Raw genomic sequence first — 230,686 nt, forward strand, 5'->3', positions numbered from 1 at the left:
ATCATGAAGCAGGTTCAAGGGATATACGAATTTTAAGTGGAATGCGTCAACTATTTCCTAAAATGAATCTAGTCATGACGATAGCGGCTCTATCTATGGCTGGAGTACCATTTTTAAATGGATTTTTAAGTAAAGAAATGTTTTTAGATGCATTAACACAAACTGGACAATTATCCCAATTTAGTTTGATTTCAATGATAGCTATCGTGTTTGTTGGTGTTATTGCTAGTATTTTTACATTCACATATGCACTTTACATGGTTAAAGAAGTATTTTGGACTAAATATGATTCTAAAGTGTTTACTAAAAAAAATATCCACGAACCATGGTTGTTTAGTTTACCCTCTCTTATATTAATGGTGCTAGTACCTGTAATCTTTTTTGTGCCAAATATATTTGGGAAGGGGATTATCGTTCCAGCATTAAGAGGTGTATCAGGTGGTAATCATCAAATTGATCCATTGGCACCACATGTTTCGCAATGGCATGGATTTAACATACCGCTTCTTTTAACCATCATCATTATTTTATTGGGTAGTGTACTAGCAATCAAAGTAGATTGGAAAAAAGTGTTCACAGGTAAAATTAGACAGATTTCAGTTTCAAAAGGGTATGAGATGGTATATCGACATTTTGAAAAGTTTGCTACGAAGCGATTTAAACGTGTTATGCAAGATCGTTTAAACCAATACATTATTATGACCTTAGGCATATTTATGATTATCATTGGATATGGTTATATTCGAATTGGACTTCCTAAAGTACATCAGTTACATGTTTCTGAATTTGGGGCATTAGAAATTATATTAGCAATCGTAACTGTCACAATTGGTATTTCTTTAATTTTTATACGTCAACGACTGACAATGGTCATTTTAAATGGAGTCATCGGATTTGTTGTGACCTTATTCTTTATAGCAATGAAAGCCCCTGATTTAGCATTGACTCAGCTAGTAGTTGAAACAATAACGACGATACTATTTATTGTCAGTTTTTCAAGATTACCAAACGTACCAAGATCTAACGCTAACAAAAAAAGAGAAATAATTAAAATTTCTGTATCACTCTTGATGGCACTTATTGTTGTATCATTAATTTTTATTACACAACAAACAGATGGTTTATCATCAATATCAGACTTTTATTTAAAAGCTGACAAACTAACAGGTGGTAAAAATATTGTAAATGCGATACTTGGTGACTTTAGAGCATTAGATACATTATTTGAAGGATTAGTGTTAATTATTACTGGGCTAGGTATTTACACATTATTAAATTATCAAGATCGGAGGGGACAAGATGAAAGAGAATGATGTCGTGTTAAGAACGGTCACGAAACTTGTTGTATTTATTTTATTGACTTTCGGATTCTATGTCTTCTTCGCAGGTCATAATAATCCTGGTGGTGGCTTTATTGGTGGTTTAATATTTAGTTCAGCGTTTATTTTAATGTTTCTGGCTTTTAATGTTGAAGAGGTTTTAGAAAGTTTACCGATTGATTTTAGAATTTTAATGATTATTGGAGCATTGGTATCATCTATTACTGCGATAATACCTATGTTTTTTGGAAAACCATTTTTGTCTCAATATGAAACAACTTGGATACTTCCAATTTTAGGGCAAATTCATGTAAGTACAATAACACTTTTTGAATTAGGTATTTTATTCTCAGTTGTTGGTGTTATTGTCACAGTGATGTTGTCGCTTAGCGGAGGTCGATCATGAATTTAATATTATTACTAGTTATAGGATTTTTAGTGTTTATAGGAACATATATGATTTTATCAATCAATTTAATTCGTATTGTAATCGGAATTTCAATATATACTCATGCTGGTAATCTCATTATTATGAGTATGGGAACGTATGGTTCTAGTAGATCAGAACCATTAATAACTGGTGGAAACCAATTGTTTGTTGATCCCTTGTTACAAGCTATTGTACTAACTGCAATAGTTATAGGGTTTGGGATGACTGCGTTTTTACTTGTACTTGTTTATAGAACTTATAAAGTAACAAAAGAAGATGAAATTGAAGGCCTAAGGGGGGGAGATGATGCTAAGTAACTTATTGATTTTACCAATGTTATTACCATTCCTTTGTGCCTTAATCCTTGTATTTTTAAAAAATAATGATCGTATTTCTAAATATTTATACTTAGGTACAATGACTATCACCACAATTATTTCATTAATGCTATTAATTTATGTTCAGCGTCACCGTCCAATTACGCTAGACTTTGGAGGATGGTCAGCGCCCTTTGGTATACAGTTTTTAGGAGATTCTTTAAGTTTGATTATGGTTACAACCGCTTCGTTTGTGATTACTTTAATTATGGCATACGGATTTGGGCGTGGCGAACATAAAGCAAATCGTTATCACTTGCCATCGTTCATATTATTTTTAAGTGTTGGCGTGATAGGCTCTTTTCTAACATCAGATTTATTTAATTTATACGTCATGTTTGAAATTATGTTACTAGCGTCATTTGTACTCATTACACTTGGACAATCTGTAGAACAATTACGTGCTGCAATTATTTATGTTGTCTTGAATATTATTGGTTCATGGCTATTCTTATTAGGTATAGGTTTACTTTATAAAACAGTAGGTACATTAAACTTTTCACATATTGCAATGCGTTTGAATGACATGGGAGATAATCGCACTGTTACAATGATTTCATTAATCTTCTTAGTCGCATTTAGTGCGAAAGCAGCGCTGGTCCTTTTTATGTGGCTACCCAAAGCCTACGCTGTGTTAAATACTGAGCTTGCAGCATTATTTGCAGCGTTAATGACCAAAGTAGGGGCCTATGCATTAATTCGATTCTTCACTTTACTATTTGATCAACATAATGATCTCATACATCCATTGCTAGCAACTATGGCTGCTATAACTATGGTCATCGGCGCTATAGGTGTCATTGCTTATAAAGATATTAAAAAGATTGCAGCTTACCAAGTCATAATCTCAATAGGATTTATCATTTTAGGTTTAGGAACAAACACGTTTGCAGGTATTAATGGTGCAATATTTTATTTGGTAAATGACATTGTTGTAAAAACATTGCTATTCTTTATTATTGGTAGTTTAGTTTACATTACAGGCTATCGACAATATCAATATTTGAATGGCTTAGCTAAAAAAGAACCTTTATTTGGAGTTGCGTTTATTATAATGATTTTTGCTATTGGCGGCGTGCCTCCATTTAGTGGCTTTCCGGGGAAAGTACTTATTTTCCAAGGTGCATTGCAAAATGGCAATTATATTGGACTAGCGTTAATGATTATTACTAGTCTAATTGCAATGTACAGTTTATTTAGGATACTTTTTTATATGTATTTTGGAGATAAAGATGGGGAGGAAGTTAATTTTAAGAAAATCCCGCTATATCGAAAAAGAATTTTAAGTATTTTAGTAGTTGTGGTTATCGCAATCGGAATTGCTGCACCTGTTGTGTTAAATGTTACAAGTGATGCAACTGAGTTGAACACGAGTGATCAATTATATCAAAAACTTGTAAATCCGCATTTGAAAGGAGAGGACTAAATGAATCAAATAGTTTTAAATATTATCATTGCATTCTTATGGGTATTATTTCAAGATGAAGATCATTTTAAATTCTCGACTTTCTTTTCTGGATATCTAATTGGTTTAATTGTCATTTATATATTACACAGGTTTTTCAGCGATGATTTTTATGTTAGAAAAATATGGGTAGCTATTAAATTTTTAGGTGTTTATTTATATCAATTAATAACATCTAGCATTAGCACGATTAATTATATTCTTTTTAAAACAAAAGATATGAACCCTGGATTACTTTCATATGAAACAAGACTAACAAGTGATTGGGCAATAACATTTTTAACAATTTTAATTATTATAACTCCAGGGTCTACAGTAATACGAATTTCTCAAGACTCTAAAAAGTTTTTTATTCATAGTATCGACGTGTCAGAAAAAGAAAAAGATAGTTTGTTAAGAAGTATTAAGCATTATGAAGACTTAATATTGGAGGTGTCGCGATGATACAAACAATAACACATATTATGATTATTAGTTCACTCATTATTTTTGGAATTGCATTAATCATCTGTTTATTTAGATTAATCAAGGGACCTACAACAGCAGATCGTGTCGTTACATTTGATACAACAAGTGCTGTCGTAATGTCAATTGTGGGTGTGTTAAGTGTACTTATGGGCACCGTTTCTTTCTTAGATTCAATCATGCTCATTGCCATTATATCTTTTGTAAGTTCTGTTTCAATATCACGCTTTATTGGTGGGGGGCATGTGTTTAATGGAAATAACAAAAGAAATCTTTAGTCTTATTGCTGCTGTGATGTTGTTGTTAGGTAGTTTTATTGCTCTTATTAGTGCAATAGGTATCGTGAAATTCCAAGATGTTTTCTTAAGAAGTCACGCTGCGACAAAAAGTTCAACTTTATCCGTGTTATTAACTTTAATCGGTGTATTAATTTATTTTATTGTGAATACAGGATTTTTCAGTGTGCGTTTATTACTGTCACTTGTTTTTATTAATTTAACTTCACCAGTCGGCATGCACTTAGTCGCTCGCGCTGCTTATCGCAACGGCGCTTATATGTATCGAAAAAATGATGCTCACACACATGCATCAATATTATTAAGTTCAAATGAACAAAACTCTACAGAAGCATTACAATTACGTGCTAAAAAACGAGAAGAGCATCGTAAGAAATGGTATCAAAACGATTGAAGTGTTGGCTAAATTGTTAAGCATAACAATGCTTTTGAAAATCTGTTTTCAAAATTAATCATTAAAAGAGTACTTTGAAATTGGTTAGTCGATTTTAAGGTGCTCATTTTTTGTATTATAAGTTAATGTTGTTATGTGAAAGCAAGTTGTTTATTTATACAAACAATTAGTGATAAAATAAAATTAAATAATTGCAAATTTAAGTACTGCAATCGTAGACATATATCTATATTAAAGTGCTTTTGTGGTCGCTAACTCAATTTATCCTCTAAAGTATAATTACAACGAGATGTGATACTTAATTTTCAATTAAACAATACTTTTTAGAGAGGTGAAAGTTTGGAAATATTTGAAACAATTCTTATATTTATAGCTGTTGTGATACTAAGTTCGTTTGTCCATACTTTCATACCTAAAGTACCCCTAGCATTTATACAAATTTTCTTGGGCATGTTACTATTTATTACCCCAATCCCTGTTCAATTTAATTTTGATTCTGAATTGTTTATGGTAACAATGATTGCGCCTTTGTTATTTGTAGAAGGTGTTAATGTTTCTAGAGTCCATTTAAGGAAATATATTAAGCCAGTGATGATGATGGCATTAGGATTAGTCATTACTACTGTGATAGGTGTAGGTTTATTTATTCATTGGATTTGGCCAGATTTACCTATTGGAGCAGCATTTGCAATTGCTGCCATTCTTTGTCCTACTGATGCAGTAGCAGTGCAAGCAATCACTAAAGGAAAGGTCTTGCCAAAAGGAGCAATGACAATTCTTGAAGGTGAGTCATTATTGAATGATGCTGCTGGTATTATTTCATTTAAAATAGCTGTTGGAGTATTAGTTACAGGTGCTTTTTCACTTGTTGATGCTGTTCAGTTGTTTTTAATTGCATCAATTGGTGGCGCAGTGGTTGGTTTACTTATAGGTATGGCATTAGTAAGGTTCCGATTAACATTGATGCGTCGAGGATATGAAAACATTAATATGTTTACAATTATTCAATTGTTAACACCATTTGTTACGTATTTAATTGCTGAATTGTTTCACGCATCAGGAATCATTGCAGCAGTAGTTGCAGGACTTGTACATGGTTTCGAACGTGACAGAATTATGCAAGTACGTACACAACTGCAAATGAGTTACAATCATACATGGAATATACTAGGTTATGTTTTAAATGGCTTTGTTTTTTCAATATTAGGATTTTTAGTACCTGAAGTTATTATTAAAATTATCAAAACAGAACCGCACAATTTAATCTTTTTAATAGGCATCACTATTGTTGTTGCTTTAGCTGTCTATCTATTTAGATTTGTTTGGGTTTATGTCTTATATCCTTATTTTTATTTAGCCATCAGTCCATTCCAAAAAATGATGACTAAAAATGATGATGATAATCCAACGACTGAGAAACCACCAAAGCGAAGTTTATACGCTTTAATTATGACGTTATGTGGTGTGCATGGAACAATTTCTTTAGCAATCGCATTAACGTTACCTTATTTTTTAGCAGGGCATCATGCTTTTACGTATAGAAACGACTTATTATTTATTGCATCTGGTATGGTTATTATTAGTTTGGTAGTTGCGCAAGTATTATTGCCATTATTAACGAAACCTGCACCTAAAACAGTAATTGGCAATATGTCGTTTAAAGTTGCTAGAATTTATATATTAGAACAAGTTATTGATTATCTAAATCAAAAATCTACTTTCGAAACAAGTTTTAAATATGGTAACGTGATTAAAGAATATCATGATAAATTAGCATTTTTAAAAACTGTAGAGAAAGATGATGAAAACTCTAAAGAATTAGAACGTCTACAAAAAATTGCTTTTAATGTAGAAACAAAAACATTAGAGTCTTTAGTAGATGAAGGACAAATAACGAATAGTGTACTTGAAAACTATATGCGTTATGCTGAAAGAACACAGGTATATAGACAAGCATCATTAATAAGAAGAATGATTGTATTATTACGAGGTGCTTTATTAAAACGAAGAGTACAAACGAGAGTGAACTCCGCATCTTCACTTAGTGTTACGGATAACTTAATGGAATTAAATAAAATTAATAAATTAGTCCATTATAATGTGGTTAGTCGTTTGTCTAAGGAAACAACAAAAGATAATACACTTGAAATTGGAATGGTTTGTGACGGTTATTTAATGCGAATTGAAAACTTAACACCATCAAATTTCTTCAACTCAGCAAGTGAAGATACGATTACTAAAATTAAATTAAATGCATTGAGAGAACAACGTCGCATTTTACGTGAGTTGATTGATACAGATGAAGTATCAGAAGGTACAGCGTTAAAACTAAGAGAAGCCATCAATTATGATGAAATGGTTATTGTAGATAGTATGACGTAGTTCCTAATTATGCTAAAAGGGATTGATGAAAAACGGTTCTCCACCAAATGTGGTGGGTATATAATTTAAAGAACTATTTTAAATTACAACTTTTAGAGTTTTTATTATTAGGCGGCCAGTCCATTATTGGGCTTGGTTGTCTTCTTTTTTTCTCCTTTGTATAAGCTGAAAATCATCATTATACGTGCTTTAAAGTTGTTGAAATTTCTGTAACCAAAAGAAATTCGCTTGATTAATTTTATCTTATTATTAATTCCTTCTATAGCACCATTATTAAATGCTGGGTAATAAATTGTATTTCTTAACATCCTTTGATGTTTTCTATAATATTTAACCACTTTCCATACACCTTTACTCACAGACTTTTTACTAACTGAATTTAAACGATTAATAAATTTAGGCCAATTACATAACCTTAGATCTTTTCTTAATCCTTGGACAAGTTCGTAGGAGCGTCGTAGTATATCGTCTTTTGAAAGCATGAATTCTACAATGTCAGATGAGCGTTTATAAGCCTTAAAAGATTTATTCCATCTGTATTTACTAAATATGGTTTTACTAGTATCCATCAATAGAACTTTCCAGTTATTCTTAAAAATTGTATAATTAGGTCCTTTTTTATTACGGTATTCATTCATAACTTGTACACGATACTTATTAAGTTCCCTATTTAAATGTTGAACGATATGGAATCTGTCAAAAATAATAGCTGCATTAGGAAATAGGTCGCGAAATAATCGGACATAGGGTTCATACATGTCAATAGTAACCGTCTTAACTTGTTGTCGATTTTTTAAATCGAATCGCTCGAAATAGGCACGCAAGAATCTTGTAGTTCTATTTTCTAAAATATCTATAACATCATGAGTATCATTATCTATAAAAATGAAACTCATTGATCCAGTTACATTTTTAACGCTTTTAAATTCATCCATAGCGATGTGTTCTGGCAAACAATTAAACGGTTTAATTCGTAATGAATTAGCCGCTTTAGTTCTAATACGACTTACAGTAGATGGAGAGATACAGTTATCTTCTGCAGTATCAATCTCTGTTTTAACTTTAGTAGCTTCTTCTATAACTTTTTGAGTAACACATCTTGAGATAAAACACGACTCATCAACAATTGACGTTTTAGCAGTAAAAGTGCCATTGCATTCTAAGCATTTAAAACGTTGTTTAGCTAAGTTGAGGTATGTGTTATACCCTTGAGTTTTAAGTAAAGTAATACGAGAAACACGCTTACCATGTTTATGAATTTGTCCTTCATTTTTAACTCCACAACAATAACAGGCCGAAGGCTTATACGTTAGTACAGCATTAACCACTGTTGCTTTTTTTCCTTTGATAATGACGTCAATTTCTTGGTTTATATATTTTATATTTTCATCTTTTATTCTTAGTAATTCTAAGGTATCATTACACATAGGCGCACTTGTCTCCTTTAGTTTGGGTTTGGTCACTTTAAATTATAGAGGCAATTGCGCTTTTTGTGTATTAAAAAAAGCAGGAAGTTTTACCTTCCCACCATAAAAGATGAAGAACCATAAAATATGAAGAACCTGAAAAACTGAAGGGCTTTTCATCAATCCCTTTTATTTTAGGGGAATTGAATAGATAGTTTTAAACTATACGAATTATTAATATTTGAGATTTAATTGAAATAAGTTTTAAAAATTGGAGGAGATAGATTAATCGAAGTCATTTAAAGATGAAGATAAGTGCATTCACAAAAAATAGCCACACTCATATGACATCGGATGAGTGTGGCTTAAGGATCTATGGGGGGAGGAAACCATAGATGTTTACTTTGATAGGCCAGATTAAATATCAAAGTATGCGATTATTTATAGCTTGATGCAAAAGTGGTATGCCTATTAAAAGTTACTGCACATAGCTTTTAATATTCCGTTCAAAGGAAAGGGGCATACAATTGAACAATCTGTAATAGTACTTTTAACCAGCTATGCTAAAAGTCTAGTAGGGAGAACAGTTGTCCAATCACATAAGAACCTCTAACTTCGTTAGTACGATTAAGAAAAGCTTTTTAGTTAGTATGTAATACAATTTATTGACGCGCGTGAATCTCTTTTATAAGAGTGTGTAGGGAATGGCGTTGTATAAATTGTATTAGAAGAACTTCTAACGCATCTCTGTGGTTAAAAGAGATGAAGGGAACGACAGTTTAATTAAAACTGCATAAGAACTTCTAGCTTTTCTCTTTCGTTCAAAGAGAAGCAGCTGTTCGCAGTTTAATCAAAACCACATAAAGCTTTTAACTTTACTCTTTGATTTAAAGAGTGACAAATGTTTACAGTTTAATTAAAACTGCATAAGAACTTCTAGCTTTTCTCTTTCGTTCAAAGAGAAGTTCTAATACCACCATATCGTGCGATCGGGAACGGTATATATATTAATAGGAGGGTAATATATATTTAACGCACGATATGGGACTATTAGCCTTCGACTTTGTTATGTTGATGTGTAGCCTAAAATATTGGAGATACCAATATTTTAGGTTGCATCAACATCAATTCATCTTACTTCATTAAAACACAGCGTGTTATTTCATGCTTCCGTGTACAGTTTCAATATTTGATTTCATCATTTTGTAATAAGAGTCACCTTTAGTGCCTTCTTTACCGATTGAATCTGTGTACACTTCACCAAAGATATCTTTCTTCGTTTCTTCAGATAAACTTTCCATTGCTTTCTTATCAACACTTGTTTCTACTAATAAGTGTTTTAATTTGTGCTTTTTAACAAACTCAATAGCTTGTCTCATTTGTTCAGGTGTACCTTGTTTTTCAGTGTTAATTTCCCAAATATAACCTGGTGTAATACCGTATTGTTTTGAGAAGTACTTGAAGGCACCTTCACTTGTAATCATGGCACGTTGTTCTTTTGGAATGTCATTAAATTTGTCTTTACTGTCATTATTTAATTTTTCCAATTGAGCAATGTATTTGTTACCTTGCTTTTCATAATCTGCTTTATGTTTTTTGTCGTTATCGATAAATGTTTGTTGAATTGTTTTTACGTATTTAATACCATTATCTAAACTTAACCATGCGTGTGGATCTTGTTTATCTTTGTTGCCTTCTTCACCGTTTAAATAGATAGGTTTAACATCTTTTGATACTGCGATAACTTTTTTATCTTTTAATGATTTACCAGCCTGTTCTAAGGCTTTTTCAAACCAACCGTTACCAGTCTCTAAATTTAATCCGTTGTATAAAATAATGTCAGCGTCAGTTAACTTTTTAATATCTTTAGGTTTAACTTCATATTCATGAGGATCTTGACCAACAGGTACAATACTATGAATATCGACGTTGTCTCCACCAACATTTTTAGCCATATCATATAAAATTGAATTCGTCGTTACTACTTTTAATTTGCCATTTGACTTATCACTGCTTTGTTTACCACCAGTACCACATGCAGCAACTAGAAGTAATAAGGCTAATAATAAAGGTACTAATTTTTTCATGTTAAACTTCCTCGTTTCTTTCTATTCGTAAATTTTGTGAAAAATAATGTGATGATATAAATTACAAACGTACAAAGTACGATTGTCGCACCACTAGGAATGTTGTAAATATAGCTGTAATAAAGTCCGACAATTGAACTTATGACACTTATTAAACTTGCTATAATCATCATTGAGTATAGTTTTTTACTAATTAAAAATGCTGTAGATGCAGGTGTAATTAATAATGCAACTACAAGAATAATACCTACCGTTTGAATACTTGCTACTGTTACTAATGAGAGTAACAACATCACAAAGTAATGTAATAACGTCGTATTTAGACCACTCATTCTACTAAACGTTGGATCGAATGTAGAAATCATTAATGGACGATAGAAAATAATGATTAGAATAAGGACGATTGAACCAATCACAATAGTTGTTAAAAATGCACTATTTGTGATTGCCAGTAAATTACCAAACAGAATATGGTACAAATCTGTCGTAGTGTTTATTAAGCTAATAATAATAATCCCCGAAGCTAAGAAAGCGGTAAAACTAATTCCAATAGCGGCGTCAGGTTTCGTTTTACTACTAGATGTGATATAACCGATAAAAATACTTGCGATCATACCAGTTATAAGTGCGCCTACAAACATTGGAATACCAAATAAGAATGATAGGGCAACACCAGGTAATACTGCGTGACTCATTGCATCTCCCATTAATGAAAGACCACGTAATACAATTAAACTACCAACTGTACCACAAACTATCCCTACAATAATTGAAGTTATCAATGCTCGATTCAAGAATTGATATGTAAATAAATGTTCGACAAACTCTAACATGTTATATTGCTCCTTTGACTAGGGTCACTACAGTCAGTGCTACTCATAAATGTTTCGTTTAAGCGAGTGACACTCATAGCCTCTTCACTATCACCAAAGTATCGTAATGTTTGATTTAATAGAATAATGCGATCAAAGTATTGCTTTGCTTTTGATAGATCATGGTGGATGATAAGAATAAGTTTTCCTTGTTGTTTTAAGTTCTCGATTTTTGTCATGATTAATTTTTCGCTACTAAAATCAATTCCGACAAACGGCTCATCTAGAAAATAAACTTCACTTTCGGACATCAATGCTCTTGCTACTAGCACACGTTGTAATTGTCCACCACTTAATTCTGAAATTTGTCGATGACGTAAAGATTCTAATTCTAAATCGCTTAATAACTGTTTGAGTTTATCCCTTGCTGATTTATTAGGTCGTCTAAACCATCCAATTTCTTTGTAGCAACCTGATAAAATCACTTGTTCCACACTTATAGGAAAATCTAAATCAATATGTGCTTTTTGTGGAATATATGTAATATGTTGCAGTTGTTGTTGTATAGGTTTGTTATATAACAATTTAGTACCGGTAGCATTAAATTCACCAATTAAAGACTTGATAAGGGAAGATTTACCAGCACCATTCGGGCCCATGATACCAATTATTTCGCCGCGTACTGGTATCGATAAGGAAATGTTTTTAAGTACATGCTTATTACCTAAAAACAGATTTAAATCTTTTGTTTCTAACAAACGTTTATACCTCCTAATTAAAAGTTTAGGCTAACCTAATTAATTGTATAATAAACTGAGAATATTTATCATGTCAAGTAAATTCGTGATATAATATAGACAATGTATGTGAGGTGAAAGTATGTTAACTGAAGAAAAAGAGGACTATTTAAAGGCAATCCTTACGAATAATGGCGATAAAAACTTTGTGACAAATAAAATCTTATCTCAATTTTTAAATATTAAGCCTCCATCTGTAAGTGAAATGGTAGGACGTCTTGAAAAAGCAGGCTATGTTGAAACAAAACCATACAAAGGTGTTAGATTAACAGAGGATGGTTTAACGCATACGCTTGATATCATTAAGAGACATCGACTATTAGAATTATTTTTAATAGAAATATTGAAATATAATTGGGAAGAAGTACATCAAGAAGCAGAAATTTTAGAACATCGAATTTCAGATTTATTTGTTGAAAGGCTGGATAGCCTGTTAAATTTCCCAGAAACTTGCCCGCACGGCGGTGTGATTCCTAGAAATAATGAATATAAAGAGAAATATATAACAACGATTTTGAATTATGAACCTGGTGATATCGTTACAATCAAACGTGTGAGAGATAAGACCGATTTGCTAATATATTTGTCTAGTAAAGATATTTCTATTGGTAATGAAGTGGAAATTGTATCGAAAGATGAAATGAATAAAGTAATTATCATTAAACGTAATGATAATGTAATTATTGTCAGTTACGAAAATGCAATGAACATGTTTGCTGAAAAATAAAATAAAGAAGCCATAAAGATATCCATGATTGAACTGATAAAGACATATGGATAATTGCTTTAGGCTTCTTTTTTATTAGTTAATTTATCAAGTGAGTATATTTGAGTAAAATATTCACTGCATAAAGATTGAAGATAATCCAGATTGTACTATAAATGAAGATAGGTACATGACTGAGTTCTTTAAGTGCACTACCATCCCACTGTGGACTCGGACGCTGGAAAGTCAATTTAGCAATCGTCCAACTAGATTGTAGAACTTCGCCTAATAATACACCTAAAATATATTGATAACTCATTGTGACAAGTAGTTGAATTTCTACTATATTTTCATCTTTTAATATAAAATACAACATGATAGAAATTAAAGTTATAACAACAATGGGTGAGCCTTTTCTAGATGTTAAAATTAAAAAATAAATAAATATCAATAAATAGGTAAATATAAAGAAACTAGGTATCTGATAATGGCTCGACGCTAAACCTATCAATAACATAATAGGTGGCATTAAATAACCACCAATCGTTGTAAGCCATTGGCCTGCTAGATGTCTAGATTGTGTAATTGCGAATCCTTGTTGTAATGTCTGTTGTCGCTCTCGTGGACTTGTTACAATGACTAAATCTTTTGCACGGCCACCAGCGAGTTTATTAAACAGTACATGACCAAATTCATGTGTTAAAACAGGGATATAGTTTAAAATGACATCTAAATAGTTCAAAACAGGCTTATGTCTATATTGATGAATAGCAATATAACAAGCTGCAACAATAACGATAATGTATATATTAAGTTGAATTGTCGTATTAAAAAAGTTTGATAAATAATTCATTGTTAACCTCATATAAGATATTAATTTAAAGTTTGCTTAGCACTTATTATAAATGATATTGGCATCAATAGCGTTAGACTTTAGACTTACCTTAGTTAAACTAATTTTAATTTTTGAAAAGGTGAATATGTGTTAAAATAAAGCAAAATCATTTCGATATAAATAGGATGAATATAAATACTGTTAATATTGATTACACTAACATAATAATGAAATAAGATAGGAGATTCCTGTTATGACTGTTGAAGAAAGATCCAATACAGCCAAAGTTGACATTTTAGGGGTCGATTTTGATAATACAACAATGTTGCAAATGGTTGAAAATATTAAAACCTTTTTTGCAAATCAATCAACGAATAATCTTTTTATAGTAACAGCCAACCCTGAAATAGTGAATTACGCGACGACACATCAAGCGTATTTAGAGTTAATAAATCAAGCGAGCTATATTGTTGCTGATGGGACAGGAGTAGTCAAAGCTTCGCATCGTTTAAAGCAACCTCTAGCGCATCGTATACCTGGTATTGAGTTGATGGATGAATGTTTGAAAATTGCTCATGTAAATCATCAAAAAGTATTTTTGCTAGGGGCAACTAATGAAGTTGTAGAAGCGGCACAATATGCATTGCAACAAAGATATCCAAACATATCGTTTGCACATCATCACGGTTATATTGATTTAGAAGATGAGACAGTAGTAAAACGAATTAAACTGTTTAAACCTGATTACATATTTGTAGGTATGGGATTCCCTAAACAAGAAGAATGGATTATGACACATGAAAACCAATTTGAATCTACAGTGATGATGGGCGTAGGTGGTTCTCTTGAAGTATTTGCTGGGGCTAAAAAGAGAGCGCCTTATATATTTAGAAAATTAAACATTGAATGGATATATAGAGCATTAATAGATTGGAAACGTATTGGTAGATTGAAGAGTATTCCAATATTTATGTATAAAATAGCCAAAGCAAAAAGAAAAATAAAAAAAGCGAAATAGTCATGATGATAAAAATAAAACCGAGGAAATCCTTAAATGGAGATTCTCGGTTTTTTCGGTTTATTTAATAACGAAGCGGGCCTCATCGAGTTTGTTTCTAAATTCTTTTTGTTCGGCTTTGGATTTCTTTTTAAAATCGTTAAGGAAAGCTTCATATTTAGGTAATACATCATCAAGTTCACCGTAATCTTTTAACTTTCCGCCTTCAATCCAAGCAATCTTAGTACAAAATTGTCTCACTTGGCCTAAGTTATGACTAACGAAAAAGATGGTTTTGTTTTGCTCTTTAAACTCGTAAATTTTATCTAAACATTTTTGTGCAAAAGTTTGGTCACCTACAGATAAAGCTTCGTCAATGACTAAGATATCTGGATTAACTGTGATATTAATTGAAAAACCAAGTTTTGCACGCATACCACTTGAATACTTTTTAACTGGTTGATAAATAAACTCACCAAGTTCACTAAATTCAATAATCTTAGGTGTCATCGCTTTAATTTCTTTTCGCTTAAAGCCCATACATAACATTTTAAATTCGATATTTTCAATCCCTGTAAGTTGTCCACTCAAGCCAGCACTAATTGCGATAACGCTGACTTCACCATTACGATCCACTTTGCCAACAGTAGGCGACAAAGAACCGCCAATGATATTGCTCAACGTTGATTTGCCGGAACCATTGATGCCAACAAGCCCTATGACGTCACCTTCATATGCTTTTAAACTAATGTCATCTAAAGCGAAAAATGTTTTGTTTTTATGTTTGGGAATGAGCGCATCTTTCATACGTTCTTTATTTGTACGATAAATACGATATTCTTTTGTTACATTTTTAATGTTTACCGAAACGTTCATTTGTAGACCTTCCTTATTCACATTTATCTAGATTATAATATACTACTCAACAGTTGTTAAATTTTAAAACCTGTTGTAAAGTGTATAGAAGATTTTGTTATTATCAGAGTTGGTGTTTTGACACAAAATGTTAATCATCAATGATAACAATGATATTTAAAAACTAAACTTATTTCAACTTACATGATTGTATACTATAATGTATTTGTAATAAACTAATATTTTAAAGAACTAGACAATAATTTTGATAGCATCCATGTATAGTGATAGTATTTACAACAATTATTATAATACTATTTAGTTAAGTAGAGAAATAGTTAAACATTTGAAAGTGTGGTTTAATGGAATGTCAGCAATAGGAACAGTTTTTAAAGAACATGTAAAGAACTTTTATTTAATTCAAAGACTGGCTCAGTTTCAAGTTAAAATTATCAATCATAGTAACTATTTAGGTGTGGCTTGGGAATTAATTAACCCTGTTATGCAAATTATGGTTTACTGGATGGTTTTTGGATTAGGAATAAGAAGTAATGCACCAATTCATGGTGTACCTTTTGTTTATTGGTTATTGGTTGGTATCAGTATGTGGTTCTTCATCAACCAAGGTATTTTAGAAGGTACTAAAGCAATTACACAAAAGTTTAATCAAGTATCGAAAATGAACTTCCCGTTATCGATAATACCGACATATATTGTGACAAGTAGATTTTATGGACATTTAGGCTTACTTTTACTTGTGATAATTGCATGTATGTTTACTGGTATTTATCCATCAATACATATCATTCAATTATTGATATATGTACCGTTTTGTTTTTTCTTAACTGCCTCGGTGACGTTATTAACATCAACACTCGGTGTGTTAGTTAGAGATACACAAATGTTAATGCAAGCAATATTAAGAATATTATTTTACTTTTCACCAATTTTGTGGCTACCAAAGAACCATGGTATCAGTGGTTTAATTCATGAAATGATGAAATATAATCCAGTTTACTTTATTGCTGAATCATACCGTGCAGCAATTTTATATCACGAATGGTATTTCATGGATCATTGGAAATTAATGTTATACAATTTCGGTATTGTTGCCATTTTCTTTGCAATTGGTGCGTACTTACACATGAAATATAGAGATCAATTTGCAGACTTCTTGTAATATATTTATATGACGAAACCCCGCTAACCATTAATAAATGGAAGTGGGGTTCATTTTTGTTTATAATTTAAGTAAATAACATATTAAGTTGGTGTATTATGAACGTTTTAATAAAGAAATTTTATCATTTGGTAGTTCGAATACTTTCTAAAATGATTACGCCTCAAGTGATTGATAAACCGCATATCGTATTTATGATGACTTTTCCAGAAGATATTAAGCCTATCATCAAAGCATTAAATAATTCGTCGTATCAGAAAACTGTTTTAACAACACCAAAACAAGCGCCTTATTTATCTGAACTTAGCGACGATGTTGATGTGATAGAAATGACTAATCGAACATTGGTAAAACAAATTAAGGCTTTGAAAAGCGCGCAGATGATTATTATCGATAATTATTACCTATTACTAGGTGGATATAATAAGACTTCTAATCAACACATTGTTCAAACGTGGCATGCAAGTGGTGCATTAAAAAACTTTGGATTAACAGATCATCAAGTCGATGTGTCTGACAAGGCAATGGTTCAGCAGTACCGTAAAGTTTATCAAGCGACGGATTTTTACTTAGTGGGTTGTGAACAAATGTCACAATGTTTTAAACAGTCTTTAGGTGCAACAGAAGAGCAAATGCTGTATTTTGGGCTTCCGAGAATTAATAAATATTACACAGCTGATAGAGCAACGGTTAAGGCAGAGTTAAAGGATAAATATGGAATTACAAATAAGTTGGTATTATATGTACCAACATATAGAGAAGATAAAGCAGATAATAGGGCTATTGATAAAGCTTATTTTGAAAAATGTTTACCAGGATATACACTGATTAATAAATTACATCCATCAATTGAAGATTCAGACATTGATGACGTATCTTCAATCGACACGTCTACATTAATGCTAATGTCAGATATAATTATTAGCGACTATAGTTCGCTGCCAATAGAAGCTAGCTTGTTAGATATTCCAACTATATTTTATGTGTATGATGAAGGAACATATGATAAAGTGAGAGGCCTGAATCAATTTTACAAAGCAATACCGGATAGCTACAAAGTGTATACTGAAGAAGATTTAATAATGACGATACAAGAAAAAGAACATCTATTAAGTCCGTTATTTAAAGATTGGCATAAGTATAATACTGATAAAAGTTTACATCAGCTCACAGAATATATAGATAAGATGGTGACAAAATGAGGCTTACGATAATCATACCTACATGTAATAATGAGGCAACAATTCGACAATTGTTAATATCTATTGAGAGTAAAGAACACTATAGAATCCTTTGTATTGATGGTGGTTCTACTGATCAAACAATTCCTATGATTGAACGGTTACAAAGAGAACTCAAGCATATTTCATTAATACAATTACAAAATGCTTCGATAGCTACGTGTATTAATAAAGGTTTGATGGATATCAAAATGACAGATCCACATGATAGTGACGCATTTATGGTCATAAATCCAACATCAATCGTATTGCCAGGTAAATTAGATAGGTTAACTGCAGCTTTCAAAAATAATGATAATATTGATATGGTAATAGGGCAGCGAGCTTACAATTACCATGGTGAATGGAAATTGAAAAGTGCTGATGAGTTTATTAAAGATAATCGAATCGTTACATTAACGGAACAACCAGATTTGTTATCAATGATGTCTTTTGACGGAAAGTTATTCAGTGCTAAATTTGCTGAATTACAGTGTGACGAAACTTTAGCTAACACATACAATCACGCAATACTTGTCAAGGCGATGCAAAAAGCTACGGATATACATTTAGTTTCACAGATGATTGTCGGAGATAACGATATAGATACACATGCTACAAGTAACGATGAAGATTTTAATAGATATATCATAGAAATTATGAAAATAAGACAACGAGTCATGGAAATGTTACTATTACCTGAACAAAGGCTATTATATAGTGATATGGTTGATCGTATTTTATTCAATAATTCATTAAAATATTATATGAATGAACACCCAGCAGTAACGCACACGACAATTCAACTCGTAAAAGACTATATTATGTCTATGCAGCATTCTGATTATGTATCGCAAAACATGTTTGACATTATAAATACAGTTGAATTTATTGGTGAGAATTGGGATAGAGAAATATACGAATTGTGGCGACAAACATTAATTCAAGTGGGCATTAATAGGCCGACTTATAAAAAATTCTTGATACAACTTAAAGGGAGAAAGTTTGCACATCGAACAAAATCAATGTTAAAACGATAACGTGTATATTGATGACCATAAACTGCAATCCTATGATGTGACAATATGAGGAGGATAACTTAATGAAACGTGTAATAACATATGGCACATATGACTTACTTCACTATGGTCATATCGAATTGCTTCGTCGTGCAAGAGAGATGGGCGATTATTTAATAGTAGCATTATCAACAGATGAATTTAATCAAATTAAACATAAAAAATCTTATTATGATTATGAACAACGAAAAATGATGCTTGAATCAATACGCTATGTCGATTTAGTCATTCCAGAAAAGGGCTGGGGACAAAAAGAAGACGATGTCGAAAAATTTGATGTAGATGTTTTTGTTATGGGACATGACTGGGAAGGTGAATTCGACTTCTTAAAGGATAAATGTGAAGTCATTTATTTAAAACGTACAGAAGGCATTTCGACGACTAAAATCAAACAAGAATTATATGGTAAAGATGCTAAATAAATTATATAGAACTATCGATACTAAACGATAAATTAACTTAGGTTATTATAAAATAAATATAAAACGGACAAGTTTCGCAGCTTTATAATGTGCAACTTGTCCGTTTTTAGTATGTTTTATTTTCTTTTTCTAAATAAACGATTGATTATCATATGAACAATAAGTGCTAATCCAGCGACAAGGCATGCACCACCAATGATAGTGAATAATGGATGTTCTTCCCACATACTTTTAGCAACAGTATTTGCCTTTTGAATAATTGGCTGATGAACTTCTACAGTTGGAGGTCCATAATCTTTATTAATAAATTCTCTTGGATAGTCCGCGTGTACTTTACCATCTTCGACTACAAGTTTATAATCTTTTTTACTAAAATCACTTGGTAAAACATCGTAAAGATCATTTTCAACATAATATTTCTTACCATTTATCCTTTGCTCACCTTTAGACAATATTTTTACATATTTATACTGATCAAATGAGCGTTCCATTAATGCATTCCCCATCATATTACGTTGCTTCTCGCCACCAAGGTTTTTATAGTCTCCTGCACCCATGATAACTTGATTAATTCTAAATTTACCTCGTTTGGTAGTAATCGTATGGTTGTAATTTGCTGTATCACTTGATCCAGTTTTTAAACCATCTGTACCAGGCAAACTCATTTTTGCACCTTCCAATGAAAAGTTGAATGTGTAATACGTAACTGCATGCGTTGTTGGTGCTAACTGCTTTGTAAAGTCTAATATTTTAGGTGTCTCTTTAATCACGTGTAAATCTAAAATGGCATAGTCTCTAGCAGTCGTTACAGTACGTTCTTGGTCTTTATACTTTGTTGGTGCAAATGAACGTAATCTTGAATTTTCAGCACCCGTTGGATTGACGAAATGTGTATTTTTCATTCCGATAGCTTTAGCTTTGTTATTCATTAAATCAACGAAATCGCTGGTGTTTTTTGATACCTTCTTAGCTAAAATTAATGCCGCGGCATTACTAGAATTAGATACTGTAATTTGTAATAGGTCTGCGATTGTCCATACTTGTCCAGGATATAGTTTCGTATTACTCAACTCAGGTAGTGTAGACATAATATATTCTTTGTTCGTCATTGTGACTGTGTCATCAAGTGAAAGCTGCCCCTTATTTACAGCTTCCAATGTTAAGTACATTGTCATTAATTTAGTCATAGACGCTGGATTCCACTTAGTATCGATATTGTATTGATACAGTAATTGTCCAGTTTGACTTACATTAACAGCACTCGTCGGTTCGTATGCAGCCGACAAACCTGCATAACCATATTGATTTGCTGCTTGTACAGGGGTTACGTCACTGTTAGTAGCTTGTGCATATGGTGTCATAATACTTAATGTTAAACATAAAATGATGATAATAGATATTAAATTTTTCATAAAGCGTTAATCTTCCCTTTTCCAATTCTTAAATATTCCCTAAAAGCAATGGTTATTCCTACTTACGGAAATCATTGCTAATTCACTTCACCTTAATTAAATTGTTGAAAATAAAGTTTTCTGCAGTTAATTTGAAAAATAATGCAAATATATTACGTGTGTAGCTAAAGGTGTTATAATGTTTGTACGAAGAGCAAACTTACTCAAAAGCGATTAATTTTCATGTTTTAATATAAAGACTTTGAGAAGTTATTACAAAAAATGCAATAGAAATATTCTATCATATAAATGTTATGAGCGGTATTTTGGGGCAACACTTTATTTGATTTTTAAAGTTTTGTTGGGAGAAAGTATATGATAGAAATGCATGTATCTATCTAAATGAATTAACTATAAATTTCAAACAGAAGAGGTAAAACTATGAAACGAGAAAATCCATTGTTTTTCTTATTTAAAAAACTATCATGGCCAGTGGGTCTTATCGTTGCAGCTATCACTATTTCATCACTAGGGAGCTTAAGTGGACTATTAGTGCCACTGTTTACTGGACGAATTGTAGATAAATTTTCCGTGAGCCATATCAATTGGAATCTAATCGCATTATTTGGTGGTATCTTTGTCATCAATGCTTTATTAAGCGGATTAGGTTTATATTTATTAAGTAAAATTGGTGAAAAGATTATTTATGCGATACGCTCAGTTTTATGGGAGCATATCATACAATTAAAAATGCCATTCTTTGACAAAAATGAAAGTGGTCAATTAATGAGTCGATTAACTGACGATACGAAAGTGATAAATGAATTTATTTCACAAAAGCTACCTAACTTATTACCATCAATCGTTACATTAGTTGGGTCACTAATCATGTTATTTATTTTAGATTGGAAAATGACATTATTAACATTTATAACGATACCGATATTCGTTTTAATTATGATTCCTCTAGGTCGTATTATGCAAAAGATATCGACAAGTACACAATCTGAAATTGCAAACTTCAGTGGTTTGTTAGGGCGTGTCCTAACTGAAATGCGTCTTGTTAAAATATCAAATACAGAGCGTCTTGAATTAGATAATGCACATAAAAATTTGAATGAAATATATAAATTAGGTTTAAAACAGGCTAAAATTGCGGCAGTTGTACAACCAATTTCAGGTATAGTTATGTTGCTAACAATTGCAATTATTTTAGGTTTTGGTGCATTAGGAATTGCGACTGGTGCAATCACTGCAGGTACATTAATTGCAATGATATTTTATGTTATTCAGTTATCTATGCCTTTAATCAATCTTTCCACGTTAGTTACAGATTATAAAAAGGCAGTCGGTGCAAGTAGTAGAATATACGAAATCATGCAAGAACCTATTGAACCGACAGAAGCTCTTGAAGATTCTGAAAATGTATTAATTGATGACGGTGTATTGTCATTTGAACATGTAGACTTTAAATATGATGTGAAGAAAATATTAGATGATGTGTCGTTCCAAATCCCACAAGGTCAAGTGAGTGCTTTTGTAGGTCCTTCTGGGTCTGGTAAAAGTACGATATTTAATCTGATAGAACGTATGTATGAAATTGAGTCAGGTGATATTAAATATGGCCTTGAAAGTGTCTATGATATCCCGTTATCTAAGTGGCGACGCAAAATTGGATATGTTATGCAATCAAATTCGATGATGAGTGGAACAATTAGAGACAATATTTTATACGGAATTAATCGTCATGTTTCAGATGAAGAACTTATTAATTATGCTAAATTAGCGAACTGTCATGATTTTATCATGCAATTTGATGAAGGATATGACACGCTTGTAGGTGAACGAGGATTGAAACTGTCTGGCGGACAACGTCAACGTATTGATATTGCTAGAAGTTTTGTTAAAAATCCTGATATTTTGTTACTTGATGAAGCAACAGCTAATCTCGATAGTGAAAGTGAATTGAAAATTCAAGAAGCTTTAGAAACATTGATGGAAGGTAGAACAACGATTGTCATTGCGCATCGTTTGTCTACAATTAAAAAAGCCGGTCAAATTATATTCTTAGACAAAGGACAGGTAACAGGTAAAGGTACGCATTCAGAACTGATGGCATCACATGCGAAGTATAAAAACTTTGTAGTGTCTCAAAAATTAACAGATTAATTTTATATATAAGTAAGCTTGGAGCAAATACACATATACCATCGAGGAAATTAAAGTGTGGCACATTGATGGATATAGATGTTAATAAATTGCTTCAAGCTTTTGTCTATTTTAAATCATTTGAGAAGTTACGACATAATAATTCTTAAATTAATAAAATCGATATTTTAAGAAAAAAATGCTCATGGTATAATACAAGTTATAAGCAAACATACATATATTAAATACTGTAGCCACGAGTCATAATTCTTCATATTTTACATAGCAATTTAACTGATTTTAGAGTCCACGGTACAGAAGTTTGATATTTCAATGTTTCTAAATTTTTAAAAAATTAAATCATAGGTGGGTGCTAAATGTTTTTATTAATCAACATTATTGGTCTAATTGTATTTCTTGGTATTGCGGTATTATTTTCAAGAGATCGCAAAAATATCCAATGGCAATCAATTGGGATCTTAGTTGTTTTAAACCTGTTTTTAGCATGGTTCTTTATTTATTTTGATTGGGGTCAAAAAGCAGTAAGAGGAGCAGCCAATGGTATCGCTTGGGTAGTTCAGTCAGCGCATGCTGGTACAGGTTTTGCATTTGCAAGTTTGACAAATGTTAAAATGATGGATATGGCTGTTGCAGCCTTATTCCCAATATTATTAATAGTGCCATTATTTGATATCTTAATGTACTTTAATATTTTACCGAAAATTATTGGAGGTATTGGTTGGTTACTAGCTAAAGTAACAAGACAACCTAAATTCGAGTCATTCTTTGGGATAGAAATGATGTTCTTAGGAAATACTGAAGCATTAGCCGTATCAAGTGAGCAACTAAAACGTATGAATGAAATGCGTGTATTAACAATCGCAATGATGTCAATGAGCTCTGTATCCGGAGCTATTGTAGGTGCGTATGTACAAATGGTACCAGGAGAACTGGTACTAACGGCAATTCCACTAAATATCGTTAACGCGATTATTGTGTCATGCTTGTTGAATCCAGTAAGTGTTGAAGAGAAAGAAGATATTATTTACAGTCTTAAAAACAATGAAGTTGAACGTCAACCATTCTTCTCATTCCTTGGAGATTCTGTATTAGCAGCAGGTAAATTAGTATTAATCATCATCGCATTTGTTATTAGTTTTGTAGCGTTAGCTGATCTATTTGATCGTTTTATCAATTTGATTACAGGATTGATAGCAGGATGGATAGGCATAAAAGGTAGTTTCGGTTTAAACCAAATTTTAGGTGTGTTTATGTATCCATTTGCGCTATTACTCGGTTTACCTTATGATGAAGCGTGGTTGGTAGCACAACAAATGGCTAAGAAAATTGTTACAAATGAATTTGTTGTTATGGGTGAAATTTCTAAAGATATTGCATCTTATACACCACACCATCGTGCGGTTATTACAACATTCTTAATTTCATTTGCAAACTTCTCAACGATTGGTATGATTATCGGTACATTGAAAGGCATTGTTGATAAAAAGACATCAGACTTTGTATCTAAATATGTACCTATGATGCTATTATCAGGTATCCTAGTTTCATTATTAACAGCAGCTTTCGTTGGTTTATTTGCATGGTAATATGTCGAAGAGTGACTATGATAATACATTTTAACTAATAAATATGTCCAGGCATGTCGTCTATTGATATAGGTGAGATGCTTGGACTTTTTTATTATTGATATAAAGGTATTTAAATATTTTTAAAGTTACCGAAATTGAAGCATTATAAAAACCAAGTGCACATGGTAATACACTTGGCTTTTATGGGAAATGAATATTATTGTACATATGACAGTAAGGACTAGGTACAGTCATAGTACTTCGAGCAAAATTTGTTTTGTTATTATAAACAACACAAAGGAGATAACTTCTCTATTGAAGAAGTTAAAAACATTATAGCAGACAATGAAATGAAAGTAAATTAAAAATTCAGAATATTTTTAATTATTATATTGTGAGTGATATTTATTAGGGAAAGCTATTCTTCATATAAATTAGTTAAATAGTAAATCTTTGTTAGAACTCTTTCCATAGAGTTGTGACAGCATTTTTGTTGTGCTACTATTTTTATAGTCTAATAAATATATAAAGGGGATGGTTTCGTGAATAAAACGGTTAAAGATTTAATACTAGTTGTCTTAGGTTCATTTATCTTTGCTGCAGGTGTAAATGCATTTATTATTTCTGGTAACTTAGGTGAAGGCGGGGTTACAGGTTTAGCAATTATTTTATATTATGCGTTTCATATTTCACCAGCCATCACTAACTTCTTGGTCAACGCAGTATTGATTGCCATAGGTTATAAATTTTTGAGTAAGAGAAGTATGTACTTAACTATTCTTGTAACAATTCTTATTTCAATATTTTTGAGTTTAACAGAATCATGGCAAGTAGAAACTGGAAACAGCATTGTGAATGCCATTTTTGGTGGTGTAAGCGTTGGACTAGGAATCGGAGTAATTATCCTTGCAGGCGGTACAACAGCAGGTACAACAATTTTGGCGAGAATTGCAACGAAATACCTCGATGTAAGCACGCCATATGCTTTGCTTTTCTTCGATATGATCGTTGTTGCAATTTCACTTACAGTTATTCCACTTGATAAAGTATTAGTAACAGTAATATCACTTTATATAGGAACAAAAGTGATGGAATATGTCATAGAAGGTTTAAACACTAAAAAAGCTATGACGATTATTTCAACTAATCCCGACAAACTTGCCAAAGCAATAGACGAGCAAATTGGAAGAGGTTTAACCATTTTAAACGGACATGGCTATTATACGCGTGAAGAAAAAGATGTCTTATACGTTGTTATTTCTAAAACACAAGTTTCAAAAGCAAAGCGATTAATTAAACAAATCGATAAAGATGCATTCCTCGTAATTCATGATGTAAGAGATGTCTATGGTAATGGCTTTCTTGCAGATGAATAAATAAATGGTATGAGCACACATACTTAAATAGAAGTCCACGGACAAGTTTTTGAACTATGAAGACTTATCTGTGGGCGTTTTTTATTTTATAAAAGTAATATACAAGACATGACAAATCGAGCTATCCAATTTAAAAAGTAATGTTAGTCAATAAGATTGAAAAATGTTATAATGATGTTCATGATAATCATTATCAATTGGGATGCCTTTGAAAATTGATAATTTAAAAATAGAAATTATTTTTTATAAACAGAAAGAATTTTATTGAAAGTAGGGAAATTATGAATCGTTTGCATGGACAACAAGTTAAAATTGGTTACGGGGATAACACGATTATAAATAAATTAGATGTTGAAATACCAGATGGCAAAGTGACGTCAATCATTGGTCCTAACGGCTGCGGGAAATCTACTTTGCTAAAGGCATTGTCACGTTTATTGGCAGTTAAAGAAGGCGAAGTATTTTTAGATGGTGAAAATATTCATACACAATCTACGAAAGAGATTGCAAAAAAAATAGCCATTTTACCTCAATCACCTGAAGTAGCAGATGGCTTAACTGTTGGGGAATTAGTTTCATATGGTCGTTTTCCACATCAAAAAGGATTTGGTAGATTAACTGCTGAGGATAAGAAAGAAATTGATTGGGCAATGGAAGTTACAGGAACTGATACATTCCGACACCGTTCAATCAATGATTTAAGTGGTGGTCAAAGACAACGTGTTTGGATTGCAATGGCATTAGCACAAAGAACTGATATTATCTTTTTAGACGAACCAACAACATATTTAGATATCTGTCATCAATTAGAAATACTAGAATTAGTTCAGAAGCTAAATCAGGAACAAGGTTGTACAATTGTCATGGTTCTTCATGATATCAACCAAGCGATTCGTTTCTCAGATCATCTTATTGCGATGAAAGAAGGGGATATCATCGCTACAGGTTCAACAGAAGACGTATTAACACAGGAAATATTAGAAAAAGTTTTTAATATTGATGTTGTTTTAAGTAAAGATCCTAAAACTGGAAAACCTTTACTGGTAACTTATGACTTATGTCGCAGAGCTTATTCTTAATTAAGTAAGTTAATATGATAAAAAGGACAATTAACATGACAAATAGAGAGAACCCAACGCCATTGAAGTTTTTATCCTATATTATAGGTTTAAGTATGATACTACTAATCACACTATTTATTTCTACATTAATAGGTGACGCCAAAATTCAAGCCTCTACAATTATAGAGGCTATTTTTAATTATAATCCTAGCAATCAACAGCAAAACATCATCAATGAGATTAGGATTCCCAGAAATATAGCAGCAGTAATTGTAGGTATGGCGCTTGCAGTTTCTGGTGCGATTATACAAGGTGTTACTCGTAATGGTCTTGCTGATCCGGCGCTCATAGGTTTAAATTCAGGTGCTTCATTTGCTTTAGCATTAACATATGCAGTTTTACCAAACACTTCATTTTTAATATTGATGTTTGCTGGATTTTTAGGTGCTATTCTAGGAGGTGCTATTGTATTAATGATAGGCCGATCTAGACGTGATGGATTTAATCCGATGCGTATTATTTTAGCGGGTGCAGCAGTAAGTGCTATGTTAACAGCGCTAAGTCAAGGTATTGCATTAGCTTTTAGACTAAATCAAACAGTAACATTTTGGACTGCTGGAGGCGTTTCAGGCACAACATGGTCACACCTTAAGTGGGCAATTCCATTAATTGGTATTGCGTTATTCATTATATTAACAATTAGTAAACAACTTACCATTTTAAATCTTGGTGAATCATTAGCTAAAGGTTTAGGTCAAAATGTAACAATGATCAGAGGCATATGTTTAATTATTGCTATGATTCTAGCAGGTATTGCAGTTGCTATCGCTGGACAAGTTGCATTTGTAGGTTTGATGGTACCTCATATAGCAAGATTTTTAATTGGAACTGATTATGCTAAAATTCTACCATTAACAGCCTTGTTAGGTGGGATACTCGTGCTTGTTGCCGATGTGATAGCACGATATTTAGGAGAAGCGCCTGTTGGTGCAATCATTTCATTTATCGGTGTTCCTTACTTTTTATATTTAGTTAAAAAAGGAGGACGCTCAATATGATTAGTTCAAATAATAAACGCAGACAATTGATAGCACTGGCTGTTTTTAGCATTCTACTATTTCTAGGTTGTACTTGGAGTATTACCTCAGGTGAATACAACATACCTGTTGAAAGATTTTTCAAAACTTTAATTGGACAAGGTGATGCCATTGATGAGTTAATCTTATTAGATTTCAGGTTACCTCGGATGATGATTACTATTTTGGCTGGCGCAGCGCTTAGTATTAGTGGTGCAATAGTGCAAAGTGTCACAAAAAATCCAATAGCTGAACCAGGTATATTAGGTATTAACGCAGGTGGCGGATTTGCAATCGCATTATTTATTGCAATTGGTAAAATTAATGCTGACAACTTTGTTTATGTACTGCCGTTAATAAGTATACTAGGTGGTATCACCACTGCATTGATTATTTTTATTTTCAGTTTTAATAAAAATGAAGGTGTTACACCTGCGAGTATGGTATTAATAGGTGTAGGTTTACAAACAGCATTATATGGTGGCTCAATTACAATTATGTCAAAATTTGATGATAAGCAATCTGATTTCATCGCTGCTTGGTTTGCAGGTAATATTTGGGGTGACGAATGGCCATTTGTCATTGCATTTTTACCGTGGGTGTTGATTATTATTCCTTACTTACTATTTAAATCGAATACACTAAATATTATTCATACGGGTGATAATATTGCACGAGGTCTAGGTGTAAGGTTAAGCAGAGAACGTTTAATATTATTCTTTATCGCAGTGATGTTATCATCTGCTGCTGTAGCAGTAGCAGGTTCAATTTCGTTTATCGGATTAATGGGTCCGCATATTGCCAAACGTATCGTTGGACCACGTCACCAGTTGTTTTTACCAATTGCCATTTTAGTAGGGGCATGTTTACTTGTTATAGCTGATACAATTGGCAAAATTGTATTACAACCAGGTGGGGTTCCAGCAGGTATTGTCGTAGCAATTATTGGTGCACCGTATTTCTTATATTTAATGTACAAAACGAAAAATGTATAGTGTCAAAGGACACAACTTATTGCTATGAAAGGCACTTTATTATAAGGCTTTTCATAGCATTTTTTATTTAATGAGCCACTCAAGACTATTTATTTTTTCAATAATGAACCATTAAGTTATCAAGAGGATCTTATCAAAAATATATTTGATAACGGTATCAGGTTAATTCTTTATGATAGCGCATTCATTTATTCTGTTTTATACTATGACTGATAATACCAAGGAGGTACAACATGATGAAAAAGTTAATCAATAAAAAAGAAACATTTTTAACTGATATGCTTGAAGGATTGTTAATTGCGCACCCAGAGTTAGATCTGATTGCTAATACAGTTATTGTAAAAAAAGCTAAGAAAGAACATGGTGTAGCAATAGTCTCTGGAGGTGGAAGCGGACATGAACCTGCGCATGCCGGTTTTGTTGCAGAAGGTATGCTAGATGCAGCGGTTTGTGGCGAAGTATTTACATCACCTACACCTGATAAAATATTAGAAGCTATTAAAGCAGTAGATACTGGTGATGGTGTATTACTAGTTGTAAAAAACTATGCAGGTGACGTGATGAATTTCGAAATGGCACAAGAGCTTGCAGAAATGGAAGGTATAAATGTTCAAACTGTTATTGTTCGTGACGACATTGCTGTGACAAACGAAGTACAACGTCGTGGTGTTGCAGGAACAGTGTTTGTTCATAAGCTTGCCGGTTATCTTGCTGAAAAAGGTTATTCATTAACAGAGATAAAATCGCGTGTAGAAGCGTTGTTACCTGAAATTAAAAGTATTGGTATGGCAATTGAGCCACCGCTTGTTCCAACTACTGGAAAATATGGCTTTGATATTGAAGACGACAAAATGGAAATCGGTATTGGTATACATGGTGAAAAAGGTATTCATAGGGAAGAAGTAAAGGATATTGATCATATTGTTGGAACATTGTTAGACGAATTGTATAAAGAAGTTACTGCCAATGATGTCATATTAATGGTAAATGGTATGGGTGGTACGCCGTTATCTGAATTAAATATCGTAACTAAATATATTCAACAAAATTTAGCTGCAAGAACGGTTAATGTTGCTAAATGGTTTGTTGGTGATTATATGACATCTTTAGACATGCAAGGTTTTTCTATAACTATCGTGCCTAATAAACCAGAATATTTGGAAGCATTTTTAGCACCAACAACAAGTCAATACTTTAAATAAGAAGTGAATATGAATAAATATACATTTATGAGGTGGCACAAATGAAAGTGAATGATATGAAAGCACGTTTATTAAATTTAGAAGAAACGTTTAAAAAACATGAATCTGAATTAACTGAATTAGATCGAGCAATTGGTGATGGTGACCACGGGGTTAACATGGTTCGTGGGTTTAGTAGTCTTAAAGACAAACTTGATGATAGCTCAATGCAATCATTGTTCAAATCGACTGGTATGGCATTGATGTCAAATGTTGGGGGTGCATCAGGACCACTGTATGGCTTTAGCTTTGTTAAAATGTCTGCAGTCACCAAAGATGATATGGATAATCAAGATTTCATTACACTAATTCAGGCATTTGCCGAAGCGGTTGAATCACGTGGTAAAGTTACTTTAAATGAAAAGACAATGTATGATGTAGTAGCGCGAGCAGCAGAGAAGCTTGAAAATGGTGAAACTTTAACATTCAATGATTTACAGCAATTAGCAGATAATACAAAAGATATGGTAGCAACGAAAGGTAGAGCTGCATATTTTGGAGAAGAATCAAAAGGTTATATTGATCCAGGTGCTCAAAGTATGGTTTATATTTTAAACGCTTTGATTGGAGATGAAGATAATGCCTAAAATTATACTTGTTAGCCACAGTAAAGAAATTGCAAGTGGTACAAAATCTTTGTTAAAGCAAATGGCAGGTGACGTTGATATTATACCAATCGGGGGATTACCAGATGGTTCAATTGGAACTTCATTTGATATCATCCAAGAAGTTTTGACTAAATTAGAGGATGATGCATTGTGTTTTTACGATATTGGATCTTCAGAAATGAATGTAGATATGGCAATTGAAATGTATGATGGTAATCATCGTGTGTTAAAAGTTGATGCACCAATTGTTGAAGGCAGTTTTATCGCAGCAGTAAAGCTATCAATCGGCGGTTCAATTGATGATGCATTAGCAGAAATCAAACAATCATTTTAGTTAAAATTTACTAATAATGAAAAATGTAAACCTTTTTCAAATGAAACTTTATAAAAAATATGATAGTATATATGTAAATGTTTAATAAAATCTGGAGAAATAGGAGGACATTGCCATGCAACACCTTATAAAAAAACATGTATTGAATGGCGAGTTTGATTTAGTACGACAATTGATGTCCGAAACAGATTTTATGGAATTTGAAGAAGCATATATTTCAAGTGCGCATGAAGTAGAAAGTATGATGTTTTATACATGTATTTTAGATATGATTAAGTACGAAGAATCATCTGAAATGCATGACTTAGCATTTTTATTGCTTGTGTATCCACTAAGTGAATATGAAGGTGCTTTGGATTCTGCTTATTATCATGCAGACGCTTCCATAAAACTTACTGACGGCAAAGAAGTTAAAAGTTTGTTACAAATGTTATTATTGCATGCGATACCAACACCTGTTATTTCAGATAAGAAGGCTTTTGATATCGCCAAGCAAATTTTAAAATTAGATCCTAATAATAATGTTGCTCGTAACGTCTTAAAAGACACTGCCAAACGTATGGACAACGTTGTTGTTGATATAAATGAATTACACCAACGTAATGCACGTTAATTACATTTCAATTATATTAGCTTAATAATAGTTTTAACATTTGGTTGGGTTGGGACATATGTTCCAGCCTTTTTTAATACTTAAAAACTAACGAAGTATACTTGTGTGCACAAATGGTTTTTATACAACATTTTATAAATTTATACATTTTAATAAAGAACATACGATATATGGTTTAAACCTTGTTAACTGAGAGATTTTGATATGTATTCTTCGAAATTTAACTAAATTTACGAAATTCAAGAAGCACAATAATTAATCAATTTTCCTATACAAAAGTTCGTATGACTGCATTATAAAAGCATAAATTTATAATTTTTTTAAATGTCATTGAACGTGATAATGTGAATGGATTGAGCAATTTTGAAAAAGTGAAAAATAACCTATGCGACTTGCAATTAATTTTCAGTACGTTATAATGCACACTGTGCAAAATTAAGGAGGTCTATTATTCACATGATGATGAATAAAGAAGCAACAAAAATTGGATTTGCCTACGTCGGCATTGTAGTGGGCGCAGGATTTTCAACTGGACAAGAAGTTATGCAATTTTTCACTAAATATGGCTTGTGGGCTTATTTAGGTGTTATTATATCTGGTTTTATTTTAGCTTTTATTGGGCGCCAAGTAGCAAAAATTGGTACTGCCTTTGAAGCGACAAACCATGAATCAACATTACAATACGTATTCGGTGAAAAGTTTAGTAAAGTCTTTGATTATATTTTAATCTTCTTCTTATTTGGTATAGCTGTAACCATGATAGCTGGTGCAGGCGCAACATTTGAAGAAAGTTATAACATACCTACATGGCTAGGTGCTTTAATTATGACATTAGCGATTTATATTACGTTGCTATTAGACTTTAATAAAATAGTACGTGCACTTGGTATCGTTACACCATTTTTAATTGTTTTAGTTGTATTAATCGCTGGCGTTTATTTATTTAAAGGTCATGTTTCACTAGCAGAAGTTAACCAAGTAGTGCCTGAAGCAAGTATTTGGAAGGGAATCTGGTTTGGTACAATATATGGTGGATTAGCTTTTTCTGTAGGTTTTAGTACCATCGTAGCAATCGGTGGGGATACAGAAAAGCGTACAGTGTCAGGTGCAGGCGCGATGTATGGTGGTATTATCTATACTGTATTACTAGCATTGATCAACTTTGCATTGCAAAGTGAATATCCAACTATTAAAAATGCCTCAATTCCAACATTGACGTTAGCAAATAATATCCATCCTTTAATAGCAACAGTGTTATCTGTTATTATGCTGGCGGTTATGTATAATACTATTCTAGGACTAATGTATTCATTTGCAGCACGTTTTACAGAACCATACAGTAAAAATTATCATATCTTTATTATTATAATGATGGTAGCAGGTTATTTATTAAGTTTCGTAGGATTTGCTGAATTAATTAATAAGTTATATACAATTATGGGATATGTAGGCTTATTTATTGTAGTAGCTGTAATTATTAAATATTTCAAACGTAAAAATGCGGATAAAAAACATATTGCTTAATATCATATGATGGATATCCGAAACTTTACAATTGAATCACTTTGTTTTAACCTTAAAAGCAATTCGTCTCTACTCTTATCGGGCGAATTGCTTTTTATATTTATTCAGTCTATTAATATGAGCGTCTAACAAATAGAGAGGTACGATGTAATGAATAAAGATAATAAATGGACGATGATAACTGCGCTTTTTATAACTGTAATCAGTGTATTGTTAGCATTTCATCTGAAACAACATTATGACCAAATTACAAATGAGAACCATGCTAATAAAGACAAAATTAATATTAAAAATAAAAATGTGCGCATTTATCAAAACCTTACATACAATAGAGTTTTCCCTAACAGTAAATTAGATATTATTACACCTGTTGATATGTCTTCTAATGCCAAACTGCCAGTTATTTTTTGGATGCACGGTGGTGGTTATATTGCGGGTGATAAGCAGTATAAAAACCCATTATTAGCGAAAATTGCTGAACAAGGGTACATTGTTGTGAATGTAAATTATGCATTGGCGCCACAATATAAATATCCCACACCATTAATTCAAATGAATCAAGCAACTCAATTCATTAAAGAAAATAAAATGAATTTACCTATTGATTTTAATCAAGTAATTATTGGCGGTGATTCTGCAGGTGCTCAATTAGCTAGCCAATTTACGGCAATACAGACGAATGATCGCTTAAGAGAAGCCATGAAATTTGATCAGTCATTCAAACCATCGCAAATTAAAGGTGCTATACTATTTGGTGGTTTTTATAATATGCAAACAGTTAGAGAAACTGAGTTTCCAAGAATACAGTTATTTATGAAAAGTTATACTGGCGAAGAAGATTGGGAAAAGAGCTTTAAAAATATTTCACAAATGTCGACAGTAAAACAATCGACAAAAAATTATCCACCAACATTTTTATCTGTTGGAGATAGCGATCCATTCGAAAGTCAAAATATAGAATTCAGTAAGAAATTACAAGAATTGAATGTACCAGTAGATACTTTGTTTTATGATGGTACGCATCATTTACATCATCAGTATCAATTTCACCTTAATAAACCTGAATCGATAGATAACATCAAAAAAGTGTTACTTTTCTTAAGTCGTAATACATCTTCTAGTGGTATTCAAACTGAAGAGAAACCACAAATGGAAAATCCGAGTAATGAATTACCGTTAAATCCTTTAAACTAATGATAAACAGTAGTAATTTATTACTTAAGCAACATTTAAGATCTTCAAATTGAAAACGAAGAATTTAAAACATGTGGGGCTAATGTGTAAGAGTCTGAGATATAATAAATTGTTAGCGGTTCTTTATCATTTCTATCTCACCCTATTATGATGTGACATTTATTTTACAAACTAATTTGTTTTGAACCTGAAAATAACTTTTTACAACTAAATTGTCGAAAAACAGTGTGTACATGATATAATAAATTTATAAATTGAAAAGAATTCAAAAGAAAAAATAAAATATAGATTGAGCACGAAGTGATTTGAAATAAGGTTGTGAAAGGGAATGACAAGGTCAGCATTAAAACCATTTAAAAATAAACGCGTTATGGTTACTGGACGTATACAACGTGTTTTGTTTAAAAATTATTTAGATAGACATAGCACATTTAAGCCGAATGTAAGGATATTATTAAAAGATGTATTTGTTTCAGGTGTATCAATAGATCATTTATGGTTATATGAGACAAATAAATACTATGCATTGGCAATGGAACTTATTCATCAACGAGTAAAATTTAGTGCGAATGTTGTACCATATTACAAAATAAATAGAAATAATAATTTATTCGTACAAGATTATGGAATTAAGCGTAAAGGTAGGTTAATTACTGAAGAAGCTTACAATCAAAACAATCAGTATCAGGATAAGATATATGAAAAATTACCGGATATAGATTTTAGACTCGAAGATTTTTATAGTAAGGAAAACTAAACAACATATATAAAGCACTACTAATCGTAGTTGATAGTTGATCAATTACACATTAGTGGTGCTTTATTTTGAATTTAAATTTGATAAATGAATAAGAGTATACGCATTCATTTAAGATTAGATGACATTGATAAGTATGAGTAATGTATTAGGTAACCATTAAATTCGTTGTTATGCGATTCTGATACAAGATTATGATAAAATAGCTTTAATTAAGAATTTTAGCCATCATATAGTCATCGTAATATTTACCATCGATAAATAACTTATCTTTTAAAACGCCTTCGATTTGAAAATCGGCACTTTTAAAAAGCTCGAGGGCAGGTTGGTTATTGAGTGGTACATTTGCTTCAATTCGGTGTATTTGATTGTTTAAACACCAAGCCATAATGGCATCAAGAAGTGCTTGGCCAATTCCACGATGTTGATATAATTTCTTTACACCTAAATCAATTTTAGCAACATGTTTAATGCGTTGAAATGGTGTCGTATTAACAAAGGCAAAGCCAACGAGTTGTTCATCACTTTCAGCAACAAAGATGACTTTATGTGGAGAAGTGATATATTCTTCTAATTGTTTACTAGCCGACGTGACGCTAGGATCATATTCTCCTGGTGTGTAGAACATATACGGAGATTCGTCGTATATTTTCGCTAACATTGAAATGAAATTTTCTACATCTTTGATACTAACTCTACGTATAATATGGGCCATAAAAAGCCTCCAGTATTTTGAAATTTTAAAACATTTGCTACTATTATAATATATATGTAACTAAAAGGTGGAGTAATATGTTTTTTGGTTACAGTTTAAAGGAGTATTTTAGATGAAACCTAAAGTTTTATTAGCAGGTGGAACAGGATATATTGGTAAGTATTTAAGTGAAGTGATTGAAAATGATGCTGAACTTTTTACTATATCAAAATATCCAGACAATAAAAAAACAGATGATGTTGAAATGACTTGGATTCAGTGTGATATATTTCATTACGAACAGGTTGTTGCAGCAATGAATCAAATAGATATTGCTGTATTCTTTATCGACCCAACAAAGAATTCTGCCAAAATAACACAATCATCAGCAAGAGATTTAACATTAATCGCAGCAGATAATTTTGGTCGAGCAGCGGCTATCAATCAAGTAAAAAAAGTAATCTACATACCTGGGAGTCGTTATGATAATGAAACAATTGAACGCCTAGGTGCATATGGCACACCTGTAGAAACAACAAATTTAGTTTTTAAACGTTCTTTAGTTAATGTAGAATTACAAGTTTCAAAGTATGATGATGTTAGATCAACGATGAAGGTAGTTTTACCAAAGGGATGGACATTAAAGAACGTTGTAAACCATTTTATTGCATGGATGGGTTACACTAAAGGAACTTTTGTGAAAACAGAAAAATCACATGATCAATTTAAGATATATATTAAGAATAAGGTGCGACCGCTCGCAGTATTTAAAATAGAAGAAACAGCTGACGGAATAATAACTTTAATTTTATTGAGTGGAAGTTTAGTGAAAAAATACACAGTTAATCAAGGGAAGTTAGAATTTAGATTAATCAAAGAGTCGGCAGTCGTTTATATACATCTATACGATTATATCCCTCGATTATTTTGGCCGATTTATTACTTTATACAAGCACCAATGCAAAAAATGATGATTCATGGCTTTGAAGTTGACTGCCGGATTAAAGATTTTCAAAGTCGATTAAAATCAGGAGAAAATATGAAATATACTAAATGATATTGGGTGATATGGATGCAAATACTACTAGTAGAAGATGACAATACTTTGTTTCAAGAATTGAAAAAAGAATTAGAACAATGGGATTTTAATGTTGCTGGTATTGAAGATTTCGGCAAAGTAATGGATACATTTGAAAGTTTTAATCCTGAAATTGTTATATTGGATGTTCAATTACCTAAATATGATGGGTTTTATTGGTGCAGAAAAATGAGAGAAGTTTCCAACGTACCAATATTATTTTTATCATCTCGTGATAATCCAATGGATCAAGTGATGAGTATGGAACTTGGCGCAGATGATTATATGCAAAAACCTTTCTATACCAATGTATTAATTGCTAAATTACAAGCGATTTATCGTCGTGTCTATGAGTTTACAGCTGAAGAAAAACGTACATTGACTTGGCAAGATGCTGTCGTTGATCTATCAAAAGATAGTATACAAAAAGGTGACGATACGATTTTTCTATCCAAAACAGAAATGATTATATTAGAAATTCTTATTACCAAAAAAAATCAAATCGTTTCGAGAGATACAATTATCACTGCATTATGGGATGATGAAGCATTTGTTAGTGATAATACGTTAACAGTAAATGTGAATCGTTTACGAAAAAAATTATCTGAAATTAGTATGGATAGTGCAATCGAAACAAAAGTAGGAAAAGGATATATGGCTCATGAATAATTTGAAATGGGTAGCTTATTTTTTGAAATCTCGCATGAACTGGATATTTTGGATATTGTTTTTAAACTTGCTTATGTTAGGCATTAGTCTAATCGATTATGATTTTCCAATAGACAGTTTATTTTATATTGTTTCTTTGAATTTAAGTTTAACAATGATTTTTCTTATATTGACATATTTTAAAGAAGTAAAATTATATAAGCATTTTGACAAAGATAAAGAAATAGAAGAAATTAAACATAAAGATTTAGCGGAAACGCCATTTCAACGTCATACAGTTGATTATTTATATCGTCAAATCTCAGCGCACAAAGAAAAGGTTGTTGAGCAACAGTTACAATTGAACATGCATGAACAAACCATTACAGAATTTGTGCACGACATAAAAACACCTGTGACAGCCATGAAATTATTAATTGATCAAGAAAAAAATCAAGAAAGAAAACAGGCATTACTATATGAATGGTCTCGTATAAACTCGATGCTGGATACACAGCTGTATATTACTAGATTAGAATCTCAACGCAAAGATATGTATTTTGATTACGTGTCACTTAAACGCATGGTCATTGATGAAATACAATTAACAAGACATATTAGTCAGGTTAAAGGTATTGGTTTTGATGTTGACTTTAAAGTGGATGATTATGTTTATACAGATACAAAATGGTGTCGTATGATTATTAGACAGATTTTGTCAAACGCATTGAAATATAGTGAGAATTTTAATATTGAAATTGGGACAGAATTAAATGATCAACATGTTTCGTTATATATTAAAGACTATGGCAGAGGTATTAGTAAAAAAGATATGCCGCGAATATTTGAACGAGGATTTACGTCAACGGCTAACAGAAATGAAACGACGTCTTCAGGTATGGGTCTATATTTAGTAAATAGTGTAAAGGATCAATTAGGTATTCACCTGCAAGTCACGTCGACTGTTGGTAAGGGGACAACTGTCAGATTGATTTTCCCATTACAAAATGAAATTGTTGAACGCATGTCGGAAGTGACAAATTTGTCATTTTAAACATGCGTTTTGTTACTTAGAATTGATACATCAATGCAGCTTCAACGTTATAATAAGATAGATGTTAGTCATATGTTAAATTGAAGATACAAGTGCCAAAGCCTAAAGGAAATGAAGTTAAGATAAATTATAGGAGTGTTAAAGTGGCAATTTTAGAAGTAAAACAATTAACAAAAATATATGGAACTAAAAAAATGGCACAAGAAGTGTTGCGAGATATCAATATGTCTATTGAAGAAGGCGAGTTTATTGCTATTATGGGTCCCTCTGGATCTGGGAAAACGACATTATTAAATGTTTTAAGTTCAATTGATTATATTTCACAAGGTTCTATTACATTAAAAGGAAAAAAATTAGAAAAGCTTTCAAACAAGGAATTATCTGATATACGCAAGCATGATATTGGTTTTATTTTTCAAGAGTATAATTTACTGCATACATTGACTGTTAAAGAAAACATAATGTTACCACTAACGGTTCAGAAGTTAGATAAAGAACATATGTTAAATCGTTATGAAAAAGTAGCAGAAGCATTAAATATATTGGATATTAGTGATAAATACCCTTCTGAATTGTCTGGTGGACAAAGACAACGAACATCTGCTGCAAGAGCGTTTATTACATTACCTTCTATTATATTTGCTGACGAACCAACAGGTGCACTGGATTCTAAAAGTACTCAAGATTTATTAAAACGATTAACAAGAATGAATGAAGCATTTAAGTCTACAATTATTATGGTAACGCATGATCCTGTTGCAGCAAGTTATGCCAATCGAGTAGTGATGCTAAAAGATGGTCAAATTTTCACTGAATTATACCAAGGGGATGACGATAAACATACCTTTTTCAAAGAAATAATACGTGTACAAAGTGTTTTAGGTGGCGTTAATTATGACCTTTAACGAGATAATATTTAAAAATTTCCGTCAAAATTTATCACATTATGCCATCTATCTTTTTTCATTAATTACGAGTGTAGTATTGTATTTTAGCTTTGTAGCATTAAAATACGCGCATAAACTAAACATGACAGAGTCATATCCAATTATTAAGGAAGGCTCACAAGTCGGAAGCTACTTTCTATTTTTCATCATAATTGCATTTTTGTTATATGCCAATGTGTTATTTATTAAACGACGAAGTTATGAGCTTGCATTATATCAAACATTAGGTTTATCTAAATTCAACATTATTTATATACTAATGCTCGAACAATTACTAATATTTATAATTACGGCAATATTAGGTATTATTATTGGTATTTTTGGTTCAAAACTGTTATTAATGATTGTCTTTACATTATTAGGAATTAAAGAAAAGGTTCCAATTATTTTTAGTTTGAGGGCGGTATTTGAAACATTAATGTTAATCGGTGTCGCTTATTTTTTAACCTCTGCTCAAAATTTTATATTAGTGTTCAAACAATCTATTTCACAGATGTCAAAGAATAACCAGGTTAAAGAAACAAATCATAATAAAATTACATTTGAAGAGGTTGTTTTAGGCATCTTAGGTATAGTATTGATTACCACAGGATACTATCTATCTTTGAACATTGTTCAATATTATGATTCTATCGGTATACTTATGTTTATTTTATTGTCAACTGTGATTGGGGCATACTTATTTTTTAAAAGCTCTGTTTCTCTAGTTTTTAAAATGGTGAAGAAGTTTAGAAAAGGTGTTATAAGTGTAAATGATGTCATGTTCTCATCATCTATTATGTATCGTATTAAGAAAAATGCTTTTTCACTTACGGTCATGGCAATCATTTCAGCGATTACTGTTTCAGTTCTTTGCTTTGCTGCTATAAGTAGAGCGTCCTTATCAAGTGAAATAAAATATACTGCACCACACGACGTTACAATTAAAGACCAACAAAAAGCTAATCAATTAGCAAGTGAATTAAACAATCAAAAAATTCCTCATTTTTATAATTATAAAGAAGTAATTCATACGAAATTGTATAAAGATAATTTATTTGATGTAAAAGCGAAAGAACCATACAATGTAACAATTACTAGTGATAAATATATCCCTAATACTGATTTGAAACGTGGACAAGCTGATTTGTTTGTAGCGGAAGGTTCTATCAAAGATTTAGTGAAACATAAGAAGCATGGTAAGGCAATTATAGGAACGAAAAAACATCATGTTAATATTAAGTTACGGAAAGATATTAATAAAATCTATTTTATGACAGATGTTGATTTAGGTGGACCAACGTTTGTCTTAAATGACAAAGACTATCAAGAAATAAGAAAGTATACAAAAGCAAAGCATATCGTCTCTCAATTTGGATTCGATTTGAAACATAAAAAAGATGCTTTAGCATTAGAAAAAGTGAAAAATAAAGTTGATAAATCTATTAAAACAAGAAGTGAAGCGATAAGCTCAATATCAAGTTTAACCGGAATATTATTATTTGTAACATCATTTTTAGGTATTACATTCTTGATTGCTGTATGTTGCATTATATACATTAAGCAAATAGATGAAACCGAAGATGAGTTAGAGAATTATAGTATATTGAGAAAGCTTGGATTTACACAAAAAGATATGGCAAGGGGACTAAAGTTTAAAATTATGTTTAATTTTGGGTTACCTTTAGTTATTGCACTATCACATGCATATTTTACATCATTAGCATATATGAAATTAATGGGTACAACGAATCAAATACCGGTTTTCATAGTAATGGGATTATACATTTGTATGTATGCTGTTTTTGCAGTGACGGCTTATAATCATTCCAAGCGAACAATTAGACATTCCATATAAAATATACAGATGGCTTTCAGTAGAGTAGTGGATTCGAATTCACGAACTATACTGGAAGCTTTTTATTATAAATGAAGAGAAGTTATATTTTTAGCATGTATAGTTGAATACTGGGTTAAAATACCATATTAATAATGAAGTAAAGGTATGAGTGATTATGAAAGTGTTTTGAATGAAATATATTTAATTGGTGATGCTTTTAATTGAAAAGATTAACAGGATTCAACTTTGTAAATTGTATTAAATGTGAGAAAATAAAAGTATATTCATTGAGATATATATGAGTCAATGATCGTTTTAAACAAGATAAGTGTATTTTAATATGTAAAAGTTATGTAATAAATATTGTATCGTTGCAAATTTCCCAACTATATCCATTTACAATTTTTAGAGTTGTATAGATAAAAAATTGCCTATAAAATAACTTTTTCAAAACAAATGCCTACTACTATTTAAATTTTATGTAAAAGTTAAGTTTCGGAATTGTTAAAAATTTGTAAATTGAATTGTGGGATTGTAAATTTTGTGCTATTTTCATATAAGGGCAAATACAGTAAATTGTTTACTGTGAGGCATTTTTGAAATTAATATCAGTACACTAAAATTATACTGACGATTGATAATAACAAATTTGTATCATTAGTTTGTAAATTCACTTGTCTTAATTTGAAACAAATTATAACTGAATGTGATTGGTGACAATCGCTTAAATGGAGGATTTTAAATGTTTAGTAAGAAAAAAGATAAGTTTATGGTTCAATTAGAAGAGATGGTTTTCAATCTGGATCGTGCTGCTATTGAATTCGGTAAAATGGATTTCAATACACATTTAGATTTAAAAGCATACTCAGACAACATTAAAACTTATGAGTCACATGGTGACGAATTAGTACATCAAGTAATTACTGATTTAAATCAAACATTTATCACACCAATTGAACGTGAAGATATTTTATCATTATGTGATGCAATTGATGATGTTTTAGATGCAATTGAAGAAACGGCAGCTATGTTTGAAATGTATTCAATCGAATACACAGATGAATATATGGCTGAGTTTGTTGATAACATTCAAAAAGCAGTTGCAGAAATGAAACTTGCTGTCGGCTTATTAGTCGATAAAAAATTATCACATATGCGTATTCATTCAATTAATATTAAAGAATTTGAAACAAACTGTGATGGTATTTTAAGACAGTCAATTAAACATATTTTCAATAGCGAAACAGATCCAATCACATTAATTAAAATAAAAGATATTTATGAAAGCATGGAAGAAATTGCTGATAAATGTCAAATCGTAGCAAATAATTTTGAAACTATTATTATGAAAAATAGCTAAGGGGAGTATATATTTATGTCATATATAATCATCGTCACTATAGCTGTAGTTATTTTCTCGCTGATATTTGACTTTATCAATGGATTCCATGATACAGCCAATGCAGTAGCTACTGCTGTATCTACTAGAGCGTTAACGCCTAAAACGGCAATTTTAATGGCAGCAGTGATGAACTTTATAGGTGCTTTAACATTTACGGGCGTTGCAGGCACCATTACTAAAGACATTGTCGATCCATTTAAATTGGAAAATGGATTAGTTGTTGTGTTAGCTGCAATACTTGCGGCTATTATTTGGAATTTAGCTACTTGGTTTTACGGAATTCCAAGTTCGTCTTCACATGCACTTATAGGTTCAATTGCGGGTGCAGCAATCGCATCTGAAGGCTCATTTGGAGTGTTACATTACCAAGGTTTCACAAAAATTATTATTGTATTAATCGTTTCACCGATAATCGCATTTTGTGTTGGTTTCTTGATGTATTCAATTTTTAAAGTTATCTTTAAAAATGCAAATTTAACAAGAGCGAATCGTAACTTTAGATTTTTCCAAATTTTCACGGCAGCGTTACAATCATTCTCTCACGGTACGAATGATGCGCAAAAATCAATGGGTATTATTACGTTGGCATTGATTGTCGCTAATGTACAGAATGATGGCAGTGTTGAACCACAGTTATGGGTAAAATTTGCCTGTGCGACAGCAATGGGGCTTGGTACTGCAATTGGTGGCTGGAAAATTATCAAAACTGTAGGTGGTAATATTATGAAAATACGTCCAGCAAATGGTGCTGCGGCCGATTTATCATCTGCATTAACAATTTTTGTTGCATCATCGCTACATTTCCCATTATCAACAACTCACGTTGTGTCATCATCAATCTTAGGTGTTGGTGCTTCTAACCGAGCTAAAGGTGTAAAATGGAGCACTGCGCAACGAATGATCATTACATGGGTGATTACATTACCTATTTCAGCATTGTTAGCAGGTTTACTATTCTATATACTTAACTTATTTTTCTAATTGAAAATAAAACTAAACTGAACTTCAGTATCACAAACATATGGTGGTATTGAAGTTCATTTTTTTATGTAAGTAGATAACATATTTTATAGAATTTACGTAGAATGACCAAGACAAAGCATTTTAATTAGGGGGCTAAGTTATAAATTTATTCCATGGAACATAAACAGTTAGGTCATTAAAATATAAGTAAGCGTAAAATAATGATTTAATAGTTTATATTCTTCAATGAAGGAATAATTAAATAGTTATCAACTTGTTTAATTAACCTAAATTGTATTGGGCTTTATTTAATATAAATTTGTATATGTAGAAGAAAAAGCGTAAAATACTGGTATAACAAATTAAATCATTATATAGTCAACTTAGTTGCATTATTTTGATTTTTAATATATTATGCATTTAATTTAATCAAATAGGTAGGTTATTATTTTTTACCTAACTACCATTCATACAAAATATAAATAAGTATGATAGGGAAGGGTGAGATAATTTTTTGTACCAAAATGAAAATTTTTTTCAAAAATAAAAAACTAGCAATCTCACATGATGTGAATTGCTAGTATATATCAGTACAATTTATTTAATTAATGGATGAATGCATAGCTAGAAACTTCTGAAGCTGGAATTGTACGGTAGTTCATATTGTATGGACCATATGTGTAATTCATTTCAGAAATCAAGATACTACCATCACCATTGACACGTTCAACATAAGCAACATGACCATATGGACCAGGTGTGCTTTGCATAATTGAACCAACTGATGGTGTGTTGTTTACTTGGTAACCATCATTAGCTGCGTTACCAGCCCAATACTTAGCGTCTGACCAATATGTGCTAATTGGACTACCAGCTTGAGCACGACGGTCAAATACGTACCATGTACATTGACCAGCAGTGTATAAATTTTGGTGATTAAAAGATGATGCATTGCCATTGCTACCTGTTGTAGCTGTTGGTGTTGTACCACCTGATCCACCATTAGGAATTTGTAATGTTTGGTTAGGCATAATTAAATAACCACGTAAGTTATTGGCTGCCATTAATTGATCAACTGAAACACCATATCTGCTAGCAATGATATTTAATGATTCACCAGCTTGTACAGTATGAGATGATGCTGAACCAGCTTGTGGAGAAGTGTTTGACGTATTTTGTGCATCACTTCCACCTACTGAGATAACTTGACCAGGGAATACCAAGTTGTTATCTAATTGGTTATTTTGTTTAATACTCTCTACTGAAGTGTTGTATTTTTGAGCAATACTCCATAATGATTCACCAGATTGTACTGTATGTTGTGTAGAAGCTTGTGCATCATGATGCGTTAAAAATGCAGCTGCACCAGATGTTGCTGTTATTGCAAATGCTAATTTTTTCAAAGGGACTCCTCCTTAAAATTAAGTTTTACTACTTTTAAAAATTATTAAGACAATTTATATAGTAAATTAAGTTTTCGTTTTATATTACGATTTCCATATTATCAAAAATAAGTAGCTTTGTGTGGTTTGTTATTATCTTGTAATATTATTAACATTTTAGGATATCGGTTCATATTTTTATAAATGCTGATTTGATAGTGTATAAAAGCGTTTTAGTGATTTTAACTAATTATAAAAAATTATATTTTGTAACATTGTAAAATGTAAAATTACTATACTTGTTAAAGGTTATTTCTTTTGATGAAGCAAAATTTACTGTAAAATTTGACGCATAAAACGACGGTAGAAGGAGGAATTATTTTGTCGCAAAATACAAATCATTCATATTATCATCAAAACCAGCATGCTCAATCAATAAGTAAAGTGTGGCTTTATTTTATGTATTATTGGATTATATTTGGCATAGGATGCTATCTAGGTCAGTTTTTACCATTAAGTTGGCGACAACCCTTGTCATTTGGATTACTGATTATTATTTTAGCAACACTTGTTTTTGAAAGAGCGAGACGGTTCGGTTTAATTATTTCACATATTTACGCTGTAGTGATTGGCTTATTGTCATACGCAACGTTTACCACGTATTTACAAAATTTAGGACCAGATATTTTCTATAAAAATATCGCATTAGCAATTTTTGCATTTATAGCATTTGGTATTATTGGTTATTTCTTCGTTGGAGATGCATCGAGTATAGGCAAATATTTATTCGTTACATTAATAACATTAATTATTGCGAGTCTAATTGGTATTTTTCTTCAAAATCCTATTTTTTACACTATTATTACCGTCGTTAGTCTGTTGTTATTTCTACTTTATACTTTGTATGATTTTAATCGTTTAAAAAGAGGTGACTATTCACCAAGAGAAATGGGATTTAATCTATTTATTAATTTGTTGAATATTATTAAGGATATACTTTACCTTGCTAATATGTTCAGAAGATAAACAGTTAAATTAATAAAGAAATTTGTATAAAGTTTTGGAATAATCAATAATGAATATCAACCTTAAATTGGAGCGATTGTCATAAATTAGAAATTTAGATAGAGATTTTACTGATAAAGCAATAAAAATTTATTACCTTAATTGTAAAGATATTATTAATCATTAAAATGATTAACTGCTATAGTTCTAAAGTAAACAAATCTTAGAAGATAAACTTTAAACAGGTGTACTTGCCTTTCTAATTACACTTTTATTAGAAAAGTAAAGTATAGCTACGTATTAATTTTAAAATCGAAATATTAATAGGAAGAAGTATAGATAATATAAACAATTTAATGTTAGTTTGAGCTCATCTCAAAAGTAGAATGTGATTTAAATAAGTGTTTATTTTTAAATTGAAAATGAATATATAACTAACAAAAGATAATAGTAATACGTTGTAGATGTGGTCATTTAAAATTATTTTGAAAATACTAAAAAGTAGTGTGTTTTCAATTGGATAGTTTAATTAAACTGACTACATCTATTTTTGTAATATTTAAATGATTGATATATAAGTTTAAAAATTAACCATTATATAGTTTTATTTATTTTTGATTTGGTATTCGTATTGTGTTAAATTTACGTTTAATTAAATAAGTTAAATATTATAGGGAATGATAAAAGTGGTACTTAAATATAGAAAGAGGTAAAGTTATGGCAAAATCATGCTTGCATATACTTACTAATAATGAATATGCGACAACGCGTTGCCAAGATGGCATAGTCTTATTTTGGCCAATTGACGGGGAAATCGAACTACAAAAATTTCGTAAAAGTAAAATAATTGAAGATGATATATATATTATTAATCATCTGGATGTATTTAGTATTAAGAATAATAAAAAAACGATCATGTTGTATTTGAGTAGCGATTGGTTTGCGGAATTAGGCTTTACTTTCTTTAATTACCACTATACAGCAAAGTTGATTAAATCATCCTATAATTTGAAATGTCTACTATTAAAATTGACTTATCGATATCTTGATAATCAACCTCTCAATGACGCTGATATTAGAAAATTACAGGATATTATTAAAATCATTGCAAAAGAAGCAAGTATGGATAAAAAGATTGCGCAAAATCAATATCGATATGCCTATTATGGTGATTTACGTGACGAGCTCGAATATATTTATCAAAATGTAAATCAACGATTGACATTAAAAAGTGTCGCTGATAAATTATTTGTCTCAAAGTCAAATTTGTCATCACAATTCCACTTACTTATGGGCATGGGTTTTAAAAAATATATTGATACTTTGAAAATTGGTAAATCGATTGAAATTCTACTTACTACTGATAGTACTATTAGCAACATAAGTGAGCATTTAGGTTTTAGTAGTAGCTCCACTTACTCTAAAATGTTTAAAAGTTATATGGATATAACACCGAATGAATATCGTAATTTATCAAAATATAATAAATGTTTAATGCTAAAGCCAGAACCACTAGTAGGCAAAATGGTGCAAGAAGTAAAAGAAATCATATTGAATTATATTGAACATTATAAAAACCACCTAACTGATGTTATACATATTGATGAAGACAAATTTGAAACACCTAAATTGTTTCAAACGGTTATTCAAATAAATACTTATACAGAAATGAAATTAGTTTTCTTAGAAGGAATCTTTAAAACCTTATTGAATAAGAACAGTCAAGTTGTCTTTTTCATCATGCCATCGATTCTAAAAAGTAAAAATACCATGTCCGAAGAAGAAAAATTCACAATCATTAAAACAATAATTGAAAGTGATCTAAAGATAGCATTTAATATAAATGATATTGAAACAACTTATTTTGTTGAAGAAGCTTTTATGAGTGTTTTCAGACAAATATCTCCAAACGAATTAAGTAATCATAATAATTACGAAGTGCATTTTGTTTTTGATTTATCATTGATGGAAATTAGAACAATTTATCGAATGATATTAAAATTACATAACATCATGTTGAATGTGAAATTAGGATTGAACATTACCTGTTTATTTGAAAAACCTTCAGTTTTTAAATCACTAGTATCACAAATAAAGCGACTTAAATTCGATTCGTTAATAATAGATAATGCAAATTTAAGTAGCCCTTATTTGATGGGGGAAAGTGATGAGTTACTATTGAAAAATATTTTGCATTTTAAAAATTTAAAACAAGTAATTAATGAATTGGATATTGAACAAGAAAAGCTTATTTTTCTAAATGTTGAAAATCATAAACTGCTTAATAATAAAGAACGAGATTTAAGTAATAGTGCTCCATTAATTTATAAGACATTAAGTGCGCTGTATCACAACTTTGATGGCTTTGGATTAAACATTTTTGATAATCATCATACATTTAATGCGATGCATCTATATGATAAAAATGGATTTAAAACAACACTAGGTCTTATATTGGAAAAATTTATCGAATATGTCTCGAAACCAAAATACGAAAACAGTTATTATTCTATTTTTGATATAGAGAATTATTATTGCCTGGTTATTTATGATTGGCGAGTGATTGAGAGCGAGACAATTATGAGCAATTTTGAGGATAGTCAAGTTTATATAAATTTCAAAAATAATGTTTTAAACGATAAATATCTAATTGTAATAGAAACATTGGACGAAAATAGTGGCAACATTAATCATTTGATTTCTAAAGAATTAAGAGATAAATATGAATGGAACCCTAGTTTACTATCTAAAATTGACAACTACCTTAAACCAGCAATCGAGATTAAAGAGCATAATTTTAGTGATAATTCCTTGAATATTAACGTTACTTTTAATGCGTTATACATAATTAAAATAGGAAAAAAATAACACCTTGATATGTATTGCAAAATTTAATTTGCATTTGTTGGTAATTTTGACAACGTATTAAAAACAAATGAGAAAGACAATGGCAAAAAAATTTAAGATAATAATGACAGAAGCATTGTCTTTATATATTTGGGGGTGCAACATTTTGAATACTGAGAAATTAGAAACATTGCTTGGCTTCTATAAACAATATAAAGCATTATCTGAATATATTGATAAAAAATATAAGTTGTCGCTAAATGATTTAGCAGTCTTAGATTTAACGATGAAGCATTGCAAAGATGAAAAAGTACTTATGCAATCATTTTTAAAAACTGCAATGGATGAGCTAGATTTAAGTAGGACAAAATTATTAGTTTCTATAAGAAGACTAATTGAAAAAGAAAGACTTAGTAAAGTTAGATCATCTAAAGATGAGCGTAAAATTTATATTTATTTAAATAATGATGATATATCTAAATTTAATGCTTTATTTGAAGATGTAGAACAATTTTTAAATATTTAATTGAAATTGAGTGTCGAAAGCATAGAATTTGCTTATCGGCACATTTTTAATTTATACATATTTTAAAACTAAGTAACAGTTTGAAGGAATCGTAGTTCAATAATGTTAATTGTGAAAATGTATATAAACATAAAAAAATCATGTATAATATATGTTGTTAATTAAACAGTTCGAAAGCGAGATGACATTATGGGACGTAAATGGAATAACATTAAAGAAAAAAAGGCCCAAAAAGATAAAAACACAAGTAGAATATATGCGAAATTTGGTAAGGAGATTTATGTTGCAGCAAAATCTGGTGAACCCAATCCAGAATCTAACCAAGCTTTAAGGTTGGTGCTTGAACGCGCTAAGACATATTCAGTGCCGAATCATATTATTGAAAAAGCAATAGATAAAGCTAAGGGTGCTGGAGACGAAAACTTTGATCACCTAAGATATGAAGGATTTGGCCCAAGCGGATCAATGCTAATTGTTGATGCGTTAACAAATAATGTAAATCGTACTGCCTCTGATGTGCGAGCTGCTTTTGGTAAAAACGGCGGTAATATGGGTGTATCTGGATCAGTTGCTTATATGTTTGATCATGTGGCAACATTTGGTATTGAAGGAAAGTCTGTTGACGAAATACTTGAAACATTAATGGAACAAGATGTAGATGTAAATGATGTGATTGACGATAATGGATTGACAATAGTCTATGCTGAACCAGATCAATTTGCAGTCGTTCAAGATGCGCTTCGTGCAGCAGGTGTTGAAGAATTTAAAGTTGCTGAATTTGAAATGTTACCTCAAACAGATATTGAACTTTCTGAAGCGGACCAAGTAACATTTGAAAAATTAATCGATGCATTAGAAGATTTAGAAGATGTACAAAACGTATTCCATAATGTGGATTTGAAATAATGAAATCAGCAGAACAATGGATTGATGAATTGCAACTTGAATCACATCCTGAAGGTGGTTTCTATAGAGAGACAATTCGAGAAGTATTGAAAGATGGACGCAGAGCGCCGTTTAGTAGTATTTATTTTTTACTTACAGATGACAATATTTCGCATTTTCATCGAATTGATGCTGATGAAGTATGGTACTATCATGCTGGTGATTCTCTAACAATTCATATGATAAATCCGGATGGGGAATATACGACTGCAACATTGGGTACTGATATCCAAAATGGAGATGTATTGCAATATGTAGTGCCTAAAGGAACAATTTTTGCTTCTTCAATCGAAATTTCAAATACTTATAGTTTAGTAGGTTGTATGTGTCAACCGGCATTTGAGTTTAAGCAGTTTGAATTGTTTAAGCAATCTGAATTAATTACACAATATCCGCATCTTAAATCAGTGATTGAAAAATATGCTTTAAAATAAAAATGATCAATGAAGTGGTTTGAAGGTTGTTAATAAACCTTTGAGTCACTTCATTTTTATATGTATTCTTGATTGAATCAGAATAGATTTGATGCTTCAGCTGTTTTTAATGAAAATAGCATTAAATGATTTTGAAAACGATAAGAGTGTGTTATTTATATTTTTGAAAAATCACTTTTATGAAGAAATGTGTGTACTATCTAATTAATATTGTCTATTTTAAGTAAATTGAAGCGAGTTGTAGTAAAATAATAATAAATATTTTCATATGATTAACAAAAACTATAAAACTGTATCATGACATGACATCATTTATGTAGTTTTATATAATAATGACAAGGAGTTGGTGACTGTGAAAGTAAAGTATATAGATAAACGTCACTGGCGTCGCCTAATTGATAGGGAATACACAGAGGTAAAAGTTAATAATAATAGGTTTAAGGGTATTATAGGCTTAGTCACGATGAAAAAGGTTCGTGATCCTTTAGAGGTGACGGTAGTTGGACAAAATATCATTGTCGCAGATGACAATTATAAATGGTTGCAAATACTACCTGAAAAGAAACGTTATAGTATAACTGTAATGTTTGATAATAAAGGCAATCCATTAGAATATTATTTTGATATAAATATCAAAAATATAACGCAAAAAGGTAATGCGCGTACAGTAGATTTATGTTTAGATGTTTTAGCATTACCAAGTGGTGAATATGAGTTGGTAGATGAAGATGATTTAATGTTTGCATTAGAAAGTGAGCAAATTACAAAAAAGCAATTTCATGAAGCATATATGATTGCACATCAAATTATGGCAGAGTTAGAAAATGATTTTAAAGGATTCCAAAAGAAAATCATGTACTGCTTTAATAAAATTAATGCAAAGGCTCAAAAAAATCATCAAAAGCCACAAAATAAAACTAATATTGAAAAAAGCAAACAAATAAAACCTAAGCAATATAATCAAACTAAAAATCACCAACAACAAAAGAAAAACTAAGTAATTCAAGCTGCAGCCATGCCAATAAAATTGGTGAAATTATTCGTTAGTAATGAACTCATGAATGCTTGTAGCCATGAAAGTTCAATAATTGAATAATTTATGGGGGGAAATTATGAAGATTGAAGACTATCGTTTACTAATAACATTAGACGAAACGAAAACGTTACGTAAAGCGGCTGAAATTTTATATATATCTCAACCTGCTGTTACACAAAGACTAAAAGCTATTGAAAATGCTTTTGGAGTAGATATTTTTATCAGAACAAAAAAACAATTGATTACAACAACTGAAGGAACAATGATTATTGAGCATGCCCGTGACATGTTGAAAAGAGAGCGATTATTTTTTGACAAAATGCAGGCACATATTGGTGAAGTGAATGGAACAATATCAATCGGGTGTTCTTCTTTGATTGGACAAACCTTACTTCCTGAAGTTTTGAGCCTATATAATGCCCAATTTCCTAATGTTGAAATACAAGTGCAAGTTGGTTCAACTGAACAAATTAAAGCAAATCATAGAGATTATCATGTTATGATAACTCGTGGAAATAAGGTAATGAATTTAGCTAACACACATTTATTTAATGATGATCATTATTTTATTTTTCCAAAAAATAGACGAGATGATGTTACAAAGTTACCATTTATAGAGTTTCAAGCTGATCCGATTTATATAAATCAAATAAAACAATGGTATAACGATAATTTAGAACAAGATTACCATGCAACTATTACAGTGGATCAAGTAGCAACTTGCAAAGAAATGTTGATTAGTGGTGTAGGTGTTACAATTTTGCCGGAAATTATGATGAAAAATATCAGCAAAGAACAATTTGAGTTTGAAAAAGTAGAAATTGATAATGAACCGCTGATTCGTTCGACATTTATGAGTTATGATCCGAGCATGTTGCAATTGCCACAAGTTGATTCTTTTGTAAATCTCATGGCGAGCTTTGTTGAACAACCAAAGGCGTAGTTTTAGACTAATTTAAGGTTTGTATTTAATTTTAAACTATTCGGTTAAATTGAACGTAGTTGTTTGCTAACGCACCAACAGCAAAAGAGCCCCTAATTAATAAATTAAAAGGGGCTCTAAGAAGCGGGGTTATGGATATGTTTGCAGCGTTATTACAAATAAAGAATTATAAACTCTTTGTTGCTAATATGTTTCTACTAGGTATGGGTATTGCGGTTACGGTCCCATATCTTGTTCTTTTTGCAACTAAAGATTTAGGTATGACAACAAATCAGTATGGATTACTTCTAGCATCTGCAGCGATTAGCCAGTTTACAGTAAATTCAATTATTGCTAGATTTTCGGATACGCATCACTTTAATAGAAAAATTATTATTATTCTCGCATTATTAATGGGTGCGCTTGGTTTTTCAATATACTTTTTTGTAGATACAATCTGGTTATTCATATTACTATATGCGATTTTCCAAGGATTATTTGCACCAGCAATGCCCCAACTTTACGCATCTGCTAGAGAATCTATCAATGTTTCAAGCTCTAAAGATAGAGCTCAATTTGCCAACACAGTATTACGTTCAATGTTCTCATTGGGCTTTTTATTTGGTCCATTTATTGGTGCCCAATTAATCGGTTTAAAAGGCTATGCTGGATTGTTTGGTGGAACAATAAGTATCATTTTATTTACTTTAGTACTTCAAGTGTTTTTCTATAAGGATTTAAACATTAAACACCCTATTAGTACGCAACAACATGTTGAAAAAATTGCTCCTAATATGTTTAAAGACAAAACGCTTTTATTACCATTTATTGCATTTATTTTATTACACATTGGACAATGGATGTATACGATGAATATGCCTTTATTTGTTACTGATTATTTAAAAGAAAATGAGCAACATGTCGGTTATTTAGCTAGTTTATGTGCTGGTTTAGAAGTGCCATTTATGATCATTCTTGGCGTTTTATCATCTAGATTACATACTCGAACATTGTTGATTTATGGAGCGATTTTTGGTGGTTTATTCTACTTCAGCATTGGGGTATTTAAAAACTTCTATATGATGTTAGCAGGACAGGTATTTTTAGCTATTTTCTTAGCGGTTCTTTTAGGAATTGGTATTAGTTATTTCCAAGATATCTTACCAGATTTTCCAGGATACGCCTCAACACTATTTTCTAATGCAATGGTTATTGGACAGTTAGGCGGTAACCTATTAGGTGGTGCTATGAGTCACTGGGTAGGTTTGGAAAATGTATTTTTTGTATCAGCAGCATCAATCATGTTAGGTATGATACTTATATTCTTTACTAAAAATCAAAAAATTACAAAAGAGGATATGATATCAACATGACAATTATTTTATGGCTACTTATCATCGCTGCCTTCATGTTAGCATTTGTTGGGTTGATTAAGCCGATTATTCCTTCTGTTTTAGTATTATGGGTTGGCTTTCTAATCTATCAATTTGGCTTTCATAATCAGCATTTATCATGGGTGTTTTATGTATCTATGGCATTGCTAACAATACTAATTTTATGTGCGGACTTTTTAGCTAATAAATATTTTGTGAATCGCTTCGGTGGTTCTAAGTTTGGAGAGTATGCAGCTTTAATTGGTGTGGTTATTGGATGTTTTGTTTTACCGCCATTTGGAATTATTATTATACCTTTTATTTTGGTATTCATAGTTGAATTAATACAAGGCTATTCATTTGAAAGAGCAGTTAAAGTAAGTATAGGTTCAATCGTAGCATTTTTAACAAGTAGTATAGCTCAAGCAATCATTATGTTTATAATGATTGTATGGTTCTTTATAGATGCTTTATTGATTAATTAATAAAAAGCTTATTGCAAAATATGTTTTTCGGTAACTGTAATTTAGTGATTTTATCATTAACAGTACCAAATTCGCATATGATGTAATAAGCTTTTTGTTTATAAAAATGTATGAGAATGTTTTTTCGAAATATTTCTTTCAATGCGTAATCCAATAGGCATAACTATAAATGAAAATATAATAAATACCCAATTGCTTACCTGAATATATGGTCCAAAGGCAAGTAATGATTGTGGAATAAAGAATACATAGAAAAATCCTACAATTAGTAGAATGATTGCTAAATAGGTGAATATCCATATCCAATTTGAATTGTTAAAACACTGCAGTTGTATTGTTTTAAAACTAAACCATATAAATAAAAAGACAATAAAGAATCCAACGACTACTGAAAACGGGAATGAAACAAAATATAAATTACTTCCATTTTTTTCCATGAAAAATCCTAAAAATCCTTTGAGAAAACTAACAATCCCAATTAATAGAACGATGTGTTGATAGATATATTTAAAAATATTTTTAAATGTTTCATTAGGCATCGCTTTTAGTTCTTTTATTGCATGTGCTTTTGGGTCGTGATTGAAAAAATCTAAGGCTAATAAACCATGTTGTTCTGCGCTTAATAATTGTTTGAGTATACGGTTAATAATTAACTCTGTATCATGAGGGTTGACGCGAAAGTCAGAGCGCATATAAGTCATATAATTCTCGAAGATTTCTCTATCAGTATTGCTTAATCTTAATGATTTAACATTATTTTCTTTTGTTAATTGCGCAGTACTTTTCATTGTTACTTAAGCGCTCCTTTAAAAATGTTTAATTCCTAATTAAAATGGAAATGATTTTATAGTATTAATAAAGTCAATCATATCATATTAAACGCATAAATATAACGATTAATATTGGAGAGGAAAATGAGGACACTTAATAAAGATGAACATAATTATATCAAGCAAATAGCTAATATACACGAGACATTATTGTCGCAAGCAGAATCCAACTATAAATGTACTAAACTGAGTATTGCTCTTAGGTACGAGATGATATGTTCAAGATTAGAACATACAAATGATAAAATTTATATATATGAAAATGAAGGTCAATTAATAGCGTTTATTTGGGGACATTTTAGTAATGAAAAAAGTATGGTTAACATTGAACTGCTATATGTTGAACCACAATTTCGCAAACTGGGAATAGCTACGCAACTGAAGATTGCGCTTGAAAAATGGGCAAAAACTATGAATGCAAAGCGAATAAGCAGTACAATTCATAAAAATAATTTGCCAATGATATCTTTGAATAAAGATTTAGGTTATCAAGTGAGTCATGTGAAAATGTATAAAGATATTGATTAGAATTAGGATTATGTTGCTAATTCATGTTAAAATTAAAAAAGATTTAATGACGTTAAGGAGTTTTATATGAAGAAATTAATCATCAGTATTATGGCGGTCATGCTATTTTTAACAGGTTGTGGTAAAAGTCAAGAGAAAGCCACTCTGGAAAAGGATATCGATAATTTACAAAAAGAAAATAAAGAATTAAAAGACAAAAAAGAAAAGCTTCAACAAGAAAAAGAAAAATTAGCAGATAAGCAAAAAGACCTTGAAAAAGAAGTGAAAGATTTAAAACCTTCAAAAGAAGATAACAAGGATGATAAAAAAGACGAAGACAAAAATAAAGACAAAGATAAAGATAAAGAGGCATCACAAGATAAGCAATCAAAAGATCAAACTAAGTCATCGGATAAAGATAATCACAAAAAGCCTACATCAACAGATAAAGATCAAAAAGCTAATGACAAACACCAATCATAATCGTATTGCTTACTTGTTATAGATGAAAGGTACAGCGTTTTAAACCTTATTTTAAGGGTATGTATTAATTAAAATGTGGTCATGATTGAAACAGAACGTAAAAATAGACAACGTAATTAATAAAGGAGAGAAACGGCATGCATGAACAAGATTTTAGAATTTTAGAGGGTCAAGATATTACTTTGCCAGAATTAGGTAGAGAATTAGAAAATATTACAGGACATACGATTGCTGATTCTACTGGCGAAATTAAGCGTGTAATTGCACATTTACCAAACTTTGAGTCCGATACAGATACTTTTGTTGCTACATATCGTTTAAACCATCAACAAGATTTTATAGATGCAACTTTTACTGCGCTGAAATCAGATAGAGCACGTTTAAAAGAAGTGCCAGTTCATGTTGAACTTATAAGTTATATTTCTAAATCAAAATAAACTGCTATCTAAAACGCAAAGTTGATCAAAATATCGATTTTGTGTTTTTTATTGAGAAATTATATAGGAGTGTCAATCGATGATTTATTGTGAAACAGAGCGTTTAATATTAAGAGACTGGCATGAAGATGATCTGTTACCTTTTCAAAAAATGAATGCGAATTATGACGTACGTAAATATTTTCCAAGTTTATTGAGTTATCGTCGTTCAGAATTAGATATGAGAACTATGGATGCGGTTATTAAAGATTATGGCATTGGATTATTTGCTGTAGAAGATAAAGAGTCCCATCAATGGATAGGCTTTATAGGTTTGAATTATATTCCAGAAACAAGCGATTATCCATTTAAAGAATTACCGCTTTATGAAATAGGTTGGCGCTTGTTGCCTGAATTTTGGGGAAAAGGATTAGCAACTGAAGGCGCAAAGGCAACGTTGAAGTTAGCAGAAGAACATCAAATATACGATGTCTATAGTTTTACAGCAGAAGCAAATAAAGCCTCACAACGTGTAATGGAAAAAATTGGCATGACAGTGTATGATCATTTCGAATTACCCAATCTAAGTAAGTATCATTTATTAAAAAGGCAAGTGCGCTATTACATTAATCTTCGAAAGTGAAAAATTTATACATAATCGTAACAAACACCCCTAACATTGTTTAGCTGATGATAACAATATTAGGGGTGTTTGTTTATTTTTTAACCTTAGAATGATTAATCGTATGAACGAGTACCCAGAGGTTTGAAATTTAATATTGATTCTATTAATGATTCCTTAGTGTCGCATAACGGTGCAAGAGCACGATACTTAGGATCAATAAAACCTTCCTCAATCATATGGTCAATCATTGTTTGTAGTGGATTGAAAAAGCCATTAATATTATAAATGGCAATAGGCTTTTCATGGATACCTATTTGAGCCCAACTATACATTTCGAAAAATTCTTCTAGTGAACCTGCGCCACCAGGAGCCATGACAAATGCATCTGCAAGTTCTGCCATTTTATTTTTACGTTCATGCATAGAATCAACTAAAATTAATTCAGTTAAACGTTGGCTTGTGATTTCATGTTCATCTAACATTTTAGGCATGACGCCAATAGCTTTGCCGCCATGATTTAATACACCATCTTGAATGGCACCCATAATGCCAATTGACCCTGCACCAAATACTAATTCATAACCTTGTTCAGCAAAATATTTACCTAAATCGTATGCTTTTTGTACATATGAAGGGTCATGACCTTTGCTTGCACCACAATAAACTGCGATTCGTTTCATGTTAATCCAGCTCCTTAATTCGATGAATGACTTTTAATAGTGATTGTTCAAACACTTTTTGATCTTGCTTTGTAAAAGGTGGGGGACCTTTGTGGCGACCACCTTGTTTTCTAATTTGTGCATTCATATATCGTTTATCTAATAGTTGTTGAATATTTTTGGAATTGTATATCTTCCCATTATGATGCATGACAATTAAGACTTTGTCGACTAATAAACTTGCGAGTCCATAATCTTGAGTGACTACGATATCATCCTTCGTTGATAATTGAACAATTTTGTAATCAACTGCATCTGGTCCATCATCAACATATAATGTTGATACATGTGGAGGATATAATTGGTTCGAAAAATGGCTGAAGCTCCGAATAATTGTCACAAAAATGCCTGTCTCAGTTGTTAAATCTATAATAGAATCAACAACAGGACAAGCATCTCCATCAATAATAATATGTGTCACAATTATGCCTCTGTATTGTTTTCTTTATTTTGTTGAGAGGCGCTTTTGGCAACATAATCTTTATATTTTTTAAATGACTTGATGCGTGCTTTATCAGCTTCTTGTTGGCGTTTTTGTTCTTCTTTGTGTCGTTTTTCAATATTTTTTTGTAACTTTTTATTCATTTTAGCGATTTCTTTGCGATTTTTTTCAGCTAGTTTATCGCCTTTTTTCTCAGTTTTCTCATCTAATTTATTAGGTGTTAAGCCTGCTTTTTCTTCGTATTTTTGTGATTTTTTCATATCTTTAATACGTTGTATTTCATTCTTTTCGCGGGCTTTTTGCTCTTCTTTATGACGCTTTTCGATATTTTTTTGAAGTATTTTATTCATTTTATCAGCGTCTTTACGATTTTGTTTAGCTAATTTTTCGCCTTTTTTCTCAATATAGGCAGGATCATGTTCTCTAGCAAACTTTTTAAGTTCACGTTTATTTTCAAAATCTTGTTTTTTATCGCCGACATATTCTTTAACATCACTCGCTGTGTTACTGATTGCTGCAGATGTTTTTGAAGCAACTTTACTTGTAGCATCTGTAACTTTTTGTACGTCCGGATGTTGTTTGATACGTTTACGTTCAACAATTAACGGTACCAATACAATTGGTAATACATTAATCATAAATTTGATGACTTTTTTCTTATCCATAGATCTTGCCTCCATAATTACTTTATTAATTTTACATACCCTATGATACATCAATATAAACGATGATAGTAGTGAATCACTATTAAGTATTTCAGATGTTTTTTAAAAGAAGACAATAAAAACTGCCAATCAAGTGGTTCCTTAATTGACAGTCTATATTTTAAAAGGAAATTAAATACCTTTACCAATGCCAAATCCGAAGTAAAGTATAGCAATAAAGATTACTAATACAATTCTGTAAATGGCAAATGGAATTAGTTTGATTTTGTTAATTAGATGCAAGAATGTTTTGATTGCAATTAGTCCAACAGTAAATGCAGCTAAAAAGCCTAAAATATAAAAAGGTATATCAGCAATCTGAATATCTTGATAATGTTTTAATAAAGATAAACCACTAGCTGCTAACATAATTGGAACAGCCATAATAAATGTGAAGTCCGATGCTGCTTTATGATTTAATTTCATTAATACCCCAGTTGAAATTGTTGAGCCTGAACGGCTGAAACCAGGCCACATAGCTACTGCTTGAGAGATACCAATTACAAACGCTTGGAAATAATTGATTTGATCCACTGTTTGTGGGTTTTTAACTTTAACTGAATACTTATCAGCAATAATCATATAGATAGCACCTACGAATAAGCCAATCATAACAGTTGGCACACTAAATAAATGTTCTTCGATGAAATCATCAAATAGTAAGCCTAAAATACCTGCTGGCACCATACCCACTAATACATGTAATAAATTTAAACGTCTTGGCTTTGAACGTCTTTGTTGATCGTTTTCTCCTTCAACATGTTTGTGTTTACCAATATGTAAAATCTCTAAGAAGCGTTCGCGGAATACCCATGCTGCTGCAAAGACGGATCCTAATTGGATGACGATTTTAAATGTAAATGCTGATTGAGAACCTAAAAATTCAGATGATTTTAACCACATATCATCAACTAGAATCATATGTCCAGTAGAGGAAACAGGTGCAAATTCTGTTAATCCTTCGACGACCCCTAAGATAATACCTTTTATTAATTCAATGATAAACATAATGTACCCACTTTCATTACTCAATTTAATTTATTTAAATATCAAAATTACCATATCATGATAGCATATTTATTTAAAGACATGCTAGTTATAGTTATAATACTAGACTAAAGATGTATATATTCATTTTCTTTTACATGTAAAACTACAATATTTTATTGAGCTATTTAATTTGATTTTAAGGAAAACCTTTTATAATAGGTTTAGGTGATATAATTGTGAAAAAATTAACAACAATACTGTTTCAATATAAAATTTTTCCGGTACTCATGTTCTTGGTCAGTACTGGTCTCGGCATACTCGTTATAACGCAAAATATTTTAATAGCAGATTTTTTAGCTAAAATTATAAGACATCAATTTCAAGGTTTATGGATTGTATTATTTATTTTATTAGGTGTTTTACTTTTAAGAGCAACTGTGCAATTTCTAAATCAATGGTTAGGTGATACATTAGCATTTAAAGTTAAGCATATGCTTAGACAGCGGGTTATTTATAAAAATAATGGTCATCCAATCGGTGAACAAATGACTATACTCACAGAAAACATTGATGGTTTAGCACCTTTTTATAAGAGTTATTTGCCTCAAGTGTTCAAATCAATGATGGTTCCGCTCATCATAATCATTGCAATGTTTTTCATCCATTTCAATACCGCATTAATTATGTTAATAACTGCACCATTTATTCCTTTGTTTTATATTATTTTCGGTTTGAAAACGCGAGATGAGTCAAAAGATCAAATGACTTATTTGAATCAATTTAGTCAACGGTTTTTAAATATTGCTAAAGGTTTAGTGACGTTAAAGCTATTTAATCGTACAGAGCAAACAGAGAAGCATTTTTACGACGATAGTACTCAGTTTAGAACTTTAACAATGCGCATTTTACGCAGTGCTTTTTTATCGGGATTAATGCTCGAATTTATAAGTATGTTAGGTATTGGATTGGTTGCATTGGAAGCAACGCTAAGCTTAGTAGTATTTCATAATATTGATTTTAAAACTGCGGCAATTGCGATTATTTTAGCGCCTGAATTTTATAATGCAATTAAGGACTTAGGGCAAGCGTTCCATACTGGAAAACAAAGTGAAGGTGCCAGTGACGTTGTGTTTGAGTTTTTAGAACAACCGAACTATAATAATGAATTTCTATTAAAGTATGAGGAAAACCAAAAGCCATTTATTCAGTTAACAGACATATCATTTCGATATGATGATTCTGATAGATTGGTATTAAATGATTTAAATTTGGAAATATTTAAAGGTGATCAAATTGCACTTGTAGGTCCAAGCGGGGCAGGTAAATCCACTTTGACACATCTTATTGCAGGTGTTTATCAGCCAACAATAGGTACTATAAGTACAAACCAGCGTGATTTAAATATAGGAATACTTAGTCAACAGCCATATATTTTCAGTGCTTCTATAAAAGAGAATATTACGATGTTTAAAGATATAGAAAATAATACTATTGAAGAAGTGCTAGACGAAGTAGGTTTATTAGACAAAGTGCAATCTTTCACAAAAGGCATTAACACAATAATAGGTGAAGGAGGCGAAATGTTATCTGGTGGACAGATGAGACGCATAGAACTTTGCCGTCTTTTAGTTATGAAGCCAGATCTCGTTATATTTGATGAGCCTGCAACTGGTTTAGATATTCAAACAGAACACATGATTCAGAACGTTCTGTTTCAACATTTTAAAGATACAACGATGATTGTCATTGCACATAGAGATAATACAATTCGCCATTTACAACGACGCTTGTATATAGAAAATGGAAGACTGATTGCTGATGATCGCAATATTTCAGTAAATATAACAGAAAATGGTGATGACTTATGAAAACACGACTAAAATTTCAAGTAGATAAGGATTTATTGTTAGCTATAGTTGTTGGTGTTTGTGGAAGTTTAGTTGCGCTCGCCATGTTTTTCTTAAGTGGTTATATGGTGACACAAAGTGCACTTGGTGCGCCACTATACGCTCTGATGATTTTAGTCGTTACAGTAAAATTGTTTGGGTTTTTAAGAGCTATTACTCGATACGTAGAGCGCCTTATTTCTCATAAAGCTACATTTACAATGCTACGTGATATTCGGGTACAGTTTTTCGGTAAATTAGTAAATGTCATTCCTAATGTTTACCGTAAACTGAGTTCTAGTGATTTAATTTCACGTATGATTAGTCGTGTTGAGGCATTACAAAATATATATTTACGTGTTTATTATCCACCAGTCGTTATCGGTTTGACAGCGCTAGTTACAGTCATAGTTTTGGCGTTCATTTCAATCGGCCATGCGCTATTGATTATGGTTAGCATGTTGTTTACTTTACTCATTGTTCCTTGGTTAAGCTCAAAAAAAGCACGTACTTTAAAGAAACATGCAGCTAATGAACAGGCCCGATTTTTAAATCATTTTTATGATTATAAAGCTGGTATGGATGAACTACGTCGATTTAATCAAATTAATCATTATCGAGATAATTTGATGGCTAAATTAAATCATTTTGATAAATTACAACTTAAAGAGCAACGCTTTTTAACGATTTATGATTTTATATTAAATATTATTGCTATGCTTTCGATTTTTGGTAGTTTAGTTCTAGGATTAATTCAAATTAATGCAGGCCAACTAAATATTATTTATATGACGAGTATAGTTTTAATGATCTTAACTTTATTTGAACAAGCTGTACCAATGACAAATGTCGCGTATTATAAAGCGGATACTGACCAAGCATTGCACGATATTAATGAAGTGATATCTGTACCTTCTACTAATGGAAAAAAACGTCTTAATGATAAGTATGATGCAACGAACATTTATGAAGTTAAGGATGCTAGTTTTAAGTATTGGAATCAGCAAACGTATGTGTTGTCGGATATTAATTTTAATGTTAATAGAGGCGAAAAGATTGCGATTGTGGGTCCTTCAGGTTCAGGAAAAAGTACATTACTACAAATTATGGCAGGGTTATATCAATTAGATAGTGGCTCTGTTCGTTTCGAAAATATGGATATGTTTGAAATAGATGACAAAGATAAGTTTGAATCGTTAAATGTCTTGCTACAATCTCAACAATTATTTGATGGTACAATACGTCAAAATTTATTTACCGATGAAAAAGATGAAGCGGTGCAAGCAATATTTAAGCAATTAGATTTAGAACATTTGGCACTAGAACGTCAAATTGACTTAGATGGTCATACATTATCTGGCGGAGAAATTCAGCGTTTAGCGATTACGAGGATGTTATTAAAAGATACTGCATCAACATGGATTTTAGATGAACCAACAACTGCATTAGATAAACAAAATAGTTTAAAAGTTATGGATTTAATTGAAGCACATGCAGAAACATTAATTGTTGCTACACACGATTTAACTTTATTGTCACGTTTTGAGACCATCATTGTGATGATAAATGGTAAAATAGTTGAAAAGGGAAACTATCAACAATTACTCGCTAATCAAGGTGCTTTATGGAATATGATTCAATATAATGCATAAAAAAACTGCTTGATAGGCTAAGAAACCTTTCAAGCAGTTTTTTAACTAACAAGCTTACGCGTGCTAATTGTTTTTCTATTCTTAATAAATTCTAAACATTACTTTAATTGTCATGACAAAAGTTAATTATTTTTCCTTTGTTTCATCAAATGCATGAATGACTTTACCTAATAAGCGATTAAGTTCTTTAACTTCATCTTGAGATAAAGAAGAAGCTGAAGCGACTTTGTCAGATGCATTACTTAATTCTGGTCTAATAGTTTCACTTTTGTCAGTCAAGTGAATAAATACTTCACGTTGATCGACTTCGGAACGTTCACGCTTAATTAAGTCTACTTGTTCCATTCGTTTTAATAATGGTGATACTGTACCAGTATCGAGTGCTAATTCAGTTACGACTTTCTTGACGTTTACAGGAGATTCATCCCATAAAATTGTTAAGACAAGAAATTGTGGGTATGTTAGATTGTACTTCTTAAAAACTTTGTTAGAGTAGTAGCGATTAACTTGTCTTTGAGCATTGTACAAACTAAAGCATAGCTGTTCTTTTAAATTATGTTGATCAGACATTAAAGTTCTCCTCCAGACATACTATCCGTTTTTTTCTCTTTTCGGATTGGTAATCATTAAAAAGTTGATTGTTTATTAATTCACAACTTTCTTTGATTCAATGCCATGCTAAAATTAAAGTATGTTTAAAGTTTAGAAGATATTTTTGATTAAATCAAGCAAAAAGATAATTTAATATATATGTTATCATTTTTAAAAATAACTGTAATAGAAAAGAGAATATAAAATGAAAAATAATAAAGATGAAAAAATAAGAATATCCATAATTAACGGATTTTTGGGTAGTGGTAAAACCACGTTACTGACACATTATATTAGTGAATTATTAAAAAATGATGAGAAAATTAAAATCATCATGAATGAATTCGGTACTTTTGATATTGATAGCAATAGTATTTCAAATGAAATTGAAGTCCATTCATTGATTAATGGTTGTGTTTGTTGCGATCTTAAACAAGAACTTGTCTATGAACTAAAAGCCATTGCTTTAAAAGGGGACGTTAATCATGTCATCATAGAAGCGACAGGCATTGCGCATCCTTTGGAATTACTAGTTGCATGTCAAGATCCGCAAATCGTTAATTTCTTTGAAAAGCCGATTATTTATGGTGTATTAGATGCGACTCGATTTTTAGAACGTCATCAATATACCGAAAATACAGTTTCGCTGATGGAAGATCAGTTGAAACTAAGTGACATGATTATTATTAATAAAATTGATCTTATAACTGATGACAGTCTTGAGAAAATTGATAAGCAATTAGGTATGATTTGTGCAAGTATTCCAACTTATAAAACAACCTATGGAAAAGTTTCGTTGGAAGAATTGGACTTAACTGTTAAAGACAGAGAGATATCGTCTCATCATCACCATCATCATGGGATTAAAAGTATGACTTACACGTTTACAGGTCCGATTGATCGTCAATTGTTTTATCAATTTATAATGAAATTACCGGAATCTGTTCTACGTTTGAAAGGTTATGTGTCATTTAGAAATCAACCAAATGCAATTTATGAATTTCAATATGCATATGGTTTACCAGACTATGGAATAATTGGCATGCAATTACCATTAACGATTGTTATTATTGGTGAAACTTTAGATACAAATCACATACGTAATCAATTGGATATGCTACAATTTACGTAAATCAGAAAATGTGTTGTTTCAATTTAACGGAAATAGCACATTAATTTCTTAATACTTTTATTGTGAATATTTTGTGACATTGAGGGATGGAGTGGATGAGATATGGAACAAATAATGATTAATCACTATGTTCATTTTTCTAGGCTTGTACAAGGTTTTTGGCGTGCAAATGAATGGAAGATGACTGCGAAAGAGTTAAATTATTTTATAAATGAATTAGTTGAACGTGGAATTACAACGATGGATCATGCTGATATTTATGGGGATTATCAATGTGAATCACTGTTTGGTAATGCTTTGGATTTATCACCCGAATTAAGAAATAAAATTCAAATTGTTACGAAATGTGGTATCATTTTGCCTTCTAAGCAATTTGATTTTACAAATGGACATCGTTATGATTTGAGTAGTAAGCACATCGTGAAATCTGTTGAACAGTCATTAATCAATTTGAATGTAGATTATTTAGATAGTCTACTCATTCATCGTCCTTCACCATTGATGGATCCAGAACAAGTTGCTGATGCATTAACTAAACTTGTTAAACAAGGTAAGTTGAAGTCATTCGGGGTGTCGAATTTTAATCATTCACAATACCAATTGTTAAATCAATATATTATGAAAGAAAGACTACATATTAGCATCAATCAATTAGAATTATCGCCATATCACGTTGATAGTTTACAAGATGGAACAATGGATTCAATGTATCAAAACCATGTTCAAATTATGGCTTGGAGTCCTTTTGCAGGCGGTAAAATTTTCGACAAGGAAGATATTAAAGCGCAACGTATTATGAAAGTTGTTCAATCAATAGCTGACAAATATGGTGTGAGTGACACAGCTGTGATGATAGCATGGTTAGTAAAAATACCGCATAGTATCATGCCGATACTTGGAACAAGTCAGTTAAAGCGTATTGATCAAGCAATCGAAGGGCTACAACTTAATTTAGATGATCAGTCGTGGTTTGACATTTACACCGCTATTATCGGACAAGATATTCCGTAAACTTATTTACTTTTAAATCATAAAGGAGCATATCATGACAAACGAAGATAAACGTTTCGAACAATTAAGATTTGAACGCAAATTTATAGTTATTCCGTATTTAATTTATGCAGTCATTGTATTACTATTAAATATTTTCTATTCTGATTTGAAAATAACAATGACATTATTCGGACTTTTCTTTGCGTATAATGTAGTCATTTTGTTCATAGCATTTATTAAACATTATAAACGCACATTGTTACTAAGTCTTATATTAACAGTGCTTAGTGGCGCGGCATTCTTTGGAATTATTTATGTTTATGGCATTAATCATTTTTAAATATTAAAAAGAGACTATCTACAATAATCTCATTTGCATTTTATCTAACTAAGTTTAACTTTTGCTTAGAAAAATGATGCTATGAGGATATTCAGTAGATAGTTTTTTTATGATCTAATATTTAAACTTAGATATCGTTTTGTAATTAACCGAGATAACTCATCACCTAGCAATATTATTTACAAAATATTTCGATAAAATTGTGTATTTTGCATAAATTAAAAATGTATGTTTTAAAAAATTGTTATAATTAAATTAAGATTAAACAAAGGGGTGACTGTTATGTCAGAAGAAAAACATGTAGTGGAACATGAACAACAAAAGAAAGAAAAGACAAAAAAGCAATACAAGCCATTTTGGATTGTCATGAGTTTTATAATACTTATAGTTGTACTATTACTCCCGGCACCTTCAAGTCTGCCGATAATGGCTAAGGCAGTACTAGCTATTTTAGCTTTTGCAGTTATTATGTGGGTAACGGAAGCTGTATCATATCCGGTGTCAGCAACTTTAATTAATGGCTTAATGATATTACTTTTAGGATTTAGCCCGGTTCAAAATTTAGGGGAGAAGCTAGGTAATCCGAAAAGTGGCAGTGCTATTTTAGCTGGAAGTGACCTTCTAGGAACTAATCATGCATTATCATTAGCGTTTAGTGGATATGCAACTTCAGCTGTAGCTCTCGTTGCAGCTGCATTATTTTTGGCTGCTGCTATGCAAGAAACGAATTTGCATAAAAGACTAGCTCTTTTAGTGTTATCAATTGTTGGTAATAAAACTAGAAATATAGTTATTGGAGCAATTATCGTTTCAATTGTACTTGCATTTTTCGTTCCTTCTGCAACAGCTAGAGCAGGGGCAGTTGTACCAATCTTGCTGGGTATGATTGCGGCATTTAAAGTTTCCAAAGATAGCAAGTTAGTGTCTTTATTAATAATTACTTCAGTACAAGCTGTGTCAATTTGGAATATTGGTATCAAAACGGCGGCAGCACAAAATATCGTAGCGATTAATTTTATAAACCATCAATTAGGATTTGATGTTTCATGGGGCGAGTGGTTCTTATATGCAGCGCCTTGGTCCATAGTTATGTCCGTAGCTTTATATTTCATCATGATTAAAGTGATGCCTCCAGAAATTAATACAATAGAAGGTGGTAAAGATTTAATAAAAGAAGAATTGCATAAACTTGGCCCCGTTAGCCCACGTGAATGGCGTTTAATTGTTATATCGATGTTATTATTACTGTTTTGGTCAACTGAAAAAGTATTACATCCGATTGACTCTGCATCCATTACTATTATTGCTTTAGGTGTTATGTTAATGCCGAAAATTGGTGTCATGACATGGAAACATGTTGAAAATAAAATACCATGGGGAACAATTATCGTGTTTGGTGTAGGTATTTCACTAGGGAACGTTCTTTTGAAAACAGGTGCAGCTCAATGGTTAAGTGATCAAACTTTTGGTGTTTTAGGTTTAAAACATTTACCTATTATCGCGACAATTGCACTTATCACGCTTTTTAATATATTGATTCATTTGGGCTTTGCGAGTGCAACAAGTTTATCATCAGCGTTAATACCTGTTTTTATTTCGCTAACCTCTACGTTACACTTAGGAGACCAGTCTATAGGATTTGTTTTAATTCAACAATTTGTTATTAGTTTTGGTTTCTTATTACCTGTTAGTGCACCTCAAAATATGTTGGCTTATGGCACTGGTACTTTTACGGTTAAAGATTTCTTGAAGGCAGGTATACCATTGACAATTGTAGGGTATATTCTAGTGATAGTTTTTAGTATGACTTATTGGAAATGGTTAGGTTTGCTTTAATTAAAAATATAAATAAGAATCTAGGTTATTTTAAAGTGACAAAAAGCTTAATAAAATAAAAAGATAATTGAAGGGTGTTTTGTTTATGGCAATTGCTGTGTTATTAAATCGAATGTTTCGAATGGAACACAATCCATTATTTGAATATATTTATCAACAAAAAGAAGACATTGATGCATGTTATTTTATCATTCCGGAAGAGGACATGTCTTCAGCTTCTGATTTGAAAGCACAGTTTTATCGCGGTACTTTGCAGCGCTTTTACCAATCGTTGCACGCAGAAAAGCTTACACCTTATGTTATGTCTTATGACGATATCATTTCATTTTGTAAAGAGAACAATATCTCTGAAGTAGTGATTGCGGGTGATATTATGAGTTATCATCTTGAAGAATATGATATTTTACATCAACGTTCTTTATTCAATGAAGCACGTATTGCCGTTACTTTAATTCGTGGGAATCATTACTTTAAAGCGAGTAAAACAATGAATCAACAAGGGGAGCCATACAAAGTTTTTACTAGTTTCTATAGAAAATGGCGACCTTACTTGAGGCATAGAGACGTATATCACTATGATTTAAAATCATTCGAAGACTTTGTCATTGCATCACCTGATGATTTAGTGTTTGATGACATAGCGTTTGGATCCTCACAAGTAATTGAACAGAATAAATGGCAACATTTTTTAGATCAAGATATACAGAATTACGAAAGCGGAAGAGACTATTTACCTGAAGTGTTAACAAGTCAGCTAAGTGTTGCTTTAGCATATGGATTATTAGATATTATTGAAATTTTTAATGATTTATTGGCGCGTTATGATGAAGATGAGGCAAACCATGAAGCATTTATACGTGAACTCATTTTTAGAGAATTTTATTATGTGTTAATGACACAGTATCCAGAAACCTCATACCAAGCTTTCAAACCTAAATATCGACAGATAAAATGGTCGCAAAATGAAGCGAATTTTAATGCATGGTGCGAAGGGCAAACAGGATTTCCAATCATTGATGCAGCAATAATGGAATTGACACAAACTGGTTTTATGCATAATCGAATGAGAATGGTTGTGTCGCAATTTTTAACCAAAGATTTATTTATAGATTGGACATGGGGAGAAAAATTCTTTAGAAAGCACCTTATTGACTATGATGCAGCATCAAATATTCATGGATGGCAATGGTCTGCTTCTACAGGTACGGATGCAGTGCCGTATTTTAGAATGTTTAATCCAATAAGACAGAGTGAACGCTTTGATGCTAAAGCTTTGTATATCAAAACATATCTTCCGATTTTTAATCAAATTGATGCAAAATATTTGCATGATACACAACGCAATGAGTCCAACCTTTTTGAACAGGGGATTGAATTAGGTAGTCATTATCCAAGACAAATGGTAGATCATCAAGAAAAACGTACACAAGTTTTAGCTACATTTAAAGCGCTAGACTAATTCGGCTCAATTGATAGATCTGGCATGAGTAAAATCTGGAGCAGAATATAAAGTTCTTAAGCAATATAAATAAGCCAATTTCTATTATTGATGTGATAGAAATTGGCTTTCCTCAAATATATAAGTTGTATTTAGTTTTCTTATTAAATTGATGTTATCTTAGTATGTCCGTAAATAAAGTGAGGTATAGTACGACATACTCTAAAAACGTAGCGAGATAAATATATTTCAATCTAACTTTTATGTTTTGAGGCACTTGCCATTTAGGATATTGTCGTTCGTAATACGACACTTGTTGTATAAATACACCTAGTCCAAATGGCAGCATCATGAGTAAGATACTTCTTAAATAACTTAAACCAATATCATGCCATATGTGTCCAATAATCAATTGAAAGACAATGATAGATACTATTAAAACGATTATATTTATTGTCACTTGTTCAAACGCACTCCTTTTCCAAATAATAGAATTGCTGCTTGCATGACAACCATAAAACATACAAACATAGCAGTTTTAAGCGTTAGACTTTCTAGAATGTGATTTAGAACATGTAAGGGCTCATTAAAGAAATAAACGGAATGTAAGCGTAAGAAACGACCAATATAAATTCCGAATCCATTTAAAAACATTAGCACGACAACAATTAATCTATTAAGCCAACGGTGAGAAGTCAATGTTAGTATTTCAAAATAGATTAAAATCATCACATAAACCGCTAAGAAGACACCAAGCAGTAAATAGGTAAAGTATTTCCACTCACTTAAATTTAGTCCTGCGTAAAAGTTGAATTGAAATTGGTTCAAATGGATTAAATCAGTTACCATATAAAATGTATTTGGTAAAAGTAACACAAATATAAAACTATATATGATAAAGAGTGGCCATTCATACTTTTTATTCGGTTTGAATAATCGTAATAATAGACTAAGCTCAAAAGGTATATATGCTAAAAACAAATTTAAAGTCATAAATTGAAAAATTTTAGTCTCAAAAAGGGAGACGATAAATAAAATTAAAAAGTAAATTCTAGCGATGTATCGAGATTGCATCAATAATAAACACTACTTTCTAATGAAAAAGTTATTCATTCAAATGTGATAGTTATAAACGCATTCAATTCCTAATTAAAAATTTAATTTAACTCGTTGAAGTATATTAATAAACGAGAATGCATTTATGATTAAGCACTTATGATAACTTGTAATAAAATTTGATTCAACTAAAAAGTAAAGTGCTATTGAGGATCAAGTAAATTTAAACCGACTGCATCTTTGAATGAACGTTGAATGTCCAAATCAGTTACAGTAAGAATGATTTCAGCAGTTGCAGAAACAATTGCTTTAGCGAGATGTCCGCTAAAAGTTTCATATGATTGAGTACCGAAAGTAGCATGCAAATGTGCAAAATGACCATTGTCTAGACGAGAAATATTACCTAATAAGCTCGTCAATTCCAGTGGCTCAGTAATATGTTTTTCTTCGTATTGTTTCGTTGTTAAATTGAAAAATTTTAATACAACGTCATCACATGCACCAATGCCGCTGACAGATGTAAATGTTAAGTCTTGGTCATCTGCAAAGGTTGTTATACATTCAACGATATCTTCTCCTTTTTCCAACACTAGTAGTATAGTATGATTACTTTTTTGCAATTTCATATGATCAATCCCCTTTATTTTAATATGTCATTAATTATACAATTAAATGGAAAATAGTGATAATTACAAAGAAAAAATATTGTCAAATGTAGCAATGTTGTAATACAATATAGAAACTTTTTACGAATATTTAGCATGAATTGCAATCTGTCGTGGAAAAGAAGAATAACAGCTTTAAGCATGACATGGAGAAAAAAGAGGTGAGCATATGAATAAACAGATTTTTGTCTTATATTTTAATATTTTCTTGATTTTTTTAGGTATCGGTTTAGTAATACCAGTCTTGCCTGTTTATTTAAAAGATTTGGGATTAACTGGTAGTGATTTAGGATTACTAGTTGCTGCTTTTGCGTTATCTCAAATGATTATATCGCCGTTTGGTGGTACGCTAGCTGACAAATTAGGGAAGAAATTAATTATATGTATAGGATTAATTTTGTTTTCAGTGTCAGAATTTATGTTTGCAGTTGGCCACAATTTTTCGGTATTGATGTTATCGAGAGTGATTGGTGGTATGAGTGCTGGTATGGTAATGCCTGGTGTGACAGGTTTAATAGCTGACATTTCACCAAGCCATCAAAAAGCAAAAAACTTTGGCTACATGTCAGCGATTATCAATTCTGGATTCATTTTAGGACCAGGGATTGGTGGATTTATGGCAGAAGTTTCACATCGTATGCCATTTTACTTTGCAGGAGCATTAGGTATTCTAGCATTTATAATGTCAATTGTATTGATTCACGATCCGAAAAAGTCTACGACAAGTGGTTTCCAAAAGTTAGAGCCACAATTGCTAACGAAAATTAACTGGAAAGTGTTTATTACACCAGTTATTTTAACACTTGTATTATCGTTTGGTTTATCTGCATTTGAAACATTGTATTCACTATACACAGCTGACAAGGTAAATTATTCACCTAAAGATATTTCGATTGCTATTACGGGTGGCGGTATATTTGGGGCACTTTTCCAAATCTATTTCTTCGATAAATTTATGAAGTATTTCTCAGAGTTAACATTTATAGCTTGGTCATTATTATATTCAGTTGTTGTCTTAATATTATTAGTTTTTGCTAATGGCTATTGGTCAATAATGTTAATCAGTTTTGTTGTCTTCATAGGTTTTGATATGATACGACCAGCCATTACAAATTATTTTTCTAATATTGCTGGAGAAAGGCAAGGCTTTGCAGGCGGATTGAACTCGACATTCACTAGTATGGGTAATTTCATAGGTCCTTTAATCGCAGGTGCGTTATTTGATGTACACATTGAAGCACCAATTTATATGGCTATAGGTGTTTCATTAGCAGGTGTTGTTATTGTTTTAATTGAAAAGCAACATAGAGCAAAATTGAAAGAACAAAATATGTAGCATAAGTATTTTGGTGTATATTGATATAAAGTAAAGCGTAATATTATGAATGATTAGCATCGTTTTTCTTATGAATTTTATTAAGAAAATTCGATGCTTTACATTTAAAAAGATTCGATTGACTAAATGTTTTACTCTTTATATTTAAATGTTATATGTAACAAAAAATGATTTTGAGTAATAAACATGTTACAAATATTACATTCTTTTTAAATTGCAATCCACATACCTAATTCATTAACGTTAATGTGTTAAGATGATAAAAAATGAGTAAGGAAATGTGGGTAAGGGGATGACAGTAAAAAATTTATTTTTAGGCTTTGTTGCTGTAATATTAACCGTTTGTTTAATTGGTTTATTAATATTAGCAACAAATGAAGATGCGCTTGCTAAGGTACATAAAACAATTAATACGCTTAACGCGATAAATGTATCAACTGAAGATACTTATAAAAAGAAAATGGATATTCTCAATATTCATACTGCTAAAGCATCTGAAGTGAATGAAAATGTGGAAAAGCAAAATCATTTTAAACATCGTGTGAATGCAAATAAATCAAATTCTTTTAACGAACAAGAGTGCCAAGTTATTGCTGATCGTTATGCAGATAAGCATATCAATGATAATTATGGTTTAGAAAGAATTTCTAAGACAAATCATGGATATAATTATGTTTATTCCAATGATAATTCAACTAGTAAGCAACATGTAAGTATTTCAAATCAAGGCATAATAACGAAATAATAGATGGAACAGTGTATTCTAATTGGATATACTGTTTTTATTTTGCAATAATTTAATTTAAAAAGGTGAAATCAACTTATAAAATGATGTAAATGTTATGTCAAAATCAACCAATCCGTAATGTATTTTAAAATGTTAATATAGTTCTGAAGAAGTATAAATGAGGTGTTGAAATGGCTAAAAATAAGAAAACGAACGCGATGCGTATGCTTGATCGTGCAAAAATTAAATACGAAGTTCATAGCTTTGAGGTACCAGAAGAACATTTATCGGGTGCAGAAGTCGCAGAACTTATACAAGCAAATGTTAAAACAGTATTTAAAACGCTTGTTCTAGAAAATACAAAACATGAACATTTTGTATTTGTTATCCCAGTAAGTGAAACTTTAGATATGAAAAAGGCAGCTGCTTTGGTTGGAGAGAAGAAATTGCAGCTTATGCCTTTAGATAATTTGAAAAATGTAACGGGATACATTCGTGGTGGGTGTTCGCCTGTTGGTATGAAAACATTGTTTCCAACAGTCGTTGACAAATCGTGTGAAAATTATAGTCATATCAGTGTGAGTGGTGGGCTTCGAACAATGCAAATCACAATAGCTGTTGAGGATTTGATTACAATAACTAAAGGCAAAATTGGAGCAGTTATCCATGAATGATTAATAACAACAAAAAGTATGGGGCAAGATTAGGAGTGTGGCAGAGATGAAATTTTTATAAAATTCATTTCTGCCACACTCCTTTTTGATTGAATTAGCATTTTACGATCATAAACAGTCATTATAATTGAGTATTTGAACATAAAAATGTAATTTTATCGTCACAATTTGGGTGTTTGTGATTGTTTTTGGTAATTTATGATTGAAAAGTGAAAGCGTACTCATTATAATACAAAGTGAGATGGGGTGATGATGATAATTACTGAAAAAAGACACGAGTTAATATTAGAAGAACTTTCGCACAAAGATTTTTTGACTTTACAAGAATTAATAGATCGAACTGGTTGCAGTGCTTCAACAATACGAAGAGATTTATCTAAACTACAACAATTAGGGAAATTGCAACGTGTGCATGGTGGTGCAATGTTAAAAGAAAATCGTATGATTGAGGCGAATTTAACTGAAAAATTAGCAACGAATCTTGATGAAAAGAAAATGATTGCTAAAATAGCAGCTAATCAAATCAACGATAATGAATGCTTATTTATCGATGCTGGTTCATCTACATTGGAGCTAATTAAATATATTCAAGCGAAAGATATCATTGTGGTAACCAATGGTTTAACACATGTAGAAGCTTTACTTAAAAAAGGTATTAAAACAATTATGCTAGGTGGTCAAGTTAAAGAAAATACACTTGCTACGATTGGTTCTAGTGCTATGGAGATATTAAGACGATATTGTTTCGATAAAGCTTTTATCGGGATGAATGGATTAGATATTGAACTTGGATTAACTACTCCCGATGAGCAAGAGGCATTAGTTAAACAAACAGCAATGTCATTAGCCAATCAATCATTTGTACTTATAGATCATTCTAAGTTTAATAAAGTATATTTTGCTCGTGTACCTTTGCTAGAAAGTACGACAATCATCACATCTGAAAAAGCATTAAATCAAGAATCGTTAAAAGAATACCAACAAAAGTATCACTTTATAGGAGGGACTTTATGATTTATACAGTGACTTTCAATCCTTCAATTGACTATGTCATTTTTACGAATGATTTTAAAATTGATGGTTTGAACAGAGCAACAGCAACATATAAATTCGCTGGGGGGAAAGGTATTAATGTCTCGCGCGTCTTAAAGACATTAGATGTTGAGTCAACTGCCTTGGGATTTGCAGGTGGATTTCCTGGGAAATTCATTATAGATACATTAAATAACAGTGCAATTCAATCGAATTTTATTGAAGTTGATGAAGATACACGTATTAATGTGAAATTAAAAACAGGACAAGAAACAGAAATCAATGCACCGGGTCCTCATATAACGTCAACACAATTTGAACAACTGTTACAACAAATTAAAAATACAACAAGCGAAGATATAGTTATTGTTGCTGGAAGTGTACCAAGTAGTATTCCAAGCGATGCGTATGCGCAAATTGCACAAATTACAGCACAGACAGGTGCTAAATTAGTAGTCGACGCTGAAAAAGAATTGGCTGAAAGCGTTTTACCATTTCATCCACTATTTATTAAACCTAATAAAGATGAATTAGAAGTGATGTTTAATACAACAGTGAACTCAGACACAGATGTTATTAAATATGGTCGTTTGTTAGTTGATAAAGGTGCGCAATCTGTTATTGTCTCGCTTGGCGGTGATGGTGCTATTTATATTGATAAAGAAATCAGTATTAAAGCAGTTAATCCACAAGGGAAAGTGGTTAATACAGTTGGCTCTGGTGATAGTACAGTTGCAGGCATGGTGGCTGGAATTGCTTCAGGTTTAACGATTGAAAAAGCATTCCAACAAGCAGTCGCATGCGGTACTGCCACGGCATTTGATGAGGACTTAGCAACACGGGACGCTATAGAAAAAATAAAATCACAAGTTACGATTAGCGTACTTGATGGGGAGTGAAAATAATGAGAGTAACAGAGTTATTAACAAAAGATACGATAGCAATGGATTTAATGGCAAATGACAAAAATGGTGTTATTGATGAGTTAGTAAATCAATTAGACAAAGCAGGTAAATTAAGTGATGTCGCGTCATTTAAGGAAGCGATTCACAATCGAGAATCACAAAGTACAACTGGTATCGGCGAAGGTATTGCTATTCCACATGCGAAAGTAGCCGCAGTTAAGTCTCCAGCTATCGCATTCGGTAAATCTAAAGAAGGTGTAGATTACCAAAGTTTAGATATGCAACCAGCTCATTTATTCTTTATGATTGCAGCGCCAGAAGGTGGCGCCCAAACACATCTAGATGCTTTAGCTAAGTTGTCTGGTATTTTAATGGATGAAAATGTACGCGAGAAATTATTACATGCTTCATCACCTGAAGAAGTACTAGCGATTATAGATGAGGCTGATGATGAAGTGACAAAAGAAGAAGAGGCAGAAGCTGAAGCACAACAAGTTGCAACTGCAGAACAATCATCTAAACAATCTAACGAGCCATATGTGTTAGCAGTAACTGCTTGTCCAACAGGTATTGCACATACGTACATGGCACGTGACGCATTGAAAAAACAAGCGGATAAGATGGGTATTAAAATTAAAGTAGAAACGAACGGTTCAAGCGGCATTAAAAACCATTTAACTGAACAAGATATTGAAAATGCAACAGGTATCATTGTTGCTGCTGATGTTCATGTTGAGACGGATCGCTTCGATGGTAAAAATGTCGTAGAAGTACCAGTAGCAGATGGTATTAAACGCCCAGAAGAATTAATTAATAAAGCATTAGATACAAGTCGTAAACCTTTTGTTGCCCGTGATGGTCAAAGAAAAGGTAACTCAAATGACAGTCAAGAAAAATTAAGCCCAGGTAAAGCATTCTATAAACACTTAATGAACGGTGTTTCTAACATGTTGCCACTTGTAATATCTGGTGGTATTTTAATGGCAATTGTATTTTTATTTGGAGCAAATTCATTTAATCCAAAAAGCTCAGAGTACAATGCGTTTGCAGAGCAGCTTTGGAACATTGGTAGTAAAAGTGCATTCGCGCTAATCATTCCAATTTTATCTGGATTCATTGCACGTAGTATTGCGGATAAACCTGGTTTCGCTTCAGGTCTTGTAGGTGGTATGTTAGCAATTTCAGGTGGTTCAGGATTTATTGGTGGTATTATTGCAGGTTTCTTAGCAGGTTACTTAACACAAGGTGTTAAAGCCATGACACGTAAGTTACCACAAGCATTAGAGGGATTAAAGCCAACATTAATTTATCCACTATTAACAGTGACAGCTACAGGCTTATTGATGATTTATGTCTTTAATCCACCAGCATCTTGGTTAAATCATTTGTTATTAGATGGATTAAACAATTTATCAGGTTCTAATATTGTATTATTAGGTTTAGTTATTGGCGCTATGATGGCGATTGATATGGGCGGTCCATTCAACAAAGCGGCATATGTTTTTGCAACAGGTGCGTTGATTGAAGGTAATGCAGCACCAATTACAGCTGCAATGATTGGTGGTATGATTCCACCGTTAGCAATTGCGACAGCGATGTTAATTTTCAGACGTAAATTTACAAAAGAACAACGTGGTTCAATTATCCCTAACTATGTGATGGGTATGTCCTTTATTACAGAAGGTGCGATTCCATTTGCAGCTGCCGATCCATTACGTGTTATTCCTTCAATGATGATTGGTTCAGGTATAGGTGGCGCAATTGCTTTAGGCTTAGGTTCTCGAATTACTGCGCCACATGGTGGTATTATTGTAATTGTTGGTACTGATGGTGCACACTTACTTCAAACTCTTATTGCACTTCTAGTTGGTACATTAGTTTCAGCATTAATTTATGGACTTATTAAACCAAAGTTAACTGAAACAGAAATCGAAGCTTCAAAATCAATGGACGAGTAGTTTTAATGATGTAAAATGATTGTTAGCAAAGAGCTTCATATTAAGTTGTAAGTTCAATGAATATATGTTAGTTTTATACATCGTGTTAACGGTAGCTTATACAAAGCTGTAAAAACACTTTCTATTAATTCAGTTTTTATGAATTGATATGAAGGTGTTTTTATTTTTAGATAAATGAATGAAGAAATAGACACCACAAATGTATAGACTTTTTTAATATTTTGCAAAAAGTTATGCCAAACGAAGCAGATATAGTAAAATATGAGTGTCTTAAAGTGAAAATTTATAAATAAAGAAGGGTTTATACGTGTCAGAATTAATTATATATAACGGCAAAGTTTATACTGAAGATGGCAAAATCGATAATGGTTACATTCATGTGAAAGATGGACAGATTGTTGCAATTGGAGAAGGGGATGATAAAGCAGCAATTGATAATGATACGACAAATAAAATTCAAGTGATTGATGCTAAAGGTCATCATGTATTACCAGGTTTTATTGATATACATATTCATGGTGGTTATGGTCAAGATGCAATGGATGGGTCATACGATGGCTTAAAATATCTATCCGAAAATTTGTTATCTGAAGGGACGACATCATACTTGGCCACTACAATGACGCAATCTACTGATAAAATAGATAAAGCACTTACAAATATTGCTAAATATGAAGCGGAGCAAGATGTTCACAATGCAGCGGAAATTGTAGGTATACATTTAGAAGGACCATTTATATCTGAAAATAAAGTTGGTGCTCAACATCCGCAATACGTTGTACGCCCATTTATCGATAAAATTAAACATTTTCAAGAGACTGCTAACAGATTAATAAAGATTATGACGTTTGCACCTGAAGTTGAAGGTGCAAAAGAAGCGCTTGAAACGTATAAAGATGACATTATTTTTTCAATTGGTCATACAGTGGCAACATACGAAGAAGCAGTCGAAGCTGTTGAGCGAGGAGCTAAACATGTCACGCATTTATATAATGCAGCGACGCCATTCCAACATAGAGAACCAGGTGTTTTTGGAGCAGCATGGTTGAATGATGCTCTACATACCGAAATGATTGTTGATGGCACACATTCTCATCCGGCATCGGTTGCAATTGCTTACCGTATGAAAGGTAATGAACGTTTTTATTTAATTACCGATGCAATGCGTGCAAAAGGTATGCCTGAAGGAGAATATGATTTGGGTGGACAAAAAGTAACTGTTCAATCGCAACAAGCACGTCTTGCAAATGGTGCGCTTGCTGGTAGTATTTTAAAAATGAATCATGGGTTACGTAACTTAATATCATTTACAGGTGATACATTAGATCATTTATGGCGAGTAACAAGTTTAAATCAAGCCATTGCATTAGGTATCGATGATAGAAAAGGTAGTATTAAAGTAAATAAGGATGCAGATCTTGTTATTCTAGATGATGATATGAATGTAAAATCTACAATAAAACAAGGCAAGGTTCACACATTTAGCTAATAAATAATCATAATTAAATGTATGCAATAGATTTAATCTGTTAACATAAGCACTTTATATTATGATAAAATAGAAGCAATAACATTTTTTTCTGGGGGTGTCTAAATGGGAAGGCGATAACATGTAGTTGTAATTTAAGTCATAGTGATAAATTTGAATGCGTGTTACCCATGAGTGACACATATAACATGGAGGTGAATCCCTAGAAATAGGGAATTAATTGGAAACTTCGACCATAATTAGTTTGATTATATTTATTCTATTAATTGCATTAACCACTGTATTTGTTGGTTCAGAATTTGCATTAGTAAAAATTAGAGCAACAAGAATTGAACAGCTAGCAGATGAAGGAAATAAACCTGCTAAAATAGTAAAAAAGATGATTGCTAATCTAGATTATTATCTTTCTGCTTGTCAGTTAGGTATAACAGTAACATCTTTAGGGTTAGGTTGGCTTGGTGAACCAACGTTTGAAAAGCTATTACACCCGATATTTGAAGCAATCAATTTACCAACTGCATTAACGACGACGATTTCGTTTGCAGTGTCATTTATAATCGTTACGTATTTGCATGTAGTACTTGGTGAATTAGCGCCTAAATCTATAGCGATTCAACATACTGAAAAGCTTGCTTTAGTATATGCAAGACCATTGTTCTATTTCGGTAACATTATGAAACCATTGATTTGGCTGATGAATGGTTCTGCACGTGTTATTATTAGAATGTTTGGTGTAAATCCTGATGCCCAAACTGATGCAATGTCAGAAGAAGAAATCAAAATTATTATTAACAATAGTTATAATGGTGGAGAAATCAACCAAACTGAATTGGCATATATGCAAAATATCTTTTCATTCGATGAAAGACATGCAAAAGATATAATGGTACCTAGAACTCAAATGATTACACTAAATGAACCTTTTAATGTAGACGAATTACTAGAAACAATAAAAGAACATCAATTTACGCGTTATCCAATTACTGATGATGGTGATAAAGACCACATTAAAGGATTTATTAACGTCAAAGAATTTTTAACTGAATACGCTTCTGGAAAAACGATTAAAATAGCAAACTATATACATGAGTTGCCAATGATTTCAGAGACAACACGTATCAGTGATGCATTAATTAGAATGCAACGTGAACATGTACATATGAGTCTTATTATAGATGAATATGGTGGAACGGCAGGTATTTTAACGATGGAAGATATTTTAGAAGAAATCGTTGGAGAAATTCGTGATGAATTTGATGATGATGAAGTGAATGATATCGTTAAAATTGATAATAAGACATTCCAAGTAAATGGCAGAGTACTATTGGATGATTTAACTGAAGAGTTCGGTATAGAATTTGATGACTCTGAGGATATTGATACGATAGGTGGATGGTTACAATCTCGTAATACCAATTTACAAAAAGATGATTACGTGGATACAACTTATGATCGCTGGGTTGTTTCAGAAATCGATAACCACCAAATTATTTGGGTGATATTAAACTATGAATTTAATGAAGCGAGACCTACTATCGGACAGTCTGATGAAGATGAAAAATCAGAATAGATATTAATATATAAACCAACTAAGAATGATTTAATTCATTTTTGGTTGGTTATTTTTTTGACTAAAATTAATGAAAAGTGAAAATAGTATTGGAACTCAATATCTTTAATGATTTAATGAATATTTTTTATTGAAAGCGATAATTCGCATTAATTGAGTTTGTTGAAAAATTTAGGGTAATGTAAAGATATAAAAGATACATAGATTGGAGAGATATAAAGATGTTGAATGAGATACAAATATTAAATAATGGATACCCGATGCCTTCAGTTGGGTTAGGTGTTTATAAAATCTCTGACGAAGATATGACTAAAGTTGTAAATGCTGCAATTGACGCAGGCTATAGAGCGTTTGATACAGCATACTTTTATGATAATGAGGCTTCACTAGGACGAGCATTAAAGGATAATGGCGTCGATAGAGAAGATTTGTTTATAACAACGAAGTTATGGAATGACTATCAAGGTTATGAGAAAACATTCGAATATTTCAACAAATCGATTGAAAATTTACAAACTGATTATCTTGATTTATTTCTAATACATTGGCCTTGTGAAGCAGATGGTCTATTTTTAGAAACATATAAAGCTATGGAAGAACTTTACGAGCAAGGTAAGGTAAAAGCAATAGGTGTATGTAATTTTAATGTTCATCATCTAGAAAAATTAATGGCTCAATCAAGTATCAAACCAATGGTGAATCAAATTGAGGTACATCCATATTTTAACCAACAAGAATTACAAGAATTTTGTGATCGTCACGATATTAAAGTGACTGCATGGATGCCTTTGATGAGAAATAGAGGACTACTAGACAACCCTGTCATTGTTAAAATTGCTGAAAAATATCATAAAACACCAGCACAAGTTGTATTACGTTGGCATTTAGCACACAATAGAATTATTATTCCAAAATCTCAGACACCTAAACGCATTCAAGAAAATATAGATATTTTAGATTTTAATTTAGAATTAACAGAAGTAGCTGAAATTGATGCTTTAGATAGAAATGCAAGACAAGGTAAAAATCCAGATGATGTGAAAATTGGGGATTTAAAATAACTGGATGTTAAATTTTACGTTTATGAATGCCTTTTAATGTGTACATTAAAATAAATGAGTTGGTTTTTACTATTTGATAAAACAATACTCAGGTACATTCAAAATCTTTTAAATAAAAAGGATGGACATAGATGAAAATTAGAGTCGTCATTCCTTGTTTTAATGAAGGGGAAGTCATTACACAAACACATCAACAATTAACTGAAATACTTTCACAAGATAGTAGTGTGAAAGGCTATGATTATAATATGCTTTTCATAGATGATGGAAGTACGGATACCACTATAGATGAAATGCAACATCTTGCCACAATAGATAGGCATGTCAGCTTTATTTCTTTTAGTAGAAATTTTGGAAAAGAAGCAGCTATGATTGCAGGTTACCAGCATAGTACTGAATTTGATGCAGTCATCATGATAGATTGTGATTTGCAACATCCACCTGAATATATTCCGAAAATGGTTGAAGGTTTTATGGAAGGCTATGATCAAGTGATTGCAAAGCGTGATAGAAGTGGTGAAAATTTTAGTCGCAAAACATTAAGCCATTTGTATTATAAGTTAGTTAATTGCTTTGTAGAAGAAGTACAATTTGATGATGGTGTTGGTGATTTTAGACTTTTAAGCCAAAGAGCTGTTAAATCCATTGCATCACTTGAAGAATATAATCGATTTTCAAAAGGGTTATTTGAATGGATAGGCTATAATACTAAAGTGTTTACGTATCAAAATGTTGAGAGACAAAAAGGGGAATCTAAGTGGTCCTTTAAAAAGTTATTTAATTATGGTATTGATGGATTGATTTCCTTTAATAGTAAACCTTTGAGAATGATGATTTATCTTGGCTTGTTTATCTTTTCAATAAGCGTGCTATATATTATCTATTTATTCATCAATATTATGATATCTGGTGTTAATATTCCAGGATATTTTTCAACGATTGCAGCTATTTTATTATTAGGCGGCATACAGTTAATTTCAATTGGTGTTGTAGGTGAATATATTGGCAGGATATATTATGAAGTTAAGGCACGTCCTAAATATATTATTCAAGCTACAAATCTTTCAAGTATTGAAAATGATGAGAAGGATACCCATAAAGTTTATTCTAAATAAACAAAAAAAGAAGCCCTCATTAATGGGAGCTTCTTTTTAGTCTTTGCATTTTATTTTATAAATAAATCGGATTATGACGTAATGTCTAATTTGTGTAATGTTACAGTCATCGTAGTTCCTACATCTATATCACTGCTTACACTGATTTTTGCGTTATTTTGTTGCGCGAGTTCATTAGCTATATATAAGCCTAATCCAGAACCACCCGTTTTTGTATTACGAGAGTTTTCTACTCTGAATGTACGTTCGAATATACGTTCTTGTAGTTCTGGTATAATGCCAATACCTTCATCGCTAATAGCAATGTCGATAGTATCTTGATCTTTGTTTTCACTAATATTAATATCAATGCGACTACCAACATTTGAAAATTTTAGCGCATTATCAAGTAAGTTTGTTAAAATACGCTCAAGTGGCGTTCGATATTGATAAAATGCATCAATTTCGCTACAGAAATTCACTTCTAATGTGCGGTTTTCATGTTTGATACGTTGCTCATATGGTTGCAATATTGATACAAGTAATTGGTCTAGTTGTATTAATTCTGGGGGATATGTTTTACCTGTATTTAAAGTGATAATATGAGTCATATCATCAAATAATGTTGATAATCTGTTTGCTTGTTTAATTAATATGTCGTATGACTCTTTAATCTCATGATCCTTTGTGATTATACCATCACGTAGTCCTTCAGAATATGAAATAATGCTTGCTAAAGGTGTTTTTAAATCATGGGCTAAGTTTTGAATCAGTTCTGTTTTTTCTTGTTGTTCGGATTTAATTTGATTCATTTGTTGCGTAATTTCAGAAGCCATTTTATTAAAAGATTGATTTAATTCATAAATTTCTTTTGGTGAATTAAACGTTTTATCATTGCTTGCGTAATTTCCGTTAGCAAATTGCTTAGTTTTTATATTAAACTGCTTAATTTTTTGTATAAGTGGATTAATAAAAATACTACATATTAATAAGGTTAAACAGCTTGTAATTATTGTCGTTAAGGTCAAAGTTAGTGTCATATGGCCGTTAAACCACATTAAAATATATGCAATTGCTAAAATAGTTGAAGTTAATAGTATACTCGATACGACGCCAATAATGATTTGACTTCTAATTGATAACACCATTATCGGCTCCTTTCAAATTTATATCCTAATCCCCATACAGTTGTGATGGTATATGTTGTAAAGCTCTCTTTTTCTAATTTTTCTCTAATACGGTGTATATGGACATTCACGGTATTAGCATCTTCGTAATAGTCATATCCCCAAACTTTTTCAAGTAATTCTGATTTAGAAATAACTTCATTTTCTCTAGAAGCTAAATACCACAATAACTCAAATTCCTTAATACGCATAGGGACTTCGTGACCATTTACAGTCACAACTTTACTTAAGTTAATAAGTGTTAATTCATCAAACGACAGTTGTTCAACTGGTTGATGATGGTATTTCTTCATTCTTGTAAGTAAATTATTAATACGTAAAACGAGTTCCCTTGGACTAAATGGTTTTTTGACATAGTCATCTGCACCTAAAGTTAAGGCGTAAATGGTATCATGTTCTTGTGTTTTGGCAGTTAAATAGATAAAGGGGATATCTAATTTTTGCCTTTTCATTTCTTTGACAATGTCGTAACCATTAACTTCTGGCATCATGATATCAAGTACCATGATATCAATATCATTTGATAGTAAAGAAATTGCTTCTTTACCGCTAGTTGTCGTTGTTACTTTGTAACCTTCATATTCAAAATAGGTTTGACAAATGTCTACAATGTCTTGTTCATCATCCACGATCAGTAAGTGGGTCATCTATTTTTTCACCTCTGTTCTTACGACCTCTAAAGTAATTAATGATTTCTTTAAGTGAAATCTGTTTTAACAATGAGTGACTCATTAGTAAAAGGATAAAGAAAGTTAATTGAAGAGGATACGTAAATATCATATCTGCTAAGATATAATTTATCATAACAAAGGCTCCAAAGAAACTAGCAGCATATGCAAAAACTCCAAAAATTAAACCTAATCCAATTGCAATCTCTCCGAGTGGGACAACAATATCAAATAATGACGTCGTATGTGCAACTATATTTGCGAAAAACCACTTATACCACTCTGGTGAATCAGTATTGTTAGCGATGACTGGTACTAAACCTTTCAGCGTAAATCCGCCCGTTAATTTTTCGTAGCCTTGCATTAACATAACAATACCTGAACCCACACGAATGATAAATGTAACGAGTAGCAATAATTTATTCATGATGTTCACATTCTTTCTATTTATTGTGTGTAATTTATATAAACATAAGATTAAGCAACATAATGCGATTTGTAGTGTTATGTGAACAGGAAGTGTTTGAGCTCATGGGTTGCTTAAGCTAAACAAACCTCAAGCTCTAAAAAAATTTTACTTATGTGCTCTACAATCTTATGGGATTTAATAGTTGTATATATATTGAAAAAAGGAAAGTATGATTTCTACAAGCTAGGGGGGCTGTGAAATCATACGCTTTCCATTGAGTAATGAGTGTAATGTATATTTTTAAAATTTGTAATGTATAGTAATAGTATGTTGTATATAAAAGTTTAACTCAGAAATTGATTATTTTAATTTAGCGCCGCCGAAGATGACGTGAGCTTTTTTACAATAGATTGTTACTTCATCATATTTGCTTAAATCTACATTTTTAAGATCAAATGTTTGTTTTTCTTTATCGTAGTCAACCATTGCGATTTCTTTACCGTTTTTAATGTCGCCATTTTTTGTTAGGTAGACGTATAAATCTGGACCTTTTGATGATTTGTAGTTAGTAAGCATTAATTTACCATTTTTAATCTCAGCTTTACCTTCAACAGTTTCACCGTTTTTAGAACTGAATGTACCTGTTAGGTGTTTTGTTTTATCAGTTTTAACATTGCTATCTTCTGACTTTGTTTTTTGTTCAGTTTTGTTACCTTGATCTTGTGAATTAGAATTACCACAAGCGCCTAAAGTTAATACAGAGGCAACAGCACCAACTGCTAAAAAATATTTTGTATTCATGCTAACTCCTCATTTCTTCAATTTGATAAGTTAAGTTTAAAATGAAGGCAAATAATATGCCATTAACTAATTCTTAACTTCGTTTAAATATCGCTTAACTAATATTGAAGAAAGAATAATTTGAAAATGAAAATAATTGTCTGATTTAAATAAATAGGAGTCAAAATAAGAGGAGGGCATTTTTTTAGGTGAGAAAATATTTATCTGAACTAGATAACACTATAAAACACTTCTGATATTTTGAACTAAGAATATCAGAAGTGTTTTATAGTTTTGGTATTAAAATTTATAAACCTTTTGCCACAATAAAAACAACAAGAAAATAAGATAGACGATTAAATACAAGTACCAATATGGTGTTAAAACCATCATAACGATAAATGAAATGTTAATAATGATAAGTCCTTTAATCATTAGTTTCTTTATTTTGTTATTATTTTCAGCAGTTTCATCTAAGCTATTAAATGTTGAAATAAACAACATAATACCACCAATGATGAAAATTGCAGGGGCTAAAAATGGAATAGACATATATATTGATTGTGTACTTGAAAAGTCGGTAACACGTTGCGTTAAACTGACAACAATCGTTAATATGATAGCAATAAATTTTTGGTCTGTAATGTATACAGGTTTTAATTTTTTATCAATGTAAAACTGTAGTATCGTCCAAATGATAAACATCGTTATAGTACACAGAGTAATAAAGTTATATTTATCAATTATGAATGTATTTATAAAGGCGTTTATCGTAATAGATAACAACATTGCACTTAATGATAAATGTTGCATTTGATGCCTATATAAATTGAATCCAGTTATAAGTACGACGATAGCAATATTAATTAATATATATAAAATCATGATGGACTCCTGTTCGTTATACTTCAATCAACTATTATATCAATTAATATATTGTTATTCATTAGATATGACTTGTAAAAAGTAAAATAAGTTATCCTTTATACACCTTTTTTATTACTCCAAAGTAATGTATGAAGTTGTGGTAACACATAAACGTGATTCATATCATTACTTTGCATAACTAAATCCACCAACTGCTCGTAGCGTTCTAACAACTTTTCGGTATGATTATCTACGCTGTCTGATAAATATGGGTTACCAACTTGTAAATAGAAGGGAATATCTGGATAACGGTGGTGTATCATTTTGGCAAAATCATAATCTTTATCGTCGAATACAACTACTTTTAAGTTTAATGAGGAAGGTACGCATTGTGTAATCACTTCATCTAACTTTTTTAAATCAGGTGTCATAGTTGAACTTGGTGGTTTTGGACTAATCGTTAAATCATCAATTTGTGTCATCCAAGGTTGGAATTTACTGCCTTGTGTCTCCAGTGCGCTGAAAATACCTTTATCTTGAAATAAGTCAACTAACTCTTGGATACCTTTAATTAATGCTGGGTTACCACCAGAAATTGTAACGTGATTAAATAAATCGCCACCAATTCGTTTTAATTCATCATAAATTTCTTCAGCGGTCATGAGTTTTATATCGCCTTTAGCACTACCATCCCAAGTAAATGCAGAATCACACCAGCTACAGCGATAATCACATCCAGCTGTTCTCACAAACATCGTTTTTCTACCGATTACTCGACCTTCACCCTGAATGGTTGGACCGAATATTTCGAGTACAGGAATTTTAGCCATTAGTTACACCTGTTCCTTTGGTCTAAATACAACATAACTTGTTGGTGTTTCTCTTACAAATACTTGAATACATTTTGGTTGGTGTTCGAGCGATGCCAAATTTTCTTTAACAATTTGATAAATTGTTTCCGCTACGATTTCAGTTGAAGGGATTTTGTTTTTAAAAGCAGGTAAGTTATTTAACAGTTGATGGTCAAATTTACCGTGTATCATCTTTTTCAAATGGCTAAAGTTCACTAAGAAGCCAGTGTCATCTAGTTTATCACCGACAATTGTTAAATTAACAAAGTAAGTATGACCATGGACATTTTGACAAATACCTGCTTCTTCACAAGGAATGTGATGTGCAGCCGAAAAATTAAAATCTTTATTTAATTCGAATTGATATGGATGCGTTGTACTAGGATAGATTTGTTGTAACATTTTAAAGCGCTCCTTTACTTTCAAGATATTGATTTAGTCCACGTTGACGTAAATGACAAGCTGGACATTCACCACAGCCATCCCCAATGATACCGTTATAGCATGTTAATGTTTTTGTACGAATATAATCTAAAACTTCGAGTTCATCACTTAATTTCCACGTTTCTGCTTTGTTTAACCACATTAAAGGAGTATGAATGACAAAATCTTTGTCCATAGCTAGGCTTAATGTTACGTTCATTGATTTTATAAAACTATCGCGACAGTCTGGGTAGCCTGAAAAGTCTGTTTCACATACGCCTGTAATAATATGCTTAGCCCCAATTTGATAAGCTAGAGCGCCTGCAAACGACAAGAAAAGTAAATTTCTAGCTGGAACAAATGTATTAGGTATACCATCTTCATTATTAGTAATTTCCATATCATGTTGTGTTAATGCGTTTGGAGTAAGTTGTGATAATAATGACATATCTAAAACGTGATGTTTCATTCCTTGATCTTGTGCAATTTGTTTTGCGACTTCAATTTCAGTATCATGTCTTTGGCCATAATTAAACGTTACGAGTTCAACTTCTTTGAAATGTTTTTTTGCATAAAAGAGACATGTTGTACTGTCTTGACCACCACTAAAGACAACGATGGCTTTTTCATTATTTAATACACTTTCCATTTTGTAATTGCTCCTATCATTAATAATATTAATAAAGAGGTTAATGGCATTGATAAGCCCGTTTTTAATTTATAAAATAAAAAAAGCCTATCTCCATAAAAGATAGACGAAAGAAATGGGTTGCTCCTATAATATATATTAAAGGTTTACCAACGAATGTTTGAAATTTCAATGTCTAGTTTTTTATAGAGGGTTTCAGCTAGAAACCTCTGATATTCATTTATGTACGATGAATAGAATATACCATATATTAGTTAAAATCAAGGTCAGGATAATGACAATGCTTTTAAAGTTTTAGCTACATCCAATACATATTATAAAAATAAAACACATTTAGAACGGAGTATACAATGATTCTAGTCATAGATAATAATGATTCATTTACATATAATTTAATAGACTATATTAAGACTCAAACGAAACTAACAGTTCAAGTTGTTGGTATTGATAATCTGCTGATAGAAGACGTCATTAATATGAAGCCAAAAGCAATTGTTATTTCGCCTGGGCCGGGTAATCCGGATGATTATCCTATCTTGAATGAAGTGTTAGAACAATTTTATCAGCGTGTACCTATACTAGGTGTATGTTTAGGATTTCAATGTATCGTGTCTTATTTTGGTGGAAATATCATTCACGGCTATCATCCTGTACACGGACATACTACACAGTTACGCCATACCAATGAAGGTATTTTTCAAGGACTGCCTCAAAATTTCAATGTAATGCGTTATCATTCATTAATTGCTGACGGAGCGACTTTTCCAAATTGCTTAAAGATTACAGCAAAAAACGATGAAGCGATTATTATGGCATTTGAGCATATTAGATTTCCGGTTTTTGGTGTGCAATATCATCCTGAATCTATTTTGAGTGAATACGGTTATCGACAAGTTGAATTATTTTTATCGAAGGTAGGTGATTACTGTGAGAATAGAATATAATTATCGCTACTATTTAACTGAAAATGAATATAAGCAATACCATATTCAATTAAAGGGATTTATAAAGAAGTATGTTGCTACTAAGTTGGCTGATGTGGGAGAAGTGATACACTTTGCACAAGCGCAGCAACGACAAGGTAGATATGTCTCGTTATATTTAAGTTACGAAGCGGCAAAGTATTTTAATCATGTTATGTGTACACATTCATTAGCTAAAGATGATATTTATGCAGTAGCTTATAGTTTTGAAAAAGCGGAAAGCATAAATTCAACATATGAACATCAAACTTCTTATGTATCAAAGCATCATTTTTCATTTGTTGAATCTTCTGAGGTTATGATGACTAATATTAAACGTGTCCAACAAGCAATTGTTGAAGGTGAAACGTATCAAGTGAACTATACGGCGCGCTTAACGGATAACATTTATTATCCTATTAGTACTTTATATGAACGATTAACTCAATTTAGTAATGGTAATTATACTGCGTTATTACAAACTGATGAAATCCAAGTAGCGTCTATCTCACCAGAATTATTTTTTCAAAAAGGACAATTTAACAATGTCGATAACGTTATCATAAGCAAACCGATGAAAGGGACAATGCCTAGAGGTAAAACGGAAGCTGAAGATCAACAGTATTATAAAACATTGCAAACTTCTTCGAAAGATCGTGCAGAAAATGTCATGATTGTTGATTTGCTAAGAAACGATATAGGGAGAATATCACAGAGTGGCTCAATTAAGGTGTATAAACTATTTTTTATTGAGGCATATAAAACTGTATTTCAAATGACTTCGATGGTAAGTGGAACTTTAAAAACTAATACAGACTTAACTCAAATTTTAACATCGTTATTTCCTTGTGGTTCGATTACAGGTGCACCGAAACTGAATACAATGAAATATATTAAACAATTTGAAAGTTCACCTCGTGGTATATACTGCGGAGCAATTGGACTATTACTTCCAACTGAAGATGATAAAATGATTTTTAATATTCCGATTCGTACTATTGAGTATAAATATGGACAAGCGATTTATGGAGTCGGAGCAGGTATTACAATTGATTCTAAGCCAAAAGATGAAGTAAATGAATTTTACGCAAAAACCAAGATTTTGGAGATGTTATAATGCAATTATTTGAAACAATGAAAATTGATAATGGACATATCCCTAGACTTACTTATCATACTAATCGCATAAAATGTTCTTCTGAGCGATTAAACTTTAAATTTGATGAACATGCATGGCGAAATGAATTAAACGATGTAACAACAAAGTATCACAGTGGTCAATATAGACTTAAAATCGTATTAAATGCTGAAAGCAAATTTGAAACGATAGTGTCACCTTTACCTGAGAAAAGTAGTTTTACAGCAAAATTTCAAGTGTTGCCCAAAGTAGTTAATCCAACTTTTATAAAAAATAAAACGACAGAACGAAAGCATTTAGCACACAATCATGAAACAGATTTAATATTGCTAACTTCAGAGGACGGCAAGGTCCTTGAATTTGATATTGGCAACATTGTCATTGAAGAGGATGGAAAATGGTACACACCAAGTTATAAAGATGATTTCTTAAAAGGATGCATGCGTGATTATTTAATAGATAGTGACAAACTTGTTGAAAAAGACTTTAATAAAAACGAATTGATTTATAAATATCATAACAATGAGATACGTTTATTTTTGATAAATAGTTTACGAGAGGTTGCCGATGTCCACCTTTGCCTTTAAAATTAGTATGATAATAAAGTAGAAAATGATGTGAAAACAAATTTAAAAATTAAATGGGGCCAAATATGATTATTGTTTATATTGTGCTGTTGTTAATTCTTGTATACGTAAATTATCGATTAGTGAATCGATTGCTATCTGAAAATAGAATATATGTTGTTCGTTTGATAGTAACAATTACTACTGTTATAAGCTTTATCCTTGTATACGCATTAATTCACGAACTTATGCCTTTTGTTGTGCGGGCAATGGATTTAATGTACCACCAGTAAATTTAGTGAGTAGGTAAAACGAACTATTCAATCGATTCTATAATTAAAAATGAAAGTAAAGTAACCAAATATTGAAGAGGTGTACAAATGAAAATATATAGTCAAGGTGACCAAGCCATTGTAGTCGCAATTGAAAAAGAAGTATCTAAAAGTTTAACCGAAGATTTATTAACACTTCGCTCATATTTAATTGAACAAAATTATCCATTTATTATAGAAATTGTGCCATCAGAATCAGACATGATGATTGTCTATGACGCAAGGGATATGATTAAACACCATAATATACAATCACCTTTTTTATACATGAAAGCACTAATAGAATCGATTCATTTAAACATAAAACATGATTTTAACCAGCAAGATTTGATTGAAATACCAATTGTGTATGGTTCGAAATATGGTCCGGATATAGAATCACTTTTAAAACATTACAAAATCAAGCTAGAAACTTTTATTGAATTACATTCTAAGACGCAATATTTTGTTTCGATGATGGGATATTCACCTGGGTTTCCTTATTTAACTGGATTAAATAAGAAATTGTATATTAATCACACGAGTAAACAGAAAAAATTCATTCCAGCTGGTTCTGTAGTACTTGAAGGGAAAAAATGCGGTATTGTAACAACGGATACAATTAATGATTGGTTAGTTATTGGTTATACACCATTATCACTTTTTAATCCGAAAGAATCAGATTTCGCACGCTTAAAGTTAGGCGATAATATTAAATTTAGACCTATCAATGAAAATGAATTAGAAGTAGGAGCGTTTAAAGATGTCAATCATAATTGAAAAAAGTGGCTTATTCAGTAGCTTTCAGGACTTTGGTAGAAGGGGATATGAACATGATGGTGTAATTCCATGTGGTGCACTTGATACTTTAGCACATGAAATTGCTAATCGATTAGTTGCTAATGACAAGAATGAAGCAACTTTGGAAATGACTAATAAAATGGCAACGATTCGTTTTACAGAACCTACGCTGATTGCATTAGCAGGGGGTAATGTCAAAGCTTACACTGAGCATATGACTATATCTCCATATAAATTGTATTTGTTAGATAAAGGCGATGTTTTAAAGTTTAGAGAAACAAGTTATACATCGCGAGTGTATTTAGCTGTGGGAGGCGGATTTGAATTAGATGCATGGTTAGGATCTAACTCAACCGACTTTAATGTAAAAATTGGTGGTTTTAAAGGTAGAACATTACAAGATGGCGATGAAATAAAGCTTAAGAGAGATTATACAGCTCGTCATCATAAGTTATTTGAAAACCTTGCTCACACGAAACAAACAGATTGGGGTATTGATGGATACGCCTTGTCATTTAATTATATGTCTGATGTATTTCATGTCGTTAAAAATAAAGGTACGGAAGATTTTAAAGAAGATGCCATTCAAAGATTTGTGAAACATGATTATAAAGTAACGAGCAAAGCAAATCGCATGGGAATGATGCTTGAAGGTGAAAAAATCAAAGCTTTTTATGAAGATATGCCGCCGTATCAGACTGTCAAAAAAGGAACGATACAAATTAAGCGTGATGGCACACCTATTATCTTATTAAATGATCATTATACGTTAGGTAGCTACCCGCAAATCGGTACAATCGCAAGTTATCATTTAACGAAATTAGCACAAAAACCGCAAGGATCACGTTTGAAATTTCAATTTATAGATATTTTAACGGCTGAAAAGAACCTTGTTAAGTATAGTAACTGGTTAAACCAATTATTCCATGGAATAGAATATAGAATGCAATTAGAAATGATGAAATAATATTTGGTACGTAGCTCATACTCGAGTCCGATGCAAATAATTTCCTCCTAATGTATAATGAAATAATACTGTGTTTTATCTGCGAAATGTATCATTTTCTAATTCGTTTCACAGTAAAATGAAAAGATAAAGTGTGTTTTTACTTGAATTTTGACTAAAATTACTCTATATTTATTAATTGAGCTATGCTTATTATTACAATTTGATTACAAATTTTAAATTTGTTAATTGAATGATAATATTAAATAAAGAAACTTACACAAGCAAATATGAGTTGTAGCCCAAAATACTTGTTAAATCAAAGTTGAAAGCTACAAGTAATGAAAATTATAAACTTGAATCTGAAAGTAATTACTATAATTATGACAATGTTAACTTTTAAACGCACTTATTAATTAACTACATAATGTTAATATCTAATTTATTCAAGTACTTTCGCAAGATTTATTATCTAAATAACGGGGGAAAGAATCATGAGTTCACAAAAAAAGAAAATTAGTCTTTTTGCGTTCTTCTTATTAACCGTAATAACGATTACCTTGAAGACGTATTTTTCTTATTATGTTGATTTTTCTTTAGGTGTTAAAGGTTTAGTACAAAACTTAATATTATTGATGAATCCTTATAGTTTAGTAGCACTGGTTTTAAGTGTGTTCCTATTCTTTAAAGGCAAAAAAGCATTTTGGTTCATGTTCATAGGCGGCTTCTTATTGACGTTCCTATTATATGCCAATGTTGTGTACTTTAGATTCTTCTCTGATTTTTTAACGTTTAGTACTTTAAACCAAGTAGGTAACGTAGAATCTATGGGTGGTGCGGTTAGTGCATCATTCAAATGGTATGACTTTGTTTATTTCATTGATACGTTAGTTTACTTATTCATTTTAATATTTAAAACAAAATGGTTAGACACAAAAGCATTTAGTAAGAAATTTGTTCCTGTCGTAATGGCAGCTTCAGTAGCATTATTCTTCTTAAACTTAGCTTTTGCTGAAACTGACAGACCAGAATTATTAACACGTACATTTGACCATAAATATTTAGTGAAATATTTAGGACCTTATAACTTTACAGTATACGATGGTGTTAAAACTATCGAAAATAATCAACAAAAAGCGTTAGCATCTGAAGATGACTTAACAAAAGTATTAAATTATACGAAACAACGTCAAACAGAGCCTAACCCAGAATATTATGGGGTGGCAAAGAAGAAAAATATTATTAAGATTCATTTAGAAAGTTTCCAAACCTTCTTAATTAATAAAAAGGTTAATGGTAAAGAAGTAACACCGTTTTTAAACAAATTATCAAGTGGGAAAGAGCAATTCACATACTTCCCTAACTTTTTCCATCAAACAGGTCAAGGTAAAACATCTGACTCTGAATTTACAATGGATAACAGTTTATACGGTTTACCGCAAGGTTCTGCCTTTTCATTAAAAGGAGATAATACGTATCAGTCATTACCAGCAATTTTAGATCAAAAGCAAGGCTACAAATCTGATGTCATGCACGGTGACTATAAAACATTCTGGAACAGAGACCAAGTATATAAACACTTTGGTATCGATAAATTCTATGATGCAACATACTATGACATGTCAGATAAAAACGTTGTAAACTTAGGCTTGAAAGACAAAATTTTCTTTAAAGATTCTGCTAATTATCAAGCTAAGATGAAATCACCATTCTATTCTCATTTAATTACATTGACTAACCACTATCCATTCACATTAGATGAAAAGGATGCGACTATTGAGAAGTCAAACACAGGTGATGCAACAGTTGATGGTTATATTCAAACAGCGCGTTATTTAGACGAAGCATTAGAAGAATATATTAATGACTTGAAGAAAAAAGGATTATATGACAATTCAGTGATTATGATTTATGGTGACCACTATGGTATCTCTGAAAACCATAACAATGCCATGGAAAAACTATTAGGTGAAAAAATCACACCAGCTAAATTTACAGATTTAAACAGAACTGGTTTCTGGATTAAAATCCCTGGTAAATCTGGTGGTATCAATAATGAATATGCTGGTCAAGTCGATGTAATGCCAACAATTTTACATTTGGCTGGTATAGATACGAAGAATTATTTAATGTTCGGTACTGATTTATTCTCTAAAGGTCATAATCAAGTAGTTCCATTCAGAAATGGTGACTTTATAACAAAAGATTATAAATATGTTAATGGTAAGATTTATTCTAATAAAAATAATGAACTCATAACTACTCAACCAGCTGATTTCGAAAAGAATAAAAAGCAAGTTGAAAAGGATCTCGAAATGAGTGACAACGTGCTTAATGGTGATTTGTTTAGATTCTACAAAAATCCAGACTTCAAAAAGGTAAATCCTTCGAAGTATAAATATGAAACAGGACCTAAAGCAAACTCTAAAAAATAATATTTAAACACGAACTCGGATTGATAAAATATCAATCCGGGTTTTATTATGTTCTTTTATATTATGTTTTACAGTATATGTGTTGATAAAAAGGTATATTATAAAAATCATTAGCATAGTCATCAAAGCCTTATCAAGTTTTATTTATAGTTGAAGCAACAATATATTAAATTATGACACTTAACGGTATCGATTTCTTTTGATTTCAAAAAGGTGTATAATGTATAGAACTGATTTAAGTACGTAGAGATTTCAACAGAAGAAGGAAGATGGGTATGGAAGCATATAAAATTGAACATTTAAATAAATCTTATGCCGATAAGACTATATTCGATAACCTAGATTTATCAATTTCAGAAGGTGAAAAAATAGGTTTGGTGGGCATAAATGGTACAGGGAAAAGTACGTTGTTAAAAGTAATTGGTGGTATTGATGATGATTTTACAGCCAATGTTATGCATCCAAATCAATATCGAATTCGATATTCGTCTCAGAAACAGGACCTTAATGAAGATATGACAGTTTTTGATGCAGTATTAAGTTCTGATACAACAACTTTACGCATCATCAAGCAATATGAGCAGGCAGTACAAGCTTATGCGGATGACCAAAGTGATAAATTGTTCAAGCGAATGATAGATGCGCAAGATGCTATGGATCAACATGATGCTTGGGACTATAACGCTGAAATTAAAACAATCCTCTCAAAACTAGGTATACATGATACTACTAAATACATTAAAGAATTATCCGGCGGACAACAAAAACGTGTTGTACTTGCTAAAACATTAATAGAACAACCAGATTTATTGTTATTAGATGAACCTACGAACCATTTAGACTTCGAATCAATCAGCTGGTTGATCAATTATGTGAAGCAATATCCTCATACAGTTTTATTCGTAACCCATGATCGATATTTTTTAAATGAAGTTTCCACTAGAATTATTGAACTAAACAGAGGTAAGTTAGCGTCATATCCTGGTAACTATGAATCTTATATTGAAATGCGCGCTGAAAGAGAAGTAACACTTCAAAAGCAACAACAAAAGCAACGAGCTTTATATAAGGAAGAACTTGCTTGGATGAGGGCTGGAGCTAAGGCTCGTACTACAAAGCAACAAGCTAGAATTAATCGATTTAATGACCTAGAAAATGAAGTTAACCAGCAATATAAAGACGATAAAGGTGAATTGAATCTTGCTTATTCAAGATTAGGTAAGCAAGTGTTCGAATTAGAAGACTTATCAAAGGCTATTAATGATAAAGTATTATTTGAACATCTGACGGAAATTATTCAAAAAGGTGAGCGTATTGGTGTTGTTGGGCCAAATGGAGCTGGTAAAACAACACTCTTAAATATTTTGAGTGGAGAAGACCAACAATTCGAAGGTAAATTGAAGACTGGGCAGACGGTTAAAGTAGCTTATTTTAAGCAAACAGATGAGACCCTGGATAGAGATATTCGTATGATTGATTATTTAAGAGAAGAAAGTGAGGTCGCAAAAGAAAAAGATGGAACCTCGGTATCTATTACACAACTTCTTGAACGATTTTTATTTCCAAGTGCAACTCATGGTAAAAAAGTTTATAAATTATCTGGTGGAGAGCAAAAGCGTTTGTATTTATTACGTCTACTCGTACACCAGCCAAATGTTCTGTTGTTAGATGAACCGACAAATGATTTAGATACTGAGACTTTAACAATACTTGAAGATTATATTCATACTTTCGGTGGTACAGTGATTACCGTAAGCCATGATCGCTACTTCTTAAATAAAGTTGCACAGTCATATTGGTTTATTCATGATGGTCAGATGGAAAAGATTATCGGAACTTTTGAAGATTATGAAAGTTATAAAAAATCATTAGATAAAAATAAATCCACATTGAAGCAACAATCTAAATCTTATACAACTGTACGTAAGAAAAATGGTTTATCATATAAAGAAAAATTAGAATATGAACAATTGATGAAACGCATAGAACAAGCGGAAGTAAGAATGGAAGAAATTGATGTGCTCATGATTGAGGCAAGTGCAGATTATGGGAAAATTAAAGAACTAAACGAAGAAAAAGAACAACTTGAAATTCAATATGATTTAGACATCACAAGATGGAGTGAGTTAGAAGAAATTAAAGAACAACAATAAGGGGTCAATTTATGATGCAACAAACATTATCGCATTACTTTGGGTATGAAACATTTCGACCAGGACAAGAAGAAATTATTAGCAAAGTATTAGACCATCGTAATGTGCTTGGTGTCTTACCAACTGGTGGAGGTAAGTCTATATGCTATCAAGTACCAGGTTTATTGTTAGGTGGTACAACAATTGTAATAAGTCCACTAATATCATTAATGAAAGATCAAGTGGATCAATTAAAAGCGATGGGAATTCAAGCTGCTTTTTTAAATAGTAGTTTGACTCAAAAAGAGCAACAACGTATTGAAAAAGCATTATCAAATGGAGAAATTCAATTTTTGTATGTTGCACCAGAACGATTTGAAAACCGATATTTTTTAAATATGCTTCAGCGTATAAAGATTCACTTAGTCGCGTTTGATGAAGCGCATTGTATTTCTAAATGGGGTCATGATTTCAGGCCGAGTTACCAAAATGTTATTTCAAAAGTATTTACGTTACCTCAAGATTTTACAATAATAGCGTTGACAGCAACTGCCACGGTTGAAGTACAGCAAGATATTAGAGAAAAGTTAAATATCGCTCAAACTGATCAAATTAAAACGAGTACTAAGCGTAGAAACTTAATTTTTAAAGTAAATCCTACTTATCAACGTCAAAAATTTATATTGGATTATATTAAAACACATGATGAAGATGCAGGTATTATTTATTGTTCTACACGTAAGCAAGTTGAAGAGCTTCAAGAAGCCTTAGAAAGTCAGAAAATTGAAAGTGTTATATATCATGCAGGTTTGAGCAATAAAGAAAGAGAAGAAGCGCAGAATGATTTCTTATTTGATCGTGTTAAAGTAGTCGTTGCTACAAATGCTTTTGGTATGGGTATTGATAAATCCAATGTACGTTTTGTTATTCATTATAATATGCCTGGAGATTTAGAATCTTATTATCAAGAAGCGGGTCGTGCAGGTCGTGACGGGTTGAAAAGTGAATGTATTTTGTTATTTAGCGAACGCGATATCAATTTACACGAGTATTTTATAACAGTCTCTCAAGCTGATGATGACTATAAAGATAAAATGGGCGAAAAGTTAACTAAAATGATTCAATATACAAAAACAAAAAAATGTCTAGAAGCAACAATTGTCCATTATTTTGAACCGAATGAAAAATTAGAAGAATGTGAACAATGTAGTAATTGTGTTCAACAAGATAAATCATATAATATGACACAAGAAGCTAAGATGATTATTAGTTGCATCGCTCGTATGAAACAACAAGAGAGTTATAGTGTTATCATTCAAGTGTTAAGAGGAGAGTCAACAGATTATATTAAGTATAAAGGTTATGACCAAATTTCAACCCATGGTTTAATGAAAGGTTACACAACATCAGAATTAAGTCACTTAATAGATGAATTAAGATTCAAAGGGTTCTTAAATGAAAATGACGAAATATTAATGTGTGATACTTCAATTAAAAAATTACTCAGTAATGAAGTAGAAGTATTCACAACACCATTTAAGCAAAAAGCGACTGAAAAAGTATTTATAAATACGGTTGAAGGGGTTGACCGAGTATTATTCAGTCAGTTGGTAGAAGTTCGTAAAAAGTTAAGTGACAAATTAACGATAGCACCTGTAAGTATATTTTCTGATTACACGTTGGAGGAATTTGCTAAACGTAAGCCTGCTTCGAAACAAGATATGATTAATATTGATGGCGTAGGTAGTTACAAATTAAAACATTATTGTCCAGCATTTTTAGAAACGATTCAAAATTATAAAGCCAAAGTATAGTGAAGGCACCTAGTAAGCATTCCTTGTTTTACTGGGTGTTTTTTTGAATTCAAGGTAAAATAACACTATTTCTTAACTGGAGATTACCTATTATTCATTATTTTGTTAAAAAAGTTCAAGGATAAATCATTTAAATTTGAAAATTGTAATAAACGTGGTTAAATAGGGAATACATACATATAATCTCGGTTTTATGCTATGAGAAAAAAAGAGGTGGCAAAGTGATTAAGTTTAAAAATGTAACTAAGCGTTATGGCAAACATGTTGCTGTCGATAACATTAGTTTCAATATTAATGAGGGTGAATTTTTTGTGCTAATTGGACCTTCAGGTTGTGGAAAAACTACGACATTAAAAATGATTAATCGACTCATTCACTTAAGTGAAGGTTATATTTATTTTAAAGATAAACCAATAAGTGATTATCCAGTATACGAAATGCGTTGGGATATTGGATACGTATTGCAGCAGATTGCATTATTCCCACATATGACGATCAAAGAAAATATTGCACAAGTGCCACAAATGAAAAAGTGGAAAGAAAAAGATATAGATAAAAGAGTAGATGAATTACTTGATATGGTTGGATTAGAACCTGAAAAATATAAAAACAGAAAACCTGATGAATTGTCAGGGGGGCAACGACAACGTGTAGGAGTTATACGTGCGTTAGCAGCTGATCCACCAGTTATTTTAATGGATGAACCGTTTAGTGCATTAGACCCAATCAGCCGAGAAAAACTTCAAGATGATTTAATTGAATTACAAACTAAAATTAAGAAGACAATCATATTTGTTACACATGATATTCAAGAGGCGATGAAACTTGGTGATAAGATTTGTCTTTTGAATGAAGGGCATATTGAACAAATTGACACACCAGAAGGATTTAAAAATAATCCTCAAAGTGAATTTGTTAAACAATTTATGGGTAGTCATTTAGAAGATGATGCGCCATGTGTTGAAGAGAACGCAATTATTCGTGACTTGGATATTATGAAACCAATCGATGAGGTTACATCTATGAGCGCTTATCCAATTGTTTATGACAATCAACCAATTGAAGTATTGTATCAACATTTATCAGAGAGCGAGCGTGTCATTGTCATGCAAGAAGATAGCGTAGGTCAATATGTTATTGATAGGAAAGATATCTTCAAATATTTGTCCCAGAAAAAGGAGGTAGCTCAACATGACTAACTTTTTCGACATATTGAGTGAACGTAAGGGGCAACTCTTTTCGACAATGATAGAACATATTCAAATATCATTTATTGCATTATTGATTGCAACTGCTATTGCGGTACCATTAGGTATTTTATTAACGAAGACTAAAACGATATCTGAAATCGTAATGAATATTGCGGCAATTCTTCAAACCATACCATCGTTGGCATTATTAGGTTTAATGATTCCTTTATTTGGTATCGGTCGTGTGCCAGCAATTATTGCACTTGTAGTGTATGCGTTGTTACCAATTTTAAGGAATACGTATACTGGAATTAAAGAAGTTGATCCATCACTCATTGAAGCGGCTAAAGGTATAGGTATGAAACCATTTAGACGTTTAACTAAAGTCGAACTTCCGATAGCAATGCCTGTTATAATGGCTGGTGTAAGAACGGCTATGGTATTAATTATAGGTACAGCGACACTAGCAGCATTAATTGGTGCAGGCGGACTAGGAGATTTAATTTTATTAGGTATAGACCGTAACAATGCGTCATTGATATTATTAGGTGCAATTCCAGCAGCCTTATTGGCAATTATATTTGATTTAATTTTAAGATTTATGGCTAAATTATCTTATAAAAAGTTATTGATGACGTTAGGTGTTATAGTGATGATTATTATACTGGCCATCGCTATTCCTATGTTTGCACAAAAAGGTGATAAAATTACGTTAGCTGGAAAGCTTGGCTCCGAGCCTTCGATTATTACAAATATGTATAAAATTTTAATAGAAGAAGAGACCAAAAATACTGTAGAAGTGAAAGATGGTATGGGGAAAACAGCATTTTTATTTAATGCTTTAAAATCTGATGATATAGATGGGTATTTAGAGTTTACTGGAACAGTTTTAGGTGAATTAACAAAAGAACCATTGAAGTCAAAAGAAGAGAAAAAAGTTTATGAACAAGCTAAGCAAAGTCTTGAAAAGAAATATCAAATGACTATGTTAAAACCAATGAAGTATAACAATACGTATGCTTTAGCTGTAAAACGTGATTTTGCTAAACAACATAATATACGTACAATTGGTGATTTAAATAAGGTTAAAGATCAACTTAAACCAGGATTTACATTGGAATTTAATGATCGTCCAGATGGTTACAAAGCTGTTCAAAAGGCTTATAATTTAAATTTAGATAACATACGTACAATGGAACCTAAGTTGAGATATCAAGCGATCAATAAAGGTAATATTAATTTAATAGATGCATATTCAACTGACGCTGAATTAAAACAATATGATATGGTTGTGTTAAAAGATGATAAGCACGTATTTCCACCATATCAAGGAGCACCATTATTTAAAGAAAGCTTTTTAAAGAAACATCCAGAAATTAAGAAACCGTTAAACAAACTAGAAAACAAAATATCTGATGAAGATATGCAAATGATGAACTATAAAGTAACAGTTAAAAATGAAGACCCATATACAGTTGCGAAAGATTATTTAAAAGCAAAAGGGTTAATCAAATAACGACCAACGCCACATAAGATGCGTAACACCAAATTATATCTTATGTGGCGTTGTTATATTTAAATCTATAATTATGTTCAATTTAAACATGCAATAATGATTAAAAAATATGACATGTTAAACACAATGTAAGCTATTATGATGTGAAAATAGTAGCATTGCATTTTAGAAACATAGAGCGATATAATGAATATAAGTTTTTTAAAATTTCAGTTAATTCTAAGGAGGTTGTTTTTATTATGAAAGAACAACTTAATCAACTATCAGCATATCAGCCTGGTTTATCTCCAAGGGCATTGAAAGAAAAGTATGGCATTGAAGGAGATTTATATAAACTTGCATCAAATGAAAATTTGTATGGACCATCGCCTAAAGTTAAAGAAGCGATATCAGCACATTTAGATGAGTTATATTATTATCCTGAAACAGGATCACCGACATTAAAAGCGGCGATTAGTAAACATTTAAATGTAGATCAATCACGCATTTTATTTGGTGCGGGATTAGATGAAGTTATATTAATGATTTCTAGAGCAGTATTAACGCCAGGGGATACTATTGTTACAAGTGAAGCGACATTCGGTCAATATTATCACAATGCGATTGTTGAATCAGCTAATGTGATACAAGTACCTTTAAAAGATGGTGGCTTCGATTTAGAAGGTATTTTAAAAGAAGTTAATGAAGATACGTCATTGGTATGGTTATGTAATCCAAATAATCCTACAGGTACATATTTTAATCATGAGAGCTTAGATTCGTTTTTATCTCAAGTACCTCCACATGTACCAGTAATTATAGATGAAGCTTATTTTGAATTTGTGACAGCAGAGGACTACCCGGATACACTTGCTTTGCAACAAAAATATGACAATGCTTTCTTATTACGTACATTTTCAAAGGCGTATGGATTAGCGGGTTTACGTGTAGGATATGTGGTAGCAAGTGAACATGCGATTGAAAAATGGAACATCATTAGACCACCATTTAATGTGACACGTATATCTGAATACGCAGCAGTTGCAGCACTTGAAGATCAACAATATTTAAAAGAGGTAACACATAAAAATAGTGTTGAACGCGAAAGATTTTATCAATTACCTCAAAGTGAGTATTTCTTGCCAAGTCAAACGAATTTTATATTTGTAAAAACAAAGCGGGTAAATGAACTTTATGAAGCACTTTTAAATGTAGGGTGTATTACGCGACCATTTCCAACTGGTGTTAGAATTACAATTGGTTTTAAAGAACAAAATGATAAAATGTTAGAAGTTTTATCAAATTTTAAATACGAATAGTAAGTGGGGAGTGTGACAGAAATGATATTTTCTCAAAATTTATTTCGTCGTCCCACCCCAACTTGCATTGCCTGTAGAATTTCTTTTCGAAATTCTCTGTGTTGGGGCCCCTGACTAGAATTGAAAAAAGCTTGTTACAAGCGCATTTTCGTTCAGTCAACTACTGCCAATATAACTTTGTAGAGCATTGAACATTGATTTATGTCTCAAGCTCAATGCAGTGTGAATGATGAGGTGAGAGTATTCAGTGTAAAAAGCAACAATAGATGATATTGTTTTGTATCAATTGCTTTTTTGCTATACTGAATCAATACTGATATTTTGAGGAGAAGATTAAAATGACCCGTAAATCAATCGCGATTGATATGGATGAAGTATTGGCAGATACATTAGGAGAAATCATTGATGCTGTCAATTTTAGAGCGGATTTAGGTATTAAAATGGAAGCTTTGAATGGTCAAAAACTTAAACATGTTATTCCTGAACATGATGGATTAATTACAGAAGTATTGAGAGAACCAGGCTTCTTCAGACATCTTAAAGTGATGCCACATGCACAAGAAGTTGTGAAAAAATTAACTGAACATTATGATGTATATATTGCTACAGCAGCAATGGATGTACCAACATCATTTAGTGATAAATATGAATGGTTACTAGAGTTCTTTCCATTTTTAGATCCTCAGCATTTTGTTTTTTGTGGTAGAAAAAACATCGTTAAAGCTGATTATTTAATAGATGACAATCCTAGACAGCTTGAAATTTTTACTGGTACACCGATTATGTTTACAGCAGTGCATAATATTAATGATGATCGATTTGAACGCGTAAATAGCTGGAAAGATGTAGAACAGTATTTTTTAGATAATATTGAGAAATAAAATATATCACTTGAAAAATTTCATGTAGAAAAGATGATGGATAGGCTATAAAGTAATTGTGACTGAGATGAACTTTTATGTCTTAGACACTACAACACTATATTGGCAGTAGTTGACTGCGGGGCCCCAACATAGAGAAATTGGATTCCCAATTTCTACAGACAATGCAAGTTGGCGGGGCCCCAACATAGAGAAATTGGAACGCCAATTTCTACAGACAATGCAAGTTGGGGTGGGCCCCAACATAAAGAAATACTTTTTCTTTAGAAATTAGTATTTCTTATGGGAGTGGGACATAAATCAATGTTCTATGCTCTACGAAGTTATATTGGCAGTAGTTGACTGAACGAAAATGCGCTTGTAACAAGCTTTTTTCAATTCTAGTCAACCTTGCCGGCGGGGCCCCAACACAGAGAAATTGGATTCCCAATTTCTACAGACAATGCAAGTTGGGGTGGGACGACGAAATAAATTTTGCGAAAATATCATTTCTGTCCCACTCCCTCCTATTTTTAAGTACACATTAGCTTTGACTAATGATAAAGAATCGCTACATAATCAATCATTAGTCGTTCTTTATCATTTCCGTCCCGCTCTCAATAAATGTTAGTCTATCTCATTATTATAAATCGGATGAATGTGTTAATCTATGGCAGATTACACGTCATCCGATTTTTTATAGAATTTGAAAAAGACGCATAAACCACTATGATTTAAAATACAACATCAATCATTTTAGTGGCATGCGCCAAAATTATATGTCTGTTTTTGAAACAGGGTAATAGCTTAAAGCTAATAAAAACGAATATAAGGTGCGTTGAATCTTATGATTACACTCCAAACCTAATATAATATCGGGTCAAGATCATTCCGGATGCTTACAAATCATTGACAGTAAGTAACTGAATAGCATTTGGTATAACCTCAATATCAATAGGTGTTTCTAATGAAATTTCGCCATCAATATCAACTTTCATTGCTGGATCTGTTGTAAGTGAAATCTTTTTACCAGGTATATGCTCAATACCTTGAGTAATTTCATTCCAATTCATGCTATCACGCTTTTTAAAAATATCATTTAAAATACTGAAACTTTGTTCATTAAAAATGAAAGTGTTCAGTTCACCATCTTGAGGAGACAAATCAGTCAATGGTATACGACTACCACCAATGAATGGACCATTTGCTGTTAGTATCATGGTCGTTTCGCCAGAATATGTCTTATCATCTATTGATAATTGATAATTAAATTGTGTTGGATTTAGCAGTGTTTTGACAGTTGATCCAATATAACTCAATTTACCAAATATATCTTTTGAACCATCTTGTACGTTTTCAGCGTTTTGAACAATGAGACCTAAGCCAACAAAGTTGAGTGCATATTGATTATTTATTTTAATTACATCGTATGTACCAACTTGTGCAGAAATCATTTGTTCACTAGCTTGTTTATGATTAGGTGCTATATTTAGCGTTTTTGTAAAATCATTAAAAGTACCGCCTGGTAAAATGCCAATAGGGAGTTGAAGGTCATGTGACATAACACCATTTATAAGTTCGTTAACCGTGCCATCACCGCCAAGAATAAATAATATATCTACATCTTTTGCATAGTTTTTAGTTTTGATTTCTTGGCAATATTTAATAATGTCACCTTCGTTTTCACTCAATTGAATAGAAAGATGCTTACAAATTGAACTTAATGCTGTTGTAACTTCCCCAATACCTTGATTAATATTTTTTAATCCACTGTGTTCATGGTAAAAGAGGACACCATGTGTATATTTATTTTCCATAGTTTAGCCTACTTTCTAAAAATTGGTTCATTAAATATATATACCCACTTTTAATTGTTAATACCAAAAATATGTTTTTAAATAGAGAAAATGGTAATAACTGACATTGATGTCTATAGAGTGGGACGAGAAAATATAGTTATAGCTGTCTATAACGAGCATATTAAGCTTTTATTTATACTGATATCTTGAATTTAATTAATAGAAACCTATAAAAAAACAGTAAGCCATTTAAATGACTTACTGTTTTTTGAATTAGGCCAACAATATTAACGTATACCTTTCATCGCTTTGATGATTAAAGGTGAGAATGCTAATACAATTGTTGTAACAATAATTGCAACAACACCTAGGAAAATAAAGTAATTTGTTTGACCTAGTGGTTCTATTAACTTAACTAAAGTACCATTGATTGCTTGTGCAGAAGCGTTAGTTAAGTACCAAATACTCATCATTTGGGCATTAAATGCTTTAGGTGCTAACTTAACAGCAGCACTATTACCCGTTGGTGATAAGCATAGCTCACCGATAACACAAATAATGTACGATAAAATAACCCAGTTAACTGAGAAGTTTGATGAACCTGATGCATAACCTACAATACCAATTAGTATGTATGACGCACCTGCTAAGAACGTACCAATTGCAAATTTTACTGGCAGGCTAGGTTGTTTAGTTCCAAGCTTTTGCCATAAAAGTGAAATAATTGGAGCTAATAATAAAATAAATAATGGGTTAATTGATTGGAAGATCGCTTCACCAAAGTTTGTTTTCCAACCAAATAAGTTTAATTTCATATCTGAATGTTCAATTCCATATATGTTTAATACATTAGACCCTTGTTCTTGAATAGCCCAGAACACCATTCCAAGAATAAATAATGGAATAAATGCTTTAACACGAGAACGTTCAGTATCAGTGACATCTTTACTTCTAATAATTAAAGTGAAGTAAATGATTGGTAATGCAATACCTAATACTAAAACAGTATTACTAACTAAGTTAAATGATAATGAGTTAGTTAATGCACCAATAACGATAATTAATACAATTGCTAAGACAACACTTCCGATAATAAGACCATACTTTTTCTTTTCAGCTGGTGTCAATGGGTTAGTAGGTTTCATACCAACGCTACCTAAGTTTTTGCGGTTGAAAAGTACATACCATACTAAACCTAATGCCATACCAACTGCTGCAATCAAGAATCCGCCGTGGAAGTTTTTAACATTAACAAAGTGTTGCAAAATAATAGGTGATAATAATGCACCCATATTAACTGACATATAGAAAATAACAAAACCTGCATCCATACGTCTATCATTTTCAGGATATAAACGGCCAACGATATTTGAAATGTTTGGCTTCATTAAACCTGAACCAATAATGATGAAGAACATTGATGTGAATAAGCCGATTAATGCAAATGGTAAGCTTAAACAAATATGTCCGATAATAATAAAGACTGCACCTAATAAAGTAGCGCCTCTAGTGCCTGTAATTCTGTCAGCAATCCATCCGCCTGGTATTGATGTCATATAGATTAATGAACCATAAACTGACATAATTGACATAGCTGTTGTTTTATCAATTCCAAGGCCATTATCTGTTACGGCAAAGTACATGTAGAAAATGAGTAGGGCACGCATGCCATAATAACTAAACCTTTCCCAGAACTCTACAAAGAAGAGTACGCCTAGTCCTCGAGGATGCCCGAAAAATCCTGTTTGAGGTATGTCTTGAATTTGATTTCCATGGGAGTTTTGTTGTGTCATGTATACATCCCATCCTTTCTTCCCCTAATACAATAGTTTAAGTAAATTTGATTGTGCCTTATCAACTAAATATTCCAACAAATCACAAAAAAATAAAAATATTGAGAATATTCTGTTATTAAGCGCGCACAATTAATTAGAGATAATATAAAAATATACTTATTGACGTTAAAGTGCAATAGGTTTCTATAAAAATGTTGTTTAATTCGTGTACTAATATTCTTTTGGTGTACTTTGGTATAAAATGTTATTTTAATGTAACCTATTATGTATGCTAAATGAAAAACACACCAATAAGTTAGGAAAATCAACTTATTGGTGTGTTTATTAAATGATACATTTAACGATTATCTATTTTTTCGGGATATAAATCATGATTCATCAAACGATGCTCAGCCATTTTTTCATATTTAGAATTTGGACGTCCATAGTTTGTATAAGGATCAATAGAAATTCCACCACGTGGTGTGAACTTGCCCCAGACTTCAATATAATGTGGGTCCATAAGCTCTATCAAATCATTCATAATAATATTCATACAATCTTCGTGAAAATCACCGTGATTTCTGAAACTAAATAAGTATAATTTCAAAGATTTTGATTCAACCATTTTAACATTTGGAATATATGAAATATAGATAGTTGCAAAATCTGGTTGCCCAGTAATTGGACATAATGATGTAAATTCTGGACAGTTGAATTTTACGAAATAGTCACGACCTTGATGCTTATTATCAAACGATTCTAATACATCAGGACGATAGTCAAAATTGTAAGTATTGTCTTGATTTCCTAATAAAGTTATATCTTGTAATTCATCTTGTTGACGGCCATGTGCCATATAAAGCGCTCCTTTAAATTTATTTTTTTATTATTTTGGCGTCTCGGCGTGCTTTTTCAAACATGTAATAACTTGCACCGATAATAACGACGTAACCTAATGTTGCATAGAAATCTGGAGATTCTCCGAATAGAACAAATCCAAGTATTGCTGTGAAAATTATAGATGCATACGTAAAAATAGAAATATCTTTTGCTGCTGCAAAACTATATGCTAAAGTAACACCAATTTGACCCACAGCGGCAGCTAAGCCAGCCCCTAATAGATAAAGTATTTGCATCTGACTCATTGGTTCATAAGTATATGCAGTGAAAGGTATTAAAACGATGACAGAAAATAAGGAGAAGTAAAATACTATAGTATATGGTGCTTCTCTTGAACTAAGTGCTCGAACACATGTATATGCTGATGCTGCAAAAATACCTGAGAATAAGCCAGCTAATGATGGAATCATAGATGATGAAAATTCAGGTTTCACTATTAAAAGCATACCTAAAATAGCAATTATCATTGCTGTAATTTGATACTTCCTTACCTTTTCATGTAAGAAAACAATGCTTAATAAAATCGTCCAGAAAGGATTGAGTTTCATTAATGAATCGGCATCACTAAGTACCATATGATCAATGGCATAAATATTTAACAATACACCAATAAGTCCAAGTGTTGATCGTGTTATTAATAAGGGTTGACTTGAAAGTCTGCCAAACATTGGCTGATGGTATTTATATAAAAAAAATAATGGAATAAACATTGCTACTAAGTTTCGTGCTAATGATTTTTGAAAAACAGGAAGGTCACCTGCAAGTCTGAAAAACACTGACATAAAACTGAAACCAATAGCCGAAATTAAAATGGCAATGATACCTTTTACTTTAGGATTCAATTTTATCGCCTCTTTTATATAAAATTAACGTATTTATATTAGCATAAAACAACATGTTGTGCATAAATAGTTGAAATTTACTATAAAAAGACTATAATAGACTGTACCGAACAAACGTTCTGTGTTTATTTGTCGGAATAATAGGGCATTACACTTTTATGAATGTTTGTGTTATTACATAAAACAAATATCAATTCAGTATCAAGCTAATAAGCTTTTTCTTGATTTCTGTTGATACAATTGAGATTGACACAGATTTAAAAAAATCAAGTGATATCTACTAAAAAATTTTTTTAAATTTGTTCAAGTTTTTCTAATTTAGTATTGGTGCCTAGTTGGAACGTTTTACGAACATTCGATTAGAAAATGGCACTTTAAATCATAGTGTGTCTTATGTATAATGAAACACATAATATAGTGTTGGTGAAACGAAAAAGACACAATATCTTGTGTTTTGTATGCAAATGCTTTATTTATGAAGAAATTACATTTAAAAGTAATTTAACACAGAAATTTAATAGTTATTATCAATTAATAGTCATATTTTTAGAAAATGTACTGAGCAAATGGAAGATATCCAATGATGTAAATACTACATATAGTGATTTTTATACATTCAACCCATATAAGCTACTATTTTCTCAAATATAAATCTATGCAATTGGTTTACATTTGAGAAAATAAGTAGCTTCATTATAGTTAATACAATGCTGAGATAACCATAGTAACCATGTTGTTAAAGCATTTTTTAATTGGAATGACTACTTTATTTAAAAGGGTTGAAGAAAGAAGGTGATCCAATGAAAATAATATATTTTTCATTTACTGGAAATGTCCGTCGTTTTATTAAGAGAACAGAACTTGAAAATACGCTTGAGATTACAGCAGAAAATTGTATGGAACCAGTTCATGAACCGTTTATTATCGTTACTGGCACTATTGGATTTGGAGAAGTACCAGAACCCGTTCAATCTTTTTTAGAAGTTAATCATCAATACATCAGAGGTGTGGCAGCTAGCGGTAATCGAAATTGGGGACTAAATTTCGCAAAAGCGGGTCGCACGATATCAGAAGAGTATAATGTCCCTTTATTAATGAAGTTTGAGTTACATGGAAAAAACAAAGACGTTATTGAATTTAAGAACAAGGTGGGTAATTTTAATGAAAACCATGGAAGAGAAAAAGTACAATCATATTGAATTAAATAATGAGGTCACTAAACGAAGAGAAGATGGATTCTTTAGTTTAGAAAAAGACCAAGAAGCTTTAGTAGCTTATTTAGAAGAAGTAAAAGACAAAACAATCTTCTTCGATACTGAAATCGAGCGTTTACGTTATTTAGTAGACAACGATTTTTATTTCAATGTGTTTGATATTTATAGTGAAGCGGATCTAATTGAAATCACTGATTATGCAAAATCAATCTCGTTTAATTTTGCAAGTTATATGTCAGCTAGTAAATTTTTCAAAGATTACGCTTTGAAAACAAATGATAAAAGTCAATACTTAGAAGACTATAATCAACACGTTGCCATTGTTGCTTTATACCTAGCAAATGGTAATAAAGCACAAGCTAAACAATTTATTTCTGCTATGGTTGAACAAAGATATCAACCAGCGACACCAACATTTTTAAACGCAGGCCGTGCGCGTCGTGGTGAGCTAGTGTCATGTTTCTTATTAGAAGTGGATGACAGCTTAAATTCAATTAACTTTATTGATTCAACTGCAAAACAATTAAGTAAAATTGGGGGCGGCGTTGCAATTAACTTATCTAAATTGCGTGCACGTGGTGAAGCAATTAAAGGAATTAAAGGCGTAGCGAAAGGCGTTTTACCTATTGCTAAGTCACTTGAAGGTGGCTTTAGCTATGCAGATCAACTTGGTCAACGCCCTGGTGCTGGTGCTGTGTACTTAAATATCTTCCATTATGATGTAGAAGAATTTTTAGATACTAAAAAAGTAAATGCGGATGAAGATTTACGTTTATCTACAATATCAACTGGTTTAATTGTTCCATCTAAATTCTTCGATTTAGCTAAAGAAGGTAAGGACTTTTATATGTTTGCACCTCATACAGTTAAAGAAGAATATGGTGTGACATTAGACGATATCGATTTAGAAAAATATTATGATGACATGGTTGCAAACCCAAATGTTGAGAAAAAGAAAAAGAATGCGCGTGAAATGTTGAATTTAATTGCGCAAACACAATTACAATCAGGTTATCCATATTTAATGTTTAAAGATAATGCTAACAGAGTGCATCCGAATTCAAACATTGGACAAATTAAAATGAGTAACTTATGTACGGAAATTTTCCAACTACAAGAAACTTCAATTATTAATGACTATGGTATTGAAGACGAAATTAAACGTGATATTTCTTGTAACTTGGGCTCATTAAATATTGTTAATGTAATGGAAAGCGGAAAATTCAGAGATTCAGTTCACTCTGGTATGGACGCATTAACTGTTGTGAGTGATGTAGCAAATATTCAAAATGCACCAGGAGTTAGAAAAGCTAACAGTGAATTACATTCAGTTGGTCTTGGTGTGATGAATTTACACGGTTACCTAGCAAAAAATAAAATTGGTTATGAGTCAGAAGAAGCAAAAGATTTTGCAAATATCTTCTTTATGATGATGAATTTCTACTCAATCGAACGTTCAATGGAAATCGCTAAAGAGCGTGGTATCAAATATCAAGACTTTGAAAAGTCTGATTATGCTAATGGCAAATATTTCGAGTTCTATACAACTCAAGAATTTGAACCTCAATTCGAAAAAGTACGTGAATTATTCGATGGTATGGCTATTCCTACTTCTGAGGATTGGAAGAAACTACAACAAGATGTTGAACAATATGGTTTATATCATGCATATAGATTAGCAATTGCTCCAACACAAAGTATTTCTTATGTTCAAAATGCAACAAGTTCTGTAATGCCAATCGTTGACCAAATTGAACGTCGTACTTATGGTAATGCGGAAACATTTTACCCTATGCCATTCTTATCACCACAAACAATGTGGTACTACAAATCAGCATTCAATACTGATCAGATGAAATTAATCGATTTAATTGCGACAATTCAAACGCATATTGACCAAGGTATCTCAACGATCCTTTATGTTAATTCTGAAATTTCTACACGTGAGTTAGCAAGATTATATGTATATGCGCACTATAAAGGATTAAAATCACTTTACTATACTAGAAATAAATTATTAAGTGTAGAAGAATGTACAAGTTGTTCTATCTAACAATTAAATGTTGAAAATGACAAACAGCTAATCATCTGGTCTGAATTAGCAGATGATTAGACTGCTATGTCTGTATTTGTCAATTATTGAGTAACATTACAGGAGGAAATTATATTCATGATAGCTGTTAATTGGAACACACAAGAAGATATGACGAATATGTTTTGGAGACAAAATATATCTCAAATGTGGGTTGAAACAGAATTTAAAGTATCAAAAGACATTGCAAGTTGGAAGACTTTATCTGAAGCTGAACAAGACACATTTAAAAAAGCATTAGCTGGTTTAACAGGCTTAGATACACATCAAGCAGATGATGGCATGCCTTTAGTTATGCTACATACGACTGACTTAAGGAAAAAAGCAGTTTATTCATTTATGGCGATGATGGAGCAAATACACGCGAAAAGCTATTCACATATTTTCACAACACTATTACCATCTAGTGAAACAAACTACCTATTAGATGAATGGGTTTTAGAGGAACCCCATTTAAAATATAAATCTGATAAAATTGTTGCTAATTATCACAAACTTTGGGGTAAAGAAGCTTCGATATACGACCAATATATGGCCAGAGTTACGAGTGTATTTTTAGAAACATTCTTATTCTTCTCAGGTTTCTATTATCCACTATATCTTGCTGGTCAAGGGAAAATGACGACATCAGGTGAAATCATTCGTAAAATTCTTTTAGATGAATCTATTCATGGTGTATTTACCGGTTTAGATGCACAGCATTTACGAAATGAACTATCTGAAAGTGAGAAACAAAAAGCAGATCAAGAAATGTATAAATTGCTAAATGACTTGTATTTAAATGAAGAGTCATACACAAAAATGTTATACGATGATCTTGGAATCACTGAAGATGTGCTAAACTATGTTAAATATAATGGAAACAAAGCACTTTCAAACTTAGGCTTTGAACCTTATTTTGAGGAACGTGAATTTAACCCAATCATTGAGAATGCCTTAGATACAACAACTAAAAACCATGACTTCTTCTCAGTAAAAGGTGATGGTTATGTATTAGCATTAAACGTAGAAGCATTACAAGATGATGACTTTGTATTTGACAACAAATAACAATTAAATTAAAAGACCTTCACATGTAAAGGGAAATAGCGATTCGTTTCGTCTTGTCTCCTACATGTTGAAGGTCTTTTCTCTATGCTTAAAAGCGTATGCATATTTTGAAAAAGTAAAAATTGTATTTAATGATGTCAATGAGGCTAGAAAGTATACAAGATATTGCATTACAAAAGGGTGTTCTATTTTACTTTAAGCAAACAAAATACACATTCCGAAAAATTAAATTTCAGTTTAATTGCAAATATCAATAAAATTGACACTAAATTATTTGAAAGGCTATTGAAATTATGGTCAAAAAACGCTACTATTAATGAGAAATATTATCAATGATAATGATTATCATTAATTTAAAGGGAGAAAAATTTGTAATGAAGTATTTATTAAAGGGAAATATTTTGCTTCTATTACTAATATTGTTGACAATTATTTCGTTGTTCATAGGTGTGAGTGAACTATCAATTAAAGATTTACTACATTTAACTGAATCACAGCGGAATATTTTATTCTCAAGCCGAATACCAAGGACGATGAGTATTTTAATTGCTGGAAGTTCGTTGGCTTTAGCAGGCTTGATAATGCAACAAATGATGCAAAATAAGTTTGTTAGTCCGACTACAGCTGGAACGATGGAATGGGCTAAACTAGGTATTTTAATTGCTTTATTGTTCTTTCCAACCGGTCATATTTTATTAAAACTAGTATTTGCTGTTATTTGCAGTATTTGCGGTACGTTTTTATTTGTTAAAATCATTGATTTTATAAAAGTGAAAGATGTCATTTTTGTACCGCTTTTAGGAATTATGATGGGTGGGATTGTTGCAAGTTTCACAACCTTCATCTCATTGCGCACGAATGCTGTTCAAAGCATTGGTAACTGGCTTAACGGGAACTTTGCCATTATCACAAGTGGACGCTATGAAATTTTATATTTAAGTATTCCTCTTTTAGCATTGACATATCTTTTTGCTAATCATTTCACGATTGTAGGAATGGGTAAAGACTTTACTAATAATTTAGGTTTGAGTTACGAAAAATTAATTAACATCGCATTGTTTATTACTGCAACTATTACAGCATTGGTAGTGGTGACTGTTGGAACATTACCGTTCTTAGGACTAGTAATACCAAATATTATTTCAATTTATCGAGGTGATCATTTGAAAAATGCTATCCCTCATACGATGATGTTAGGTGCCATCTTTGTATTATTTTCTGATATAGTTGGCAGAATTGTTGTTTATCCATATGAAATAAATATTGGTTTAACAATAGGTGTATTTGGAACAATCATTTTCCTTATCTTGCTTATGAAAGGTAGGAAAAATTATGCGCAACAATAATAAAAAAATAATGCTTTTAATTGCAGTAACGTTATTAATTAGTATGCTGTACTTATTTGTAGGTATTGATTTTGAAATATTTGAATATCAATTTTCAAGTCGTTTAAGAAAGTTCATATTAATTATTTTAGTAGGTGCTGCCATTGCAACTTCAGTGGTGATTTTTCAAGCGATTACAAATAACCGTCTATTGACACCATCAATAATGGGGTTAGATGCAGTTTATTTATTTATCAAAGTATTGCCAGTCTTTTTATTTGGAATTCAATCGGTATGGGTTACTAATGTATATTTGAACTTTATATTAACACTTATAACGATGGTGTTATTCGCACTAATCCTATTCCAAGGTATCTTTAAAATTGGACATTTTTCAATTTATTTTATCTTACTTATTGGTGTCCTTTTAGGAACATTTTTTAGAAGCATAACAGGTTTTATTCAACTGATTATGGATCCTGAGTCATTTTTAGCAATACAAAGTAGTATGTTTGCTAATTTTAATGCTTCTAATTCGAATTTAGTTACTTTCTCAGCAGTGCTATTAGTAATCTTATTAGTCATTACAATTTTACTATTGCCTTATTTAGATGTATTGCTTTTAGGTCGTGCTGAAGCAATTAATCTTGGGATATCGTATGAAAAATTAACGCGAATTCTACTTGTAATAGTCTCAGTTTTAGTTTCTGTGTCAACTGCATTAGTAGGACCAATTACATTTTTAGGTTTATTAACTGTAAATCTAGCGCATGAACTAATGAAGACGTATGAACATAAGTATATTTTAATTGCGACAATTTGCTTGAGTTGGATTAGTTTATTTAGTGCGCAATGGGTAGTTGAAAATGTGTTTGAAGCTACGACAGAAATGAGTATACTTATTGATTTGATTGGTGGAAGTTATTTCATTTATCTATTAGTTAGAAGGAGAAATGCGCAATGATTCAAGTTGAAAATTTAACTAAAACTATAAATAATCAAATGATATTGGAAGATATTAGCATAGATATCGAAAAAGGTAAATTGACTTCTTTAATTGGACCTAATGGTGCGGGTAAGAGTACTTTACTTTCAGCGATATGTAGGTTAATTCGTTTTGATAACGGTGAAGTGAAAATAGATGGACAGCTCATGTCTGATTATAAAAATAATGACTTGTCGAAAAAAATATCTATATTAAAACAAACAAACCATACTGAAATGAATATTACGGTAGAGCAGTTGGTAAACTTTGGACGATTCCCTTATTCTAAAGGTCGTTTGACGAAAGAGGATCATGATATTGTCAATGATGCGCTAGATTTGTTGCAACTACAAGATATCAGAAATCGTAATATTAAGTCATTATCTGGTGGACAACGTCAGCGTGCATACATTGCAATGACAATAGCACAAGATACTGAATATATTTTGCTAGATGAACCATTAAATAATTTAGATATGAAGCATGCTGTTCAAATTATGCAAACGTTAAAAATGTTAGCGCATAAAATGAATAAAGCGATTGTCATTGTGTTACATGATATTAACTTTGCGTCCTGTTATTCAGATCAGATTGTAGCATTGAAAAACGGACAACTAGTTAAGTCAGATTTGAAAGATAATGTCATTCAAAGTAGTGTTTTAAGTGATTTATATGACATGAATATTCAAATTGAACATATAAGAAATCAAAGGATTTGTTTATATTTTAAGTATTGATAATTTGGAGACACTTTAAAGGGGTGATGCGCCAATTAAAGAAGGGTTAAACGTAAAGCATTTATTTATATTTCACATCAAGCACACAGATTAAGCCAAAAGAGGAGAATATTATATTATGAAGAAAACAGTCTTATATTTAGTATTAGCAGTAATGTTTTTATTAGCGGCATGCGGTAACAATTCTGATAAAGAACAATCAAAATCAGAAACTAAAGGTTCTAAAGATACAGTAAAAATTGAAAATAACTATAAAATGCGTGGCGAGAAAAAAGATGGTAGTGACGCTAAAAAAGTTAAAGAAACTGTTGAAGTACCAAAAAATCCTAAAAATGCAGTTGTGTTAGACTATGGCGCATTAGATGTAATGAAAGAAATGGGCTTATCAGATAAAGTAAAAGCATTACCTAAAGGGGAAGGCGGTAAGTCATTACCGAATTTCTTAGAATCATTTAAAGATGATAAATATACAAACGTTGGTAATTTAAAAGAAGTGAATTTTGATAAAATTGCTGCGACGAAACCCGAAGTAATCTTTATCTCTGGACGTACAGCTAATCAAAAGAATTTAGATGAATTCAAAAAAGCTGCACCTAAAGCGAAAATTGTTTATGTTGGTGCAGATGAAAAGAACTTAATTGGTTCAATGAAACAAAACACTGAAAATATCGGTAAAATTTACGATAAAGAAGATAAAGCTAAAGAATTAAATAAAGATTTAGATAACAAAATTGCTTCAATGAAAGATAAAACGAAAAACTTCAATAAAACTGTTATGTATTTACTAGTTAACGAAGGTGAATTATCAACATTTGGACCTAAAGGTCGTTTTGGTGGATTAGTTTACGATACATTAGGATTCAATGCAGTTGATAAAAAAGTAAGTAATAGCAATCATGGACAAAATGTTTCTAACGAATATGTTAATAAAGAAAATCCAGATGTTATTTTAGCGATGGATAGAGGTCAAGCGATAAGTGGTAAATCAACTGCGAAACAAGCATTAAATAATCCTGTATTAAAAAATGTTAAAGCAATTAAAGAAGACAAAGTATATAATTTAGATCCTAAATTATGGTACTTTGCAGCTGGATCAACTACAACTACAATTAAACAAATTGAGGAACTTGATAAAGTTGTAAAATAATTTTAAAAGAGGGGAACAATGGTTAAAGGTCTTAATCATTGCTCCCCTCTTTTCTTTAAAAAAGGAAATCTGGGACGTCAATCAATGTCCTAGACTCTAAAATGTTCTGTTGTCAGTCGTTGGTTGAATGAACATGTACTTGTAACAAGTTCATTTCAATACCAGTGGGCTCCAAACATAGAGAAATTTGATTTTCAATTTCTACTGACAATGCAAGTTGGCGGGGCCCAAACATAGAGAATTTCAAAAAGGAATTCTACAGAAGTGGTGCTTTATCATGTCTGACCCACTCCCTATAATGTTTTGACTATGTTGTTTAAATTTCAAAATAAATATGATAGTGATATTTACAGCGATTGTTAAACCGAGATTGGCAATTTGGACAACGCTCTACCATCATATATTCATTGATTGTTAATTCGTGTTTGCATACACCGCATAAGATTGCTTTTTCGTTAAATGAAGGCTCAGACCAACGCTTAATGGCGTGCTTTTCAAACTCATTATGGCACTTATAGCATGGATAGTATTTATTACAACATTTAAATTTAATAGCAATAATATCTTCTTCGGTAAAATAATGGCGACAGCGTGTTTCAGTATCGATTAATGAACCATAAACTTTAGGCATAGACAAAGCTCCTTAACTTACGATTCCTTTGGATGTTCACCAATAATGCGAACTTCACGATTTAATTCAATGCCAAATTTTTCTTTGACGGTCTTTTGTACATAATGAATAAGGTTTTCATAATCTGTAGCAGTTCCATTGTCTACATTTACCATAAAACCAGCGTGTTTGGTTGAAACTTCAACGCCGCCAATACGGTGACCTTGCAAATTAGAATCTTGTATCAATTTACCTGCAAAATGACCAGGCGGTCTTTGGAATACACTACCACATGAAGGATACTCTAAAGGTTGTTTAGATTCTCTACGTTCTGTTAAATCATCCATTTTAGCTTGTATTTCAGTCATTTTACCAGGAGCTAAAGTAAATGCAGCTTCTAATACAACTAAGTGTTCTTTTTGAATAATGCTATTACGATAATCTAACTCTAATTCTTTTGTTGTAAGTTTAATTAACGAGCCTTGTTCGTTTACGCAAAGCGCATAGTCTATACAATCTTTAACTTCGCCACCATAAGCGCCAGCATTCATATACACTGCACCACCAATTGAACCTGGAATACCACATGCAAATTCAAGGCCAGTAAGTGCGTAATCACGAGCAACACGTGAGACATCAATAATTGCAGCGCCGCTACCGGCTATTATCGCATCATCAGATACATCGATATGATCTAGTGATAATAAACTAATTACAATGCCGCGAATACCACCTTCACGGATAATAATATTTGAGCCATTTCCTAAATATGTAACAGGAATCTCATTTTGATAGGCATATTTAACAACTGCTTGTACTTCTTCATTTTTAGTAGGGGTAATATAAAAGTCGGCATTACCACCTGTTTTAGTATAAGTGTATCGTTTTAAAGGTTCATCAACTTTAATTTTTTCATTTGGGATAAGTTGTTGTAAAGCTTGATAGATGTCTTTATTTATCACTTCTCAGTACATCCTTTCTCATGTCTTTAATATCATATAGTATTATACCAATTTTAAAATTCATTTGCGAAAATTGAAAAGAAAGTATTAGAATTAGTATAATTATAAAATACGGCATTATTGTCGTTATAAGTATTTTTTACATAGTTTTTCAAAGTATTGTTGCTTTTGCATCTCATATTGTCTAATTGTTAAGCTATGTTGCAATATTTGGTGCTTTTTTGTATTGAATTGCAAAGCAATATCATCATTAGTTGATAAGAGGTAATCAAGTGCAAGATAAGATTCAAATGTTTGGGTATTCATTTGAATGATATGTAGACGCACCTGTTGTTTTAGTTCATGAAAATTGTTAAACTTCGCCATCATAACTTTCTTAGTATATTTATGATGCAAACGATAAAACCCTACATAATTTAAGCGTTTTTCATCTAAGGATGTAATATCATGCAAATTTTCTACACCTACTAAAATATCTAAAATTGGCTCTGTTGAATATTTAAAATGATGCGTACCGCCAATATGTTTTGTATATTTTACTGGGCTGTCTAAGAGGTTGAATAATAATGATTCAATTTCAGTGTATTGTGATTGAAAACAATTAGTTAAATCACTATTAATGAATGGTTGAACATTTGAATACATGATAAACTCCTTTGATATTGAAAATTAATTTAATCACGATAAAGTCTGGAATACTATAACATAATTCATTTTCATAATAAACATGTTTTTGTATAATGAATCTGTTAAGGAGTGCAATCATGAAAAAAAATGTTATTATCGCTGTTTTAGCGATTTTATTTGTAGTAATAAGTGCTTGTGGTAATAAAGAAAAAGAGGCACAACATCAATTTACTAAGCAATTTAAAGATGTTGAGCAAAAACAAAAAGAATTACAACATGTCATGGATAATATACATTTGAAAGAAATTGATCATCTAAGTAAAACTGATACAACTGATAAAAATAGTAAAGAATTTAAGGCACTACAAGAAGATGTTAAAAACCATCTCATACCTAAATTTGAAGCATATTATAAGTCAGCAAAAAATTTGCCTGATGATACAATGAAAGTTAAGAAATTAAAAAAAGAATATATGACGCTTGCAAATGAGAAGAAGGATGCGATATATCAATTAAAAAAATTCATAGGTTTATGTAATCAATCTATCAAGTATAACGAAGACATTTTAGATTATACGAAACAATTTGAAAAAAATAGATACAAAGTTGAATCAGAAATTAAATTAGCTGATAATAAAAGTGAAGCAACTAATCTTACGACAAAATTAGAACATAATAATAAAGCGTTAAGAGATACTGCGAAGAAGAACCTAGATGATAGTAAAGAAAATGAAGTAAAAGGCGCGATTAAAAATCACATTATGCCAATGATTGAAAAACAAATTACCGATATTAACCAAACTAATATTAGTGATAAGCATGTTAATAATGCAAGGAAAAACGCAATAGAAATGTATTACAGTCTGCAGAACTATTATAATACACGTATTGAAACAATAAAGGTTAGTGAGAAGTTATCAAAAGTCGATGTAGATAAGTTGCCGAAAAAGGGTATAGATATAACTCACGGCGATAAAGCCTTTGAAAAAAAGCTTGAAAAATTAGAAGAAAAATAACTATAATCATTTTTCAAAGTTAAAAATTTTGAATTTATGGTTAACATGTCAACTTACTATGTGTATAATGGTAAACATTGATATTAACTATATGTATAAAAATGTCACGCAGATGCTATTTAAATGTGATAAATATTTTTAGAGGTGAATAGAGTGGCTATAAAGCTAAGTTCAATTGACCAATTTGAACAGGTTATTGAGGAAAATAAATATGTTTTTGTATTAAAACATAGTGAAACTTGTCCAATATCGGCAAATGCGTACGATCAATTTAATAAATTTTTATATGAACGCGATATGGACGGTTATTATTTGATTGTCCAACAAGAACGCGATTTGTCAGATTATATTGCTAAAAAAACGAACGTTAAACATGAATCACCTCAAGCATTTTATTTTGTAAATGGTGAAATGGTTTGGAATCGAGACCACGGTGATATCAATGTGTCGTCATTAGCACAAGCAGAAGAATAATGAAACTATAGGTTGGAACATTTTGCCTTACACTACTAGACGTGAATAGCACAACTTAAATTCGTGTGAATCAGAGTAGTTTGGCTATAATGATGTTCTGACCTTTTATTTTATGTCACCTTTAGAAGCAGTTAAGTTAGTACTTTTTTACAAACATATGTATAATGTATTCGAGTATTTTTATTGAAAATATTTTGGAAAACGACGAATCCAATAAGAAAATTTAAACATGATTTGTAAGTTAGTTTAATAGGAAATATATGATAAACCAAAAGAAGCATACTGTTATTTACTGGAATAATTAATAATCATGTCATGTTAAATGTTCGCATATAATCACGAGATAAAATCTAAAATTTAAGATTAATCTTTTATGAATAAAAAACGTATCACAACAAATAATAAAGTAAGGTGGTCAAGGTTATGAAAGTATTAGTAGCCATGGATGAGTTTCATGGAATTATTTCGAGTTATCAAGCTAATAGATATGTTGAAGAGGCAGTTGCAAGCCAAATTGAAACTGCAGATGTAGTTCAAGTACCATTGTTTAATGGAAGACATGAATTATTAGATTCTGTATTTTTATGGCAATCTGGGCAAAAGTATCGTATACCAGTACATGATGCAGATATGAATGAAGTTGAAGGTGTTTACGGACAAACTGATACAGGGATGACCGTTATCGAGGGGAATTTATTTTTAAAAGGTAAAAAACCAATTGTTGAACGAACAAGTTATGGTTTAGGAGAAATGATTAAACATGCATTAGATAATGACGCAAAACATGTTGTAATTTCACTAGGTGGGATTGATAGTTTTGATGCTGGTGCAGGTATGTTACAAGCATTAGGTGCTCAATTCTATGATGACGAAGGGCGTGTCGTAGATATGAGACAAGGTGCTGGTGTAATTAAATATATTCGTCGTATGGATATGTCGAACTTACACCCTAAAATGGAAACAGCAAGAATTCAAGTAATGTCGGATTTTTCAAGTCGATTATATGGTAAGCAAAGTGAAATCATGCAAACTTATGATGCGCATCAGTTGCATCATAATCAAGCAGCAGAAATCGATAATTTAATTTGGTATTTTAGTGAGTTATTTAAAAGTGAATTGAAAATTGCAATTGGTCCAGTTGAACGTGGTGGTGCTGGTGGTGGAATTGCAGCAGTCTTGAATGGACTGTATCAAGCTGAAATATTAACCAGTCATGCATTAGTAGACCAACTAACACATTTAGAAAATTTAGTTGAACAAGCGGATTTAATTATTTTTGGAGAAGGATTAAATGAAAATGATCAGTTGCTAGAAACGACAACATTGCGTATTGCAGAACTTTGTCATAAACATCAAAAGGTTGCCATTGCAATTTGTGCAACTGCTGAAAAGTTTGATTTATTTGAATCACAAGGGGTTACAGCAATGTTTAATACATTTATCGATATGCCAGAAACTTATACTGACTTTAAAATGGGATTACAAATTAGGCATTATACGGTTCAGTCTTTAAAACTGTTGAAAACACATTTTAATGTTGAGGTTTAGTAAAGAAGGACTAAATTGATGATGCTGTCATGATGGTTAATAACATTTATGATGGTTAGCAAAACGAATTAGAAGATCGAAAGTATACGTAAAAAATATGAAAAATCACGCTATCATTGCACTGAATGTTAGCGTGATTTTTTTATTAATTAAGCCTGAGTTGAACTAGTATATAATCGTTTGTTTTTAGTGATTTTCAGCGATATCTTCTACAATTCCAATGATTACTTGTACTGCTTTTTCCATAACATCAATGGATGCATATTCATATGGGCCGTGGAAGTTACCGCAACCTGTAAAGATGTTTGGAGTTGGTAACCCCATAAATGACAATTGTGAACCATCTGTACCACCACGAATAGGTTCAGTGTTTGCTGGAATATCTAATTTGGCAAAGACACGTTTAGGTATATCAATAATATGAGGCAATGGTAATATTTTTTCTGCCATATTGAAATATTGATCCGATATATCAACTTTAACTGGATAATTTTCAAAATGGGCATTGATATCGTCACGTATTTCTAAAATACGTTTCTTACGCAATTCGAATTGTTTTTTATCATGATCACGAATAATGTATTGCAAAGTTGCTTTTTCAACAGTTCCTTCAAAGTTCATTAAGTGATAAAAGCCTTCGTATCCTTCTGTTCGCTCCGGAACTTCACTATCAGGTAGCAAACTATCGAATTGTTCACCTAAACGTATTGCGTTTACCATTGCATTTTTAGCTGAACCAGGATGAACATTTACACCGTGGCATGTAATAACCGCTTCAGCAGCGTTAAAGCTTTCATATTGTAATTCTCCATATTGACTACCATCCATAGTATAAGCAAAATCAGCATTGAAGCGGTCAACATCAAATTTATGTGGACCACGACCGATTTCTTCGTCTGGTGTAAATCCAATGCGAATGGTACCATGTTTAATTTCTGGATGTTCTTGTAAATAACAAATAGCTTCCATAATTTCCACAATACCCGCTTTATCGTCTGCACCTAGTAACGATGTACCATCAGTTACCATTAATGTATGACCAACTAAACTGTTAAGTTCTGGAAATACTTTAGGATCTAAGACACGTTTAGTATTGCCTAGTTTGTATGGCTTACCATCATAGTTTTCAATAATTTGCGGTTTAACATTTGAAGCATTGAAATCAGGTGATGTATCAACATGCGCCAAAAATCCAACTGTTGGGACGTCGGCATCGATGTTACTTTCTAATGTAGCAAATAAGTAGCCATTTTCATCTAAATCAGTTGGCAATCCTAATTGTTGTAATTCTTTTTCTAATAAATGTAACAAATCCCATTGCTTTTCAGTTGAAGGTGTTGTTGTAGATTTTGGATCAGATTGCGTATCAATTGTCGTATATCTTGTTAATCTATCTATCAATTGGTTCTTCATTATATTCGACCCCTTAAACTCTATTATTCATGTTGTAAGATTTTTTATATGTCTTACCTTTGATTTTACCATACAGTTGTTTGATACGTGTGTATAGGTAATATAGAATTTCAGAAACTAATATACCGAAAGCAATCGCACCTGAAATCAGTGTAACTTCTAAAAATGTATTTACAGCACTTGTATAATCATTCGATACTAAAAAACGAGTCGCTTGATAAGCTGCACCACCAGGTACTAATGGTATAATGCCTGGTACTATGAATATAATTACCGGTCGTTTATATCTGCGACTCATAGTATGACTCATTAAGCCTAAAATTAAGCTTCCCAAAAATGAAGCGCCAACTTTTCCAAACTCTAAATCTACCGTTAATTGGTAAATCGTCCATGCAATGGCACCTACAAATCCACATGCTACTAAGAGGCGTTTGGGTGCATTGAAAATGATAGAGAAAAGTACTGTTGATATAAAGCTGATTGTAAAATGAAATAAATAAAATAGCATGCTTTAACAGTCCTTCCTTAAATGATTAATAAAACGATTGCGACACCAGCACCGATTGCGAATGCTGTTAATGCAGCTTCAACACCTCGAGACATACCTGCAAGTAATTCACCCGCTAATAAATCTCGAATGGCATTGGTAATTAATATACCAGGGACAAGTGGCATGACACTGGCTATAGTAATGATATCTTGATTGGTTGCAATGCCTAATTTAGTAAATGTGGCTGCAATGGATATGACCACAGCAGCTGCAACAAACTCTGAGAAAAATTTAATTTGTATATAGCGTTGCACAAAGCTGAATGTTAAAAATGCGGATCCACCAGCAATGACTGCAATCCAACAATCTGATGCGACACCACCAAACATAAATAGGAAGAAGCCACATGCAATGGCAGCTGCAAAGAAATTCGTTAAAAAAGAATATTGTAATGATGCATGCTGTAAATGAATAAATTCAGATTTAGCTTCATCAATTGTGAGTTCTTTATTTGATATTTTACGTGAAAGACTATTCGTTAAAGCGATTTTCTCTAAATCTGTTGTACGCTCTTGTACACGAATTAATCTTGTACTTGTTCGATCGTTTAATGAAAAAATAATTGCAGTTGAACTGACAAAACTATATGTATTATGAAGACCATAACTATGTGCGATACGGTTCATTGTATCTTCAACTCGATATGTTTCAGCACCTGATTCAAGTAAAATTCTACCTGCAATTAATACAACATCAATCACTTTGTTTTCATCTATAATTGTGATTGAATCTGGCATATCAATTCACCTCCAATGATATGTGTTATTTATTTGAACAATTGAAGTTTACAACTTGTTGTTACAACTTTCAATAGTGAGACTTTGTGTTAGTATGATGAACTTGTATGGTTCAAATTTAAATAAGAAAAACTGTTAATCTTTGCTATTATACTATGATTTAATAATAGCAAAGGATTAACAGTTTTGTCGTTGTTATAAATTGATAATAGGGTTAAACATTACTTTGTTTCGCCCTTGATTTTTGGCTACATGCACCATATCGTCTGCATCTTTAAACACTTTACGCTGTGATTTTGGATCGTCATCTGTTAAATAACCAACACCGATAGACACTGACAATTTAATAACTTCTTTGTTTGGTAAATGGAATGATGATTTTTCAACACCCGAACGAATATTTTCAGCTAATTTAACACTTTGATCAAGTGAATAATTGTGAATGACAACTGAGAACTCTTCGCCACCATTTCTAAAAATTTTAAATTGATTCGGCACATAGTTTTTAAGTAATTGAGACATTTGTTTTAATACAGCATCACCTGATTTGTGTGAGTAGGTATCATTGACATCTTTAAATCCATCGATATCGATTAATAATAAAGCGATACTTTGATGTTCTTTTTCAGCTTTTCGTGAAATTTCATTTAAATGTCTATCAAATTCTTTTACATTACCTAAGCCTGTTAAGTAATCATATTTATCTTCGTTTTCATAACGATTTACGAGTGAGAAGAAATGCCAAATATCGACAAATGTTATCGCTGAAGCTAAAGTGATAATTAATGAAATTGGTATTAAAATGATAACTTCCGATAGTGTATAAATAGGACTCACTAACGCGACACCAAATAAAATGATTATTGTAACAACATTAAGTATTAATAATGATAGCACATCATTTTGTTTTAAAAATGGTCCAATAGCACTTGTTACTGCAGCAATAACAATCAACGTAACACCGTACATAATCGAGTTGTTAAATACTACAATTTCAACAATTGCTACAATTACTGTGGCAGATAATGTATAGACCATATTTGTAAATCTACCTAAAAACAATAAAGGAACGAATGTTAAGTGAATTAAATAATCTTCACGATAAGGGATAGGGTAGACAGATAATAATAATGATACGATTGTCATTAAAACAGTGACATAAGCCTTAGAAAAAACCATACGTTTGTTTTCTGAATACTGTAAGCGATGGAATAAATAGATTCCAGCGACTATAACAGATATATTGTATATAAATGCTTCGAACATGTCTGAATCGACTCCTTTAATTGACCACTAGCTATTGTAAGTGAAAACTTACAATTTGTCATTAGTTTACATATAAAATTAATGTATGATATAGACTTTGATGTTAAAATGTTGCCTTAAATGATATGATGAAAAAATGAATAATAGGCGATATATAAGAAATGAATCGTATAGTTGTAAATATGATATCATTGATTGAGCGAATTAATTTATAATAAAGCTATAAGATATACGTAGAAAATAGATATATCATTCTATAAAGACAATATTAAATAAATATAACGTTAAAAACAATTAATATCGATGAAGGTGAATAAATGGTTACATTATTACTAGTTGCAGTAACAATGATTGTCAGTTTGACGATAACACCAATTGTTATTGCAATATCGAAAAGATTAAATTTAGTTGATAAACCAAATTTTAGAAAAGTACACACTAAACCTATTTCAGTTATGGGTGGTACAGTGATTCTCTTTTCATTTTTAATAGGTATTTGGATTGGTCATCCTATTGAAACAGAAATCAAACCACTTATTATTGGTGCGATTATTATGTACGTACTTGGGCTTGTAGATGATATCTACGATTTGAAACCGTATATAAAATTGGCTGGTCAAATTGCCGCTGCCTTAGTAGTTGCTTTTTATGGTGTGACTATTGATTTTATTTCGTTGCCAATGGGTACAACGATTCATTTTGGATTTCTTAGTATTCCAATTACTGTGATTTGGATTGTTGCTATTACAAATGCAATTAACTTAATTGATGGACTCGATGGTTTGGCGTCGGGTGTTTCTGCAATCGGACTCATTACAATAGGATTCATTGCAATTTTACAAGCTAATATTTTCATAACGATGATTTGTTGTGTTTTATTAGGCTCTTTAATTGGGTTTTTATTTTACAATTTCCATCCTGCCAAAATATTTTTAGGTGATAGTGGGGCTTTAATGATTGGATTTATCATCGGATTCCTTTCTTTACTCGGATTCAAAAATATTACAATTATTGCATTGTTCTTCCCAATTGTTATCTTAGCAGTTCCATTCATTGATACTTTGTTCGCAATGATTCGACGTGTGAAAAAAGGGCAGCATATAATGCAAGCTGATAAATCGCATTTGCATCATAAACTATTAGCTTTAGGCTACACACATAGACAAACAGTATTATTAATCTATTCAATCTCTATTTTATTTAGTCTTTCGAGCATTATTTTGTATGTATCGCCACCATTAGGTGTTGTATTAATGTTTGTATTAATCATATTTAGTATTGAATTAATTGTTGAATTTACAGGATTAATAGATAACAACTACCGACCAATATTAAATTTAATTAGTCGGAAATCGTCACACAAAGAAGATTAGATTTTAAAACAGTAAGTAATAAAATAAAAAAATGATGTCTGTACTTTTATGTTGTTATAAAGGAAGACATACTCACAAAAAACACTAGCATGGAACGTGCTTTCCAAATTGCAAAGTAACAATACGCAATTAGAGTTAGCCCTCCTAAGCTAGTGTTTTTATTTTTATTCAGTTGGTATATCGAAAGGTAACTGCTTTGGAGTTTCTTCAGTCAAATCGAAATTTCCAGCAGTCATTTGATTTAAAAAGTTAATAAACGCTTCATAGTCACTTTTAACGACATCGATATAGTAGCTTACCTTATCAGTGTAAGTTTGGTTTCTTAACATAAAATGAGTTGAAGCTAATTCATATTCAAATTTACCAGTTTGATCATAATTCAGTGTTACTATACATGGTACTGCTTCTCGTAGTTCGACACGCCCGACATCATAAATGACGTCTCTAACAGCACCGCTATAGGCGCGAATTAAACCGCCACCACCTAATTTAATACCACCAAAATATCTTGTTACTACGACACACGCATTATGAACATCGAGCTTTTTTAATATGTCTAACATTGGGACACCGGCAGTTCCTGTCGGTTCACCATCATCATTCGCTTTTTGAATATTCATTTCAGGTCCAATAGTATATGCAGAACAATTATGAGTGGCATCTTTATGTTCTTTTTTTATTGCAGCAATAAATGCTTTAGCTTCATCTTCATTTTGAACAGGTTTGATATGAGCAATGAATCTTGATTTACTAATCACATTTTCAATAATGTGTTCTTTTTTAACAGTAATGATATTTTGTGTCATAATAACTCCTTAATTCATAAGCTTAAGATTATTTAATCTTCATTATACACTGAAAATGACATGACTATAAATCGTTTGATTGCCATTTTCTTTTTAACTGAAATATTGTATCATTGCTATGAGTATATTTTAGGAGGACGACTATGAAAATTGCTGTGATGACCGATTCTACAAGTTATCTGTCGCAGGACTTAATCGATAAATATAATATTCAAATAGCGCCATTAAGTGTGACTTTTGATGATGGAAAGAACTTTACAGAAAGTAATGAAATAGCAATTGAAGAATTTTATAATAAAATGGCATCGTCTCAAACGATTCCGACAACAAGCCAACCAGCAATTGGCGAATGGATTACTAAATATGAAATGCTAAGAGATCAGGGTTACACAGATATCATTGTCATTTGCTTATCCAGTGGGATTAGTGGAAGTTATCAATCTAGTTATCAAGCAGGGGAAATGGTTGAAGGTGTTAATGTACATGCATTTGATAGTAAGCTTGCAGCAATGATTGAAGGATGTTATGTATTACGTGCTATTGAAATGGTTGAAGAAGGATACGAACCACAGCAAATTATTGATGATTTAACTAATATGCGTGAGCACACAGGTGCATATTTAATTGTTGATGACTTAAAGAATTTACAAAAAAGTGGTCGAATTACTGGTGCTCAAGCATGGGTTGGAACATTATTGAAAATGAAGCCAGTTCTTAAGTTTGAAGATGGCAAGATTATACCAGAAGAAAAAGTTCGTACTAAAAAGCGTGCCATTCAAACATTAGAAAAGAAAGTATTAGATATTGTAAAAGACTTTGAAGAAGTAACTTTATTTGTCATAAATGGAGATCATTTTGAAGATGGTCAAGCGTTATACAAAAAGTTACAAGAAGATTGTCCTTCAGGTTATCAAGTAGCATACTCTGAGTTTGGTCCAGTTGTTGCAGCACATTTAGGTTCTGGTGGATTAGGTTTAGGCTATGTTGGCAGAAAAATAAGATTAACATAATTATAAAATTTTAATAAAAGAGTCTATATTGTAATTGGAAATTATCTCTCGTATACATGGCTTTAAATGTTCATCATTTGAAAGTCAAAATGCTAAAGATATAAGAAAATCATTATAATATTAGGCTCTTTTTTACGTTGAAATGAGGTTTTAAGCATTAAACATTACGGGAAATTAATTCATCCTCATACTTCACTTACTAATGAAAAAATTAAAAAAGAAGTAACAGGTGTCATCAAACAAAATTCAAACTATTATTGTGTTCAATGTGAAAGTACAAATCCAAAGCATTTTTATCAGTATGATTCCTCAGTACATTCCAAGAAAATTGTATATTGCAGAAATTGTATATCACTGGGTCGAATGGATAATGTAACAAGATATAAAATAACAGAGAGTTCGCAAAGTTCATCACAAGCATATTATCATCTCTCATTTGAATTGTCGGAACAGCAGTCTTATGCCTCAGAACATATTGTTCGAGCCATTAGAATGAGACAAACGATTTTGTTATATGCCGTAACAGGTGCAGGTAAGACAGAAATGATGTTTCAAGGCATTCAATATGCAAGACGACAGGGAGATAATATAGCTATTGTGTCACCGCGTGTAGATGTTGTTGTAGAAATTAGTAAACGTATTAAAGACGCATTTCTTAATGAAGATATAGACATACTACACCAGCAATCAAGTCAACAATTTGAAGGGCATTTTGTTGTATGCACAGTACATCAACTTTACCGATTCAAACAGCACTTTGATACTATTTTTATTGATGAAGTCGATGCCTTTCCTTTATCAATGGATAAAAGTTTACAACAAGCATTGAAGTCATCTTCTAAAGTTGAACATGCAACGATTTATATGACAGCAACACCACCGAAACAACTTCTGTCAGAGATTCCCCACGAAAATATAATTAAATTGCCAGCTCGCTTTCATAAAAAATCACTTCCAGTTCCTAAATATCGTTATTTCAAACTTAATAATAATAAGATTCAGAAAATGTTATACCGAATTTTACAAGATCAAATTAATAATCAACGTTATACACTGGTGTTTTTTAACAATATAGAAACAATGATTAAAACATTTTCGGTTTATAAGCAGAAAATTACTAAATTAACATACGTCCATAGCGAGGATGTTTTTCGCTTTGAAAAAGTTGAACAATTAAGGAATGGACATTTCGATGTCATTTTTACTACGACAATATTAGAACGTGGATTTACAATGGCAAATTTGGATGTTGTTGTTATCGATGCACATCAATATACTCAAGAGGCTTTAATACAAATTGCTGGACGTGTTGGACGAAAATTAGAATGTCCTGCTGGAAAAGTATTGTTTTTTCATGAAGGAGTAAGTATGAATATGATTCAAGCTAAAAAAGAGATTCAAAGGATGAACAAATTAGCATTAAAAAGAGGTTGGATTGATGAATAATTGTTTGAGTTGTGGTGCTAAGTTATATGAAAATATAACCATTTATAATTTGTTCAAGAAACCTAATAGATTATGTGACAGATGCAAAGAGAATTGGGACAATATTAAACTTGATATTAAAGCAAGGCGATGTTCAAGGTGCTTAAAACACTTAAATCAAGATGAAGCGTATTGTTTAGACTGCAAGTTTCTATCGGCACACTTTAATTTAATGGAACAATTATATTGTCAATTTCAATATGACGGTTTAATGAAAGAGATGATACATCAGTATAAATTTTTGAAAGACTATTATTTATGTGAATTATTGGCACATTTGATTGAAATACCACAAACATCTTATGACTATATTGTGCCAATTCCTTCTTCGCCGGCACATGATTTATCTAGAACATTTAACCCGGTAGAAGCAGTACTAAAAGCTAAAGGGATTCGCTTTGATAAGATTTTAAAGATGTCAAATAGACCAAAACAGTCTCATTTAACTAAGAAAGAGCGTCTGGCAGATGAAAATCCATTTATTATTGATACGGAATTAGATTTAAATGGCAAGGAAATATTACTCGTTGACGATATTTATACAACTGGATTAACAATTCATCGTGCAGGGTGTAAATTATATGCTAAAAATATCAGAAAATTCAAAGTGTTTGCGTTTGCACGATAGCGTAAAAATGTTAAAATATAATAAAGAGTTACCAATAAAGAGGTTTAAGGAGAGATTACTATGATTAGATTTGAAATTCATGGAGATAACCTCACTATCACAGATGCTATTCGCAACTATATTGAGGAAAAAATTGGTAAGTTGGAACGTTATTTTAATGACGTACCAAATGCAGTGGCGCATGTTAAAGTTAAAACTTATTCAAATTCAGCTACTAAAATTGAAGTAACAATTCCATTGAAAAATGTTACGTTAAGAGCTGAAGAGCGAAACGATGATTTATACGCAGGTATTGATTTAATTAATAATAAACTTGAAAGACAAGTTCGAAAATATAAAACACGTATTAATCGTAAGAGCCGTGATCGAGGAGATCAAGAAGTGTTTGTTGCCGAATTACAAGAAATGCAAGAAACACAAGTTGATAATGACGCTTACGATGATAACGAGATAGAAATTATTCGTTCAAAAGAATTCAGCTTAAAACCAATGGATTCAGAAGAAGCGGTATTACAAATGAATCTATTAGGTCATGACTTCTTTGTATTCACAGACAGAGAAACTGATGGAACAAGTATCGTTTACCGACGTAAAGACGGTAAATATGGCTTGATTCAAACTAGTGAACAATAAATTAAGTTTAAAGCACTTGTGTTTTTGCACAAGTGCTTTTTTATACTCCAAAAGCAAATTATGACTATTTCATAGTTCGATAATGTAATTTGTTGAATGAAACATAGTGACTATGCTAATGTTAATGGATGTATATATTTGAATGTTAAGTTAATAATAGTATGTCAGTCTATTGTATAGTCCGAGTCGAAAATCGTAAAATATTTATAATATAATTTATTAGGAAGTATAATTGCGTATTGAGAATATATTTATTAGTGATAAACTTGTTGACAACAGAATGTGAATGAAGTATGTCATAAATATATTTATATTGATTCCACAAATGAGTAAATAAGTATAATTTTCTAACTATAAATGATAAGATATATTGTTGTAGGCCAAACAGTTTTTTAGCTAAAGGAGCGAACGAAATGGGATTTTTATCAAAAATTCTTGATGGCAATAATAAAGAAATTAAACAGTTAGGTAAACTTGCTGATAAAGTAATCGCTTTAGAAGAAAAAACGGCAATTTTAACTGATGAAGAAATTCGTAATAAAACGAAACAATTCCAAACAGAATTAGCTGACATTGATAATGTCAAAAAGCAAAATGATTATTTAGATAAAATTTTACCAGAAGCATATGCACTTGTTAGAGAAGGCTCTAAACGTGTATTCAATATGACACCATATAAAGTTCAAATTATGGGTGGTATTGCAATTCATAAAGGTGATATCGCTGAGATGAGAACAGGTGAAGGTAAAACATTAACAGCGACAATGCCAACATACTTAAATGCATTAGCTGGTAGAGGTGTTCACGTTATTACAGTCAATGAATACTTATCAAGTGTTCAAAGTGAAGAAATGGCTGAGTTATATAACTTCTTAGGTTTGACTGTCGGATTAAACTTAAACAGTAAGACGACAGAAGAAAAACGTGAAGCATACGCACAAGACATTACTTACAGTACTAATAATGAGCTAGGTTTTGATTACTTACGAGATAACATGGTGAATTATTCTGAAGATAGAGTAATGCGTCCATTACATTTTGCAATCATTGATGAGGTTGACTCAATTTTAATCGACGAGGCACGTACGCCATTAATTATTTCTGGTGAAGCTGAAAAGTCAACGTCACTTTATACACAAGCAAATGTTTTTGCGAAAATGTTAAAACAGGACGAAGATTATAAATACGATGAAAAAACGAAAGCCGTACATTTAACAGAACAAGGTGCGGATAAAGCTGAACGTATGTTCAAAGTTGAAAACTTATATGATGTACAAAATGTTGATGTTATTAGTCATATCAACACAGCTTTACGTGCGCACGTTACATTACAACGTGACGTAGACTATATGGTTGTTGATGGCGAAGTACTAATTGTCGATCAATTTACAGGACGTACAATGCCAGGCCGTCGTTTCTCAGAAGGTTTACACCAAGCTATTGAAGCGAAGGAAGGCGTTCAAATTCAAAATGAATCTAAAACTATGGCGTCTATTACATTCCAAAACTATTTCAGAATGTACAATAAACTTGCGGGTATGACAGGTACAGCTAAAACTGAAGAAGAAGAATTTAGAAATATTTATAACATGACAGTAACTCAAATTCCGACAAATAAACCTGTGCAACGTAACGATAAGTCTGATTTAATTTACATTAGCCAAAAAGGTAAATTTGATGCAGTAGTAGAAGATGTTGTTGAAAAACACAAGGCAGGGCAACCAGTGCTATTAGGTACTGTTGCAGTTGAGACTTCTGAATATATTTCAAATTTACTTAAAAAACGTGGTATCCGTCATGATGTGTTAAATGCGAAAAATCATGAACGTGAAGCTGAAATTGTTGCAGGCGCTGGACAAAAAGGTGCCGTTACTATTGCCACTAACATGGCTGGTCGTGGTACAGATATCAAATTAGGTGAAGGCGTAGAGGAATTAGGCGGTTTAGCAGTAATAGGTACAGAACGACATGAATCTCGTCGTATTGATGACCAGTTACGTGGTCGTTCTGGACGTCAAGGTGATAAAGGGGATAGTCGCTTCTATTTATCATTACAAGATGAATTAATGATTCGTTTTGGTTCTGAACGTTTACAGAAAATGATGAGCCGACTAGGTTTAGATGACTCTACACCAATTGAATCAAAAATGGTATCAAGAGCTGTAGAATCAGCACAAAAACGTGTAGAAGGTAATAACTTCGACGCGCGTAAACGTATCTTAGAATACGATGAAGTATTACGTAAACAACGTGAAATTATCTATAACGAAAGAAATAGTATTATTGATGAAGAAGACAGCTCTCAAGTTGTAGATGCAATGCTACGTTCAACGTTACAACGTAGTATCAATTACTATATTAATACAGCAGATGACGAGCCTGAATATCAACCATTCATCGACTACATTAATGACATTTTCTTACAAGAAGGTGACATTACAGAGGATGATATCAAAGGTAAAGATGCTGAAGATATTTTCGAAGTCGTTTGGGCTAAGATTGAAGCAGCATATCAAAGTCAAAAAGATATCTTAGAAGAACAAATGAATGAGTTTGAGCGTATGATTTTACTTCGTTCTATTGATAGCCATTGGACTGATCATATCGACACAATGGATCAATTACGTCAAGGTATTCACTTACGTTCTTATGCACAGCAAAATCCATTACGTGACTATCAAAATGAAGGTCATGAATTATTTGATATCATGATGCAAAATATCGAAGAAGATACTTGTAAATTCATTTTAAAATCTGTAGTACAAGTTGAAGATAATATTGAACGTGAAAAAACAACAGAGTTTGGTGAAGCGAAGCACGTTTCAGCTGAAGATGGTAAAGAAAAAGTGAAACCGAAACCAATCGTTAAAGGCGATCAAGTTGGTCGTAACGATGATTGTCCATGTGGTAGTGGTAAAAAATTCAAAAATTGCCATGGAAAATAAATGATATAAAATAACTCCTTCCAATTAAACACCTATAGTTTGTGTTATGGGAGGAGTCTTTTTATTTTACAAGCGTTAAATACTTTAAAAAATGTGAAGAAGTTGTTAAACGTTGTTATGTACTTAGTTTTAAAAAATCGGTTTAGGCATATGTCGATGATAAATGTACTGATTTTTAACAATAAAAGCATAAACTAATTGTCGTGTGCTTATATTTCTTAACATTGTTATTTAACAAAATTATGTTAAAATTTAGCATTATAAAAGATACAAATCAATGACTTGAATTGAAATAGGAGCGAAGGCTATGGAATTATCAGAAATCAAACGAAATATAGATAAGTATAATCAAGATTTAACACAAATTAGGGGGTCTCTTTGACTTAGAGAACAAAGAAACTAATATCCAAGAATATGAAGAAATGATGGCAGAACCTAATTTTTGGGATAACCAAACGAAAGCGCAAGATATTATAGATAAAAATAATGCGTTAAAAGCAATAGTTAATGGTTATAAAACACTACAAGCAGAAGTAGATGACATGGATGCTACTTGGGATTTATTACAAGAAGAATTTGATGAAGAAATGAAAGAAGACTTAGAGCAAGAGGTCATTAATTTTAAGGCTAAAGTGGATGAATACGAATTGCAATTATTATTAGATGGGCCTCACGATGCCAATAACGCAATTCTAGAGTTACATCCTGGTGCAGGTGGCACGGAGTCTCAAGATTGGGCTAATATGCTATTTAGAATGTATCAACGTTATTGTGAGAAGAAAGGCTTTAAAGTTGAAACTGTTGATTATCTACCTGGGGATGAAGCGGGGATTAAAAGTGTAACATTGCTCATCAAAGGGCATAATGCTTATGGTTATTTAAAAGCTGAAAAAGGTGTACACCGACTAGTACGAATTTCTCCATTTGATTCATCAGGACGTCGTCATACATCATTTGCATCATGCGACGTTATTCCAGATTTTAATAATGATGAAATAGAGATTGAAATCAATCCGGATGATATTACAGTTGATACATTCAGAGCTTCTGGTGCAGGTGGTCAGCATATTAACAAAACTGAATCGGCAATACGAATTACCCACCACCCCTCAGGTATAGTTGTTAATAACCAAAATGAACGTTCTCAAATTAAAAACCGTGAAGCAGCTATGAAAATGTTAAAGTCTAAATTATATCAATTAAAATTGGAAGAGCAGGCACGTGAAATGGCTGAAATTCGTGGCGAACAAAAAGAAATCGGCTGGGGAAGCCAAATTAGATCATATGTTTTCCATCCATACTCAATGGTGAAAGATCATCGTACGAACGAAGAAACAGGTAAGGTTGATGCAGTGATGGATGGAGACATTGGACCATTTATCGAATCATATTTAAGACAGACAATGTCGCACGATTAATATATATTTTAAAACCGAGGCTCTAAAAGGGCGTCGGTTTTTGGTTTTTTTAAAGGTAGCTAAATAAATTGTAAATTAGATTTTGGAATATGATTTGTTTATGAATATTTAAGTACAATTCGGTAGATAGAGTTAGAATATATTTTTTAAAAGTTGTGTTTGTTAAAACAACATATGCAGTGTGCATTTAGTAATATTACCTATGGCGATTTTCAAGGTATTGAATTAATCGTTGAAAACGTTCTCAATTACATGGTATGAATACATTTTACACTATGATAAAAGGTTGTATTCTTTTTATATTGTTAACCATTTGATTACATCGTTATAACAATAGCTTTTGACAAAATGTATTGTGCTATAGTATTTGCATACTTAAAATACTAACAGCAAAGGAATGACAGCAAGATGAAAAAAACTCTTACAGTGACGGTTTCGTCAGTGTTAGCTTTTTTAGCTTTAAATAATGCAGCACATGCACAACAACATGGCACACAAGTAAAAACACCTGTTCAACATAACTATGTATCAAATGTTCAAGCACAAACGCAATCACCGACAACTTATACAGTAGTTGCTGGCGATTCATTATATAAGATTGCTTTAGAGCATCACTTAACGTTGAATCAATTATATTCATACAATCCTGGTGTAACACCTTTAATTTTTCCTGGTGACGTGATTTCACTTGTGCCTCAAAATAAAGTGAAACAAACTAAAGCGGTTAAATCACCAGTAAGAAAAGCAAGCCAAGCTAAAAAGGTAGTAAAACAACCTGTACAACAAGCGTCTAAAAAAGTAGTAGTTAAGCAAGCACCTAAGCAAGCAGTAGCTAAGACAGTTAATGTAGCATATAAACCTGCTCAAGTACAAAAATCAGTACCAACTGTACCTGTTGCACATAACTACAATAAATCAGTTGCTAACAGAGGAAACTTATATGCTTATGGAAACTGCACATATTATGCCTTCGATCGTCGTGCACAATTAGGTAGAAGTATAGGAAGTTTATGGGGCAATGCAAATAACTGGAATTACGCAGCAAAAGTTGCAGGATTTAAAGTAGATAAAACACCAGAAGTTGGCGCTATTTTCCAAACAGCTGCTGGCCCATATGGACATGTTGGTGTTGTTGAATCTGTAAACCCTAATGGAACAATTACTGTTTCGGAAATGAACTATGCTGGATTTAATGTTAAATCTTCAAGAACAATTTTAAATCCAGGAAAATATAATTACATCCACTAAGTAATATATCAAGACAAGACTATCCTCTTAGCCTGTTTAAGTAACAGGTTGAGAGGATTTTTTGGTATCATTTAATCAGAGTTATATAAAGAAGATATTTAAATGATATTTAATTGATTGATATGTAAAAAGAAAGTATAATTTATGATTAATTAATGGAGGAGGTAATTGAAATGGGTGTACATCAATATTTTAAAAGATTATCAGATATGGAAAGACTTATAAGATTACCTGGAAAATTTAAATATTTTGAACACAATGTTGCAGCACACTCCTTTAAAGTAACTAAAATTGCTCAATATCTAGCAACAGTTGAAGAATATCATGGTCGAAAGATTAATTGGAAAAGCTTATATGAAAAAGCATTAAATCATGATTTCGCTGAAGTGTTTACTGGTGATATAAAAACACCTGTTAAATATGCGAGTAGTGAATTAAAAAAATTATTTTCGCAAGTTGAAGAAGAAATGGTAGAGACCTTTATTGAAGAAGAAATTCCATTACAATATAGAGATGTTTATAAGCAACGACTGCAAGAAGGTAAAGATGATTCATTAGAAGGCCAAATACTTTCAGTTGCTGATAAAATTGATTTGCTTTATGAAACATTTGGAGAAATACAAAAACGTAATCCCGAAGAATTATTTTTCGAAATTTATGAAATGAGTCTAGAAACAATTATTCAATTTGACCATTTAGCATCTGTACAAGATTTTATTAATAATATCATTCCAGAAATGTTGACTGAAAACTTTATACCTAGAACAGAATTAAGAGAAACAACCATGAACATTTTAAATAAAAGAAAAGAGGAAAATGAATGATATGGTATTTTAGCGCAGCATTCTTTCCATGTGTCTTGGTAGTATTATTTAGTGTAATAACAAGAAGTAAATGGGTCGGTACTATTCTGACATTAATTTTAATTGGTGCCTCAATCTATAAAGAGTATTTCCATAACGAGTGGATTATTTTTATTGATGTAGTGTCATTATTAGCTGGTTATTTAATTATAGATCAACTCGAATTTCATAAACATCAAGATGAAGATCGCTAAGATTAACTTTAAAATAATGTTTCAAACAAATTTGTTGAAACAAAACGATGATTAATATAATGTGTATTTACATACTAAAAATAACAAGATAAACGATTTGATTTAAGGCAAGCATAGTTAGCACAACTATGTTTGTTTTTCTTTGTTCGACATTTTTACGAACAAACGTTTGCTTTTTGTGTGGCTACTTTGCTAAAATATGTAATGAGAAAGCGAAGAGTTGAGCGGAAATATAAATAATACGTTGAAAGAGGAGGCATATGTGACAATGGTTGAACATTATCCTTTTAAAATACATTCTGATTTTGAGCCTCAAGGTGACCAACCGCAAGCAATTAAGGAAATCGTGGATGGTATTAAAGCGGGGAAAAGACATCAAACTTTATTAGGTGCAACTGGCACAGGGAAAACATTTACGATGAGTAATGTTATTAAAGAAGTTGGGAAACCAACGTTAATTATCGCACATAACAAAACATTAGCAGGGCAATTATATAGTGAGTTTAAAGAATTTTTTCCTGAAAACAGGGTGGAATACTTTGTAAGTTACTATGATTATTATCAACCTGAGGCATACGTACCGTCTACTGACACTTTTATTGAAAAAGATGCCTCAATCAATGATGAAATTGATCAACTACGACATTCTGCTACAAGTGCATTATTTGAACGCGATGATGTAATTATTATTGCTAGTGTAAGTTGTATATATGGTTTAGGTAATCCTGAAGAATATAAAGATTTAGTAGTAAGTGTTCGAGTTGGTATGGAAATGGATAGAAGTGAATTACTTAGAAAACTTGTAGATGTGCAATATACACGAAATGACATCGATTTCCAACGAGGAACGTTTCGAGTGCGTGGTGATGTAGTTGAAATATTCCCAGCCTCTAAAGAAGAACTTTGTATAAGGGTTGAGTTTTTCGGCGATGAGATTGACCGTATCCGAGAAGTTAACTACCTAACAGGTGAAGTGTTGAAAGAAAGAGAACATTTTGCGATATTCCCAGCTTCTCACTTCGTAACACGTGAAGAAAAGTTGAAAGTTGCGATTGAACGTATTGAAAAAGAATTGGAAGAACGATTGAAAGAATTACGAGATGAGAATAAATTACTAGAAGCGCAAAGGTTAGAACAGCGTACCAACTATGATTTAGAAATGATGCGAGAGATGGGATTCTGTTCAGGAATTGAAAACTATTCCGTACATTTAACTTTGCGACCACTGGGTTCGACACCGTATACTTTATTGGATTACTTTGGCGATGATTGGTTAGTAATGATTGATGAATCACATGTGACATTACCACAAGTTCGAGGCATGTATAACGGAGACAGAGCGCGTAAACAAGTTTTGGTGGATCATGGATTTAGATTACCGAGTGCATTAGATAACCGTCCACTTAAATTTGAAGAATTTGAAGAAAAGACAAAACAACTTGTGTATGTATCTGCAACGCCTGGACCATACGAAATTGAACATACGGATAAGATGGTTGAACAAATTATTCGTCCTACTGGTTTACTGGATCCTAAAATTGAGGTTAGACCTACTGAAAATCAAATTGACGATTTATTAAGTGAAATTCAAACAAGGGTTGAGCGTAATGAACGCGTACTTGTTACAACGCTCACTAAAAAGATGAGTGAAGATTTAACCACATACATGAAAGAAGCGGGTATTAAAGTTAATTATCTGCATTCAGAAATCAAGACATTAGAACGAATCGAAATAATTAGAGACTTACGAATGGGTACATATGATGTTATCGTAGGTATTAATTTATTAAGAGAGGGTATTGATATACCAGAAGTTTCTCTAGTTGTCATATTAGATGCAGATAAAGAAGGATTTTTACGTTCTAACCGCTCATTAATTCAAACAATAGGTAGAGCTGCGCGTAACGATAAAGGTGAAGTCATTATGTATGCCGATAAAATGACTGATTCGATGAAGTATGCAATTGATGAGACACAACGTCGTCGAGAAATACAGATGAAACATAATGAAAAACATGGTATTACACCTAAAACAATTAATAAAAAAATACATGATTTAATTAGTGCTACTGTTGAAAATGACGAAAATAATGACAAAGCACAAACTGTGATACCTAAGAAGATGACGAAAAAAGAACGTCAAAAGACAATCGACAATATAGAAAAAGAAATGAAACAAGCAGCGAAAGATTTAGATTTCGAGAAAGCTACAGAATTAAGAGATATGTTATTTGAATTAAAAGCAGAAGGGTGACAAGTAAATGAAAGAACCATCCATAGTAGTAAAAGGTGCTCGTGCGCATAACTTGAAAGATATTGATATCGAACTACCTAAAAATAAATTAATTGTTATGACAGGTTTATCTGGGTCAGGTAAATCGTCATTAGCATTCGATACTATATATGCTGAAGGACAACGACGTTATGTTGAATCATTAAGTGCCTATGCGCGTCAATTTTTAGGCCAAATGGACAAACCAGATGTTGATACAATTGAAGGATTATCGCCAGCAATTTCAATAGATCAAAAAACAACAAGTAAAAATCCAAGATCAACTGTAGCAACAGTAACAGAAATATATGATTATATACGTTTGTTATATGCACGTGTTGGTAAACCTTACTGTCCAAATCACAATATAGAAATTGAATCGCAAACAGTACAACAAATGGTTGACCGCATTATGGAATTAGAGGCACGTACAAAGATTCAATTATTAGCACCTGTCATCGCTCATCGTAAAGGTAGTCATGAAAAGCTAATCGAAGATATTGGTAAAAAAGGTTATGTACGTTTAAGAATCGATGGCGAAATTGTTGATGTAAATGATGTACCTACTTTAGATAAGAACAAGAATCATACAATAGAAGTTGTTGTAGACCGATTAGTTGTTAAAGATGGAATTGAAACACGACTAGCTGACTCTATAGAAACTGCGTTAGAGCTTTCAGAAGGACAATTAACAGTTGATGTCATTGACGGGGAAGACCTTAAGTTTTCAGAAAGCCATGCTTGTCCTATATGTGGATTTTCAATCGGAGAGTTAGAACCAAGAATGTTTAGCTTTAACAGTCCTTTTGGTGCTTGTCCGACATGTGATGGCTTAGGCCAAAAGTTAACAGTCGATGTAGACTTGGTTGTTCCCGACAAAGATAAGACGCTAAACGAAGGTGCAATAGAACCTTGGATACCGACGAGTTCTGATTTTTATCCAACATTGTTAAAACGTGTTTGTGAAGTTTATAAAATCAATATGGATAAACCTTTTAAAAAGTTAACAGAACGTCAACGTGATATTTTATTGTATGGTTCTGGTGACAAAGAAATTGAATTTACATTTACACAACGTCAAGGTGGTACTAGAAAACGAACAATGGTTTTCGAGGGTGTAGTTCCTAATATAAGTAGACGATTCCATGAATCTCCTTCAGAATATACACGTGAAATGATGAGTAAATATATGACCGAACTACCTTGTGAAACTTGTCATGGAAAGCGATTGAGTCGTGAAGCGTTATCTGTTTATGTAGGTGGTTTAAATATTGGTGAAGTAGTCGAATATTCAATCAGTCAAGCGCTGAACTATTATAAAAACATTGATTTGTCAGAACAAGATCAAGCGATTGCAAATCAAATATTGAAAGAAATTATTTCCCGACTCACTTTTTTAAATAATGTGGGACTTGAATATTTAACGCTAAACAGAGCTTCAGGTACACTTTCAGGTGGTGAAGCACAACGTATTCGATTGGCAACGCAAATTGGGTCGCGTTTGACTGGTGTCTTATATGTATTAGATGAGCCATCAATTGGACTGCATCAAAGAGATAATGATCGATTAATTAATACACTTAAAGAAATGAGAGATTTAGGAAATACTTTAATTGTAGTTGAACACGATGATGATACAATGCGTGCGGCTGATTACTTAGTGGATATAGGGCCTGGTGCTGGTGAACATGGAGGACAAATTGTGTCTAGTGGGACACCTCAAAAGGTAATGAAAGATAAAAAATCATTAACAGGACAATACTTGAGTGGTAAGAAACGTATTGACGTACCTGAATATCGCAGACCGGCTTCAGATCGTAAAATTTCTATACGTGGAGCTAGAAGCAACAATCTTAAAGGGATTGATGTGGACATACCACTATCAATCATGACGGTTGTTACAGGTGTATCAGGTTCTGGTAAAAGCTCATTAGTAAATGAAGTATTATACAAATCATTAGCTCAAAAAATTAATAAATCTAAAGTAAAGCCAGGATTGTACGATAAGATTGAAGGTATTGATCAACTTGATAAAATTATTGATATTGATCAATCACCGATAGGTAGAACGCCACGCTCTAATCCAGCAACATATACTGGTGTGTTTGATGATATACGTGATGTGTTTGCGCAAACAAATGAAGCTAAAATTCGAGGATATCAAAAAGGGCGTTTTAGTTTTAATGTAAAAGGTGGACGCTGTGAAGCTTGTAAAGGTGACGGTATTATTAAAATTGAAATGCATTTTTTACCTGATGTTTATGTTCCTTGTGAAGTGTGTGATGGTAAACGATATAATCGTGAGACACTAGAGGTTACTTACAAAGGTAAAAATATTGCTGACATTTTAGAAATGACTGTTGAAGAAGCAACACAATTTTTTGAAAATATTCCTAAGATTAAGCGCAAGTTACAAACACTAGTTGATGTTGGTCTTGGATACGTCACATTAGGTCAACAAGCTACAACGTTATCAGGTGGTGAGGCTCAACGTGTGAAACTTGCATCTGAACTTCATAAACGTTCAACTGGTAAATCTATTTATATCCTAGACGAACCAACAACAGGGTTACATGTTGACGATATTAGCAGATTATTAAAAGTATTAAATCGATTAGTTGAAAATGGTGACACTGTTGTAATTATTGAACATAACCTAGATGTTATCAAAACAGCAGACTATATTATCGACTTAGGTCCTGAAGGTGGTAGTGGCGGTGGTACTATTGTTGCGACTGGCACACCCGAAGATATTGCTCAGACAAAGTCATCATATACAGGAAAGTATTTAAAAGAAGTACTTGAACGAGATAAACAAAATACTGAAGATAAATAAGATTAAAAGAAGTGAAGGGTGTTGTAAATTTACCCTTCACTTCTTTTTATTAATTTAGTAATGAATAGTAGAAAGAAAAGATGCGTAAAAAGAATTATGTTAAGATAGGGTCAATCTAGAGTTGCTAAACATAAATCGAAACTGAGAGTGGGACAGAAATGATAAAGAATCACTAATGATTTATTATGTAGTGGTTCTTTGTCATTAGCCACAGCTATTGTGTACTTAAAAATAGGAATGCATGAGTGCAACTCATGCATAAGAAATACTAATTTCTAAAGAAAAAGTATTTCTTTATGTTGGGGCCCACCCCAACTTGCATTGTTTGTAGAATTTCTTTTCGAAATTCTCTGTGTTGGGGCCCCGCCAACTTGTATTGCCTGTAGAATTTCTTTTCGAAATTCTTTATGTTGGGGCCCCGCCAACTAATTACAATATATCATTGTAGAGCTTAGGTCATTGATTTATGGCTCGGACTTTTATGGCGATATGAACCATGTAAATTAAGCAAGCAATAAATTAATGATTGATATTGACTTGTAAAATAATAACAATAATGAACAATTAATATTTATTTTAGCTTTTCAATGTAGATTGGTGTTATATTTTTGATATGATAAGAAGAGATGTAAGAGTAGGGATAAATACAATTGAGGTGAACCCATGTTAACGACAGAAAAACTAGTTGAAACATTAAAGTTAGATTTAATCGCTGGTGAAGAAGGACTATCGAAGCCAATTAAAAATGCTGATATATCAAGACCAGGCTTAGAGATGGCAGGTTATTTTTCACATTATGCGTCAGATAGAATACAACTATTAGGAACAACGGAACTATCGTTTTACAATTTATTACCAGATAAGGATCGCGCAGGTCGTATGCGTAAACTATGCAGACCAGAAACGCCTGCAATTATTGTGACACGTGGATTGCAGCCACCAGAAGAATTAGTTGAAGCTGCAAAAGAATTAAATACCCCACTTATAGTTGCTAAAGATGCGACTACAAGTTTAATGAGTCGCTTAACAACGTTTTTAGAGCATGCACTTGCAAAGACGACATCTTTACATGGTGTTTTAGTAGATGTTTACGGTGTTGGTGTACTAATTACCGGTGATTCAGGAATAGGTAAAAGTGAGACTGCGTTGGAATTAGTTAAACGTGGGCATAGATTAGTAGCAGATGATAATGTAGAAATACGTCAAATTAATAAAGATGAACTAATAGGGAAACCACCAAAGTTAATAGAACATCTATTAGAAATACGTGGACTAGGTATTATCAATGTTATGACTTTATTTGGCGCGGGTTCAATATTAACTGAAAAACGAATTAGATTAAATATTAATTTGGAAAACTGGAACAAGCAAAAGTTATATGACCGCGTAGGTCTTAATGAAGAGACGCTAAGTATTTTAGATACTGAAATCACTAAAAAAACAATACCTGTAAGACCTGGTAGAAATGTTGCGGTAATTATTGAGGTCGCTGCAATGAACTATCGATTAAATATCATGGGCATTAACACTGCCGAAGAATTTAGTGAAAGATTAAATGAAGAAATTATCAAGAACAGTCATAAGAGTGAGGAGTAGGTTGAATGGGTATTGTATTTAACTATATAGATCCTGTGGCATTTAACTTAGGACCACTGAGTGTACGATGGTATGGAATTATCATTGCTGTCGGAATATTACTTGGTTACTTTGTTGCACAACGTGCACTAGTTAAAGCAGGATTACATAAAGATACTTTAGTAGATATTATTTTTTATAGTGCACTATTTGGATTTATCGCGGCACGAATCTATTTTGTGATTTTCCAATGGCCATATTACGCGGAAAATCCAAGTGAAATTATTAAAATATGGCATGGTGGAATAGCAATACATGGTGGTTTAATAGGTGGCTTTATTGCTGGTGTTATTGTATGTAAAGTGAAAAATTTAAACCCATTTCAAATTGGTGATATCGTTGCGCCAAGTATAATTTTAGCGCAAGGAATTGGACGCTGGGGTAACTTTATGAATCACGAGGCACATGGTGGACCGGTGTCACGCGCTTTTTTAGAACAATTACATTTGCCTAATTTTATAATAGAAAATATGTATATTAACGGCCAATATTATCATCCAACATTCTTATATGAATCCATTTGGGATGTCGCTGGATTTATTATCTTAGTTAATATTCGTAAACATTTAAAATTAGGAGAAACATTCTTTTTATATTTAACTTGGTATTCAATTGGTCGATTCTTTATAGAAGGATTACGTACAGATAGCTTAATGCTCACAAGTAATATTAGAGTTGCACAATTAGTATCAATTCTTTTAATTTTAATAAGTATAAGTTTAATTGTATATAGAAGGATTAAGTATAATCCACCGTTGTATAGCAAAGTTGGGGCGCTTCCATGGCCAACAAAAAAAGTGAAGTAGTGATATTTTGAGAAAATTTTTATCAAAAACACATCATCATACAAACCCTTTATGGCGTGTATACCGTCTTGTTAAATTTTCGAAAGTTTTTAAGAATGTAATTATCATTGAATTTTCGAAATTTATTCCAAGTATGGTACTGAAAAGACATATATATAAACAACTTTTAAATATTAATATCGGTAATCAATCATCGATAGCTTATAAAGTAATGTTAGATATTTTTTACCCAGAACTGATTACGATTGGTAGTAACAGTGTTATTGGTTACAATGTAACAATTTTGACGCATGAAGCATTAGTTGATGAATTTCGTTATGGACCAGTGACGATAGGATCTAACACTTTGATTGGTGCAAATGCTACCATTTTACCCGGTATAACGATTGGTGACAATGTAAAAGTTGCAGCTGGTACGGTTGTTTCAAAAGATATACCGGATAATGGATTTGCATATGGCAACCCTATGTATATAAAAATGATTAGGAGGTGACAATTTTATGGCGCAAAAGAATAATAATGTAATTCCAATGACTTTTGATGATGCATTTTATCGTAAAATGGCTAAACAGAAGTTTAAACAAAGAGAATATAAACGAGCTGCTGAATACTTTGAAAAAGTGTTAGAATTGTCACCTGATGATCTGGAAATTCAAATTGATTATGCACAATGTCTAGTGCAACTTGGTATTGCTAAAAAAGCAGAACATTTATTTTATGACAATATTATTTATAATAGGCATCTAGAAGATAGCTTTTATGAATTGAGTCAGCTCAACATTGAAGTTAACGAACCAAACAAGGCATTCTTGTTTGGTATTAATTATGTTATTGTTAGCGACGACCAAGATTATAGAGATGAATTAGATCAAATGTTTGATGTGAAATATCAAAGCGAAGAACAAATTGAACTTGAAGCTCAATTGTTTGTAGTTCAAATACTATTCCAATATCTTTTTTCTCAAGGTCGATTAAAAGATGCAAAGAATTATGTCTTACATCAACCACAAGAAGTTCAAGATCATCGTGTCGTACGTAATTTATTGGCAATGTGTTATTTATATCTCGGTGAATATGATACGGCTAAAGCATTGTACGAAGCACTATTACAAGAGGATAGTACAGATATATATGCATTATGCCATTATACTTTGCTACTTTATAACACTAAGGAAAATGAACAATATCAAAAATATTTAAAAATATTAAACAAAGTTGTACCTATGAATGACGATGAAAGTTTTAAATTAGGTATTGTATTAAGTTATTTAAAGCAGTATCGTGCATCACAACAATTGTTGTACCCTTTATATAAAAAAGGGAAATTTTTATCAATTCAAATGTACAATGCTTTAGCATATAATTATTATTATTTAGGTGAAGAAGACGAAAGTCATTACTACTGGGATAAATTGAAGCAAATTTCTAAAGTGGAAATTGGACATGCGCCTTGGGTAATTGAAAATAGCAAAGAAGTTTTTGACCAACATATTTTGCCATTACTTCAAAGTGATGACAGTCATTATCGTTTATATGGTATTTTTTTATTGGATCAATTAAATGGTAAAGAAATTGTGATGACGGAAAGTATTTGGCAGGTTCTGGAAAATCTAAATAATTATGAGAAATTGTATTTAACGTATTTAGTTCAAGGTTTAACGCTCAATAAATTAGACTTCATTCATCGCGGCTTGTTAACGCTTTACCAAAATGAATTATTTGTAAGTGAAAATGATTTAATGGTTGCATGGATTAATCAAGGTGAACTCATAATTGCTGAAAAAGTAGATTTAACTGATGTTGAGCCATATATCGGTGCGTTTATTTATTTGTATTTTAAAAATCAACCTCGAAACGTTACAAAGAAGCAAATTACAACATGGTTAGGCATAACACAATATAAACTGAACAAAATGATTGAATTTCTCTTGAGCATATAGATTTATGAAAAGTTAGATTTATTATATAATGCGCATAATGATTAATAATGAGGAGGCGTTAATAAAATGACTGAAATAGATTTTGATATAGCAATTATCGGTGCAGGTCCAGCTGGTATGACTGCTGCAGTATACGCATCACGTGCTAATTTAAAAACAGTTATGATTGAAAGAGGTATTCCAGGCGGTCAAATGGCTAATACAGAAGAAGTAGAGAACTTCCCTGGTTTCGAAATGATTACAGGTCCAGATTTATCTACAAAAATGTTTGAACACGCTAAAAAGTTTGGTGCAGTTTATCAATATGGAGATATTAAATCTGTAGAAGATAAAGGCGAATATAAAGTGATTAACTTTGGTAATAAAGAATTAACAGCGAAAGCGGTCATTATTGCTACAGGTGCAGAATACAAGAAAATTGGTGTTCCGGGTGAACAAGAACTTGGTGGACGCGGTGTAAGTTATTGTGCAGTATGTGATGGTGCATTCTTTAAAAATAAACGCCTATTCGTTATCGGTGGTGGTGACTCAGCAGTAGAAGAGGGAACATTCTTAACTAAATTTGCTGACAAAGTAACAATCGTTCACCGTCGTGATGAGTTACGTGCACAGCGTATTTTACAAGATAGAGCATTCAAAAATGATAAAATCGACTTTATTTGGAGTCATACTTTGAAATCAATTAATGAAAAAGACGGCAAAGTGGGTTCTGTGACATTAACGTCTACAAAAGATGGTTCAGAAGAAACACACGAGGCTGATGGTGTATTCATCTATATTGGTATGAAACCATTAACAGCGCCATTTAAAGACTTAGGTATTACGAATGATGTTGGTTATATTGTGACAAAAGATGATATGACAACATCAGTACCAGGTATTTTTGCAGCAGGAGATGTTCGTGACAAAGGTTTACGCCAAATTGTCACTGCTACTGGCGATGGTAGTATTGCAGCGCAAAGTGCAGCGGAATATATTGAACATTTAAACGATCAAGCTTAATTCGAGGTCGAATTAAGATGTTGAGTTGTAAGTTATTTGGATATTTATTTTAATAGTGTCATCACCTTGTTAAAATAATGTCTTACTTTTAAATTAAAGCAAATTATATAGAAAACTAGAACTTAGTACGTATCATTTGTGCGTTTCAATGAGTTCTAGTTTTTTTTATATGTTATATTAAACTTATAACTTTATGGGAGTGGGACAGAAATGATAAAGAGCCACTAATGATTTATTATGTAGTGGTTCTTATACATTAGCCACAGCTAATGTGTACTTAAAAATAGGAATACATGAGTAAAACTCATGCATAAGAAATACTAATTTCTATAGAAAAAGTATTACTTTATCGTTGTACCACCCCAACTTGCACATTATCGTAAGCTGACTTATCGTAAGCTTCTGTGTTGGGGCCCACACCCCAACTCGCATTGCCTGTAGAATTTCTTTTCGAAATTCTCTTTGTTGGGGCCCACACCCCAACTTGCATTGTCTGTAGAAATTGGAAATCCAATTTCTCTGTGTTGGGGCCCACACCCCAACTCGCATTGCCTGTAGAATTTCTTTTCGAAATTCTCTGTGTTGGGGCCCACACCCCAACTTGCATTGTCTGTAGAAATTGGAAATCCAATTTCTCTGTGTTGGGGCCCCTGACTAGAGTTGAAAAAAGCTTGTTGCAAGCGCATTTTCATTCAGTCAACTACTAGCAATATAATATTATAGACCCTAGGACATTGATTTATGTCCCAAGCTCCTTTAAATGATGTATATTTTTAGAAATTTAATCTAGACATAGTTGGAAATAAATATAAAACATCGTTGCTTAATTTTGTCATAGAACATTTAAATTAACATCATGAAATTCGTTTTGGCGGTGAAAAAATAATGGATAATAATGAAAAAGAAAAAAGTAAAAGTGAACTATTAGTTGTAACAGGTTTATCTGGAGCAGGTAAATCTTTGGTTATTCAATGTTTAGAAGACATGGGATATTTTTGTGTAGATAATCTACCACCAGTGTTATTGCCTAAATTTGTAGAGTTGATGGAACAAGGAAATCCATCCTTAAGAAAAGTGGCAATTGCAATTGATTTAAGAGGTAAGGAACTATTTAATTCATTAGTTGCAGTAGTGGATAAAGTTAAAAGTGAAAGTGACGTCATCATTGATGTTATGTTTTTAGAAGCAAGTACTGAAAAATTAATTTCAAGATATAAAGAAACGCGTCGTGCACATCCTTTGATGGAACAAGGTAAAAGATCCTTAATTAATGCAATTAATGATGAGCGAGAGCATTTGTCTCAAATTAGAAGTATAGCTAATTTTGTTATAGATACTACAAAGTTATCACCTAAAGAATTAAAAGAACGCATTCGTCGATACTATGAAGATGAAGAGTTTGAAACTTTTACAATTAATGTCACAAGTTTCGGTTTTAAACATGGAATTCAGATGGATGCAGATTTAGTATTTGATGTACGATTTTTACCAAATCCATATTATGTAGTAGATTTAAGACCTTTAACAGGATTAGATAAAGACGTTTATAATTATGTTATGAAATGGAAAGAGACGGAGATTTTCTTTGAAAAATTAACTGATTTGTTAGATTTTATGATACCCGGGTATAAAAAAGAAGGGAAATCTCAATTAGTAATTGCCATCGGTTGTACGGGTGGACAACATCGATCTGTAGCATTAGCAGAACGACTAGGTAATTATCTAAATGAAGTATTTGAATATAATGTTTATGTGCATCATAGGGACGCACATATTGAAAGTGGCGAGAAAAAATGAGACAAATAAAAGTTGTACTTATCGGTGGTGGCACTGGCTTATCAGTTATGGCTAGGGGATTAAGAGAATTCCCAATTGATATTACGGCGATTGTAACAGTTGCTGATAATGGTGGGAGTACAGGGAAAATCAGAGATGAAATGGATATACCAGCACCAGGAGACATCAGAAATGTGATTGCAGCTTTAAGTGATTCTGAGTCAGTTTTAAGCCAACTTTTTCAGTATCGCTTTGAAGAAAATCAAATTAGCGGTCACTCATTAGGTAATTTATTAATCGCAGGTATGACTAATATTACGAATGATTTCGGACATGCCATTAAAGCATTAAGTAAAATTTTAAATATTAAAGGTAGAGTCATTCCATCTACAAATACAAGTGTGCAATTAAATGCTGTTATGGAAGATGGAGAAATTGTTTTTGGAGAAACAAATATTCCTAAAAAACATAAAAAAATTGATCGTGTGTTTTTAGAACCTAACGATGTGCAACCAATGGAAGAAGCAATCGATGCTTTAAGGGAAGCAGATTTAATCGTTCTTGGACCAGGGTCATTATATACGAGCGTTATTTCTAACTTATGTGTCAATGGTATTTCAGATGCGTTAATTCATTCTGATGCGCCTAAGCTATATGTTTCTAATGTGATGACGCAACCTGGGGAAACAGATGGTTATAGCGTGAAAGATCATATCGATGCGATTCATAGACAAGCTGGACAACCGTTTATTGATTATGTCATTTGTAGTACACAAACTTTCAATGCTCAAGTTTTGAAAAAATATGAAGAAAAACATTCTAAACCAGTTGAAGTTAATAAGGCTGAACTTGAAAAAGAAAGCATAAATGTAAAAACATCTTCAAATTTAGTTGAAATTTCTGAAAATCATTTAGTAAGACATAATACTAAAGTGTTATCGACAATGATTTATGATATAGCTTTAGAATTAATTAGTACTATTCCTTTCGTACCAAGTGATAAACGTAAATAATATAGAACGTAATCATATTATGATATGATAATAGAGCTGTGTAAAAAAATGAAAATAGACAGTGGTTCTAAGGTGAATCATGTTTTAAATAAGAAAGGAATGACTGTACGATGAGCTTTGCATCAGAAATGAAAAATGAATTAACTAGAATAGACGTCGATGAAATGAATGCAAAAGCAGAGCTCAGTGCGCTGATTCGAATGAATGGTGCACTTAGTCTTTCAAATCAACAATTTGTTATAAATGTTCAAACGGAAAATGCAACAACGGCAAGACGTATTTATTCGTTGATTAAACGTGTCTTTAATGTGGAAGTTGAAATATTAGTCCGTAAAAAAATGAAGCTTAAAAAAAATAATATTTATATTTGTCGTACAAAGATGAAAGCGAAAGAAATTCTTGATGAATTAGGAATTTTAAAAGACGGCATTTTTACGCATGAAATTGATCATTCAATGATTCAAGATGATGAAATGAGACGCAGTTACTTGAGAGGAGCTTTTCTGGCAGGTGGCTCAGTGAATAACCCTGAAACATCTTCGTACCATTTGGAAATTTTTTCTCAAAATGAGAGTCATGCAGAAGGCTTAACGAAACTAATGAATAGTTATGAGTTGAATGCCAAACATTTAGAGCGAAAAAAAGGAAGTATTACGTATTTAAAAGAAGCGGAAAAGATTTCGGATTTTCTTAGTTTGATAGGTGGCTATCAAGCGTTATTAAAATTTGAAGACGTACGTATTGTAAGAGATATGCGTAATTCTGTTAACCGACTCGTTAATTGTGAAACGGCAAATCTAAATAAAACAGTTAGTGCTGCGATGAAACAAGTTGAGAGCATTAAATTGATTGATAAAGAAATTGGTATTGAAAATTTACCAGACAGGTTGAGAGAGATTGCTAGAATTCGAGTAGAACATCAAGAAATTTCGTTGAAAGAGCTTGGAGAAATGGTATCAACTGGTCCAATTTCAAAATCAGGTGTAAATCACCGATTAAGAAAACTTAATGATTTAGCCGATAAGATTAGAAATGGTGAACAAATAGAATTATAAGTAAGAAGGTGTTTTTGGTAGTGAATTATCAAAAATACCTTTTTTATGATTAAAAAGTGTTTAATGAATAATAGTCGACTAACTATTAAATTGAGCTGGAAAGTTTAATGAAGGAAATTCAATAACCAAGCGTTACCTAATTTTCTCATTAAGTAGCATCATATGTATCAATTTGGTCATAAGAAAATATGAATGTGATAATTAATTGAGTCACTGATCATAGACAAAAACAAAATCAGCATAAATAAGAATCCCGACTTTGCGGGATTCTCTGTATTGAAAAGTATTGTATTTTATTAAAACAGCCTCCTTGAAGGGAATTGAACCCCTATCTTAAGAACCGGAATCTTACGTGTTATCCATTACACCACAAGGAGCAAATATGTAATCATATCTCTGTACTATGAGAAGTAAAATAAGTACAATCTAAAATAGATATTATCAGTTTACAAAGGAAAGAGAAAAGCGTCAAACAATGTAACTATTTAAAGTCAAAGTGTTTGACCAAATTTGACTTAATATGTAAAATAATGAGTAACAGTTATTACAAGGAGGAAATATAGATGAATTTAATTCCTACAGTTATTGAAACAACAAACCGCGGTGAACGTGCATATGATATATACTCACGTTTATTAAAAGACCGTATTATTATGTTAGGTTCACAAATTGATGACAACGTAGCAAATTCAATCGTATCACAGTTATTATTCTTACAAGCGCAAGACTCAGAGAAAGATATTTATTTATACATTAATTCACCAGGTGGAAGTGTAACAGCTGGTTTTGCGATTTATGATACAATTCAACACATTAAACCTGATGTTCAAACAATTTGTATCGGTATGGCTGCATCAATGGGATCATTCTTATTAGCAGCTGGTGCAAAAGGTAAACGTTTCGCGTTACCAAATGCAGAAGTAATGATTCACCAACCATTAGGTGGTGCTCAAGGACAAGCAACTGAAATCGAAATTGCTGCAAATCACATTTTAAAAACACGTGAAAAATTAAACCGCATTTTATCAGAGCGTACTGGTCAAAGTATTGAAAAAATACAAAAAGACACAGATCGTGATAACTTCTTAACTGCAGAAGAAGCTAAAGAATATGGCTTAATTGATGAAGTGATGGTACCTGAAACAAAATAATTCAAAGTAAAGAGTAGACTAAGCAGTCTGCTCTTTTTGTATGAGTAAACCGAGGTGTCAATAAATTGTTTACTATACTTTGAGCGGAAATATGATTGAATGAAGCTAGTTGAACCGTAACTATATGAAATGTTCCCTTCAAAGTAGACATTGAAAGGAACATTTCAATCCTTTGTTTGTAAGTCGCTCTAGACATTACATTTAGTACATATGTTGTTTCTAATGCTCATTAATGGTATTGATTATTCTTTGATTAAATCTTCAAGTGCCATTTTTAAATTACTATATTTAAATTGGAATCCCAATGCTTGAATTTTATTAGGTAATACTTTTTGAGTATCCAATACTACTGTTGACATTTGACCAAGTATGAGACGCATTGCAAGACTTGGTGCCCAAGTTTCATGGGGCTTATGCATAGCTCTTGCTAAAGTGTAGCCAAATAAATTTTGACGCTCAGGTATAGGTGCAGTTAAATTAAACGGACCACTAGCTGACTCGTTATTTATTAAAAATAAAATAGCTTGAATTAAATCATTGATATGAATCCATGAATACCATTGTTGACCAGAACCTAATTTACCACCAATGTAATATTTGTATGGTAGTTTCATTGTTTGTAACGCACCGCCTTCATTCGATAAAATCATACCGAAACGACCGATGACAACTCGCGTACCTAATTGTTCAAATTGTTGTGCGAAACGTTCCCATTGATACACAATATCTGATAAGAAATCAAATGGTAAAGTTTTATAAACTTCTGTGTAACTCATAAATAAATCAGGAGGATAGTAACCAGTGGCGCTAGCATTAAATAAAACTTTAGGTGCTTTATTACGTGATTTAAACAATTCATATAAAGCTTGCGTAGATTGAATTCTACTTAGCATTAGCGTTTGTTTATATTCCGGTGTCCATCGTTTATTCAGTGTAGCACCTGCTAAGTTGATGACCACATCGATATTTTGAGGAACTTTGTGTTCCCACCCAGATTTAGCCCAGTTGACATATGAAATTTTCTTATCATTTGAAATTTGGTCGTGTCGCGTTAATATCGTGATATGTGAATCTGATTTTTTAATTTCATTAACTAATTGAGATCCAACCATACCAGTCCCACCAGTAATTAAGTATTGTTTCATTATCATTCACCCCATGTAATTTTGTATTTAGTTACTATTTAATAATCATTATTGTTGTTCAAAGGTTATACATTATTTAGACAATAATATGTCAATAACTTTTTTTGAATTGTATTTTAATAAAAATGATATAAGTTATAATAAAGGTGTACCTTCGATAACGAATAAACATCTCTTAAAAGTATGTGTAAAACGCTGCATGATACAAACGAAGGTAAAAATTTGACTCCCTTTAGTAGTGGACCCGTACGTTAATCGTGCGGGTCGTTTTTATTTATTTCTTATTCCCATTATACATCAATTTAAAGCATTAATTTTTTAAACAAATTTAAGAATACATAGTAATATAACAATCTAAACATAAAAACTTTTAACACAACACTTAAACCAATGCTTTAATTTTCAATACGTAGCTATAATTTGTTGTAAAATCAAAAAGGTTAAAATGTTAATTTTCAAAAAAAGGCTCAAAATATGTTTGATTTAGTTATTAAATGTTAAGATATATAAGACTACTATTTCTTTGTAAAAATGAATCCGATTTACGAGTGAGTAATAGTGAAGGCAGTTTTAAGTTGAAGAAGGCAAAAAGAGTAAATGTTTATTAATATTTGTAGAAACTAGGTAAGCAAATTAGTTGTGAAAATGTTAATGGTTGCGTGATAATTTCTATATTTAAATTAGTTTGAAGTGAGGGAGAGTATGTCGAATCAAAATTACGACTACAATAAAAATGAAGATGGAAGTAAGAAGAAAATGAGTACAACAGCGAAAGTAGTTAGCATTGCGACGGTATTGCTATTACTCGGAGGATTAGTATTTGCAATTTTTGCATATGTAGATCATTCGAATAAAGCTAAAGAACGTATGTTGAACGAACAAAAGCAGGAACAAAAAGAAAAGCGTCAAAAAGAAAATGCAGAAAAAGAGAGAAAGAAAAAGCAACAAGAGGAAAAAGAGCAGAATGAGCTAGATTCACAAGCAAACCAATATCAGCAATTGCCACAGCAGAATCAATATCAATATGTGCCACCTCAGCAACAAGCACCTACAAAGCAACGTCCTGCTAAAGAAGAGAATGATGATAAAGCATCAAAGGATGAGTCGAAAGATAAGGATGACAATGCATCTCAAGATAAATCAGATGATAATCAGAAGAAAACTGATGATAATAAACAACCAGCTCAGCCTAAACCACAGCCGCAACAACCAACACCAAAGCCAAATAATAATCAACAAAATAATCAATCAAATCAGCAAGCAAAACCACAAGCACCACAACAAAATAGCCAATCAACAACAAATAAACAAAATAATGCTAATGATAAGTAGTATTTAGTCAAACAAAAATGAACCAGTATGACAGACAACACAATTAATTAGGTTGTCTCGAATATTGGTTCTTATTTTTATAATTGTTAATTAGGGGAGAGATGATACTTAAATAGTTAGTTGTTTATTTTACGGATAGTGAAATTTATTTTGAGTGAGGTGGGACAGAAATGATATTTTCGCAAAATTTATTTCGTCGTCTGACCCCAACTTCCACATTATTGTAAGCTGACTTTCCGTCAGCTTCTGTGTTGGGGCCCCGCCAACTTGCACATTATTGTAAGCTGACTTTCCGTCAGCTTCTGTGTTGGGGCCCCGCCAACTTGCACATTATTGTAAGCTGACTTTCCGCCAGCTTCTGTGTTGGGGCCCCACCCCAACTTGCATTGCCTGTAGAAATTGGAAATCCAATTTCTCTATGTTGGGGCCCCTGACTTTAATTGGAAAAAGCTTGTTACAAGTGCATTTTCGTTCGGTCAACTACTACTAATGTGACTTTTCGGATTCTAGAGCATTGTTTTATGTCTTAGTCTCAAATAATAAGCAAATGATTAGCGAGTCAGTATAAGGGTATACATTTGACTACAGCGAATAAAATAAAACGTTTTGTTGAATAACAAATCGAAAATGTATTGCAAGCGCTTTATCAAATTATTTAGAAAATTTAAGTTTTATGCTTGCAATTTTTGAAATAGAATAGTACTATTGCAAGTGTAAAGAGGTTAATTTTTGTCCCACGCGGGACTTAAAAAGGCAACCACTGGTTGTGACATATCCTTATTTACATTTATAAATATAAGGAGGAGGTAGTAGTGAAAGACTTATTGCAAGCACAGCAAAAGCTTATACCGGATCTCATAGATAAAATGTATAAACGTTTTTCTATTCTTACTACTATCTCAAAAAATCAGCCTGTCGGACGTCGAAGTTTAAGCGAACATATGGATATGACTGAACGTGTACTGCGTTCTGAAACAGATATGCTTAAGAAACAAGATTTGATAAAAGTTAAGCCTACCGGAATGGAAATTACAGCTGAAGGTGAGCAACTGATTTCGCAATTGAAAGGTTACTTTGATATCTATGCAGATGATAATCGTCTGTCAGAAGGTATTAAGAATAAATTTCAAATTAAGGAAGTTCATGTTGTTCCTGGTGATGCTGATAATAGTCAATCTGTTAAAACAGAATTAGGTAGACAAGCAGGTCAATTACTTGAAGGCATATTACAAGAAGACGCGATAGTTGCTGTAACTGGCGGATCCACGATGGCATGTGTTAGTGAAGCAATTCATTTATTACCATATAATGTATTCTTCGTACCAGCCAGAGGTGGACTAGGCGAAAATGTTGTCTTTCAGGCAAACACAATTGCAGCCAGTATGGCACAACAAGCTGGCGGTTATTATACGACGATGTATGTACCTGATAATGTCAGTGAAACAACATATAACACATTGTTGTTAGAGCCATCAGTCATAAACACTTTAGACAAAATTAAACAAGCAAACGTTATATTACACGGCATTGGTGATGCGCTGAAGATGGCGCATCGACGTCAATCACCTGAAAAGGTCATTGAACAACTTCAACATCATCAAGCTGTCGGAGAGGCATTTGGTTATTATTTTGATACACAAGGTCAAATTGTCCATAAGGTTAAAACAATTGGACTTCAATTAGAAGACCTTGAATCAAAAGACTTTATTTTTGCAGTTGCAGGAGGCAAATCGAAAGGTGAAGCAATTAAAGCATACTTGACGATTGCACCCAAGAATACAGTGTTAATCACTGATGAAGCCGCAGCAAAGATAATACTTGAATAAGAGATAAAAAGTTTAATACTTTTTAAATATCATTTTAAAGGAGGCCATTATAATGGCAGTAAAAGTAGCAATTAATGGTTTTGGTAGAATTGGTCGTTTAGCATTCAGAAGAATTCAAGAAGTAGAAGGTCTTGAAGTTGTAGCAGTAAACGACTTAACAGATGACGACATGTTAGCGCATTTATTAAAATATGACACTATGCAAGGTCGTTTCACAGGTGAAGTAGAGGTAGTTGATGGTGGTTTCCGCGTAAATGGTAAAGAAGTTAAATCATTCAGTGAACCAGATGCAAGCAAATTACCTTGGAAAGACTTAAATATCGATGTAGTGTTAGAATGTACTGGTTTCTACACTGATAAAGATAAAGCACAAGCTCATATTGAAGCAGGCGCTAAAAAAGTATTAATCTCAGCACCAGCTACTGGTGACTTAAAAACAATCGTATTCAACACTAACCACCAAGAGTTAGACGGTTCTGAAACAGTTGTTTCAGGTGCTTCATGTACTACAAACTCATTAGCACCAGTTGCTAAAGTTTTAAACGATGACTTTGGTTTAGTTGAAGGTTTAATGACTACAATTCACGCTTACACAGGTGATCAAAATACACAAGACGCACCTCACAGAAAAGGTGACAAACGTCGTGCTCGTGCAGCGGCAGAAAACATCATCCCTAACTCAACAGGTGCTGCTAAAGCTATCGGTAAAGTTATTCCTGAAATCGATGGTAAATTAGATGGTGGTGCACAACGTGTTCCTGTAGCTACAGGTTCATTAACTGAATTAACAGTAGTATTAGAAAAACAAGACGTAACAGTTGAACAAGTTAACGAAGCTATGAAAAATGCTTCAAACGAATCATTCGGTTACACTGAAGACGAAATCGTTTCTTCAGACGTTGTAGGTATGACTTACGGTTCATTATTCGACGCTACACAAACTCGTGTAATGTCAGTTGGCGACCGTCAATTAGTTAAAGTTGCAGCTTGGTATGATAACGAAATGTCATATACTGCACAATTAGTTCGTACATTAGCATACTTAGCTGAACTTTCTAAATAATTTTAGTATAGTTTTTATTCAAATACGCTAGTGCTCAGAACTATTTAGCATTAATTAAAGCTTATGAGTAAGCGGGGAGCACAAACGCTTCTCCGCTTATTTTTATATAAAATTTCCTAATTACAAGGAGGAAACACCATGGCTAAAAAAATTGTTTCTGATTTAGATCTTAAAGGTAAAACAGTCCTAGTACGTGCTGATTTTAACGTACCTTTAAAAGACGGTGAAATTACTAATGACAACCGTATCGTTCAAGCTTTACCTACAATTCAATACATCATCGAACAAGGTGGTAAAATCGTACTATTTTCACATTTAGGTAAAGTGAAAGAAGAAAGTGATAAAGCAAAATTAACTTTACGTCCAGTTGCTGAAGACTTATCTAAGAAATTAGATAAAGAAGTTGTTTTCGTACCAGAAACACGCGGCGAAAAACTTGAAGCTGCTATTAAAGACCTTAAAGAAGGCGACGTATTATTAGTTGAAAATACACGTTATAAAGATTTAGACGGTAAAAAAGAATCTAAAAATGATCCAGAATTAGGTAAATACTGGGCATCTTTAGGTGATGTGTTTGTAAATGATGCTTTTGGTACTGCGCATCGTGAGCATGCATCTAATGTTGGTATTTCTACACATTTAGAAACTGCAGCTGGATTCTTAATGGATAAAGAAATTAAGTTTATTGGTGGCGTAGTTAACGATCCACATAAACCAGTTGTTGCTATTTTAGGTGGAGCAAAAGTATCTGACAAAATTAATGTCATCAAAAACTTAGTTAACATAGCTGATAAAATTATCATCGGCGGAGGTATGGCTTATACTTTCTTAAAAGCGCAAGGTAAAGAAATTGGTATTTCATTATTAGAAGAAGATAAAATCGACTTCGCAAAAGATTTATTAGAAAAACATGGTGATAAAATTGTATTACCAGTAGACACTAAAGTTGCTAAAGAATTTTCTAATGATGCCAAAATCACTGTAGTACCATCTGATTCAATTCCAGCAGACCAAGAAGGTATGGATATTGGACCAAACACTGTAAAATTATTTGCAGATGAATTAGAAGGTGCGCACACTGTTGTATGGAATGGACCTATGGGTGTATTCGAGTTCAGTAACTTTGCACAAGGTACAATTGGTGTATGTAAAGCAATTGCAAACCTTAAAGATGCAATTACGATTATCGGTGGCGGTGATTCAGCTGCAGCAGCAATCTCTTTAGGTTTTGAAAATGACTTCACTCATATTTCAACTGGTGGCGGCGCGTCATTAGAGTACCTAGAAGGTAAAGAATTGCCTGGTATCAAAGCAATCAATAATAAATAATAAAGTGATAGTTTAAAGTGATGTGGCATGTTTGTTTAACATTGTTACGGGAAAACAGTCACAAGATGACATCGTGTTTCATCACTTTTCAAAAATATTTACAAAACAAGGAGTGTCTTTAATGAGAACACCAATTATAGCTGGTAACTGGAAAATGAACAAAACAGTACAAGAAGCAAAAGACTTCGTCAATGCATTACCAACATTACCAGATTCAAAAGAAGTAGAATCAGTAATTTGTGCACCAGCAATTCAATTAGATGCATTAACTACTGCAGTTAAAGAAGGAAAAGCACAAGGTTTAGAAATCGGTGCTCAAAATACGTATTTCGAAGATAATGGTGCGTTCACAGGTGAAACGTCTCCAGTTGCATTAGCAGATTTAGGCGTTAAATACGTTGTTATCGGTCATTCTGAACGTCGTGAATTATTCCACGAAACAGATGAAGAAATTAACAAAAAAGCGCACGCTATTTTCAAACATGGAATGACTCCAATTATTTGTGTTGGTGAAACAGACGAAGAGCGTGAAAGTGGTAAAGCTAACGATGTTGTAGGTGAGCAAGTTAAGAAAGCTGTTGCAGGTTTATCTGAAGATCAACTTAAATCAGTTGTAATTGCTTATGAGCCAATCTGGGCAATCGGAACTGGTAAATCATCAACATCTGAAGATGCAAATGAAATGTGTGCATTTGTACGTCAAACTATTGCTGACTTATCAAGCAAAGAAGTATCAGAAGCAACTCGTATTCAATATGGTGGTAGTGTTAAACCTAACAACATTAAAGAATACATGGCACAAACTGATATTGATGGGGCATTAGTAGGTGGCGCATCACTTAAAGTTGAAGATTTCGTACAATTGTTAGAAGGTGCAAAATAATCATGGCTAAGAAACCAACTGCGTTAATTATTTTAGATGGTTTTGCGAACCGCGAAAGCGAACATGGTAATGCGGTAAAATTAGCAAACAAGCCTAATTTTGATCGTTATTACAACAAATATCCAACGACTCAAATCGAAGCGAGTGGCTTAGATGTTGGACTACCTGAAGGACAAATGGGTAACTCAGAAGTTGGTCATATGAATATCGGTGCAGGACGTATCGTTTATCAAAGTTTAACTCGAATCAATAAATCAATTGAAGACGGTGATTTCTTTGAAAATGATGTTTTAAATAATGCAATTGCACACGTGAATTCACATGATTCAGCGTTACACATCTTTGGTTTATTGTCTGACGGTGGTGTGCACAGTCATTACAAACATTTATTTGCTTTGTTAGAACTTGCTAAAAAACAAGGTGTTGAAAAAGTTTACGTACACGCATTTTTAGATGGTCGTGACGTAGATCAAAAATCCGCTTTGAAATACATCGAAGAGACTGAAGCTAAATTCAATGAATTAGGCATTGGTCAATTTGCATCTGTGTCTGGTCGTTATTATGCAATGGACCGTGACAAACGTTGGGAACGTGAAGAAAAAGCTTACAATGCTATTCGTAATTTTGATGCCCCAACTTATGCAACTGCCAAAGAAGGTGTAGAAGCAAGCTATAATGAGGGCTTAACTGACGAATTCGTAGTACCATTCATCGTTGAGAATCAAAATGACGGTGTTAATGATGGAGATGCAGTGATCTTCTATAATTTCCGACCTGATAGAGCAGCACAATTATCGGAAATTTTTGCGAACAGAGCATTCGAAGGCTTTAAAGTTGAACAAGTTAAAGACTTATTCTATGCAACATTCACTAAGTATAACGACAATATCGATGCGGCTATCGTTTTCGAAAAAGTTGATTTAAATAATACAATTGGTGAAATTGCACAAAATAACAATTTAACACAATTACGTATTGCAGAAACTGAAAAATATCCTCACGTTACTTACTTTATGAGTGGTGGACGTAACGAGGAATTTAAAGGTGAACGCCGTCGTTTAATTGATTCACCTAAAGTTGCAACGTATGACTTGAAACCAGAAATGAGTGCTTATGAAGTTAAAGATGCATTATTAGAAGAGTTAAATAAAGGTGACTTGGACTTAATTATTTTAAACTTTGCTAACCCTGATATGGTTGGACATAGTGGTATGCTTGAGCCGACAATCAAAGCAATCGAAGCGGTTGATGAATGTTTAGGTGAAGTCGTTGATAAGATTTTAGACATGGACGGTTATGCAATTATTACTGCTGACCATGGTAACTCTGATCAAGTATTGACGGATGATGATCAACCAATGACTACGCATACAACGAACCCAGTACCAGTGATTGTAACAAAAGAAGGCGTTACACTTCGAGAAACTGGTCGCTTAGGTGACTTAGCACCTACATTATTAGATTTATTAAATGTAGAACAACCTGAAGACATGACAGGTGAATCTTTAATTAAACACTAATATTGTAAAAGATGTTAAGTAAACGCTTAATGACACTTATTTTTTGAAAATAATAGTAATATCATTTTGTTAAATGAAAGAATAAAGCTATAATAATTATAGAATAACTATTTAAAGGAGATTATAAACATGCCAATTATTACAGATGTTTACGCTCGCGAAGTCTTAGACTCTCGTGGTAACCCAACTGTTGAAGTAGAAGTATTAACTGAAAGTGGCGCATTTGGTCGTGCATTAGTACCATCAGGTGCTTCAACTGGTGAACACGAAGCTGTTGAATTACGTGATGGAGACAAATCACGTTATTTAGGTAAAGGTGTTACTAAAGCAGTTGAAAACGTTAATGAAATCATCGCACCAGAAATTATTGAAGGTGAATTTTCAGTATTAGATCAAGTATCTATTGATAAAATGATGATCGCATTAGACGGTACTCCAAACAAAGGTAAATTAGGTGCAAATGCTATTTTAGGTGTATCTATCGCAGTAGCACGTGCAGCAGCTGACTTATTAGGTCAACCACTTTACAAATATTTAGGTGGATTTAATGGTAAGCAGTTACCAGTACCAATGATGAACATCGTTAATGGTGGTTCTCACTCAGATGCTCCAATTGCATTCCAAGAATTCATGATTTTACCTGTAGGTGCTACAACGTTCAAAGAATCATTACGTTGGGGTACTGAAATTTTCCACAACTTAAAATCAATTTTAAGCAAACGTGGTTTAGAAACTGCAGTAGGTGACGAAGGTGGTTTCGCTCCTAAATTTGAAGGTACTGAAGATGCTGTTGAAACAATTATCCAAGCAATCGAAGCAGCTGGTTACAAACCAGGTGAAGAAGTATTCTTAGGATTTGACTGTGCATCATCAGAATTCTATGAAAATGGTGTATATGACTACAGTAAGTTCGAAGGCGAACACGGTGCAAAACGTACAGCTGCAGAACAAGTTGACTACTTAGAACAATTAGTAGACAAATATCCTATCATTACAATTGAAGACGGTATGGACGAAAACGACTGGGATGGTTGGAAACAACTTACAGAACGTATCGGTGACCGTGTACAATTAGTAGGTGACGATTTATTCGTAACAAACACTGAAATTTTAGCAAAAGGTATTGAAAACGGAATTGGTAACTCAATCTTAATTAAAGTTAACCAAATCGGTACATTAACTGAAACATTTGATGCAATCGAAATGGCTCAAAAAGCTGGTTACACAGCAGTAGTTTCTCACCGTTCAGGTGAAACAGAAGATACAACAATTGCTGATATTGCTGTTGCTACAAACGCTGGTCAAATTAAAACTGGTTCATTATCACGTACTGACCGTATTGCTAAATACAATCAATTATTACGTATCGAAGATGAATTATTTGAAACTGCTAAATATGACGGTATCAAATCATTCTATAACTTAGATAAATAATCATTTTAAACATTAAGTACTGCCATAATTTTAGTTGAGGATTATTATGTCGGTATAAATTGAATAAAGTTTTTGAGTTCACGCTTAAAAAGTTCACGCTTGTATTTATAACCTGCCACAGAGTTGAGACTGTGGTAGGTTTTTTATTTTGAAGTATTATTCATAACAGACTAATAATCATGAGGTAACTAATAACACATATTTAACTTGTATTCTTAAACTGGTATAATAAATTTATGTTGAAATGAATATTGTATGACAGGGTATTCACTTTTATTAAAAGGTAAAATTAAATAAAGGTTTTATAGAAAGTATTTAAATATATGAGGAGTAAACAAATGGCTGATAGAACGAATAAAGAAATTAAAACAGGACGCTTTATTGCAACTGCATCAATCGTATTCTCAATATTATTGATTATTCATTACTTTGTTTCGTTGGATAATGCGACTGCCAAAGCATTACTTAATTTAACGAATCAAAACACTTCAGATAAAGCGATTGATTACATTTTAAACAGCTTTAGATTCACTGGTATTATGTATATTTTGGCTTATCTAGCAGGCTTCATCACTTTTTGGAATCGACATACTTATGTGTGGTGGTTTATGTTTGCAGTTTATGTATCAAATAGTTTGTTTACGTTGATTAATTTATCAATCACAATTCAAGCAATAAAAGCTGCACACGGTGCGTACTTAACATTGCCAATTTTAATCGTTATTATAGGTTCGGTTGCATTAGCGATTTATATGCTTGTTGTTTCTATCAAACGTAAAAGTACATTTAATCGCTAGAAAATTGATTTTAACAATAAAAATATGATATACTACTTGTCGTATATAAGGAACGGAGGACAATTTATGCATACATTTTTAATCGTATTATTAATCATTGATTGTATTGCATTAATAACTGTTGTACTACTCCAAGAAGGTAAAAGCAGTGGACTTTCAGGTGCCATCAGTGGTGGTGCTGAGCAGTTATTCGGTAAACAAAAACAACGTGGCGTCGATTTATTCTTAAATAGATTAACAATTATTTTATCAATATTATTTTTTGTACTTATGATTTGCATAAGTTATCTTGGTATGTAAGGTCCGGCGATGTAAATGTCGGGCTTTTTTATTTATAATTAAGAATGTAATAGTTTAACAATAAGCTATGTAAAATATATAGCCTAGTTAAGTATGCAAAGGGAGCGTTAGATTTATGCAGATAAAATTACCAAAACCTTTCTTTTTTGAAGAAGGCAAACGTGCCGTGTTATTATTACATGGATTTACAGGCAATTCGTCTGATGTACGTCAATTAGGTCGATTTTTACAAAAAAAGAGATATACTTCGTATGCACCACAATATGAAGGTCACGCGGCACCACCAGAGGAAATACTGAAATCTAGTCCTTTCGTTTGGTTTAAAGATGCGTTAGATGGTTATGATTATCTTGTTGAACAAGGTTATGATGAAATTGTTGTTGCTGGTCTATCATTAGGTGGGGATTTTGCTTTAAAATTAAGCTTAAATAGAGATGTAAAGGGTATTGTAACGATGTGTGCACCAATGGGTGGCAAAACTGAAGGTGCCATTTATGAAGGCTTTTTAGAGTATGCACGTAATTTTAAAAAGTATGAAGGTAAAAATCAAGAGACTATTGATAATGAAATGGATCATTTTAAACCAACTGAAACTTTAAAAGAACTAAGTGAAGCATTAGATACGATTAAAGATCAAGTTGATGAGGTATTTGACCCAATTTTAGTGATTCAAGTAGAAAACGACAATATGATTGATCCACAATCCGCAAATTATATATATGACCATGTAGATTCTGATGACAAAGACATCAAGTGGTATAGTCAATCAGGACATGTTATTACGATTGATAAAGAAAAAGAACAAGTATTTGAAGATATTTATCAATTTTTAGAGTCATTAGACTGGTCAGAATAAAAAGAGATTTTAACATTAGAAAGGAGGGGCATAATGAATTTAAAGCAATCAATAGAAGAGATTATTAATCAACCTGAATATGAACCTATGTCAGTGTCAGATTTTCAAGATGCATTAGGTTTAAGTAGTGCCGACTCATTTAGAGATTTAATTAAGGTGCTCGTAGAATTAGAACAATCAGGATTAATTGAACGTACAAAAACAGACAGATATCAAAAAAAGCATAGTTCAAAAGGTCATTCAAAATTGATAAAGGGAACGTTAAGTCAAAATAAAAAAGGCTTTGCATTCTTAAGACCTGAAGATGAGGATATGGAAGATATATTTATTCCCCCAACAAAAATTAATCGTGCCTTAGATGGAGATACTGTAATTGTAGAAATACATCAATCTAAAGGTGAACATAAAGGTAAAATTGAAGGGGAAGTTAAGTCGATTGAGAAGCATTCAGTAACTCAAGTTGTTGGTACGTATAGTGAAGCTAGACATTTCGGATTTGTTATTCCAGATGATAAACGTATTATGCAAGATATTTTCATTCCTAAAGGACAAAGTTTAGGTGCAGTAGATGGGCATAAGGTACTTGTTCAAATTACTAAATATGCTGATGGTTCAGATAATCCAGAAGGACATATTTCTGCTATTTTAGGACATAAAAATGATCCTGGCGTAGATATTTTATCTATTATCTATCAACATGGCATAGAAATTGAATTTCCTGATGAAGTGTTACAAGAAGCTGAAGCAGTACCTGATCATATTGAAAATACTGAAATTAAAGGCCGTCATGATTTACGTGATGAATTGACAATCACAATTGATGGTGCTGATGCTAAAGACTTAGATGACGCAATTAGTGTTAAAAAGTTAGCGAACGGTAATACGCAGTTGACTGTAAGTATTGCTGATGTCAGTTATTATGTAACTGAAGATTCAGCTTTAGATAAAGAAGCTTATGATAGAGCGACAAGTGTATATCTTGTTGACCGTGTGATTCCGATGATTCCACATCGATTAAGCAATGGTATTTGTTCATTAAATCCTCATGTTGATCGTTTAACGTTAAGCTGTCGCATGGAAATCGATGCTAGTGGTCGCGTTGTTAAACATGAAATTTTTGATAGTGTTATACATTCTGATTATCGAATGACGTATGATGCGGTAAATCAGATTATTACTGAAAAGGATCCTAACATTCGCGAACAATATAAAGAAATTACGCCTATGTTAGATTTAGCACAAGATTTATCTAATCGTTTGATTCAAATGAGAAAACGACGTGGTGAAATCGATTTTGATATTAGTGAAGCAAAAGTATTAGTTAACGAAGTCGGTATACCAACAGATGTTCAATTAAGACAACGTGGCGAGGGTGAACGTCTAATTGAATCATTTATGTTAATTGCAAATGAAACAGTTGCTGAACATTTTAGTAAGTTAAATGTACCTTTTATTTACCGAGTGCATGAGCAACCTAAATCAGATCGCTTAAGACAATTCTTTGATTTTATTACAAACTTTGGCATCATGATTAAGGGCACTGGCGAAGATATTCATCCAACAACACTTCAAAAGGTTCAAGAAGAAGTAGAAGGTCGACCTGAACAAATGGTCATTTCAACAATGATGTTACGTTCAATGCAACAAGCGCATTATGATGATGTGAACTTGGGACATTTTGGCTTATCAGCTGAATATTATACGCATTTTACATCACCAATTAGACGTTATCCTGATTTAACAGTTCATCGTTTAATCCGTAAGTATTTAATTGAGAAATCAATGGATAACAAAGAAGTGAAGCGTTGGGAAGACAAATTGCCTGAGTTAGCTGAACATACTTCTAAACGTGAACGTCGTGCTATTGAGGCAGAACGTGATACTGATGAATTGAAAAAAGCAGAATATATGATTCAACATATTGGTGATGAATTTGAAGGTATTGTCAGCTCAGTAGCTAACTTCGGTATGTTCATTGAATTGCCAAATACGATAGAAGGTATGGTTCATATTGCGAATATGACTGATGATTATTACCGTTTTGAAGAGCGTCAAATGGCATTAATTGGTGAGCGTCAAGCTAAAGTATTTAGAATTGGTGACACAGTTAAGGTTAAAGTGACGCATGTTGATGTAGATGAACGATTAATTGATTTTCAAATTGTTGGAATGCCTTTACCTAAAAATGACCGCTCACAGCGACCAGCAAGAGGTAAAACGCGTGGCAAATCTTTAGATAAATCGAAATCTGATGATAAGGGTCGTAAGAAAAAAGGTAAGCAACGTAAAGGTAAAAACCAACGTAATAATGATAAATCAGGTAATAGTAAGCATAAGCCATTTTATAAAGATAAAAGTGTGAAAAAGAAAGCACGTCGTAAGAAAAAATAAGCAGCAATGAGGTGAGTATGAATGGCTAAGAAGAAATCACCAGGTACATTAGCGGAAAATCGTAAAGCAAGACATGATTATAATATTGAAGATACGATTGAAGCGGGAATCGTATTACAAGGTACAGAAATAAAATCGATTCGCCGAGGTAGTGCTAACCTTAAAGATAGTTACGCGCAAGTTAAAAACGGTGAAATGTATTTGAATAATATGCATATAGCACCATACGAAGAAGGGAATCGTTTTAATCACGATCCTCTTCGTTCTCGAAAATTATTATTGCATAAACGTGAAATCTTTAAATTAGGTGAACAAACTCGAGAAATTGGTTATTCGATTGTGCCGTTAAAGCTTTATTTGAAGCATGGACATTGTAAAGTATTACTTGGTGTTGCACGAGGTAAGAAAAAATATGATAAACGTCAAGCTTTGAAAGAAAAAGCAGTCAAACGAGATGTTACGCGCGATATGAAAGCCCGTTATTAAGCGATTTAGTTGCTTAATCGGGCTATATTTGATATAGTTATATGTGCTTTTGTAAATTACAAAAGTATGATTTGTTTGATTTATTATTTCGGGGACGTTCATGGATTCGACAGGGGTCCCCCGAGCTCATTAAGCGTGTCGGAGGGTTGGCTTCGTCATCAACACACACAGTTTATAATAACTGGCAAATCAAACAATAATTTCGCAGTAGCTGCCTAATCGCACTCTGCATCGCCTAACAGCATTTCCTATGTGCTGTTAACGCGATTCAACCTTAATAGGATATGCTAAACACTGCCGTTTGAAGTCTGTTTAGAAGAAACTTAATCAAGCTAGCATCATGTTGGTTGTTTATCACTTTTCATGATGCGAAACCTTTCGATAAACTACACACGTAGAAAGATGTGTATCAGGACCTCTGGACGCGGGTTCAAATCCCGCCGTCTCCATATTTGTAGCCTACAACCTTTGTGGATGTAGGCTTTTTTATTATGTGTTTTTCAGGGGATAATGCATTGCAGAATTTGTTGTGAGTATTGATATAGCAGTGTTTGTATAGGTGTTTATTTGATGGAGGAAAGAGTAATAAGTGATTATGAATTAGTTTTTGAGATATAAGGGGACAGTGATGTGTGTCAAATAAGTGTCAAAAAAGTTGGATTCTGAGTTTTACATTCAACATTGTTCATGAAGAAACTTCTTTATACGCAAAAAATTCTCCATGTTATATATGTCAATATAAAAATGTGAATCGTCTACACTTAATTGGATAAATGGCTACTGAAAAAGAACTTTTCATTTTTGTTACGTCACTAAGTGGGTGTAGTTATAAAGAGATGAGCCGAGTTTTGATATTTTCATTAGAATCAATATGCCTATTAACACAATCAGCAATAGTTGACGAGACGGAAATAAAAGAAGTCGTAGTTAAGAAATGCATTTCACAACATACCATTGTAGCCATTTTTATTGTTTTGGATGATAAACTCTTTTTGGAATTTTTAGTTTTTATAATTTGCAACTACACTACTTCTTTTACTAATATTAATGTCTAAGTAATCGATAAAAAATTCTCCATTGAATAAATGAGAAGTTAAAAACTTTACTTAACCTTTCTCATTGCATTTTCCTATTCACGATTTTAAGAACCCAACATACTACAAACGAATTTTAAAAGGCGAGAGTAAAGCTTACTTGTTTATTATACAGATTTAAAATCCAAGAGTCAGAACAGACTACTCCTCTTTATAACTATAAAAAATAGCTATGAAAAAATCTATCGTCATAGATTCCTTCATAGCTAATCTTAGTATGTTTATTTTTATTTTAGGATGCTATTTATCAACTCAACATATAACTCACTATTTTTATAACCTTCTAATATATCATTAACTTGTCTAATAGGTATTTCTGGTACTTCTCTAATGTTTTCCAATTTTGTTTTAAATTGTTTTTTTGTTATTTGCTCTTTATTTGTAGCCAATTGGAACAAGTAAGAATCTAGCATATTAATTTCTTTATATGAATACATATATCTTAATAACACTAAATCTCTAGTTTTTAAGTTAGGCGCTAGTTCTTCTTGTAATTGTTCTATTGATTGTTTCATTAATAACAATCTCATTTCTAATTCTTCATTATTCATTTTATCACACTCTTTTTATATTAATGCTTGACCAACTTGGGAAACCCAAAACCCTATGCTTCTTGCAGTAGAATCTTTAATACCAGTTCCCATCAATGCTTGTGAAACTTGACCTTGTACATTTCCCCATGTAGCCTCTTCTTGTTTTAATGCATTATTCAATGCGGGATTTACAAATTTATCCCATCTTTTTTTTATGATTTTCCGGCACGGGGACTGATTTCTTTAACACCATTAAACACAGATTTTTTATTTTTAATCATAGTTTTATAGTATCATGTTGGCTAAGCTATAAATAAGTCAGTTTCTCTAAAAATTAAATAACTGAATGTAAGACAATCAACAAACCAAATTTATACTTCATCTAAACTACTGTGGTCGTCATCTTTTTGCTTTTCTTTTTCTTTCTCTCGTTCTTGTTCTTTTTTGTACTCTTCTTCAAATTCTTTTTCTTTCTTTTCTACTTCTTCTCTTGTTTCCGCTCTATGAGAAAAATCTTCGGTTTTAAGTTTACTAAATTTGAATGATTTAGAATCAACTGTTTTATCTTCTGAGTATTTATGGACATTTAAATTAATATTTCCATCACCTCTTAACTCATAGATAAACATGGCTTGTGCAGTTTTGCCTTTTTTAATTTGATCTTGGTTATGTTCTGTCCAATCTTTATATTTTTTATCACTTAAAAGATAACCATCTCTTAATTTATTTACTGTATTTTTATCATCTTGAGTGATATTAATATAGTCATGAGAAATAGAAGATGGATTTAAATCTTTATCGTCTTTTTTAGCAGTAATTTCCATTTTAAAAGCGATATATTTCTTTTTCTCATCTTTTTCATTGATGATAAACGGTTCTTTTATTTTAGCTTCAAATTTGTCACTAACAATAGTATCGCCTTTAATTTTTATATCCATATTTTTTTTGCTTTTAAATTCTTTAAGTTCTTCATTTAATTCTTCATTGTCATTTTCTTTCTTTTTGTGACTAGCGCTCTCTTTTTTTGCACTATCTTGATGATGTCCACAAGCACCTAAGATAAGTGTACTTGCTAATAATATCCCCATTACTTTTTTCATTTAACATGTCTCCTTTATTTCGCAAAAATTTATTTTAAAAACTCTAAATGACTTATCATTTTGAGTAATTAAACAAAGTTGATATTTTGTGAGATTCTAAGATGATATTAAATAATTCTTGTAATAATGATCCTATGTATTGTTGCAATAAATTAATGAAACTATAATTACTAATATTATATTACTTTTATTGATAGAAATATATTACTTTTTTAAAAAACTTGTAATATATCGAAAGATTTAAATGTAAAATTTTGATTTGTTAAGAAATTACGTTTGTAAAAATAAAAAAATCAACTTATTTGTATGAGATGAATATGTATTGAAGAAGATGTGTTATTAATTTGGAAAATACTGGTCAAAGATGGGAGCTCTTAAAAGCGTTATTGTATTTTTTAGTCAATGCAAATAGATTGCCGTAATAATAATCGTACTTGATGGTTAAAAAATTACTTAAGGCTATAAAGCAAAACTTTTTATATGAGCAGTCGAATATAACGTTTAAAATGATTGTTTTTGGATATAAACGATTAAGTAAAATGCTTTTTCAGTTTGAAATTAATCATATAAATTTCTTATGGGAAGGTTGATATCTTAATGATTAATATCATTTCAGCTATAGGATCTATTGGAACATTTATTATGGCTTTATTTTATTTTGTATCAGTTTCAGTTCAACTTTATCAAATGAAAATTAGCTTTCTGCCAGCTTTAGGTTTTAACCAAATTTTATTAGAAAGGGAGAAGGATCAACTTAATATAATGAATTCGGCAACAGAAGAGCATCATCATAAAGATTATATTAAACTATATAATTTAGGTGGCGGTGCTGCTAAAAAAATTGCAATAGAGGTTTTATTGGGTAATGATAAAGTCATTCAGAAAAAATACGTGAATATTTTACCTAGTAAAGAAGGGTACATGTTACCAATTAATAAAAATGTGTACGAAGAATTAGAAAGAACGATTGAGAATAATGGTTATGAAGCTGATTTGAATGTACGTATGACTTATTATCATAATGTAAGTCGCAAACAACAGGAAGTTATATTAAAAGGTCAAATCGACCGTTTTAATACTTATAATAATAAAGAAATTTATGATTTGCAGTTTATCTAAAAATTGATTTAAGAGGGTAGTTGTTTATTGCGAAAAATATCATTCAATTTTAATGAAATAATGGCGTCATTACTATAAAATATTACTTTATGTTGTAATGCATTTTTCTATAAGATAGAACTAAAAGGAGGGGCAAAGATGCAAATTAGACAAATACATCAACATGACTTTGCTCAAGTTGACCAGTTAATTAGAACGGCATTTGAAAATAGTGAACATGGTTATGGTAATGAATCAGAGCTAGTAGACCAAATTCGTCTAAGTGATACGTATGACAATAACTTAGAAATAGTAGCTGTTCTTCAAAACGAAGTTGTAGGGCACGGTTTACTAAGTGAAGTTTATCTTGATAACGGAGCACAACGGGAAATTGGATTAGTGTTAGCACCTGTATCTGTTGATATTCATCATCAAAATAAAGGTATTGGGAAGCGATTGATTCAAGCATTAGAACGAGAAGCAATATTAAAAGGATATAATTTTATCAGTGTATTAGGATGGCCGACGTATTATGCCAATCTAGGATATCAACGCGCAAGTATGTACGACATTTATCCACCATATGATGGTATACCAGACGAAGCGTTTTTAATTAAAGAATTAAAAGTGAACAGTTTAGCGGGAAAAACAGGTACCATAAATTACACATCTGCTTTTGAAAAAATATGATTTAAAGCTAGGATTACATTAGGTAGAGTTCATATTAATAATAAAAAATGTTTGCAATCAAATCGTACGTTGTCGTTTGTAATTCTTAAAATAGCAATAAATAAAATGTTTGTTAGTAAAGTATTATTGTGGATAATAAAATATCGATACAAATTAATTGCTATAATGCAATTTTAGTGTATAATTCCATTAACAGAGATTAAATATATCTTTAAAGGGTATATAGTTAATATAAAATGACTTTTTAAAAAGAGGGAATAAAATGAATATGAAGAAAAAAGAAAAACACGCAATTCGGAAAAAATCGATTGGCGTGGCTTCAGTGCTTGTAGGTACGTTAATCGGTTTTGGACTACTCAGCAGTAAAGAAGCAGATGCAAGTGAAAATAGTGTTACGCAATCTGATAGCGCAAGTAACGAAAGCAAAAGTAATGATTCAAGTAGCGTTAGTGCTGCACCTAAAACAGACGACACAAACGTGAGTGATACTAAAACATCGTCAAACACTAATAATGGCGAAACGAGTGTGGCGCAAAATCCAGCACAACAGGAAACGACACAATCATCATCAACAAATGCAACTACGGAAGAAACGCCGGTAACTGGTGAAGCTACTACTACGACAACGAATCAAGCTAATACACCGGCAACAACTCAATCAAGCAATACAAATGCGGAGGAATTAGTGAATCAAACAAGTAATGAAACGACTTCTAATGATACTAATACAGTATCATCTGTAAATTCACCTCAAAATTCTACAAATGCGGAAAATGTTTCAACAACGCAAGATACTTCAACTGAAGCAACACCTTCAAACAATGAATCAGCTCCACAGAATACAGATGCAAGTAATAAAGATGTAGTTAGTCAAGCGGTTAATCCAAGTACGCCTAGAATGAGAGCATTTAGTTTAGCGGCAGTAGCTGCAGATGCACCGGCAGCTGGCACAGATATTACGAATCAGTTGACAGATGTGAAAGTTACTATTGACTCTGGTACGACTGTGTATCCGCACCAAGCAGGTTATGTCAAACTGAATTATGGTTTTTCAGTGCCTAATTCTGCTGTTAAAGGTGACACATTCAAAATAACTGTACCTAAAGAATTAAACTTAAATGGTGTAACTTCAACTGCTAAAGTGCCACCAATTATGGCTGGAGATCAAGTATTGGCAAATGGTGTAATCGATAGTGATGGTAATGTTATTTATACATTTACAGACTATGTTGATAATAAAGAAAATGTAACAGCTAATATTACTATGCCAGCTTATATTGACCCTGAAAATGTTACAAAGACAGGTAATGTGACATTGACAACTGGCATAGGAACCAATACTGCTAGTAAGACAGTATTAATCGACTATGAGAAATATGGACAATTCCATAATTTATCAATTAAAGGTACGATTGATCAAATCGATAAAACAAATAATACGTATCGCCAAACAATTTATGTCAATCCAAGCGGAGATAACGTTGTGTTACCTGCCTTAACAGGTAATTTAATTCCTAATACAAAGAGTAATGCGTTAATAGATGCAAAAAACACTGATATTAAAGTTTATAGAGTCGATAATGCTAATGATTTATCTGAAAGTTATTATGTGAATCCTAGCGATTTTGAAGATGTAACTAATCAAGTTAGAATTTCATTTCCAAATGCTAATCAATACAAAGTAGAATTTCCTACGGACGATGACCAAATTACAACACCGTATATTGTAGTTGTTAATGGCCATATTGATCCTGCTAGTACAGGTGATTTAGCACTACGTTCGACATTTTATGGTTATGATTCTAATTTTATATGGAGATCTATGTCATGGGACAACGAAGTAGCATTTAATAACGGATCAGGTTCTGGTGACGGTATCGATAAACCAGTTGTTCCTGAACAACCTGATGAGCCTGGTGAAATTGAACCAATTCCAGAGGATTCAGATTCTGACCCAGGTTCAGATTCTGGCAGCGATTCTAATTCAGATAGCGGTTCAGATTCTGGCAGTGATTCTACATCAGATAGTGGTTCAGATTCAGCGAGTGATTCAGATTCAGCAAGTGATTCAGACTCAGCGAGTGATTCAGATTCAGCAAGTGATTCAGATTCAGCAAGTGATTCAGATTCAGCAAGTGATTCAGACTCAGCAAGTGATTCAGATTCAGCAAGTGATTCAGATTCAGCAAGCGATTCAGATTCAGCGAGCGATTCAGATTCAGCGAGCGATTCAGATTCAGCGAGTGATTCCGACTCAGCGAGCGATTCAGACTCAGATAGTGACTCAGATTCCGATAGCGATTCCGACTCAGATAGCGACTCAGATTCAGACAGCGATTCTGACTCAGACAGCGATTCTGACTCAGACAGTGACTCAGATTCCGATAGCGATTCCGACTCAGACAGTGACTCAGATTCCGATAGCGATTCCGACTCAGACAGTGACTCAGATTCCGATAGCGATTCAGATTCCGACAGTGATTCCGACTCAGATAGCGATTCCGACTCAGATAGCGACTCAGATTCAGACAGCGATTCAGATTCAGACAGCGATTCTGACTCAGACAGTGACTCAGATTCCGATAGCGATTCAGATTCAGACAGTGATTCAGACTCAGATAGCGATTCAGATTCCGACAGTGACTCAGACTCAGACAGCGATTCAGATTCCGATAGCGATTCAGATTCCGACAGTGACTCAGATTCCGATAGTGACTCGGATTCAGCGAGTGATTCAGATTCAGATAGCGATTCAGAATCAGATAGTGACTCAGACTCAGACAGTGATTCAGATTCAGATAGTGACTCAGACTCAGACAGCGATTCAGAATCAGATAGTGACTCCGATTCAGACAGCGATTCAGAATCAGATAGTGACTCCGATTCAGATAGCGATTCGGATTCAGCGAGTGATTCAGACTCAGGTAGTGACTCCGATTCATCAAGTGATTCAGATTCCGATTCAACGAGTGACACAGGATCAGACAACGACTCAGACAGTGATTCAAATAGCGATTCCGAGTCAGGTTCTAACAATAATGTAGTTCCGCCTAATTCACCTAAAAATGGTACTAATGCTTCTAATAAAAATGAGGCTAAAGATAGTAAAGAACCATTACCAGATACAGGTTCTGAAGATGAAGCGAATACGTCACTAATTTGGGGATTATTAGCATCATTAGGTTCATTACTACTTTTCAGAAGAAAAAAAGAAAATAAAGATAAGAAATAAGTAATAATAATATTAAATTAATCATATGATTCATGAAGAAGCCACCTTAAAAGGTGGCTTTTTTACTTGGATTTTCCAAATATATTGTTTGAATATAATTAATAATTAATTCATCAACAGTTAATTATTTTAAAAAGGTAGATGTTATATAATTTGGCTTGGCGAAAAAATAGGGTGTAAGGTAGGTTGTTAATTAGGGAAAATTAAGGAGAAAATACAGTTGAAAAATAAATTGCTAGTTTTATCATTGGGAGCATTATGTGTATCACAAATTTGGGAAAGTAATCATGCGAGTGCAGTGGTTTCTGGGGAGAAGAATCCATATGTATCAAAAGCTTTAGAATTGAAAGATAAAAGTAATAAATCCAATTCTTACGAAAATTATAGAGATAGTTTAGAAAGTTTGATTTCATCATTATCTTTTGCTGATTATGAAAAATATGAAGAGCCAGAATATGAAAAGGCTGTAAAAAAATATCAACAAAAATTTATGGCTGAAGATGATGCATTAAAAAATTTTTTAAATGAAGAAAAGAAGATAAAAAATGCAGATATTAGCAGAAAATCGAATGATTTATTAGGTTTAACACATGAAAGATATTCTTATATTTTTGATACATTAAAGAAAAATAAACAAGAGTTTTTAAAAGATATTGAAGAAATACAACTGAAAAATAGTGATTTAAAGGACTTTAACAATACAGAGCAACATAATGCCGACGTAGAAATAAACAATTTAGAAAATAAAGTATTAATGGTAGGGTATACATTCTATAATACAAATAAGGACGAAGTTGAAGAATTATATAGTGAGTTAGATTTGATTGTTGGAGAAGTTCAAGATAAGTCGGATAAAAAAAGAGCAGTAAATCAAAGGATGTTAAATAGAAAAAAAGAGGATTTAGAATTTATTATAGATAAATTTTTTAAAAAAATTCAACAAGAACGTCCAGAGAGTATACCAGCATTAACTAGTGAAAAAAATCATAATCAGACTATGGCATTAAAGTTAAAAGCAGATACAGAAGCTGCTAAAAATGACGTATCAAAAAGAAGTAAAAGAAGTTTAAATACTCAAAATAATAAATCTACAACACAAGAAATTTCTGAAGAACAAAAAGCTGAATATCAAAGAAAGTCAGAGGCATTAAAAGAAAGATTTATAAACAGACAAAAATCTAAAAATGAGTCTGTGGTTTCACTAATCGATGACGAAGACGACAACGAAAACGACAGGCAACTTGTGGTTTCTGCGCCATCAAAGAAACCAACAACACCGACTACATATACTGAAACAACGACTCAGGTACCAATGCCTACAGTTGAGCGTCAAACTCAGCAACAAATCGTTTACAAAACACCAAAACCATTAGCTGGATTAAATGGTGAAAGTCATGATTTCACAACAACGCATCAATCACCAACAACTTCAAATCATACGCATAATAATGTTGTTGAATTTGAAGAAACGTCTGCTTTACCTGGTAGAAAATCAGGATCACTGGTTGGTATAAGTCAAATTGATTCTTCTCATCTAACTGAACGTGAGAAGCGTGTAATCAAGCGTGAACACGTTAGAGAAGCTCAAAAGTTAGTTGATAATTATAAAGATACACATAGTTATAAAGACCGATTAAATGCACAACAAAAAGTAAATACTTTAAGTGAAGGTCATCAAAAACGTTTTAATAAACAAATCAATAAAGTATACAATGGCAAATAATATTAATGCATGGCTGCAAAGCAAATAATGAGTTTGTCGTAAAAATAACAACATTTTAAACTAGCAATAAATAATATCAAAGTCATCATTTCAATGATGCAATCTAGTATAGTCCACATTCTAAACAGGTGTGGACTATTACTTTTTTCACTTTATATTACGAAAAAATTATTATGCTTAACTATCAATATCAATAATTAATTTTAAGCTGAAAAACAATAAAAATGTTAAGACAACGTTTACTTCAAGTTAATTATTATACTGAAAATTCTGGTATATAATGCTGTTAGTGAATATAACAGGGAAATTATATTGGTTATAATATTGAGTCTATATAAAGGAGAAATAACAGATGAAAAAGAAATTATTAGTTTTAACTATGAGCACGCTATTTGCTACACAACTTATCAATTCAAATCACGCTAAAGCATCAGTGACAGAGAGTGTTGACAAAAAATTTGTAGTTCCAGAATCAGGAATTAATAAAATTATTCCAGCTTACGATGAATTTAAGAATTCGCCAAAAGTAAATGTTAGTAATTTAACTGACAATAAAAACTTTGTAGTTTCTGAAGACAAATTGAATAAGATTGTAGATTCATCGGCAGCTAGTAAAATTGTAGATAAAAACTTTGCCGTACCAGAATCAAAGTTAGGAAACATTGTACCAGAGTACAAAGAAATCAATAATCGCGTGAATGTAGCAACAAACAATCCAGCTTCACAACAAGTTGATAAGCATTTTGTTGCTAAAGGCCCAGAAGTAAATAGATTTATTACGCAAAACAAAGTAAACCACCACTTCATTACTACGCAAACCCACTACAAGAAAGTTATTACTTCATACAAATCAACACATGTACATAAACATGTAAATCATGCAAAGGATTCTATTAATAAACACTTTATTGTTAAACCATCAGAATCGCCTAGATATACACATCCATCTCAATCTTTAATTATCAAGCATCATTTTGCAGTTCCTGGATATCACGCGCATAAATTTGTTACACCAGGGCATGCTAGCATTAAAATTAATCACTTTTGTGTTGTGCCACAAATAAATAGTTTCAAGGTAATTCCACCATATGGTCACAATTCACATCGTATGCATGTACCAAGTTTCCAAAATAACACAACAGCAACACATCAAAATGCTAAAGTAAATAAAGCATATGACTATAAATACTTCTATTCTTATAAAGTAGTTAAAGGTGTGAAGAAATATTTCTCATTTTCACAATCAAATGGTTATAAAATTGGGAAACCATCATTAAATATCAAAAATGTAAATTATCAATATGCTGTTCCAAGTTATAGCCCTACACACTACGTTCCTGAATTTAAGGGTAGCTTACCAGCACCACGAGTATAAAAATTGGCACTAAGTTTACGAGATATGATAAATACCTATTATTTTAAATATAGTCTACAATCTATGTGGTTGTAGGCTGTATTTTTTGCAGTTTATCAATAAACACCCATCAACAAATTATACCGTTTTTCTACTTTGAAAGTTGGAAGTAACATAATCTTAAATAAATATATTATTAATTAAGATAAATATAAGACTCAAGATTATTGTTAATAGTTTGTTCATCGCAAGTTAATTATTGTTTCTAAAATATTGGTATATAATTTTCAATGGCGAAGAAAACAGGGTGAAAAAGTCGGTTTTACAATCAAAGCAAATAAGGGAGCATAAATAAATGAAAAGGAAAGTACTAGTACTAACAATGGGTGTAATTTGTGCAACTCAATTATGGCATTCTAATCACGCAAACGCATTAGTGACAGAGAGTGTTGAAACTAATTTTGTTGTAAAAGATTCGGATAATAAAAATATTTTACAAACCCATACTGAAATTACTACTGAGGAGAAATTTTCAATAGTAGAAAAGAGTCAATTAAATAAATTAAAAGCACTATCTAATGACAACTACATAGAATATGATTTACATACTAATCAAACAGGTATTAAAAAAGGTTGGTTATATGGTTATAGTGAAATTGACTCATCACATTTCACAGACCGTGACAAACGCGTTATTAGACGTGATCATGTTAAAGAAGCACAAAGCTTAATTAACGATTATAAAGATACACAAAGCTATGAAGATCTCGCTAAGGCAACTGCAAAAGTAAGTACACTTAGTCAGTCTCACCAAAATTATTTAAATAAACAAATTGATAAAGTGAATAATAAAATAGAGAAAACTGAAAAACGCTAATCCAAAGTAAATTATAAGTTATACATCTCGTTTTTAAATGACAATTTATCCCCGTAAATATAATAAATAATCTTTTCAAATTCCGCATAGATATAGAGACGCTAATAAACCTCTTTGTCTCGATATGATAGTCTGCAACGATTCATGTTGTAGGCTTTTTAATTTTACAAATAAGGCTAAATATATAAGTTCTGACACCTAAAATATAGAAAATACATAAAAGTAAGTATAGTTATTTTATTATAATTATTAAATTTTTATTAATTAATTGTAAAAATGTAGAATTATAATTAATTAACGTTTAATATTAAAATTAACTAAAAAGAAAGAGGTGTTAGTTATGACAGAATACTTATTAAGTGCTGGCATATGTATGGCAATTGTTTCAATATTACTTATAGGGATGGCTATCAGTAATGTTTCGAAAGGGCAATACGCAAAGAGGTTTTTCTTTTTCGCTACTAGTTGCTTAGTGTTAACTTTAGTTGTAGTTTCAAGTCTAAGTAGCTCAGCAAATGCATCACAAACAGATAACGGCGTAAATAGAAGTGGTTCTGAAGATCCAACAGTATATAGTGCAACTTCAACTAAAAAATTACATAAAGAACCTGCGACATTAATTAAAGCGATTGATGGTGATACGGTTAAATTAATGTACAAAGGTCAACCAATGACATTCAGACTATTATTAGTTGATACACCTGAAACAAAGCATCCTAAAAAAGGTGTAGAGAAATATGGCCCTGAAGCAAGTGCATTTACGAAAAAAATGGTAGAAAATGCAAATAAAATTGAAGTCGAGTTTGACAAAGGTCAAAGAACTGATAAATATGGACGTGGCTTAGCGTATATTTATGCTGATGGAAAAATGGTAAACGAAGCTTTAGTTCGTCAAGGCTTGGCTAAAGTTGCTTATGTTTATAAACCTAACAATACACATGAACAACTTTTAAGAAAAAGTGAAGCACAAGCGAAAAAAGAGAAATTAAATATTTGGAGCGAAGACAACGCTGATTCAGGTCAATAATGCTCATTGTAAAAGTGTCACTGCTGCTAGTGGCCCTTTTATAATTTTTAGATCACGATATGATTTATTATCAATTCAGAATTAAAAAAGTAAATAGTATCAAAAGCAAGTGTATTTAATATTAGAAAATAAAAATTTTAAATTTAGTATTAAAATGGAATGTTACTATATAGTTCAATGTGTATTATCACAGAAAATAAAATAATGCTTTACTTCTATATTTAAAAGTGTATAATGAAAGTTAAGTAATAAAGAGCGTGAAGAAAAATGTGAGTTATTTATATAGAATATTCTCCTTTTCATTTATGAATTTGTTACAAAATATTTAGTGCAAAAGCACGACGGAGGTATTCAATATGAATAACGGTACAGTTAAATGGTTTAATGCAGAAAAAGGTTTTGGTTTCATCGAAAGAGAAGATGGTAGCGACGTATTCGTACACTTCTCAGCAATAGCTGAAGATGGATACAAATCATTAGAAGAAGGCCAAAAAGTTGAATTCGACATCGTTGAAGGCGACCGTGGCGAGCAAGCTGCAAACGTAGTTAAAATGTAATTTTAACTTATTCAAACAGTCCTTATTATAGGGCTGTTTTTTTATGCTTTAAATCGATAACAGTTGGTGTGGTAAAAGCACTAGCCGTTATTTTTTTGTCCAATAAATTGTGGAGATCTAACAATATATAATGGTTCTATAATAAATCGAATTGATGGAAAAGTTTTTTACTTTTCATCTGTCCGACTTTTGATTTTGAATAAAAAAAGCGCCAATACAGAACTTTAATAATGACGAGAATTAAAGTCTGTATATGGCGATAACAAGAAGTAATGTTAAACACTCAAAATGTTTAACAATAATAGGATACCACATCGCATAATATCTTACTACTTAATTAATAATTTAACTAATCAACTTTTTGTTAATTTTTTATTAAGACTGATTAATTATTGAGAATATTTATTGTTTTTAAAATCTCATAATAATTCAGTAATCTTGTTTTCATTTAAAAGGCGAAACATTAAAATAATTAAATAAAAATATTGCGTTTAATTTACAGCGTCAAATATACTTATTTCTAATGCTTTGGGGTCTACTGAAACAAGTAAAGAATGATCGATGTTACTAATATTGCCATTCTCCAAATTTATTTCTGTGAGTATTTGGAAGCTACCATTAGGCAATGGTTTAACAATAGACAATTGCTTTTCCGCTTGTTGTATTAAAAAAGGTTTTGTAGATTGATTATTAATATGCCATTCACTCATGTATGTTTTTCACTCCTGCTTTAAAATAGGGTTAAAAAGTTTATAGTTGAGACATTCATGTTCAACCAAAATTTTGTTCAAATTCAATAAATGTCTTGTTTAAAATAGAAATATTGTAAATGTTATCGTCCAAAATTTCACCAGTTAAGTATTTGTTTTGAATTAAAATTTGGCAGTTAGTTAAGAAGTCTTGATAATCACGATCGCAAAAATAGTTTTCACGTGCATCTTTAGCATCGCCAAAAAAGTTAGCGACTGTTTCTGTTTCTCCATTATTCGAACGTTCAATATATAATTTGTAAAATTTAGCTATTGTATACTTTTGTTCTTTAGTTAGTTCATTCAAAATATTGGGCCTCCTGAAATATCATTTGTAATCTATACCCAATTTATTGCAAAACACAAACTAATTTAACTATTTGATGAAACTGTGTTAATAAGCTTTTACAAGCCTTAGTTTGTATGGATCTATAAAATTATCTTTAATTGCATAGGGTGAAATAATATGTAGTCCATAACTTTTAACTGATTTTTCACTTACACCAAATTTATAAGCTTGGTAGATAATTTTAGTACAATACGTAAATTTTTTGCTGTTCAAATTTAATGTAACTAGATAACGATGATTTGTATTTTCATAGTTTTTCTTAACCCATTCAGCCGCTTTTTTACCTGCACCAGGATAGCTGCAACGATAAACTTTCATCCAATCATTTTTGCCACTTGCATAATTATATTTAAAAGATTCGAAGGATTGTGTAGTTGGTTTGTCGCCAGGCCCCTCAATTTGTAAAATCGTTTTATCATCAATCGCGATACTACAATGACCAAAAAATCCCCACATGACAGGGCCTTTTGTAACAATAATATCACCAGGTTGTAATTGGAATTTGTCATCTTGAATTTCTGAATACTTATTATCTGCAATTGTTTTTGGTGAGTTTATAGGGGATACGACAACGAATAATATAAGTAAAATTATCGTTCGTTTAATATAGTTCACTTAAAAGCTCCTTGTTGAAGAAATATATGTAAATAGTCTTAAATTAGAATTGTAATCTTTAATAAGCTTGTAAGACTAAAACATATCTTAAATATTAAAGTATGAGAGTGTGAAATGTCTATTAAGAATAAAAAACAGTCTGAAACATCATTGAGACGTTTCAGACTGGATATAAAATGAATTTCATTTATAGCACACCAAATATAAATGTGTATATTAATATAGCGAATCCAAAAATATAGAGAATGACAGTGAAACTTAAATAGGACTCTTTTTTAGATTCTTTGCCAGTTTTTTTCATTAATACGAGTATAAACGTAGCGGCAACTAAGAAAATTAATGCTAGCCAAAACAGAATTGCAAAATGTAAAGACATGTGAAACCCTCCTTATATACCGTAATTATTAACCTATAAAACTATAAAAAATAGGATAAATGTAATAGAGAACGAGTACGATATTTATAAAAAATAATATTTCACTTAACCAGTTTTTAGTTATCATTGCAATGGTAAAGGATACGATGAGTATCACACCACAAATGATAATACCAGGCAGGAGCCAACATAAATCATCTAAATCTTTATTATATGTGATTAAAATATTAAAGATAACAAAAGTGGTAGTAATAACTATATTGATAGCATTTAACAAAATGTTATTCATGACTGACACCTACTAGTATAAAAATAGCTTCTTAATAAATATGATAACACTATTTTCCAATAGGTAAATAAAAAGTATAGTTATTTTTAAAATATTATTTGTAGAATGCTAAAGTTTATTAATTCAAACAAGTGAGCATATATAGGGATGTATAGTATTAATATGAAAAGAATATTTACATACTAAAAACTCTTAAAGTTGTATAATTCGTTAATATTTTTAGAATCAGATATCAAAAAAATGTGCAAAATCACTTTTGCACATTTACAAATACTAGTTTTCTGATAAGATTAATAATAACACTTTAAATAGCGCTTAATAAATGAAGGGGGCAAGTCTTATGACGTTTTACAATTTCATCATGGGTTTTCAAAATGATAACACACCATTTGGTATATTGGCCGAACACGTTAGTGAAGATAAAGCATTCCCTCGATTAGAAGAAAGACACCAAGTAATTAGAGCATATGTGATGTCTAATTACACAGATCATCAATTAATTGAAACTACAAATAGAGCTATTAGCTTATATATGGCAAATTAATTTGAGTAGTACCAATTATGATGTATTAGTGCATCCCAAATATCTTTTGTTTTAAAGTTTATTTCATCATTTCTTATCGAAAATGGTGTAATAATGTCTTTATCTAACCAAGTGTTGATAAGTTCATTTGGTACACCATCTAACAACATTTCACTTTTACTAATTATAAAACATTCCCAGTCAAGTGAAACATTTTGTGGATTCACATAATTACATTGATTATGATGATCCATAAACACTCACTCCTTTAAAATTCTGTACTCTTCATTGCGTTTTACCCCGTCACATTATCTTTTAAACTAAAATCATCATTACTTATGAAAAAAATGTACATCAAAAGCAAAGGTTTTCGCTACCGAAAAAGTTTAAATAATGGTTTAATATATTTGGTACTCATTTTAATAAAAAGAGAATACATTTTGAGCTATCAATACTTTTTATTGAAGAGGTGTTATTGTTGGCTAAAACGTTATATTTAATGCGCCACGGACAAACTTTGTTTAATTTTAAGGGACTAATTCAGGGATTTGGAGATTCGCCGCTAACAGAACTTGGAATTGCTCAAGCTCAAAAGGCACGTAGTTATTATGAAACTAAGGGGATAAACTTCGATTTATATGCATCATCAACGCAAGAACGCGCAAGTGACACACTTGAAAATGTTGCACCTAACCAATCGTATCAACGTTTTAAGGGACTGAAGGAATGGCATTTTGGAATATTTGAAGGTGAGTCAGTCTATCTATTTGATAATCTATACAAGCCTGAGGACTTATTCGGAGATCGAATTGTTCCTTTCAAAGGAGAGGCAAGGCAACAAGTTGAAGAACGCATTGTGAAAACTTTACATGACATTATGTCTCAAACAAAGAATAATGCATTAGTCGTGAGTCATGGAACAATAATGGGAGTATTTTTAAGATATTGCCTTAAACTAGATGAAGCATTAAAGCATAATATCGGTAATTGTAATATCCTGAAATTTGAATATGACAATGGAACATTTAAATTTGTTGAGTTAATTGATCCAAATTTATAATAAATAAAGCGTTATACATAGACACAAGTATGTCTTTTGTATAACGCTTTTAAAATACAACTACATAACGCTTTAGAATAATAATTGAATAAGTTTTTGTAATATCATTAGAGCAACAATAATAATTATTATGCTTGATATTTTATTGATTATTGTTAATAATTTTCCAGTTTTATCAATTGATCCAACCATTTTTCCTAAAATTGCGAGTAAAAAGAACCATAACCATGAAACGCTAATACAAGCGATTGTAAACGCAATTTTATTGCTGCCACTATATAATGCAGCACTACTACCAATTACACCAATTGTATCTAAAATAGCATGTGGATTGAGTAATGAAACTGATAAAGCAAAACTTACTTGTTTCATTGGAGATATAATTTGAGCTTCTCCATCTGTTGAGGGTTTATCATGCCAAATGGTCCAAGCCATATACATCAAGAAAATTAAACCAACTATATAAATAATTGCTTGAAGTACAGGTAAAGACATAATAATGATAGATACTCCTACCACTGCAATAATAATAAGTAAGCTGTCTGACAACCCGGCTGTAATTATTGCAGGCAATACATATCTATATTTTGGTTGATTAGCTCCTTGGTTAAAAATAAATACATTTTGTGCACCTAAAGGTAAAATTAGACCAATCGCTAAGATAAATCCATGAATAATTGCGGTTACCATTAAGTTTTGACACCCCTAAAACATAGAATATTCTGAAAAAACTTATTGTTATCATATCAAATAAAAAACAACTACTCAATAGTAGAGTAGTTGTATGAAAAATAGAACCTATATGATTTGAATTTATGAGAAATGTAGAATATATAAAACTGTATTACTTATTAATCAAATCATAAAAAAGCCAATGTTCATCGAAATAGGTATTTCCGATTTTAATTGCATTTTTCTCAAAACCAAGAATGTCGAATCCTAGTGCACTATAGAAAACTTTAGCACCTATGTTGTTTGACACAATTGATGTAAGTAAAGATTCGTAATTGTTCTGCCGTGCATAATTAATAATGAAATTAATGAGCTCGCTATTAATCGATTTATCGTTATTAGTAACAAAGTTGTATTTAATTAATGATTTATGTTCTTTTCCAACGTATCGAATTTGTTCTAAGGCAGCTGTTGCGATAAGTGTTTCGTTTTCATAATAGCCAAATACAATACATTTCGGTGAACCTTGATTTAAAATGTCATGTATTAAGGTGTCAGTCATTGTTTGACTATAATGTGAATCTTGAGTGAATTCTTCATTGACTGTCGAAACAAGTCTCTTATACTCATTAAAATCATTATTCGTTAATGTTTTAATTTCAATCATTACTGACCTCCTTAATCATTATTAAGAAAGATTTTGTACTAAAAAAATTTCTTAATTACATATTAAAATGTTTATTAAAATTTTGCAATCACTGATTTATATGCACATTCTTGTAAATGGATTATCAATTTAATTATATTTATTTTTAAGTTCAGGAAATTATGGAATTGGTTATTGATCGACACTGGACTTTTATTTGGAGACGTTATGCGAAGAAGTCAAGCCAGTATTGGAACCGGTCACATTTATGATGACTAAGGGACAATCATTTTCAGTTAAATATTGCCAGAAATTTCAGTCACGAATAGAAAAAATAACCAACCAAAAATTTTTGGTTGGCAAATTTGAATTTTATGTGAATTTTATTAATAACGTTGAATAATCTCTTTAAGTTAATGCTAATCTACAACATTTACATTTAAATCGACATTAATATTTCCTTGAGTCGCTTTTGAATATGGACAAAATTCATGAGCCATTTGTAAATATTTTTCAGCTTCTTCTTGAGATATAACATTTTTAATTGTCGCATCAATTGAAACACTTAATTTAGGACTTTCTGAGTCTGAATCATCTTCTAGTCTCACTGTTAGTGTTACTTCTGGATGAGCATCACGCACTTTGTTTTGCTTTAAAATTAGGTCGAAAGCACCGTTGAAGCAAGATGCATAACCTGCTGCAAATAATTGTTCGGGGTTAGTAGCTTTACCATCTGCTTGAGCAGGCGGAACGATATCAATATCTAACGCTCGATCATCAGTATAAACATGTCCTTTACGTCCGCCAACATTCGTCGCTTTAGTTTCATAATGTATTGCCATTCTTATAACCTCCTAATTTAAAATACATTTATGCTTTACCCATTCGAAAATACCTTAATCATTTTCATTTATAGCATTGTTTGATTGAAGGATAAAAAGTTGTTGTTTACAATAAAAATAATGAGTATCTGAAATGAGGGATTTACTATGACACATGTGGAAGTAGTAGCGACTATCGCGCCACAATTATCTATCGAAGAAACTTTAATTCAAAAAATTAATCATCGTATTGATGCAATAGACGTATTAGAATTACGAATTGATCAAATTGAAAATGTCACAGTTGATCAAGTGGCAGAAATGATTACAAAGCTGAAGGTTATGCAAGATTCATTCAAATTATTAGTTACGTATCGTACAAAGTTACAAGGTGGCTATGGGCAATTTATAAATGACTTGTATCTTAATTTAATATCAGACTTAGCAAATATCAATGGCATAGATATGATTGATATAGAATGGCAAGCAGATATTGACATTGAAAAACATCAACGAATCATTAAACACTTGCAACAGTATAATAAAGAGGTGGTTATATCACATCATAATTTCGAAAGTACGCCTCCATTAGATGAATTGCAATTTATATTTTTTAAAATGCAAAAATTCAACCCAGAATACGTTAAATTAGCAGTAATGCCACATAATAAAAATGATGTGTTAAATTTATTGCAGGCAATGTCTACATTTTCAGATACTATGGACTGCAAAGTTGTTGGTATTTCAATGTCTAAACTTGGACTAATAAGTAGAACGGCTCAAGGCGTTTTTGGTGGTGCATTGACTTATGGTTGTATCGGAGAACCACAAGCTCCAGGACAGATTGATGTTACTGATTTAAAAGCACAAGTGACTTTATACTAATAAAATGAATTAGGTTGCTTTTGTGTAAGTGCTGTCTTATAATTGAGAAGTATTATCATTGTTCGTGGAGGAGCGATTTTAGATGGAATTACAACAAGCAATAGCTAATAGAAGAAGTGTGAAAAAATTTAAAAGAGATATGCACATAGATGACGCATTGCTATATCAAGCAATTGAGAAAGCTGCTGATGCTCCAAATCACGGAATGAGGGAACCATGGAGAGTTGTGCATGTTCCGAAAGACAGATTAGGAGATATGAGTAAGGATATTTCTAAATTTGCATTTCCTAATGAATTAGATAAGCAACAATGTCATTATGATGCAGTAACGAAACTAGGTGGCATGTTATTGCTTATTTTAAAAACAGATCCAAGACAACGTCAAAATGATGAAAACTACTTTGCATTTGGTGCATATGCACAAAATCTTATGTTGTTACTTTATGAAGCGGGGATAGGTACATGTTGGAAATCGCCATTATATATCTATGATCCTAAAGTAAGAAAAACACTTGGTATAAAGAAAGATGAAGTTCTTGCTGGATTCTTATATTTAACGGATTTAGAAGAAGATATGCCTAAAGCACCACGTAAAAATAGAAACTTAATTACATTATATTAATATGTATAATTATAGAAAACATTAATAAAAGCTGAGACATGAATTGATGGACATCTATCGAGTTAGAGATTTAATCTAATTTACTAGAGTCGGTACAATCACAGTCTCAGCTTTTTATTGTGAAGTATATACACATTTGTATTTTAGTATTTATTTAAAAGTTTCTGCTAAAAATGATTCAACTTGTTCAGGTGACTTAGCATTTGCTGAATGAAGGTGTGCAATTTTGTCGCCGTTTTTAAATACTAGCAAGCTAGGGATACCCATAACTTCATTTTCAACAACTACATCTTCTAATTCATCACGATTAACAGTATACCATTGGTAATCATTATATTGTTCTACGATTGGGTCAATCCATAAATCCATAGCACGACAGTCTGGGCACCATCCTGCCTCAAATTTAACAATTACAGGTGTATCGCTATTAATTATAGATTTAAATGATTCATTACTTTTGATTGCTTGCATTGTAACAACTCCTCTAGATAGTTTAATAATTTTTATTATAGCTAAATTTATATCATAATAAAAAATTTTAGCTTCAAAATGAAAGCCTTTTGCTATGGAAAATGATATATTTATTTTAAATACATAAAGGAGGTTGCAGTCGCATGATTAAATTTTACCAATATAAGAATTGTACAACTTGTAAAAAGGCAGCAAAGTTTTTAGATGAATATGGCGTAAGTTATGAACCAATTGATATCGTTCAACATACACCTACAATAAATGAATTTAAAACAATAATTGCAAATACAGGCGTAGAAATTAATAAATTGTTTAATACACACGGTGCGAAATATCGTGAGCTTGATTTGAAAAATAAATTACAAACTTTATCAGATGATGAAAAGTTAGAGTTGTTATCATCTGATGGTATGTTAGTAAAGCGTCCTCTAGCAGTAATGGGCGATAAGATAACATTAGGATTTAAAGAAGATCAATATAAAGAGACTTGGTTAGCGTAAGTGAAATGTAAACGTTTACTAAATATCTCGATATTTAGATTCATTACATGTAAAATGAAATAAGCTATACAATTGTTAATTTTTATAAATATAGTTGAATAGCATCTAGCCTTATGGCATCATTAATGATGTAAAGATTAATTAGGAGGGGATTCTCTTGGCAGTACCAAATGAATTGAAATATTCAAAAGAGCATGAATGGGTTAAAGTTGAAGGTAATGTAGCAACAATTGGAATCACAGAATACGCACAAAGCGAGTTAGGTGATATTGTTTTCGTTGAATTACCAGAAACAGATGATGAAATTAATGAAGGGGATACGTTTGGTAGCGTAGAATCAGTTAAAACTGTATCAGAATTATATGCACCAATCTCTGGTAAAGTAGTTGAAGTCAACGAAGAACTAGAAGATAGTCCCGAATTTGTAAATGAATCTCCATACGAAAAAGCATGGATGGTAAAAGTAGAAATTAGTGATGAAAGTCAGCTTGAAGCTTTATTAACAGCTGAAAAATATTCAGAAATGATTGGTGAATAATCACCGTGTAACTCCTTAATCTAAGATTGAGGAGTTTATTTTTAGTCTGAGTAAGTAAATAATATGAAAGAAAATTTATTAGGCACTATTATTTGGAGTATTGCTACATTTTATTATTCAAGAATGATGAAAATAATGAATTTAGCTATTTTAAAAATAAAAATTGGGGGAAGTTAATATGCTAAACATTCAAGACGTTAGTCATCTTTCTAAAAAGGAGCAAAAAGCATATAACCGTTTCGTAGAATCTGTAGAAAACGGTAATTTACCAGTACTACCATGTATTGAAATGGATTTAAAAGAGATGCAAGAAGAAACTTTAAGCCAGAGTAAGATTGGTGGAATGCCATTTTTAAAATCTTTTAAAGATATACCATTAGATGAAAATAATGTACCAATGGTATTGTTAGCACAGATTAATTTGAATGATCTTCCAGAACAACAAGAATTATTTCCTGTAAATGAAGGGATATTGCAGTTTTGGATTAGTTCAGAAGATCAAATGTATGGTATGTCTGAAAATTTAAAGGGAAACAATATAAACTCAAGGCTTGTTTATATAAAAGAGCCAATTACAGATTTATCACTCGAAAATATTCAAGTGCATTTGAAGTCATTAGATGCTGATAATGAGGATATCCCGTTCAGTGGAGCATTTTCTATAGAATTTAGATTGTCGAAACAAACTATTACATGTACTGATTATAAGTACGATGAGGACGTGCTTGCATTGTGGAATAAAGTCAATCCATCCTTCGCGCTAAAATCGATGTTTGGTGGATATGATGAATTAATGGAACCTGTGTGTAACACATTTACTGCTAAGGAGCCATTTAATCAACTTGGTGGTTATCCATATTTTGACCAAATAGATCCAAGAACGAACGATCAAGAACTGAAAATGTATGATAGAGTCTTACTGCAAATTGATTCTACAAGAGATGGTAATTCTTCGATTATATGGGGTGATTTAGGTATTGCCAATATCTTAGTGAAATCTACTGACCTTGAGGCTATGAAGTTTGATGATTACATGTATTCATGGGATTGCAGCTAAGAGAATCATAAAAATATATTACTTTAATAAGTGTAGTATCTATAGATCAATCTAGGGAGTGGGACAGAAATGATATTTTCGCAAAATTTATTTCGTCGTCCCACCCCAACTTGCATTGTCTGTAGAAATTGAGAATCCAATTTCTCTTTGTTGGGGCCCATCCCCAACTTGCATTGCCTGTAGAATTTCTTTTCGAAATTCTCTGTGTTGGGGCCCCTGACTAGAATTGAAAAAAGCTTGTTACAAGCGCATTTTCGTTCAGTCAACTACTGCCAATATAACTTCGTAGAGCATAGAACATTGATTTATGTCCCAGCCTGTTTTCATAAGCCACAGCTAATGTGTATTTAAAAATAGGAATACATGAGTAAAACTCATGCATAAGAAATACTAATTTCTAAAGAAAAAGTATTTCTTTATGTTGGGCCCCCCCAACTTGCACATTATTGTAAGCTGACTTTCCGCCAGCTTCTGTGTTGGGGCCCCGCCAACTTGCACATTATTGTAAGCTGACTTACCATCAGCTTCTGTGTTGGGGCCCCGCTATAATTGAAAAGTTTGTTATAGGTGTATTTTCTTTTGGTTAACTATTGTTAATATAACATTGTAGATTTTAGGATGTTGATTTTTGACTTAGCCTTTGTCTGCTTATGTTAAATGTTCCAGCTAGTCAAACATTGAGTTTGTAATTATTATATTAAGCTAGTTTAAATTTTTTGTGATTTATGTTTTATTCATACCAATTTTGTGAAATGATACAGTGACAGATGTTTATTGATTTTAAAGGGTGATGATGATGGCTATTGTAAATAAAGTGATAATTGTTGAAGGAAAATCTGATAAAAAAAGGGTGCAACAGGTTATTGCAGAACCAGTCAATATTATTTGTACTCATGGAACAATGAGTATAGATAAGCTTGATGATATGATAGAATCACTGTATGATAAACAAGTTTTTGTATTAGCCGATTCTGATGACGAAGGAGATCGAATTAGAAATTGGTTTAAACGTTATTTGAGTGAAAGTGAACATATATTTATTGATAAAACTTACTGTCAAGTTGCGAATTGCCCCAAACAATATTTGGCGCATGTACTTTCAAAACATGGCTTTACTTGTAAGAAAGAAACACCTCTTTTACCGAATATAAATAATGAAAGGTTAGTTTTAGTAAATGAATAATTCATTAGACATCAAAGATGTAACTACATTTTATGAGGAAGACAAACATTTAATCTTTGGTTATACACCAACGTGTGGTACTTGTAAGGTTTCAGAAAGAATGTTAGACATTGCTAATGAAATATTGCAGTTACCATTATTGAAAATAGATTTAAACTTTTATCCTCAGTTTTGTAAAGATATGCAAATCATGTCTACGCCGATTTTATTGTTGATGAATAAAGATAAAGAAGTAAAACGAATTTATGCATTTAAATCGGTGACTGATTTGTTAGAAAATTTAAAATAGTTATTGACGAAATTTTACTAAGGTGTTAGGATTAATACAAATTAAATGATGCGTAAACTCTTATCGAGAGTGGTGGAGGGATGTGCCCTACGAAGCCCGGCAACCGTCTTATATAGAAATGGTGCCAATTCACATAAAGTTTTAACTTTTGAAGATGAGAGAAACAATACTACTATTGCTTTCTCAATTTTTCTATCGATATTGAGAAAGCATTTTTTATTTTATTAAGCAACACAGGGAGGAATCAACGTGATTGAATTAAAAGAAGTTGTTAAAGAATATCGGACTAAAAATAAAGAAGTCCTTGCTGTAGATCACGTTAATTTATCGATTCGAGCAGGATCGATTTATGGCGTCATTGGTTTTTCTGGAGCAGGAAAAAGTACTTTGATTCGAATGTTTAATCATTTAGAAGCGCCTACATCAGGTGAAGTTATTATAGATGGAGACCATATAGGTCAATTGTCCAAAAATGGATTAAGAGCAAAAAGACAAAAAGTAAGTATGATCTTCCAACATTTTAATTTGTTATGGTCAAGGACTGTGTTAAAAAATATTATGTTTCCGCTTGAAATTGCAGGTGTCCCTAGAAGGAGAGCTAAGCAAAAAGCATTAGAACTTGTCGAACTCGTCGGTTTAAAAGGTAGAGAAAAGGCTTATCCATCAGAGTTATCAGGTGGACAAAAGCAACGTGTTGGGATTGCACGAGCGTTAGCTAATGATCCAACGGTCTTGCTTTGTGATGAGGCAACAAGTGCACTTGATCCGCAAACAACAGATGAAATTTTAGATCTACTACTAAAAATTAGAGAACAACAAAATTTAACAATTGTACTAATTACGCATGAAATGCATGTCATTCGTCGTATTTGTGATGAAGTTGCAGTTATGGAAAGTGGTAAAGTGATAGAACATGGACCGGTGACACAGGTTTTTGAAAATCCGCAACACACTGTGACAAAACGATTTGTGAAAGAAGATTTAAATGATGATTTCGAAACATCTTTAACAGAATTAGAGCCATTAGAAAAAGATGCTTATATCGTTAGATTAGTTTTCGCTGGTTCAACAACAACCGAGCCTATTGTATCGAGTCTATCAACTGCCTATGATATTAAAATTAATATTTTAGAAGCAAATATTAAAAATACAAAAAATGGAACAGTCGGCTTTTTAGTTCTGCATATTCCATATATTTCAAGTGTAGATTTCGGAAAATTCGAAAAAGAGTTAATTGAGCGACAAGTTAAAATGGAGGTGTTAAGACATGGGTAAATCATTTAGTGAAATTATAAATGAAATGATTACAATGCCTAATATTCAGTGGCCAGAAGTTTGGACTGCAATAGTCGAAACACTATACATGACAGTCGTCTCAACTATATTTGCATTTATACTCGGTCTTATTTTAGGTGTGTTATTATTCTTGTCTGCTAAAGGTAAGTCTATCGGTGCAAGGTTATTTTATTCTATCGTTTCTTTCATTGTTAACTTATTTAGAGCGATACCATTTATTATTTTAATTTTATTATTAATTCCATTTACAAGTTTGATACTTGGAACGATAAGTGGTCCGACAGGTGCGTTACCAGCCTTGATTATTGGCGCAGCACCGTTTTATGCAAGGCTCGTAGAAATTGCTTTTAAAGAAATTGATAAAGGTGTCATCGAAGCGGCCTGGTCAATGGGTGCCAATACTTGGATAGTAATTCGTAAAGTCCTCTTACCTGAAGCCATGCCAGCGCTAGTGTCTGGCATTACAGTTACAGCAATCGCTTTAGTTGGTTCAACAGCAGTTGCAGGTGTAATTGGTGCCGGTGGTTTAGGAAATTTAGCATACTTAACAGGTTTCACTCGAAATCAAAATGATGTCATTTTAGTATCAACTGTTTTTATTTTAATTATTGTATTTATAATCCAATTCATTGGGGATTGGCTTACAAATAAACTTGATAAACGATAAATTGGGGGGTTCATTTTATGAAAAAATTATTTGGTCTTATTTTAGTATTAACATTTGCAGTTGTATTAGCAGCTTGCGGTAATGGAAACAAAAGTGGCAGTGACGATAAGAAAATAACAGTAGGTGCTTCACCAGCACCACATGCTGAAATTTTAGAAAAAGCAAAACCATTATTAGAGAAAAAAGGTTATGACCTAGATATTAAAACAATTAACGATTACACTACGCCTAATAAATTACTAGATAAAGGTGAAATTGACGCAAACTATTTCCAACATACACCATATTTAAACACAGAGAAAAAGGATAAAGGTTACAAAATCGTAAGTGCCGGTGATGTTCACTTAGAACCTATGGCTGTATACTCTAAAAAGTATAAAAGTTTAAAAGAATTACCAAAAGGTGCGACAGTTTATGTGTCTAATAATCCAGCTGAACAAGGACGCTTCTTAAAATTCTTCGTTGATGCAGGTTTAATTAAGATCAAAAAAGGCGTAAAAATTGAAGATGCTAAGTTTAGTGATATTACAGAGAATAAAAAAGATATTAAGTTTAATAATAAACAATCAGCAGAATTCTTACCTAAAATTTATCAAAATGAAGACGCTGATGCTGTTATCATTAATTCAAACTTTGCAATCGAACAAAAACTAAATCCTAAAAAAGATTCTATTGCTGTAGAAAGTGCGAAAGATAATCCTTATGCAAACTTAATTGCTGTTAAAGAAGGACATCAAGATGATAAGAAAATCAAAGCATTAATTGAAGTATTACAATCTAAAGATATTCAAGACTTCATTAATGAAAAATACAACGGTGCAGTTATTCCTGCTAAATAAATCATATTAATGGCTCAGTAACGTGATGTTGCTGGGCTTTTTAATTTAAACAGGTATTTATATGATATTTAGGAATGAGATGCTATTACGGATAAAGTAAAATCCTATATGCATGCGTGCTACTCATTTATTCTTATTTTTAATTTCACATGGATAGTGACTACTACATCATAAATCATTAGTGATTCTTTATTATTTCAGTCCCACTCCCTCAAGTTAATGATGAATCTATTTCGCTAGTTATAAAATGACGTCAAATCAATATCAAAAATTATTTAAGTAAAATGTTTAGATAATTTTTCAGTGGGTAAGTATTATATATAACATTTAATTATTCCGAGGAGGCATTTATTATGGCAGACGAAAGTAAATTTGAACAAGCAAAAGGTAATGTTAAAGAAACAGTAGGTAATGTTACTGATAATAAAAATTTAGAAAACGAAGGTAAAGAAGATAAAGCTTCTGGTAAAGCGAAAGAATTCGTTGAAAATGCAAAAGAAAAAGCAACTGATTTTATTGATAAAGTAAAAGGTAACAAAGGCGAGTAATTTTACTTTTTTATTCCTAATACACTGCACATGCCACTTAGTCGGTATAACCATCGGCTAGGTGGTTTTTGTATTAAAAAAGTGGATACCAAAATTTATTAATAATTATTTTAATGTTAGAAAAAAACTAAATAAAAACTCGCTAATGATATCCAATAATATGTATACAAAACGAGACATATATTGCATATGATTAACGAGATACTGAATATATTTTATCACCCCTAAAATGATTATTCATTTTCAGCGGTAATTCGACCTAAAGTCAAACTTACAATAAAACCGATGATAAATACTACTAATGAAACGAACCACATCACGATATTAGTTGGTAAACCTGGAAATACTGCAAAGAGGGAGCCAACAACAAAACCAATGATTAATGCAAAAGTCATTAGTTTATGATGTGTTAGGAAATACTGGATAATTTTGCTTGAAATAATGAATCCAGCAAGCACCCCAAATCCGACTGCAAGTAGTATAGGAAGACCGGTAAAGTTAAGTTTAACAACTTCAGATATTGCTAGCATGACCGTACCATAGACGCCAAATACTAATAACATAAATGATCCTGAAATACCTGGGAGTAACATAGCGCTAGATGCACACATACCTGCAATAAAGTATTTAATAATAAGACCAGTTGATAGAGTAAGCGTTTCTCCAGCATGTTTATCACCATTATTCATTAATGTAATAACAATTAAGATAGCGATACCAGCTATAACCATCATGTAATGTTTAGTTGTAAATGACGTTTTATAGTTAGAAATTTTCAATAAATATGGAACGATACCAATGATTAATCCACCAAAGAAAAACATAGTTGGAATATGGTGTTGGCTTAATAAATAATTAAAAAGATTACTTAGTGATCCCATTGCCAGTAACATTCCAATTATAATGGGGATTAAAAATGTAAAACTTGGCCAAAAACGTCGTGAGAATATGCCGCTAATTGAAGCGATAAATTGATTGTAAATACCTAACAATAATGCGATAGTCCCACCGCTAACACCAGGTACCAAGTCACTCGTTCCCATAGCAAAACCTTTTAGAATATTAATCCATTTAAATTGTTGCATGAATAACTCCTTTCAAACGATTGGAATAAAATCATAAATAGCATCATACCATATTACAAATGTCCTAGTGAAATGATAACATATTTTAAATTCATAAAATCCATTGAGAAATTATGTGCACTTATTATCATTTATATTTTTAAAGAGAGCGGATTAGAGTTGTACTTTAGAGTTATTAAAAATAATAAAAAGGGTTTAAGTTGTTTATATTAAGGTATAAGTAAGTTATAATTAACTGAACGCATTATTACAAAGTCTTTTTGACTACAAATTAAAATTATTATAAACTAGTTAAGAAAACTTTATATTTTACGGAGGGAATATAAAATGGCATCAACATTAGAAATCAAAGACCTACATGTGTCTATTGAGGATAAAGAAATCTTAAAAGGTGTTAACTTGACAATTAACACTGATGAAATACATGCGATTATGGGACCAAACGGGACAGGTAAATCAACTTTATCATCTGCAATTATGGGACACCCAAGCTATGAAGTAACTAAAGGAGAAGTACTTTTAGACGGTGTAAATATTTTAGAATTAGAAGTTGATGAAAGAGCAAAAGCAGGATTATTCTTGGCAATGCAATATCCATCAGAAATTACAGGTGTTACAAATGCTGATTTCATGCGTTCAGCAATCAATGCGAAACGTGAAGAAGGACAAGAAATCAACTTAATGCAATTTATTAAGAAATTAGATAAAAACATGGATTTTCTAGACATAGATAAAGACATGGCACAACGTTATTTAAATGAAGGTTTCTCAGGTGGAGAGAAGAAACGTAACGAAATCTTACAATTAATGATGTTAGAACCTAAGTTTGCAATCTTAGATGAAATCGATTCAGGGTTAGACATCGATGCATTAAAAGTTGTATCTAAAGGTATTAACCAAATGCGTGGGGAAAACTTTGGTGCATTAATGATTACACACTATCAACGATTATTAAATTACATTACTCCTGATAAAGTACATGTAATGTATGCTGGTAAAGTCGTTAAATCTGGTGGTCCAGAATTAGCAAAACGTCTTGAAGAAGAAGGATATGAATGGGTTAAAGAAGAGTTCGGTTCAGCTGAATAATCTTATTAATACAGTATCCATGAGATGTTCATCTATATATGATGAAAATGAACATTTATACGAAATAGTAAATTTCATCAAGTAGGAGGAAAAAGTTATGACAACTGATATTTTGAACATTTCTGAAGAACAACTTGTTGATTATTCTAAAGCCCACAATGAACCTTCTTGGATGACAGAATTACGTAAAAAAGCTTTGAAATTAACAGAAACTTTAGAAATGCCAAAACCTGATAAAACAAAATTAAGAAAATGGGATTTTGATTCTTTTAAACAACACGATGTAAAAGGTGATGTTTATCAATCTTTATCACAATTACCTGAGTCAGTAAGAGAAATTATTGACGTAGATCATTCTAAAAACTTAGTAATTCAACATAATAATACGATTGCGTACACACAAGTTGATGATAATGCATCGAAAGATGGCGTTATCGTTGAAGGTTTAGCAGACGCTCTTATGAACCATAGTGATTTAGTACAAAAGCACTTTATGAAAGATGCAGTAACAGTAGATGAACATCGTATCACAGCGCTACACACGGCATTAGTTAATGGTGGCGTATTTGTTTATGTTCCTAAAAATGTAGTTGTAGAACATCCAGTACAATACGTTGTGTTGCACGACGACAAAAATGCAAGCTTTTATAACCATGTTATCATCGTTACTGAAGAAAGCGCCGAAGTCACATATGTTGAAAATTACTTATCAAATGCATCTGGTGAAGGAAATCAATTAAATATTATTTCTGAAGTGATTGCTGGTGCAAATTCAAATATCACATATGGCTCAGTGGACTATATGGATAAAGGCTTTACAGGTCATATCATTCGACGTGGTATTACTGAAGCGGATGCCTCAATTAATTGGGCACTAGGTTTAATGAATGAGGGTAGCCAAATTATTGATAATACAACAAATTTATTTGGTGATCGTTCAACAAGTTCACTTAAATCAGTAGTTGTAGGTACAGGAGAACAAAAAATTAATCTAACATCTAAAATCGTACAATATGGTAAAGAAACAGATGGTTATATCCTTAAACATGGTGTTATGAAAGAACATGCATCATCTGTATTTAATGGTATCGGCTACATTAAGCATGGTGGAACTAAATCAATTGCTAATCAGGAATCACGTGTATTAATGTTATCTGAACATGCTCGTGGTGACGCGAATCCTATTTTATTAATTGATGAAGATGATGTACAAGCTGGTCATGCTGCATCAGTAGGTCGTGTTGATCCAGATCAACTTTACTATTTAATGAGTCGTGGTATTTCTCAAAGAGAAGCGGAACGTCTTGTTATACATGGTTTCTTAGATCCAGTAGTACGTGAATTACCTATCGAAGACGTTAAACGTCAATTGAGAGAAGTAATTGAACGCAAAGTTTCTAAATAATATTTTAAAAATAAAAGTTTGTAATAGATATAGACTGTCGATATTGGTATAAGACTAATACAACGTCAGTATTTAAATGATTAGGATTTTTATTTAAGAAAGGTCGTGAATGAAGTGGCCGAACACTCATTTGACGTTAATGAAGTAATCAAGGATTTTCCGATATTAGATCAAAAAGTCAATGGCAAACGTTTAGCATATCTTGATTCAACAGCGACAAGTCAAACGCCTATGCAAGTGTTAAATGTTTTAGAGGATTACTACAAGCGTTATAATTCAAACGTTCATCGTGGTGTTCATACATTAGGATCATTGGCAACTGATGGTTATGAAAATGCCCGTGAAACCGTTCGTCGTTTTATTAATGCGAAGTATTTTGAAGAAATCATTTTCACACGCGGAACAACTGCGTCGATTAACCTTGTAGCACATAGCTATGGTGATGCAAATGTTGAAGAGGGCGATGAAATTGTTGTCACTGAAATGGAGCATCATGCCAATATTGTTCCTTGGCAACAGTTAGCAAAGCGTAAAAATGCGACATTGAAATTTATACCAATGACAGCTGACGGTGAATTAAACATCGAAGATATTAAGCAAACGATTAATGATAAAACAAAGATCGTTGCTATTGCACATATTTCTAATGTACTCGGTACAATTAATGATGTTAAAACCATTGCAGAAATAGCTCATCAACATGGCGCAATTATCAGTGTTGATGGGGCGCAAGCAGCACCACATATGAAACTTGATATGCAAGAAATGAATGCTGATTTTTATAGTTTTAGTGGTCATAAAATGCTTGGACCAACAGGTATTGGCGTATTATTTGGTAAACGTGAGTTACTACAAAAAATGGAACCGATTGAGTTCGGTGGTGACATGATTGATTTTGTAAGTAAGTATGATGCAACATGGGCTGATTTACCTACTAAATTTGAGGCGGGTACTCCATTAATTGCTCAAGCAATTGGGCTTGCAGAAGCTATTCGCTATTTAGAACGCATAGGTTTTGATGCAATTCATAAATATGAACAAGAATTAACGATATATGCTTATGAGCAAATGTCTGCAATTGAAGGAATTGAAATTTATGGCCCGCCTAAGGATCGTCGTGCAGGTGTAATAACGTTTAATTTACAAGATGTACATCCACACGATGTTGCTACAGCCGTAGATACAGAAGGTGTAGCGGTTAGAGCTGGGCATCATTGTGCGCAACCGTTAATGAAATGGTTAAATGTGTCTTCAACAGCTAGAGCGAGTTTTTATATATACAACACGAAAGAAGACATTGATCAGTTAATAAATGCCTTGAAACAAACGAAGGAGTTTTTCTCTTATGAATTTTAATAATCTAGATCAATTATATAGATCTGTCATTATGGATCATTATAAAAATCCTAGAAATAAAGGTGTATTAGATAACGGGTCTATGACAGTAGATATGAATAACCCGACATGCGGTGACCGTATACGACTAACATTTGATATAGAAGACGGCATTATAAAAGATGCTAAGTTTGAAGGTGAAGGTTGTTCGATTTCAATGGCAAGTGCATCGATGATGACACAAGCTGTTAAAGGTCATTCACTTGGAGAAGCAATGCAAATGAGCCAAGAATTTACGAAAATGATGCTTGGTGAAGACTATGTGATTACAGAAGAAATGGGAGATATTGAAGCATTGCAAGGTGTATCTCAATTCCCAGCTCGTATTAAATGTGCCACATTAGCTTGGAAAGCATTGGAAAAAGGTACTGTTGCTAAAGAAGGTAAAGCAGAAGGTACGACTGAAGAAGAATAGAATGCTGTTAATCATAGATGATTTTGATATTAGACATATAAAAGTATAAAAATTTTTATAAGATGTCATGTCATTGTTATAATATGGTTTACATCATGAATTAAAAACTTACGCACGCCGTTGTAAATATATTTTTAAGGAGTGATTGAAATGGCTAAAAAAGCACCTGATGTTGGGGATTATAAATATGGATTCCACGACGATGATGTATCCATTTTCAGATCAGAACGTGGTTTAACTGAGAATATCGTTAGAGAAATTTCTAACATGAAAAATGAGCCGGAATGGATGTTAGATTTCCGTCTTAAATCATTAAAATTGTTTTATAAAATGCCAATGCCTCAATGGGGTGGCGACTTATCAGAATTGAATTTCGATGACATTACTTACTATGTAAAGCCTTCAGAACAAGCTGAACGTTCATGGGATGAAGTGCCAGAAGAAATTAAAAGAACTTTCGATAAATTAGGAATTCCTGAAGCTGAACAAAAATATTTAGCTGGTGTTTCTGCTCAATATGAATCTGAAGTTGTTTACCATAATATGGAAAAAGAACTTGAAGAAAAAGGTATTATCTTTAAAGATACAGATAGTGCTTTACAAGAAAATGAAGAATTATTCAAAAAATACTTTGCTTCTGTAGTACCTGCAGCAGATAACAAATTTGCGGCGTTAAACTCAGCAGTATGGTCAGGTGGTTCGTTCATTTATGTACCTAAAAATATCAAACTAGATACGCCACTACAAGCTTATTTCCGTATTAACTCTGAGAACATGGGTCAATTTGAACGTACATTAATCATTGCTGATGAAGGTGCTTCTGTACATTACGTAGAAGGTTGTACTGCACCAGTTTATACAACTAGTTCTTTACACTCTGCTGTTGTGGAAATCATTGTGCATAAAGATGCGCACGTTCGTTATACTACGATTCAAAACTGGGCGAACAATGTATACAATTTAGTTACAAAACGTACTTTTGTTTATGAAAACGGAAATATGGAATGGGTAGATGGTAACTTAGGTTCTAAGTTAACGATGAAATATCCAAACTGTGTTCTTTTAGGTGAAGGTGCAAAAGGTAGTACATTATCTATTGCATTTGCTGGTAAAGGACAAGTTCAAGATGCCGGTGCTAAAATGATTCATAAAGCGCCAAATACATCTTCAACGATTGTTTCTAAATCTATTTCTAAAAATGGTGGTAAAGTTATTTATCGCGGTATTGTTCATTTTGGACGTAAAGCAAAAGGTGCTCGTTCAAATATTGAATGTGATACATTAATCTTAGATAACGAATCAACATCAGATACAATTCCATATAACGAAGTATTCAACGATCAAATATCATTAGAACATGAAGCCAAGGTTTCAAAAGTTTCTGAAGAACAATTATTTTATCTAATGAGTCGTGGTATTTCTGAAGAAGAAGCGACAGAAATGATTGTTATGGGATTCATCGAACCATTTACAAAAGAACTTCCAATGGAATACGCGGTCGAAATGAACCGTTTAATCAAGTTCGAAATGGAAGGTAGTATTGGATAGCTTTAAACCGCGTTGTTAAGCCATTCTTAACTTCCGAAAATGGCTATTGATACCATTTTGATACCATTTACTTGTCAAAAATGGCTATTGCATCGTGTTTTTTCTGAGTGTATAAATGGCTGTAAGTGCCCATCGTTTCAGTGATTTGAGCATGTCTCATGAGTGACTGTAAAACGAAAATATCTACACCATTATTTGCAAGATAAGATGCATAAGAATGTCTTAACGCGTGAATGTTATAATGGGGGAAAGCTTTTTGAAATTTCTTTTGAACATGACTGTAATGTTTGGGAGCCATTCCTCCGAAAATAAAATAACTACGTTCATCAAAATATTTGTTTAACTCTTTTTCACGTTGGTGTCGTTCAGTTAACATTGTATTGATGAATTTAGGTAAAGGAACAATATCCTCTGAACTATCTGTTTTTGGTCTCGGATATATAGTTCTATTAGAGATGTCCATTGTTTTATTTATGGATATCTCTTTTTTATATTTATTGTAGTCTGTCCAAACAAGCGCCATAGCTTCGCCAATCCTTAAACCTGTATAAAACATTAATGTAAATAACTCTCTGTAATCTTGATCTTCAATGTCTTTGATTCTTTCTTCAAATTCTTCACGCATCATAAACTTAGGTTTTGGCTTTACACGCGGAATAGGTTTAATTGATATTGTTGGATCTGTACGTAATCCAAAGTATTTTTTAGCATAATTAATTACAACTTTAAAACCTGACCAAATTGTACGAGCAGAATTTGTTGATGCTACATTCTCTATTAGATATTTACGAAACTCTTGGCATTGATTTTGTGTTATCTTATTCATTTTTATGTGCCCGAACTTAGCTTTAAAGTGTTTATGATATTCATTTTGTTTGCGTCGTTTTGTTTTAGGTCTCAAATCGCTATTTTCTAAATAGTGATGAAAAACATAATCAAATGTTTTCGAATCACTATATCCTTCGTTTACGTCATTCAAAAAAATAGCCTCTGCTCTCTTAGCTTCACGCTTAGTTGAAAAACCGCGTTGCATCTTACGTTTGTTATTACCGTATACATCTTTATATCTAATGGAAAAATACCATTTACCTGTATTATCATTCTTATATACTGGCATTTTGCTTCTCCCTCCTCAAAATTGGCAAAAAAATAATAAGGGTAGGCGAGCTACCCGAAATTTAGTACTAGGTACTAAATGTGATATAATAAAATAAAAAGTAGGTGATGAAATGTGCGTAAAGTTTACTGACGCAGAAATAGCTTATATAAAAGAATCAGTTGAAAATTATAGTAGTGAATTTGATATTTATGACGATGAACAAGAACTTAAATTAAAAATTTATGAACAAATTATGTTAAAAATAGAGTCCGAATACAAGGATATCTATTTATTCCGTCTTATTAATTGATTTACTGTATTCGGTTAATATTCTTTCGTTTTCATCAACGATGTCCTTTAGTGTGTTTAAAAGGAAGTCGCAATCACCTTTGGCTACTGCACCGGCTTGTGAATGGTTGATTATATTTCTCATACTATAAGCAATTTCTACCCGTTTTTTGGTTCTATAATTCACTTTACCCTCTTTAGTTAATTCTCCTAATAATTTGGTGTACATAGTTGAATCGGTGTCTTTATGTTTGATTTTATTCACTTTTTTTAATTTGATTAAAAACGTCTCTATAGCAACAGCAAAGGTTGCTGCAGCTGGCAAATACAACTCCCTTTTATAAGCTTGTAATCCTTGTTCTATTTGATAAGAAAAAGTTATATCATCAACAATCTTTTTCATGCTATTTAAATCTAAGTGGTTGAACGGTTGTATTTCATCATGTGCTTTGTTTATCAATTTCTCTTTCGACTTCGATATCAATGTATTGTAATGATCGTTAGCTAATCGTTTGCCATAATTAAAAAATAAATCTAAATTGTTTTGTATTATTACAGTCCCGATATATTTTCCGTAGTAAATAGACGTGTAATAAATGTAGTTATTAAAATCTAATAATCCGGATTGTTCTTCTACATACTTTTTAGAATCATATATGTATGAAGTAAAGTGTTTAGACAAATGTTTGATATCAGTATTACGAAAATTATATATTTCTTTTAATTTACTGTCATTTGAGATAACAACGATGCAAGGTTCTTCAAAAAAAGATTGATTTAGATAAAATATCGAAATCTTGTAATCGTCTTTTCTCATGAATGGGAAGGCTTCCGGATTACTACTAAACTGATAAATGTATCTGTTTTCAACTACATATTTGTAACCTTCTAAAAAATTACGCAAGTATTCTTTTAAAGTTTTATTCTCTTCCATCCCTCATCCTCCTCACGCCACACAAGCGCTATTAATCAATATCCAATAATTGTTGTTTTTTCTTATCGAACTCTTCCTGAGAAATTACTCCGACATCTAATAATTCTTTATATTTTATTAATTCATCAGCAACAGAAAAACTCATTTTTTCAGAATTGGATGGTTTCATAGAACTTTCTCGAATAGAGATTTGTTCTTGTATTGTTTCCGCCATTCTAGATACAGTGTTTTTTGATATGCTTCCTATAGCGATACTTGATGAACCGTGATGTATAATTATTTCGCCAAAAAGAAGTCCTTTTTTATACGAAACAGAATTGATTTTCTCGAATGGAAATTCATGAAATTTCAAACCATATATCATACCTTTATCTAAGAATAACAATCTTAGATCAGTACATACTATTAAGTAGGTATTATTATTGTACAATCCCGAAGTTACATACATTATGCTTTCATTATCTTTTAAAATCATAGGTAGTTCTTTCACTTCTTTTTTTGTACCAAACAAATCCTCTACACCTATTTCGCTAAATCTTTGGTAGATTTTAGATAAGTTTTCGTCAGATTTATTGATTTCACTTTCAAATTTCACTTCTTTTCTAGGTTTACTTTGGTATTCTTTTAAAATTTCTCTTTTGTCTTCAACAGATAGTTGCTTGTATTGTTTCTTTTCTTCTTTTGTTTTAGTTGCTAAATATTGACTCTCAATCATACTTTCTTTGAACGTTAATCTGCTCTTAGGTAATTCTTTCATGTTCATTTCTCCTTTATTTTTTGATTGTTAAATCGTTAGATCATAAGCATATTTAAATTCATTTATAAAATCAGATTTGCTTTCCATTTTCTCTTCTAAAAAACTTAAGTAGTTTTCTGCGTGGTAATTTTCGTTATTTGACATATAGTCGTTTAACCCATTGTGTATATGTCTTCTGATTACTTTTACCGCTATATGGATCGCTTGAAAACTCATTTGATACTTGTACGAAATTTGCTCAATATTAAAGTTGTTTATATATTTGTATCTTATATGTAAAGGAAACAATAAACATGAAGCAAATGAGTTTGCTTCATATTCTTCAGCAATCCTTCTATAATAATCTTTATATGTGAATGTTTTATTTAAATTAACTCCAGTATGTCCCATTATAAAATGACCATATTCATGAGCTAAAGTAAATCTTAGACGATTCATAGGCAGTAAATCGTTATAAACTATAATCGCTTTGTCTCCTTTTCTAATATGAAACGCTTCTTCTGAACCGAAAATAGAAGGTATTTTAAAATATAAAGTGCCAGTATTCTGAGAAAATTCAGAGAAAGTCACTAATTTAATACGTTTATCTTTTGAGATAATTTCAAATATATCTAAAGGAAAAGATAAGTTATATAGACCATTTGTGATCTCGTAAACTGCTTTCGCAGATTTAAAAAAAGATTTTTCATAATTTAATTTCAATTAAAAAGCCCCTTTGTTACTTAGTTAAATCATCCCAATCATCAAACATTGCTTCTAATATAGTCAAAGCTTTTTGCCTTTGTGCCTCCGTCATATTTTCTGTAGCTCGATGCATAATAAGAATATCTTCACTTTTATCTTCTCCGGAGTACTCATCTTTTTCTCTACCTAATAAGTAATCAACTGATACATCGAAGTGATCGGCAATTTTTTGCACCTTATCAATGCCTGGTTTGGTTTTCTCCCATCTTCTGATTTGTCCGTTTGAAAACCCTAAAGTTCTCTCTAATTCAGCAAAAGTCATACCTTTTGAATTGCACAAATTACGGATTCTTTGTACTAGATTCATAAATTTCTCCTATCACAGATTAACTTTTTCGCTATTTTTGTTGACAATTAGCATAAAAGTTAATATACTGTATTTAAGCTTTAAATTTAGCTTACTAAACACATAACAATTATTCGTTGGGGAACGAGTATTCAATACCTTTATGACAGGCATTACGAATTGTTATAGGTTTATTAAACTATGCTTAAATATTAGCATAAAAGTTATTGGTGTTCAACAGATAATTTATTTGCTTAGAAAAAATGTTATAGGAGGTGCTAATATGTCGACAACAGATTTCGGCTTGAAAGTGAGAACGGAATTATTAAAACGCAACATGACAAACAAGCAACTTGCGGAAATGCTAGAAATTTCAAGTGCTTACTTATCGGATATTTTACGTGGACGTAGAGATGCTTTTGAACAAAAGAAACGTATTGCGAAAATTTTAGAAATTAAAGAAGAGGTGAAGAGTTAATGAATGAAATTAAAACTTTCAGTAACGACATGTTTTCAATCTTAATCAAACAAGATAATGAAAATAATTTATTCGATTTAGAAACTGTCGCAAAAAGTTTGGGGTTCACTCAGTTTAAAAACGGCAAACAATATATTCGTTGGGAAACTATCAATAAATATTTAGGTAAATATCTTTCCCAAGAAGTTGGGAAAGGCGATTTCATACCAGAACCAATGGTATATAAGTTGGCTTTCAAAGCAGGTAATGCTGTAGCAGAAAAATTTCAAGATTGGTTGGCGATGGAAGTCCTACCAGCTATTCGCAAACACGGTATCTACGCAACAGACAATGTAATTGAACAAACATTAAAAGATCCAGACTACATCATTACAGTGTTGACTGAGTATAAGAAAGAAAAAGAGCAAAACTTACTTTTACAACAAGAAATCGGAGAGCTAAAACCCAAAGCAGATTATGTTGATGAAATCTTAAAATCAACTGGCACATTAGCTACAACTCAAATCGCGGCAGACTACGGTATATCAGCACAAAAGTTAAACAAACTACTACACGAAGCTAGATTACAACGAAAAGTAAATAAACAGTGGGTACTTTACTCAGAACACATGGGCAAGAGTTACACAGAATCAGACACTATAGCAATTGTACGCTCTGACGGTAGAGAAGACACAGTTTTACAAACTAGATGGACACAAAAAGGCAGATTGAAAATACATGAAATCATGACTGAATTCGGTTATGAAGCTAACGTAACTGCTTAACAGGAGGGCGCAGCAAATGCAAGCTCAAAACAAAAAAGTCATTTATTACTACTATGACGAAGCCGGTAATAGACGACTATTATCAATTGGTAATTTAGATACCTATTTATTAGCAGATATCAAATCAAGATTTGGTTTATATAAAAAGGCAATCCCTGATTTAGATAATCTATACATTCAAATAGATGGTATCGAATTTAAATTATATTAAATTTTTGGAAATGCAAAGGAGGCACAACAAATGTTACAAAAATTTAGAATCTCGAAAGAAAAAAATAAATTAAAACTCAAATTACTAAAGCATGCTAGTTACTGTTTGGAAACAAGTAACAACCCTGAACTGTTGCGAGCAGTTGCAGAGTTGCTTATAAAGATAAATCGATAAATAGCGAAGGAGTTGATTTTTTATGAATTCGGAACTAATTCTTGCAGGTGGTACTTTAGGATTAATTTTTGTGACGGTAATTGAGACTTATAAAAGTCGATCCTCTTTAAAGGAGAAAGTAATTGTGTCGATAGCTGCGGTAATTTCAGTTCTTCTGATAATTTCTCTGATTCTTCTAACGATTTAATAATTATCAGGTGAGAATAATAATTTAAAAATCGACTTAAAACTTCTCTGGCTTGTACATCTTTTTCATAATCATGTTCGAAAAATTTAAGTGCTAGATTGTATTTCTTCCAATAGTTAACTATATCGGGAGGTACATAACTAAAGTTTTTAATGATTATTTCAGAAATCTTATCTTTGCGGTGATAAGAGTAAAAACTCATGAAGTCTAATAAATCGGTAGAAGGCAACTCATAACAAGCTTTTAGAATCTCGGAGTAAAAATTATCATAGGTCTCTTTTTTGATTTGTTCTTCGAATTTTTCATTAGCCGTTTTTGTAGCAAGCCACCAAGAAAAAATTACCGCTATTAGAGGTATTGACATTTTTAAAAGTTCTAATAAACATTCCATAATTATCACTTCCTTTCACTAGGAGATAACTAAATTATACACAACACAAAAATAAAAAGGAGGAAAAGATATGATGAAAAATAGTTTGCAAGCTAAAGAACTTGCGGTAATTTTATCTGTTTCTAAATCCAAAGCAGGACAAATAATAAGAGAACTGAATAAAGAGCTTGAAGACGAAGGGTACATTGCGATACGAGGCAGAATACCCGTCCAATTAGCTAGGAAAAAATTCCCTTATCACGACTTATCAGACCAGAGAATAATAGAGGAGTTGAAGAAAGTAAATGAGTAAAACTTATAAAAGCTATCTATTAGCAGTATTGTGCTTCACAGTCTTAGCGATTGTGCTTATGCCATTGCTGTACTTCACTACAGCATGGTCAATTGCGGGATTCGCAAGTATCGCAACATTCATATTTTATAAAGAATACTTTTATGAAGAATAAAAAAACTGCTACTTGCGCCAACAAGTAACAGTATCAAGCACTTAAGAAAAATTTCAAGTTAAATATAAAATGAAAAACGGAGGAAGTCAAGATGTATTACGAAATAGGCGAAATCATACGCAAAAATATTCATGTTAACGGATTCGATTTTAAGCTATTCATTTTAAAAGGTCATATGGGCATATCAATACAAGTTAAAGATATGAACAACGTACCAATTAAACATGCTTATGTCGTAGATGAGAATGACTTAGATATGGCATCAGACTTATTCAACCAAGCAATAGATGAATGGATTGAAGAGAACACAGACGAACAGGACAGACTAATTAACTTAGTCATGAAATGGTAGGAGGTCGCTATGAAGCAGACTGTAACTTACATCATCCGTCATAGGGATATGCCAATTTATATAACTAACAAACCAACTGATAATAATTCAGATGTTAGTTACTCCACAAATAGAAATAGAGCTAGGGAATTTAACGGTATGGAAGAAGCGAGTATCAATATGGATTATCACAAAGCAATCAAGAAAACAGTGACAGAAACTATTGAGTACGAGGAGGTAGAACATGACTGAACAAACATTATTTGAACAGTTGAACAGTAAAAACGTGAATGATCATACAGAACAAAAAAATGGATTAACTTATCTAGCATGGTCATATGCACACCAAGAGCTGAAAAAGATTGACCCAAACTACACAGTAAAAGTACACGAGTTTCCACATCCAGATATTAACACAGAAAATTATTTTGTACCTTATTTGGCTACACCAGAAGGCTATTTTGTACAGGTATCTGTGACTGTGAAAGATAGTACAGAGACTGAGTGGCTTCCAGTATTGGACTTTAGAAATAAATCGCTTGCTAAAGGTAGTGCAACAACTTTCGATATTAACAAAGCGCAAAAACGATGTTTTGTTAAAGCTTCGGCTTTACACGGTTTAGGCTTATATATCTACAACGGCGAGGAACTACCAAGTGCAAGTGACAACGATATTACAGAATTAGAAGAGCGTATCAATCAGTTCGTGAACTTATCTCAAGAAAAAGGGCGAGATGCAACTATCGATAAAACGATGAGATGGCTAAAAATATCTAACATTAATAAATTAAGTCAAAAACAAATCGCAGAAGCACACCAAAAATTAGATGCGGGATTAAAACAATTGGATAGTGAGGAGAAACAATAATGTTAAACAGAGCAGTATTAGTAGGACGCTTAACAAAAGACCCAGAATTAAGAAGCGCGCCAAATGGCGTAAATGTAGGTACATTCACATTGGCAGTAAACAGAACATTCACGAATGCTCAAGGCGAGCGTGAAGCAGATTTTATAAACGTAGTAGTGTTCAAGAAACAAGCTGAAAATGTTAAAAACTACCTTTCTAAAGGGTCGCTGGCAGGTGTAGACGGGCGACTACAAACACGTAGCTACGAAAATAAAGTCGGGCAACGTGTATTTGTGACAGAAGTAGTAGCGGACAGTGTTCAATTCTTAGAACCGAAGAATAACAACCAACAACCAAACAACAATTATCATCAACAAAGACAAACTCAAACTGGTAATAATCCTTTTGATAATACCACTGCGATTACTGATGATGACTTACCGTTCTGATTGGAATGATTAAATGCCGAAAATTACTAGTTATATCACTCAAGACGACGGCACAACAACAGTTGTCATCTCGGATGTTGAATTAGGCAATAAAGAAACATTACTACTTGATAACGGGTTTGATGTAGAAGTAGATGTAAACGTTATAGATCCGTTTCAAATTACCGGCAAGCAACGTCGAAAAATATTCGCGCTTGTCAAAGACATAGAAGAACATACAGGTCAACCAATGGACTATATGAGACATATGTTCATCGAGTTTGTAAGAACGTACTACGGCTATGATGAACGTATTTCGCTAAGTAATTGTACGAGAACACAAGCAAGTCAAATCATTGAAGCAACGCTTGACTGGACGTTCTACAATGACATACCACTTAGCTACAAAACGAGTAATCTACTGAAACAAGATAAATCATTCTTATACTGGTCAACTGTTAACCGCAACTGTGTAATATGCGGAAAGCCTCACGCAGACCTAGCGCATTATGAAGCAGTCGGCAGAGGCATGAACAGAAACAAAATGAATCACTATGACAAACATGTATTAGCGTTATGTCGCGAACATCACAACGAGCAACATGCGATTGGTGTTAAGTCGTTTGATGATAAATATCACTTGCATGACTCGTGGATAAAAGTTGATGAGAGGCTCAACAAAATGCTGAAAGGAGAGAAAAAGGAATGAATAGACTAAGAATAATAAAAATAGCACTCCTAATCGTCATCTTGGCGGAAGAGATTAGAAGCGCTAAAAAAATTAAAAAATTTACCCCTGAGGATTCTAAAGGTTTTCCTGATATAACAAAAGATTCAATAAAAGAACCTAAATAAAAATATTATGGTTGATAAAATCCCATTGTTCTTTTGTTAACCACCCTTGTTTGTTATTGACTATTTCTGTAACAAACAGCTTATCTCCAGAATCGAGATAAGGTTTCAACTTTTCTATCATTTCTGAAGTTGATAAAGAAGAACGGAATAAAAATGAAGATTTCCAATAATTGCAATGACCATTAGAAATTTCCTTTTTTATAACATTTCTCAATTCCTCATATTTTTGTCCGGGTGAGTTTAAATCATATGTTAACATATAAGGTTTTTCCATATTTTATTCACCCCCAATCTAACGCAGTAGCGATAACAAAATTATACCAGAAAGGAGATAACGAAATGGCAACATTTAGAGTTTACAAAGAATCAGGTAACTTTGTCACAGTACACAAAGATTTTATACATGATTCTAATATAAGTTGGAAGGCTAAAGGTATTCTACTTTATTTGTTAAGTCGACCTGATAACTGGCAAATTTACGAAACAGAACTAGAGCAACATTCAACTGATGGACTTAGCGGTTTAAAGAGTGGAATCAAGGAACTGGAAGAAATTGGATACATTCAACGTAGTAGAAAACGTGATAAAAGTGGTAGGTTAAATGGTTATGAGTACTTAGTATATGAGCAACCGCACCACATTCGATTTTCCAACGTTGGAAAAACCGTTAACGGTAAAACCAACAATGGAAAAACCGTTAATGGTAAATCGCATACTACTAATAATAATAGTACTAATAATGATTTAACTAATAATAACAATACTAATAATGAAGGAAGTATATTGTCGGGCAACCCGACGGTGTCTTCCATTCCCTATAAAGAAATTATCGAATACTTAAATAAAAAAGCAGGAAAGCATTTTAAACATAATACAGCTAAAACAAAAGATTTTATTAAAGCAAGATGGAATCAAGATTTTAGGTTGGAGGATTTTAAAAAGGTGATTGATATCAAAACAGCTGAATGGTTAAACACGGATAGCGATAAATACCTTAGACCAGAAACACTTTTTGGCAGTAAATTTGAGGGGTACCTCAATCAAAAAATACAACCAACTGGCACGGATCAATTGGAACGCATGAAGTACGACGAAAGTTATTGGGATTAGGGGGATATTATGAAACCACTATTCAGCGAAAAGATAAACGAAAGCTTGAAAAAATATCAACCTACTCATGTCGAAAAAGGATTGAAATGTGAGAGATGTGGAAGTGAATACGACTTATATAAGTTTGCTCCTACTAAAAAACACCCGAATGGTTACGAGTATAAAGACGGTTGCAAATGTGAAATCTATGAGGAATATAAGCGAAACAAGCAACGGAAGATAAACAACATATTCAATCAATCAAACGTTAATCCGTCTTTAAGAGATGCAACAGTCAAAAACTACAAGCCACAAAATGAAAAACAAGTACAAGCTAAGCAAACAGCAATAGAGTACGTACAAGGCTTCTCTACAAAAGAACCAAAATCATTAATATTGCAAGGTTCATATGGAACTGGTAAAAGCCACCTAGCATACGCTATCGCAAAAGCAGTTAAAGCTAAAGGGCATACAGTTGCTTTTATGCATATACCAATGTTGATGGATCGTATCAAAGCGACATACAACAAAAATGCAGTAGAGACTACAGACGAACTAGTCAAATTACTTAGTGAGATTGATTTACTTGTACTAGATGATATGGGTGTAGAAAACACAGAACACACTATAAATAAACTTTTCAGCATTGTTGATAACAGAGTAGGTAAAAACAACATCTTTACAACTAACTTTAGTGATAAAGAACTAAATCAAAATATGAACTGGCAACGTATAAATTCGAGAATGAAAAAAAGAGCAAGAAAAGTAAGAGTAATCGGAGACGATTTCAGGGAGCGAGATGCGTGGTAATCACAAAACAAAATATAAAAGAAATATTACATTGTAGAGATGTATATGCTCAAAAGATGATTGATTTTGCAAACGGAGACCAAGAGAAACTTAAAAAACTTATTGATGATAAGTTGAAAGAAAAAGAAGAAAGCCCCGCAATCGTCGAATATTAAGGAGTGTTAAAAATGCCGAAAGAAAAATATTACTTATACCGAGAAGATGGCACGGAAGATATTAAGGTCATCAAACATGAAGATAACGAGAATGAAGTTTATTCGCTCACAGGAGCCCATTTCAGCGACGAAAAGAAAATTATGACTGATAGTGACCTAAAACGATTTAAAGGCGCTCACGGACTTCTATATGAGCAAGAGCTAGGTTTACAAGCAACGATATTTGATATTTAGAGGTGGCGCAATGAGTAAATACAATGCTAAGAAAGTTGAGTACAAAGGAATTGTATTTGATAGCAAAGTAGAGTGTGAATATTACCAATATTTAGAAAGTAATATGAATGGCACTAATTATGATCATATCGAAATACAACCGAAATTCGAATTATTACCAAAACTAGATAAACAACGAAAGATTGAATATATTGCAGACTTCGCGTTATATCTCGATGACAAACTGATTGAAGTTATCGACATTAAAGGTATGCCAACCGAAGTAGCAAAACTTAAAGCTAAGATTTTCAGACATAAATACAGAAACATAAAACTCAATTGGATATGTAAAGCACCTAAGTACACAGGCAAAACATGGATTACTTACGAGGAATTAATTAAAGCAAGACGAGAACGCAAAAGAGAAATGAAGTGATCTAATGCAACAACAAGCATATATAAACGCAACGATTGATATAAGAATACCTACAGAAGTTGAATATAAGCATTTTGGTGATGTGGATAAAGAAAAAGAAACGCTGGCAGATTACTTATATAACAATCCTAACGAAATACTAGAGTATGACAATTTAAAAATTAGAAATGTAAATGTAGAGGTGGAATAAATGGCGAAAACAGCAAGAATTGTAAGGATACACGATAAACCTTATAGGTTCAGTAAATTTGAAATGGAATTAATTGAAAGTCACGGTATAACACCCGGAATGGTTTCTAAAAGAGTAAAAGACGGTTGGGAACTACATGAAGCAATGGACGCACCAGAAGGTACGCGTTTAAGTGAGTACAGAGAAAAGAAAACAATAGAAAGACTGGAACAAGCTAGACTCGAACGCAAATTGGAAAGAGAGCGAAAGAGAGAGGCTGAGCTAAGAAGAAAGAAGCCACATTTGTTTAATGTACCTCAAAAACATTCACGTGATCCGTACTGGTTCGATGTCACTTATAACCAAATGTTCAAGAAATGGAGTGAAGCATAATGAGCATAATCAGTAACAGAAAAGTAGATATGAACGAAATACAAGACAATGTTAAGCAACCAGCGCACTACACATACGGCGACATTGAAATTATAGATTTTATTGAACAAGTTACGGCACAGTACCCACCACAATTAGCATTCGCAATAGGTAATGCAATCAAATACTTGTCAAGAGCGCCGTTAAAAAACGGACACGAGGATTTAGCAAAGGCGAAGTTTTACGTCGATAGAGTATTTGACTTGTGGGAGGGTTAACGATGGCAACCCAAAAACAAGTTGAATATGTGATGTCATTACAGGAGCAACTGGAATTGGAAGAGTGCGAAAAATATACAGACGAACAAGTTAAAGCAATGAGTCATAAAGAAGTTAGCAATGTGATTGAAAACTATAAGGCAAGCATAAGGAATGAAGAGCTATATGACGAATGTATGTCGTTTGGTCTACCTAATTGGTAAAAGGAGTGATGATCATGACAGATAACGCACGCAAAGAATACTTAAACCAATTTTTCGGATCTAAGAGATATCTATGTCAGGATAACGAGCGAGTGGCTCATACTCATGTAGTAAACGGCACTTATTACTTTCATGGGCATATCGTACCAGGTTGGCAAGGCGTGAAAAAGACATTTGATACAGCTGAAGAGCTTGAAACATATATAAAGCAACAGGATTTGGAATATGAGGAACAGAAGCAACTAACTTTATTTTAGAGGAGGTTATGAAAGTGAACTATGAAACAGGGTTCCAACTAGGTGTAATGGAAGCTAGGTTGAAGAAGATGAGAAAACAACGTGATGCGTGCAAGAAGCAACGTGATGAGCTTATCGTGGATATAGCTAAGTTAAGAGAGCGTAACGAAGAGCTGGAGAACATGTGGCGCACAGTCAAAAATGAATTGCTTGGAAGATACGAATTTTACCGTTTTAGACTTAACGAACTACAGATTGAGAGTAGAGCGAACAAGGCAGTAGCTATAAACATGGGAGCTAAAATCAACGCAAGTGCTATATTGTACCGAATGGACAAATTAGACGGAACAAATGAGTTCTACGAATTTTTAGGACAAATGGAGGAAGACACTAATGAATAACCGCGAACAAATCGAACAGTCCGTTATAAGTGCTAGTGCGTATAACGGCAATGACACAGAGGGATTACTAAAAGAGATTGAAGACGTGTATAAGAAAGCACAAGCGTTTGATGAAATACTTGAGGGTTTACCTAATGCTATGCAAGATGCACTCAAAGAAGATATTTATCTTGATGAAGCAGTAGGGATTATGACGAGTCAAGTTGTCTATAAATATGAGGAGGAGCAGGAAAATGACTAACACATTAACAATTGATCAGTTACAAGAGTTATTACAAATACAAAAGGAGTTCGACGATAGAATACCAACTAGAAATTTAAATGACACAGTAGCTAGTATGATTATTGAATTTGTAGAGTGGATTAACACACTTGAGTTTTTTAAAAATTGGAAGAAACAACCAGGTAAGCCACTAGATACACAATTAGATGAGATTGCTGATTACTTAGCTTTCAGTTTGCAATTAACTTTGACTATTGTTGATGAAGAAGATTTGGAAGAAACTACTGAGGTTATGGTTGATTTGATTGAAAATGAAGTTACTTTACCTAAACTACATTCAGTTTATTTTGTTCATGTAATGCATACACTAACAGAACAATTTGTAAAAGGTATTGATAATAGCATTGTACAAGTTTTAATAATGCCGTTTTTGTACGCCAATACTTACTATTCTATCGACCAACTCATTGACGCATACAAAAAGAAAATGAAAAGGAATCATGAAAGACAAGATGGAACAGCAGACGCAGGAAAAGGATACGTGTAAAGACATCTTAGATCGAGTCAAGGAGGTTTTGGGGAAGTGAATTACATCATTGCATTAGTTCTAATACTTGTATTCATAGTAATATTAAACAATTTACTCAACAGATATATGGTTTTGTACAAAGAATTAGATTTATTTACATGCAGAATTGGAATGTTATTGGTCTTAATCGTTCTAGTAGATTTTGCAAAGCAACAAAATATGTTGGCTACATTGATTGTTTTACTAATACTTTTATTCGTAGAAAAACTTAGAATCATTCAAAGGAGCGATAAGAAGTGACGCAATACTTAGTCACAACATTCAAAGATTCAACAGGACGCAAGCATACACACATAACTCGAGCTAAAAGCAATCAAAGGTTTACAGTTGTTGAGGCAGAGAGTAAAGAAGAAGCTGAGCGCAAATACGAGGCACAAGTTAAAAGAGGTGCAGTTATTAAATTAGGTCAGTTGTTTGAAAATATAAGGGAGTGTGGGAAATGACGGAAGTTAAAATTAAAACTATTTCAGGTGGAGTTTATTTTGTAAAAACGGCTGAACCTTTTGAAAAATATGTTAAAAGAATGACGGGTTTTAATGGTTATATTTACGCAAGTAATATAATCAAGCAGCCAACGTATATTAAAACAGATACGATTGAATCAATCACACTTATTGAGGAGCGTGGGAAATGAATCAGCTGAGAATTTTATTACATGACGGTAGTAGTTTGATATTACATGAAGATGAATTATTTAACGAAATAGCATTTGTTTTGGATGATTTTAGAAATGATGATGACTATTTAACGATAGAAAAAGATTATGGCAGAGAACTTGTATTGAACAAAGGTTATATAGTTGGAATTAATGTTGAGGAGGCAGACAATGGCTAAACAAATACTAAGATTATTATTCTTACTAGCGATGTATGAGCTAGGTAAGCATGTAACTGAGCATGTATATATTATGATGACGGCTAATGATGATGTAGAGGCGCCGAGTGACTTCGCAAAGTTGAGCGATCAGTTAGATTTGATGAGGGCGGAGGTGTCAGAGTAGATGTATAGCAAAGAGTCAATTGTTAATATGATAGGCACACATAAAATGAAGTGTAATGTATTAGCTGATGTAATACCGGAATATGATAGCAATTCAATTGCACAGTATGGCATACAAGCAACGTTGCCGAAACCACAAGGGGAAAACTCAAGTAAAGTTGAAGATGTTGTTGTGAGGCTTGAGAGAGCAAATAAAAGGTATGCTCAGATGTTAAAAGAGGTTGAGTTTATAAATCAATCGCAACAGAGATTGGGACACGTTGACTTTTGTTTCTTAGAGTTATTGAAGAAAGGTTATAACAGGGATGCAATTATCAAGAAGATGCCTAACTCTAAATTGAACAGAAACAACTTCTTAGCGCGCCGTGATGAATTAGCAGAAAAGATTTATCTACTACAGTGACGAAAATGACAAAAATGACAGAAATGACGAAAATGACACTATTTTTAAACTGTGAATTAATTTTATATAATTGATTTGTAAGAATTATCTTAAGACGTGGGGTAATAGCCACAACAGATGTTCTCATCGATGTGATTAAGAAGTGACAAACATATAAAAGATGATATGTTACGCTATTAATCACTTACTACCTGCCTATATGGTGGGTAGTTTAATTCTTGCATTTTGAGTCATAACTATTTTCCTCCTTTCACATTTATTGAACGTAGCTCCTGCACAAGATGTAGGGGCATTTTTTTATATTTAAAATAACTAGAGTAATTAACGTAAAGGCGTGTGATACAGTGAAAACAATTGATTAAATTAACACCGAAGCAAGAAAAGTTTGTGCTAGGACTCATAGAGGGCAAGAGCCAACGGAAAGCATATATTGACGCAGGGTATTCGACTAAAGGTAAGAGTGGGGAATATCTAGATAAAGAAGCGAGTACACTTTTTAAAAATCGGAAGGTTTCCGGAAGGTACGAAAAATTGCGTCAAGAAGTAGCTGAACAATCAAAATGGACACGCCAAAAGGCCTTTGAAGAATATGAGTGGCTAAAGAATGTAGCTAAGAATGACATTGAAATAGAGGGAGTGAAGAAAGCGACAGCTGATGCATTCCTCGCTAGTTTAGATGGTATGAATAGAATGACGTTAGGTAACGAAGTTTTAGCTAACAAGAAAATAGAAACTGAAATTAAGATGCTTGAGAAGAAGATTGAACAAATAGATAAAGGTGACAGTGGAACAGAAGATAAAATCAAACAACTTCACGACGCAATAACGGAAGTGATCGTCAATGAATAAACTTAAATCTTTATATACGGACAAACAAATTGAAATATTGAAGCAAACGCAAAAACAAGATTGGTTTATGTTAATTAATCACGGAGCAAAGCGTACAGGTAAAACAATATTAAACAATGACTTATTTTTACGTGAGTTAATGCGTGTGCGAAAGATAGCAGACGAAGAAGGAATTGAGACACCTCAATATATACTTGCTGGTGCAACATTAGGTACGATTCAAAAAAACGTACTAATAGAGTTAACTAACAAATATGGCATTGAGTTTAATTTTGATAAATATAATTCATTCATGTTATTTGGCGTTCAAGTGGTTCAGACAGGTCACAGTAAAGTAAGTGGTATAGGAGCTATACGTGGTATGACATCGTTTGGTGCATATATCAATGAAGCGTCGTTAGCGCATGAAGAGGTGTTTGACGAGATTAAGTCACGTTGTAGTGGAACTGGTGCAAGAATATTGGTAGATACCAACCCTGACCATCCCGAGCATTGGTTGTTGAAAGATTATATTGAAAATACAGATCCTAAAGCAGGTATACTGAGTCACCAATTTAAGCTCGATGACAATAACTTTCTTAATGATAGATATAAAGAGTCTATTAAGGCTTCAACACCATCAGGTATGTTCTATGAACGTAATATCAACGGTATGTGGGTGTCTGGTGACGGTGTAGTATATGCCGACTTTGATTTGAATGAGAATACGATTAAAGCAGATGAACTGGACGACATACCTATCAAAGAATACTTTGCTGGTGTCGACTGGGGTTACGAGCACTATGGATCTATTGTGTTAATAGGACGAGGTATAGATGGTAACTTTTATTTTATTGAGGAGCACGCACACCAATTTAAGTTTATTGATGATTGGGTGGTTATTGCAAAAGATATTGTAAGTAGATATGGCAATATTAATTTTTACTGCGATACTGCACGACCTGAATACATCACTGAATTTAGAAGACATAGATTACGTGCAATTAACGCTGATAAAAGTAAACTATCGGGTGTAGAGGAAGTTGCTAAGTTGTTCAAACAAAACAAGTTACTTGTTCTTTATGATAATATGGATAGGTTTAAGCAAGAGGTATTTAAATATGTTTGGCACCCTACAAACGGAGAGCCTATAAAAGAATTTGATGACGTGTTGGACTCGTTAAGATATGCCATATACACACATACTAAACCTGAACGATTAAGGAGGGGGAAATGACATTGTATAAGTTAATAGATGATATTGAAGCACAAGGAATATTGCCTAAGCATATTGAGGCTCTAATAGAGTCACATAAAGACGATAGAGAGAGAATGGTTAATCTCTATAATAGATACAAGACACATATTGACTATGTACCAATATTCAAACGTCGACCAATTGAAGAAAAAGAAGATTTTGAAACTGGTGGAAATGTAAGGCGATTAGACGTGTCTGTTAATAACAAACTTAACAACTCTTTTGACAGCGAAATTGTTGATACACGTGTTGGTTATTTACATGGTGTTCCTGTTACTTATGATTTAGATGAAAACGCAGAAAAAAACGAAAAGTTGAAAAAGTTTATAACCAACTTTGCCATTAGAAATAGTGTTGATGATGAGGATTCTGAAATAGGTAAAATGGCAGCAATTTGCGGATATGGTGCTAGGTTAGCATATATTGATACGAATGGTGATATTAGGATTAAGAATATAGATCCCTATAATGTTATTTTTGTTGGCGACAATATTTTAGAACCTACATACTCATTGCGCTACTTTTATGAAAAAGATGATGATAATGGCACTGATTATGTGTACGCAGAGTTTTACGATAATGCTTATTATTATGTATTTCGAGGAGAAGGTATTGACGCTTTGCAAGAAGTTGGACGATATGAACATTTATTTGATTACAATCCATTGTTTGGTGTACCTAACAACAAAGAGATGATAGGAGATGCTGAAAAGGTTATTCACTTAATTGACGCATATGATTTAACAATGAGCGATGCATCAAGTGAGATTAGTCAGACACGTTTAGCATACCTTGTGTTACGCGGTATGGGTATGAGTGAAGAAATGATTCAAGAAACACAAAAGAGTGGCGCATTTGAGTTGTTCGACAAAGATATGGACGTTAAATACTTAACAAAAGATGTAAATGACACAATGATTGAGAACCATTTAGATCGAATCGAAAAGAATATCATGCGTTTTGCAAAGTCAGTAAACTTTAATTCTGACGAGTTTAACGGAAATGTACCTATCATTGGAATGAAACTTAAACTTATGGCTTTAGAGAACAAGTGTATGACGTTTGAGCGTAAGATGACAGCTATGTTGAGGTATCAATTCAAAGTTATTTTATCTGCATTAAAGCGTAAAGGGTACAACTTGGATGATGATAGTTATTTAAACCTGATATTTAAGTTCACTCGTAACATTCCAGTTAATAAGTTAGAAGAATCACAAGTGCTAATTAACCTGAAGGGACAAGTTTCAGAACGAACAAGGTTAGGACAATCACAACTAGTTGATGATGTTGATTACGAATTAGACGAAATGGAAAAAGAAAGTCTTGAATTTAATGACAAATTACCTGACATAGATGAAGGTGACGCAAATGACAAATCCCAAAATAACCAATCAGAATGATATTAATGAGTATATCGAGGGTTTAATCTCTAAAGCAGAAAAACCAATAGAACAACTATTTGCTAATCGACTTAAAGAGATAAAACAAATCATCGCAGATATGTTTGAGAAATATCAAAATGATGATGTGTATGTTACATGGACTGAATTCAATAAATACAACAGGCTCAATAAGGAGTTAACTCGTATAGGTACAATGTTGACTGATGACTATAGGCAAGTAGCTAAGATGATTCAGAAGTCACAAGAAGATGCTTATATAGAAAAATTCCTTATGAGCCTTTATTTATATGAAATGGCGAGTCAAACATCTATGCAGTTTGATGTTCCGAGTAAAGAGGTAATCAAATCAGCTATTGAACAACCTATTGAGTTCATTCGTTTAATGCCAACACTACAAAAACATCGTGATGAAGTATTGAAAAAGATACGTATGCACATTACACAAGGTATTATGAGTGGAGAGGGTTACTCTAAGATAGCTAAAGCAATACGTGATGATGTCGGCATGTCTAAAGCTCAATCATTGCGTGTGGCTCGTACAGAAGCAGGCAGAGCAATGTCACAAGCTGGACTTGATAGCGCAATGGTTGCTAAAGATAACGGTTTGAAGATGAAGAAACGTTGGAATGCTACTAAAGATACACGAACACGTGATACTCATCGTCATTTAGATGGGGAATCAGTGGAAATAGACCAAAACTTTCAATCAAGTGGATGTGTTGGACAGGCACCCAAGCTATTTATCGGTGTAAACAGTGCGAAAGAGAATATTAATTGTCGTTGTAAATTACTCTATTACATTGATGAAGATGAATTACCAACTGTGATGAGAGTGCGTAATGATGATGGTGAAAACGAAGTTATACCATTCATGAATTATCGTGAGTGGGAAAAGCACAAGAGGAAAAAGAAATAATACACCTATCGACCTTAGCATGTCGTTAAACTGCTTTTTATTATGCACTTTTCGGACTGTTAGGGTACGCGAAGGGCAAAAAGGAGTTCTGATATATGAATATCGAAGAAGTTAAGTCTTTTTTTGAAGAACACAAAGACGATAAAGAAGTAAAAGATTATCTAAACGGACTTAAGACGGTGTCTGTTGATGACGTTAAAGGCTTTTTAGATACAGAAGAAGGTAAACGATTCATTCAACCTGAATTAGATCGTTATCATTCGAAAGGATTAGAATCATGGAAAGAGAAAAATCTTGAGGATCTAATCGAACAAGAAGTACGGAAGCGTAATCCTGAGCAATCAGAAGAACAAAAACGTATTAGTGCTCTTGAACAAGAGTTAGAAAAACGCGACGCAGAGGCAAAACGTGAGAAGTTAAGAAGTAACGCGCTAGGTAAAGCGCAGGAACTAAATTTACCAACATCCTTAGTTGATAGATTTTTAGGCGATTCTGATGAAGATACTGAGCAAAACTTAAAAGCTTTAAAAGAAACCTTTGACAAGTATGTTCAAAAAGGCGTTGAGTCTAAATTTAAATCGAGTGGAAGAGATGTTAAAGAATCACGAAATCAAGATTTAGACCCTTCAAATGTAAAGTCCATTGAAGAAATGGCGAAAGAAATCAATATTAGAAAATAAAGTGAGGTAATAAAATATGGCAACTCCAACATACACGCCAGGCAATGTTATTTTATCGGATTTTAAAAACGGCGTTATTCCAGCAGAACAAGGTACTTTAATCATGAAAGACATTATGGCTAATTCAGCAATTATGAAATTAGCTAAAAATGAGCCAATGACAGCACAAAAGAAAAAATTTACTTACTTAGCAAAAGGTGTAGGCGCCTACTGGGTATCAGAAACGGAACGTATTCAAACTTCTAAGCCTGAATATGCACAAGCAGAAATGGAAGCTAAGAAAATTGGTGTAATTATTCCGTTATCAAAAGAGTTTCTTAAATGGACTGCAAAAGATTTCTTTAATGAGGTTAAACCTCTAATTGCAGAGGCATTTTACAAAGCGTTTGACCAAGCTGTTATCTTTGGTACTAAATCACCTTACAACACTTCAACTAGTGGTAAACCGCTTGTTGAAGGCGCAGAAGAGAAAGGTAACGTTGTTACAGATACTAATAATTTATACGTAGACCTTTCGGCATTAATGGCTACTATTGAAGATGAAGAGTTAGATCCAAACGGAGTATTAACTACACGTTCATTCAGAAGTAAAATGCGTAATGCTTTAGATGCTAATGACAGACCATTATTTGATGCTAACGGGAACGAGATTATGGGATTACCACTATCTTATACTGGAGCGGATGTATACGACAAAAAGAAATCGTTAGCACTAATGGGTGATTGGGATTACGCACGTTACGGTATCTTACAAGGTATTGAGTATGCAATTTCTGAAGATGCCACGTTAACGACGTTACAAGCATCAGATGCTTCTGGCCAACCAGTATCATTATTTGAACGTGATATGTTCGCTTTACGTGCGACGATGCATATTGCATACATGAACGTTAAACCAGAAGCGTTCGCAACGCTTAAACCAACTGAATAGGAGGAGATATGATGGCTAATCCTGCAGAAGAGATTAAGGTAAAAAAAGACAATATGACTATTACTGTTACAAAGAAGGCATTTGACTCTTATTACAGTCTTGTCGGTTACAAAGAGGTTAAATCACGTCGTACTACGTCTGATAAGAGCGAGTGATAAAAATGACTCTTTATGAAGATGTTAAACTTTTACTCAAGAAAAATGGAGTGGAAGTTAAAAGTGATGAAGAAGAAATATTTAAGATGGAAGTTGACGGAATACTAGAAGATGTTAGGGATATAACAAACAATGATTTTATGAAAGATGGTCAAGTCATTTATCCTTACTCAATCAAAAAGTATGTCGCAGATGTCCTAGAGTATTATCAACGACCTGAAGTTAAAAAGAATTTAAAGTCAAGAAGTATGGGGACAGTGTCGTACACTTATAACGATGGTGTCCCTGATTACATTAGTGGAGTATTAAACAGGTATAAACGAGCAAAGTTTCATCCGTTTAAACCAATAAGGTAGAGGTGTTGTTTGTGTTTAACCCATACGACGAATTCCCTCACACTATTTCTATTGGAAGTATCAAAAAAGTAGGAGAGTATCCAATTATACAAGAGCGCTTTGTAAGCGATAAAACAATTAAAGGATTTATGGATACGCCTACTACATCTGAACAACTAAAATTTCATCAAATGTCACAAGAATATGACAGAAACCTATATGTACCTTATGACTTGCCAATATCTAAAAACAATTTATTTGAGTATGAGGGTAGAATCTTTAGTATTGAAGGTGATTCTGTAGATCAGGGCGGACAACATGAAATTAAGTTACTACGACTTAAGCAGGTGCCATATGGCAAAGGTTAAGTATGGTAATTGGGACTTAGTTAAGGAACTTGAGGAGTTCGAGGAAGAAACGATTAAATGGGCTAAAAAAGGCATAGCCAAGACAATTAACAAAATATATAATACTGCAGTTGCGTTGGCTCCGGTTGACATGGGTTTTTTAAAAGAAAGTATCGACTTTATGTATAAAGACGGTGGGCTTACAGGCATCATCAGTGTAGGCGCTGAATACGCTATATACGTTGAGTATGGAACGGGTATCTATGCTACTGGTCCCGGTGGTAGTAGAGCAAAAAAACTCCCTTGGTCTTATGAAGATGAAGATGGAGAATGGCACACTACTTACGGTAGT

At 32.2% G+C, this 230,686-nt stretch carries 256 protein-coding genes, 1 other RNA gene, 1 pseudogene and 1 riboswitch (2 of these 259 running past the window's edge); of the genes and pseudogenes, 196 read left to right on the forward strand and 62 right to left on the reverse strand.

From position 1 onward, the window contains the following. From mnhA2 to NSS86_RS01790, 8 genes are all read left to right on the forward strand, one after another. A protein-coding gene (gene mnhA2 / locus NSS86_RS01755) for a Na+/H+ antiporter Mnh2 subunit A (RefSeq protein ID WP_000060771.1) crosses the window boundary here: on the forward strand, positions 1-1,313 show its 3' portion. The gene continues 1,090 nt to the left of window position 1, outside the view; 1,313 of the gene's 2,403 nt are visible here — the last part of the coding sequence; its start codon lies off the left edge, out of view; the stop codon is at positions 1,311-1,313. Next, positions 1,300-1,725: a Na+/H+ antiporter Mnh2 subunit B gene (gene mnhB2, locus NSS86_RS01760; RefSeq protein WP_000661906.1), complete on the forward strand. Its 426-nt coding sequence runs from the start codon at positions 1,300-1,302 to the stop codon at positions 1,723-1,725. Before mnhA2 ends, mnhB2 begins: the two co-directional genes overlap by 14 nt. Next, on the forward strand, positions 1,722-2,066 hold the full coding sequence (mnhC2, locus tag NSS86_RS01765) for a Na+/H+ antiporter Mnh2 subunit C (protein WP_031764430.1): 345 nt from the start codon (positions 1,722-1,724) through the stop codon (positions 2,064-2,066). The genes mnhB2 and mnhC2 overlap by 4 nt, the downstream gene beginning before the upstream one ends. Next, complete coding sequence (gene mnhD2 / locus NSS86_RS01770; protein ID WP_000950548.1) at positions 2,056-3,552, forward strand: Na+/H+ antiporter Mnh2 subunit D; 1,497 nt, start codon at positions 2,056-2,058, stop codon at positions 3,550-3,552. The genes mnhC2 and mnhD2 overlap by 11 nt, the downstream gene beginning before the upstream one ends. Next, positions 3,553-4,035, forward strand: coding sequence for a Na+/H+ antiporter Mnh2 subunit E (mnhE2, locus tag NSS86_RS01775; RefSeq protein WP_001071971.1), 483 nt, complete (start codon positions 3,553-3,555; stop codon positions 4,033-4,035). Beyond that, positions 4,032-4,334: a Na+/H+ antiporter Mnh2 subunit F gene (mnhF2, locus tag NSS86_RS01780; RefSeq protein WP_000616642.1), complete on the forward strand. Its 303-nt coding sequence runs from the start codon at positions 4,032-4,034 to the stop codon at positions 4,332-4,334. Before mnhE2 ends, mnhF2 begins: the two co-directional genes overlap by 4 nt. Further along, positions 4,309-4,746 (forward strand): Na+/H+ antiporter Mnh2 subunit G, encoded by a 438-nt coding sequence (gene mnhG2 / locus NSS86_RS01785; protein ID WP_000406612.1) that lies wholly within the window; start codon positions 4,309-4,311, stop codon positions 4,744-4,746. Before mnhF2 ends, mnhG2 begins: the two co-directional genes overlap by 26 nt. A gap of 339 nt (positions 4,747-5,085) precedes the next feature. Continuing rightward, positions 5,086-7,128 carry a sodium:proton antiporter gene (locus tag NSS86_RS01790; RefSeq protein ID WP_000402171.1) on the forward strand — a complete coding sequence of 681 codons (2,043 nt, stop codon included), beginning with the start codon at positions 5,086-5,088 and terminating at the stop codon, positions 7,126-7,128. A 33-nt stretch (positions 7,129-7,161) separates the two neighbouring features. Here the strand turns inward: NSS86_RS01790 and NSS86_RS01795 are convergent. From NSS86_RS01795 to NSS86_RS01815, 5 genes and pseudogenes are all read right to left on the reverse strand, one after another. Then, positions 7,162-7,233: pseudogene (locus NSS86_RS01795) on the reverse strand (hypothetical protein); the annotation flags it as partial. Between the two features lie 2 nt (positions 7,234-7,235). Further along, the gene (locus NSS86_RS01800) at positions 7,236-8,555 is read right to left on the reverse strand and encodes an ISL3-like element IS1181 family transposase (RefSeq protein WP_001557163.1); all 1,320 of its coding nucleotides are present in this window, start codon (positions 8,553-8,555) and stop codon (positions 7,236-7,238) included. Positions 8,556-9,691: 1,136 nt separating this feature from the next. Next, positions 9,692-10,621, reverse strand: a complete 930-nt coding sequence (locus tag NSS86_RS01805) for a metal ABC transporter substrate-binding protein (RefSeq protein ID WP_000737651.1) — start codon at positions 10,619-10,621, stop codon at positions 9,692-9,694. Then, on the reverse strand, positions 10,618-11,454 hold the full coding sequence (locus tag NSS86_RS01810; protein ID WP_000889252.1) for a metal ABC transporter permease: 837 nt from the start codon (positions 11,452-11,454) through the stop codon (positions 10,618-10,620). Before NSS86_RS01810 ends, NSS86_RS01805 begins: the two co-directional genes overlap by 4 nt. Continuing rightward, positions 11,448-12,191, reverse strand: coding sequence for a metal ABC transporter ATP-binding protein (locus NSS86_RS01815; protein WP_000894464.1), 744 nt, complete (start codon positions 12,189-12,191; stop codon positions 11,448-11,450). The genes NSS86_RS01810 and NSS86_RS01815 overlap by 7 nt, the downstream gene beginning before the upstream one ends. A 121-nt stretch (positions 12,192-12,312) precedes the next feature. Between NSS86_RS01815 and NSS86_RS01820 the strand changes: the two genes are divergently transcribed. Beyond that, positions 12,313-12,957 carry a metal-dependent transcriptional regulator gene (locus NSS86_RS01820; RefSeq protein WP_000954654.1) on the forward strand — a complete coding sequence of 215 codons (645 nt, stop codon included), beginning with the start codon at positions 12,313-12,315 and terminating at the stop codon, positions 12,955-12,957. A 79-nt stretch (positions 12,958-13,036) separates the two neighbouring features. Here the strand turns inward: NSS86_RS01820 and NSS86_RS01825 are convergent, their stop codons facing one another. Beyond that, on the reverse strand, positions 13,037-13,789 hold the full coding sequence (locus NSS86_RS01825; protein ID WP_001108547.1) for a M50 family metallopeptidase: 753 nt from the start codon (positions 13,787-13,789) through the stop codon (positions 13,037-13,039). Between the two features lie 235 nt (positions 13,790-14,024). Between NSS86_RS01825 and tarA the strand changes: the two genes are divergently transcribed. Next, entirely contained in the window at positions 14,025-14,789 is a 765-nt protein-coding gene (tarA, locus tag NSS86_RS01830; RefSeq protein ID WP_000215388.1) for an N-acetylglucosaminyldiphosphoundecaprenol N-acetyl-beta-D-mannosaminyltransferase TarA, read from the forward strand. Between the two features lie 60 nt (positions 14,790-14,849). Here tarA and tagH read toward each other — a convergent pair whose 3' ends face one another. After that, positions 14,850-15,644, reverse strand: coding sequence for a teichoic acids export ABC transporter ATP-binding subunit TagH (gene tagH, locus NSS86_RS01835; protein ID WP_001103231.1), 795 nt, complete (start codon positions 15,642-15,644; stop codon positions 14,850-14,852). Between the two features lie 346 nt (positions 15,645-15,990). On the opposite strand from tagH, the gene tagG reads away from it, so the two are divergent. The 4 genes from tagG to tagD all read left to right on the forward strand — a co-directional run bounded on the left by tagG (position 15,991) and on the right by tagD (position 19,524). Beyond that, positions 15,991-16,803, forward strand: coding sequence for a teichoic acids export ABC transporter permease subunit TagG (tagG, locus tag NSS86_RS01840; RefSeq protein WP_001273058.1), 813 nt, complete (start codon positions 15,991-15,993; stop codon positions 16,801-16,803). A 98-nt stretch (positions 16,804-16,901) separates the two neighbouring features. Beyond that, positions 16,902-18,005: a teichoic acid glycerol-phosphate primase TarB gene (tarB, locus tag NSS86_RS01845; protein WP_001101602.1), complete on the forward strand. Its 1,104-nt coding sequence runs from the start codon at positions 16,902-16,904 to the stop codon at positions 18,003-18,005. After that, a complete protein-coding gene (locus NSS86_RS01850) occupies positions 18,002-19,063 on the forward strand; it encodes a glycosyltransferase family A protein (protein ID WP_001241182.1) in 1,062 nt (353 codons plus the stop codon). The genes tarB and NSS86_RS01850 overlap by 4 nt, the downstream gene beginning before the upstream one ends. A 62-nt stretch (positions 19,064-19,125) precedes the next feature. Further along, the gene (gene tagD / locus NSS86_RS01855; RefSeq protein WP_000832260.1) at positions 19,126-19,524 is read left to right on the forward strand and encodes a glycerol-3-phosphate cytidylyltransferase; all 399 of its coding nucleotides are present in this window, start codon (positions 19,126-19,128) and stop codon (positions 19,522-19,524) included. Positions 19,525-19,640: 116 nt separating this feature from the next. On the opposite strand, the gene pbp4 is transcribed toward tagD, so the two are convergent. After that, positions 19,641-20,936: a penicillin-binding protein PBP4 gene (pbp4, locus tag NSS86_RS01860; RefSeq protein ID WP_000793067.1), complete on the reverse strand. Its 1,296-nt coding sequence runs from the start codon at positions 20,934-20,936 to the stop codon at positions 19,641-19,643. A gap of 420 nt (positions 20,937-21,356) precedes the next feature. Here pbp4 and NSS86_RS01865 point away from each other — a divergent pair, with 420 nt between their 5' ends. The 14 genes from NSS86_RS01865 (at position 21,357) to NSS86_RS01930 (ending at position 35,431) form a co-directional block, all read left to right on the forward strand. Continuing rightward, a complete protein-coding gene (locus NSS86_RS01865) occupies positions 21,357-23,084 on the forward strand; it encodes an ABC transporter ATP-binding protein (protein WP_339302319.1) in 1,728 nt (575 codons plus the stop codon). A 356-nt stretch (positions 23,085-23,440) separates the two neighbouring features. Then, positions 23,441-24,670, forward strand: a complete 1,230-nt coding sequence (locus NSS86_RS01870; protein ID WP_000479279.1) for a nucleoside transporter C-terminal domain-containing protein — start codon at positions 23,441-23,443, stop codon at positions 24,668-24,670. A 254-nt stretch (positions 24,671-24,924) separates the two neighbouring features. After that, positions 24,925-25,017 carry a hypothetical protein gene (locus tag NSS86_RS01875; RefSeq protein ID WP_001788321.1) on the forward strand — a complete coding sequence of 31 codons (93 nt, stop codon included), beginning with the start codon at positions 24,925-24,927 and terminating at the stop codon, positions 25,015-25,017. A 177-nt stretch (positions 25,018-25,194) separates the two neighbouring features. Then, the gene (locus tag NSS86_RS01880) at positions 25,195-26,028 is read left to right on the forward strand and encodes a YitT family protein (protein WP_001044662.1); all 834 of its coding nucleotides are present in this window, start codon (positions 25,195-25,197) and stop codon (positions 26,026-26,028) included. Positions 26,029-26,309: 281 nt separating this feature from the next. Next, on the forward strand, positions 26,310-27,107 hold the full coding sequence (locus NSS86_RS01885; RefSeq protein WP_001080809.1) for an ABC transporter ATP-binding protein: 798 nt from the start codon (positions 26,310-26,312) through the stop codon (positions 27,105-27,107). Positions 27,108-27,142: 35 nt separating this feature from the next. After that, positions 27,143-28,147, forward strand: a complete 1,005-nt coding sequence (locus tag NSS86_RS01890) for an iron ABC transporter permease (RefSeq protein WP_000184741.1) — start codon at positions 27,143-27,145, stop codon at positions 28,145-28,147. Then, a complete protein-coding gene (locus tag NSS86_RS01895; RefSeq protein WP_000625878.1) occupies positions 28,144-29,160 on the forward strand; it encodes an iron ABC transporter permease in 1,017 nt (338 codons plus the stop codon). The genes NSS86_RS01890 and NSS86_RS01895 overlap by 4 nt, the downstream gene beginning before the upstream one ends. A gap of 233 nt (positions 29,161-29,393) precedes the next feature. After that, positions 29,394-30,362, forward strand: coding sequence for a dihydroxyacetone kinase subunit DhaK (gene dhaK / locus NSS86_RS01900; RefSeq protein ID WP_000976269.1), 969 nt, complete (start codon positions 29,394-29,396; stop codon positions 30,360-30,362). Between the two features lie 41 nt (positions 30,363-30,403). Further along, positions 30,404-30,988: a dihydroxyacetone kinase subunit DhaL gene (gene dhaL, locus NSS86_RS01905; protein ID WP_000867201.1), complete on the forward strand. Its 585-nt coding sequence runs from the start codon at positions 30,404-30,406 to the stop codon at positions 30,986-30,988. Continuing rightward, the gene (gene dhaM, locus NSS86_RS01910; RefSeq protein WP_001124167.1) at positions 30,981-31,343 is read left to right on the forward strand and encodes a dihydroxyacetone kinase phosphoryl donor subunit DhaM; all 363 of its coding nucleotides are present in this window, start codon (positions 30,981-30,983) and stop codon (positions 31,341-31,343) included. The genes dhaL and dhaM overlap by 8 nt, the downstream gene beginning before the upstream one ends. A gap of 115 nt (positions 31,344-31,458) precedes the next feature. Continuing rightward, positions 31,459-31,956 carry a hypothetical protein gene (locus NSS86_RS01915; RefSeq protein WP_001164085.1) on the forward strand — a complete coding sequence of 166 codons (498 nt, stop codon included), beginning with the start codon at positions 31,459-31,461 and terminating at the stop codon, positions 31,954-31,956. 456 nt (positions 31,957-32,412) lie between these two features. Further along, positions 32,413-33,480: a membrane protein gene (locus NSS86_RS01920; protein ID WP_000980137.1), complete on the forward strand. Its 1,068-nt coding sequence runs from the start codon at positions 32,413-32,415 to the stop codon at positions 33,478-33,480. Between the two features lie 150 nt (positions 33,481-33,630). Next, positions 33,631-34,674, forward strand: a complete 1,044-nt coding sequence (locus NSS86_RS01925; RefSeq protein ID WP_001030772.1) for an alpha/beta hydrolase — start codon at positions 33,631-33,633, stop codon at positions 34,672-34,674. A gap of 328 nt (positions 34,675-35,002) precedes the next feature. Continuing rightward, entirely contained in the window at positions 35,003-35,431 is a 429-nt protein-coding gene (locus NSS86_RS01930; protein WP_000198504.1) for a hypothetical protein, read from the forward strand. Between the two features lie 208 nt (positions 35,432-35,639). On the opposite strand, the gene NSS86_RS01935 is transcribed toward NSS86_RS01930, so the two are convergent. Then, entirely contained in the window at positions 35,640-36,146 is a 507-nt protein-coding gene (locus tag NSS86_RS01935) for a GNAT family N-acetyltransferase (protein WP_000940129.1), read from the reverse strand. 112 nt (positions 36,147-36,258) lie between these two features. On the opposite strand from NSS86_RS01935, the gene graX reads away from it, so the two are divergent. The 7 genes from graX to NSS86_RS01970 all read left to right on the forward strand — a co-directional run bounded on the left by graX (position 36,259) and on the right by NSS86_RS01970 (position 44,054). Then, on the forward strand, positions 36,259-37,182 hold the full coding sequence (graX, locus tag NSS86_RS01940) for an auxiliary protein GraX/ApsX (protein ID WP_000802955.1): 924 nt from the start codon (positions 36,259-36,261) through the stop codon (positions 37,180-37,182). Positions 37,183-37,197: 15 nt separating this feature from the next. Beyond that, complete coding sequence (gene graR, locus NSS86_RS01945) at positions 37,198-37,872, forward strand: response regulator transcription factor GraR/ApsR (RefSeq protein WP_001166500.1); 675 nt, start codon at positions 37,198-37,200, stop codon at positions 37,870-37,872. Further along, positions 37,865-38,905, forward strand: a complete 1,041-nt coding sequence (gene graS, locus NSS86_RS01950) for a histidine kinase GraS/ApsS (protein ID WP_001061264.1) — start codon at positions 37,865-37,867, stop codon at positions 38,903-38,905. Before graR ends, graS begins: the two co-directional genes overlap by 8 nt. A gap of 143 nt (positions 38,906-39,048) precedes the next feature. Beyond that, positions 39,049-39,810, forward strand: coding sequence for an ABC transporter ATP-binding protein VraF (gene vraF, locus NSS86_RS01955; protein ID WP_000985996.1), 762 nt, complete (start codon positions 39,049-39,051; stop codon positions 39,808-39,810). Next, complete coding sequence (vraG, locus tag NSS86_RS01960) at positions 39,800-41,689, forward strand: ABC transporter permease VraG (RefSeq protein WP_000143615.1); 1,890 nt, start codon at positions 39,800-39,802, stop codon at positions 41,687-41,689. Before vraF ends, vraG begins: the two co-directional genes overlap by 11 nt. A gap of 724 nt (positions 41,690-42,413) precedes the next feature. Next, positions 42,414-43,031, forward strand: a complete 618-nt coding sequence (locus tag NSS86_RS01965) for a DUF47 domain-containing protein (protein WP_000491755.1) — start codon at positions 42,414-42,416, stop codon at positions 43,029-43,031. A 15-nt stretch (positions 43,032-43,046) separates the two neighbouring features. Further along, entirely contained in the window at positions 43,047-44,054 is a 1,008-nt protein-coding gene (locus tag NSS86_RS01970) for an inorganic phosphate transporter (RefSeq protein WP_000120368.1), read from the forward strand. Positions 44,055-44,641: 587 nt separating this feature from the next. Here the strand turns inward: NSS86_RS01970 and NSS86_RS01975 are convergent. Continuing rightward, positions 44,642-45,439, reverse strand: coding sequence for a LysM peptidoglycan-binding domain-containing protein (locus tag NSS86_RS01975; RefSeq protein ID WP_000731644.1), 798 nt, complete (start codon positions 45,437-45,439; stop codon positions 44,642-44,644). A 360-nt stretch (positions 45,440-45,799) separates the two neighbouring features. Between NSS86_RS01975 and NSS86_RS01980 the strand changes: the two genes are divergently transcribed. The 10 genes from NSS86_RS01980 (at position 45,800) to NSS86_RS02025 (ending at position 54,991) form a co-directional block, all read left to right on the forward strand. Further along, positions 45,800-46,444 (forward strand): Bax inhibitor-1 family protein, encoded by a 645-nt coding sequence (locus tag NSS86_RS01980; protein ID WP_000081602.1) that lies wholly within the window; start codon positions 45,800-45,802, stop codon positions 46,442-46,444. Positions 46,445-47,140: 696 nt separating this feature from the next. After that, positions 47,141-49,291 carry a helix-turn-helix transcriptional regulator gene (locus tag NSS86_RS01985; protein ID WP_001129749.1) on the forward strand — a complete coding sequence of 717 codons (2,151 nt, stop codon included), beginning with the start codon at positions 47,141-47,143 and terminating at the stop codon, positions 49,289-49,291. A 145-nt stretch (positions 49,292-49,436) separates the two neighbouring features. Then, the gene (gene sarX / locus NSS86_RS01990; RefSeq protein ID WP_001090985.1) at positions 49,437-49,796 is read left to right on the forward strand and encodes an HTH-type transcriptional regulator SarX; all 360 of its coding nucleotides are present in this window, start codon (positions 49,437-49,439) and stop codon (positions 49,794-49,796) included. Between the two features lie 189 nt (positions 49,797-49,985). Then, on the forward strand, positions 49,986-50,702 hold the full coding sequence (locus tag NSS86_RS01995) for a YebC/PmpR family DNA-binding transcriptional regulator (RefSeq protein ID WP_000532966.1): 717 nt from the start codon (positions 49,986-49,988) through the stop codon (positions 50,700-50,702). Then, the gene (locus NSS86_RS02000; protein WP_000833486.1) at positions 50,702-51,175 is read left to right on the forward strand and encodes a cupin domain-containing protein; all 474 of its coding nucleotides are present in this window, start codon (positions 50,702-50,704) and stop codon (positions 51,173-51,175) included. Before NSS86_RS01995 ends, NSS86_RS02000 begins: the two co-directional genes overlap by 1 nt. Before the next feature lie 91 nt (positions 51,176-51,266). Further along, positions 51,267-51,383, forward strand: a complete 117-nt coding sequence (locus tag NSS86_RS02005) for a hypothetical protein (RefSeq protein ID WP_001789973.1) — start codon at positions 51,267-51,269, stop codon at positions 51,381-51,383. A 144-nt stretch (positions 51,384-51,527) separates the two neighbouring features. Next, positions 51,528-52,172, forward strand: coding sequence for a DUF402 domain-containing protein (locus tag NSS86_RS02010; protein WP_000865624.1), 645 nt, complete (start codon positions 51,528-51,530; stop codon positions 52,170-52,172). A gap of 115 nt (positions 52,173-52,287) precedes the next feature. Then, positions 52,288-53,154 (forward strand): LysR family transcriptional regulator, encoded by an 867-nt coding sequence (locus NSS86_RS02015; protein WP_000687412.1) that lies wholly within the window; start codon positions 52,288-52,290, stop codon positions 53,152-53,154. A gap of 131 nt (positions 53,155-53,285) precedes the next feature. Beyond that, positions 53,286-54,506: a sugar efflux transporter gene (locus tag NSS86_RS02020; RefSeq protein WP_000367062.1), complete on the forward strand. Its 1,221-nt coding sequence runs from the start codon at positions 53,286-53,288 to the stop codon at positions 54,504-54,506. After that, positions 54,503-54,991 carry a DUF456 domain-containing protein gene (locus NSS86_RS02025; RefSeq protein WP_000152582.1) on the forward strand — a complete coding sequence of 163 codons (489 nt, stop codon included), beginning with the start codon at positions 54,503-54,505 and terminating at the stop codon, positions 54,989-54,991. Before NSS86_RS02020 ends, NSS86_RS02025 begins: the two co-directional genes overlap by 4 nt. 98 nt (positions 54,992-55,089) lie before the next feature. Here NSS86_RS02025 and NSS86_RS02030 read toward each other — a convergent pair whose 3' ends face one another. Further along, positions 55,090-55,779, reverse strand: a complete 690-nt coding sequence (locus tag NSS86_RS02030; RefSeq protein ID WP_000842860.1) for a DUF1129 family protein — start codon at positions 55,777-55,779, stop codon at positions 55,090-55,092. 126 nt (positions 55,780-55,905) lie between these two features. Between NSS86_RS02030 and NSS86_RS02035 the strand changes: the two genes are divergently transcribed. The 4 genes from NSS86_RS02035 (at position 55,906) to NSS86_RS02050 (ending at position 57,870) form a co-directional block, all read left to right on the forward strand. Further along, on the forward strand, positions 55,906-56,349 hold the full coding sequence (locus tag NSS86_RS02035) for a GNAT family N-acetyltransferase (RefSeq protein ID WP_001259672.1): 444 nt from the start codon (positions 55,906-55,908) through the stop codon (positions 56,347-56,349). Between the two features lie 66 nt (positions 56,350-56,415). Further along, positions 56,416-56,811: a hypothetical protein gene (locus NSS86_RS02040; protein WP_000733432.1), complete on the forward strand. Its 396-nt coding sequence runs from the start codon at positions 56,416-56,418 to the stop codon at positions 56,809-56,811. A 137-nt stretch (positions 56,812-56,948) separates the two neighbouring features. Next, positions 56,949-57,248 (forward strand): hypothetical protein, encoded by a 300-nt coding sequence (locus NSS86_RS02045; protein WP_000545115.1) that lies wholly within the window; start codon positions 56,949-56,951, stop codon positions 57,246-57,248. 79 nt (positions 57,249-57,327) lie between these two features. Further along, positions 57,328-57,870, forward strand: a complete 543-nt coding sequence (locus tag NSS86_RS02050; RefSeq protein WP_000638613.1) for a GNAT family N-acetyltransferase — start codon at positions 57,328-57,330, stop codon at positions 57,868-57,870. 95 nt (positions 57,871-57,965) lie between these two features. Here the strand turns inward: NSS86_RS02050 and NSS86_RS02055 are convergent, their stop codons facing one another. The 4 genes from NSS86_RS02055 to NSS86_RS02070 all read right to left on the reverse strand — a co-directional run bounded on the left by NSS86_RS02055 (position 57,966) and on the right by NSS86_RS02070 (position 60,725). Further along, positions 57,966-58,532, reverse strand: a complete 567-nt coding sequence (locus NSS86_RS02055) for a TIGR00730 family Rossman fold protein (RefSeq protein ID WP_000820897.1) — start codon at positions 58,530-58,532, stop codon at positions 57,966-57,968. Position 58,533: 1 nt separating this feature from the next. Then, the gene (locus tag NSS86_RS02060) at positions 58,534-58,992 is read right to left on the reverse strand and encodes a YaiI/YqxD family protein (RefSeq protein ID WP_000148828.1); all 459 of its coding nucleotides are present in this window, start codon (positions 58,990-58,992) and stop codon (positions 58,534-58,536) included. A gap of 2 nt (positions 58,993-58,994) precedes the next feature. Continuing rightward, entirely contained in the window at positions 58,995-59,678 is a 684-nt protein-coding gene (locus NSS86_RS02065) for a hypothetical protein (RefSeq protein WP_000358498.1), read from the reverse strand. A 171-nt stretch (positions 59,679-59,849) separates the two neighbouring features. Further along, complete coding sequence (locus NSS86_RS02070; protein ID WP_000469894.1) at positions 59,850-60,725, reverse strand: undecaprenyl-diphosphate phosphatase; 876 nt, start codon at positions 60,723-60,725, stop codon at positions 59,850-59,852. Positions 60,726-60,943: 218 nt separating this feature from the next. Between NSS86_RS02070 and NSS86_RS02075 the strand changes: the two genes are divergently transcribed. Then, positions 60,944-62,575 (forward strand): ABC transporter ATP-binding protein/permease, encoded by a 1,632-nt coding sequence (locus NSS86_RS02075; RefSeq protein WP_000737151.1) that lies wholly within the window; start codon positions 60,944-60,946, stop codon positions 62,573-62,575. Next, positions 62,572-64,245 (forward strand): amino acid ABC transporter ATP-binding/permease protein, encoded by a 1,674-nt coding sequence (locus NSS86_RS02080; protein ID WP_000857598.1) that lies wholly within the window; start codon positions 62,572-62,574, stop codon positions 64,243-64,245. The genes NSS86_RS02075 and NSS86_RS02080 overlap by 4 nt, the downstream gene beginning before the upstream one ends. A gap of 126 nt (positions 64,246-64,371) precedes the next feature. Here the strand turns inward: NSS86_RS02080 and mgrA are convergent, their stop codons facing one another. Then, positions 64,372-64,815, reverse strand: coding sequence for an HTH-type transcriptional regulator MgrA (mgrA, locus tag NSS86_RS02085; protein ID WP_001283444.1), 444 nt, complete (start codon positions 64,813-64,815; stop codon positions 64,372-64,374). Between the two features lie 226 nt (positions 64,816-65,041). On the opposite strand from mgrA, the gene NSS86_RS02090 reads away from it, so the two are divergent. From NSS86_RS02090 to NSS86_RS02110, 5 genes are all read left to right on the forward strand, one after another. Beyond that, positions 65,042-65,968 carry a GTP-binding protein gene (locus NSS86_RS02090; protein WP_000794409.1) on the forward strand — a complete coding sequence of 309 codons (927 nt, stop codon included), beginning with the start codon at positions 65,042-65,044 and terminating at the stop codon, positions 65,966-65,968. A 102-nt stretch (positions 65,969-66,070) separates the two neighbouring features. After that, positions 66,071-66,979: an aldo/keto reductase family oxidoreductase gene (locus NSS86_RS02095; protein WP_000435109.1), complete on the forward strand. Its 909-nt coding sequence runs from the start codon at positions 66,071-66,073 to the stop codon at positions 66,977-66,979. A 34-nt stretch (positions 66,980-67,013) separates the two neighbouring features. After that, positions 67,014-67,301, forward strand: a complete 288-nt coding sequence (locus NSS86_RS02100) for a hypothetical protein (protein WP_000180416.1) — start codon at positions 67,014-67,016, stop codon at positions 67,299-67,301. A 282-nt stretch (positions 67,302-67,583) separates the two neighbouring features. After that, entirely contained in the window at positions 67,584-69,137 is a 1,554-nt protein-coding gene (locus tag NSS86_RS02105) for a DASS family sodium-coupled anion symporter (RefSeq protein ID WP_339302321.1), read from the forward strand. An 85-nt stretch (positions 69,138-69,222) separates the two neighbouring features. Beyond that, positions 69,223-70,596, forward strand: a complete 1,374-nt coding sequence (locus NSS86_RS02110; protein WP_000952038.1) for a deoxyribodipyrimidine photo-lyase — start codon at positions 69,223-69,225, stop codon at positions 70,594-70,596. Positions 70,597-70,750: 154 nt separating this feature from the next. Here NSS86_RS02110 and NSS86_RS02115 read toward each other — a convergent pair whose 3' ends face one another. The 3 genes from NSS86_RS02115 to NSS86_RS02125 all read right to left on the reverse strand — a co-directional run bounded on the left by NSS86_RS02115 (position 70,751) and on the right by NSS86_RS02125 (position 72,257). Then, a complete protein-coding gene (locus tag NSS86_RS02115) occupies positions 70,751-71,035 on the reverse strand; it encodes a hypothetical protein (protein ID WP_000154465.1) in 285 nt (94 codons plus the stop codon). Next, positions 71,032-71,649: a DUF1361 domain-containing protein gene (locus NSS86_RS02120; protein ID WP_001191874.1), complete on the reverse strand. Its 618-nt coding sequence runs from the start codon at positions 71,647-71,649 to the stop codon at positions 71,032-71,034. Before NSS86_RS02120 ends, NSS86_RS02115 begins: the two co-directional genes overlap by 4 nt. A 185-nt stretch (positions 71,650-71,834) precedes the next feature. Beyond that, on the reverse strand, positions 71,835-72,257 hold the full coding sequence (locus NSS86_RS02125) for a PPC domain-containing DNA-binding protein (protein WP_000776018.1): 423 nt from the start codon (positions 72,255-72,257) through the stop codon (positions 71,835-71,837). 208 nt (positions 72,258-72,465) lie between these two features. Here NSS86_RS02125 and norA point away from each other — a divergent pair, with 208 nt between their 5' ends. The 10 genes from norA to csbB all read left to right on the forward strand — a co-directional run bounded on the left by norA (position 72,466) and on the right by csbB (position 84,163). Then, positions 72,466-73,632, forward strand: a complete 1,167-nt coding sequence (norA, locus tag NSS86_RS02130; protein ID WP_001041274.1) for a multidrug efflux MFS transporter NorA — start codon at positions 72,466-72,468, stop codon at positions 73,630-73,632. A 292-nt stretch (positions 73,633-73,924) separates the two neighbouring features. Next, on the forward strand, positions 73,925-74,377 hold the full coding sequence (locus NSS86_RS02135) for a hypothetical protein (RefSeq protein ID WP_000216725.1): 453 nt from the start codon (positions 73,925-73,927) through the stop codon (positions 74,375-74,377). 173 nt (positions 74,378-74,550) lie between these two features. Continuing rightward, positions 74,551-75,033: a Cys-tRNA(Pro) deacylase gene (gene ybaK / locus NSS86_RS02140; protein ID WP_001107235.1), complete on the forward strand. Its 483-nt coding sequence runs from the start codon at positions 74,551-74,553 to the stop codon at positions 75,031-75,033. 249 nt (positions 75,034-75,282) lie between these two features. Next, entirely contained in the window at positions 75,283-76,047 is a 765-nt protein-coding gene (locus NSS86_RS02145) for a DeoR/GlpR family DNA-binding transcription regulator (protein ID WP_001557168.1), read from the forward strand. Beyond that, positions 76,044-76,964, forward strand: coding sequence for a 1-phosphofructokinase (gene pfkB, locus NSS86_RS02150; protein ID WP_000640737.1), 921 nt, complete (start codon positions 76,044-76,046; stop codon positions 76,962-76,964). Before NSS86_RS02145 ends, pfkB begins: the two co-directional genes overlap by 4 nt. A 5-nt stretch (positions 76,965-76,969) precedes the next feature. Then, positions 76,970-78,928, forward strand: coding sequence for a fructose-specific PTS transporter subunit EIIC (locus NSS86_RS02155; RefSeq protein ID WP_001266553.1), 1,959 nt, complete (start codon positions 76,970-76,972; stop codon positions 78,926-78,928). A gap of 307 nt (positions 78,929-79,235) precedes the next feature. Continuing rightward, positions 79,236-80,417 carry an N-acetylglucosamine-6-phosphate deacetylase gene (gene nagA / locus NSS86_RS02160; protein ID WP_001292242.1) on the forward strand — a complete coding sequence of 394 codons (1,182 nt, stop codon included), beginning with the start codon at positions 79,236-79,238 and terminating at the stop codon, positions 80,415-80,417. A 220-nt stretch (positions 80,418-80,637) separates the two neighbouring features. Further along, positions 80,638-81,987, forward strand: coding sequence for a hemolysin family protein (locus tag NSS86_RS02165; RefSeq protein ID WP_000450257.1), 1,350 nt, complete (start codon positions 80,638-80,640; stop codon positions 81,985-81,987). 221 nt (positions 81,988-82,208) lie between these two features. Further along, complete coding sequence (locus NSS86_RS02170) at positions 82,209-83,048, forward strand: aldo/keto reductase (protein WP_000931238.1); 840 nt, start codon at positions 82,209-82,211, stop codon at positions 83,046-83,048. 131 nt (positions 83,049-83,179) lie between these two features. Further along, the gene (csbB, locus tag NSS86_RS02175) at positions 83,180-84,163 is read left to right on the forward strand and encodes a lipoteichoic acid-specific glycosylation protein CsbB (RefSeq protein WP_000702781.1); all 984 of its coding nucleotides are present in this window, start codon (positions 83,180-83,182) and stop codon (positions 84,161-84,163) included. Between the two features lie 71 nt (positions 84,164-84,234). On the opposite strand, the gene saeS is transcribed toward csbB, so the two are convergent. From saeS to queC, 8 genes are all read right to left on the reverse strand, one after another. Next, the gene (saeS, locus tag NSS86_RS02180) at positions 84,235-85,290 is read right to left on the reverse strand and encodes a two-component system sensor histidine kinase SaeS (protein WP_000244415.1); all 1,056 of its coding nucleotides are present in this window, start codon (positions 85,288-85,290) and stop codon (positions 84,235-84,237) included. Next, positions 85,290-85,976, reverse strand: a complete 687-nt coding sequence (saeR, locus tag NSS86_RS02185) for a response regulator transcription factor SaeR (RefSeq protein ID WP_000149344.1) — start codon at positions 85,974-85,976, stop codon at positions 85,290-85,292. Before saeR ends, saeS begins: the two co-directional genes overlap by 1 nt. Then, entirely contained in the window at positions 85,951-86,424 is a 474-nt protein-coding gene (locus NSS86_RS02190) for a DoxX family protein (protein ID WP_001037807.1), read from the reverse strand. The genes saeR and NSS86_RS02190 overlap by 26 nt, the downstream gene beginning before the upstream one ends. Positions 86,425-86,766: 342 nt before the next feature. Further along, a complete protein-coding gene (locus NSS86_RS02195; protein WP_001093562.1) occupies positions 86,767-87,207 on the reverse strand; it encodes a DM13 domain-containing protein in 441 nt (146 codons plus the stop codon). Between the two features lie 279 nt (positions 87,208-87,486). Beyond that, a complete protein-coding gene (locus NSS86_RS02200; RefSeq protein ID WP_000604990.1) occupies positions 87,487-88,071 on the reverse strand; it encodes a hypothetical protein in 585 nt (194 codons plus the stop codon). 98 nt (positions 88,072-88,169) lie between these two features. Beyond that, positions 88,170-88,883 (reverse strand): 7-carboxy-7-deazaguanine synthase QueE, encoded by a 714-nt coding sequence (queE, locus tag NSS86_RS02205; protein ID WP_001062972.1) that lies wholly within the window; start codon positions 88,881-88,883, stop codon positions 88,170-88,172. A gap of 3 nt (positions 88,884-88,886) precedes the next feature. After that, positions 88,887-89,306 (reverse strand): 6-carboxytetrahydropterin synthase QueD, encoded by a 420-nt coding sequence (queD, locus tag NSS86_RS02210; protein ID WP_000941336.1) that lies wholly within the window; start codon positions 89,304-89,306, stop codon positions 88,887-88,889. Position 89,307: 1 nt separating this feature from the next. Beyond that, entirely contained in the window at positions 89,308-89,976 is a 669-nt protein-coding gene (queC, locus tag NSS86_RS02215) for a 7-cyano-7-deazaguanine synthase QueC (protein WP_000446724.1), read from the reverse strand. Positions 89,977-90,326: 350 nt separating this feature from the next. On the opposite strand from queC, the gene NSS86_RS02220 reads away from it, so the two are divergent. The 13 genes from NSS86_RS02220 to NSS86_RS02280 all read left to right on the forward strand — a co-directional run bounded on the left by NSS86_RS02220 (position 90,327) and on the right by NSS86_RS02280 (position 105,966). Then, positions 90,327-90,920, forward strand: coding sequence for an aminodeoxychorismate/anthranilate synthase component II (locus NSS86_RS02220; RefSeq protein ID WP_000604514.1), 594 nt, complete (start codon positions 90,327-90,329; stop codon positions 90,918-90,920). Next, positions 90,904-92,055: an anthranilate synthase component I family protein gene (locus NSS86_RS02225; RefSeq protein ID WP_001217796.1), complete on the forward strand. Its 1,152-nt coding sequence runs from the start codon at positions 90,904-90,906 to the stop codon at positions 92,053-92,055. The genes NSS86_RS02220 and NSS86_RS02225 overlap by 17 nt, the downstream gene beginning before the upstream one ends. Beyond that, positions 92,055-92,663, forward strand: coding sequence for an aminotransferase class IV (locus NSS86_RS02230; RefSeq protein ID WP_001175781.1), 609 nt, complete (start codon positions 92,055-92,057; stop codon positions 92,661-92,663). The genes NSS86_RS02225 and NSS86_RS02230 overlap by 1 nt, the downstream gene beginning before the upstream one ends. A gap of 65 nt (positions 92,664-92,728) precedes the next feature. Then, positions 92,729-92,935: a hypothetical protein gene (locus NSS86_RS02235; protein WP_001797134.1), complete on the forward strand. Its 207-nt coding sequence runs from the start codon at positions 92,729-92,731 to the stop codon at positions 92,933-92,935. 87 nt (positions 92,936-93,022) lie between these two features. After that, positions 93,023-93,733, forward strand: coding sequence for an allophanate hydrolase subunit 1 (locus NSS86_RS02240; RefSeq protein WP_000708690.1), 711 nt, complete (start codon positions 93,023-93,025; stop codon positions 93,731-93,733). Then, positions 93,717-94,721, forward strand: a complete 1,005-nt coding sequence (locus tag NSS86_RS02245) for a biotin-dependent carboxyltransferase family protein (RefSeq protein ID WP_000022323.1) — start codon at positions 93,717-93,719, stop codon at positions 94,719-94,721. Before NSS86_RS02240 ends, NSS86_RS02245 begins: the two co-directional genes overlap by 17 nt. Before the next feature lie 473 nt (positions 94,722-95,194). Continuing rightward, complete coding sequence (ltaS, locus tag NSS86_RS02250; protein ID WP_000098285.1) at positions 95,195-97,135, forward strand: polyglycerol-phosphate lipoteichoic acid synthase LtaS; 1,941 nt, start codon at positions 95,195-95,197, stop codon at positions 97,133-97,135. Between the two features lie 269 nt (positions 97,136-97,404). Beyond that, a complete protein-coding gene (locus tag NSS86_RS02255) occupies positions 97,405-99,288 on the forward strand; it encodes an ABC-F family ATP-binding cassette domain-containing protein (protein WP_000525106.1) in 1,884 nt (627 codons plus the stop codon). A gap of 11 nt (positions 99,289-99,299) precedes the next feature. Beyond that, on the forward strand, positions 99,300-101,081 hold the full coding sequence (recQ, locus tag NSS86_RS02260) for a DNA helicase RecQ (RefSeq protein ID WP_000983677.1): 1,782 nt from the start codon (positions 99,300-99,302) through the stop codon (positions 101,079-101,081). 221 nt (positions 101,082-101,302) lie between these two features. Next, positions 101,303-102,280, forward strand: a complete 978-nt coding sequence (locus NSS86_RS02265; protein WP_000589248.1) for an ABC transporter ATP-binding protein — start codon at positions 101,303-101,305, stop codon at positions 102,278-102,280. Beyond that, positions 102,273-103,787 carry an ABC transporter permease/substrate-binding protein gene (locus tag NSS86_RS02270; protein ID WP_000180991.1) on the forward strand — a complete coding sequence of 505 codons (1,515 nt, stop codon included), beginning with the start codon at positions 102,273-102,275 and terminating at the stop codon, positions 103,785-103,787. Before NSS86_RS02265 ends, NSS86_RS02270 begins: the two co-directional genes overlap by 8 nt. Positions 103,788-104,026: 239 nt before the next feature. Further along, a complete protein-coding gene (gene hisC, locus NSS86_RS02275; protein WP_000663030.1) occupies positions 104,027-105,085 on the forward strand; it encodes a histidinol-phosphate transaminase in 1,059 nt (352 codons plus the stop codon). Positions 105,086-105,423: 338 nt separating this feature from the next. Then, positions 105,424-105,966 carry a 5'-3'-deoxyribonucleotidase gene (locus tag NSS86_RS02280; RefSeq protein ID WP_000197262.1) on the forward strand — a complete coding sequence of 181 codons (543 nt, stop codon included), beginning with the start codon at positions 105,424-105,426 and terminating at the stop codon, positions 105,964-105,966. An 878-nt stretch (positions 105,967-106,844) separates the two neighbouring features. Here the strand turns inward: NSS86_RS02280 and NSS86_RS02285 are convergent. Next, a complete protein-coding gene (locus NSS86_RS02285) occupies positions 106,845-107,762 on the reverse strand; it encodes a diacylglycerol kinase family protein (RefSeq protein WP_000429006.1) in 918 nt (305 codons plus the stop codon). Between the two features lie 90 nt (positions 107,763-107,852). On the opposite strand from NSS86_RS02285, the gene NSS86_RS02290 reads away from it, so the two are divergent. Next, complete coding sequence (locus NSS86_RS02290) at positions 107,853-107,954, forward strand: hypothetical protein (RefSeq protein WP_031760357.1); 102 nt, start codon at positions 107,853-107,855, stop codon at positions 107,952-107,954. Positions 107,955-108,031: 77 nt separating this feature from the next. Here the strand turns inward: NSS86_RS02290 and NSS86_RS02295 are convergent, their stop codons facing one another. The 4 genes from NSS86_RS02295 to NSS86_RS02310 all read right to left on the reverse strand — a co-directional run bounded on the left by NSS86_RS02295 (position 108,032) and on the right by NSS86_RS02310 (position 111,264). Continuing rightward, a complete protein-coding gene (locus NSS86_RS02295; protein WP_000193751.1) occupies positions 108,032-109,537 on the reverse strand; it encodes a peptide MFS transporter in 1,506 nt (501 codons plus the stop codon). 65 nt (positions 109,538-109,602) lie between these two features. After that, the gene (locus tag NSS86_RS02300) at positions 109,603-109,848 is read right to left on the reverse strand and encodes a hypothetical protein (RefSeq protein ID WP_001788366.1); all 246 of its coding nucleotides are present in this window, start codon (positions 109,846-109,848) and stop codon (positions 109,603-109,605) included. A gap of 29 nt (positions 109,849-109,877) precedes the next feature. Next, a complete protein-coding gene (gene queF / locus NSS86_RS02305) occupies positions 109,878-110,378 on the reverse strand; it encodes a preQ(1) synthase (protein ID WP_000930014.1) in 501 nt (166 codons plus the stop codon). 19 nt (positions 110,379-110,397) lie between these two features. Then, entirely contained in the window at positions 110,398-111,264 is an 867-nt protein-coding gene (locus tag NSS86_RS02310) for a DMT family transporter (protein WP_001068501.1), read from the reverse strand. Positions 111,265-112,064: 800 nt separating this feature from the next. On the opposite strand from NSS86_RS02310, the gene nrdI reads away from it, so the two are divergent. The 8 genes from nrdI to NSS86_RS02350 all read left to right on the forward strand — a co-directional run bounded on the left by nrdI (position 112,065) and on the right by NSS86_RS02350 (position 119,814). Then, complete coding sequence (gene nrdI / locus NSS86_RS02315) at positions 112,065-112,463, forward strand: class Ib ribonucleoside-diphosphate reductase assembly flavoprotein NrdI (protein WP_000692521.1); 399 nt, start codon at positions 112,065-112,067, stop codon at positions 112,461-112,463. Continuing rightward, the gene (nrdE, locus tag NSS86_RS02320) at positions 112,426-114,531 is read left to right on the forward strand and encodes a class 1b ribonucleoside-diphosphate reductase subunit alpha (protein WP_000855514.1); all 2,106 of its coding nucleotides are present in this window, start codon (positions 112,426-112,428) and stop codon (positions 114,529-114,531) included. The genes nrdI and nrdE overlap by 38 nt, the downstream gene beginning before the upstream one ends. A gap of 117 nt (positions 114,532-114,648) precedes the next feature. Further along, positions 114,649-115,620: a class 1b ribonucleoside-diphosphate reductase subunit beta gene (gene nrdF, locus NSS86_RS02325; protein WP_000562498.1), complete on the forward strand. Its 972-nt coding sequence runs from the start codon at positions 114,649-114,651 to the stop codon at positions 115,618-115,620. A gap of 180 nt (positions 115,621-115,800) precedes the next feature. Further along, entirely contained in the window at positions 115,801-115,956 is a 156-nt protein-coding gene (locus tag NSS86_RS02330) for a hypothetical protein (protein ID WP_000499195.1), read from the forward strand. Positions 115,957-115,994: 38 nt separating this feature from the next. Continuing rightward, positions 115,995-116,966: an ABC transporter permease gene (locus tag NSS86_RS02335; RefSeq protein ID WP_000876318.1), complete on the forward strand. Its 972-nt coding sequence runs from the start codon at positions 115,995-115,997 to the stop codon at positions 116,964-116,966. Then, complete coding sequence (locus NSS86_RS02340) at positions 116,953-117,909, forward strand: iron chelate uptake ABC transporter family permease subunit (protein WP_001245577.1); 957 nt, start codon at positions 116,953-116,955, stop codon at positions 117,907-117,909. The genes NSS86_RS02335 and NSS86_RS02340 overlap by 14 nt, the downstream gene beginning before the upstream one ends. Next, positions 117,906-118,667 carry an ABC transporter ATP-binding protein gene (locus NSS86_RS02345; RefSeq protein ID WP_339302326.1) on the forward strand — a complete coding sequence of 254 codons (762 nt, stop codon included), beginning with the start codon at positions 117,906-117,908 and terminating at the stop codon, positions 118,665-118,667. The genes NSS86_RS02340 and NSS86_RS02345 overlap by 4 nt, the downstream gene beginning before the upstream one ends. Before the next feature lie 118 nt (positions 118,668-118,785). Continuing rightward, positions 118,786-119,814: a siderophore ABC transporter substrate-binding protein gene (locus tag NSS86_RS02350; protein ID WP_000754443.1), complete on the forward strand. Its 1,029-nt coding sequence runs from the start codon at positions 118,786-118,788 to the stop codon at positions 119,812-119,814. A gap of 316 nt (positions 119,815-120,130) precedes the next feature. Here the strand turns inward: NSS86_RS02350 and NSS86_RS02355 are convergent, their stop codons facing one another. From NSS86_RS02355 to NSS86_RS02365, 3 genes are all read right to left on the reverse strand, one after another. Next, the gene (locus NSS86_RS02355; RefSeq protein ID WP_001127269.1) at positions 120,131-120,445 is read right to left on the reverse strand and encodes a CHY zinc finger protein; all 315 of its coding nucleotides are present in this window, start codon (positions 120,443-120,445) and stop codon (positions 120,131-120,133) included. 17 nt (positions 120,446-120,462) lie between these two features. Next, positions 120,463-121,386 (reverse strand): UDP-N-acetylmuramate dehydrogenase, encoded by a 924-nt coding sequence (gene murB / locus NSS86_RS02360; RefSeq protein ID WP_000608433.1) that lies wholly within the window; start codon positions 121,384-121,386, stop codon positions 120,463-120,465. A gap of 126 nt (positions 121,387-121,512) precedes the next feature. Continuing rightward, positions 121,513-122,031, reverse strand: a complete 519-nt coding sequence (locus NSS86_RS02365; protein WP_000287207.1) for a GrpB family protein — start codon at positions 122,029-122,031, stop codon at positions 121,513-121,515. Positions 122,032-122,150: 119 nt separating this feature from the next. On the opposite strand from NSS86_RS02365, the gene NSS86_RS02370 reads away from it, so the two are divergent. The 3 genes from NSS86_RS02370 to NSS86_RS02380 all read left to right on the forward strand — a co-directional run bounded on the left by NSS86_RS02370 (position 122,151) and on the right by NSS86_RS02380 (position 125,051). Then, positions 122,151-123,029, forward strand: a complete 879-nt coding sequence (locus NSS86_RS02370) for an EMYY motif lipoprotein (RefSeq protein WP_064126507.1) — start codon at positions 122,151-122,153, stop codon at positions 123,027-123,029. A 153-nt stretch (positions 123,030-123,182) separates the two neighbouring features. After that, the gene (ytxJ, locus tag NSS86_RS02375; RefSeq protein WP_000985617.1) at positions 123,183-123,503 is read left to right on the forward strand and encodes a bacillithiol system redox-active protein YtxJ; all 321 of its coding nucleotides are present in this window, start codon (positions 123,183-123,185) and stop codon (positions 123,501-123,503) included. A gap of 423 nt (positions 123,504-123,926) precedes the next feature. Beyond that, positions 123,927-125,051 (forward strand): glycerate kinase, encoded by a 1,125-nt coding sequence (locus tag NSS86_RS02380; protein ID WP_000866737.1) that lies wholly within the window; start codon positions 123,927-123,929, stop codon positions 125,049-125,051. Positions 125,052-125,237: 186 nt separating this feature from the next. Here the strand turns inward: NSS86_RS02380 and pepT are convergent, their stop codons facing one another. The 4 genes from pepT to NSS86_RS02400 form a co-directional block, all read right to left on the reverse strand. Beyond that, positions 125,238-126,464 (reverse strand): peptidase T, encoded by a 1,227-nt coding sequence (gene pepT, locus NSS86_RS02385; RefSeq protein WP_000795811.1) that lies wholly within the window; start codon positions 126,462-126,464, stop codon positions 125,238-125,240. A gap of 13 nt (positions 126,465-126,477) precedes the next feature. Then, positions 126,478-126,972 carry a threonine/serine exporter family protein gene (locus NSS86_RS02390; RefSeq protein ID WP_000899890.1) on the reverse strand — a complete coding sequence of 165 codons (495 nt, stop codon included), beginning with the start codon at positions 126,970-126,972 and terminating at the stop codon, positions 126,478-126,480. A 17-nt stretch (positions 126,973-126,989) separates the two neighbouring features. After that, positions 126,990-127,751 carry a threonine/serine exporter ThrE family protein gene (locus NSS86_RS02395; RefSeq protein WP_001113406.1) on the reverse strand — a complete coding sequence of 254 codons (762 nt, stop codon included), beginning with the start codon at positions 127,749-127,751 and terminating at the stop codon, positions 126,990-126,992. Between the two features lie 195 nt (positions 127,752-127,946). Next, positions 127,947-129,017 (reverse strand): GGDEF domain-containing protein, encoded by a 1,071-nt coding sequence (locus NSS86_RS02400; protein WP_000460983.1) that lies wholly within the window; start codon positions 129,015-129,017, stop codon positions 127,947-127,949. A 317-nt stretch (positions 129,018-129,334) separates the two neighbouring features. Here NSS86_RS02400 and NSS86_RS02405 point away from each other — a divergent pair, with 317 nt between their 5' ends. Continuing rightward, positions 129,335-130,390: an MraY family glycosyltransferase gene (locus tag NSS86_RS02405; RefSeq protein ID WP_000258150.1), complete on the forward strand. Its 1,056-nt coding sequence runs from the start codon at positions 129,335-129,337 to the stop codon at positions 130,388-130,390. A 164-nt stretch (positions 130,391-130,554) separates the two neighbouring features. Here the strand turns inward: NSS86_RS02405 and NSS86_RS02410 are convergent, their stop codons facing one another. Continuing rightward, on the reverse strand, positions 130,555-131,196 hold the full coding sequence (locus tag NSS86_RS02410; protein ID WP_000192949.1) for a YigZ family protein: 642 nt from the start codon (positions 131,194-131,196) through the stop codon (positions 130,555-130,557). Positions 131,197-131,339: 143 nt separating this feature from the next. Here NSS86_RS02410 and fakB1 point away from each other — a divergent pair, with 143 nt between their 5' ends. The 22 genes from fakB1 to clpP all read left to right on the forward strand — a co-directional run bounded on the left by fakB1 (position 131,340) and on the right by clpP (position 157,106). Then, complete coding sequence (gene fakB1, locus NSS86_RS02415) at positions 131,340-132,206, forward strand: fatty acid kinase binding subunit FakB1 (protein ID WP_000686344.1); 867 nt, start codon at positions 131,340-131,342, stop codon at positions 132,204-132,206. A 363-nt stretch (positions 132,207-132,569) separates the two neighbouring features. Then, entirely contained in the window at positions 132,570-133,652 is a 1,083-nt protein-coding gene (locus NSS86_RS02420; RefSeq protein ID WP_001557172.1) for a DEAD/DEAH box helicase, read from the forward strand. After that, on the forward strand, positions 133,645-134,319 hold the full coding sequence (locus NSS86_RS02425; RefSeq protein ID WP_001057965.1) for a ComF family protein: 675 nt from the start codon (positions 133,645-133,647) through the stop codon (positions 134,317-134,319). The genes NSS86_RS02420 and NSS86_RS02425 overlap by 8 nt, the downstream gene beginning before the upstream one ends. A gap of 60 nt (positions 134,320-134,379) precedes the next feature. Then, positions 134,380-134,952 carry a ribosome-associated translation inhibitor RaiA gene (gene raiA, locus NSS86_RS02430; protein WP_000617735.1) on the forward strand — a complete coding sequence of 191 codons (573 nt, stop codon included), beginning with the start codon at positions 134,380-134,382 and terminating at the stop codon, positions 134,950-134,952. Between the two features lie 413 nt (positions 134,953-135,365). Next, positions 135,366-137,897: a preprotein translocase subunit SecA gene (gene secA / locus NSS86_RS02435; protein ID WP_000506531.1), complete on the forward strand. Its 2,532-nt coding sequence runs from the start codon at positions 135,366-135,368 to the stop codon at positions 137,895-137,897. 41 nt (positions 137,898-137,938) lie between these two features. Continuing rightward, on the forward strand, positions 137,939-138,043 hold the full coding sequence (locus tag NSS86_RS02440) for a hypothetical protein (RefSeq protein ID WP_001790092.1): 105 nt from the start codon (positions 137,939-137,941) through the stop codon (positions 138,041-138,043). Between the two features lie 161 nt (positions 138,044-138,204). Next, positions 138,205-139,315 (forward strand): peptide chain release factor 2 gene (gene prfB, locus NSS86_RS02445; protein WP_010956549.1). Its coding sequence is split into 2 segments (ribosomal slippage): positions 138,205-138,276 and positions 138,278-139,315, totalling 1,110 coding nucleotides; the frame shifts between segments, so codons are not numbered across the junction. Positions 139,316-139,468: 153 nt separating this feature from the next. Beyond that, positions 139,469-139,576 (forward strand): hypothetical protein, encoded by a 108-nt coding sequence (locus NSS86_RS02450; RefSeq protein WP_001792175.1) that lies wholly within the window; start codon positions 139,469-139,471, stop codon positions 139,574-139,576. 147 nt (positions 139,577-139,723) lie between these two features. Next, positions 139,724-140,563, forward strand: a complete 840-nt coding sequence (locus NSS86_RS02455) for a CHAP domain-containing protein (protein ID WP_000753319.1) — start codon at positions 139,724-139,726, stop codon at positions 140,561-140,563. Positions 140,564-140,736: 173 nt separating this feature from the next. After that, entirely contained in the window at positions 140,737-141,387 is a 651-nt protein-coding gene (locus NSS86_RS02460; protein ID WP_000538141.1) for a YfbR-like 5'-deoxynucleotidase, read from the forward strand. Next, positions 141,384-141,620: a CsbA family protein gene (locus NSS86_RS02465; RefSeq protein ID WP_000638419.1), complete on the forward strand. Its 237-nt coding sequence runs from the start codon at positions 141,384-141,386 to the stop codon at positions 141,618-141,620. The genes NSS86_RS02460 and NSS86_RS02465 overlap by 4 nt, the downstream gene beginning before the upstream one ends. Positions 141,621-141,888: 268 nt before the next feature. Continuing rightward, on the forward strand, positions 141,889-143,874 hold the full coding sequence (gene uvrB / locus NSS86_RS02470) for an excinuclease ABC subunit UvrB (protein WP_000229241.1): 1,986 nt from the start codon (positions 141,889-141,891) through the stop codon (positions 143,872-143,874). Between the two features lie 7 nt (positions 143,875-143,881). Then, positions 143,882-146,728 carry an excinuclease ABC subunit UvrA gene (gene uvrA / locus NSS86_RS02475; protein ID WP_000662677.1) on the forward strand — a complete coding sequence of 949 codons (2,847 nt, stop codon included), beginning with the start codon at positions 143,882-143,884 and terminating at the stop codon, positions 146,726-146,728. A gap of 663 nt (positions 146,729-147,391) precedes the next feature. After that, on the forward strand, positions 147,392-148,324 hold the full coding sequence (gene hprK, locus NSS86_RS02480) for an HPr(Ser) kinase/phosphatase (RefSeq protein ID WP_000958224.1): 933 nt from the start codon (positions 147,392-147,394) through the stop codon (positions 148,322-148,324). Between the two features lie 5 nt (positions 148,325-148,329). Next, the gene (lgt, locus tag NSS86_RS02485; RefSeq protein ID WP_000513305.1) at positions 148,330-149,169 is read left to right on the forward strand and encodes a prolipoprotein diacylglyceryl transferase; all 840 of its coding nucleotides are present in this window, start codon (positions 148,330-148,332) and stop codon (positions 149,167-149,169) included. 7 nt (positions 149,170-149,176) lie between these two features. Next, positions 149,177-149,662, forward strand: coding sequence for a DapH/DapD/GlmU-related protein (locus tag NSS86_RS02490; RefSeq protein WP_001224793.1), 486 nt, complete (start codon positions 149,177-149,179; stop codon positions 149,660-149,662). Positions 149,663-149,669: 7 nt separating this feature from the next. Further along, positions 149,670-151,109, forward strand: coding sequence for a tetratricopeptide repeat protein (locus NSS86_RS02495; RefSeq protein WP_000057543.1), 1,440 nt, complete (start codon positions 149,670-149,672; stop codon positions 151,107-151,109). A 66-nt stretch (positions 151,110-151,175) separates the two neighbouring features. After that, positions 151,176-152,111 carry a thioredoxin-disulfide reductase gene (gene trxB / locus NSS86_RS02500; RefSeq protein WP_000134963.1) on the forward strand — a complete coding sequence of 312 codons (936 nt, stop codon included), beginning with the start codon at positions 151,176-151,178 and terminating at the stop codon, positions 152,109-152,111. A gap of 885 nt (positions 152,112-152,996) precedes the next feature. After that, positions 152,997-153,908, forward strand: a complete 912-nt coding sequence (gene rapZ, locus NSS86_RS02505) for an RNase adapter RapZ (RefSeq protein WP_000369722.1) — start codon at positions 152,997-152,999, stop codon at positions 153,906-153,908. Further along, on the forward strand, positions 153,905-154,900 hold the full coding sequence (locus tag NSS86_RS02510) for a YvcK family protein (RefSeq protein ID WP_001248939.1): 996 nt from the start codon (positions 153,905-153,907) through the stop codon (positions 154,898-154,900). The genes rapZ and NSS86_RS02510 overlap by 4 nt, the downstream gene beginning before the upstream one ends. Before the next feature lie 110 nt (positions 154,901-155,010). Next, a complete protein-coding gene (gene whiA, locus NSS86_RS02515) occupies positions 155,011-155,955 on the forward strand; it encodes a DNA-binding protein WhiA (protein ID WP_000006551.1) in 945 nt (314 codons plus the stop codon). A gap of 563 nt (positions 155,956-156,518) precedes the next feature. Further along, positions 156,519-157,106 carry an ATP-dependent Clp endopeptidase proteolytic subunit ClpP gene (clpP, locus tag NSS86_RS02520; RefSeq protein ID WP_001049165.1) on the forward strand — a complete coding sequence of 196 codons (588 nt, stop codon included), beginning with the start codon at positions 156,519-156,521 and terminating at the stop codon, positions 157,104-157,106. 242 nt (positions 157,107-157,348) lie between these two features. Here the strand turns inward: clpP and NSS86_RS02525 are convergent, their stop codons facing one another. Further along, positions 157,349-158,251: a TIGR01777 family oxidoreductase gene (locus tag NSS86_RS02525; RefSeq protein WP_000816304.1), complete on the reverse strand. Its 903-nt coding sequence runs from the start codon at positions 158,249-158,251 to the stop codon at positions 157,349-157,351. Between the two features lie 702 nt (positions 158,252-158,953). Here NSS86_RS02525 and NSS86_RS02530 point away from each other — a divergent pair. The 13 genes from NSS86_RS02530 (at position 158,954) to ssrA (ending at position 172,920) form a co-directional block, all read left to right on the forward strand. Beyond that, positions 158,954-159,583: a DUF4887 domain-containing protein gene (locus NSS86_RS02530; RefSeq protein WP_000070831.1), complete on the forward strand. Its 630-nt coding sequence runs from the start codon at positions 158,954-158,956 to the stop codon at positions 159,581-159,583. An 812-nt stretch (positions 159,584-160,395) separates the two neighbouring features. Continuing rightward, positions 160,396-161,409, forward strand: coding sequence for a sugar-binding transcriptional regulator (locus tag NSS86_RS02535; RefSeq protein WP_000654030.1), 1,014 nt, complete (start codon positions 160,396-160,398; stop codon positions 161,407-161,409). Positions 161,410-161,461: 52 nt separating this feature from the next. Continuing rightward, entirely contained in the window at positions 161,462-162,472 is a 1,011-nt protein-coding gene (gene gap, locus NSS86_RS02540) for a type I glyceraldehyde-3-phosphate dehydrogenase (protein WP_000279414.1), read from the forward strand. Positions 162,473-162,610: 138 nt separating this feature from the next. Then, positions 162,611-163,801 (forward strand): phosphoglycerate kinase, encoded by a 1,191-nt coding sequence (locus tag NSS86_RS02545; protein WP_339302328.1) that lies wholly within the window; start codon positions 162,611-162,613, stop codon positions 163,799-163,801. A gap of 121 nt (positions 163,802-163,922) precedes the next feature. Beyond that, positions 163,923-164,684: a triose-phosphate isomerase gene (gene tpiA / locus NSS86_RS02550; protein ID WP_001260089.1), complete on the forward strand. Its 762-nt coding sequence runs from the start codon at positions 163,923-163,925 to the stop codon at positions 164,682-164,684. Between the two features lie 2 nt (positions 164,685-164,686). Next, positions 164,687-166,204: a 2,3-bisphosphoglycerate-independent phosphoglycerate mutase gene (gene gpmI, locus NSS86_RS02555; RefSeq protein WP_001085505.1), complete on the forward strand. Its 1,518-nt coding sequence runs from the start codon at positions 164,687-164,689 to the stop codon at positions 166,202-166,204. Positions 166,205-166,333: 129 nt separating this feature from the next. Continuing rightward, the gene (eno, locus tag NSS86_RS02560; protein ID WP_001121760.1) at positions 166,334-167,638 is read left to right on the forward strand and encodes a surface-displayed alpha-enolase; all 1,305 of its coding nucleotides are present in this window, start codon (positions 166,334-166,336) and stop codon (positions 167,636-167,638) included. A 338-nt stretch (positions 167,639-167,976) separates the two neighbouring features. Next, positions 167,977-168,435: a hypothetical protein gene (locus NSS86_RS02565; RefSeq protein ID WP_000785252.1), complete on the forward strand. Its 459-nt coding sequence runs from the start codon at positions 167,977-167,979 to the stop codon at positions 168,433-168,435. Positions 168,436-168,501: 66 nt separating this feature from the next. Further along, positions 168,502-168,735 carry a preprotein translocase subunit SecG gene (gene secG, locus NSS86_RS02570; protein WP_000556760.1) on the forward strand — a complete coding sequence of 78 codons (234 nt, stop codon included), beginning with the start codon at positions 168,502-168,504 and terminating at the stop codon, positions 168,733-168,735. Positions 168,736-168,850: 115 nt separating this feature from the next. Next, positions 168,851-169,591 (forward strand): carboxylesterase, encoded by a 741-nt coding sequence (locus NSS86_RS02575; RefSeq protein WP_001165976.1) that lies wholly within the window; start codon positions 168,851-168,853, stop codon positions 169,589-169,591. 33 nt (positions 169,592-169,624) lie between these two features. After that, entirely contained in the window at positions 169,625-171,982 is a 2,358-nt protein-coding gene (gene rnr, locus NSS86_RS02580) for a ribonuclease R (protein WP_001050049.1), read from the forward strand. A gap of 21 nt (positions 171,983-172,003) precedes the next feature. Continuing rightward, positions 172,004-172,468 carry an SsrA-binding protein SmpB gene (smpB, locus tag NSS86_RS02585; RefSeq protein WP_001085184.1) on the forward strand — a complete coding sequence of 155 codons (465 nt, stop codon included), beginning with the start codon at positions 172,004-172,006 and terminating at the stop codon, positions 172,466-172,468. A 90-nt stretch (positions 172,469-172,558) separates the two neighbouring features. After that, positions 172,559-172,920, forward strand: a transfer-messenger RNA (tmRNA) gene (gene ssrA / locus NSS86_RS02590). 869 nt (positions 172,921-173,789) lie between these two features. On the opposite strand, the gene NSS86_RS02595 is transcribed toward ssrA, so the two are convergent. The 3 genes from NSS86_RS02595 to NSS86_RS02605 form a co-directional block, all read right to left on the reverse strand. Beyond that, positions 173,790-174,113, reverse strand: a complete 324-nt coding sequence (locus NSS86_RS02595; protein ID WP_001058299.1) for a hypothetical protein — start codon at positions 174,111-174,113, stop codon at positions 173,790-173,792. A gap of 15 nt (positions 174,114-174,128) precedes the next feature. Further along, the gene (locus tag NSS86_RS02600) at positions 174,129-174,275 is read right to left on the reverse strand and encodes a hypothetical protein (RefSeq protein WP_001057759.1); all 147 of its coding nucleotides are present in this window, start codon (positions 174,273-174,275) and stop codon (positions 174,129-174,131) included. A 191-nt stretch (positions 174,276-174,466) separates the two neighbouring features. Continuing rightward, positions 174,467-175,195, reverse strand: a complete 729-nt coding sequence (locus NSS86_RS02605; protein ID WP_000757397.1) for a DUF5067 domain-containing protein — start codon at positions 175,193-175,195, stop codon at positions 174,467-174,469. A 434-nt stretch (positions 175,196-175,629) separates the two neighbouring features. Between NSS86_RS02605 and NSS86_RS02610 the strand changes: the two genes are divergently transcribed. The 9 genes from NSS86_RS02610 (at position 175,630) to NSS86_RS02650 (ending at position 185,753) form a co-directional block, all read left to right on the forward strand. Continuing rightward, the gene (locus NSS86_RS02610) at positions 175,630-175,785 is read left to right on the forward strand and encodes a hypothetical protein (protein ID WP_001790158.1); all 156 of its coding nucleotides are present in this window, start codon (positions 175,630-175,632) and stop codon (positions 175,783-175,785) included. A 7-nt stretch (positions 175,786-175,792) separates the two neighbouring features. Further along, complete coding sequence (locus NSS86_RS02615; protein ID WP_000608192.1) at positions 175,793-176,314, forward strand: hypothetical protein; 522 nt, start codon at positions 175,793-175,795, stop codon at positions 176,312-176,314. Between the two features lie 138 nt (positions 176,315-176,452). Continuing rightward, a complete protein-coding gene (locus tag NSS86_RS02620) occupies positions 176,453-176,983 on the forward strand; it encodes an N-acetyltransferase (RefSeq protein ID WP_001167158.1) in 531 nt (176 codons plus the stop codon). Positions 176,984-177,245: 262 nt separating this feature from the next. Further along, positions 177,246-180,215, forward strand: a complete 2,970-nt coding sequence (gene clfA, locus NSS86_RS02625; RefSeq protein WP_001056195.1) for an MSCRAMM family adhesin clumping factor ClfA — start codon at positions 177,246-177,248, stop codon at positions 180,213-180,215. Between the two features lie 220 nt (positions 180,216-180,435). Beyond that, a complete protein-coding gene (vwb, locus tag NSS86_RS02630) occupies positions 180,436-181,938 on the forward strand; it encodes a von Willebrand factor binding protein Vwb (protein ID WP_000791700.1) in 1,503 nt (500 codons plus the stop codon). A gap of 352 nt (positions 181,939-182,290) precedes the next feature. After that, on the forward strand, positions 182,291-183,313 hold the full coding sequence (gene emp / locus NSS86_RS02635; protein WP_000728068.1) for an extracellular matrix protein-binding adhesin Emp: 1,023 nt from the start codon (positions 182,291-182,293) through the stop codon (positions 183,311-183,313). A gap of 334 nt (positions 183,314-183,647) precedes the next feature. Beyond that, positions 183,648-184,169, forward strand: a complete 522-nt coding sequence (locus NSS86_RS02640; protein ID WP_000824482.1) for a hypothetical protein — start codon at positions 183,648-183,650, stop codon at positions 184,167-184,169. Positions 184,170-184,509: 340 nt separating this feature from the next. Continuing rightward, a complete protein-coding gene (locus NSS86_RS02645) occupies positions 184,510-185,196 on the forward strand; it encodes a thermonuclease family protein (RefSeq protein WP_000141557.1) in 687 nt (228 codons plus the stop codon). Between the two features lie 356 nt (positions 185,197-185,552). After that, positions 185,553-185,753 carry a cold-shock protein gene (locus NSS86_RS02650; RefSeq protein ID WP_001059082.1) on the forward strand — a complete coding sequence of 67 codons (201 nt, stop codon included), beginning with the start codon at positions 185,553-185,555 and terminating at the stop codon, positions 185,751-185,753. 491 nt (positions 185,754-186,244) lie between these two features. Here NSS86_RS02650 and NSS86_RS02655 read toward each other — a convergent pair whose 3' ends face one another. From NSS86_RS02655 to NSS86_RS02675, 5 genes are all read right to left on the reverse strand, one after another. Then, entirely contained in the window at positions 186,245-186,463 is a 219-nt protein-coding gene (locus NSS86_RS02655; RefSeq protein WP_000005886.1) for a hypothetical protein, read from the reverse strand. 61 nt (positions 186,464-186,524) lie between these two features. After that, complete coding sequence (locus NSS86_RS02660) at positions 186,525-186,809, reverse strand: hypothetical protein (RefSeq protein WP_001004399.1); 285 nt, start codon at positions 186,807-186,809, stop codon at positions 186,525-186,527. Between the two features lie 87 nt (positions 186,810-186,896). Next, positions 186,897-187,466, reverse strand: a complete 570-nt coding sequence (gene lnsA, locus NSS86_RS02665) for a lipoprotein N-acylation protein LnsA (protein WP_001106654.1) — start codon at positions 187,464-187,466, stop codon at positions 186,897-186,899. A gap of 187 nt (positions 187,467-187,653) precedes the next feature. Then, on the reverse strand, positions 187,654-187,842 hold the full coding sequence (locus tag NSS86_RS02670) for a hypothetical protein (protein ID WP_000052076.1): 189 nt from the start codon (positions 187,840-187,842) through the stop codon (positions 187,654-187,656). A 28-nt stretch (positions 187,843-187,870) separates the two neighbouring features. Then, the gene (locus NSS86_RS02675) at positions 187,871-188,131 is read right to left on the reverse strand and encodes a hypothetical protein (protein WP_001059690.1); all 261 of its coding nucleotides are present in this window, start codon (positions 188,129-188,131) and stop codon (positions 187,871-187,873) included. A gap of 340 nt (positions 188,132-188,471) precedes the next feature. Here NSS86_RS02675 and NSS86_RS02680 point away from each other — a divergent pair, with 340 nt between their 5' ends. Next, on the forward strand, positions 188,472-188,675 hold the full coding sequence (locus tag NSS86_RS02680) for a sterile alpha motif-like domain-containing protein (protein WP_000145163.1): 204 nt from the start codon (positions 188,472-188,474) through the stop codon (positions 188,673-188,675). Here NSS86_RS02680 and NSS86_RS02685 read toward each other — a convergent pair. Beyond that, on the reverse strand, positions 188,672-188,908 hold the full coding sequence (locus NSS86_RS02685) for a hypothetical protein (RefSeq protein ID WP_000349581.1): 237 nt from the start codon (positions 188,906-188,908) through the stop codon (positions 188,672-188,674). The genes NSS86_RS02680 and NSS86_RS02685 overlap by 4 nt on opposite strands. 224 nt (positions 188,909-189,132) lie before the next feature. On the opposite strand from NSS86_RS02685, the gene NSS86_RS02690 reads away from it, so the two are divergent. After that, positions 189,133-189,714, forward strand: coding sequence for a histidine phosphatase family protein (locus NSS86_RS02690; RefSeq protein ID WP_001140693.1), 582 nt, complete (start codon positions 189,133-189,135; stop codon positions 189,712-189,714). A gap of 72 nt (positions 189,715-189,786) precedes the next feature. On the opposite strand, the gene NSS86_RS02695 is transcribed toward NSS86_RS02690, so the two are convergent. The 3 genes from NSS86_RS02695 to NSS86_RS02705 all read right to left on the reverse strand — a co-directional run bounded on the left by NSS86_RS02695 (position 189,787) and on the right by NSS86_RS02705 (position 191,874). Next, complete coding sequence (locus NSS86_RS02695) at positions 189,787-190,404, reverse strand: LysE/ArgO family amino acid transporter (protein ID WP_000255551.1); 618 nt, start codon at positions 190,402-190,404, stop codon at positions 189,787-189,789. Between the two features lie 154 nt (positions 190,405-190,558). Next, the gene (locus tag NSS86_RS02700; protein WP_339302329.1) at positions 190,559-191,053 is read right to left on the reverse strand and encodes a GNAT family N-acetyltransferase; all 495 of its coding nucleotides are present in this window, start codon (positions 191,051-191,053) and stop codon (positions 190,559-190,561) included. 398 nt (positions 191,054-191,451) lie between these two features. Next, the gene (locus NSS86_RS02705) at positions 191,452-191,874 is read right to left on the reverse strand and encodes an organic hydroperoxide resistance protein (RefSeq protein ID WP_000974460.1); all 423 of its coding nucleotides are present in this window, start codon (positions 191,872-191,874) and stop codon (positions 191,452-191,454) included. A 147-nt stretch (positions 191,875-192,021) separates the two neighbouring features. Here NSS86_RS02705 and aroD point away from each other — a divergent pair, with 147 nt between their 5' ends. Together aroD and NSS86_RS02715 are read left to right on the forward strand one after the other, a co-directional pair. Further along, the gene (gene aroD / locus NSS86_RS02710; RefSeq protein WP_000150011.1) at positions 192,022-192,738 is read left to right on the forward strand and encodes a type I 3-dehydroquinate dehydratase; all 717 of its coding nucleotides are present in this window, start codon (positions 192,022-192,024) and stop codon (positions 192,736-192,738) included. Positions 192,739-192,820: 82 nt separating this feature from the next. Continuing rightward, positions 192,821-193,360 carry a nitroreductase gene (locus tag NSS86_RS02715; protein WP_000422908.1) on the forward strand — a complete coding sequence of 180 codons (540 nt, stop codon included), beginning with the start codon at positions 192,821-192,823 and terminating at the stop codon, positions 193,358-193,360. A gap of 150 nt (positions 193,361-193,510) precedes the next feature. Here NSS86_RS02715 and NSS86_RS02720 read toward each other — a convergent pair whose 3' ends face one another. Then, on the reverse strand, positions 193,511-193,831 hold the full coding sequence (locus tag NSS86_RS02720) for a thioredoxin family protein (protein WP_001147952.1): 321 nt from the start codon (positions 193,829-193,831) through the stop codon (positions 193,511-193,513). A 143-nt stretch (positions 193,832-193,974) separates the two neighbouring features. On the opposite strand from NSS86_RS02720, the gene NSS86_RS02725 reads away from it, so the two are divergent. The 9 genes from NSS86_RS02725 (at position 193,975) to NSS86_RS02765 (ending at position 200,748) form a co-directional block, all read left to right on the forward strand. Further along, positions 193,975-194,331 carry an arsenate reductase family protein gene (locus NSS86_RS02725; protein WP_000589549.1) on the forward strand — a complete coding sequence of 119 codons (357 nt, stop codon included), beginning with the start codon at positions 193,975-193,977 and terminating at the stop codon, positions 194,329-194,331. A 157-nt stretch (positions 194,332-194,488) separates the two neighbouring features. Further along, a complete protein-coding gene (gene gcvH / locus NSS86_RS02730) occupies positions 194,489-194,869 on the forward strand; it encodes a glycine cleavage system protein GcvH (RefSeq protein WP_000290491.1) in 381 nt (126 codons plus the stop codon). 178 nt (positions 194,870-195,047) lie between these two features. Further along, positions 195,048-195,926 (forward strand): YwqG family protein, encoded by an 879-nt coding sequence (locus NSS86_RS02735; RefSeq protein WP_000932225.1) that lies wholly within the window; start codon positions 195,048-195,050, stop codon positions 195,924-195,926. Positions 195,927-196,722: 796 nt separating this feature from the next. Beyond that, a complete protein-coding gene (locus NSS86_RS02740; protein ID WP_001018962.1) occupies positions 196,723-197,109 on the forward strand; it encodes a toprim domain-containing protein in 387 nt (128 codons plus the stop codon). Further along, positions 197,102-197,398 (forward strand): thioredoxin family protein, encoded by a 297-nt coding sequence (locus tag NSS86_RS02745; RefSeq protein ID WP_001065801.1) that lies wholly within the window; start codon positions 197,102-197,104, stop codon positions 197,396-197,398. The genes NSS86_RS02740 and NSS86_RS02745 overlap by 8 nt, the downstream gene beginning before the upstream one ends. A gap of 57 nt (positions 197,399-197,455) precedes the next feature. Then, a riboswitch (SAM riboswitch) is annotated at positions 197,456-197,559 on the forward strand. An 88-nt stretch (positions 197,560-197,647) separates the two neighbouring features. Continuing rightward, positions 197,648-198,673: a methionine ABC transporter ATP-binding protein gene (locus NSS86_RS02750; protein ID WP_000571213.1), complete on the forward strand. Its 1,026-nt coding sequence runs from the start codon at positions 197,648-197,650 to the stop codon at positions 198,671-198,673. Next, positions 198,666-199,361 carry a methionine ABC transporter permease gene (locus NSS86_RS02755; RefSeq protein WP_000520231.1) on the forward strand — a complete coding sequence of 232 codons (696 nt, stop codon included), beginning with the start codon at positions 198,666-198,668 and terminating at the stop codon, positions 199,359-199,361. The genes NSS86_RS02750 and NSS86_RS02755 overlap by 8 nt, the downstream gene beginning before the upstream one ends. 17 nt (positions 199,362-199,378) lie before the next feature. Further along, on the forward strand, positions 199,379-200,200 hold the full coding sequence (locus NSS86_RS02760; RefSeq protein ID WP_000732324.1) for a MetQ/NlpA family ABC transporter substrate-binding protein: 822 nt from the start codon (positions 199,379-199,381) through the stop codon (positions 200,198-200,200). Positions 200,201-200,553: 353 nt separating this feature from the next. Beyond that, the gene (locus NSS86_RS02765; RefSeq protein WP_000752917.1) at positions 200,554-200,748 is read left to right on the forward strand and encodes a CsbD family protein; all 195 of its coding nucleotides are present in this window, start codon (positions 200,554-200,556) and stop codon (positions 200,746-200,748) included. A gap of 233 nt (positions 200,749-200,981) precedes the next feature. Here the strand turns inward: NSS86_RS02765 and NSS86_RS02770 are convergent, their stop codons facing one another. Continuing rightward, entirely contained in the window at positions 200,982-201,833 is an 852-nt protein-coding gene (locus NSS86_RS02770) for a DUF368 domain-containing protein (RefSeq protein ID WP_001183854.1), read from the reverse strand. Between the two features lie 327 nt (positions 201,834-202,160). Here NSS86_RS02770 and sufC point away from each other — a divergent pair, with 327 nt between their 5' ends. The 5 genes from sufC (at position 202,161) to sufB (ending at position 207,685) form a co-directional block, all read left to right on the forward strand. Further along, positions 202,161-202,922 (forward strand): Fe-S cluster assembly ATPase SufC, encoded by a 762-nt coding sequence (gene sufC / locus NSS86_RS02775; RefSeq protein ID WP_000168845.1) that lies wholly within the window; start codon positions 202,161-202,163, stop codon positions 202,920-202,922. A 97-nt stretch (positions 202,923-203,019) separates the two neighbouring features. After that, a complete protein-coding gene (gene sufD, locus NSS86_RS02780) occupies positions 203,020-204,327 on the forward strand; it encodes a Fe-S cluster assembly protein SufD (RefSeq protein ID WP_000205567.1) in 1,308 nt (435 codons plus the stop codon). Positions 204,328-204,432: 105 nt separating this feature from the next. Then, positions 204,433-205,683, forward strand: a complete 1,251-nt coding sequence (locus NSS86_RS02785) for a cysteine desulfurase (RefSeq protein WP_001006450.1) — start codon at positions 204,433-204,435, stop codon at positions 205,681-205,683. Continuing rightward, positions 205,673-206,137: a Fe-S cluster assembly sulfur transfer protein SufU gene (gene sufU / locus NSS86_RS02790; protein ID WP_001010508.1), complete on the forward strand. Its 465-nt coding sequence runs from the start codon at positions 205,673-205,675 to the stop codon at positions 206,135-206,137. The genes NSS86_RS02785 and sufU overlap by 11 nt, the downstream gene beginning before the upstream one ends. Before the next feature lie 150 nt (positions 206,138-206,287). Continuing rightward, entirely contained in the window at positions 206,288-207,685 is a 1,398-nt protein-coding gene (gene sufB / locus NSS86_RS02795; protein WP_001074405.1) for a Fe-S cluster assembly protein SufB, read from the forward strand. A 67-nt stretch (positions 207,686-207,752) separates the two neighbouring features. Here sufB and NSS86_RS02800 read toward each other — a convergent pair whose 3' ends face one another. After that, positions 207,753-208,802: a tyrosine-type recombinase/integrase gene (locus NSS86_RS02800; RefSeq protein ID WP_031768651.1), complete on the reverse strand. Its 1,050-nt coding sequence runs from the start codon at positions 208,800-208,802 to the stop codon at positions 207,753-207,755. A 112-nt stretch (positions 208,803-208,914) separates the two neighbouring features. Here NSS86_RS02800 and NSS86_RS02805 point away from each other — a divergent pair, with 112 nt between their 5' ends. Beyond that, positions 208,915-209,094: a hypothetical protein gene (locus tag NSS86_RS02805; protein ID WP_000337826.1), complete on the forward strand. Its 180-nt coding sequence runs from the start codon at positions 208,915-208,917 to the stop codon at positions 209,092-209,094. On the opposite strand, the gene NSS86_RS02810 is transcribed toward NSS86_RS02805, so the two are convergent. The 4 genes from NSS86_RS02810 to NSS86_RS02825 are packed head-to-tail and all read right to left on the reverse strand — an operon-like array spanning position 209,074 to position 211,814. After that, positions 209,074-210,006, reverse strand: coding sequence for a hypothetical protein (locus NSS86_RS02810; RefSeq protein ID WP_000392186.1), 933 nt, complete (start codon positions 210,004-210,006; stop codon positions 209,074-209,076). The genes NSS86_RS02805 and NSS86_RS02810 overlap by 21 nt on opposite strands. Before the next feature lie 31 nt (positions 210,007-210,037). Beyond that, complete coding sequence (locus NSS86_RS02815; RefSeq protein WP_031768652.1) at positions 210,038-210,763, reverse strand: PH domain-containing protein; 726 nt, start codon at positions 210,761-210,763, stop codon at positions 210,038-210,040. Between the two features lie 27 nt (positions 210,764-210,790). After that, a complete protein-coding gene (locus tag NSS86_RS02820) occupies positions 210,791-211,465 on the reverse strand; it encodes an ImmA/IrrE family metallo-endopeptidase (protein WP_000775187.1) in 675 nt (224 codons plus the stop codon). A 16-nt stretch (positions 211,466-211,481) separates the two neighbouring features. Then, complete coding sequence (locus tag NSS86_RS02825) at positions 211,482-211,814, reverse strand: helix-turn-helix transcriptional regulator (protein ID WP_001055143.1); 333 nt, start codon at positions 211,812-211,814, stop codon at positions 211,482-211,484. 262 nt (positions 211,815-212,076) lie between these two features. Between NSS86_RS02825 and NSS86_RS02830 the strand changes: the two genes are divergently transcribed. Genes NSS86_RS02830 through NSS86_RS02845 form a run of 4 tightly spaced genes read left to right on the forward strand, consistent with a single transcriptional unit; the run spans position 212,077 to position 213,420 of the window. Continuing rightward, a complete protein-coding gene (locus NSS86_RS02830) occupies positions 212,077-212,271 on the forward strand; it encodes a helix-turn-helix transcriptional regulator (protein WP_000108122.1) in 195 nt (64 codons plus the stop codon). Further along, complete coding sequence (locus NSS86_RS02835; RefSeq protein ID WP_001002759.1) at positions 212,271-213,035, forward strand: phage antirepressor Ant; 765 nt, start codon at positions 212,271-212,273, stop codon at positions 213,033-213,035. The genes NSS86_RS02830 and NSS86_RS02835 overlap by 1 nt, the downstream gene beginning before the upstream one ends. A 16-nt stretch (positions 213,036-213,051) precedes the next feature. Continuing rightward, a complete protein-coding gene (locus NSS86_RS02840; RefSeq protein ID WP_001148854.1) occupies positions 213,052-213,246 on the forward strand; it encodes a hypothetical protein in 195 nt (64 codons plus the stop codon). A gap of 30 nt (positions 213,247-213,276) precedes the next feature. Then, a complete protein-coding gene (locus NSS86_RS02845) occupies positions 213,277-213,420 on the forward strand; it encodes a hypothetical protein (protein WP_000939503.1) in 144 nt (47 codons plus the stop codon). A gap of 20 nt (positions 213,421-213,440) precedes the next feature. Here NSS86_RS02845 and NSS86_RS02850 read toward each other — a convergent pair whose 3' ends face one another. Further along, positions 213,441-213,998, reverse strand: a complete 558-nt coding sequence (locus tag NSS86_RS02850) for a hypothetical protein (RefSeq protein WP_000388992.1) — start codon at positions 213,996-213,998, stop codon at positions 213,441-213,443. A gap of 70 nt (positions 213,999-214,068) precedes the next feature. Between NSS86_RS02850 and NSS86_RS02855 the strand changes: the two genes are divergently transcribed. The 8 genes from NSS86_RS02855 to NSS86_RS02890 all read left to right on the forward strand — a co-directional run bounded on the left by NSS86_RS02855 (position 214,069) and on the right by NSS86_RS02890 (position 216,905). Further along, positions 214,069-214,290, forward strand: coding sequence for a hypothetical protein (locus NSS86_RS02855; RefSeq protein ID WP_000977380.1), 222 nt, complete (start codon positions 214,069-214,071; stop codon positions 214,288-214,290). After that, positions 214,283-214,444, forward strand: a complete 162-nt coding sequence (locus NSS86_RS02860) for a DUF1270 family protein (protein ID WP_000048126.1) — start codon at positions 214,283-214,285, stop codon at positions 214,442-214,444. The genes NSS86_RS02855 and NSS86_RS02860 overlap by 8 nt, the downstream gene beginning before the upstream one ends. A 91-nt stretch (positions 214,445-214,535) precedes the next feature. Next, positions 214,536-214,796 carry a DUF1108 family protein gene (locus tag NSS86_RS02865; RefSeq protein WP_000291089.1) on the forward strand — a complete coding sequence of 87 codons (261 nt, stop codon included), beginning with the start codon at positions 214,536-214,538 and terminating at the stop codon, positions 214,794-214,796. Between the two features lie 9 nt (positions 214,797-214,805). Further along, entirely contained in the window at positions 214,806-215,027 is a 222-nt protein-coding gene (locus tag NSS86_RS02870) for a DUF2483 family protein (protein WP_000815402.1), read from the forward strand. Further along, the gene (locus tag NSS86_RS02875) at positions 215,020-215,643 is read left to right on the forward strand and encodes a DUF1071 domain-containing protein (RefSeq protein ID WP_000139720.1); all 624 of its coding nucleotides are present in this window, start codon (positions 215,020-215,022) and stop codon (positions 215,641-215,643) included. Before NSS86_RS02870 ends, NSS86_RS02875 begins: the two co-directional genes overlap by 8 nt. Continuing rightward, a complete protein-coding gene (ssb, locus tag NSS86_RS02880; protein ID WP_000934385.1) occupies positions 215,643-216,071 on the forward strand; it encodes a single-stranded DNA-binding protein in 429 nt (142 codons plus the stop codon). The genes NSS86_RS02875 and ssb overlap by 1 nt, the downstream gene beginning before the upstream one ends. A gap of 13 nt (positions 216,072-216,084) precedes the next feature. Then, a complete protein-coding gene (locus NSS86_RS02885) occupies positions 216,085-216,759 on the forward strand; it encodes a putative HNHc nuclease (protein WP_031768655.1) in 675 nt (224 codons plus the stop codon). After that, a complete protein-coding gene (locus NSS86_RS02890; protein ID WP_001081076.1) occupies positions 216,756-216,905 on the forward strand; it encodes a hypothetical protein in 150 nt (49 codons plus the stop codon). Before NSS86_RS02885 ends, NSS86_RS02890 begins: the two co-directional genes overlap by 4 nt. On the opposite strand, the gene NSS86_RS02895 is transcribed toward NSS86_RS02890, so the two are convergent. Beyond that, entirely contained in the window at positions 216,898-217,179 is a 282-nt protein-coding gene (locus tag NSS86_RS02895) for a hypothetical protein (protein WP_000414755.1), read from the reverse strand. The two genes, NSS86_RS02890 and NSS86_RS02895, sit on opposite strands and share 8 nt — an antisense overlap. Positions 217,180-217,244: 65 nt before the next feature. On the opposite strand from NSS86_RS02895, the gene NSS86_RS02900 reads away from it, so the two are divergent. The 29 genes from NSS86_RS02900 to NSS86_RS03040 all read left to right on the forward strand — a co-directional run. After that, positions 217,245-218,015, forward strand: a complete 771-nt coding sequence (locus NSS86_RS02900; protein WP_000190253.1) for a conserved phage C-terminal domain-containing protein — start codon at positions 217,245-217,247, stop codon at positions 218,013-218,015. A 9-nt stretch (positions 218,016-218,024) separates the two neighbouring features. Further along, positions 218,025-218,804 (forward strand): ATP-binding protein, encoded by a 780-nt coding sequence (locus NSS86_RS02905; protein WP_000803065.1) that lies wholly within the window; start codon positions 218,025-218,027, stop codon positions 218,802-218,804. Continuing rightward, positions 218,798-218,959, forward strand: coding sequence for a hypothetical protein (locus NSS86_RS02910; RefSeq protein WP_209166350.1), 162 nt, complete (start codon positions 218,798-218,800; stop codon positions 218,957-218,959). The genes NSS86_RS02905 and NSS86_RS02910 overlap by 7 nt, the downstream gene beginning before the upstream one ends. A 12-nt stretch (positions 218,960-218,971) precedes the next feature. Next, the gene (locus tag NSS86_RS02915) at positions 218,972-219,193 is read left to right on the forward strand and encodes a DUF3269 family protein (protein WP_001123673.1); all 222 of its coding nucleotides are present in this window, start codon (positions 218,972-218,974) and stop codon (positions 219,191-219,193) included. 10 nt (positions 219,194-219,203) lie between these two features. Next, positions 219,204-219,608 (forward strand): DUF1064 domain-containing protein, encoded by a 405-nt coding sequence (locus tag NSS86_RS02920; RefSeq protein WP_000049784.1) that lies wholly within the window; start codon positions 219,204-219,206, stop codon positions 219,606-219,608. A 4-nt stretch (positions 219,609-219,612) separates the two neighbouring features. Then, the gene (locus tag NSS86_RS02925) at positions 219,613-219,798 is read left to right on the forward strand and encodes a DUF3113 family protein (RefSeq protein ID WP_001187242.1); all 186 of its coding nucleotides are present in this window, start codon (positions 219,613-219,615) and stop codon (positions 219,796-219,798) included. Next, entirely contained in the window at positions 219,799-220,170 is a 372-nt protein-coding gene (locus tag NSS86_RS02930) for an SA1788 family PVL leukocidin-associated protein (protein ID WP_001140291.1), read from the forward strand. Further along, positions 220,170-220,427 (forward strand): DUF3310 domain-containing protein, encoded by a 258-nt coding sequence (locus NSS86_RS02935; protein ID WP_015984497.1) that lies wholly within the window; start codon positions 220,170-220,172, stop codon positions 220,425-220,427. The genes NSS86_RS02930 and NSS86_RS02935 overlap by 1 nt, the downstream gene beginning before the upstream one ends. A gap of 2 nt (positions 220,428-220,429) precedes the next feature. Beyond that, positions 220,430-220,630: a hypothetical protein gene (locus NSS86_RS02940; protein ID WP_000235327.1), complete on the forward strand. Its 201-nt coding sequence runs from the start codon at positions 220,430-220,432 to the stop codon at positions 220,628-220,630. 8 nt (positions 220,631-220,638) lie between these two features. After that, positions 220,639-220,887: an SAV1978 family virulence-associated passenger protein gene (locus NSS86_RS02945; RefSeq protein WP_339302383.1), complete on the forward strand. Its 249-nt coding sequence runs from the start codon at positions 220,639-220,641 to the stop codon at positions 220,885-220,887. A gap of 8 nt (positions 220,888-220,895) precedes the next feature. Continuing rightward, complete coding sequence (locus NSS86_RS02950) at positions 220,896-221,267, forward strand: hypothetical protein (RefSeq protein ID WP_001616813.1); 372 nt, start codon at positions 220,896-220,898, stop codon at positions 221,265-221,267. Beyond that, positions 221,260-221,508: a DUF1024 family protein gene (locus NSS86_RS02955; protein WP_001065072.1), complete on the forward strand. Its 249-nt coding sequence runs from the start codon at positions 221,260-221,262 to the stop codon at positions 221,506-221,508. Before NSS86_RS02950 ends, NSS86_RS02955 begins: the two co-directional genes overlap by 8 nt. Beyond that, a complete protein-coding gene (locus NSS86_RS02960; RefSeq protein ID WP_000185680.1) occupies positions 221,501-222,037 on the forward strand; it encodes a dUTPase in 537 nt (178 codons plus the stop codon). The genes NSS86_RS02955 and NSS86_RS02960 overlap by 8 nt, the downstream gene beginning before the upstream one ends. Positions 222,038-222,073: 36 nt before the next feature. Further along, the gene (locus tag NSS86_RS02965; RefSeq protein WP_165468747.1) at positions 222,074-222,319 is read left to right on the forward strand and encodes a hypothetical protein; all 246 of its coding nucleotides are present in this window, start codon (positions 222,074-222,076) and stop codon (positions 222,317-222,319) included. After that, complete coding sequence (locus NSS86_RS02970) at positions 222,316-222,522, forward strand: DUF1381 domain-containing protein (RefSeq protein ID WP_064289430.1); 207 nt, start codon at positions 222,316-222,318, stop codon at positions 222,520-222,522. The genes NSS86_RS02965 and NSS86_RS02970 overlap by 4 nt, the downstream gene beginning before the upstream one ends. Continuing rightward, on the forward strand, positions 222,519-222,713 hold the full coding sequence (locus tag NSS86_RS02975; protein ID WP_000141186.1) for a hypothetical protein: 195 nt from the start codon (positions 222,519-222,521) through the stop codon (positions 222,711-222,713). Before NSS86_RS02970 ends, NSS86_RS02975 begins: the two co-directional genes overlap by 4 nt. Continuing rightward, positions 222,710-222,913 (forward strand): hypothetical protein, encoded by a 204-nt coding sequence (locus tag NSS86_RS02980; RefSeq protein ID WP_158171473.1) that lies wholly within the window; start codon positions 222,710-222,712, stop codon positions 222,911-222,913. The genes NSS86_RS02975 and NSS86_RS02980 overlap by 4 nt, the downstream gene beginning before the upstream one ends. Then, on the forward strand, positions 222,906-223,079 hold the full coding sequence (locus NSS86_RS02985) for a transcriptional activator RinB (RefSeq protein ID WP_196587563.1): 174 nt from the start codon (positions 222,906-222,908) through the stop codon (positions 223,077-223,079). Before NSS86_RS02980 ends, NSS86_RS02985 begins: the two co-directional genes overlap by 8 nt. Beyond that, positions 223,080-223,481, forward strand: a complete 402-nt coding sequence (locus NSS86_RS02990) for a hypothetical protein (protein WP_000286968.1) — start codon at positions 223,080-223,082, stop codon at positions 223,479-223,481. A 354-nt stretch (positions 223,482-223,835) separates the two neighbouring features. Further along, positions 223,836-224,330, forward strand: coding sequence for a terminase small subunit (locus tag NSS86_RS02995; RefSeq protein ID WP_000594088.1), 495 nt, complete (start codon positions 223,836-223,838; stop codon positions 224,328-224,330). Continuing rightward, entirely contained in the window at positions 224,323-225,546 is a 1,224-nt protein-coding gene (locus tag NSS86_RS03000; protein WP_001037578.1) for a PBSX family phage terminase large subunit, read from the forward strand. Before NSS86_RS02995 ends, NSS86_RS03000 begins: the two co-directional genes overlap by 8 nt. Continuing rightward, entirely contained in the window at positions 225,543-226,967 is a 1,425-nt protein-coding gene (locus tag NSS86_RS03005) for a phage portal protein (RefSeq protein WP_000177422.1), read from the forward strand. Before NSS86_RS03000 ends, NSS86_RS03005 begins: the two co-directional genes overlap by 4 nt. Beyond that, the gene (locus NSS86_RS03010; protein WP_339302330.1) at positions 226,936-227,886 is read left to right on the forward strand and encodes a phage head morphogenesis protein; all 951 of its coding nucleotides are present in this window, start codon (positions 226,936-226,938) and stop codon (positions 227,884-227,886) included. Before NSS86_RS03005 ends, NSS86_RS03010 begins: the two co-directional genes overlap by 32 nt. 95 nt (positions 227,887-227,981) lie before the next feature. Then, positions 227,982-228,566 carry a DUF4355 domain-containing protein gene (locus tag NSS86_RS03015; RefSeq protein ID WP_001019221.1) on the forward strand — a complete coding sequence of 195 codons (585 nt, stop codon included), beginning with the start codon at positions 227,982-227,984 and terminating at the stop codon, positions 228,564-228,566. 16 nt (positions 228,567-228,582) lie between these two features. Then, positions 228,583-229,497 (forward strand): phage major capsid protein, encoded by a 915-nt coding sequence (locus NSS86_RS03020; protein WP_000235168.1) that lies wholly within the window; start codon positions 228,583-228,585, stop codon positions 229,495-229,497. Between the two features lie 11 nt (positions 229,498-229,508). After that, complete coding sequence (locus NSS86_RS03025) at positions 229,509-229,652, forward strand: hypothetical protein (RefSeq protein ID WP_000002931.1); 144 nt, start codon at positions 229,509-229,511, stop codon at positions 229,650-229,652. 5 nt (positions 229,653-229,657) lie between these two features. Next, a complete protein-coding gene (locus NSS86_RS03030) occupies positions 229,658-230,008 on the forward strand; it encodes a phage head-tail adapter protein (RefSeq protein WP_000177351.1) in 351 nt (116 codons plus the stop codon). 11 nt (positions 230,009-230,019) lie between these two features. Beyond that, positions 230,020-230,355, forward strand: coding sequence for a phage head closure protein (locus NSS86_RS03035; RefSeq protein WP_001604160.1), 336 nt, complete (start codon positions 230,020-230,022; stop codon positions 230,353-230,355). Further along, a protein-coding gene (locus NSS86_RS03040) for an HK97-gp10 family putative phage morphogenesis protein (protein ID WP_001604159.1) crosses the window boundary here: on the forward strand, positions 230,342-230,686 show its 5' portion. The gene runs 69 nt beyond the window's last position; 345 of the gene's 414 nt are visible here — the first part of the coding sequence; the start codon lies at positions 230,342-230,344; its stop codon lies off the right edge, out of view. Before NSS86_RS03035 ends, NSS86_RS03040 begins: the two co-directional genes overlap by 14 nt.

This window comes from Staphylococcus sp. FSL W8-0056 (assembly GCF_037963075.1).
Classification (GTDB): Bacteria; Bacillota; Bacilli; order Staphylococcales; family Staphylococcaceae; genus Staphylococcus; species Staphylococcus aureus.

What these genes read in the sequence shown, in the direction of transcription:
- mnhB2 (WP_000661906.1), top strand. Translation starts at nt 1,300, where the DNA reads ATGAAAGAGAATGATGTCGTGTTAAGAACGGTCACGAAACTTGTTGTA.
- mnhC2 (WP_031764430.1), top strand. Translation starts at nt 1,722, where the DNA reads ATGAATTTAATATTATTACTAGTTATAGGATTTTTAGTGTTTATAGGA.
- mnhD2 (WP_000950548.1), top strand. Translation starts at nt 2,056, where the DNA reads ATGCTAAGTAACTTATTGATTTTACCAATGTTATTACCATTCCTTTGT.
- mnhE2 (WP_001071971.1), top strand. Translation starts at nt 3,553, where the DNA reads ATGAATCAAATAGTTTTAAATATTATCATTGCATTCTTATGGGTATTA.
- mnhF2 (WP_000616642.1), top strand. Translation starts at nt 4,032, where the DNA reads ATGATACAAACAATAACACATATTATGATTATTAGTTCACTCATTATT.
- mnhG2 (WP_000406612.1), top strand. Translation starts at nt 4,309, where the DNA reads ATGGAAATAACAAAAGAAATCTTTAGTCTTATTGCTGCTGTGATGTTG.
- NSS86_RS01800 (WP_001557163.1), bottom strand. Translation starts at nt 8,555, where the DNA reads ATGTGTAATGATACCTTAGAATTACTAAGAATAAAAGATGAAAATATA.
- NSS86_RS01805 (WP_000737651.1), bottom strand. Translation starts at nt 10,621, where the DNA reads ATGAAAAAATTAGTACCTTTATTATTAGCCTTATTACTTCTAGTTGCT.
- NSS86_RS01810 (WP_000889252.1), bottom strand. Translation starts at nt 11,454, where the DNA reads ATGTTAGAGTTTGTCGAACATTTATTTACATATCAATTCTTGAATCGA.
- NSS86_RS01820 (WP_000954654.1), top strand. Translation starts at nt 12,313, where the DNA reads ATGTTAACTGAAGAAAAAGAGGACTATTTAAAGGCAATCCTTACGAAT.
- NSS86_RS01825 (WP_001108547.1), bottom strand. Translation starts at nt 13,789, where the DNA reads ATGAATTATTTATCAAACTTTTTTAATACGACAATTCAACTTAATATA.
- tarA (WP_000215388.1), top strand. Translation starts at nt 14,025, where the DNA reads ATGACTGTTGAAGAAAGATCCAATACAGCCAAAGTTGACATTTTAGGG.
- tagH (WP_001103231.1), bottom strand. Translation starts at nt 15,644, where the DNA reads ATGAACGTTTCGGTAAACATTAAAAATGTAACAAAAGAATATCGTATT.
- tagG (WP_001273058.1), top strand. Translation starts at nt 15,991, where the DNA reads ATGTCAGCAATAGGAACAGTTTTTAAAGAACATGTAAAGAACTTTTAT.
- tarB (WP_001101602.1), top strand. Translation starts at nt 16,902, where the DNA reads ATGAACGTTTTAATAAAGAAATTTTATCATTTGGTAGTTCGAATACTT.
- NSS86_RS01850 (WP_001241182.1), top strand. Translation starts at nt 18,002, where the DNA reads ATGAGGCTTACGATAATCATACCTACATGTAATAATGAGGCAACAATT.
- tagD (WP_000832260.1), top strand. Translation starts at nt 19,126, where the DNA reads ATGAAACGTGTAATAACATATGGCACATATGACTTACTTCACTATGGT.
- pbp4 (WP_000793067.1), bottom strand. Translation starts at nt 20,936, where the DNA reads ATGAAAAATTTAATATCTATTATCATCATTTTATGTTTAACATTAAGT.
- NSS86_RS01865 (WP_339302319.1), top strand. Translation starts at nt 21,357, where the DNA reads ATGAAACGAGAAAATCCATTGTTTTTCTTATTTAAAAAACTATCATGG.
- NSS86_RS01870 (WP_000479279.1), top strand. Translation starts at nt 23,441, where the DNA reads ATGTTTTTATTAATCAACATTATTGGTCTAATTGTATTTCTTGGTATT.
- NSS86_RS01885 (WP_001080809.1), top strand. Translation starts at nt 26,310, where the DNA reads ATGAATCGTTTGCATGGACAACAAGTTAAAATTGGTTACGGGGATAAC.
- NSS86_RS01890 (WP_000184741.1), top strand. Translation starts at nt 27,143, where the DNA reads ATGACAAATAGAGAGAACCCAACGCCATTGAAGTTTTTATCCTATATT.
- NSS86_RS01895 (WP_000625878.1), top strand. Translation starts at nt 28,144, where the DNA reads ATGATTAGTTCAAATAATAAACGCAGACAATTGATAGCACTGGCTGTT.
- dhaK (WP_000976269.1), top strand. Translation starts at nt 29,394, where the DNA reads ATGATGAAAAAGTTAATCAATAAAAAAGAAACATTTTTAACTGATATG.
- dhaL (WP_000867201.1), top strand. Translation starts at nt 30,404, where the DNA reads ATGAAAGTGAATGATATGAAAGCACGTTTATTAAATTTAGAAGAAACG.
- dhaM (WP_001124167.1), top strand. Translation starts at nt 30,981, where the DNA reads ATGCCTAAAATTATACTTGTTAGCCACAGTAAAGAAATTGCAAGTGGT.
- NSS86_RS01915 (WP_001164085.1), top strand. Translation starts at nt 31,459, where the DNA reads ATGCAACACCTTATAAAAAAACATGTATTGAATGGCGAGTTTGATTTA.
- NSS86_RS01920 (WP_000980137.1), top strand. Translation starts at nt 32,413, where the DNA reads ATGATGATGAATAAAGAAGCAACAAAAATTGGATTTGCCTACGTCGGC.
- NSS86_RS01925 (WP_001030772.1), top strand. Translation starts at nt 33,631, where the DNA reads ATGAATAAAGATAATAAATGGACGATGATAACTGCGCTTTTTATAACT.
- NSS86_RS01930 (WP_000198504.1), top strand. Translation starts at nt 35,003, where the DNA reads ATGACAAGGTCAGCATTAAAACCATTTAAAAATAAACGCGTTATGGTT.
- NSS86_RS01935 (WP_000940129.1), bottom strand. Translation starts at nt 36,146, where the DNA reads ATGGCCCATATTATACGTAGAGTTAGTATCAAAGATGTAGAAAATTTC.
- graX (WP_000802955.1), top strand. Translation starts at nt 36,259, where the DNA reads ATGAAACCTAAAGTTTTATTAGCAGGTGGAACAGGATATATTGGTAAG.
- graR (WP_001166500.1), top strand. Translation starts at nt 37,198, where the DNA reads ATGCAAATACTACTAGTAGAAGATGACAATACTTTGTTTCAAGAATTG.
- graS (WP_001061264.1), top strand. Translation starts at nt 37,865, where the DNA reads ATGAATAATTTGAAATGGGTAGCTTATTTTTTGAAATCTCGCATGAAC.
- vraG (WP_000143615.1), top strand. Translation starts at nt 39,800, where the DNA reads ATGACCTTTAACGAGATAATATTTAAAAATTTCCGTCAAAATTTATCA.
- NSS86_RS01965 (WP_000491755.1), top strand. Translation starts at nt 42,414, where the DNA reads ATGTTTAGTAAGAAAAAAGATAAGTTTATGGTTCAATTAGAAGAGATG.
- NSS86_RS01970 (WP_000120368.1), top strand. Translation starts at nt 43,047, where the DNA reads ATGTCATATATAATCATCGTCACTATAGCTGTAGTTATTTTCTCGCTG.
- NSS86_RS01985 (WP_001129749.1), top strand. Translation starts at nt 47,141, where the DNA reads ATGGCAAAATCATGCTTGCATATACTTACTAATAATGAATATGCGACA.
- NSS86_RS01995 (WP_000532966.1), top strand. Translation starts at nt 49,986, where the DNA reads ATGGGACGTAAATGGAATAACATTAAAGAAAAAAAGGCCCAAAAAGAT.
- NSS86_RS02000 (WP_000833486.1), top strand. Translation starts at nt 50,702, where the DNA reads ATGAAATCAGCAGAACAATGGATTGATGAATTGCAACTTGAATCACAT.
- NSS86_RS02005 (WP_001789973.1), top strand. Translation starts at nt 51,267, where the DNA reads ATGCTTCAGCTGTTTTTAATGAAAATAGCATTAAATGATTTTGAAAAC.
- NSS86_RS02015 (WP_000687412.1), top strand. Translation starts at nt 52,288, where the DNA reads ATGAAGATTGAAGACTATCGTTTACTAATAACATTAGACGAAACGAAA.
- NSS86_RS02020 (WP_000367062.1), top strand. Translation starts at nt 53,286, where the DNA reads ATGGATATGTTTGCAGCGTTATTACAAATAAAGAATTATAAACTCTTT.
- NSS86_RS02025 (WP_000152582.1), top strand. Translation starts at nt 54,503, where the DNA reads ATGACAATTATTTTATGGCTACTTATCATCGCTGCCTTCATGTTAGCA.
- NSS86_RS02030 (WP_000842860.1), bottom strand. Translation starts at nt 55,779, where the DNA reads ATGAAAAGTACTGCGCAATTAACAAAAGAAAATAATGTTAAATCATTA.
- NSS86_RS02035 (WP_001259672.1), top strand. Translation starts at nt 55,906, where the DNA reads ATGAGGACACTTAATAAAGATGAACATAATTATATCAAGCAAATAGCT.
- NSS86_RS02040 (WP_000733432.1), top strand. Translation starts at nt 56,416, where the DNA reads ATGAAGAAATTAATCATCAGTATTATGGCGGTCATGCTATTTTTAACA.
- NSS86_RS02045 (WP_000545115.1), top strand. Translation starts at nt 56,949, where the DNA reads ATGCATGAACAAGATTTTAGAATTTTAGAGGGTCAAGATATTACTTTG.
- NSS86_RS02050 (WP_000638613.1), top strand. Translation starts at nt 57,328, where the DNA reads ATGATTTATTGTGAAACAGAGCGTTTAATATTAAGAGACTGGCATGAA.
- NSS86_RS02055 (WP_000820897.1), bottom strand. Translation starts at nt 58,532, where the DNA reads ATGAAACGAATCGCAGTTTATTGTGGTGCAAGCAAAGGTCATGACCCT.
- NSS86_RS02065 (WP_000358498.1), bottom strand. Translation starts at nt 59,678, where the DNA reads ATGGATAAGAAAAAAGTCATCAAATTTATGATTAATGTATTACCAATT.
- NSS86_RS02070 (WP_000469894.1), bottom strand. Translation starts at nt 60,725, where the DNA reads ATGTTTATCATTGAATTAATAAAAGGTATTATCTTAGGGGTCGTCGAA.
- NSS86_RS02080 (WP_000857598.1), top strand. Translation starts at nt 62,572, where the DNA reads ATGAAAACACGACTAAAATTTCAAGTAGATAAGGATTTATTGTTAGCT.
- mgrA (WP_001283444.1), bottom strand. Translation starts at nt 64,815, where the DNA reads ATGTCTGATCAACATAATTTAAAAGAACAGCTATGCTTTAGTTTGTAC.
- NSS86_RS02090 (WP_000794409.1), top strand. Translation starts at nt 65,042, where the DNA reads ATGAAAAATAATAAAGATGAAAAAATAAGAATATCCATAATTAACGGA.
- NSS86_RS02095 (WP_000435109.1), top strand. Translation starts at nt 66,071, where the DNA reads ATGGAACAAATAATGATTAATCACTATGTTCATTTTTCTAGGCTTGTA.
- NSS86_RS02100 (WP_000180416.1), top strand. Translation starts at nt 67,014, where the DNA reads ATGACAAACGAAGATAAACGTTTCGAACAATTAAGATTTGAACGCAAA.
- NSS86_RS02105 (WP_339302321.1), top strand. Translation starts at nt 67,584, where the DNA reads ATGTCAGAAGAAAAACATGTAGTGGAACATGAACAACAAAAGAAAGAA.
- NSS86_RS02110 (WP_000952038.1), top strand. Translation starts at nt 69,223, where the DNA reads ATGGCAATTGCTGTGTTATTAAATCGAATGTTTCGAATGGAACACAAT.
- NSS86_RS02120 (WP_001191874.1), bottom strand. Translation starts at nt 71,649, where the DNA reads ATGCAATCTCGATACATCGCTAGAATTTACTTTTTAATTTTATTTATC.
- NSS86_RS02125 (WP_000776018.1), bottom strand. Translation starts at nt 72,257, where the DNA reads ATGAAATTGCAAAAAAGTAATCATACTATACTACTAGTGTTGGAAAAA.
- norA (WP_001041274.1), top strand. Translation starts at nt 72,466, where the DNA reads ATGAATAAACAGATTTTTGTCTTATATTTTAATATTTTCTTGATTTTT.
- NSS86_RS02135 (WP_000216725.1), top strand. Translation starts at nt 73,925, where the DNA reads ATGACAGTAAAAAATTTATTTTTAGGCTTTGTTGCTGTAATATTAACC.
- ybaK (WP_001107235.1), top strand. Translation starts at nt 74,551, where the DNA reads ATGGCTAAAAATAAGAAAACGAACGCGATGCGTATGCTTGATCGTGCA.
- NSS86_RS02145 (WP_001557168.1), top strand. Translation starts at nt 75,283, where the DNA reads ATGATGATAATTACTGAAAAAAGACACGAGTTAATATTAGAAGAACTT.
- pfkB (WP_000640737.1), top strand. Translation starts at nt 76,044, where the DNA reads ATGATTTATACAGTGACTTTCAATCCTTCAATTGACTATGTCATTTTT.
- NSS86_RS02155 (WP_001266553.1), top strand. Translation starts at nt 76,970, where the DNA reads ATGAGAGTAACAGAGTTATTAACAAAAGATACGATAGCAATGGATTTA.
- NSS86_RS02170 (WP_000931238.1), top strand. Translation starts at nt 82,209, where the DNA reads ATGTTGAATGAGATACAAATATTAAATAATGGATACCCGATGCCTTCA.
- csbB (WP_000702781.1), top strand. Translation starts at nt 83,180, where the DNA reads ATGAAAATTAGAGTCGTCATTCCTTGTTTTAATGAAGGGGAAGTCATT.
- saeS (WP_000244415.1), bottom strand. Translation starts at nt 85,290, where the DNA reads ATGGTGTTATCAATTAGAAGTCAAATCATTATTGGCGTCGTATCGAGT.
- saeR (WP_000149344.1), bottom strand. Translation starts at nt 85,976, where the DNA reads ATGACCCACTTACTGATCGTGGATGATGAACAAGACATTGTAGACATT.
- NSS86_RS02190 (WP_001037807.1), bottom strand. Translation starts at nt 86,424, where the DNA reads ATGAATAAATTATTGCTACTCGTTACATTTATCATTCGTGTGGGTTCA.
- NSS86_RS02195 (WP_001093562.1), bottom strand. Translation starts at nt 87,207, where the DNA reads ATGAATACAAAATATTTTTTAGCAGTTGGTGCTGTTGCCTCTGTATTA.
- NSS86_RS02200 (WP_000604990.1), bottom strand. Translation starts at nt 88,071, where the DNA reads ATGATTTTATATATATTAATTAATATTGCTATCGTCGTACTTATAACT.
- queE (WP_001062972.1), bottom strand. Translation starts at nt 88,883, where the DNA reads ATGGCTAAAATTCCTGTACTCGAAATATTCGGTCCAACCATTCAGGGT.
- queD (WP_000941336.1), bottom strand. Translation starts at nt 89,306, where the DNA reads ATGTTACAACAAATCTATCCTAGTACAACGCATCCATATCAATTCGAA.
- queC (WP_000446724.1), bottom strand. Translation starts at nt 89,976, where the DNA reads ATGGAAAGTGTATTAAATAATGAAAAAGCCATCGTTGTCTTTAGTGGT.
- NSS86_RS02220 (WP_000604514.1), top strand. Translation starts at nt 90,327, where the DNA reads ATGATTCTAGTCATAGATAATAATGATTCATTTACATATAATTTAATA.
- NSS86_RS02230 (WP_001175781.1), top strand. Translation starts at nt 92,055, where the DNA reads ATGCAATTATTTGAAACAATGAAAATTGATAATGGACATATCCCTAGA.
- NSS86_RS02235 (WP_001797134.1), top strand. Translation starts at nt 92,729, where the DNA reads ATGATTATTGTTTATATTGTGCTGTTGTTAATTCTTGTATACGTAAAT.
- NSS86_RS02240 (WP_000708690.1), top strand. Translation starts at nt 93,023, where the DNA reads ATGAAAATATATAGTCAAGGTGACCAAGCCATTGTAGTCGCAATTGAA.
- NSS86_RS02245 (WP_000022323.1), top strand. Translation starts at nt 93,717, where the DNA reads ATGTCAATCATAATTGAAAAAAGTGGCTTATTCAGTAGCTTTCAGGAC.
- ltaS (WP_000098285.1), top strand. Translation starts at nt 95,195, where the DNA reads ATGAGTTCACAAAAAAAGAAAATTAGTCTTTTTGCGTTCTTCTTATTA.
- NSS86_RS02255 (WP_000525106.1), top strand. Translation starts at nt 97,405, where the DNA reads ATGGGTATGGAAGCATATAAAATTGAACATTTAAATAAATCTTATGCC.
- recQ (WP_000983677.1), top strand. Translation starts at nt 99,300, where the DNA reads ATGATGCAACAAACATTATCGCATTACTTTGGGTATGAAACATTTCGA.
- NSS86_RS02270 (WP_000180991.1), top strand. Translation starts at nt 102,273, where the DNA reads ATGACTAACTTTTTCGACATATTGAGTGAACGTAAGGGGCAACTCTTT.
- hisC (WP_000663030.1), top strand. Translation starts at nt 104,027, where the DNA reads ATGAAAGAACAACTTAATCAACTATCAGCATATCAGCCTGGTTTATCT.
- NSS86_RS02280 (WP_000197262.1), top strand. Translation starts at nt 105,424, where the DNA reads ATGACCCGTAAATCAATCGCGATTGATATGGATGAAGTATTGGCAGAT.
- NSS86_RS02285 (WP_000429006.1), bottom strand. Translation starts at nt 107,762, where the DNA reads ATGGAAAATAAATATACACATGGTGTCCTCTTTTACCATGAACACAGT.
- NSS86_RS02290 (WP_031760357.1), top strand. Translation starts at nt 107,853, where the DNA reads ATGGTAATAACTGACATTGATGTCTATAGAGTGGGACGAGAAAATATA.
- NSS86_RS02295 (WP_000193751.1), bottom strand. Translation starts at nt 109,537, where the DNA reads ATGACACAACAAAACTCCCATGGAAATCAAATTCAAGACATACCTCAA.
- queF (WP_000930014.1), bottom strand. Translation starts at nt 110,378, where the DNA reads ATGGCACATGGCCGTCAACAAGATGAATTACAAGATATAACTTTATTA.
- nrdI (WP_000692521.1), top strand. Translation starts at nt 112,065, where the DNA reads ATGAAAATAATATATTTTTCATTTACTGGAAATGTCCGTCGTTTTATT.
- nrdE (WP_000855514.1), top strand. Translation starts at nt 112,426, where the DNA reads ATGAAAACCATGGAAGAGAAAAAGTACAATCATATTGAATTAAATAAT.
- nrdF (WP_000562498.1), top strand. Translation starts at nt 114,649, where the DNA reads ATGATAGCTGTTAATTGGAACACACAAGAAGATATGACGAATATGTTT.
- NSS86_RS02335 (WP_000876318.1), top strand. Translation starts at nt 115,995, where the DNA reads ATGAAGTATTTATTAAAGGGAAATATTTTGCTTCTATTACTAATATTG.
- NSS86_RS02340 (WP_001245577.1), top strand. Translation starts at nt 116,953, where the DNA reads ATGCGCAACAATAATAAAAAAATAATGCTTTTAATTGCAGTAACGTTA.
- NSS86_RS02345 (WP_339302326.1), top strand. Translation starts at nt 117,906, where the DNA reads ATGATTCAAGTTGAAAATTTAACTAAAACTATAAATAATCAAATGATA.
- NSS86_RS02350 (WP_000754443.1), top strand. Translation starts at nt 118,786, where the DNA reads ATGAAGAAAACAGTCTTATATTTAGTATTAGCAGTAATGTTTTTATTA.
- NSS86_RS02355 (WP_001127269.1), bottom strand. Translation starts at nt 120,445, where the DNA reads ATGCCTAAAGTTTATGGTTCATTAATCGATACTGAAACACGCTGTCGC.
- NSS86_RS02365 (WP_000287207.1), bottom strand. Translation starts at nt 122,031, where the DNA reads ATGTATTCAAATGTTCAACCATTCATTAATAGTGATTTAACTAATTGT.
- NSS86_RS02370 (WP_064126507.1), top strand. Translation starts at nt 122,151, where the DNA reads ATGAAAAAAAATGTTATTATCGCTGTTTTAGCGATTTTATTTGTAGTA.
- NSS86_RS02380 (WP_000866737.1), top strand. Translation starts at nt 123,927, where the DNA reads ATGAAAGTATTAGTAGCCATGGATGAGTTTCATGGAATTATTTCGAGT.
- pepT (WP_000795811.1), bottom strand. Translation starts at nt 126,464, where the DNA reads ATGAAGAACCAATTGATAGATAGATTAACAAGATATACGACAATTGAT.
- NSS86_RS02390 (WP_000899890.1), bottom strand. Translation starts at nt 126,972, where the DNA reads ATGCTATTTTATTTATTTCATTTTACAATCAGCTTTATATCAACAGTA.
- NSS86_RS02395 (WP_001113406.1), bottom strand. Translation starts at nt 127,751, where the DNA reads ATGCCAGATTCAATCACAATTATAGATGAAAACAAAGTGATTGATGTT.
- NSS86_RS02400 (WP_000460983.1), bottom strand. Translation starts at nt 129,017, where the DNA reads ATGTTCGAAGCATTTATATACAATATATCTGTTATAGTCGCTGGAATC.
- NSS86_RS02405 (WP_000258150.1), top strand. Translation starts at nt 129,335, where the DNA reads ATGGTTACATTATTACTAGTTGCAGTAACAATGATTGTCAGTTTGACG.
- NSS86_RS02410 (WP_000192949.1), bottom strand. Translation starts at nt 131,196, where the DNA reads ATGACACAAAATATCATTACTGTTAAAAAAGAACACATTATTGAAAAT.
- fakB1 (WP_000686344.1), top strand. Translation starts at nt 131,340, where the DNA reads ATGAAAATTGCTGTGATGACCGATTCTACAAGTTATCTGTCGCAGGAC.
- NSS86_RS02420 (WP_001557172.1), top strand. Translation starts at nt 132,570, where the DNA reads ATGGATAATGTAACAAGATATAAAATAACAGAGAGTTCGCAAAGTTCA.
- NSS86_RS02425 (WP_001057965.1), top strand. Translation starts at nt 133,645, where the DNA reads ATGAATAATTGTTTGAGTTGTGGTGCTAAGTTATATGAAAATATAACC.
- raiA (WP_000617735.1), top strand. Translation starts at nt 134,380, where the DNA reads ATGATTAGATTTGAAATTCATGGAGATAACCTCACTATCACAGATGCT.
- secA (WP_000506531.1), top strand. Translation starts at nt 135,366, where the DNA reads ATGGGATTTTTATCAAAAATTCTTGATGGCAATAATAAAGAAATTAAA.
- NSS86_RS02455 (WP_000753319.1), top strand. Translation starts at nt 139,724, where the DNA reads ATGAAAAAAACTCTTACAGTGACGGTTTCGTCAGTGTTAGCTTTTTTA.
- NSS86_RS02460 (WP_000538141.1), top strand. Translation starts at nt 140,737, where the DNA reads ATGGGTGTACATCAATATTTTAAAAGATTATCAGATATGGAAAGACTT.
- NSS86_RS02465 (WP_000638419.1), top strand. Translation starts at nt 141,384, where the DNA reads ATGATATGGTATTTTAGCGCAGCATTCTTTCCATGTGTCTTGGTAGTA.
- uvrB (WP_000229241.1), top strand. Translation starts at nt 141,889, where the DNA reads ATGGTTGAACATTATCCTTTTAAAATACATTCTGATTTTGAGCCTCAA.
- uvrA (WP_000662677.1), top strand. Translation starts at nt 143,882, where the DNA reads ATGAAAGAACCATCCATAGTAGTAAAAGGTGCTCGTGCGCATAACTTG.
- hprK (WP_000958224.1), top strand. Translation starts at nt 147,392, where the DNA reads ATGTTAACGACAGAAAAACTAGTTGAAACATTAAAGTTAGATTTAATC.
- lgt (WP_000513305.1), top strand. Translation starts at nt 148,330, where the DNA reads ATGGGTATTGTATTTAACTATATAGATCCTGTGGCATTTAACTTAGGA.
- NSS86_RS02495 (WP_000057543.1), top strand. Translation starts at nt 149,670, where the DNA reads ATGGCGCAAAAGAATAATAATGTAATTCCAATGACTTTTGATGATGCA.
- trxB (WP_000134963.1), top strand. Translation starts at nt 151,176, where the DNA reads ATGACTGAAATAGATTTTGATATAGCAATTATCGGTGCAGGTCCAGCT.
- rapZ (WP_000369722.1), top strand. Translation starts at nt 152,997, where the DNA reads ATGGATAATAATGAAAAAGAAAAAAGTAAAAGTGAACTATTAGTTGTA.
- NSS86_RS02510 (WP_001248939.1), top strand. Translation starts at nt 153,905, where the DNA reads ATGAGACAAATAAAAGTTGTACTTATCGGTGGTGGCACTGGCTTATCA.
- whiA (WP_000006551.1), top strand. Translation starts at nt 155,011, where the DNA reads ATGAGCTTTGCATCAGAAATGAAAAATGAATTAACTAGAATAGACGTC.
- clpP (WP_001049165.1), top strand. Translation starts at nt 156,519, where the DNA reads ATGAATTTAATTCCTACAGTTATTGAAACAACAAACCGCGGTGAACGT.
- NSS86_RS02525 (WP_000816304.1), bottom strand. Translation starts at nt 158,251, where the DNA reads ATGAAACAATACTTAATTACTGGTGGGACTGGTATGGTTGGATCTCAA.
- NSS86_RS02530 (WP_000070831.1), top strand. Translation starts at nt 158,954, where the DNA reads ATGTCGAATCAAAATTACGACTACAATAAAAATGAAGATGGAAGTAAG.
- gap (WP_000279414.1), top strand. Translation starts at nt 161,462, where the DNA reads ATGGCAGTAAAAGTAGCAATTAATGGTTTTGGTAGAATTGGTCGTTTA.
- NSS86_RS02545 (WP_339302328.1), top strand. Translation starts at nt 162,611, where the DNA reads ATGGCTAAAAAAATTGTTTCTGATTTAGATCTTAAAGGTAAAACAGTC.
- tpiA (WP_001260089.1), top strand. Translation starts at nt 163,923, where the DNA reads ATGAGAACACCAATTATAGCTGGTAACTGGAAAATGAACAAAACAGTA.
- gpmI (WP_001085505.1), top strand. Translation starts at nt 164,687, where the DNA reads ATGGCTAAGAAACCAACTGCGTTAATTATTTTAGATGGTTTTGCGAAC.
- eno (WP_001121760.1), top strand. Translation starts at nt 166,334, where the DNA reads ATGCCAATTATTACAGATGTTTACGCTCGCGAAGTCTTAGACTCTCGT.
- NSS86_RS02565 (WP_000785252.1), top strand. Translation starts at nt 167,977, where the DNA reads ATGGCTGATAGAACGAATAAAGAAATTAAAACAGGACGCTTTATTGCA.
- secG (WP_000556760.1), top strand. Translation starts at nt 168,502, where the DNA reads ATGCATACATTTTTAATCGTATTATTAATCATTGATTGTATTGCATTA.
- NSS86_RS02575 (WP_001165976.1), top strand. Translation starts at nt 168,851, where the DNA reads ATGCAGATAAAATTACCAAAACCTTTCTTTTTTGAAGAAGGCAAACGT.
- rnr (WP_001050049.1), top strand. Translation starts at nt 169,625, where the DNA reads ATGAATTTAAAGCAATCAATAGAAGAGATTATTAATCAACCTGAATAT.
- smpB (WP_001085184.1), top strand. Translation starts at nt 172,004, where the DNA reads ATGGCTAAGAAGAAATCACCAGGTACATTAGCGGAAAATCGTAAAGCA.
- NSS86_RS02595 (WP_001058299.1), bottom strand. Translation starts at nt 174,113, where the DNA reads ATGAATAATGAAGAATTAGAAATGAGATTGTTATTAATGAAACAATCA.
- NSS86_RS02605 (WP_000757397.1), bottom strand. Translation starts at nt 175,195, where the DNA reads ATGAAAAAAGTAATGGGGATATTATTAGCAAGTACACTTATCTTAGGT.
- NSS86_RS02615 (WP_000608192.1), top strand. Translation starts at nt 175,793, where the DNA reads ATGATTAATATCATTTCAGCTATAGGATCTATTGGAACATTTATTATG.
- NSS86_RS02620 (WP_001167158.1), top strand. Translation starts at nt 176,453, where the DNA reads ATGCAAATTAGACAAATACATCAACATGACTTTGCTCAAGTTGACCAG.
- clfA (WP_001056195.1), top strand. Translation starts at nt 177,246, where the DNA reads ATGAATATGAAGAAAAAAGAAAAACACGCAATTCGGAAAAAATCGATT.
- emp (WP_000728068.1), top strand. Translation starts at nt 182,291, where the DNA reads ATGAAAAAGAAATTATTAGTTTTAACTATGAGCACGCTATTTGCTACA.
- NSS86_RS02640 (WP_000824482.1), top strand. Translation starts at nt 183,648, where the DNA reads ATGAAAAGGAAAGTACTAGTACTAACAATGGGTGTAATTTGTGCAACT.
- NSS86_RS02645 (WP_000141557.1), top strand. Translation starts at nt 184,510, where the DNA reads ATGACAGAATACTTATTAAGTGCTGGCATATGTATGGCAATTGTTTCA.
- NSS86_RS02650 (WP_001059082.1), top strand. Translation starts at nt 185,553, where the DNA reads ATGAATAACGGTACAGTTAAATGGTTTAATGCAGAAAAAGGTTTTGGT.
- NSS86_RS02655 (WP_000005886.1), bottom strand. Translation starts at nt 186,463, where the DNA reads ATGAGTGAATGGCATATTAATAATCAATCTACAAAACCTTTTTTAATA.
- NSS86_RS02670 (WP_000052076.1), bottom strand. Translation starts at nt 187,842, where the DNA reads ATGTCTTTACATTTTGCAATTCTGTTTTGGCTAGCATTAATTTTCTTA.
- NSS86_RS02675 (WP_001059690.1), bottom strand. Translation starts at nt 188,131, where the DNA reads ATGAATAACATTTTGTTAAATGCTATCAATATAGTTATTACTACCACT.
- NSS86_RS02680 (WP_000145163.1), top strand. Translation starts at nt 188,472, where the DNA reads ATGACGTTTTACAATTTCATCATGGGTTTTCAAAATGATAACACACCA.
- NSS86_RS02685 (WP_000349581.1), bottom strand. Translation starts at nt 188,908, where the DNA reads ATGGATCATCATAATCAATGTAATTATGTGAATCCACAAAATGTTTCA.
- NSS86_RS02695 (WP_000255551.1), bottom strand. Translation starts at nt 190,404, where the DNA reads ATGGTAACCGCAATTATTCATGGATTTATCTTAGCGATTGGTCTAATT.
- NSS86_RS02700 (WP_339302329.1), bottom strand. Translation starts at nt 191,053, where the DNA reads ATGATTGAAATTAAAACATTAACGAATAATGATTTTAATGAGTATAAG.
- NSS86_RS02705 (WP_000974460.1), bottom strand. Translation starts at nt 191,874, where the DNA reads ATGGCAATACATTATGAAACTAAAGCGACGAATGTTGGCGGACGTAAA.
- aroD (WP_000150011.1), top strand. Translation starts at nt 192,022, where the DNA reads ATGACACATGTGGAAGTAGTAGCGACTATCGCGCCACAATTATCTATC.
- NSS86_RS02715 (WP_000422908.1), top strand. Translation starts at nt 192,821, where the DNA reads ATGGAATTACAACAAGCAATAGCTAATAGAAGAAGTGTGAAAAAATTT.
- NSS86_RS02720 (WP_001147952.1), bottom strand. Translation starts at nt 193,831, where the DNA reads ATGCAAGCAATCAAAAGTAATGAATCATTTAAATCTATAATTAATAGC.
- NSS86_RS02725 (WP_000589549.1), top strand. Translation starts at nt 193,975, where the DNA reads ATGATTAAATTTTACCAATATAAGAATTGTACAACTTGTAAAAAGGCA.
- NSS86_RS02735 (WP_000932225.1), top strand. Translation starts at nt 195,048, where the DNA reads ATGCTAAACATTCAAGACGTTAGTCATCTTTCTAAAAAGGAGCAAAAA.
- NSS86_RS02740 (WP_001018962.1), top strand. Translation starts at nt 196,723, where the DNA reads ATGGCTATTGTAAATAAAGTGATAATTGTTGAAGGAAAATCTGATAAA.
- NSS86_RS02745 (WP_001065801.1), top strand. Translation starts at nt 197,102, where the DNA reads ATGAATAATTCATTAGACATCAAAGATGTAACTACATTTTATGAGGAA.
- NSS86_RS02755 (WP_000520231.1), top strand. Translation starts at nt 198,666, where the DNA reads ATGGGTAAATCATTTAGTGAAATTATAAATGAAATGATTACAATGCCT.
- NSS86_RS02760 (WP_000732324.1), top strand. Translation starts at nt 199,379, where the DNA reads ATGAAAAAATTATTTGGTCTTATTTTAGTATTAACATTTGCAGTTGTA.
- NSS86_RS02765 (WP_000752917.1), top strand. Translation starts at nt 200,554, where the DNA reads ATGGCAGACGAAAGTAAATTTGAACAAGCAAAAGGTAATGTTAAAGAA.
- NSS86_RS02770 (WP_001183854.1), bottom strand. Translation starts at nt 201,833, where the DNA reads ATGCAACAATTTAAATGGATTAATATTCTAAAAGGTTTTGCTATGGGA.
- sufC (WP_000168845.1), top strand. Translation starts at nt 202,161, where the DNA reads ATGGCATCAACATTAGAAATCAAAGACCTACATGTGTCTATTGAGGAT.
- sufD (WP_000205567.1), top strand. Translation starts at nt 203,020, where the DNA reads ATGACAACTGATATTTTGAACATTTCTGAAGAACAACTTGTTGATTAT.
- sufU (WP_001010508.1), top strand. Translation starts at nt 205,673, where the DNA reads ATGAATTTTAATAATCTAGATCAATTATATAGATCTGTCATTATGGAT.
- sufB (WP_001074405.1), top strand. Translation starts at nt 206,288, where the DNA reads ATGGCTAAAAAAGCACCTGATGTTGGGGATTATAAATATGGATTCCAC.
- NSS86_RS02800 (WP_031768651.1), bottom strand. Translation starts at nt 208,802, where the DNA reads ATGCCAGTATATAAGAATGATAATACAGGTAAATGGTATTTTTCCATT.
- NSS86_RS02805 (WP_000337826.1), top strand. Translation starts at nt 208,915, where the DNA reads ATGTGCGTAAAGTTTACTGACGCAGAAATAGCTTATATAAAAGAATCA.
- NSS86_RS02810 (WP_000392186.1), bottom strand. Translation starts at nt 210,006, where the DNA reads ATGGAAGAGAATAAAACTTTAAAAGAATACTTGCGTAATTTTTTAGAA.
- NSS86_RS02815 (WP_031768652.1), bottom strand. Translation starts at nt 210,763, where the DNA reads ATGAAAGAATTACCTAAGAGCAGATTAACGTTCAAAGAAAGTATGATT.
- NSS86_RS02825 (WP_001055143.1), bottom strand. Translation starts at nt 211,814, where the DNA reads ATGAATCTAGTACAAAGAATCCGTAATTTGTGCAATTCAAAAGGTATG.
- NSS86_RS02830 (WP_000108122.1), top strand. Translation starts at nt 212,077, where the DNA reads ATGTCGACAACAGATTTCGGCTTGAAAGTGAGAACGGAATTATTAAAA.
- NSS86_RS02835 (WP_001002759.1), top strand. Translation starts at nt 212,271, where the DNA reads ATGAATGAAATTAAAACTTTCAGTAACGACATGTTTTCAATCTTAATC.
- NSS86_RS02840 (WP_001148854.1), top strand. Translation starts at nt 213,052, where the DNA reads ATGCAAGCTCAAAACAAAAAAGTCATTTATTACTACTATGACGAAGCC.
- NSS86_RS02845 (WP_000939503.1), top strand. Translation starts at nt 213,277, where the DNA reads ATGTTACAAAAATTTAGAATCTCGAAAGAAAAAAATAAATTAAAACTC.
- NSS86_RS02850 (WP_000388992.1), bottom strand. Translation starts at nt 213,998, where the DNA reads ATGGAATGTTTATTAGAACTTTTAAAAATGTCAATACCTCTAATAGCG.
- NSS86_RS02855 (WP_000977380.1), top strand. Translation starts at nt 214,069, where the DNA reads ATGATGAAAAATAGTTTGCAAGCTAAAGAACTTGCGGTAATTTTATCT.
- NSS86_RS02860 (WP_000048126.1), top strand. Translation starts at nt 214,283, where the DNA reads ATGAGTAAAACTTATAAAAGCTATCTATTAGCAGTATTGTGCTTCACA.
- NSS86_RS02865 (WP_000291089.1), top strand. Translation starts at nt 214,536, where the DNA reads ATGTATTACGAAATAGGCGAAATCATACGCAAAAATATTCATGTTAAC.
- NSS86_RS02870 (WP_000815402.1), top strand. Translation starts at nt 214,806, where the DNA reads ATGAAGCAGACTGTAACTTACATCATCCGTCATAGGGATATGCCAATT.
- NSS86_RS02875 (WP_000139720.1), top strand. Translation starts at nt 215,020, where the DNA reads ATGACTGAACAAACATTATTTGAACAGTTGAACAGTAAAAACGTGAAT.
- ssb (WP_000934385.1), top strand. Translation starts at nt 215,643, where the DNA reads ATGTTAAACAGAGCAGTATTAGTAGGACGCTTAACAAAAGACCCAGAA.
- NSS86_RS02885 (WP_031768655.1), top strand. Translation starts at nt 216,085, where the DNA reads ATGCCGAAAATTACTAGTTATATCACTCAAGACGACGGCACAACAACA.
- NSS86_RS02890 (WP_001081076.1), top strand. Translation starts at nt 216,756, where the DNA reads ATGAATAGACTAAGAATAATAAAAATAGCACTCCTAATCGTCATCTTG.
- NSS86_RS02895 (WP_000414755.1), bottom strand. Translation starts at nt 217,179, where the DNA reads ATGGAAAAACCTTATATGTTAACATATGATTTAAACTCACCCGGACAA.
- NSS86_RS02900 (WP_000190253.1), top strand. Translation starts at nt 217,245, where the DNA reads ATGGCAACATTTAGAGTTTACAAAGAATCAGGTAACTTTGTCACAGTA.
- NSS86_RS02905 (WP_000803065.1), top strand. Translation starts at nt 218,025, where the DNA reads ATGAAACCACTATTCAGCGAAAAGATAAACGAAAGCTTGAAAAAATAT.
- NSS86_RS02915 (WP_001123673.1), top strand. Translation starts at nt 218,972, where the DNA reads ATGCCGAAAGAAAAATATTACTTATACCGAGAAGATGGCACGGAAGAT.
- NSS86_RS02920 (WP_000049784.1), top strand. Translation starts at nt 219,204, where the DNA reads ATGAGTAAATACAATGCTAAGAAAGTTGAGTACAAAGGAATTGTATTT.
- NSS86_RS02925 (WP_001187242.1), top strand. Translation starts at nt 219,613, where the DNA reads ATGCAACAACAAGCATATATAAACGCAACGATTGATATAAGAATACCT.
- NSS86_RS02930 (WP_001140291.1), top strand. Translation starts at nt 219,799, where the DNA reads ATGGCGAAAACAGCAAGAATTGTAAGGATACACGATAAACCTTATAGG.
- NSS86_RS02935 (WP_015984497.1), top strand. Translation starts at nt 220,170, where the DNA reads ATGAGCATAATCAGTAACAGAAAAGTAGATATGAACGAAATACAAGAC.
- NSS86_RS02940 (WP_000235327.1), top strand. Translation starts at nt 220,430, where the DNA reads ATGGCAACCCAAAAACAAGTTGAATATGTGATGTCATTACAGGAGCAA.
- NSS86_RS02945 (WP_339302383.1), top strand. Translation starts at nt 220,639, where the DNA reads ATGATCATGACAGATAACGCACGCAAAGAATACTTAAACCAATTTTTC.
- NSS86_RS02950 (WP_001616813.1), top strand. Translation starts at nt 220,896, where the DNA reads ATGAAAGTGAACTATGAAACAGGGTTCCAACTAGGTGTAATGGAAGCT.
- NSS86_RS02955 (WP_001065072.1), top strand. Translation starts at nt 221,260, where the DNA reads ATGAATAACCGCGAACAAATCGAACAGTCCGTTATAAGTGCTAGTGCG.
- NSS86_RS02960 (WP_000185680.1), top strand. Translation starts at nt 221,501, where the DNA reads ATGACTAACACATTAACAATTGATCAGTTACAAGAGTTATTACAAATA.
- NSS86_RS02975 (WP_000141186.1), top strand. Translation starts at nt 222,519, where the DNA reads ATGACGGAAGTTAAAATTAAAACTATTTCAGGTGGAGTTTATTTTGTA.
- NSS86_RS02980 (WP_158171473.1), top strand. Translation starts at nt 222,710, where the DNA reads ATGAATCAGCTGAGAATTTTATTACATGACGGTAGTAGTTTGATATTA.
- NSS86_RS02985 (WP_196587563.1), top strand. Translation starts at nt 222,906, where the DNA reads ATGGCTAAACAAATACTAAGATTATTATTCTTACTAGCGATGTATGAG.
- NSS86_RS02990 (WP_000286968.1), top strand. Translation starts at nt 223,080, where the DNA reads ATGTATAGCAAAGAGTCAATTGTTAATATGATAGGCACACATAAAATG.
- NSS86_RS03000 (WP_001037578.1), top strand. Translation starts at nt 224,323, where the DNA reads ATGAATAAACTTAAATCTTTATATACGGACAAACAAATTGAAATATTG.
- NSS86_RS03005 (WP_000177422.1), top strand. Translation starts at nt 225,543, where the DNA reads ATGACATTGTATAAGTTAATAGATGATATTGAAGCACAAGGAATATTG.
- NSS86_RS03010 (WP_339302330.1), top strand. Translation starts at nt 226,936, where the DNA reads ATGACAAATCCCAAAATAACCAATCAGAATGATATTAATGAGTATATC.
- NSS86_RS03015 (WP_001019221.1), top strand. Translation starts at nt 227,982, where the DNA reads ATGAATATCGAAGAAGTTAAGTCTTTTTTTGAAGAACACAAAGACGAT.
- NSS86_RS03020 (WP_000235168.1), top strand. Translation starts at nt 228,583, where the DNA reads ATGGCAACTCCAACATACACGCCAGGCAATGTTATTTTATCGGATTTT.
- NSS86_RS03025 (WP_000002931.1), top strand. Translation starts at nt 229,509, where the DNA reads ATGGCTAATCCTGCAGAAGAGATTAAGGTAAAAAAAGACAATATGACT.
- NSS86_RS03030 (WP_000177351.1), top strand. Translation starts at nt 229,658, where the DNA reads ATGACTCTTTATGAAGATGTTAAACTTTTACTCAAGAAAAATGGAGTG.